208 protein-coding genes, 1 tRNA gene, 1 other RNA gene, 1 pseudogene and 1 riboswitch (2 of these 212 cut by a window edge) are annotated in these 230,686 nt (G+C 44.5%); of the genes and pseudogenes, 135 read left to right on the top strand and 76 right to left on the bottom strand.

Going from position 1 to position 230,686, the window contains the following annotated elements; all coding sequences use genetic code 11:
* Nucleotides 1-1,175 carry the 3' portion of an FAD-dependent oxidoreductase gene (locus AC58QT_RS18440; RefSeq protein ID WP_497410288.1) on the top strand. 1,078 nt of this gene lie to the left of the window's left edge, so 1,175 of the gene's 2,253 nt are visible here — the last part of the coding sequence; its start codon lies off the left edge, out of view; its stop codon occupies nucleotides 1,173-1,175.
* A 25-nt stretch (nucleotides 1,176-1,200) separates the two neighbouring features.
* Here AC58QT_RS18440 and AC58QT_RS18435 read toward each other — a convergent pair whose 3' ends face one another.
* The 4 genes from AC58QT_RS18435 to AC58QT_RS18420 are packed head-to-tail and all read right to left on the bottom strand — an operon-like array spanning nucleotide 1,201 to nucleotide 5,401.
* Nucleotides 1,201-2,319: a GerAB/ArcD/ProY family transporter gene (locus tag AC58QT_RS18435; protein WP_497410287.1), complete on the bottom strand. Its 1,119-nt coding sequence runs from the start codon at nucleotides 2,317-2,319 to the stop codon at nucleotides 1,201-1,203.
* 40 nt (nucleotides 2,320-2,359) lie between these two features.
* A complete protein-coding gene (locus AC58QT_RS18430) occupies nucleotides 2,360-2,605 on the bottom strand; it encodes a hypothetical protein (RefSeq protein ID WP_497410286.1) in 246 nt (81 codons plus the stop codon).
* 36 nt (nucleotides 2,606-2,641) lie between these two features.
* Nucleotides 2,642-3,805, bottom strand: coding sequence for a Ger(x)C family spore germination protein (locus tag AC58QT_RS18425; protein WP_497410285.1), 1,164 nt, complete (start codon nucleotides 3,803-3,805; stop codon nucleotides 2,642-2,644).
* Between the two features lie 30 nt (nucleotides 3,806-3,835).
* Nucleotides 3,836-5,401 (bottom strand): spore germination protein, encoded by a 1,566-nt coding sequence (locus AC58QT_RS18420; protein WP_497410284.1) that lies wholly within the window; start codon nucleotides 5,399-5,401, stop codon nucleotides 3,836-3,838.
* Nucleotides 5,402-5,602: 201 nt separating this feature from the next.
* Between AC58QT_RS18420 and AC58QT_RS18415 the strand changes: the two genes are divergently transcribed.
* Entirely contained in the window at nucleotides 5,603-6,793 is a 1,191-nt protein-coding gene (locus AC58QT_RS18415) for an oxalate decarboxylase family bicupin (protein WP_497410283.1), read from the top strand.
* 123 nt (nucleotides 6,794-6,916) lie between these two features.
* Here the strand turns inward: AC58QT_RS18415 and AC58QT_RS18410 are convergent, their stop codons facing one another.
* The 10 genes from AC58QT_RS18410 to AC58QT_RS18365 all read right to left on the bottom strand — a co-directional run bounded on the left by AC58QT_RS18410 (nucleotide 6,917) and on the right by AC58QT_RS18365 (nucleotide 17,090).
* Nucleotides 6,917-7,801 carry a carbohydrate ABC transporter permease gene (locus AC58QT_RS18410; protein WP_497410282.1) on the bottom strand — a complete coding sequence of 295 codons (885 nt, stop codon included), beginning with the start codon at nucleotides 7,799-7,801 and terminating at the stop codon, nucleotides 6,917-6,919.
* 20 nt (nucleotides 7,802-7,821) lie between these two features.
* Nucleotides 7,822-8,724, bottom strand: a complete 903-nt coding sequence (locus AC58QT_RS18405; RefSeq protein ID WP_497283266.1) for a carbohydrate ABC transporter permease — start codon at nucleotides 8,722-8,724, stop codon at nucleotides 7,822-7,824.
* 156 nt (nucleotides 8,725-8,880) lie between these two features.
* On the bottom strand, nucleotides 8,881-10,254 hold the full coding sequence (locus AC58QT_RS18400) for an ABC transporter substrate-binding protein (RefSeq protein WP_497410281.1): 1,374 nt from the start codon (nucleotides 10,252-10,254) through the stop codon (nucleotides 8,881-8,883).
* Between the two features lie 90 nt (nucleotides 10,255-10,344).
* The gene (locus AC58QT_RS18395; RefSeq protein ID WP_497410280.1) at nucleotides 10,345-11,946 is read right to left on the bottom strand and encodes a response regulator; all 1,602 of its coding nucleotides are present in this window, start codon (nucleotides 11,944-11,946) and stop codon (nucleotides 10,345-10,347) included.
* Complete coding sequence (locus AC58QT_RS18390) at nucleotides 11,921-13,711, bottom strand: sensor histidine kinase (RefSeq protein WP_497410279.1); 1,791 nt, start codon at nucleotides 13,709-13,711, stop codon at nucleotides 11,921-11,923. The genes AC58QT_RS18395 and AC58QT_RS18390 overlap by 26 nt, the downstream gene beginning before the upstream one ends.
* 204 nt (nucleotides 13,712-13,915) lie before the next feature.
* Nucleotides 13,916-14,329, bottom strand: a complete 414-nt coding sequence (locus AC58QT_RS18385; RefSeq protein ID WP_497410278.1) for a VOC family protein — start codon at nucleotides 14,327-14,329, stop codon at nucleotides 13,916-13,918.
* A gap of 78 nt (nucleotides 14,330-14,407) precedes the next feature.
* Nucleotides 14,408-14,863: a VOC family protein gene (locus tag AC58QT_RS18380; RefSeq protein WP_497410277.1), complete on the bottom strand. Its 456-nt coding sequence runs from the start codon at nucleotides 14,861-14,863 to the stop codon at nucleotides 14,408-14,410.
* Nucleotides 14,864-14,911: 48 nt separating this feature from the next.
* Complete coding sequence (locus tag AC58QT_RS18375; protein ID WP_497410276.1) at nucleotides 14,912-15,358, bottom strand: DoxX family protein; 447 nt, start codon at nucleotides 15,356-15,358, stop codon at nucleotides 14,912-14,914.
* Nucleotides 15,359-15,376: 18 nt separating this feature from the next.
* Nucleotides 15,377-15,964 (bottom strand): TetR/AcrR family transcriptional regulator, encoded by a 588-nt coding sequence (locus AC58QT_RS18370; protein ID WP_497410275.1) that lies wholly within the window; start codon nucleotides 15,962-15,964, stop codon nucleotides 15,377-15,379.
* Nucleotides 15,965-16,082: 118 nt separating this feature from the next.
* The gene (locus AC58QT_RS18365) at nucleotides 16,083-17,090 is read right to left on the bottom strand and encodes an AraC family transcriptional regulator (protein WP_497410274.1); all 1,008 of its coding nucleotides are present in this window, start codon (nucleotides 17,088-17,090) and stop codon (nucleotides 16,083-16,085) included.
* Nucleotides 17,091-17,202: 112 nt separating this feature from the next.
* Between AC58QT_RS18365 and AC58QT_RS18360 the strand changes: the two genes are divergently transcribed.
* Nucleotides 17,203-17,784 (top strand): NAD(P)H-dependent oxidoreductase, encoded by a 582-nt coding sequence (locus AC58QT_RS18360; protein WP_497410273.1) that lies wholly within the window; start codon nucleotides 17,203-17,205, stop codon nucleotides 17,782-17,784.
* Nucleotides 17,785-17,814: 30 nt separating this feature from the next.
* Here AC58QT_RS18360 and AC58QT_RS18355 read toward each other — a convergent pair whose 3' ends face one another.
* Complete coding sequence (locus AC58QT_RS18355; protein WP_497410272.1) at nucleotides 17,815-18,357, bottom strand: PadR family transcriptional regulator; 543 nt, start codon at nucleotides 18,355-18,357, stop codon at nucleotides 17,815-17,817.
* A 115-nt stretch (nucleotides 18,358-18,472) separates the two neighbouring features.
* On the opposite strand from AC58QT_RS18355, the gene AC58QT_RS18350 reads away from it, so the two are divergent.
* Together AC58QT_RS18350 and AC58QT_RS18345 are read left to right on the top strand one after the other, a co-directional pair.
* A complete protein-coding gene (locus AC58QT_RS18350; RefSeq protein WP_497410271.1) occupies nucleotides 18,473-19,603 on the top strand; it encodes a serine hydrolase domain-containing protein in 1,131 nt (376 codons plus the stop codon).
* 49 nt (nucleotides 19,604-19,652) lie between these two features.
* Nucleotides 19,653-20,291, top strand: coding sequence for a DUF5701 family protein (locus tag AC58QT_RS18345; protein WP_497410270.1), 639 nt, complete (start codon nucleotides 19,653-19,655; stop codon nucleotides 20,289-20,291).
* A gap of 33 nt (nucleotides 20,292-20,324) precedes the next feature.
* Here the strand turns inward: AC58QT_RS18345 and AC58QT_RS18340 are convergent, their stop codons facing one another.
* Nucleotides 20,325-21,476: a PQQ-dependent sugar dehydrogenase gene (locus AC58QT_RS18340; RefSeq protein WP_497410269.1), complete on the bottom strand. Its 1,152-nt coding sequence runs from the start codon at nucleotides 21,474-21,476 to the stop codon at nucleotides 20,325-20,327.
* Nucleotides 21,477-21,581: 105 nt separating this feature from the next.
* Between AC58QT_RS18340 and AC58QT_RS18335 the strand changes: the two genes are divergently transcribed.
* Nucleotides 21,582-21,845: a hypothetical protein gene (locus tag AC58QT_RS18335; protein ID WP_310222329.1), complete on the top strand. Its 264-nt coding sequence runs from the start codon at nucleotides 21,582-21,584 to the stop codon at nucleotides 21,843-21,845.
* 243 nt (nucleotides 21,846-22,088) lie between these two features.
* Here AC58QT_RS18335 and AC58QT_RS18330 read toward each other — a convergent pair whose 3' ends face one another.
* Nucleotides 22,089-23,906, bottom strand: coding sequence for an ABC transporter substrate-binding protein (locus AC58QT_RS18330; RefSeq protein WP_497410268.1), 1,818 nt, complete (start codon nucleotides 23,904-23,906; stop codon nucleotides 22,089-22,091).
* A 113-nt stretch (nucleotides 23,907-24,019) separates the two neighbouring features.
* On the opposite strand from AC58QT_RS18330, the gene AC58QT_RS18325 reads away from it, so the two are divergent.
* A complete protein-coding gene (locus AC58QT_RS18325) occupies nucleotides 24,020-24,169 on the top strand; it encodes a hypothetical protein (protein ID WP_310222333.1) in 150 nt (49 codons plus the stop codon).
* On the opposite strand, the gene AC58QT_RS18320 is transcribed toward AC58QT_RS18325, so the two are convergent.
* Together AC58QT_RS18320 and AC58QT_RS18315 are read right to left on the bottom strand one after the other, a co-directional pair.
* Nucleotides 24,147-24,665, bottom strand: coding sequence for a VanZ family protein (locus AC58QT_RS18320; protein ID WP_497410267.1), 519 nt, complete (start codon nucleotides 24,663-24,665; stop codon nucleotides 24,147-24,149). The genes AC58QT_RS18325 and AC58QT_RS18320 overlap by 23 nt on opposite strands.
* Nucleotides 24,666-24,680: 15 nt before the next feature.
* Entirely contained in the window at nucleotides 24,681-24,893 is a 213-nt protein-coding gene (locus tag AC58QT_RS18315; protein ID WP_497410266.1) for a hypothetical protein, read from the bottom strand.
* Nucleotides 24,894-25,177: 284 nt separating this feature from the next.
* Between AC58QT_RS18315 and AC58QT_RS18310 the strand changes: the two genes are divergently transcribed.
* The 3 genes from AC58QT_RS18310 to AC58QT_RS18300 all read left to right on the top strand — a co-directional run bounded on the left by AC58QT_RS18310 (nucleotide 25,178) and on the right by AC58QT_RS18300 (nucleotide 26,235).
* Nucleotides 25,178-25,250 (top strand) — tRNA-Ala (locus AC58QT_RS18310).
* Nucleotides 25,251-25,657: 407 nt separating this feature from the next.
* Nucleotides 25,658-25,921, top strand: coding sequence for a type II toxin-antitoxin system prevent-host-death family antitoxin (locus AC58QT_RS18305; RefSeq protein WP_497410265.1), 264 nt, complete (start codon nucleotides 25,658-25,660; stop codon nucleotides 25,919-25,921).
* Nucleotides 25,918-26,235: a type II toxin-antitoxin system RelE/ParE family toxin gene (locus AC58QT_RS18300; RefSeq protein ID WP_497410264.1), complete on the top strand. Its 318-nt coding sequence runs from the start codon at nucleotides 25,918-25,920 to the stop codon at nucleotides 26,233-26,235. The genes AC58QT_RS18305 and AC58QT_RS18300 overlap by 4 nt, the downstream gene beginning before the upstream one ends.
* 192 nt (nucleotides 26,236-26,427) lie before the next feature.
* On the opposite strand, the gene AC58QT_RS18295 is transcribed toward AC58QT_RS18300, so the two are convergent.
* Nucleotides 26,428-27,771: an FAD-binding oxidoreductase gene (locus tag AC58QT_RS18295; RefSeq protein WP_497410331.1), complete on the bottom strand. Its 1,344-nt coding sequence runs from the start codon at nucleotides 27,769-27,771 to the stop codon at nucleotides 26,428-26,430.
* Between the two features lie 284 nt (nucleotides 27,772-28,055).
* A complete protein-coding gene (locus AC58QT_RS18290) occupies nucleotides 28,056-30,590 on the bottom strand; it encodes a cadherin-like beta sandwich domain-containing protein (protein WP_497410263.1) in 2,535 nt (844 codons plus the stop codon).
* A gap of 436 nt (nucleotides 30,591-31,026) precedes the next feature.
* Between AC58QT_RS18290 and AC58QT_RS18285 the strand changes: the two genes are divergently transcribed.
* From AC58QT_RS18285 to AC58QT_RS18275, 3 genes are all read left to right on the top strand, one after another.
* Nucleotides 31,027-32,142 carry a YncE family protein gene (locus tag AC58QT_RS18285; RefSeq protein WP_497410262.1) on the top strand — a complete coding sequence of 372 codons (1,116 nt, stop codon included), beginning with the start codon at nucleotides 31,027-31,029 and terminating at the stop codon, nucleotides 32,140-32,142.
* A gap of 262 nt (nucleotides 32,143-32,404) precedes the next feature.
* On the top strand, nucleotides 32,405-34,468 hold the full coding sequence (locus AC58QT_RS18280) for a methyl-accepting chemotaxis protein (protein WP_497410261.1): 2,064 nt from the start codon (nucleotides 32,405-32,407) through the stop codon (nucleotides 34,466-34,468).
* 175 nt (nucleotides 34,469-34,643) lie between these two features.
* Nucleotides 34,644-35,309 (top strand): tetratricopeptide repeat protein, encoded by a 666-nt coding sequence (locus AC58QT_RS18275; protein ID WP_497410260.1) that lies wholly within the window; start codon nucleotides 34,644-34,646, stop codon nucleotides 35,307-35,309.
* An 11-nt stretch (nucleotides 35,310-35,320) separates the two neighbouring features.
* On the opposite strand, the gene AC58QT_RS18270 is transcribed toward AC58QT_RS18275, so the two are convergent.
* Nucleotides 35,321-36,382, bottom strand: a complete 1,062-nt coding sequence (locus AC58QT_RS18270; protein ID WP_497410259.1) for an acyltransferase — start codon at nucleotides 36,380-36,382, stop codon at nucleotides 35,321-35,323.
* Between the two features lie 272 nt (nucleotides 36,383-36,654).
* On the opposite strand from AC58QT_RS18270, the gene AC58QT_RS18265 reads away from it, so the two are divergent.
* The 3 genes from AC58QT_RS18265 to AC58QT_RS18255 all read left to right on the top strand — a co-directional run bounded on the left by AC58QT_RS18265 (nucleotide 36,655) and on the right by AC58QT_RS18255 (nucleotide 39,516).
* Complete coding sequence (locus AC58QT_RS18265; RefSeq protein WP_497410258.1) at nucleotides 36,655-37,086, top strand: DUF86 domain-containing protein; 432 nt, start codon at nucleotides 36,655-36,657, stop codon at nucleotides 37,084-37,086.
* A 47-nt stretch (nucleotides 37,087-37,133) separates the two neighbouring features.
* Complete coding sequence (locus tag AC58QT_RS18260) at nucleotides 37,134-37,802, top strand: helix-turn-helix transcriptional regulator (RefSeq protein ID WP_497410257.1); 669 nt, start codon at nucleotides 37,134-37,136, stop codon at nucleotides 37,800-37,802.
* 442 nt (nucleotides 37,803-38,244) lie between these two features.
* Nucleotides 38,245-39,516, top strand: a complete 1,272-nt coding sequence (locus AC58QT_RS18255) for a S1C family serine protease (protein ID WP_497410256.1) — start codon at nucleotides 38,245-38,247, stop codon at nucleotides 39,514-39,516.
* A gap of 55 nt (nucleotides 39,517-39,571) precedes the next feature.
* Here the strand turns inward: AC58QT_RS18255 and AC58QT_RS18250 are convergent, their stop codons facing one another.
* A complete protein-coding gene (locus tag AC58QT_RS18250; protein ID WP_497410255.1) occupies nucleotides 39,572-40,207 on the bottom strand; it encodes a bifunctional 4-hydroxy-2-oxoglutarate aldolase/2-dehydro-3-deoxy-phosphogluconate aldolase in 636 nt (211 codons plus the stop codon).
* A 180-nt stretch (nucleotides 40,208-40,387) separates the two neighbouring features.
* Here AC58QT_RS18250 and AC58QT_RS18245 point away from each other — a divergent pair, with 180 nt between their 5' ends.
* Nucleotides 40,388-40,834, top strand: a complete 447-nt coding sequence (locus AC58QT_RS18245) for a DUF948 domain-containing protein (protein ID WP_497410254.1) — start codon at nucleotides 40,388-40,390, stop codon at nucleotides 40,832-40,834.
* 14 nt (nucleotides 40,835-40,848) lie between these two features.
* Nucleotides 40,849-41,214 (top strand): YtxH domain-containing protein, encoded by a 366-nt coding sequence (locus AC58QT_RS18240; protein WP_497410253.1) that lies wholly within the window; start codon nucleotides 40,849-40,851, stop codon nucleotides 41,212-41,214.
* 55 nt (nucleotides 41,215-41,269) lie between these two features.
* Here the strand turns inward: AC58QT_RS18240 and AC58QT_RS18235 are convergent, their stop codons facing one another.
* Nucleotides 41,270-42,397, bottom strand: coding sequence for a phosphodiester glycosidase family protein (locus AC58QT_RS18235; protein ID WP_497410252.1), 1,128 nt, complete (start codon nucleotides 42,395-42,397; stop codon nucleotides 41,270-41,272).
* Between the two features lie 117 nt (nucleotides 42,398-42,514).
* Nucleotides 42,515-43,177, bottom strand: a complete 663-nt coding sequence (locus tag AC58QT_RS18230) for a helix-turn-helix domain-containing protein (RefSeq protein WP_497410251.1) — start codon at nucleotides 43,175-43,177, stop codon at nucleotides 42,515-42,517.
* 239 nt (nucleotides 43,178-43,416) lie between these two features.
* Between AC58QT_RS18230 and AC58QT_RS18225 the strand changes: the two genes are divergently transcribed.
* The 5 genes from AC58QT_RS18225 (at nucleotide 43,417) to AC58QT_RS18205 (ending at nucleotide 47,140) form a co-directional block, all read left to right on the top strand.
* Nucleotides 43,417-43,806 (top strand): disulfide oxidoreductase, encoded by a 390-nt coding sequence (locus tag AC58QT_RS18225; protein WP_497410250.1) that lies wholly within the window; start codon nucleotides 43,417-43,419, stop codon nucleotides 43,804-43,806.
* 87 nt (nucleotides 43,807-43,893) lie between these two features.
* Nucleotides 43,894-44,904 (top strand): polysaccharide deacetylase family protein, encoded by a 1,011-nt coding sequence (locus AC58QT_RS18220; RefSeq protein ID WP_497410249.1) that lies wholly within the window; start codon nucleotides 43,894-43,896, stop codon nucleotides 44,902-44,904.
* Nucleotides 44,905-45,017: 113 nt separating this feature from the next.
* On the top strand, nucleotides 45,018-45,827 hold the full coding sequence (gene racE, locus AC58QT_RS18215) for a glutamate racemase (protein WP_497410248.1): 810 nt from the start codon (nucleotides 45,018-45,020) through the stop codon (nucleotides 45,825-45,827).
* A gap of 127 nt (nucleotides 45,828-45,954) precedes the next feature.
* Nucleotides 45,955-46,830 (top strand): M14 family metallopeptidase, encoded by an 876-nt coding sequence (locus AC58QT_RS18210; protein WP_497410247.1) that lies wholly within the window; start codon nucleotides 45,955-45,957, stop codon nucleotides 46,828-46,830.
* Between the two features lie 97 nt (nucleotides 46,831-46,927).
* Nucleotides 46,928-47,140: a hypothetical protein gene (locus AC58QT_RS18205; protein ID WP_310222383.1), complete on the top strand. Its 213-nt coding sequence runs from the start codon at nucleotides 46,928-46,930 to the stop codon at nucleotides 47,138-47,140.
* Nucleotides 47,141-47,587: 447 nt separating this feature from the next.
* Here the strand turns inward: AC58QT_RS18205 and AC58QT_RS18200 are convergent, their stop codons facing one another.
* Both AC58QT_RS18200 and AC58QT_RS18195 read right to left on the bottom strand, forming a co-directional pair.
* Nucleotides 47,588-47,755 (bottom strand): hypothetical protein, encoded by a 168-nt coding sequence (locus AC58QT_RS18200; RefSeq protein WP_310222385.1) that lies wholly within the window; start codon nucleotides 47,753-47,755, stop codon nucleotides 47,588-47,590.
* Nucleotides 47,756-48,027: 272 nt separating this feature from the next.
* Nucleotides 48,028-50,274 carry an FAD-dependent oxidoreductase gene (locus AC58QT_RS18195; protein WP_497410246.1) on the bottom strand — a complete coding sequence of 749 codons (2,247 nt, stop codon included), beginning with the start codon at nucleotides 50,272-50,274 and terminating at the stop codon, nucleotides 48,028-48,030.
* Nucleotides 50,275-50,396: 122 nt separating this feature from the next.
* On the opposite strand from AC58QT_RS18195, the gene AC58QT_RS18190 reads away from it, so the two are divergent.
* Entirely contained in the window at nucleotides 50,397-51,176 is a 780-nt protein-coding gene (locus tag AC58QT_RS18190; RefSeq protein ID WP_497410245.1) for an AraC family transcriptional regulator, read from the top strand.
* A gap of 60 nt (nucleotides 51,177-51,236) precedes the next feature.
* Here the strand turns inward: AC58QT_RS18190 and ytvI are convergent, their stop codons facing one another.
* From ytvI to AC58QT_RS18175, 3 genes are read right to left on the bottom strand one after another with little or no spacing between them, the layout of a single operon-like run.
* The gene (gene ytvI, locus AC58QT_RS18185; RefSeq protein WP_497410244.1) at nucleotides 51,237-52,349 is read right to left on the bottom strand and encodes a sporulation integral membrane protein YtvI; all 1,113 of its coding nucleotides are present in this window, start codon (nucleotides 52,347-52,349) and stop codon (nucleotides 51,237-51,239) included.
* An 18-nt stretch (nucleotides 52,350-52,367) separates the two neighbouring features.
* On the bottom strand, nucleotides 52,368-53,114 hold the full coding sequence (gene map, locus AC58QT_RS18180; RefSeq protein WP_310222393.1) for a type I methionyl aminopeptidase: 747 nt from the start codon (nucleotides 53,112-53,114) through the stop codon (nucleotides 52,368-52,370).
* A gap of 36 nt (nucleotides 53,115-53,150) precedes the next feature.
* On the bottom strand, nucleotides 53,151-53,510 hold the full coding sequence (locus tag AC58QT_RS18175) for a winged helix-turn-helix transcriptional regulator (protein WP_310222395.1): 360 nt from the start codon (nucleotides 53,508-53,510) through the stop codon (nucleotides 53,151-53,153).
* Nucleotides 53,511-53,724: 214 nt separating this feature from the next.
* Between AC58QT_RS18175 and AC58QT_RS18170 the strand changes: the two genes are divergently transcribed.
* Both AC58QT_RS18170 and AC58QT_RS18165 read left to right on the top strand, forming a co-directional pair.
* Nucleotides 53,725-54,027, top strand: a complete 303-nt coding sequence (locus AC58QT_RS18170) for an iron-sulfur cluster assembly accessory protein (RefSeq protein ID WP_310222397.1) — start codon at nucleotides 53,725-53,727, stop codon at nucleotides 54,025-54,027.
* The gene (locus AC58QT_RS18165; RefSeq protein ID WP_310222399.1) at nucleotides 54,027-54,248 is read left to right on the top strand and encodes a DUF1450 domain-containing protein; all 222 of its coding nucleotides are present in this window, start codon (nucleotides 54,027-54,029) and stop codon (nucleotides 54,246-54,248) included. Before AC58QT_RS18170 ends, AC58QT_RS18165 begins: the two co-directional genes overlap by 1 nt.
* Before the next feature lie 61 nt (nucleotides 54,249-54,309).
* Here AC58QT_RS18165 and AC58QT_RS18160 read toward each other — a convergent pair whose 3' ends face one another.
* Nucleotides 54,310-54,804 (bottom strand): glutathione peroxidase, encoded by a 495-nt coding sequence (locus tag AC58QT_RS18160; protein ID WP_310222401.1) that lies wholly within the window; start codon nucleotides 54,802-54,804, stop codon nucleotides 54,310-54,312.
* 70 nt (nucleotides 54,805-54,874) lie between these two features.
* Nucleotides 54,875-55,765 carry a TIGR01777 family oxidoreductase gene (locus AC58QT_RS18155; RefSeq protein ID WP_497410243.1) on the bottom strand — a complete coding sequence of 297 codons (891 nt, stop codon included), beginning with the start codon at nucleotides 55,763-55,765 and terminating at the stop codon, nucleotides 54,875-54,877.
* Between the two features lie 192 nt (nucleotides 55,766-55,957).
* Between AC58QT_RS18155 and AC58QT_RS18150 the strand changes: the two genes are divergently transcribed.
* The 3 genes from AC58QT_RS18150 to AC58QT_RS18140 all read left to right on the top strand — a co-directional run bounded on the left by AC58QT_RS18150 (nucleotide 55,958) and on the right by AC58QT_RS18140 (nucleotide 58,878).
* Nucleotides 55,958-57,181, top strand: coding sequence for an MDR family MFS transporter (locus tag AC58QT_RS18150; RefSeq protein ID WP_497410242.1), 1,224 nt, complete (start codon nucleotides 55,958-55,960; stop codon nucleotides 57,179-57,181).
* 115 nt (nucleotides 57,182-57,296) lie between these two features.
* A riboswitch (cyclic di-GMP riboswitch) is annotated at nucleotides 57,297-57,390 on the top strand.
* A gap of 119 nt (nucleotides 57,391-57,509) precedes the next feature.
* Entirely contained in the window at nucleotides 57,510-57,815 is a 306-nt protein-coding gene (locus AC58QT_RS18145) for a hypothetical protein (RefSeq protein ID WP_310222408.1), read from the top strand.
* A gap of 148 nt (nucleotides 57,816-57,963) precedes the next feature.
* A complete protein-coding gene (locus AC58QT_RS18140) occupies nucleotides 57,964-58,878 on the top strand; it encodes an exopolyphosphatase (RefSeq protein WP_497410241.1) in 915 nt (304 codons plus the stop codon).
* Nucleotides 58,879-59,025: 147 nt separating this feature from the next.
* Here AC58QT_RS18140 and AC58QT_RS18135 read toward each other — a convergent pair whose 3' ends face one another.
* Entirely contained in the window at nucleotides 59,026-60,174 is a 1,149-nt protein-coding gene (locus tag AC58QT_RS18135) for a THUMP domain-containing class I SAM-dependent RNA methyltransferase (protein WP_497410240.1), read from the bottom strand.
* A 136-nt stretch (nucleotides 60,175-60,310) separates the two neighbouring features.
* Between AC58QT_RS18135 and AC58QT_RS18130 the strand changes: the two genes are divergently transcribed.
* Nucleotides 60,311-60,946 carry an O-methyltransferase gene (locus AC58QT_RS18130; protein ID WP_497410239.1) on the top strand — a complete coding sequence of 212 codons (636 nt, stop codon included), beginning with the start codon at nucleotides 60,311-60,313 and terminating at the stop codon, nucleotides 60,944-60,946.
* 59 nt (nucleotides 60,947-61,005) lie between these two features.
* On the opposite strand, the gene AC58QT_RS18125 is transcribed toward AC58QT_RS18130, so the two are convergent.
* Nucleotides 61,006-61,212 (bottom strand): hypothetical protein, encoded by a 207-nt coding sequence (locus AC58QT_RS18125; protein WP_497410238.1) that lies wholly within the window; start codon nucleotides 61,210-61,212, stop codon nucleotides 61,006-61,008.
* Between the two features lie 173 nt (nucleotides 61,213-61,385).
* Nucleotides 61,386-62,267, bottom strand: a complete 882-nt coding sequence (locus AC58QT_RS18120; protein ID WP_497410237.1) for a metallophosphoesterase family protein — start codon at nucleotides 62,265-62,267, stop codon at nucleotides 61,386-61,388.
* 107 nt (nucleotides 62,268-62,374) lie between these two features.
* On the opposite strand from AC58QT_RS18120, the gene AC58QT_RS18115 reads away from it, so the two are divergent.
* Complete coding sequence (locus tag AC58QT_RS18115) at nucleotides 62,375-63,655, top strand: CapA family protein (RefSeq protein WP_497410236.1); 1,281 nt, start codon at nucleotides 62,375-62,377, stop codon at nucleotides 63,653-63,655.
* A 16-nt stretch (nucleotides 63,656-63,671) separates the two neighbouring features.
* Entirely contained in the window at nucleotides 63,672-64,298 is a 627-nt protein-coding gene (locus tag AC58QT_RS18110; protein WP_497410235.1) for a fumarylacetoacetate hydrolase family protein, read from the top strand.
* A 57-nt stretch (nucleotides 64,299-64,355) separates the two neighbouring features.
* Here AC58QT_RS18110 and AC58QT_RS18105 read toward each other — a convergent pair whose 3' ends face one another.
* Nucleotides 64,356-65,543: an HD domain-containing phosphohydrolase gene (locus AC58QT_RS18105; protein WP_497410234.1), complete on the bottom strand. Its 1,188-nt coding sequence runs from the start codon at nucleotides 65,541-65,543 to the stop codon at nucleotides 64,356-64,358.
* Between the two features lie 198 nt (nucleotides 65,544-65,741).
* Between AC58QT_RS18105 and AC58QT_RS18100 the strand changes: the two genes are divergently transcribed.
* Nucleotides 65,742-66,560 (top strand): DUF92 domain-containing protein, encoded by an 819-nt coding sequence (locus tag AC58QT_RS18100; protein WP_497410233.1) that lies wholly within the window; start codon nucleotides 65,742-65,744, stop codon nucleotides 66,558-66,560.
* On the opposite strand, the gene AC58QT_RS18095 is transcribed toward AC58QT_RS18100, so the two are convergent.
* The 5 genes and pseudogenes from AC58QT_RS18095 to AC58QT_RS18075 form a co-directional block, all read right to left on the bottom strand.
* Entirely contained in the window at nucleotides 66,534-66,839 is a 306-nt protein-coding gene (locus AC58QT_RS18095; RefSeq protein ID WP_497410232.1) for a LapA family protein, read from the bottom strand. The genes AC58QT_RS18100 and AC58QT_RS18095 overlap by 27 nt on opposite strands.
* 112 nt (nucleotides 66,840-66,951) lie before the next feature.
* The gene (gene pepF, locus AC58QT_RS18090) at nucleotides 66,952-68,742 is read right to left on the bottom strand and encodes an oligoendopeptidase F (protein ID WP_310222429.1); all 1,791 of its coding nucleotides are present in this window, start codon (nucleotides 68,740-68,742) and stop codon (nucleotides 66,952-66,954) included.
* A 277-nt stretch (nucleotides 68,743-69,019) separates the two neighbouring features.
* Nucleotides 69,020-69,202: a hypothetical protein gene (locus tag AC58QT_RS18085; protein ID WP_497283157.1), complete on the bottom strand. Its 183-nt coding sequence runs from the start codon at nucleotides 69,200-69,202 to the stop codon at nucleotides 69,020-69,022.
* 280 nt (nucleotides 69,203-69,482) lie between these two features.
* A pseudogene (locus AC58QT_RS18080) lies at nucleotides 69,483-70,124 on the bottom strand (TerC family protein); the annotation flags it as partial.
* 264 nt (nucleotides 70,125-70,388) lie between these two features.
* Nucleotides 70,389-70,634 (bottom strand): hypothetical protein, encoded by a 246-nt coding sequence (locus AC58QT_RS18075; RefSeq protein ID WP_310225134.1) that lies wholly within the window; start codon nucleotides 70,632-70,634, stop codon nucleotides 70,389-70,391.
* Nucleotides 70,635-70,823: 189 nt separating this feature from the next.
* Between AC58QT_RS18075 and AC58QT_RS18070 the strand changes: the two genes are divergently transcribed.
* Entirely contained in the window at nucleotides 70,824-71,540 is a 717-nt protein-coding gene (locus tag AC58QT_RS18070; RefSeq protein ID WP_497410231.1) for a class I SAM-dependent methyltransferase, read from the top strand.
* Between the two features lie 127 nt (nucleotides 71,541-71,667).
* Nucleotides 71,668-71,865, top strand: coding sequence for a cold shock domain-containing protein (locus AC58QT_RS18065; RefSeq protein WP_028556542.1), 198 nt, complete (start codon nucleotides 71,668-71,670; stop codon nucleotides 71,863-71,865).
* 105 nt (nucleotides 71,866-71,970) lie between these two features.
* Here AC58QT_RS18065 and AC58QT_RS18060 read toward each other — a convergent pair whose 3' ends face one another.
* Nucleotides 71,971-72,591, bottom strand: coding sequence for a TetR/AcrR family transcriptional regulator (locus tag AC58QT_RS18060; protein ID WP_497410230.1), 621 nt, complete (start codon nucleotides 72,589-72,591; stop codon nucleotides 71,971-71,973).
* Between the two features lie 127 nt (nucleotides 72,592-72,718).
* On the opposite strand from AC58QT_RS18060, the gene AC58QT_RS18055 reads away from it, so the two are divergent.
* Nucleotides 72,719-74,944 (top strand): MMPL family transporter, encoded by a 2,226-nt coding sequence (locus AC58QT_RS18055; RefSeq protein ID WP_497410229.1) that lies wholly within the window; start codon nucleotides 72,719-72,721, stop codon nucleotides 74,942-74,944.
* A 49-nt stretch (nucleotides 74,945-74,993) separates the two neighbouring features.
* Here AC58QT_RS18055 and AC58QT_RS18050 read toward each other — a convergent pair whose 3' ends face one another.
* The 3 genes from AC58QT_RS18050 to AC58QT_RS18040 all read right to left on the bottom strand — a co-directional run bounded on the left by AC58QT_RS18050 (nucleotide 74,994) and on the right by AC58QT_RS18040 (nucleotide 78,329).
* Entirely contained in the window at nucleotides 74,994-75,641 is a 648-nt protein-coding gene (locus AC58QT_RS18050) for a nitroreductase family protein (protein ID WP_497410228.1), read from the bottom strand.
* Nucleotides 75,642-75,796: 155 nt separating this feature from the next.
* Nucleotides 75,797-76,975, bottom strand: a complete 1,179-nt coding sequence (locus AC58QT_RS18045) for an MFS transporter (protein ID WP_497283148.1) — start codon at nucleotides 76,973-76,975, stop codon at nucleotides 75,797-75,799.
* Between the two features lie 19 nt (nucleotides 76,976-76,994).
* Nucleotides 76,995-78,329: a multi antimicrobial extrusion protein MatE gene (locus AC58QT_RS18040; protein ID WP_497410227.1), complete on the bottom strand. Its 1,335-nt coding sequence runs from the start codon at nucleotides 78,327-78,329 to the stop codon at nucleotides 76,995-76,997.
* A 170-nt stretch (nucleotides 78,330-78,499) separates the two neighbouring features.
* On the opposite strand from AC58QT_RS18040, the gene AC58QT_RS18035 reads away from it, so the two are divergent.
* From AC58QT_RS18035 to serS, 5 genes are all read left to right on the top strand, one after another.
* The gene (locus AC58QT_RS18035) at nucleotides 78,500-78,814 is read left to right on the top strand and encodes a hypothetical protein (RefSeq protein ID WP_497410226.1); all 315 of its coding nucleotides are present in this window, start codon (nucleotides 78,500-78,502) and stop codon (nucleotides 78,812-78,814) included.
* Between the two features lie 28 nt (nucleotides 78,815-78,842).
* Nucleotides 78,843-79,475, top strand: a complete 633-nt coding sequence (locus AC58QT_RS18030; protein WP_497283143.1) for a hypothetical protein — start codon at nucleotides 78,843-78,845, stop codon at nucleotides 79,473-79,475.
* Between the two features lie 43 nt (nucleotides 79,476-79,518).
* Nucleotides 79,519-80,544, top strand: coding sequence for a tetraprenyl-beta-curcumene synthase family protein (locus AC58QT_RS18025; RefSeq protein ID WP_497410330.1), 1,026 nt, complete (start codon nucleotides 79,519-79,521; stop codon nucleotides 80,542-80,544).
* Between the two features lie 36 nt (nucleotides 80,545-80,580).
* Nucleotides 80,581-81,549: a 6-phosphofructokinase gene (pfkA, locus tag AC58QT_RS18020; RefSeq protein WP_497283141.1), complete on the top strand. Its 969-nt coding sequence runs from the start codon at nucleotides 80,581-80,583 to the stop codon at nucleotides 81,547-81,549.
* Between the two features lie 304 nt (nucleotides 81,550-81,853).
* Nucleotides 81,854-83,137, top strand: coding sequence for a serine--tRNA ligase (gene serS, locus AC58QT_RS18015; protein ID WP_497410225.1), 1,284 nt, complete (start codon nucleotides 81,854-81,856; stop codon nucleotides 83,135-83,137).
* 54 nt (nucleotides 83,138-83,191) lie between these two features.
* Here serS and AC58QT_RS18010 read toward each other — a convergent pair whose 3' ends face one another.
* From AC58QT_RS18010 to AC58QT_RS17980, 7 genes are all read right to left on the bottom strand, one after another.
* Nucleotides 83,192-84,148: a D-2-hydroxyacid dehydrogenase gene (locus tag AC58QT_RS18010; RefSeq protein ID WP_497410224.1), complete on the bottom strand. Its 957-nt coding sequence runs from the start codon at nucleotides 84,146-84,148 to the stop codon at nucleotides 83,192-83,194.
* Nucleotides 84,149-84,283: 135 nt separating this feature from the next.
* Nucleotides 84,284-85,477 carry a putative glycoside hydrolase gene (locus AC58QT_RS18005; protein WP_497410223.1) on the bottom strand — a complete coding sequence of 398 codons (1,194 nt, stop codon included), beginning with the start codon at nucleotides 85,475-85,477 and terminating at the stop codon, nucleotides 84,284-84,286.
* Nucleotides 85,478-85,661: 184 nt separating this feature from the next.
* Nucleotides 85,662-85,895, bottom strand: a complete 234-nt coding sequence (locus AC58QT_RS18000) for a Sec-independent protein translocase subunit TatA/TatB (RefSeq protein WP_310222459.1) — start codon at nucleotides 85,893-85,895, stop codon at nucleotides 85,662-85,664.
* Nucleotides 85,896-86,019: 124 nt separating this feature from the next.
* Complete coding sequence (locus AC58QT_RS17995) at nucleotides 86,020-86,214, bottom strand: hypothetical protein (RefSeq protein ID WP_056616326.1); 195 nt, start codon at nucleotides 86,212-86,214, stop codon at nucleotides 86,020-86,022.
* A gap of 129 nt (nucleotides 86,215-86,343) precedes the next feature.
* A complete protein-coding gene (locus AC58QT_RS17990; RefSeq protein WP_497410222.1) occupies nucleotides 86,344-87,165 on the bottom strand; it encodes a YitT family protein in 822 nt (273 codons plus the stop codon).
* A gap of 150 nt (nucleotides 87,166-87,315) precedes the next feature.
* A complete protein-coding gene (locus AC58QT_RS17985; protein WP_497410221.1) occupies nucleotides 87,316-88,005 on the bottom strand; it encodes a DUF4247 domain-containing protein in 690 nt (229 codons plus the stop codon).
* Between the two features lie 61 nt (nucleotides 88,006-88,066).
* Complete coding sequence (locus AC58QT_RS17980; RefSeq protein WP_497410220.1) at nucleotides 88,067-88,606, bottom strand: DUF4178 domain-containing protein; 540 nt, start codon at nucleotides 88,604-88,606, stop codon at nucleotides 88,067-88,069.
* A 284-nt stretch (nucleotides 88,607-88,890) separates the two neighbouring features.
* On the opposite strand from AC58QT_RS17980, the gene cshA reads away from it, so the two are divergent.
* On the top strand, nucleotides 88,891-90,507 hold the full coding sequence (cshA, locus tag AC58QT_RS17975) for a degradosome RNA helicase CshA (RefSeq protein WP_497410219.1): 1,617 nt from the start codon (nucleotides 88,891-88,893) through the stop codon (nucleotides 90,505-90,507).
* A gap of 62 nt (nucleotides 90,508-90,569) precedes the next feature.
* Here cshA and AC58QT_RS17970 read toward each other — a convergent pair whose 3' ends face one another.
* Nucleotides 90,570-90,656: a YjcZ family sporulation protein gene (locus AC58QT_RS17970; RefSeq protein ID WP_310225137.1), complete on the bottom strand. Its 87-nt coding sequence runs from the start codon at nucleotides 90,654-90,656 to the stop codon at nucleotides 90,570-90,572.
* Between the two features lie 209 nt (nucleotides 90,657-90,865).
* Here AC58QT_RS17970 and AC58QT_RS17965 point away from each other — a divergent pair, with 209 nt between their 5' ends.
* Nucleotides 90,866-91,702 carry a YesL family protein gene (locus AC58QT_RS17965; protein ID WP_497410218.1) on the top strand — a complete coding sequence of 279 codons (837 nt, stop codon included), beginning with the start codon at nucleotides 90,866-90,868 and terminating at the stop codon, nucleotides 91,700-91,702.
* A 49-nt stretch (nucleotides 91,703-91,751) separates the two neighbouring features.
* Nucleotides 91,752-91,933: non-coding RNA, 6S RNA (gene ssrS, locus AC58QT_RS17960), on the top strand.
* Between the two features lie 120 nt (nucleotides 91,934-92,053).
* Here ssrS and xylB read toward each other — a convergent pair.
* Entirely contained in the window at nucleotides 92,054-93,574 is a 1,521-nt protein-coding gene (xylB, locus tag AC58QT_RS17955) for a xylulokinase (RefSeq protein ID WP_497410329.1), read from the bottom strand.
* 336 nt (nucleotides 93,575-93,910) lie between these two features.
* Here xylB and AC58QT_RS17950 point away from each other — a divergent pair, with 336 nt between their 5' ends.
* Both AC58QT_RS17950 and AC58QT_RS17945 read left to right on the top strand, forming a co-directional pair.
* Entirely contained in the window at nucleotides 93,911-95,257 is a 1,347-nt protein-coding gene (locus AC58QT_RS17950) for an Nramp family divalent metal transporter (RefSeq protein ID WP_497410217.1), read from the top strand.
* A gap of 156 nt (nucleotides 95,258-95,413) precedes the next feature.
* Nucleotides 95,414-95,803 carry a DUF1499 domain-containing protein gene (locus AC58QT_RS17945; protein WP_056616306.1) on the top strand — a complete coding sequence of 130 codons (390 nt, stop codon included), beginning with the start codon at nucleotides 95,414-95,416 and terminating at the stop codon, nucleotides 95,801-95,803.
* Between the two features lie 51 nt (nucleotides 95,804-95,854).
* Here the strand turns inward: AC58QT_RS17945 and tpx are convergent, their stop codons facing one another.
* Nucleotides 95,855-96,373: a thiol peroxidase gene (gene tpx, locus AC58QT_RS17940; protein WP_497283121.1), complete on the bottom strand. Its 519-nt coding sequence runs from the start codon at nucleotides 96,371-96,373 to the stop codon at nucleotides 95,855-95,857.
* Nucleotides 96,374-96,531: 158 nt separating this feature from the next.
* Here tpx and gltC point away from each other — a divergent pair, with 158 nt between their 5' ends.
* Complete coding sequence (gene gltC, locus AC58QT_RS17935; protein ID WP_310222475.1) at nucleotides 96,532-97,416, top strand: glutamate biosynthesis transcriptional regulator GltC; 885 nt, start codon at nucleotides 96,532-96,534, stop codon at nucleotides 97,414-97,416.
* Nucleotides 97,417-97,467: 51 nt separating this feature from the next.
* Here gltC and AC58QT_RS17930 read toward each other — a convergent pair whose 3' ends face one another.
* Together AC58QT_RS17930 and AC58QT_RS17925 are read right to left on the bottom strand one after the other, a co-directional pair.
* Nucleotides 97,468-98,157, bottom strand: a complete 690-nt coding sequence (locus AC58QT_RS17930) for a zinc metallopeptidase (RefSeq protein ID WP_497410216.1) — start codon at nucleotides 98,155-98,157, stop codon at nucleotides 97,468-97,470.
* Nucleotides 98,158-98,178: 21 nt separating this feature from the next.
* Nucleotides 98,179-98,619, bottom strand: coding sequence for a MerR family transcriptional regulator (locus AC58QT_RS17925; protein ID WP_310222478.1), 441 nt, complete (start codon nucleotides 98,617-98,619; stop codon nucleotides 98,179-98,181).
* A gap of 305 nt (nucleotides 98,620-98,924) precedes the next feature.
* Here AC58QT_RS17925 and AC58QT_RS17920 point away from each other — a divergent pair, with 305 nt between their 5' ends.
* The 3 genes from AC58QT_RS17920 to AC58QT_RS17910 are packed head-to-tail and all read left to right on the top strand — an operon-like array spanning nucleotide 98,925 to nucleotide 102,208.
* Nucleotides 98,925-100,310 carry an ammonium transporter gene (locus tag AC58QT_RS17920; RefSeq protein ID WP_497410215.1) on the top strand — a complete coding sequence of 462 codons (1,386 nt, stop codon included), beginning with the start codon at nucleotides 98,925-98,927 and terminating at the stop codon, nucleotides 100,308-100,310.
* Nucleotides 100,311-100,349: 39 nt separating this feature from the next.
* Complete coding sequence (locus tag AC58QT_RS17915) at nucleotides 100,350-101,429, top strand: DUF294 nucleotidyltransferase-like domain-containing protein (protein ID WP_497410214.1); 1,080 nt, start codon at nucleotides 100,350-100,352, stop codon at nucleotides 101,427-101,429.
* A 44-nt stretch (nucleotides 101,430-101,473) separates the two neighbouring features.
* The gene (locus AC58QT_RS17910; RefSeq protein ID WP_310222484.1) at nucleotides 101,474-102,208 is read left to right on the top strand and encodes an exonuclease domain-containing protein; all 735 of its coding nucleotides are present in this window, start codon (nucleotides 101,474-101,476) and stop codon (nucleotides 102,206-102,208) included.
* On the opposite strand, the gene AC58QT_RS17905 is transcribed toward AC58QT_RS17910, so the two are convergent.
* Together AC58QT_RS17905 and AC58QT_RS17900 are read right to left on the bottom strand one after the other, a co-directional pair.
* Complete coding sequence (locus tag AC58QT_RS17905; RefSeq protein ID WP_497410213.1) at nucleotides 102,202-102,630, bottom strand: M67 family metallopeptidase; 429 nt, start codon at nucleotides 102,628-102,630, stop codon at nucleotides 102,202-102,204. The two genes, AC58QT_RS17910 and AC58QT_RS17905, sit on opposite strands and share 7 nt — an antisense overlap.
* Before the next feature lie 43 nt (nucleotides 102,631-102,673).
* Entirely contained in the window at nucleotides 102,674-103,927 is a 1,254-nt protein-coding gene (locus AC58QT_RS17900; protein ID WP_497410328.1) for an MFS transporter, read from the bottom strand.
* A 177-nt stretch (nucleotides 103,928-104,104) separates the two neighbouring features.
* On the opposite strand from AC58QT_RS17900, the gene AC58QT_RS17895 reads away from it, so the two are divergent.
* Nucleotides 104,105-104,641, top strand: a complete 537-nt coding sequence (locus AC58QT_RS17895; RefSeq protein WP_497410212.1) for a TlpA disulfide reductase family protein — start codon at nucleotides 104,105-104,107, stop codon at nucleotides 104,639-104,641.
* 57 nt (nucleotides 104,642-104,698) lie between these two features.
* Here the strand turns inward: AC58QT_RS17895 and cimA are convergent, their stop codons facing one another.
* Complete coding sequence (gene cimA, locus AC58QT_RS17890; protein ID WP_497410211.1) at nucleotides 104,699-106,318, bottom strand: citramalate synthase; 1,620 nt, start codon at nucleotides 106,316-106,318, stop codon at nucleotides 104,699-104,701.
* A gap of 238 nt (nucleotides 106,319-106,556) precedes the next feature.
* On the opposite strand from cimA, the gene AC58QT_RS17885 reads away from it, so the two are divergent.
* The 7 genes from AC58QT_RS17885 to AC58QT_RS17855 all read left to right on the top strand — a co-directional run bounded on the left by AC58QT_RS17885 (nucleotide 106,557) and on the right by AC58QT_RS17855 (nucleotide 115,912).
* Nucleotides 106,557-107,861 (top strand): DNA polymerase IV, encoded by a 1,305-nt coding sequence (locus AC58QT_RS17885; protein ID WP_497410210.1) that lies wholly within the window; start codon nucleotides 106,557-106,559, stop codon nucleotides 107,859-107,861.
* Between the two features lies 1 nt (nucleotide 107,862).
* Complete coding sequence (mobB, locus tag AC58QT_RS17880; protein ID WP_497410209.1) at nucleotides 107,863-108,366, top strand: molybdopterin-guanine dinucleotide biosynthesis protein B; 504 nt, start codon at nucleotides 107,863-107,865, stop codon at nucleotides 108,364-108,366.
* A gap of 67 nt (nucleotides 108,367-108,433) precedes the next feature.
* Entirely contained in the window at nucleotides 108,434-108,667 is a 234-nt protein-coding gene (locus AC58QT_RS17875; RefSeq protein WP_028556576.1) for a ferredoxin, read from the top strand.
* Nucleotides 108,668-108,833: 166 nt separating this feature from the next.
* Nucleotides 108,834-110,681 (top strand): CHASE2 domain-containing protein, encoded by a 1,848-nt coding sequence (locus AC58QT_RS17870; RefSeq protein WP_497410208.1) that lies wholly within the window; start codon nucleotides 108,834-108,836, stop codon nucleotides 110,679-110,681.
* A 26-nt stretch (nucleotides 110,682-110,707) separates the two neighbouring features.
* Nucleotides 110,708-112,591, top strand: a complete 1,884-nt coding sequence (locus AC58QT_RS17865; protein ID WP_497410207.1) for a FecR family protein — start codon at nucleotides 110,708-110,710, stop codon at nucleotides 112,589-112,591.
* A 32-nt stretch (nucleotides 112,592-112,623) separates the two neighbouring features.
* The gene (locus AC58QT_RS17860; protein WP_497410206.1) at nucleotides 112,624-114,246 is read left to right on the top strand and encodes an NHL domain-containing protein; all 1,623 of its coding nucleotides are present in this window, start codon (nucleotides 112,624-112,626) and stop codon (nucleotides 114,244-114,246) included.
* A gap of 133 nt (nucleotides 114,247-114,379) precedes the next feature.
* Nucleotides 114,380-115,912: a L,D-transpeptidase gene (locus AC58QT_RS17855; RefSeq protein ID WP_497410205.1), complete on the top strand. Its 1,533-nt coding sequence runs from the start codon at nucleotides 114,380-114,382 to the stop codon at nucleotides 115,910-115,912.
* Nucleotides 115,913-116,099: 187 nt separating this feature from the next.
* Here the strand turns inward: AC58QT_RS17855 and AC58QT_RS17850 are convergent, their stop codons facing one another.
* A complete protein-coding gene (locus tag AC58QT_RS17850; protein WP_497410204.1) occupies nucleotides 116,100-116,234 on the bottom strand; it encodes a hypothetical protein in 135 nt (44 codons plus the stop codon).
* A 367-nt stretch (nucleotides 116,235-116,601) separates the two neighbouring features.
* On the opposite strand from AC58QT_RS17850, the gene AC58QT_RS17845 reads away from it, so the two are divergent.
* From AC58QT_RS17845 to AC58QT_RS17810, 8 genes are all read left to right on the top strand, one after another.
* Complete coding sequence (locus AC58QT_RS17845; protein WP_497410203.1) at nucleotides 116,602-117,957, top strand: ABC transporter substrate-binding protein; 1,356 nt, start codon at nucleotides 116,602-116,604, stop codon at nucleotides 117,955-117,957.
* Nucleotides 117,958-118,046: 89 nt separating this feature from the next.
* Nucleotides 118,047-118,952, top strand: coding sequence for a carbohydrate ABC transporter permease (locus tag AC58QT_RS17840; protein WP_497410202.1), 906 nt, complete (start codon nucleotides 118,047-118,049; stop codon nucleotides 118,950-118,952).
* 41 nt (nucleotides 118,953-118,993) lie between these two features.
* A complete protein-coding gene (locus tag AC58QT_RS17835) occupies nucleotides 118,994-119,833 on the top strand; it encodes a carbohydrate ABC transporter permease (protein WP_497410201.1) in 840 nt (279 codons plus the stop codon).
* Between the two features lie 146 nt (nucleotides 119,834-119,979).
* Complete coding sequence (locus AC58QT_RS17830) at nucleotides 119,980-121,404, top strand: PTS transporter subunit EIIC (protein ID WP_497410327.1); 1,425 nt, start codon at nucleotides 119,980-119,982, stop codon at nucleotides 121,402-121,404.
* A 32-nt stretch (nucleotides 121,405-121,436) separates the two neighbouring features.
* Nucleotides 121,437-122,270, top strand: coding sequence for a PRD domain-containing protein (locus tag AC58QT_RS17825; protein WP_310222511.1), 834 nt, complete (start codon nucleotides 121,437-121,439; stop codon nucleotides 122,268-122,270).
* Between the two features lie 156 nt (nucleotides 122,271-122,426).
* Nucleotides 122,427-123,524, top strand: coding sequence for a quinone-dependent dihydroorotate dehydrogenase (locus AC58QT_RS17820; protein WP_497410200.1), 1,098 nt, complete (start codon nucleotides 122,427-122,429; stop codon nucleotides 123,522-123,524).
* 26 nt (nucleotides 123,525-123,550) lie between these two features.
* Nucleotides 123,551-124,348 carry a GTP diphosphokinase gene (yjbM, locus tag AC58QT_RS17815; protein WP_310222515.1) on the top strand — a complete coding sequence of 266 codons (798 nt, stop codon included), beginning with the start codon at nucleotides 123,551-123,553 and terminating at the stop codon, nucleotides 124,346-124,348.
* 3 nt (nucleotides 124,349-124,351) lie between these two features.
* On the top strand, nucleotides 124,352-124,771 hold the full coding sequence (locus AC58QT_RS17810) for a DUF309 domain-containing protein (protein WP_497410199.1): 420 nt from the start codon (nucleotides 124,352-124,354) through the stop codon (nucleotides 124,769-124,771).
* 69 nt (nucleotides 124,772-124,840) lie between these two features.
* Here AC58QT_RS17810 and AC58QT_RS17805 read toward each other — a convergent pair whose 3' ends face one another.
* The gene (locus AC58QT_RS17805) at nucleotides 124,841-125,350 is read right to left on the bottom strand and encodes a thioredoxin family protein (RefSeq protein ID WP_497410198.1); all 510 of its coding nucleotides are present in this window, start codon (nucleotides 125,348-125,350) and stop codon (nucleotides 124,841-124,843) included.
* Between the two features lie 184 nt (nucleotides 125,351-125,534).
* On the opposite strand from AC58QT_RS17805, the gene AC58QT_RS17800 reads away from it, so the two are divergent.
* The 7 genes from AC58QT_RS17800 to AC58QT_RS17770 all read left to right on the top strand — a co-directional run bounded on the left by AC58QT_RS17800 (nucleotide 125,535) and on the right by AC58QT_RS17770 (nucleotide 141,104).
* Nucleotides 125,535-127,037: an RsmB/NOP family class I SAM-dependent RNA methyltransferase gene (locus tag AC58QT_RS17800; RefSeq protein ID WP_497410197.1), complete on the top strand. Its 1,503-nt coding sequence runs from the start codon at nucleotides 125,535-125,537 to the stop codon at nucleotides 127,035-127,037.
* A 6-nt stretch (nucleotides 127,038-127,043) separates the two neighbouring features.
* Complete coding sequence (locus AC58QT_RS17795) at nucleotides 127,044-127,796, top strand: pseudouridine synthase (RefSeq protein ID WP_497410196.1); 753 nt, start codon at nucleotides 127,044-127,046, stop codon at nucleotides 127,794-127,796.
* A 200-nt stretch (nucleotides 127,797-127,996) separates the two neighbouring features.
* Nucleotides 127,997-129,181 carry an S-layer homology domain-containing protein gene (locus AC58QT_RS17790; RefSeq protein ID WP_497410195.1) on the top strand — a complete coding sequence of 395 codons (1,185 nt, stop codon included), beginning with the start codon at nucleotides 127,997-127,999 and terminating at the stop codon, nucleotides 129,179-129,181.
* Nucleotides 129,182-129,249: 68 nt separating this feature from the next.
* Nucleotides 129,250-136,542: a PKD domain-containing protein gene (locus AC58QT_RS17785; RefSeq protein ID WP_497410194.1), complete on the top strand. Its 7,293-nt coding sequence runs from the start codon at nucleotides 129,250-129,252 to the stop codon at nucleotides 136,540-136,542.
* A gap of 361 nt (nucleotides 136,543-136,903) precedes the next feature.
* Nucleotides 136,904-137,704, top strand: a complete 801-nt coding sequence (locus AC58QT_RS17780) for a Cof-type HAD-IIB family hydrolase (RefSeq protein WP_497410193.1) — start codon at nucleotides 136,904-136,906, stop codon at nucleotides 137,702-137,704.
* 119 nt (nucleotides 137,705-137,823) lie between these two features.
* On the top strand, nucleotides 137,824-139,671 hold the full coding sequence (locus tag AC58QT_RS17775; protein WP_497410192.1) for a hypothetical protein: 1,848 nt from the start codon (nucleotides 137,824-137,826) through the stop codon (nucleotides 139,669-139,671).
* A gap of 5 nt (nucleotides 139,672-139,676) precedes the next feature.
* Complete coding sequence (locus AC58QT_RS17770) at nucleotides 139,677-141,104, top strand: glycosyltransferase (protein ID WP_497410191.1); 1,428 nt, start codon at nucleotides 139,677-139,679, stop codon at nucleotides 141,102-141,104.
* A gap of 76 nt (nucleotides 141,105-141,180) precedes the next feature.
* On the opposite strand, the gene AC58QT_RS17765 is transcribed toward AC58QT_RS17770, so the two are convergent.
* Nucleotides 141,181-141,273 carry a YjcZ family sporulation protein gene (locus tag AC58QT_RS17765; RefSeq protein ID WP_310222535.1) on the bottom strand — a complete coding sequence of 31 codons (93 nt, stop codon included), beginning with the start codon at nucleotides 141,271-141,273 and terminating at the stop codon, nucleotides 141,181-141,183.
* A 148-nt stretch (nucleotides 141,274-141,421) separates the two neighbouring features.
* On the opposite strand from AC58QT_RS17765, the gene AC58QT_RS17760 reads away from it, so the two are divergent.
* Complete coding sequence (locus AC58QT_RS17760) at nucleotides 141,422-142,507, top strand: hypothetical protein (RefSeq protein ID WP_497410190.1); 1,086 nt, start codon at nucleotides 141,422-141,424, stop codon at nucleotides 142,505-142,507.
* 66 nt (nucleotides 142,508-142,573) lie between these two features.
* On the opposite strand, the gene AC58QT_RS17755 is transcribed toward AC58QT_RS17760, so the two are convergent.
* Nucleotides 142,574-143,203 carry a nitroreductase family protein gene (locus AC58QT_RS17755; protein ID WP_497410189.1) on the bottom strand — a complete coding sequence of 210 codons (630 nt, stop codon included), beginning with the start codon at nucleotides 143,201-143,203 and terminating at the stop codon, nucleotides 142,574-142,576.
* Nucleotides 143,204-143,413: 210 nt separating this feature from the next.
* Between AC58QT_RS17755 and AC58QT_RS17750 the strand changes: the two genes are divergently transcribed.
* The 9 genes from AC58QT_RS17750 (at nucleotide 143,414) to AC58QT_RS17710 (ending at nucleotide 154,054) form a co-directional block, all read left to right on the top strand.
* On the top strand, nucleotides 143,414-143,695 hold the full coding sequence (locus AC58QT_RS17750; protein WP_310222541.1) for a hypothetical protein: 282 nt from the start codon (nucleotides 143,414-143,416) through the stop codon (nucleotides 143,693-143,695).
* Nucleotides 143,696-143,766: 71 nt separating this feature from the next.
* The gene (queD, locus tag AC58QT_RS17745; RefSeq protein WP_497410188.1) at nucleotides 143,767-144,240 is read left to right on the top strand and encodes a 6-carboxytetrahydropterin synthase QueD; all 474 of its coding nucleotides are present in this window, start codon (nucleotides 143,767-143,769) and stop codon (nucleotides 144,238-144,240) included.
* Nucleotides 144,240-144,920 carry a 7-carboxy-7-deazaguanine synthase QueE gene (locus tag AC58QT_RS17740; protein ID WP_497410187.1) on the top strand — a complete coding sequence of 227 codons (681 nt, stop codon included), beginning with the start codon at nucleotides 144,240-144,242 and terminating at the stop codon, nucleotides 144,918-144,920. Before queD ends, AC58QT_RS17740 begins: the two co-directional genes overlap by 1 nt.
* 65 nt (nucleotides 144,921-144,985) lie before the next feature.
* Complete coding sequence (queC, locus tag AC58QT_RS17735) at nucleotides 144,986-145,681, top strand: 7-cyano-7-deazaguanine synthase QueC (RefSeq protein WP_497410186.1); 696 nt, start codon at nucleotides 144,986-144,988, stop codon at nucleotides 145,679-145,681.
* A gap of 29 nt (nucleotides 145,682-145,710) precedes the next feature.
* Nucleotides 145,711-146,388 carry a response regulator transcription factor gene (locus AC58QT_RS17730; RefSeq protein WP_497410185.1) on the top strand — a complete coding sequence of 226 codons (678 nt, stop codon included), beginning with the start codon at nucleotides 145,711-145,713 and terminating at the stop codon, nucleotides 146,386-146,388.
* Nucleotides 146,385-147,776: a sensor histidine kinase gene (locus AC58QT_RS17725; protein ID WP_497410184.1), complete on the top strand. Its 1,392-nt coding sequence runs from the start codon at nucleotides 146,385-146,387 to the stop codon at nucleotides 147,774-147,776. The genes AC58QT_RS17730 and AC58QT_RS17725 overlap by 4 nt, the downstream gene beginning before the upstream one ends.
* Before the next feature lie 108 nt (nucleotides 147,777-147,884).
* Nucleotides 147,885-150,998, top strand: coding sequence for an efflux RND transporter permease subunit (locus tag AC58QT_RS17720; protein ID WP_497410183.1), 3,114 nt, complete (start codon nucleotides 147,885-147,887; stop codon nucleotides 150,996-150,998).
* A 12-nt stretch (nucleotides 150,999-151,010) separates the two neighbouring features.
* The gene (locus AC58QT_RS17715; RefSeq protein WP_497410182.1) at nucleotides 151,011-152,309 is read left to right on the top strand and encodes an efflux RND transporter periplasmic adaptor subunit; all 1,299 of its coding nucleotides are present in this window, start codon (nucleotides 151,011-151,013) and stop codon (nucleotides 152,307-152,309) included.
* A 35-nt stretch (nucleotides 152,310-152,344) separates the two neighbouring features.
* Nucleotides 152,345-154,054, top strand: a complete 1,710-nt coding sequence (locus AC58QT_RS17710) for a hypothetical protein (protein WP_497410181.1) — start codon at nucleotides 152,345-152,347, stop codon at nucleotides 154,052-154,054.
* 67 nt (nucleotides 154,055-154,121) lie between these two features.
* Here AC58QT_RS17710 and AC58QT_RS17705 read toward each other — a convergent pair whose 3' ends face one another.
* Nucleotides 154,122-155,030, bottom strand: coding sequence for a helix-turn-helix domain-containing protein (locus AC58QT_RS17705; protein ID WP_497410180.1), 909 nt, complete (start codon nucleotides 155,028-155,030; stop codon nucleotides 154,122-154,124).
* A gap of 152 nt (nucleotides 155,031-155,182) precedes the next feature.
* On the opposite strand from AC58QT_RS17705, the gene AC58QT_RS17700 reads away from it, so the two are divergent.
* From AC58QT_RS17700 to AC58QT_RS17685, 4 genes are all read left to right on the top strand, one after another.
* Nucleotides 155,183-156,025, top strand: coding sequence for a sugar phosphate isomerase/epimerase family protein (locus AC58QT_RS17700; RefSeq protein ID WP_497410179.1), 843 nt, complete (start codon nucleotides 155,183-155,185; stop codon nucleotides 156,023-156,025).
* A 2-nt stretch (nucleotides 156,026-156,027) separates the two neighbouring features.
* Entirely contained in the window at nucleotides 156,028-157,047 is a 1,020-nt protein-coding gene (locus AC58QT_RS17695; RefSeq protein ID WP_497410178.1) for a Gfo/Idh/MocA family protein, read from the top strand.
* Nucleotides 157,048-157,211: 164 nt separating this feature from the next.
* Entirely contained in the window at nucleotides 157,212-157,475 is a 264-nt protein-coding gene (locus AC58QT_RS17690; RefSeq protein ID WP_497410177.1) for a hypothetical protein, read from the top strand.
* 558 nt (nucleotides 157,476-158,033) lie between these two features.
* Nucleotides 158,034-159,419, top strand: a complete 1,386-nt coding sequence (locus AC58QT_RS17685; RefSeq protein ID WP_497410176.1) for an MATE family efflux transporter — start codon at nucleotides 158,034-158,036, stop codon at nucleotides 159,417-159,419.
* Nucleotides 159,420-159,578: 159 nt separating this feature from the next.
* Here AC58QT_RS17685 and AC58QT_RS17680 read toward each other — a convergent pair whose 3' ends face one another.
* The 3 genes from AC58QT_RS17680 to AC58QT_RS17670 all read right to left on the bottom strand — a co-directional run bounded on the left by AC58QT_RS17680 (nucleotide 159,579) and on the right by AC58QT_RS17670 (nucleotide 162,112).
* Nucleotides 159,579-160,340 (bottom strand): MerR family transcriptional regulator, encoded by a 762-nt coding sequence (locus tag AC58QT_RS17680; protein WP_497410175.1) that lies wholly within the window; start codon nucleotides 160,338-160,340, stop codon nucleotides 159,579-159,581.
* A 49-nt stretch (nucleotides 160,341-160,389) separates the two neighbouring features.
* Nucleotides 160,390-161,736 carry an amino acid permease gene (locus AC58QT_RS17675; RefSeq protein WP_497410174.1) on the bottom strand — a complete coding sequence of 449 codons (1,347 nt, stop codon included), beginning with the start codon at nucleotides 161,734-161,736 and terminating at the stop codon, nucleotides 160,390-160,392.
* Nucleotides 161,737-161,812: 76 nt separating this feature from the next.
* Nucleotides 161,813-162,112, bottom strand: coding sequence for a Rieske (2Fe-2S) protein (locus tag AC58QT_RS17670; RefSeq protein ID WP_497283046.1), 300 nt, complete (start codon nucleotides 162,110-162,112; stop codon nucleotides 161,813-161,815).
* Between the two features lie 100 nt (nucleotides 162,113-162,212).
* On the opposite strand from AC58QT_RS17670, the gene AC58QT_RS17665 reads away from it, so the two are divergent.
* Complete coding sequence (locus AC58QT_RS17665; RefSeq protein ID WP_497410173.1) at nucleotides 162,213-163,298, top strand: threonine aldolase family protein; 1,086 nt, start codon at nucleotides 162,213-162,215, stop codon at nucleotides 163,296-163,298.
* A 305-nt stretch (nucleotides 163,299-163,603) separates the two neighbouring features.
* Here AC58QT_RS17665 and AC58QT_RS17660 read toward each other — a convergent pair whose 3' ends face one another.
* Complete coding sequence (locus AC58QT_RS17660; RefSeq protein ID WP_497410172.1) at nucleotides 163,604-164,587, bottom strand: 2-hydroxyacid dehydrogenase; 984 nt, start codon at nucleotides 164,585-164,587, stop codon at nucleotides 163,604-163,606.
* 657 nt (nucleotides 164,588-165,244) lie between these two features.
* Between AC58QT_RS17660 and AC58QT_RS17655 the strand changes: the two genes are divergently transcribed.
* The 7 genes from AC58QT_RS17655 (at nucleotide 165,245) to AC58QT_RS17625 (ending at nucleotide 174,079) form a co-directional block, all read left to right on the top strand.
* Nucleotides 165,245-166,564: an ABC transporter substrate-binding protein gene (locus AC58QT_RS17655; protein ID WP_497410171.1), complete on the top strand. Its 1,320-nt coding sequence runs from the start codon at nucleotides 165,245-165,247 to the stop codon at nucleotides 166,562-166,564.
* An 86-nt stretch (nucleotides 166,565-166,650) separates the two neighbouring features.
* The gene (locus AC58QT_RS17650; protein ID WP_497410170.1) at nucleotides 166,651-167,571 is read left to right on the top strand and encodes a carbohydrate ABC transporter permease; all 921 of its coding nucleotides are present in this window, start codon (nucleotides 166,651-166,653) and stop codon (nucleotides 167,569-167,571) included.
* 12 nt (nucleotides 167,572-167,583) lie between these two features.
* The gene (locus AC58QT_RS17645) at nucleotides 167,584-168,396 is read left to right on the top strand and encodes a carbohydrate ABC transporter permease (RefSeq protein ID WP_497283035.1); all 813 of its coding nucleotides are present in this window, start codon (nucleotides 167,584-167,586) and stop codon (nucleotides 168,394-168,396) included.
* A 51-nt stretch (nucleotides 168,397-168,447) separates the two neighbouring features.
* Nucleotides 168,448-170,289 (top strand): sensor histidine kinase, encoded by a 1,842-nt coding sequence (locus AC58QT_RS17640; RefSeq protein WP_497410169.1) that lies wholly within the window; start codon nucleotides 168,448-168,450, stop codon nucleotides 170,287-170,289.
* 9 nt (nucleotides 170,290-170,298) lie between these two features.
* Nucleotides 170,299-171,885: a response regulator transcription factor gene (locus AC58QT_RS17635; RefSeq protein WP_497410168.1), complete on the top strand. Its 1,587-nt coding sequence runs from the start codon at nucleotides 170,299-170,301 to the stop codon at nucleotides 171,883-171,885.
* A gap of 77 nt (nucleotides 171,886-171,962) precedes the next feature.
* The gene (locus AC58QT_RS17630; RefSeq protein ID WP_497410167.1) at nucleotides 171,963-173,270 is read left to right on the top strand and encodes an ABC transporter substrate-binding protein; all 1,308 of its coding nucleotides are present in this window, start codon (nucleotides 171,963-171,965) and stop codon (nucleotides 173,268-173,270) included.
* Nucleotides 173,271-173,389: 119 nt separating this feature from the next.
* A complete protein-coding gene (locus tag AC58QT_RS17625) occupies nucleotides 173,390-174,079 on the top strand; it encodes a metal-dependent hydrolase (protein WP_497410166.1) in 690 nt (229 codons plus the stop codon).
* 26 nt (nucleotides 174,080-174,105) lie between these two features.
* On the opposite strand, the gene AC58QT_RS17620 is transcribed toward AC58QT_RS17625, so the two are convergent.
* Complete coding sequence (locus AC58QT_RS17620; RefSeq protein WP_497410165.1) at nucleotides 174,106-174,495, bottom strand: helix-turn-helix domain-containing protein; 390 nt, start codon at nucleotides 174,493-174,495, stop codon at nucleotides 174,106-174,108.
* Nucleotides 174,496-174,755: 260 nt separating this feature from the next.
* Between AC58QT_RS17620 and AC58QT_RS17615 the strand changes: the two genes are divergently transcribed.
* Nucleotides 174,756-174,974, top strand: coding sequence for a helix-turn-helix domain-containing protein (locus AC58QT_RS17615; RefSeq protein WP_216626255.1), 219 nt, complete (start codon nucleotides 174,756-174,758; stop codon nucleotides 174,972-174,974).
* Nucleotides 174,975-175,027: 53 nt separating this feature from the next.
* Here AC58QT_RS17615 and AC58QT_RS17610 read toward each other — a convergent pair whose 3' ends face one another.
* From AC58QT_RS17610 to AC58QT_RS17600, 3 genes are all read right to left on the bottom strand, one after another.
* Nucleotides 175,028-176,419 carry an ABC transporter substrate-binding protein gene (locus AC58QT_RS17610; RefSeq protein ID WP_497410164.1) on the bottom strand — a complete coding sequence of 464 codons (1,392 nt, stop codon included), beginning with the start codon at nucleotides 176,417-176,419 and terminating at the stop codon, nucleotides 175,028-175,030.
* A gap of 88 nt (nucleotides 176,420-176,507) precedes the next feature.
* Complete coding sequence (locus tag AC58QT_RS17605; RefSeq protein WP_497410163.1) at nucleotides 176,508-177,329, bottom strand: carbohydrate ABC transporter permease; 822 nt, start codon at nucleotides 177,327-177,329, stop codon at nucleotides 176,508-176,510.
* A complete protein-coding gene (locus AC58QT_RS17600; protein ID WP_497410326.1) occupies nucleotides 177,326-178,189 on the bottom strand; it encodes a carbohydrate ABC transporter permease in 864 nt (287 codons plus the stop codon). Before AC58QT_RS17600 ends, AC58QT_RS17605 begins: the two co-directional genes overlap by 4 nt.
* A gap of 306 nt (nucleotides 178,190-178,495) precedes the next feature.
* On the opposite strand from AC58QT_RS17600, the gene AC58QT_RS17595 reads away from it, so the two are divergent.
* From AC58QT_RS17595 to AC58QT_RS17430, 34 genes are all read left to right on the top strand, one after another.
* Complete coding sequence (locus AC58QT_RS17595; RefSeq protein ID WP_497410162.1) at nucleotides 178,496-179,224, top strand: glycerophosphodiester phosphodiesterase; 729 nt, start codon at nucleotides 178,496-178,498, stop codon at nucleotides 179,222-179,224.
* A 345-nt stretch (nucleotides 179,225-179,569) separates the two neighbouring features.
* Nucleotides 179,570-182,677: an efflux RND transporter permease subunit gene (locus AC58QT_RS17590; RefSeq protein WP_497410161.1), complete on the top strand. Its 3,108-nt coding sequence runs from the start codon at nucleotides 179,570-179,572 to the stop codon at nucleotides 182,675-182,677.
* A gap of 32 nt (nucleotides 182,678-182,709) precedes the next feature.
* Nucleotides 182,710-183,963: an efflux RND transporter periplasmic adaptor subunit gene (locus tag AC58QT_RS17585; RefSeq protein ID WP_497410160.1), complete on the top strand. Its 1,254-nt coding sequence runs from the start codon at nucleotides 182,710-182,712 to the stop codon at nucleotides 183,961-183,963.
* Between the two features lie 27 nt (nucleotides 183,964-183,990).
* Complete coding sequence (locus AC58QT_RS17580) at nucleotides 183,991-185,742, top strand: hypothetical protein (protein ID WP_497410159.1); 1,752 nt, start codon at nucleotides 183,991-183,993, stop codon at nucleotides 185,740-185,742.
* A gap of 149 nt (nucleotides 185,743-185,891) precedes the next feature.
* Nucleotides 185,892-187,679, top strand: coding sequence for a cache domain-containing sensor histidine kinase (locus AC58QT_RS17575; protein ID WP_497410158.1), 1,788 nt, complete (start codon nucleotides 185,892-185,894; stop codon nucleotides 187,677-187,679).
* Between the two features lie 14 nt (nucleotides 187,680-187,693).
* Complete coding sequence (locus AC58QT_RS17570) at nucleotides 187,694-189,253, top strand: response regulator transcription factor (RefSeq protein ID WP_497410157.1); 1,560 nt, start codon at nucleotides 187,694-187,696, stop codon at nucleotides 189,251-189,253.
* A 167-nt stretch (nucleotides 189,254-189,420) separates the two neighbouring features.
* A complete protein-coding gene (gene iolD, locus AC58QT_RS17565) occupies nucleotides 189,421-191,286 on the top strand; it encodes a 3D-(3,5/4)-trihydroxycyclohexane-1,2-dione acylhydrolase (decyclizing) (protein WP_497410156.1) in 1,866 nt (621 codons plus the stop codon).
* A 21-nt stretch (nucleotides 191,287-191,307) separates the two neighbouring features.
* Nucleotides 191,308-192,216, top strand: coding sequence for a myo-inosose-2 dehydratase (gene iolE, locus AC58QT_RS17560; RefSeq protein ID WP_497410155.1), 909 nt, complete (start codon nucleotides 191,308-191,310; stop codon nucleotides 192,214-192,216).
* A 7-nt stretch (nucleotides 192,217-192,223) separates the two neighbouring features.
* Nucleotides 192,224-193,234 (top strand): 5-dehydro-2-deoxygluconokinase, encoded by a 1,011-nt coding sequence (gene iolC / locus AC58QT_RS17555; RefSeq protein WP_497410154.1) that lies wholly within the window; start codon nucleotides 192,224-192,226, stop codon nucleotides 193,232-193,234.
* Nucleotides 193,235-193,263: 29 nt separating this feature from the next.
* On the top strand, nucleotides 193,264-194,709 hold the full coding sequence (locus AC58QT_RS17550) for a CoA-acylating methylmalonate-semialdehyde dehydrogenase (protein WP_497410153.1): 1,446 nt from the start codon (nucleotides 193,264-193,266) through the stop codon (nucleotides 194,707-194,709).
* A 31-nt stretch (nucleotides 194,710-194,740) separates the two neighbouring features.
* The gene (gene fba / locus AC58QT_RS17545) at nucleotides 194,741-195,613 is read left to right on the top strand and encodes a class II fructose-1,6-bisphosphate aldolase (protein ID WP_497410152.1); all 873 of its coding nucleotides are present in this window, start codon (nucleotides 194,741-194,743) and stop codon (nucleotides 195,611-195,613) included.
* A gap of 1 nt (nucleotide 195,614) precedes the next feature.
* Nucleotides 195,615-196,655, top strand: a complete 1,041-nt coding sequence (gene iolG / locus AC58QT_RS17540; protein WP_497410151.1) for an inositol 2-dehydrogenase — start codon at nucleotides 195,615-195,617, stop codon at nucleotides 196,653-196,655.
* A 19-nt stretch (nucleotides 196,656-196,674) separates the two neighbouring features.
* Nucleotides 196,675-197,493 carry a 5-deoxy-glucuronate isomerase gene (gene iolB, locus AC58QT_RS17535; RefSeq protein WP_497410150.1) on the top strand — a complete coding sequence of 273 codons (819 nt, stop codon included), beginning with the start codon at nucleotides 196,675-196,677 and terminating at the stop codon, nucleotides 197,491-197,493.
* 75 nt (nucleotides 197,494-197,568) lie between these two features.
* Entirely contained in the window at nucleotides 197,569-198,582 is a 1,014-nt protein-coding gene (locus AC58QT_RS17530) for a LacI family DNA-binding transcriptional regulator (RefSeq protein ID WP_497410149.1), read from the top strand.
* A 483-nt stretch (nucleotides 198,583-199,065) separates the two neighbouring features.
* On the top strand, nucleotides 199,066-199,995 hold the full coding sequence (locus AC58QT_RS17525) for an ABC transporter permease (RefSeq protein WP_497410325.1): 930 nt from the start codon (nucleotides 199,066-199,068) through the stop codon (nucleotides 199,993-199,995).
* Nucleotides 199,996-200,012: 17 nt separating this feature from the next.
* A complete protein-coding gene (locus AC58QT_RS17520; RefSeq protein ID WP_497410148.1) occupies nucleotides 200,013-200,885 on the top strand; it encodes a carbohydrate ABC transporter permease in 873 nt (290 codons plus the stop codon).
* A gap of 60 nt (nucleotides 200,886-200,945) precedes the next feature.
* Nucleotides 200,946-202,628 carry a type 2 periplasmic-binding domain-containing protein gene (locus AC58QT_RS17515; protein WP_497410147.1) on the top strand — a complete coding sequence of 561 codons (1,683 nt, stop codon included), beginning with the start codon at nucleotides 200,946-200,948 and terminating at the stop codon, nucleotides 202,626-202,628.
* Nucleotides 202,629-202,787: 159 nt separating this feature from the next.
* Complete coding sequence (locus AC58QT_RS17510) at nucleotides 202,788-203,807, top strand: Gfo/Idh/MocA family protein (RefSeq protein WP_497410146.1); 1,020 nt, start codon at nucleotides 202,788-202,790, stop codon at nucleotides 203,805-203,807.
* A gap of 19 nt (nucleotides 203,808-203,826) precedes the next feature.
* Entirely contained in the window at nucleotides 203,827-204,774 is a 948-nt protein-coding gene (locus tag AC58QT_RS17505) for a sugar phosphate isomerase/epimerase family protein (RefSeq protein WP_497410145.1), read from the top strand.
* Between the two features lie 9 nt (nucleotides 204,775-204,783).
* Entirely contained in the window at nucleotides 204,784-206,526 is a 1,743-nt protein-coding gene (locus AC58QT_RS17500) for a hypothetical protein (RefSeq protein ID WP_497410144.1), read from the top strand.
* Nucleotides 206,527-206,540: 14 nt separating this feature from the next.
* Nucleotides 206,541-208,769: a glycoside hydrolase family 88/105 protein gene (locus AC58QT_RS17495; RefSeq protein ID WP_497410143.1), complete on the top strand. Its 2,229-nt coding sequence runs from the start codon at nucleotides 206,541-206,543 to the stop codon at nucleotides 208,767-208,769.
* A 287-nt stretch (nucleotides 208,770-209,056) separates the two neighbouring features.
* Nucleotides 209,057-209,767 carry a ThuA domain-containing protein gene (locus AC58QT_RS17490; RefSeq protein ID WP_497410142.1) on the top strand — a complete coding sequence of 237 codons (711 nt, stop codon included), beginning with the start codon at nucleotides 209,057-209,059 and terminating at the stop codon, nucleotides 209,765-209,767.
* Nucleotides 209,767-210,921, top strand: a complete 1,155-nt coding sequence (locus AC58QT_RS17485; RefSeq protein ID WP_497410141.1) for a Gfo/Idh/MocA family protein — start codon at nucleotides 209,767-209,769, stop codon at nucleotides 210,919-210,921. The genes AC58QT_RS17490 and AC58QT_RS17485 overlap by 1 nt, the downstream gene beginning before the upstream one ends.
* Before the next feature lie 155 nt (nucleotides 210,922-211,076).
* Nucleotides 211,077-212,144: a zinc-dependent alcohol dehydrogenase gene (locus AC58QT_RS17480; protein ID WP_497410140.1), complete on the top strand. Its 1,068-nt coding sequence runs from the start codon at nucleotides 211,077-211,079 to the stop codon at nucleotides 212,142-212,144.
* Between the two features lie 18 nt (nucleotides 212,145-212,162).
* Nucleotides 212,163-213,020, top strand: a complete 858-nt coding sequence (locus AC58QT_RS17475; protein ID WP_497410139.1) for a helix-turn-helix domain-containing protein — start codon at nucleotides 212,163-212,165, stop codon at nucleotides 213,018-213,020.
* A gap of 25 nt (nucleotides 213,021-213,045) precedes the next feature.
* Nucleotides 213,046-213,849: a TIM barrel protein gene (locus tag AC58QT_RS17470; RefSeq protein WP_497410138.1), complete on the top strand. Its 804-nt coding sequence runs from the start codon at nucleotides 213,046-213,048 to the stop codon at nucleotides 213,847-213,849.
* A gap of 30 nt (nucleotides 213,850-213,879) precedes the next feature.
* Nucleotides 213,880-215,193 (top strand): ABC transporter substrate-binding protein, encoded by a 1,314-nt coding sequence (locus tag AC58QT_RS17465; protein WP_497410137.1) that lies wholly within the window; start codon nucleotides 213,880-213,882, stop codon nucleotides 215,191-215,193.
* 82 nt (nucleotides 215,194-215,275) lie between these two features.
* Nucleotides 215,276-216,157, top strand: a complete 882-nt coding sequence (locus AC58QT_RS17460; RefSeq protein ID WP_497410136.1) for a carbohydrate ABC transporter permease — start codon at nucleotides 215,276-215,278, stop codon at nucleotides 216,155-216,157.
* A 16-nt stretch (nucleotides 216,158-216,173) separates the two neighbouring features.
* Complete coding sequence (locus AC58QT_RS17455) at nucleotides 216,174-217,040, top strand: carbohydrate ABC transporter permease (protein ID WP_497410135.1); 867 nt, start codon at nucleotides 216,174-216,176, stop codon at nucleotides 217,038-217,040.
* Nucleotides 217,041-217,364: 324 nt separating this feature from the next.
* The gene (locus AC58QT_RS17450; RefSeq protein WP_497282951.1) at nucleotides 217,365-218,012 is read left to right on the top strand and encodes a chromate transporter; all 648 of its coding nucleotides are present in this window, start codon (nucleotides 217,365-217,367) and stop codon (nucleotides 218,010-218,012) included.
* 17 nt (nucleotides 218,013-218,029) lie between these two features.
* Complete coding sequence (locus tag AC58QT_RS17445) at nucleotides 218,030-218,566, top strand: chromate transporter (protein ID WP_497410134.1); 537 nt, start codon at nucleotides 218,030-218,032, stop codon at nucleotides 218,564-218,566.
* A 40-nt stretch (nucleotides 218,567-218,606) separates the two neighbouring features.
* Entirely contained in the window at nucleotides 218,607-219,563 is a 957-nt protein-coding gene (locus AC58QT_RS17440; protein WP_497410133.1) for a formylglycine-generating enzyme family protein, read from the top strand.
* Between the two features lie 148 nt (nucleotides 219,564-219,711).
* Entirely contained in the window at nucleotides 219,712-219,987 is a 276-nt protein-coding gene (locus AC58QT_RS17435; RefSeq protein ID WP_497410132.1) for a transporter suffix domain-containing protein, read from the top strand.
* A gap of 104 nt (nucleotides 219,988-220,091) precedes the next feature.
* On the top strand, nucleotides 220,092-220,388 hold the full coding sequence (locus tag AC58QT_RS17430; RefSeq protein ID WP_068669800.1) for a DUF6509 family protein: 297 nt from the start codon (nucleotides 220,092-220,094) through the stop codon (nucleotides 220,386-220,388).
* A gap of 431 nt (nucleotides 220,389-220,819) precedes the next feature.
* Here AC58QT_RS17430 and AC58QT_RS17425 read toward each other — a convergent pair whose 3' ends face one another.
* Together AC58QT_RS17425 and AC58QT_RS17420 are read right to left on the bottom strand one after the other, a co-directional pair.
* Nucleotides 220,820-221,761 (bottom strand): aldo/keto reductase family protein, encoded by a 942-nt coding sequence (locus AC58QT_RS17425; RefSeq protein WP_497410131.1) that lies wholly within the window; start codon nucleotides 221,759-221,761, stop codon nucleotides 220,820-220,822.
* 143 nt (nucleotides 221,762-221,904) lie between these two features.
* Nucleotides 221,905-223,041, bottom strand: a complete 1,137-nt coding sequence (locus tag AC58QT_RS17420; RefSeq protein ID WP_497410130.1) for a GGDEF domain-containing protein — start codon at nucleotides 223,039-223,041, stop codon at nucleotides 221,905-221,907.
* Nucleotides 223,042-223,267: 226 nt separating this feature from the next.
* Between AC58QT_RS17420 and AC58QT_RS17415 the strand changes: the two genes are divergently transcribed.
* The 5 genes from AC58QT_RS17415 to AC58QT_RS17395 are packed head-to-tail and all read left to right on the top strand — an operon-like array spanning nucleotide 223,268 to nucleotide 229,731.
* On the top strand, nucleotides 223,268-224,431 hold the full coding sequence (locus tag AC58QT_RS17415) for a glycosyltransferase family 4 protein (protein WP_497410129.1): 1,164 nt from the start codon (nucleotides 223,268-223,270) through the stop codon (nucleotides 224,429-224,431).
* Between the two features lie 27 nt (nucleotides 224,432-224,458).
* Complete coding sequence (locus AC58QT_RS17410; protein ID WP_497410128.1) at nucleotides 224,459-225,736, top strand: metallophosphoesterase family protein; 1,278 nt, start codon at nucleotides 224,459-224,461, stop codon at nucleotides 225,734-225,736.
* Entirely contained in the window at nucleotides 225,733-228,960 is a 3,228-nt protein-coding gene (locus AC58QT_RS17405; protein ID WP_497410127.1) for an AAA family ATPase, read from the top strand. The genes AC58QT_RS17410 and AC58QT_RS17405 overlap by 4 nt, the downstream gene beginning before the upstream one ends.
* 26 nt (nucleotides 228,961-228,986) lie before the next feature.
* Nucleotides 228,987-229,265 carry a hypothetical protein gene (locus tag AC58QT_RS17400; RefSeq protein WP_497282934.1) on the top strand — a complete coding sequence of 93 codons (279 nt, stop codon included), beginning with the start codon at nucleotides 228,987-228,989 and terminating at the stop codon, nucleotides 229,263-229,265.
* 28 nt (nucleotides 229,266-229,293) lie between these two features.
* Nucleotides 229,294-229,731 (top strand): hypothetical protein, encoded by a 438-nt coding sequence (locus AC58QT_RS17395; RefSeq protein ID WP_497410126.1) that lies wholly within the window; start codon nucleotides 229,294-229,296, stop codon nucleotides 229,729-229,731.
* Here the strand turns inward: AC58QT_RS17395 and AC58QT_RS17390 are convergent.
* Nucleotides 229,663-230,686, bottom strand: partial view of a YkvI family membrane protein gene (locus AC58QT_RS17390; protein WP_310222671.1) — the 3' portion only. It continues 17 nt past the right edge of the window; 1,024 of the gene's 1,041 nt are visible here — the last part of the coding sequence; its start codon lies beyond the right edge, outside the window — the gene reads right to left on this strand; the stop codon is at nucleotides 229,663-229,665. The two genes, AC58QT_RS17395 and AC58QT_RS17390, sit on opposite strands and share 69 nt — an antisense overlap.

Raw genomic sequence — 230,686 nt, 5'->3', positions numbered from 1 at the left:
TGTCCAACATGTTGATGGCTGGGCGAAATATAAGCGCATCTCATGTGGCCTTCGGTACGACACGCGTCATGGCGACCTGCGCTGTAATTGGGGAGGCAGCTGGAACTGGTGCGGCACTGTGCGTTCAGAAGCAAGTAACCCCGCGTGAGTTGGTCCAAAAGCATGGTAAGGAGCTGCAGCAGGTGCTGCTCAGGCAGGATGCTTCCCTGATTGGGATACGCAATGAGGATGAGCAGGATCTTGCACGGCTTGCTCGCGTCGAGGCGTCGACTACACGAACGCAGTTAAGTGTATCTCGTGCTGTGGAGCCTCGGAGACTGGTAGACGATGTAGCGGTGTTATTCCCCGTGGAACCGCAGCTGAAGGGCTTGGAGCTGCTTGTAGATGTGAGCGAAGCAACGATCATTCAAGTGGAGTTGTGGGACACAGGCAGAGCGGAGAACTATGTGCCGAAGCGGATGATCATGCAGACAGAGACTGCCGTACAAGCTGGGGAAGGGCAGTGGATCAGCTTTCCGCTGAGTTGGCAGCCTGAAAAGCCCCAGAACGCTTTCGTCATCGTGAAGGCGAATGAACATGTTGTGGTGTACCATTCCGATCAACAGCACACAGGAGCAATTGCTTTTGTACGCGGCACGAAACCGATTGTTGATCCGAAGTTAGAGAATCATCAACCTGATCAGCCTGTTGTTCTGTGGAGCATGAAGAATGGTGTGGATCGGAAGCCAATCTGCTTCCGTCTCACTTCGGAAACGAGAGCATTCTCAGCGGAAAAGGTGACGAATGGTTATTTGCGTCCATACGGTGCTCCCCATCAATGGATGTCAGAGCCGATGACGCCAGCAAAAGAGGAGTGGCTGGAGTTGAGCTGGGACGAACCTCACATTCTGCGGTATCTACAAGTAACTTTTAATGATAACGTGCATGAGGATTTAATTAATCTTCACGCATTCAGGACGAGTGAGGAAGTCAGACCTGAGTTGGTGAAGGACTACCGCTTGGAAGTTTGGGTCGATAGCCATTGGGAGGTACTGCAGCGTGTAACGAACAATCGGAAACGTACAAGGAGCTTGCAGTTGGAGACAGCCCTTACTACCGATCGGTTGCGGCTTGTCATAGAGGCAACAAATGGCTGCCCGTGTGCTGAAGTAGTTGAAGTACGGGTATATGGGTAGGGAATCATTCGGATAATGAATGTGATTAGTCATTTGAGGTTAGAGCAGATTTGCTCTTCCGCTTTACAAGATGCATAAGAATCACAATAGTCATAGGAAGTAGATACCCGATGGTTCCCCACAAGGGATGTATAAAGGATACTAAGTTGCCCCAGAAAGCTTCGCCTTTCACAGGGGTAATAAAAGATAACAAACAGCAAACCATGGTTAAAGGTAAAATGAGTAAGCGACTATTTTGCAAATTAAACAAGTGGGTAAAGGTCAAATTTAAGGCGAAAATCACGATTGTGGCTTTCATATAGGAAGCCACAATTAGTGAAATACCGATGAGCGACTCAATACGCTGAAATAACTCATAAAATTCAATGGTGCGAGCTAACTGAAACATCGCATATTTACGTTCACCTGCGATAGGTCCGTATGTCATTATTGTGCAAAGTGTGACAGTAATCAAGCTTAAAGCGTTGATGAAAAGAGCTAGAAATAAACCACGTTTCAGTGGTTTATTTTGGTTTGTGGAGACAAAAGGAAGGATCATGCTGAAAAGAAAGATTTCAACATACGGAAACCCATAGGAAAAATAACTTCCTAACAAAATAGGCTTAAAGCCAAAAGGCGTGATAGGTAACAAGTAAGATGGATGATAATTGAAGCTGGCCAAGGCTAATATGAGAATGACATAAACCATGACCATACCTGTAAGTAGAACAAACATGCGCGCCATGACGTCAATTCCCATTCTTACAGTCACATAAATCAGTATAAATATGAGCGAATTAAACACATAAATAGGTGTCTCTCGCATTAATGATGTGGTCATGAATAAGCCAATATCAATAACAATGCCCGTGGCCATATGGAACTGAAAGGAAATGAAGGGGATCGCGAGTAGGACTGTTATCCATGTACCAACCGTTTTCTTACTATATTCGATAAAGGTTAAGTCCGGATATTTTTTGTGCATATACAAAATACAGCCAAGAAAACTAAGGCTTAACAGGTAAGTAAGGAAAAGCGATATCCAGGCTCCATTATTAGCAAAGCTAATTAAGGGTTGAGGAATGTTGATGATCGAAGAGCCTGTTAAATAGATGAAAAACAAGACGGACATTTGGCCTGGACTAATTTCTACTCCATTTCTCATGGTAGTGCCCCCTCCTTTCCTAAGTTCCTTAATCCTATTGTTATTGAGGGGTGACATGTAAGAACTCAACGATCAGACGGGCAGCTGCGCCAAGCAAGAAATCAGCTGCATCATAGAGGGTGGGCCATCGTAATTCAAAAACGAAAATACTGCTAAGATAGATAGAGACCAAAACGAAAAAGGCATACACAAGTTTGGCGCGGTGATTCTCTTTTTTTAAATGGACCATATCGAATAGCAATAAAGGCACACAAGTGAAAAATAGGAATACTAGCTTTAGCATCATAGATAATCTAGTCCTCTCGTTGACAACTACAGTTACTTATTTAGCTAGAGGCTTACCGCCGCTCATTCCTGAGTTAGCAACTGTTACATCAACTTGGATGTTAAATTGAACGTCTGCAAATCGATCTCCCCAATCCTCTTTCCAGGCTAGCCATAGACGAGGGTTTTTGGCATAAATCATGTTGCCAATGCCTAGGGCATCCAGTTTTTTGGATTGCAGATGATGAATCAATGTTAGTATTTCATTCTTGATTTGATTACTTAAACGAGTTTTGTAAGCAAGTTCTTCTTCGGCTGTGTTTATCGTAGAACAACTTAACTCCCCAGCCGCACCGACCAACTTTGCCTTGATATTCACGGTCACTGCATCATTCTTAAGCGAGGTGGTGACCTTCGTACCTCCATGGAAAATCTCGAATGTTTCCTGCAGCGCGTTGTCGCTGTCCCCCCCATGCCCCTCACAAGGCGTTACGATAATACCGCCTTTAAATTGATGCTTAAGCAAAAGGAAAGCCTTTAATTCATTTGGCGGAATGATCTCAACCATTTTATGATTATTGATGACAACGACTCCGGCAATATTGGGAACACTTCCACGGTTTTTATTCAAATATAAGTAAGGAATCTCCGCAATACCGGTTTCACTTTTAATTTGAATCATGACTTGCAGGATATTCTGATGCATGGATTTAGAAGCAAATCGCGAGGAGCCTTCATCCATAGAACGCAATTGTTGTCCCAGCGTATATTCTATAAACGGCTCTAAATTTAAATACTCACCAGCATTCCCTTTCGTAACTAAGAGTAAATTGGTAGGCCTGGGTTCGTGATCTCGTCTGAAAAAATCAAGAATAACGCCGATATCATGTGTCTTCAGTACCTCATCACTAACTAGAATGGCACGCATGTGATCCAATTTGGCTTTTCGTCCTAAATGGATGGTGACATCCCGAATAGCATCAAAAACATTTTCGCCTTCTGTTTTAATCGTGAACGAGGATTTCGTACTCGTTCCCTTTGTCAGTGCACTGCTGCCACTTGGCTTGTAGAAAAGCGTGGTTAATTTGATGTTGCCTTTGTCGGATAGATCCACAGAAACCGCTTGTACAAAGGCATATTCGACCAATTCGGCTTTGTTCCAACAGCCTGTTAAAGCAAATAATAACAGTCCAGATAATGTCGTCACCATTAACCATCTCATGGTGTAATTCCTTCTTTCTCTGTCATGCCGTTACTTTTTGTGACTGTTCGGCCGATGTCGGTTTCGCGGTGAGCGGAGGAGGATTTTTAATGGAGCTCGTATGAATCCATCCTTCAATTGATGTATTTTCAGAGGAGCCCACGGCGTTAGATAGGGCTGTCCTAAAGATCGTAGGCTAACTAGATGTAGAAATATAAACAGAAACCCAATCATGAAACCGAATCCTCCTAAACTTGCAGCAAGGATCATTAGGGGGAAGCGCAAGATACGTAGCGAAATAGCCATATTGTAATTGGGTAACGAAAAGGAAGCGATACCCGTCAGTGCTACGATGATGACCATGATGGGCGAAGCGATTTTGGCTTCAATGGCTGCTTGACCAATGACAAGAGCTCCAACGATACTCACGGCTGAACCCACGGGTTTAGGGAGTCGGATACCGGCTTCCCGCATGATTTCAAAGAAAAATTCCATCAACAAAGCTTCGATGAATGCAGGAAAGGGAATACCTTCACGAGTATCCAGAATGGCTAACAGCAACACAGTGGGAATGAGCTCAGAGTGAAAAGTAGAGATAGCGATATAGAGACTCGGTAATGTAAGAGCCATAATAAATGCAAATAGTCGAAGCAATCGAATGAGTGAGGAATACAAGGATCGAATGTAGTAATCTTCACTTGATTGAAAAAACTCGATAAAGAGACCGGGGCAGATCATAATGGACGGAGAACCACAGGTAAGAACAATGATTTTCCCATCAAGAAGTGCAGCAACAGCCGTATCTGTACGTTCGGTATGCCGATATTGTGGAAACGGGGAATACGTAGAATCCTCAATTAATTCTTCGATATAGGCGACTTCCAAAATTTCTTCTTGAATGGCTTTATCAAATCGCTTTTTAAACTCAGTTAATGTTTGTGGATTCACGGCCCCGGCTAAATAACCGATGGCAATCTCGGTCCGCGTCTCTCCGCTAGCAATGAACTTTTCAATCTTGAAGTTAGCGCTTTTCAGACGGTTCCGCAGCAACCCCAAATTGATTCTCAGACTCTCCACAGTAGCTTCTTGAGGTCCTCTAACGACAGGTTCATTCATCGGTTCACTAATTTGTCTTGATTCTAAAGTAAGCGCATTATAGCTCAGTGCCTTGTTCCAGTGATCCAAAAAAATCACAACTTGACCATGCAGGATATTGTGTTCTACAATTGGCAATTGGTCAATAATCGTCACATTCCGAGAAGAGACACCATGATGCTCAACGAATGAGATTAATTTGTTAAGATCAATGGTCGTTGCTCCCATGCCTGCTTCTTGAAAAACGAGATCATGGAGCACGTCTTTTAGAAAAATCAATTCTTTATCGTTTATAAGTGAGTCGCAATAAACAGCAAGTGCTCTGTATTGCAACCCTTCGCCAAAAAATCTAGGTAGATAGCAAATATCGGAACAATTGGCGAGTTGTTGCTCTATCCATTTTCTATTCTCCTCTAAGGTTAGGGACAGAGGAGATTCCACCGAAGAGGGAGGAACGCAAGTAGTTGGCGCCGGAATAGGTGCTGATCTCCTACTCTTCCTGAACAACTTTTGTATATCCATACCAAATTTCCTTCTATAATTTGTTGGTTGCGCAGGTTTATTATTCCAATTTCCAGGGGAAATATGTGATCTTCATACCGAATAAATGAATTCATTTATGAGGGGAATTATTGATTCTAAAGTAATGAACGCTGAAATTGTCTCATATATCAATTAGGATGAGATACAATGTGTTACACCTTATGGAGAGGAGACGACCGAATGGATACTCCGAATAGGAATCAAGGTGTGTATGGAAATGTTCCACAGCCTATCCGACCAGATGGCGCTGGCGGGATTGATTCTGGGCCACGCAATGTTATGCGGGATATTCAGAATCCTAATATGTTAGTTCCGCCAATAACGGATGCTGGTTTGCTTCCGAACTTGAAGTTTTCTTTTTCCGATACGTCAATGAAATTGAATTTCGGAGGTTGGTCCCGAGAAGTTACTGTTCGTGAACTACCTATTGCGACGACAATGGCTGGTGTCAATATGAGTCTGACACCGGGTGGTGTTCGTGAATTACATTGGCACCAACAAGCAGAATGGTCCTACATGATATTAGGTTCAGCTCGGATCACGTCAATTGACCAAGAAGGCCGAAATTTTATTGCCGATGTGGGTCCAGGGGATCTTTGGTACTTCCCGCCGGGTCTCCCGCACTCGATACAGGGGCTAGAGCATTGTGAATTCTTGCTTGTTTTCGATGATGGTAACTTTTCTGATTTGAACACCATTTCCATCTCCGACTGGTTTTCACGAACACCGAAAGACGTGCTGTCCGCCAATTTTGGCGTTCCAATTAGTGCTTTTAACAACATTCCCAAAGAGCAAGTCTATATCTATCAAGATAAGGTTCCAGGTCCGATCGATAGTCAGAAGGTACAATCCCCTTATGGGACTATTCCTTTAAGTTTTAAACATCAACTGCTGGCACAACCCCCAATTAAAACGCCAGGCGGCAGTGTTAGAATCGTAGATTCTACGAATTTTCCGATATCCAAAAATATTGCAGCGGCGCTTGTTGAGATTGAACCTGGTGGAATGAGAGAGCTTCATTGGCATCCGAATAACGATGAATGGCAGTACTACCTGACTGGACAGGGACGTATGACCGTTTTTGCTGGGAATGGTAATGCGCGTACGTTCGATTATCGCGCTGGTGATGTTGGTTATGTACCCTTTGCTTTGGGCCATTATGTACAAAATACCGGTACGCAATCCCTATGGTTTTTGGAAATGTTCAAGAGTGATCGGTTTGAAGATGTGTCGTTAAATCAATGGATGGCGCTTACGCCACGCGATCTGGTTAGTACGAATTTGAACGTCGGTCCAGAGGTATTAAATGCGCTGCGTAAGGAAAAGTGGCCAGTGGTCAAATATCCGGGATTTTCCTATTACCCGAAATAACAAAGAAGAAGGCTATCCGAGTAGAATTTCTACTTGAGATAGCCTTTTTTATGTTAGTTCACCACAACCTCAACCTCATCCAAGCTTGCCGTTTGCTTATAAGTTCGGAAGCCAATCTTCCCACTAACCTTTGAGTCCCGAGCTTGTAATTCCCTCTACGAACCATTTTTGACAAACAGCTACGACGATGAGCAGAGGAACAAGCCCAGAAACAGAAGCAGCCATGGTGAGCACATAATTCGTACCAAACTCTTCAACATAACTCGTTAAGCCAAGTGGTATGGTGTATAAACTTTTTTCGCGCAGCATAATAAGCGGGTTCTCATATTCATTCCAGTGCCAAGTAAAGGAGAGGATTAAGAGTGTAACTAGTGCAGGTTTGGTTAAGGGTAAACAAATTTGCCAAAATGTCCGCCAGTAACTGGCGCCATCAACGCGCGCAGACTCTAACAGTTCACCTGGGAGGGTGGTGAAAAACTGACGCATTAAGAACGTGCCGAAGACCCAAAATAAACCTGGTAAAATAATGGATGCATGTGTATTAATCAATTGCAACTGATCGAACAAGATGAAGCGAGGGACAAGTAAAACCTGACCCGGAATCATCATCGTAGATAAATAAAGTAGAAACAGGAAGTTGCGGCCTTTGAAGCGTATTTTGGCAAATGCGTAGCCAGCCATGGAACTCGTTAATAAATTACCTACAACCGTAATGCCAGTGATCTTGATCGAATTCCAATAGAATAAATAGAAGGGATCTGCGCCTGCCCAGACTTTCTTATAATTCTCAAAATGCCATGTATTCGGAATCCAATCAATTGGATATTTGAAGACGTCGCCATTTATTTTGAAGGAAGTCGATATCATCCATAGGAAAGGCAGAATCATCACGATGGAGATCGCACCTAGGATCAGAGTAACGAAAATCTTAAGCCAGAAGCTGCCCTTTCTCATGTTCGCAATGGCCACTTGTCGTGTAGATGGCGTAGATACAATAGTTGTTTCCATAGGGGAAATCTCCTTTCCAATTAGAAGTGCTGCTGCCAACGTTTCTGGGTTTGCCATTGAATAATGGTGACGAGGAAGATGATGGCGAATAGCACCCAAGAGACAGTAGCCGCATAGCCCATTTTGTAGAATCGGAATGCGAGTAAGTAGATGTGATAGGATAACACCATCGTTGAATCAATAGGACCGCCCTGTGTCATAATGTTGACGGGTCCAAAGATTTGGAAGGAGCCGATAATGAGTGTAATGGCGACGAGAAAGGTGGTTGGTGTGAGCATCGGAATGGTGATCTGGAAAAACTGACGGACTTTCGAAGCGCCATCAATATCGGAAGCCTCGTATAAATCCTTGGAAATGCCTTGCAATCCCGCTAAGTAAATGACCATAGCATAACCAATCGTTACCCACACCTGCATGATGATAATGGCAAAAAGGGCAGAATTCGGGCTCGACAACCAGCCAGGGGGATGATCAATTCCAATGGATTTCAGCACTTGGTTGATGGGACCATTGGAAGCACGGTACATAATGCTCCAAATGACGGATACCGCAACGAGCGAGCTGACATAGGGCAGGAAGATCAATGTTCGTAATGTTTGCTTGAAGAACACATACTTGTTCAGAACGACAGCAAATAGGAGTCCTATGAGGATGGAAGCGGGAACGCTGACCAGAGTAAAGATCAAGTTGTTTTTCAGCGCTTTCACGAATTTCGGATCACTGCCTAGCGCTTTGAAATTATCTAAGCCAACCCATTCAATTCCTGCGAACCCTTTGAGATATTCCCAATCGACAAAGACGAGATAGAGACTGAATAGAATGGGCAGCAAGACGAAGATGAGATAGCCAGAGAAGTTAGGCAAAATAAAGAGATAGCCTGCAAGGTTTTCCCTGAATTTGGCGTTATGCCAGATTTTCTTCATAGTAGGACACCCTTTCGAAATCATGTGTTAACGTAACTGTACCAAGCACAAGCGTGAAATCACATAGCGTGAACGTGATCTTTTCTGTAGTTTGATTGAAAAAACCTCCGACAAGAAGCAGTCGGAGATTTTGGTGAAACGCATATGAAATGATCTTTATTTTTTGGCACCCTTAATCGTTGTATCTCCACGCGTTTTCATCGTTTCCAAAGCCTTGTCAAGCGGTTGAGCACCAAGCAAATATTTCTCCATCTCATCTTTAAAGATGGCTCTTAGTTCAGTAGGAACAGGAACATTGTAGGACGTTGGGAATGTATAGTTGCCAGCTAGGAGTGCTTTCAAGGATGCTTCATCAATGAGATCCTTCGCATCACCAATGAGGATAGAGGCGATTTTTGCTGGGTCTGCCTTTTTGCTAGTTGGGATACGTCCACCTGGCACCATAGCCATATTACCTTCTTGTAAATACCAGGAGATGAATTTGAAAGCTGTTTCTTTATTTTTACTGTTTTTATTAATCGTCATGTAGTCGCCCATGCCGCCACCTGGATTAATATTGCTGCCTGCCGTAAATTGCGGGTAAGGAGCAAAGGCAACTTTGAAATCATGCGGGAAGCTCTTGATGTCCTTGATATAGCGGATGATATAAATTTGAGAAGCCATCATAGCAGCTTTGCCAGTTAGAAGTTCATTTTGTACGGTGATTTTACCAGCTACAGCTTCGGAATATTTCATCATGACGCCCTTGTCTTCCAAGCTCTTCTGCATTTCCAAGCCTTTCTTCATGGCTGGGCTGTTGAAGTTGGATGTGCCATCTGCAGCGATCACCCAGTCTTGTGGTTTCGCTGTTTGGAGAACGGTATCACCGAACCAGCCAAGAGCTGGATCTAACATCGTCCCCTTCATTTCCCCTTTGTTAAGTTTGGTGGCCATAGCACTGAAATCATCCCATGTCCAGGCAGTTGGGAGTTTCTCGCCGGCAGCATCTAAAGCTTTCATATTGAAAAGTACAGCGCCCAAGTTCTTATTCGCAGGAAGATAATAATATTTACCGTCAGCGAATTTCTTAATGTTCGCCGCTCCGATAATACCCTCAACATCGAAGCCGGCTTTGGCGATTAGATCATCCAAAGGCTCTGCCATGCCAGCAGCTTGGCGTTTGGTCATATAGGCATCACCGTAGTTCATGTAAATATCAGGTGCATCTGTATTGGAGAGTAGGGCGGTTTCGAGTTTCAGGTTACCGGGATCATCATTCACATACCGTGTATATTCGACCTTAATGGTAGGATTCGCTTTATTCCATGCGTCAACCGCATCTTGAGGGCCGCTTTCTGGTGGAACCCCTCCCCAGAATTTAAGGGTAACTGGCTTCTGTGCTTCTGGTGTAGGTGTAGCCGCTGCTGTTGTGGCAGCAGGTGCAACGGATGCAGCTGCGGAAGGTGATGGTTCAGGTGCTTTGGAGCAACCGGTTACGAGAACGCTTACAGCAAGAGCGAGTGAAGCTCCCATGCCAAGTACTTTTTTCAATTTGTTCATCCCCTTTTCTTTTGGTAGTTAAATCGTAATGCAATTTTTCCCAAAAAGACACGGAGTATTCTTTACGAAGTAAGCATTATTCTACGATGTTCGATGCCCGAATAGGAGCTTTCGAAATTCGGTCGGGTACATGCCTTCCATTTGCTTGAAACTGCGGCTGAAATGATTGGGGTCGGCATAACCGATGAGTTCCGAAATTTCGAATATTTTGTAATCAGGATTCTTGAGCAGCTCGCGGGCATTTTTCATCCGAACATTTGTCATATAGTCTGTGATCGTTTTACCCGTTTCTTTCTTGAACAAGATACTCAAATAATTTTCGGTATAGCCGACAGTGCTCGCTAAATCAGCGACTTTGAGCGGTAAATTATACTTCTCCATAATTTGACGGATGACCATTTGAATCTCAGGACGAAGCTTCTCTTTCCCATGCTCACGCTTGTAAGCGAAGAAGATGGGCAGCCATCCGATGAACCAGTTAGACAAATGCTGCAAGGTTTCGGCATTCCGAATCACATGGTACGGATACTGTTGTTCGTGCAGCGTGACGGAGTAGATGTCGCCTCCATCGGTTTTCAAACAGCGCGCGAAAATATGAAGCAGACGAAGCCATTGCTCACGCAGTATGGAGGGGGGGATATTTTTATTGCGACAAAGTTCCTCTGTCCAGGCTGCTATCTTTTCTCTTAAGCTGACTTCGTCACCTTCCTCGATACGTTTCATCCATTCTTCTTCCTGCCATGGCTCAGATAGGACGGGATTCGTTACTTGTAAGTGATCATAGTATACGATGCACGAGCCCCCATAATAGAATCGGTAGCTTAAAGCATAATCTGCTTTGTCATAGGCGTGATGGAGAGCGAATGTGTCCTCGTAGGAAGGGGATACGCCAAAGGCCAATGAAATTTTCAGAAAAGATTGTACCGCGCTCTGCATTTCGACGAGCATATTCGGATTAATTTGACCCGATATCACGCAGAACTTACCCGAGGCAATTTCAACTAATTCCCCGTTCCCATACTTTTTGAGAATTTCATTGAGGACGTTTTTCACGGTATAGGTGAGAAGGCGATCGCTTTGGAACCTGTTTTGCTGAGTTAATTCCTCGTAGGCTTCAATTTGAATGACGGCTGCGGACAAGCGGGGTGCGAATAACTCAAGCTGGAATTCTCGCCACACCTGTTCAATTTCCCCGCGTGACACATGAGAGAGGAGGAGCTCACGCAACCGTTTCTCTTTCACCTCGTTGCTATATTGATTCACCTTCTGTTCAAGCTGGGTTTTCGCATTCTGCCCTTGCTTTTCAATGAGAAGTTGATCTTGAATAGCACGCAGTTTCTCCATCAGCTCGGAGGGGTTGATTTCTAATTTCGTAACATATTCAATCGCACCTAGCCTAAGTGCTTGCTGTACATAGTTGAAGTCGTGATGATTGGATAAAATGAGACATTTTATCGCTGGCCAGCGCTCACGGATCTGTTTCAGTAATTCTAGTCCGTCCATCTCAGGCATACGGATATCCGTGAGGACTACGTCACAGGGCTGCGCTTCTAATAATTTCAGTGCTTCCACGCCATTAGCAGCTTCGCCGATGACGATAAACTCCTCGTTATCTCGCGGGATAATCGTTTTCAAACCAATGCGCACAAGGATTTCATCATCTACGATCAGAATTCTCAGCATCCGTATTCCTCCTTTTCAAAGGCAGCACCAGTTGCAGCCGGACGCCTTCACCCTCCACACTCGAAATTTGCATGCCGTATTGCACGCCAAAATGGAGCTTGATGCGTTCGTTAACATTGCGTATACCAATGCCGCTAAACTTCGCGTGAGGCTGATTCAGGGAAGATTCGACCTGCTCAATCAGCGCCGTACTCATCCCAACACCATTATCTTGCATCACAATATGAAGATTGCCACCAACTTCTTCAGCTTGAAGATCGATGAGAAGCGGGAAGCGATTACCATGAATAATACTGTTTTCAACAGCGGGTTGCAGCGTGAATTTCAAAACTTCACAGTCGAGCAGCGCGTCAGGGATGCGATAGGTAAATAGGATCTGATCATGATAGCGTATTTCTTGGAGGGAGAGGTAGACCTGCAAATAGTCGAGTTCTTCTTGTAACGTGACGAACTCTTGTTCATTCCGCATCGTGAAATTTAGCAGTTTTCCAAGCTTAGTAATCATTTCACTAATATGATCTGCCCCTGAGAGCAGTGCCATCCATTTGATGGAATTGAGTGTATTGAGTAGAAAGTGCGGATTAATTTGTGCTTGCAGCGCTTGAAACTGCGCTTTCTGCTTGCGTCGCTGTTCATCGTATAAATCGGAAATGAGGTCTTGCAGATGCATGACCATGCGATTGAAGTTATTGCCTAACATCGCAATCTCGTCTTCACCTTTTACAGTGACTAGCGTATTAAATTCCCCTTTACCTACCTTTGTCATCGACTTGGCTAGCTGTTTGAAAGGACTTGTTACACGAAGCATAAGTACGATGAAAGCTATAGCAAACAGGAGGAACCAAGCAACAACCCAGGTAATTGATTTGTCTTTGGCCCGGCTGAGCTGTGTAACGAAATCCTTCTGATTCATGAATTGAATAAGTTTCCATCCAAGTTGAGGGACGTAAGCATCATTTATGAAATAGACCTGGTCATTGATCTTCACTTCTTGAATGCCGTTTGCGTTGGTGCGTACGTTCTGAAGAGCCCCATTCGTTAATAAATCTGCTGCTGCATGATCGCCGAGTAAGCGTTTTTGGTTTTGATCGACAAGTACAGCGAAGATACCTGAATCTTGTTGTTTACGAATTTCATCATTCGGATAGAAAAATAAGGGGATCGGCACACTGATAAAAAAAACACCATAATTACTTGTGTATTCGCCATTTATTTGTCTTGTCATTACAATGAGATCTTGATTAATCGAAGAGGGAAGCGAGTAGGGAACCGTCCAATATGGAAACCCATTACGTTCCAAGGTTGGTTTGTACCAACTTTCCTTGTAAAACTCTTGCACACTCGATGGAGTTACTGCCGACCAAGTCGTTTGGGTATAGCCTCTATTGTCGTATATTCCGATTTGCGTTGTGCTGTCGAGCAGGAGATCTTTGACGTTGGATAGTTTTTTGAGCAGGCTTGTGAGCTTAATGAAGGACGTGTAATTCGTAGACCAATCCGCAGGTTCTTTTAGAAATTTTTCCGTCTCCGGATCATTAATAATGAGACTTGAAGCCGTAATCATACGAACGGCCATATCGTTCATGGCAGTGGCTTTCTGGGAAACAGCTGCTTGATTCGATTGGTTGAGCTGAATTTGCACAATATTTTCAGAGGATTTATAGAATCGGTAAAGGATGATAACAACCGGGATAATAATCAGAAAAAATAAGGAGATCAGGATCTTTCCGCGTAATGTCTTTAGTGGACTGCGCAGTATTTTCATCGAATCACCATTATTCTCATTTACTAGGAATAGGAATCTCTTCTATCATACAACGATGCCTCTTATCCTGCTAGAGAGAGTGGAGGGTAGCTTCAATTTTCAAAGAATATGCCGTAAAAAACAAAGAATATGCAGGATATTCGGAAGGTGAATGCCTGGCAGAAAAAAAGGCGGTGAGATTCGCTCTCACCACCTCTACGTTCATTATTGATTCCCTGCGTTCGGATCCATCCAGAACAATTCCCATTGATGTCCGTCTAGATCTTGGAAGCTATGTTGATACATGAAACCGTGATCGTTAGGATCACTGTATAGTGTCCCACCAGCGGCTACAGCCTTCTCGATGAGTTCGCTCACTTCTTCTCGACTAGAGAAGCTCAAAGCAACGAGTACTTCTGTCGTTTTCGTAGCGTCGGATATGGCTTTCTTCGTAAAAGTTTGGAAATATTTCTCGACCAAAAGCATGACATAGATGTGCTCGCTGATCACCATGCAAGTAGCATTTTCATCTGTAAATTGGGGGTTGAAAGTGAACCCAATAGAGGTGAAAAAAGCGACAGACTTGTCCAAATCTTTGACGGGGAGATTCACAAAAATTTTATCCGATTGCACGGCCACGATAGGATCACCTCAATAAGTTATTTGTACTTCTCTATGATAATGGAAAGTAAATCTGCCAGTCAAATGCAAGGAGACTTAACTCTCATAGGCTCGCTTCAGCGCGGCAATATCGATCTTCTGCATGCCGAACATTGCATTCATGACATGTCTGGATTTCACAGGATCCTCAGAGTAGAGCAATTCACCCAATACTGTGGGAATGATTTGCCACGACAAGCCAAATTTATCCTGTATCCAACCGCAGCGTTGAGGTTCTCCGCCTTCAGATAGCTTCTCCCACAGGAAGTCGACCTCAGCTTGCGTATCACAATTGACGAACAAAGACAGAGCAGGTGTGAATTTGAATAATGGCCCGCCATTTAAAACCATAAACCGTTGCCCATTGAGCAGAAATGTACCTGAGATGACCTTTCCTTCGGGGCCAGAGCGTTGGACATTTTCAATCTTGGAATCGCTGAATATGGAGGTGTAGTAGTTCATCGCCTCTTCGGCATTGCCGTCGAACCATAAGAATGGATTGATCTTTTGCATGTCAGCAACTCCTTTTTTACATGATTGTACCACAAATGACGATGAGTTCTATCCAAACAACGGCGATGCCAAAACCGTCGCCCCAATAAAGACAACCTGCAACGCAACCCGAATAGCCAACCGAGGCACCGGTTTACCGCCAATCGTGAGTTTCTCGCGCGCGGCGTAGATGTTCGCTGGAAACATAGCAATCAGTAGGAGCGTTAGGCCAATGGAGGCAGCTAGGGATGTAATAGGTAATAGGATGCCTACTGCACCTGCAAGCTCGAGGTATCCGGTAATCGTAACAATTAGCGCAGGTTTTTGAAAGTAGGGAGGAACCATCCGAACGAGGTCAGGTCTTCTTTTTCCCCAATGCGCCGAGGCTGTTAAAAGTAACATGATGGCTAATGCGACTTGTAAAGCGGAATGCCACTCATTGAAATAAGTCCAACCGAGATAACCAAGTCCCCGGAACAAAATAAAGGATGAAACTAGCGCAATAAATGGCGCCATACGAATCCCTCCCGTTCGTTATTTTTTCAAAATCGCAGACATAAACGTCGAAACTTCACTTGAAAGACTCTCCGAAGGGGTTCCAAAAGAAGATCGCACACGCAGGCCAAGCGATAGGAGTACAAACATCTCAGCGGTTTGGTCCGCATGAACTGTCTCGACAATTACGCCATGCTGTTGACCTAGCAAGATCCACTGCTTCGCAAAGGAAACGGAACGCACATAGAAATGTTGAAGCACCTTGGCGATTGTAGGATCATCTTCTTTACCTAACAAATATTTGATGATTTTGTTCGTTATTTCGTTTGGATTTTCCAGAGCGGCAAAATTGTTGGTAATACTTTGCATAGGGCCTTCAAACGTTTTGGAGGCTTGCTCTGTCTCATGCAGAAACTTCGTATGGATGGCTTCTAGCCGTTCATGCAGCACCCAAGCGTAAATTTCATCTTTACTTTTGACGTAGTGAAAGATAGCTCCTTTAGAAAGGGAGGATAGCTCCATAATATCCTTCATGGTGATGGCATGGCAGCCTTTGACCAGCAGCAATTCTTTAGTTGCCTCGAGTAATTTGCGCGTGGTCAGTTCCCGGCGTTCTTCATTCTTCATCCGACGATTCCTCCGTATAGGAAAATTGTTCCTGTAGTCATTATATAAACAGACCGTCGGTTTGTAAATAGGTAAAACGACGCCTTTAGAATCAGTCTCAATCGAACGTCGTTTTTCTTTATAGATTAGCCCGATATTGCCCTGGCGTTACCCCTGTCCATTTTTTAAATGCGTTTTGGAATGCGCTTGGTTCAGAAAAATGCAGGACATAAGCGATTTCACCAACGGAATATTCCCATTTACGAAGATAGCCCATGGCTAATTCTTTGCGTAGTTGGGTTGAAATTTCATTGTAGGTCGTTCGCTCTTCTTTTAATTTGTGCTGGAGGGTTCGCGAGCTCATCTGAAAATAATCAGCGGTTTGCTGTACGGTGGGGAAGTAAGAAGGCTGGCAGGCGTGCATCCACTGCACAACTTGATCTGTGAAACGGCTTGTTTCGGTTAGTTTCTGCCTCGTTTCTTGCGCTATGTTTTCAAATACCGTTAATAATTTGGCATCGGAATACAGAACAGGATAAGAAAGAACGTCCTTTGGGAATCGCAACTTATTTTCACTAGCTCCAAATTGAGGAATCCTGCCCAATATGGACTCATAAGGTGTTACATCCGAGGGAGCATCGTGGCTAAACGACACGTGTAATAGTGGAATACGTTGATTACTTAGTCTGCTTATTAACCGATATAGGGAGCTTGCCATATCTTCGATACAATGTCGAGACATCGTTCCTTGTTCGGGATGCTGTAAAAACATAGCAATCTCCACATGATCATCATGCATGTTCCAGTCCAAATTAAACCCGCTGCAGAGCAGCACATTATATCTTTGATAAGCCGTTAGCGCCTCAAGGACGGAAGCGGAATGCATCATGACATAGCCAAGAATGCCCATATCGCTAAACTCCATCATTTGCCCTTGATGCAAGCCGAAATGCTCGTCTTGTGTGAATTGTGCCGCGGCGATCGTTATGCGCTCCAACTCTTCGCCTGAAATGCGCGTCTCAACATCTCGCAGAAGACTAGCGTCAAAGGCAGCGAATTGGCAAAATTGCTCCGTGTTATAGCCTTTATGAACGAGCGTTTTCATAATGGGGTACACCATGGAGATGGCAACTCCTTGACTTTTCAAGTTGAAAATCCCTCCTTTGCGCAAATAAGCAATTGGATTGCGTGCTTGATCATTCATTTCTCTCCACAGGTATTCTATGCTGATTATAGTCGCAAACAAGGAGGAAATCATCTTGAAATCCAATATTCTTATTATTAATGGGCACCCTGATCCCGAAAGCTATTGTGCAGCATTAACCGACGCTTATATCGCCGGAGTCTCGAATAGCAACTCGGTTATTCAGCGCATCGATATTCACGCATTGGCTTTTGATCCCAATCTACAGTTTGGCTATCGTCAGCGCACGGAGCTTGAAGATGATTTGTTAAAAGCGCAGGCATTAATTCGCTGGGCAGATCATCTTGTCTTTATCTATCCCACGTGGTGGGGCGCCATGCCTGCCATGATGAAGGGCTTTATTGATCGCAGCTTTTTACCCGGATTCGCCTTCAAATATCGGGAGAAATCCGCGTTCTGGGATAAGCTTCTGACCGGAAAATCTGCCCATCTCATTGTAACGACAGATACCCCTGCTTGGTACAGCCGTTGGGTTAACAAACATGCAGGGTACCGTGTGATGAAACACAATGTATTACAATTTTGTGGAATTACGCCTGTACGAATTACGGAGATTGGGCCCGTGAAGCCATCCTCCCCAGAGAAACGAACCAAATGGTTAGAGAAAGTGAAACAGCTTGGGATGAAATTAGCCTAGTTTTACAAACAAATAAGCGGCGCGTTTGATTTATGGTGTATCTGATGGAAGCTCGCCAAGAAGGGCTTTGAACCATTCTTTTGCAAAAGAGTGCGAACGAATCCCATAATCGAGCGTTTTGATCTGATAAGTAAGGATTTCTGCATAAGGGGCTGGAACTTGAATGTTCTGAAGCCCCTTGTCCATGTGCTGGAGTTCTGTCTCTACTTTTTCAATTTGGGTGATGATTTGAATAAGGATGGCTCGTCTATCTGCAAGGGATTCCACGAGTCCCAAGAAGAACACTTTAGCTAGGGCTGTGGATTCTAGCCTGCTTGTGGGTATTTCTGAGCCCATCCACGAATAGAAAGCCTCTTTGCCTTTATCGGATATGACATAAACTTTTTTATTCCGTCCCCGATCTACGTGCTCCTCAAAGTTAATATCACCTTGTTGCACTAATTTCTTTAATGCTGTTTGCAAACTGCCGTAGCTGGCGCTATAGAATAAGGCAACGCCTTGTTGAAATGCTTTATTAAGCTCATAAACCGTTTGATTCTTCAAAATTAATAAACCGAGAATGACAAATTCCATGTGGCGACTCCCCCTAGGTGTGTTGACGTAAGACTTGTCCATATATTACGCTAAGATATATTGCTAATAGTAGCATTGGGCGTCCGGGAACACAATGAGTCAGGGGAGGATTCATATGGCGATGTTTGTTCGAAAAGCATGGAGCAAGGAACGAGCTTCTCAGCATCTCGATGCGTACTTTTCACGATTACTTAAGAACAGCCGTCATCAAACCAGCTTACAAGTATGGATGGAAAGCAGCGGGTTTACCTATCGCTATGCTGCAGGGAGAATATCCGCCAATAAGGATGCAGCAGTCTCCCTTAATCAACCTTTTCATACAGCCAGTATTGGGAAGGTGTTTACAGCTGTCATCATCATGAAGCTCGTTGAGCGTGGTCATCTTTCACTAGGAGATCCCATTTGTAAGTACGTAACACCAACGGAGTTAACCCATCTCTTCGTGTATCGAGGAGTTGACTATGCGAGTCAAGTGACTATCCATCAGCTCTTAGGGCACACCTCGGGTGTGGCTGATTACTTTGAAGATCCTGTCCTGCACAAGCCTTCGTTCATCCAACGCATCATTGCCAATCCCGATGAAGTGTGGACACCGGATGCCTTACTAGATTTTACGAGGAACAATCAATTCAATCATGGTCCCCCTGAATCGTGCTTCCATTACTCCGATACGGGATATATTCTGCTTGGACGGATGATCGAGCGTATCACAGGCAGATCCTTTAGTGAGAACTTGCACCTCGACATATTCAGTCCCCTGCAAATGAATGATTCGTACTTGATGTTCTTTCCCCAGCCCCAACAGGAGAGAGCAGAACCCATTCAAGATATCTGGTTAAACACAGTTGAAATCAGCCGTTTTCCAAGCTTAAGCTGCGATTGGGCGGGTGGGGGCATCGTGACGACTCCCCAGGATCTCCTCATTTTTCAAAAAGCACTCCATCATGGAACATGCATCAGTCAAACATCGCTACAAGCCATGACGACCTTTAAGCATAAATTTCGAAGTGGCATTCATTATGGGTTAGGTATGATGGAACTTCATTTCGAGGAATTTTTCTTTTTGCTCAGAGGACTTCCAAGACTCCAAGGGCACAGTGGGATACTCGGAACCCATATGTTTAGCCATCCAGAATCGGAAACGCATATCGTCATGAATTTTGGTTCAACGAAGTCGATTGTTCGAAGTTACAAGGCGTTGATTGAAGTCATGATGACGTTAAAAAGAATGCAAATATGGGCTTAGTACTATTCGGAACAGCTTAGATTTTTGTTGAGGAGGCACATGCTGACACATGTTTAATGCTGAATTTAATGCAGAATTTGATCGACAAATCAGTAATTTGATCCATAGAGAATATCCCCAGGTAGTTGGTGTAACTGAAGAGGAATTCATGAAGGAATTGGCGCCGCTTAGGAATAAAGTCCTCGAATTAAATCCTGTCTCCATCGAAGTGCAAGGAGCGATCATTTCATTTGTCATTGTGATAAAAAGCTGTTGGGTACATGCTGAGCAAGCGATGCAGCTTGTGGAGCGCGAAGGGAAGAATGGGTTCAGTGTTATGGATGTGCATGATCTCAGTAGATTTGAGCCTGTTGAGGGGATACAGCTTCCAGAAGGTAGAGCCTATTTGATAACAGATATCGATACAGGAAAAAGCACGCTCAATGTGACACCGAATGCAGCATTTACCCTCATTGCGCAGGAAAACCGTCTCCCACTTACGCTAGAGGAGGGAATTAGCTTAATTACCCATTATCCAGATAGATTGCAGAAAAATAACGGCTTCTCTTTACTCGGCTCTCGTTGCGGTGATCGAAGAGTCACGGCTTTATGGATTAGCGAGAAGAGGCCGAAGCTTGGGTGGTGTTGGGCAGGTAACCCGCATACCTGGCTGGGTTCTGCTTCTTGCGGATCAAGAATAGGAGGGTAGCCGTAATACGGCCTCCCTCCATGATATCATCCGCTATACGATTTTCATGATTTTGCCATCCTGTGTGCATAAGTACAATTCACCAGCTGCATCCGTACCGAAGGAAGCGATATGCAGACCTGATGCTAGCAGGGTTTTATTTGTAACCTTGCCATCACTGGCTAGCGACATTGCCCATATATTTCCTGTGCCATAATCGGCATAGACATACCAGCCTTTAAGTTCTGGCACCTTTATGCCCCTGTATACATATCCTCCGGTGACGGAGACACCTTGATCACGGCCATAGGTAAACAGTGGTTGCTCTAAACCAGTTTTATTGCAGCCAGTTTTCGGTTCGTAGCACTCGAATCCTTCCTGAATGCGCCAACCGTAATTTTTACCTTTTTCCACGATATTAATTTCTTCAAATCTATTCTGACCAACATCTGCTGCCCAGAGCTTCCCTGTAACGGAATCGAAACTGAATCGCCAAGGATTCCGTAGTCCATACGCATAGATTTCTTTAGCTCCTTTGTTAATAAAAGGGTTGTCAGCAGGAATCGCATAGAGGAGCCCATTTGCTTGTTTATCTACGTCGATACGAAGTATTTTGCCAAGTAAAGATTGCAGGTTCTGGCTGTTATTTTGAGGATCCCCGCTGCTGCCGCCATCACCAGTTGCGATGTATAAATAGCCATCAGGACCGAATGCCAATTGTCCACCATTGTGATTAGGGTACGGCTGTTTGAAGGTAAGCAACACTTTCTCACTTTTTGGATCTAGAAGAGCAGGGTTAGCAGGATCAGCGTCATAACGTGCGATAATCGTATGCGTTTCGGTCGTGTAATTCACGTAAGCCTGAGTCGGATGTTTGGGATGGAAGGCTAATCCAAGTAATCCTTGTTCATTTCCACTATCGTTGACGCGAGCAGTAATATCTAGGACGAGAGATGGCTTTTCCTTCGGCTTATTGATATTCACACTCAAGATGCGACCAGGCTGCTCGACGATATACAACAGCTCCGGTTTGCCAACGCGATGCTCAATTCCGACGGGATGATCGAAAATCGTCGGTTCGAACATATTCGTTAACGAAATGCCGTTCGATGTCGTGGACGAAGGTTCCGTATTCTTTGACCCGAAGCAAGCGGTAAGTAGTAACAACAGGAATAGGCTCATTGAAGCAAGGACATAACGTTTCATCTAGAATAACCTCCTAATAAGATCAACTTATCGATATTCTGGCAGCTATCATTCGAGATTTTTCGTCAGCAGTGCTATACTAGAAAGAAAAAGGGGAGCTTTGTCATGAAAGATTCGCAGAAAGAAGTATGGCTAAAAAGAAAAAAATTAGGTCGCTCTCGATATTTAATCATGTTTGGGATCGTGCCTTGGGGAATCGGAGCAGCGTTACTCACGACAATCATTGAATTTATCAGCTTTCAATCCATTAATTCCGTTTGGATTCCTATTCGACTCCTCGTATTCGCTTTCATCGGCTTTTTCGTTGCTAATGGGCGTTGGATGACGATGGAAAACCGCTTTGAGCCACCTGCACCGAGACGACCATAGGGTCGTTTTTTTTTACCCCATTACGCATCTCGATAGGCCGATAGGAGTAGAGAACTGCAAAAATACATCTTTTTTAAGGAGAATCGACCGTTTATCGAAGAATTGCTGCGAAAATACATCCTTTTTTACCGATGTTCCATAAAAAGGAGCAATTTGGTGGAAAAAGATGCATATTCGCATCTTTCCTAATAGATCGCAACTTCTTTAGTGGAAAAAGATGTATATTCGCATTTTTTTATATTTTCAGACACTAGGCGTAAACCAGATCTCCCGGAAATCAATCCAGCCTAAATCATTAATCGTTACCCCTTTGATGGAGTCATGATAGGTTGTTTGTTGAGACCGATGAAGGACGAATAAGAACGATTTCTCCGCTTGAAGCTCGGCTATTAATTCATGTAAACATACAATACGCTCATCCAGACTAGGATTACTCAAAATCTCTTCCATTTGCACATCTACCCACGCCAATCGTTCTGTGTTCAAATGTGCCCGGACATAGCTGTTGCTTTGTTTCAATGTTTGAATAATATGAAGATCATAATTGCTTTCCATGCAGATGTGATAAAAAATAAGATCGGCTTCGTCAATGGTAGCCATTTGCGTCATATCCGATTCACTCCGGATCGTGATCTCAATGGGAATACCAATCTGTGCGCACTGCTGGCAAATCCACATTGCATCATCATTATTATTCCGATAGACATACATATGTAAGGTCTCACCGTTGTAACCCATTTCATCCAGTAAACGCTTCGCTTCAATCTTATCCGTTCTTGACTTCACTAACGGCTCCATCGTAGGGATAAAACTGTGAGCAGGTGCCTCTCTAAAGCCCCCTAACTCTTCAATCATACGCTCACGATCTATGACCAGATCAACCGCTTTACGAAAGTTGGGATGGGACTGCGGGCCACGCTTAGTACGGTTAAATGTTAATAAACTGCAGCCCATGATTGTTTGTTCAATTTGATGCCATTCTGAGTCTTTATCAATGACACCTACAGGTTTACTGGAATTTGACTGCCCACGGTACACTTGGATCTTATCCCAGCTTGGTGTTGCTTCTTGGAGATCCGAGGGCAACAGCCAAAATTCGATGAGATCCATGTGAGGCCTAACACCGAAATAGCTATCAAACGCACGCAATTTGCAAATGTAATCGTCGTTTCTCTCTAGCCGGAACGGTCCTGTTCCAATGGGCATGCGTCCGAATATGGATTCATTATCCTGGCAGATTTCTTCTGGAACAATAGCCATTGAGGTATGCGCCAGCTGTTGAAGAAACAGCACATTCGGTTGACTCAATTCAATGGCGACTGCACTTCGATTCAGGACTGTAATGGCCTCAATGCTCTCGGTAATCCAACCTTGCGTCGCCGACTCGCCTAACTTCTTTAATCGCGATAGCGTGTAGCTCACATCATGAGCTGTCATCTCTCTGCCGTGATGGAACAGCACACCTTTGCGTAAATAAAACGTATAATACAAGCCATCCTCGCTGATTTCCCAGTAATGAGCCAAGTGCGGCTCGATCACCTTTGTCTGCGGGTTATAGCGTATAAGGGTATCGAAAATTTGACTTACCAGATGAAAATCAAATGCAAAGAAAGAGTGCGCAGGGTCCAGTGTTACCAGCCATTTGTAAACAGGCACACGCAAGGTATCTTTAAATCGCTCCTCATGCTCAATGGCGCGATAGCCAAAAAAGCTGAACAACCACTCGATAAAGGAGTCCTGAAGTGCTTCTCCCTTGCCGAGTTGATGAATCAGCTCAATCGTACCTAAATAATCGCCTCGATTCGCAAGCGCCATCGCTTGTTTCGAGATCATGTCCTCGGAAGAAACCAAAAAGGTAAGCTCAGAAATATTCCCTCTACCACGACCTGGTTTCCATGAAATCCAATTCTGGTCGGTCATCTTTTTTAAAAGAATCTTCACATTCCGTGTTGAGCAATACAATCGCTCGGCTAATTCCTCTAATGTAATAGGCTGTGGCTCATGCTCAATCCCATGCTCAAAACCCGCGCGTAGCTCCAAAAAATGAGTAAGCAGCTGCATCTTCAACATCCTTTCTAAAAAGGGGAAATCATTGAAGTGAATTATACTCTTTTTGTTCCCCTTATTCCAGCGTAAACTAAGCGTATCAGGAAAAGAAAGGAAGTGATTCACATATGCAACCAACAGACCTCTATGTATCAGAGAAATTGATGGAGTGGCAGCAACACGACTTGGAAAGCCAATCCCGCGAACATTGGAAATGGAAAGCGGTTCGAAAAAGAAAAGTTTCCGTGCTACTGGCTAGCTTGTTCTTCTGGATTTAATTCGATTTCGTATGGCGACAATCACGACAATCAGAATGAGCCCACACACTATACCGACTCCATCGACGACGACGTCGATACCGTGCCCCGTTCGGTCTTTCACGAACGATTGATGCCATTCATCCGTCATTGCATACAGCAATGAAATGAGGAAGGAGCTGAACAAAGCTATGTTCATTCTGACAGGCTTCGCTAGTAAAGCTATCGACCAGAGCAGGGCAAGCAAAGCGTATTCGCTAACGTGCCCTGCTTTTCTTATGAGAAATTCAATTAAATCAATGGGATCTTGCGATGAAATCACCTGCTTATCATACGTGAATTTCACTTTGGGCAGATGCTCTTTCAACTTTTCGCTGGAAAATTTCGATTCCAAATAGGGCTTCATGCTTTGCTCTGAATACGGCTCGGCTGATTTCATATAAATGAAAGCCATCCAGAGGATAGCGGCTACTAGGAACACGTAGAATACCGTTTTTGATCCAGTTAACTTCGGCATAACGGCCCCTTCCTCTTACGAATTCATTTTTTTACGAATGCTGAACAAAGCGAAAAATTCAAGAACCATGACATTCACCGCGGAGACGCCATAAAAAGCCATACCGAACATCATTTGAAACTTGTCCGTTGTCACGGATTTCCACCAAAAAACGGCAAGCACAGTCAGCGCAATATTCAGAGCCGTCGTGATCCAAAACGAGAATCCGAGTCGGTTGGTTTTTCTCATCAAAAGAACTCCGATACCGAAAGGCAAAACAAAAGCGATACCTAAAAAAATCCAATACAACACCGCGTTTGACACTTCTTCGTCACTCCCAAACGATCTACTAGTTTATACTACTAGGTTAGCATGAAAATGAGCATGAAAACAATGTTCGCTCCCTTTTGCTACAGAATGGACATAGAGCATGATAGATGCATAACTACAAGATAAATCCTATTTTTCAGCTATTGCCTGTCACCGCATATTCATGTATAATACAAAAAGTCGACGTTTGTAAGCGACATCACGGGGCCTTAGCTCAGCTGGGAGAGCGCATCGCTGGCAGCGATGAGGTCAGGGGTTCGATCCCCCTAGGCTCCATACGATAAAAAACACGATCCTTCGGGATCGTGTTTTTTTGTATGAGCCCTTAGGGAGAGAACCCCTCAGGGTTCGCCCGCGCGGACGGAGCTGAAGGCGAAGGAGCACGGCGTCTGAATCCACCGCTAAAAGTCCTCGTAGAGTATGCTTCGTCAGCCAGTTAAATCAGGATTCGGACATCCCCCTAGGCTCCATACGATAAAAAACACGATCCTTCGGGATCGTGTTTTTTTGTATGAGCCCTTAGGGAGAGAACCCCTCAGGGTTCGCCCGCGCGGACGGAGCGGAGTGGCTTCGAAATTCGAATATTTTTATTATTAGAATTACACAAAATAAGGTTCAATGACCTTGAGTGTATATCGTTATTTTGATAAAATAACGATATATTGACCGGGAGGAGAATTAACATGCCCACTATTCGACCAAGCTCAGATCTAAGAAATCATTATAACGAGATATCAGAGTATTGCCATAAATATGATGAACCTGTATACATTACGAAGAATGGCCAAGGTGATTTGGCTGTAATGAGTATTGAAACGTACGAAAAAATAGTTGGAAAGTTCGAACTGTATAAGTTGCTGGATGAAGGCATGGATGCATTGAAGAAGCAGAAGGTTCGACCTTTTCGTGAGGCGCTAGCAGACATCGAACAAGGGATTCAAGAGTGAGTCTAAAATATCAATTAGTGATCACTGAACTGGCAGAAGCGGATTTGCGAGACATCGCTAACTATATCGCAAACGAATTATTGAATCCGACAACTGCAAGAAAATTAATTGGCAGAATCGCTGAGGCAACTTTTCAATTAGAACAAATGCCTTTTAGAAACGGATTAGTTCGTGATAAACGATTGGCAGCGAGTGGTATTCGACATTTACATGTGGACTCTTATATCGTTTTCTATATTGTCTCGGAACAAGAAGAAACCGTTACAATTATTCGGATTCTTTACGGAAAGAGGCACTGGAGCAGCTTACTCTAAGGCGAAGGAGCACGGCGTCTGAATCTACCGCTAAGAGTCCCCTTCGAGTAAGCATCGTCAACCATTTAAATCAGGATTCAGACATCCCTCTAGGCTCCATACGATAAAAACCACGATCCTTCGGGAGCGTGGTTTTTTGTATGAGCCCTTAGGGAGAGAACCCCTATAGTTTTACCTTAACATTTAATGCAATCACTTCGCTGGTGGAATACTTTGTGGATTGTTAAACACGTTATTAGGGTCATACTTAGCTTTTACTCTCCGCAGCCTTTCATAATTCTTACCATAGTATACTGGTCCAGAATGTTTTATACCTTGATCCGGAACGTTTATATAGGACCCTACGATATAAGGCTGTAACTTCTTCCTGGTATTCCGAGCTAGCGCAATATTTTTAGCTGCATGAGGTGGTTTAACCCACGAGGTGTTCCACTCTACATAGAATTTTGGATCACGCCAGTAGAACGCGGTAGCTTTAGGAGCGATGCGGCGTACAGCTCCACCCCAATTGAGGAAGAAGAATCCTGCCGGAGTACCCGCCTCTGCTTTTTCAAGGAATTCACGCATAGTCTTATAGGCTTTATCTGGGAATGGACATCTGCCGAAACCACTTGAGAATTGATTACTGAACTTCTGTGTAAGTATCGGATCGGGAGCTAACATAAACTTCGTGGCTTCCAAGTACGGCAAGAACTTGATGGTTTTTTTAGTCGGAGTTCCGACACTTAAAATAGGCTTTAGAAAGCGCACGGCTTCTTCTTTTGAACCGAGGTACAGCCCTAACATACTCACATTGCCGCCATTTTTAGGACCAACATTTAGCTCGCTGCCTAGTTTAGTGCTAGTTGAAGGAGCCCAAATCTGCCATTTCTTTACGACTGCCTCAAACTGTTTCCATGGCCACGTGATTTGGAAGACGGTTGCCTTGGCAGGAGCGCGAAGTACTTTAAATTTGTACTTCGTATATACGCCAAAGTTACCACCGCCACCACCGCGGGAAGCCCACAAGAGATCAGAGTTACGTTTGTTATTTGCAACGATTACTCTTCCCTTCGCATCAACCATTTCAATTTCGAGAAGGTTATCGCTTATGAGCCCGATCGTCCGTAGGAGTGGCCCGATTCCTCCACCGAGTGTGATTCCACCGATGCCAACAGTAGGGCTGTCACCAAAAGGTGCGATAAAACCTTTTCGGGCAAGCTTATCTACTATTCTTCCCACTCGATTACCTGATTCCACAACAACTGTTCCAAGTTTTCTGTTGAGTTGAATTTTCTTCATCTCACTTACATCAATAACAATGCCTCCATTGACTTGTGACAGGTTCGTTTCCAATGCATGTCTTCCACTTCTTGGGCGAATGGGGACATTATTTTTACGTGCCCATCTAATAGCGTTTGCTACATCAACAGTTCTTTGAGCAAAAACAAATACTTTCGGAAATCTATCCGTATGAGGATCCCAATTCTTTCGTGCCGCATTATACCCCGTATCTCCTTTGAAGATCACACGCCCCGTAAGTCCCGTTTTCGATATCACAACGCCATCTCCCTGTGAGTTATTGACTATTCTTGCGTACAAATACCGTGCATCATACAACGTATGAAGGATACTGGTCTTGGGTATAGGCTTAAGTTTATAGGGGGGATTTATTCTAAGAAAGATATACGATTGTACAATGAAGGCGAACTCTCGTTCCCTTACCTGTGTGTTGCTCAGTTTGTATCAAAAACAGAAACAAAACCCTTTCGACTTCCTATAAGGAAGTGAAAGGGCTGAATAGTTAGTCCTCGACGTCTACTCGAATCCTGTGTGTTAACTTATGGTTTTACTTGAATCAGATTAGCTTTTACAAGCATCCGTTGAACGATAACAGCTGTTTCTGCTCTAGTTATTTCGCTCGTTGGTTGTAGTCCGATATTGGAACCTTCAACCAACTGATATTTAACTGTTGCAGCCGTTGCTTGTTTAGCCCATTCACTAACTTCCATACTGTCGGAGAAGCCGGATAATAAACCTTCCGTTTCCGTTTGGCTGATTCTTGTTTCTAGGCCTGCAATTTTCATAGCTCTAGCGATCATTACCAACGCTTCTTCATGTGTGATTGTTTGTAGGGGACGGAACGTTCCATCCTCATATCCTTCAATCATTTTAAATTCTTGTGCTTTCGCTACAGCACCTAAGTACCAGTCACTGGATTTTACATCCGCAAAAGCTGCGGTTTTACCATTCTCGGCCAGCCCAAGCGCCCTTACTAGAATAGTGGCAAATTCTGCACGGTTGATTGCGGAATCCGGTTTAAAATGGCTGCCGTCAACACCATTTATGACCATTCTGGATGCCATATCGTTTACCGCATTTTTAGACCAATGTCCTTCCAGATCTGCAAATGTCGCGCTGTTCCAAATTAACGAGTATAAGCTGTTCGTCAAACTGTTCACAACCGCATAGTTTTTTCCGTCACGGGTAATGACATAGGTAGGTACGTGGCGGATGGCCCCATCTTCTTCCAAAACAACAGCCGTTGTAACTTTGCTCGGTTCTACATCTGATGGAAGAGGAATTTCACGTGTGACATAGGAACTAAACTGGTCTACAGCAACTGACTTTCCGTTGTATGTAGCCGTTACTGTAAACTCGACTGGCGAAACAACAACGGAAAAATGACCTTTTTCCGCCGAATTTTCCATCAATTGAGTCTTGGAACTGTCACTCTTGGCAATGTCTACATGGATCACAATGTCCGACAATTTGACTTGCTCTCCGAGCTGTGTAGATAAACTGTCGATTAGCAGTTGGGCTGCGGGCAGTTTGTAAGTACCGGTTCCTGTTTGGATTTCTAAAACGGATTGCTTGTTCTCCAATGTTTTAATGGTATCTCCAGTCAACAACACGCTGAATTTGTCCGCATCTTGCGTCACAGGAATGACAATAGTAGATTGCTGGTTCACCTGGTCCAATTGTTTTGCTAATTTGGCCGCATCCACGGACGTTGTAACTATGCTTTTACCATTCTCATTTGTAACCTTGACGGTCGCTATTTGACCTTGTACTTTACCGTCTACAATAATGTCTAAACCATTTGGCGTCTGCTGTGGTGCTGAATCCGATGAAGACGAACTTGAACTGTTCGCTCTTTGAACAACAATGGTATACACGTTCTTCGTTGTGTTGTCCTCTGCCGTTACCTCAATTTCGACGGTATTCTGTCCGACATTTAACGCTAGATCGTTGGTTAGGGGACCATAATCTCCTCCGTTGACACGTACCTGGAACGTTGAATCATTATTGTAAACAGCTGCACTTACCGTCAAACTGTACACGCTGTTAGCTACGGTAGCATTGTAATTCGTCGTACTAGAGGAAAATGCTGGGGATAACGTGCCTGAGCTTAATAAAAGGTTATCCAAATTTGCATTGTCGCTAGGCACGCGAGTGACGGAAATGGTGTACGTTTTCTTCGTGATACCGTCCAGTGCCGTTACCTGCACATTAATCGTATTTGCCCCCATATTCAAGTGGAGATTGCCGCTGGTGCTGCCTGTTATGTCCTGATAAACGGCGCCGTTCACACTCACTTTCATCGTGGAAGCATTCTGATAGGTTGCTGCGGTTACGGACACATTGGAGGTGCTAACCACACTTGAGGTGTAGCTGGTTGTGTCTGAATCGAAAGGCTCAGTCATCGTACCTTGGTTAAGTGACAAGCTGTTGAGATCCGCGCTAGGCGTAATTCTTTGAATCTCTCCAGGACCGTTAAATGCAAAAGTTAAAGAGCCTGAAGCTTCTTTATAATAAGATGTCAGAACTAAACTGTAGAAGGTATTTGCTTGCAGATATATGCCCGTCAATTTCGAGCGCTTGTTGCTACCGCTTATATCGTCATGTCCTGCAGTAAGATTTCTAAGAGCGTCTAATGGATTTAAGCTTGGATAAAAACTTCCCGTATATAAGAACAAAAAGGTATCATCTGTCGCATAGGTGTTGATCCCATTATAACTTGGCGGTTTTCCCATCAATGATGCGGCAGTCAGTTCAATATCGTAATTTCCGCTAACGGTAGGAGTGAATGGTAGAAAGTAATAATTGCGCGTGTCTGCACTTGCTGTGCCTGCAGAAAAATTGGATGTATAAACATCCGTATATGGCGCTGGCATCGTTGCTTTGATGTAAGTATTAGCCGTATTCAGTGTACCGTTAAAAGTTGTCGTGATCCCGGCAACTCCCGCCAATACTGCAGGTGTACCCGCGATTGTAGACAAAATCATAGCAACTATCAGCGAAAATGAGATAGCCACCTTCTTTTTCCTTACTATGTAAACGAACATTTCGGTCAAGCTTGTTTTCTTTTTCAAACAACATCTGCCTCCTTGCATTTTGTATGATTCCTTCTCAGATTTCACTGAAACTTTGGAGAGTAACTTCTACCTAGCATTCTTTTATTTCCACAGCGCTTATTTACATCAACCGCATTCCTCCGATGTCTAGTCTTATGTTGTCGCACATAACAAGTAGTTTATCACATAATAATCGACATTTCTCGACAAAATATTTAATACTTCAATATAAAATACTAGATTTTACTTTTATTAGTAAGAATTGTAGGTAAAAAGTCACAAAATTATCATTTGAATGTACGACTGATGATTTCGAGTAGGATATTGATAGAGTAAAAAGTACTGGTATCCTGAGATCGCCTTTTGGACTGCAGTACTAATCGGCGTTAAGATGCTAATCGTGTGTCTCTCGAAGGTAGGCTTGCTTTATGCCTAATTTTAATGTCATGCAAATATGTACAAACTCCCAAGCGAAGTTTCCCATATTCTACTAGGAAGAATAGCAAAGGAGGGGTTTCTGATTAGTCAAATTAAAGTCATTGCGACAATACCTGTAGGGAGAAGGCCATCAGATATCGCGTTAAACGAACGAACGAATTTGTTGTATGTCCCGAGTAATGGGAGTGATACGGTATCCGTAATTAGCGCCCGATCGAATCGAGTGATCGCGACGATCGCAGGAATTGAAGGGGCTATCTCTGTGGCTATCAATCCGCGAACGAATCAGATTTATGTGGCTGGTTTGTCAGGAAAATTGTTCATCATCAACGGCAACAAAAATAAGCTAACGCATACGTTCGATGTAGGAGGAGGCTTCGCTTCTCTTGCAGTGAATGTCAAGACGAATAAAGTGTACGCGGTGAATCTAGATCGAAATTCGATCACGGTATTGAATGGGAACAAGAAGAAAATCGTTGCGACTATAAGCGTAGGCATGCAGAGACCAAGCGTCGCATCCCCTCATACAATTGTAGCCAATCCATTCACGAATCGTATTTATGTGCTGAATCCGGGTGGAGACACGGCAACAGTCATCAAGGGCAGCACGGATCGCGTAATGGGCACGATTAAAGTGGGACAGGGGCCGTTTTCACTAATCATTAATTTGCGTACCAATCGATTGTATATCGCACTTGAAGAGAACCGCAGCGTTGCTGTTGTTAATGGGCAAACCAACAAAAGAATAGCAACCATTCCGAATGTTGGTGATATCGATTTGTTGGCTGTCAATCCTATAACAAATCGTGTATATGCGCCAGACGATACGACGAACAGCGTTAAGGTAACGGTTATCTCGGGAAAAACCAATACCATTATCGCCACAATCCAAAATGGCGAATCGCCGCGAATTCCTGTTGTTAACCCCAAGTTGAATCGCATTTACATCGCAACTTCGGGTGAAGATACGCCGACGAGCTTAGCAAGTGTCATTAACGGGAAGAATAACAAAATTATCAAATCAAACCTGCGAATCGGGCGAGGAGCATCGGCAGGTTGTTTCAACGAAAGGAACAATCGCGTTTATTTTACGAACGAAGAAGGAGATACCGTTACCGTGCTTTCAGGATAATGGTATGGGCGGACTATGACTGGCAACGTGCATGTTAATCCTTTCCATAAAATGCTTGTACTACATCCATATTTTAGTATAATGAAAACACATACATTAGCAGTCACAGGATGCATAAATCGTCATAAGCGCTAACGCAAAAGCATGGAACAACGTTTTCCGTAACAAGGAAATACCATGGACGACCAACCTCTTAGCTGCTAAGAGGTTTTTTGTTATGTCTAAGAGATTGTACATTTATGAACAGGAAGGAATTTGCTAGATGAATACCGTAAAAACGAAGATCATGATTGCCATTATTTTGTGTTCCGTAGCCGCTGTTCTTGTGGTTGGATTAATCGGGATCAATACGGCCAATCAAATGTTAAAGCAATCGTCTGACGAAACCGCGAAGTTGAACGTTGATACAAAGGCGAAGAGCTTGAATCTTACCATCGAGGCGATCGAACAGTCGGTCAATGGACTAGCGATATCTGCGATTTCCATGTTGGACGATGTAAAGAAGTTTAAGACAGATGCGAAGTACGTGAATGACTATCAAGAAAAAATCAGGCCTTTAGCCGAGCAGTTCTCGCAAAATACGAAAGGTGCTATGGCCTTTTATATGAGGTTCAATCCTGCTTTTACAGCCCCTACATCTGGATTATTCCATGCGGATTCAGACGGAGACGGGAAGATTGAGAAGTTGACGCCTACGGATTTTAGTCAGTTTGATCCGACAGATCTTGCGCATGTGGGATGGTATTATATCCCCGTTAACGCTGGCAAACCGGTCTGGCTAGATCCTTATATGAACGAAAATATTAATGTCAAAATGATTTCTTATGTCGTACCCATTTTCAAAAATGGAGAGTCCATAGGGATTGTAGGCATGGATATTAACTTCGCCATGTTTACCGATATCGTCAATAGCATCAAACCGTATGAAAATAGCTATGGCGCGTTACTGAACGCGAATCTCGATTTCCTTATTCATCCGCAAATGAAGCAAACCGATAATCTGGCGAATGTTCATGGCAGTCTGGCTGAAGAAATCAAGAAGCAAGAGCTTGGCGCAATGACGGTGAACGAAGATAACGAAGAGAAGATTATTTCGTTTGCGAAGCTGTCCAACGGACAAATACTGCTGATCGATTCTTCAAAGAGTGACATTTATAGCGATGTGAACACTTTGACAAAACGCATTATTATCGTATTAATCTGTGTGGCGATTGTCGCCGCGTTAGTTGCATTTTTCATGGGAAGTCGTATTTCAAAGCCGCTGAAGACGCTTATTCTCGATATGAGACGGGTGAAAGATGGCGACTTTATGGTTCGCACATCGATTCGTAACAGGGACGAGATTGGTGAGATTGGTTCGAATTTTAACAGTATGGTGGAAGAATTGGAGAACCTCACAAGAAACATGCGAGCGGTATCCACTCAAATTCATACGTCATCACGTGCTCTGGCATCTGTCGCTGAAGAGGTAACGGCTTCATCTGAAGAAGTATCAGCCTCCCTACACGAAATTGCGGAAGGCAACAGGATGCAATCCCAGTCGATCGAGAAAAGTTCAGAAATCTCTGCGAATTTATCTGACAAATTCAAGCAGCTGTATGACAACACAAACGTTATTCTTCAAGTTGTGGACGGCATGCAAGCTAACAATGAGAATGGCATGTCCTTAATGAAAGATTTGAACGACATTACGCAAGATAATGGACAAGCGATTAACAATATTGAACGTGAAATCTTTAATTTGAATGACAAAACACAGAACATCTCCACAATCGTAGAACAGTTAAGCCACATTGCCAGTCAGACCAATCTATTGGCATTGAACGCCTCCATCGAGTCGTCAAGAGCGGGTGAAGCTGGAAGAGGTTTTGCCGTTGTAGCGAGTGAAATTAGGAAGCTGGCCGAACAGTCGAGGCAATCAACGGAAAATATCAATGAAATCATCTTAAACGTACAAACCGATGCCAGCCATACGGTGGAAGCGATGAAGCAAGTGAAGAAGCGGGAGATGGAACAATCCGAAGCTGTTCATGAGTTAAGTCAAGCATTCGGACTACTATCCGGTACGATTCATCAAATTACAGAAATCCTCAAAACGAACGGGGCATTCATTATGGAAGTGTCTAGGGATTCAAGTCAACTAGCCAGTGAAGTGCACGAGATGTCTTCGGTCTCCGAAGAGAGTGCCGCGTCTTCCGAGCAAGTATCGGAAACGATGACAGAGCAGGTGAAAGGATTCGGGAAAGTCGTCGAAGAAGCCGATATGTTAAATCAATTGTGTGAGACGCTGGACGCACTAGTTAAGCGGTTTAACGTGAAGCAGTAGTATACGTACAAAGAAAGATGAGAGTGGCGGTTGAAGGAGTTTTCCTAAACGGTCACTCTTTCGTTTTGTGTATTTGGCAGCACTTCCCTTGAAAATAAGCAGTGAATAAGGTCTTGCAGATGAACAGTCGCCGCATAATATGGTAGTATAAGGAAGTTGGAAGGGGGAATACACATTGCTTATCAAAATATTAGTCTTTGGTTTACTATGGCGAATCGTAGGTAATCCATTTCTTGCGTTGCTTATTTTACTCGTGATTCTGTATGTATTGGATCGTAGATATGTAGGTATCCTGCCGAATATTTGGCGGCCATTTCAGTTAAGACGCAAAGCTTCACGCCTGCGATCCGATCTCTATGCGAACCCGCATAATACTTCAGCGAAGCTGGACTTGGCGCGCATTCTGATTGAACGCAAAAAATATCAAGACGCGCTGCCCTACCTAGAGCAAACACTACCTATTATGCAGGAATCTGCTGATGTTCATTACGAAATTGGACTTTGCATGCTAAAATTAGGCCGTATTGCCGAGGGTGAAACTTTCATGCTGAAAGCGATCGAGCTCAATCCACGCGTCAAATATGGCGAAGCCTACCTGCGCCTCGGAGAGGCACTGGCACCCCTTGAGCCGAAGCGGGCGGCGCAGTTTATTGAACACTTCCGCGACCTGCACTCTTCGTCGGTCGAGGCTTACTACCGACTCGGCCAGCTGTATCAGCAGCTAGGCCGCCAGGAAGACGCCAAGCGCGCGTATCGCGAAGCGCTGGACATTTACCGCGGCTTGCCACGCTACAGCCGCAGACAGCAGCGGCGCTGGGCATGGCTAGCGCGCTTCAAATAAAAAGGTTCCGCTCATCTGCGAGCGGAACCTTTTGTCATCATGCTCGCGTACGCGCGCGCGAGCAGCCAAGCGCCCAGCAGCCCGATAAAGACGGCTGCTATGGTGTGCAGATCATAGAGCCAGATGCGCCCTGGCGCTGGCTCTGGGGCAACGCGATCCCACAGGGTGAGCATCGCGGGATGCACGAGATAGATGCCGAAGGATGCGGCACCTAAGGCAGATACCATGGCGCTGAAGCGTGAGCCGCGCGCAAGCTGTTTGCGCGCCAACGGCACGCAAACAAGGGGGATGCTCATACAATAGGCGAGAAGCGCCAGCTCGAACCAGGTGTTGGCGAAGACAGCAAACTCGTATTGCTGCAACAGGAGCATGCCTACAAAAGCACCGCCAGCAAGCAATACGGCGCTCCAGATCCATCTTTTGTAACGAGTCGCCCATGTGATGATTGTTGGATAGTAGATACCCGCGAAAGCACCGAAACAGAAGGTAGCCGTATAGCTAAGGAACAAGGAGGTATATTCAGGCAACGGAAATACCCAATGATGAAAGGTATAGGAAGCCGCTTGAATGCCGATACCTAAAGGAATTAGAGCACGACGCATCCAGGTGTATCGCTTCACTGCTGTAACAAGCAAAGGGAATAATACATAGAACTGAACGATAATAACCATATAGTAGAGATGATAGCTGGCATTTCCGGATAAGAGCAGCTTAAATAAATGAAACGCATCTAACTGTATCGTGCCATGAAACATGAACTGGTTATACAGATAGTAGAAGATGGACCAAAGGAGATAGGGGATGACGATCTTTTGGAGTCTTTTTGTCCAAAAAATACGTGCCATGCCAGATCCCCAGCGATCATAATACGAATAAAACAAGACAAGACCACTGATCCAGATGAATAAGGGAACGGTAAAAAGACTGGCTTTGTTTAGGATGAAAAAAATAGCTTGTGAACCCGTCCCTATCGGTAGTTGTGTGGCACCGGAGGTACCATGTATAAGGACGACGGCAATGATCGCGATCGCGCGGACAATGTCGATTTCGGAAAGCTTCGGTTTAGATATCATGCTGCAATTTCTCCTCTTTCTCTCTCATTTCACTGTAACATGAACCTAAGAGTAGGACAATGGTGCTAGGAAGGAGCGGCCGATTAGCTTGACGCTCACATCTACCCGAGATAAACTGTTGATAGCGTGTATTAAGAGATCAATCAAGAGGGTGAATGAACGTGAGTTACGAATATTTGATGCAAGCGGTATTGCTCATATTTTTAGTTATTATCACTTTTTTTGCTATGTTGGCATGGACGAAATGGCGAAAAAGAGGACGGAGATAGATCATGTATTTTATTAACCATGAACAAATCGATGAGCGCATTCAATTTCTGAGCACTTTGGCTGAAGCCAGTCAGCAATTAGAAGCGCAATGGACACAAGGCAAGAGGGATCTTACTTGGCAGCTTGCTCAGGAACGAGTACTTCATTTGGCGATTGAAACGGTGACGGATGTTGGGAGCTTGCTCATTGATGCGTTTATTCTAAGAGATGCCAGCAGTTATGAGGATATTGTTGAGATTGTGCATGGCGAAGGGGCTTATTCAGAGTCTCTGACGGAGACATTGTTGCAACTCGTTAAGCTGCGGAAACCGCTTGTGCAGGATTTTGTAGAATGGAATCGTCAAACGTTGCATCCCTTAATCCCGAAACTCCCAGCGGCTTTTGAGGAATTCGCGGCATCTGTTCGAGCATTTATTAAGAGTGAATTGGCATAACATACATAGTTGTTTCATAATTTACTTATTGCCTGCGATGCTGTAAAATGAGACCTAAACGAGTTCCGAGGGCAGGTGAGAGCGTGAATCAAACACTAGAAACATCTACGCGTAAAGTGATTCTTTCTATGCTCAAAACGCAAGGAGCGTTAAGTGTTCAGGATCTTGCAAAGCAGCTCGGGATCACAGAGATGGCAGTAAGACGACATATCCATTCCATGGAGAAGGACGACTTGCTTGAGGCAAAGCTCGTAAGGCAAGCGATGGGCCGTCCAAGCAATGTGTATACCTTAGCGCCTCAGGCCGATGAATTATTTCCCAAGAAATATTCACAGTTAACGTTGGATTTATTAGATGAGTTATTAGAAGACGAGGGTCATGATAAAATTGAGCGGCTATTTGAAGGCAGACAAGGAAAGCTCGAAGCACGCTATCAATCAAGAATGCAAGCCAAAAGCTTAGAAGAGCGTGTGGCAGAATTAGCGCACATTCAGAATGAGAATGGCTATATGGTGGATTGGTCTGCACAAGGCGAGGACGCTTATATTTTTAATGAACACAACTGTCCTATTGCAATGGTTGCCAACACATTTCAGCAGGCATGCCAGTGTGAACTGTCCCTGTTCCGTAATTTGTTGGATGCCGATGTTGAACGTACGGAGTGTCTTGCCAAAGGTGCTAACAAATGTGTGTATATCATACGTCAAAATAAATAGCATTGAAGAAGGAAGTTAAGCAGATTGAGCTGCTTAACTTCTTTTTTTTTACGCCAGAATTCCCATTTAGCTTCTCGCTATGAGCAGAGAACTGCAATAATACATCTTTTTTAAGGAGAATAGACCGTTTATCGAAGAATTGCTGCGAAAATACATCCTTTTTTCTCGATATGCCATTAAAAAGGAAATTCCGGTGCAACAAGATGCACATTTGCATCTTTCCTAATGGAACGCGACTTCTCCAGTGGGAAAGGATGCATATTCGCATCTTTTTTAGATTCTGACTATCTGAGGCCTAGGAGCAGCCGTGTTTCCTTCAGCAGACTTTCAGCTAGCCTTCATACAGCTATCAGCCCAATTTAAGTCTTACTTCAGGTTGGCGTTCTATACTTGGTTTATCAACAAGAAGACAATTTGAGGGAAAACGAAAGGCGGTAATCATATGAATGAAAATATGAACATGAATGATGAAATGAACAATAACGTGCACGTAACAGATATCAAAGTTGTAAACAAATCAAATAGTTCCAGGATGAAGCCAATTTTTGCAGCTTTTATGGCAGGAGCAGTTGTCGTTGGTGGACTGATGTTCACTTCAGATAAGTTAAACCTTTTTGGTTATGATGCGCAATCTGTGCAATCAAGTGTCTCAGCAACTTCCACCGCTAACAGTGCGGGAGCTGGTGTCCAAACGGCATCACTGAACAGTAACGGCACGAACAGTATTCCCGCCATTACGAAGGCGGCGAGTCCAGCTATTGTCAAAATTGAAACGAAGGTTAAACAACCTACCCCGTCAGGCAATCGAAGGAATTCGCAGCAGCAAGGCACACAAAGTGGCGATACCGTTCAAAATGGGATCGGATCTGGCTTCATTTTTGATGAGAGTGGATATATTTTAACGAATGAGCATGTGATTGATGGAGCTGACGAGATTAATGTGTATGTTCAGGGCTATGATCAGCCATTTACGGCGAAGCTGCTTGGCAGCAGCTATGATTTAGATTTGGCTGTGCTCAAAATTCAAGGAGATCAAGCATTTCCTGCCTTGAAGCTTGGCAACTCGGATACAGCAGAAGTAGGCGAGTGGGTCGTAGCCATTGGTAACCCCTATGATTTCGATTACTCTGTAACGACAGGTGTATTAAGTGCGAAGGAACGTGAAATCAGCATTGATGATGAGCAGGGGACACGGAACTACAAGCACTTGCTTCAAACGGATACCGCAATTAATCCAGGTAACTCAGGCGGTCCGCTGTTAAATTTGAACGGTGAAGTAATTGGTATCAATACAGCTGTCAATGCGGAAGCGCAAGGAATGGGCTTTGCGATTCCTGCAAGCACAATTAATGCTGTCGTAGATAAGCTCAAAAATAACGAAGAGATTCCTAAAGATCCAGCACCTTATATTGGTGTATCTCTACAAAATATCTCGCAAGACATGCTCGAAGATTTGAAAATTACGAGCACTAACGGGGCAGTAGTCGCTGAAGTTCAGCAAGGATCCCCAGCCTTCGCTGCCGGCATTCGTCAGTATGATGTCATACTTGATGTGAATGGGAAGGCCATCGCCAACACGGAGGAACTTACGAAAGCTGTCCAAGCCGCGGCAGTAGGAGATGCTTTGAAAGTGAAAATCTCACGTGACGGTCAAACGAAGGAAGTAACGGTTAACGTCGGGGATAAAAATACAGTGCCTGATTATCAAGGCTAAACCTGTAATAAGAGAAAAACGGAGTTCGCGATTGTTCGCGAGCTCCGTTTACTTTTTATGCGCGGGACGCGGCCAGCAATTGAGCAGCCTTGTCCGTAATCCAGCCGAAGTTACCAGCTTCAATTTCCTTCAAGTTGATGAGTGAGCCGCCAATGCCTAGACCATAGCAGCCAATACTCAGAAATTGTTTAATATTTGCTTCTGTTACGCCACCAACTGCCATCATCGGAATTTTGTCCAATGGTCCCATCAATTCCTTGATATAGGGCAATCCTAAGCTTGCGCTTGGGAATATTTTAACGGCTGTAGCCCCGGCTTTCCATGCCTTAACAACCTCAGTTGGCGTCATAGCACCTGGGAAGATCGGAACTCCCTGCTGCTGTGACCAGCGGATGACGTCCTCATCAAGGTTCGGTGTGACGAGGAATGACGCTCCTGCGAGTACAGCTTGTTTGGCGTCTTCCAGATCCAGCACGGTGCCAGCACCGATGAACATCTGGTCTCCCCATTGCTCCTGCAGCTGAGTAATCATGGACAGCGCGCCAGGTGTGTTTAACGTGACTTCCATAACGGTGACGCCACCATTGAGCAGTGCTTCAGCAACAGCAAGGATGTGCCCTTCTTGCACGCCGCGGACGATGGCAATAATACGTGTACGCTCAATTTCTTGTAGCCCTTGTTCTCGGTTCATATCGGATTCCCCCAACTCGAATAACCATGCATTTGTCATTTATTATGACAGGTTCCAGAAATTTTTCCAATTAGTTTGTGTCAAAACAAGCCCTGCCTACCTATACTGTAGTAATTCATAGGCATTCGTCTAGAAGCCTCATCAATCCTCACAGCTTTCAGCTCACAGGAGGTGACCTACATGACATGGACTGAGATCAGTATCGTCAGCTTGGCTGTTGCTTGTATCGTGCTCATTGTGTTTACCGTTCGTATGTTCATCACGGCTACACGAACGCTTCGCTTGTTAGGGGATGCTGTTGTTGAAGTGAAACAACAAGTTGTCCATACAACAGAACATGCGGAGAATCTAATGAAGCAAATAGGGCAGCTTACGGAAGAGGTACATTTGCAAATCCTTGCGCTAGAGCCAAGTATTCAAGCGGTAGAAAAGACAGGGGTGGCAGTAGGGGAAGTAGCATCCACACTGCGCAAGGCCTCACGTATGATGAATGATTCCTTACTTGGTGCGGAAAAGGTCGTACATACGCATCAGAAGCGTATCCACGACGTCATGGAATGGGCAACGACAGGGTTTGAACTATGGCAGCGATGGCAGGCGCATCGGAATGCGAAATCAGATCATTAAGGAGTGGATAACACATGTCCAATGGAAAAAAAGGGAAAGATCTACTTATCGGTGCTGTCGTCGGCGGTTTAGTTGGGGCGGCAGCAGCGCTGCTATTCGCACCGAAATCCGGTCGTGAGTTGCGCAGTGACATCGCAGAAGGCGCGACTGTAGTTAGCGACAAAACGGTTCAATTGGCAAGTACAGTAAGTCAAAAAACACAAGCAGCAGCCAAAACAGTAAGCACTACGACGACAGATCTCGTTGGCAAAGCCAAAGATACGGCTGCAAGTGTAGTTGAGACAGTTCGTTCCTGGAAGGATTCATCCACAGGCGATGAGCTCCTCGATGATATCGAAGCATCGGAAGCTGCAGAAGATCTAGTCATCGTTGGCCGCTAAGCGTGCAAACAAAAAAGCAGAGTACTCATTAGAATGAGCGCTCTGCTTTATTATTTTACCACTTGGAAGGGTCGATTTTAGTAATATCCAGACCTTCCCACACATTCTTAATATCGGCAGTCTCAGGATGTTCGAAGAGCAGCCATGCCGTAGGGAGATAACGTTCTCCGTATTCACTGGAAGGTTTATTGATAATAGCATTATTATGGACAAGCACGGTTGAAGCGCCCCCATCCAGGTTCGCCGCGGTGATTGCGCCATGGGCTAAGAATATTTCCTGTACATCATAGAGTGTTGCACCGATACTGTGTGTTTGTCTGCCATCGATAATCGCGAAAAGTATCGAGCCATCCTTCGTTTGCGCCATGCAAGTGCGAGGTGCGATGCCCCAGCCGTCTGCTTGACCTTTGATTTGGCCAACACCGTTCACAATGAATCGAGGGCTGAAGGATACAGCTTCCTGGACGCCCATTTCGAGCAGTTCAGATACTTTGTATTTGCCAGAAATCATTCGGCCTTGCTTGTCGATCCCAACAATCTGTACGGAACCGTTCATCCCTTTGTCATTGTAAAAAATTTTGCCCCCGGAGATTACAACGCCTTCTGGTTGAAAGCCATTTCCTTCCCAGTTCGGGTCAATAAATCCGCCGCCATTAACGCCCAGAATCGCTCCCGTACGTTTGACCATGGAGGATACCTTTTCCCCCTTACCTGCTTTCGCTGGCACGGCTATACGAAGCTTGGTGGGGTCTGAGATGGTAACAAGCTTACCTTTGAAATTGGGACCGGAAATGTTCTCAATCGTTACAAGCTCTTTCTTAACAGGAACTTCTGCAACAGCAGGCACATGTGATGGCTGGGGAGCAATCTCAACAAGTCCCAAATCCTTCTCTGTACCCATCTCGTCAAAACTTTTTGAATACGCAGCTACACGTTTTTGTAACTCGGCACTGCCTATTAAATATTTGGCCCAATCCCGATGTTGTGTCGTGATGATGGTGTCGGCCATCATGAAGCGCAGACTTGAACCCGAGGAGGTCAAGAAGAACCAGCCTAAACCTAAAGTTGATAGAATTGTAATACTAATAATCACATACAACATAAAGCGTATCCCTGCTGAACGTTGGCTCTTTACGCGGGCTTGCATGGTGGCCTGTCTGGTGGTTGTTTGTTGAACAGCCATGGTAAGGCATCTATCCTCTCTAACACGAATTAAGCCATACTGTCATCTGTATAAGACGAAAAGAAAGGAGAATAAGTTTCAGATTTCCTGAAAATTTTCTCCTTTTTTTGTAAATGTTTAATTTTGTCGTTGGAGCGGTTGGAGAAGAGACTCTTTTAGCAGGCCCTTTTCATAGTTAAATTCAATCTCGTTACCAGCGTGACGGGCAACACTGCGAAGAATAAGCTCGTGATACTTCTTTTGACGTAAAGCCGCAATTGTTACACATAGACTAACGCCAAGCGGGTCGAAATAAAGTTTACCCTCTTGGGCATCATACTTCTTAACGTGAGTCAAATTAACGAAAAGATCGGTGTCCATTTTCTTGAACCCATGATCCTCTAATTGATCTAGAAATAGACTGAAATCGAGTAGAGACTGCATATGGATTCTGCGACTGCCAATTCGCGTATGATAAGTCATTTCAGTTGGACCAATCTCTATGAAAAGAATGTCTAGCAATGGTAGAGTCAATGGCGTCGCTTGCGCATCTTGATCTTCTTTTTCAAGATATCCTGCTTTCTCCATAAGATCGGTATATGAGAACTTATATGCGTCAGATAGTTTCTTTAGAGTGACAGGGGACGGTTTGATCTTCTCATTCGTTGAACGGTTTCTTTCTAATTCTAAATCGCGAATATAGGCATGGGACAGGCCACTTTTGTTGGCGGCTTCACGCAAGGACATTTTCCCGCGCAGGCTTTCCAAAAATTTACCGAATCCTTCAAATTGTTTCATCATAGGAATCCCTCCATATGTTAATTGTAAATGAATTGGCGCTAAATAGAAACATTTATAGTACTTAATGGTGCTAATTACCACAGCTAGCAACGTATATCTTATACGATTCGTAAGCAATATGCGAATTTAGTAGGTCGAGAGAATCAAGCCCGTGACTTCTTTCTGCTATTTTTTTATAATAGGAGAAGTAGAAAGGGGACGATTTCGTCATGTCAAAAAAATGGATAAGAGACAACGGAATGCATATATCATGGCTAGTTGCCTTAGTAGCGACGCTAGGAAGCTTGTACTTCTCTGAAATTATGCATTTTGCTCCATGCAAACTATGTTGGTATCAGCGAATTCTTATGTATCCATTGGTTATTATTTTGGGTATCGCAGCAGTCCGCAGAGATTACAAATTAACCATCTATGTGCTGCCATTAACGATTTGGGGAGCCTGTATCTCCATCTATCACGTTTTATTACAAATGGGTGTTTTCAAGGAAACGGGGACAGGCTGCGGTCCAATTGCATGTGATACCGATTACTTAAACTGGCTCGGTTTTATTACGATTCCGATGCTTGCAGGAACAGCCTTCATCCTAATTACTGTTCTACAATATTTGGTCTATCGAGCTACAAAATAACCCCCGAAATTGAAGTTAGGCAGGTAATTTGTCAATCACTGTCGAATAGGAATGGTAGAAGAATCCATTCCTAGCGAGGTGTAACTCATGACAAACCATACCCATAAAGCTGCACTGCTGATCTTACTGAGCGTTACGTTGGTCGGTTGTGCAGATATAAGCCTAACGGCTCCTGTAGGCAATGAATCGGCTTCCACATCCAATCCTGCGACCTCCTCTCCAATATCACCAACTCCTATTCCTACAAAAGCTGCTGCGCCATCACCGACTGCGACGCCTAAGGCAACACCACATACAACGACAGTGCCAAGTGCGACGCCGAGTGCGTCACCCGCTATACAGACGCCAACTGCCACCCCAAAAGTTGCAGTTTCGACAGAACCTTCTAAAACAAAACCTTTGCCAACGGATCGAACGCCTTATTCTTGGTATTATATGAAGAAAAAAACGGGTCAGGTTCCTGATTTCCCACATGAAACCAAATCGTTTAGCAGTGACCAGAAGGCAGTGTGGGTGGGGACAGGGAAAAAGGTCTATCTGACCATTGACGCAGGCGGTCCATTAATTGAAGTCGATCTCATGCTGAAGTCGCTCAAAGAGAACAATGTCAAAGCTAATTTCTTTATTACAGGAAACAACATTAAGAAGAATCCAGACTATTTGAAAAGAATTGTCGCAGACGGTCATTATGTTGCTAATCACACGATGACACATACGGATTTTAATGAATTGACGGATGATCAGATTCGTAAGGAAATTAAGGATTTTGAAGTCGTCTATAAGCAAATAACCGGCAAAGAGGTCGGTAACTACTTCCGTTTCCCTTACGGTCACTACAATCCGCATAATTTAAGCTTGGTTTCGGATATGGGCTATACCTCTGTTTTCTGGTCTACGGCAATGAGAGACTGGGAGCCTAGAGCGAATGGCGCGGAGGATCCGTACAACGATATTATGAATAACCTGCATGATGGGAATGTGATTTTGATGCATCAGGGGTCCATTGAGAACATGCAGGCGCTTGATCGTATTTGTAAAGAAATTAAAAAGCGGGGCTACGAATTCGGCCTGGTGACGGAGCTTCAGCCTAAAAAGTAAAGAAGATTTGGTCGAAATCTGTGTAGTACTCTTGGTACCTTTAAGCTTGGCCGCACATATCCTAACCATGTGGTTCCTATAAATTTACTAACCGGCAAAGGAAGCGGATATGTGTGCAGCAAGCGATAGCCGTACTGGACTCCGGAGTCGGAGGATTAACTGTTGTAAAAGAAGTTATGAGACAGCTGCCGCATGAAAAAGTCATTTATTTTGGAGATACGGGCAGGAGCCCTTACGGTCCCCGACCTGCGATTGAAGTTCGACATTTTACTCGTCAAATCGTAGACTACTTACTTCAATTTGATCCCAAAATGATTGTGATTGCCTGTAATACGGCGACCGCGGTCGCGATAGAAGACATACGTGCGCGTGTCTCGATTCCTGTCGTAGGAGTGATTTCCCCAGGAGCAAGAGCAGCGATCAAAATGACACGAAGCGGAATGATTGGTGTTATTGGCACAGATGGGACGATACGTAGTCAAGCATATGAGACGGCGTTGAGGCAGATTTCGCCAGATATTCAAGTCTATAGTGAGGCGTGTCCGTTACTAGCTCCATTTGTTGAAAGAGGTCTTTTTAGTACGGAAAGTGCGCATACAATCGTGGAGCAATCCCTGAACCCTTTGAAAGGAAAGCCGATCGATTGCTTAATTCTTGGCTGTACCCATTACCCCTTTCTTATGGATTCCATCTCTCGTGTTATGGGTCCTGAAGTGAATTTAATTTCTTCTGCGGAAGAGACGGCCAGAGATATAAGTACGATTCTTTCTCAGAGAGGTATGCAATCCAAATCCTATGAAATGCCAATTCATCAGTTTTTCTGCAGTGGCGCGCCACCCGTTTTTCGGCAGATTGCAGAGAGCTGGCTCAAGGAATATATTCCGTTCATGCCTGTCGTGTGGCAGGTGCCCACTATTATTTGAGCAATGCTAATAGACCCCTTGGGGTCTATTTTTATTTCGCTCCCCATAACTGAGATACCGCATGATTCCTGCAACTGAGGCATAAGCATAGCCATACGAAAGTAGTAGAAGGCTGTGAGGTGGTCGTGTGTTAGGTTACGGGTATGAGACATTGAATGAGGAACTGAATCGTTTAGGCAAAATATATCCTTTTGTACAGATGGCGTGTATAGGCCAAAGTGTGATGGGCAGGGATATTCCTACGCTTCGTATCGGACACGGTTCGAAGGAAATTCATTTCAATGCCGCTATGCACGCGAATGAATGGATAACGGCGCCTTTGCTGATGCAATTTGTTGAAGACCTTGCCTGCGCCTACGCAAGAGGGACGGCATGGCAGGGCCGCAATGTGAGACGTATTTTGTCGGAGTATTCTTTGTGGGTCGTACCGATGGTCAATCCAGATGGTGTTGATCTTGTCTTATATGGATTGCCTGAGGAGCATCCGCATCGAGAAGCGTTGCTGGCATGGAACCAAGGGTCCTTGTCGTTCTTGAATTGGAAGTCGAATATACGTGGTGTAGATCTCAACGATCAATTCCCTGCTCACTGGGAAGAAGAAAAGCTGAGAAGAGAACACGAAGGGCCAGGGGAACGTGACTATGGGGGAGAAGCGCCATTATCTGAACCTGAAGCGGCTGCATTAGCACATTTTACGGAGTGCCATGACTTTGAGCTTGTGATTGCTTTACATACACAGGGGAGAGAGATTTATTGGAATTACCGTGACTACGAGCCTGCCGAGTCGGAAGCTCTTGCGGAGCGTTTGGCTCTGGCTAGCCAGTATGAGGCTGTTAAGCTGACAGGCAGCGATGCAGGGTATAAGGATTGGTTCATCCAACAATATCGGCGCCCCGGTTTCACAGTCGAGGTTGGGTTCGGCGTTAATCCATTGCCAGTGGAAACGTTCGCGTTACTATATGAGGAAGTGGTTCCTATACTTTTGACAGCGTTGGAGTTATGAGGACTGAGACAAGTTAGGTCAACTTGTGCGCTTATGTCACGAACCGTTCAGCCCAGACTTCATATACTGAAGGAGGAAGCTGTAGGGAGGCGTGAACATGGCACCACCTAAAGGTAAAGGTAAGGTTGTTAAGAAGAAAAAAGACCCATCATCTCGTGCTCAGTACACGATGAGGATGGTTGAATCGGCTACGTGTTCGGTGTGCAAAACACCTTGCGCAAGAGGCATGCGTTACTTGGAAATGATGTCGCAGCCTGGCGCTGTCGGCCGAGGTGTGCCGTGTATTTTAACGCGTAGGAAAATCAATTAGGCTGGATCCGCCCTTTTGGAGGGGCGGATTTTTTCGTATGATAGCTAGCAAAGTGGCAAAAGAGCACCGTAACTCGAAAAAATCGAGTTGCGAGTCGAGAAATAGTCAAAAGGAGTCCCGTAACTCGAAAAAGTCGAGTTACGGGCCGAGAAATAGGCCAAAGGAGTCCCGTAACTCGAAAAAATCGAGTTACGGGCCGAGAAATAGTCAAAAGGAGTCCCGTAACTCGAAAAAGTCGAGTTACGGGCCGAGAAAGAGTCAAAAGGAGTCCCGTAACTCGAAAAAGTCGAGTTACGGGCCGAGAAATAGTCAAAAGAAGAGCCGTAACTCGAAAAAATCGAGTTACACATCATGAAAGAGGCATGGCGCCCCGGCACAATAAGCGCGTCATCCAGTCCAAAATAAAAAGCCCCGCGAGCTGTCTCGCGAGGCCACTATGTGTATGGATTAATGGTTAGGTGTGAGTAATTTATCTGCGATAGATTGTTTGAGCTTCTTGATTGCATCTGTTTCTACTTTTTGGTTTAGGGCAAATTTGGTACCAGTAAGTGCAAGCGCTTCCTTAACTGTCATTTCAACGCGAATAATTTCTTCACCATGCGGAATTTGTAACATTTTTCATCACTCCTATGTCAGCTTTTAAAAGCGGAAACCTTGATTCTACGCACTTTTAATATAACACATCATGTTAGGTTAATCAAGGGCAATCCGTGCCTATTTTTAATTATTTAGGAGGTGCTTGTCCGAGTAAATTCATTTGCACGATAGCCTCAATTTGCCCAAACACAGCAACATTTTAACCTGCCTAATGCAACACAAAAAAGACCGATATGTACCACTACACATAGTGGTCATACCGGTCCTTTCCTAACACGCGAGCTGCTATTCTAACGGTAGCAACGCAATTCCACGATTTCTGCACGCTCACAACCATTCGTTGATGCGACGACAACACGTAGACGATTTGTTGAGACTGCTTCTTTTAACTGATGAACATGGTGACGAGTGTGATTGTTCGTTTGTTCAACAACAGTCGTCCATGCTTCCCCATCCCAAGCTTGGATCGTATAATCTTTAACTAATTCAGGAAGAATTTCGAATTCGGTACGATGATGATGCAAATTAATTAAATCCTCATTCACGTCATCATTGAACGTCACATGCACTTCCCCAATGCTATGCGTCTCCGTCCAGCTAGCTTCGAGCCATTCCTCGGCACCGCTGATTCCAGCGGAAGACCACAGATGCGGACTGCCGTAAGGCCGTTTGTGGCCGTCAGCTGCTTTGGCAGCGGCATAAGCGGAAGTTGGTGCGAGCAGTCGGAAACAGAAAGGTTTCCGGTTGAAGTTTTTCGGACTCCAATCGATGACAGGTTGATTAGGTTTCATATCCCCGAAGTCAGCCGTACTTGTCGTAACGGCATTGTTTTTGAAGGATAGAACGCCAGATTGCGGTCGATCGGATAGATGTACGGCAAGAGCAGGGTTGCTCTTGAGTACGATGAACGCGTTCTGAGCGTGTGCAGGCTCCCAGTTTAATGCAGCTGTAACCCACTGCTTAGTTCCCTCAGCTACTGACACCACAACGGACGCTATGAGCGTATGAGGGACATAATTTTGCGGCTTGCCTGTGTCCCACAGTTCGACAGTAAGCTCTGTTGCAGCAGTGGCATCAACTAATAGCTCGATGCCATTGATAAACGGATCTACAGGCACTAGAAGCGCCGCAGGCGTCTCCAATGGATAAACACCAGCCGATTGCTCCAAAGCCAGCTCTGTCAGCGTGCTGGAGGCCGTGAGCGTCGCGCTGCGAACAAGATCAGCCTCGTCGTTATTCACTACGCCAAGAATCGACGCATCTTGCCGCAACAGCGTCTGCTGCAGCTCGTTCAAGTGCTCGCCGTGCAACTCACGCGGCGAGATGCCTTTCTCCGCGCATAGGGCTGCACCCGTACCCGCTGCTTCGCCAATGACAGCACATGTCGCCATGACACGTGTAGTTCCGAAAGCGACGTGGGACGCGCTGATATTGCGTCCAGCCATGAGCATATTCGACACATTGCTCGAATAAAGGGAACGGAACGGGATATGATAGGAACCATCCATATGCATATGTTTCGAGCCGCTTTCCGTCGAATACATGCCTTGCGGCGGATGCAAATCAATCGACCAGCCGCCGAAGGCAACGCGGTCCTCGAATTGCTCTTGCGCAATCACATCATTTTGATTGAGAACATAATCACCGACGAACCGGCGGTATTCCCTTTTACCTGGAATCGATCCAATCCATTCTAGCGTTAAATTCTCGCTGTCAAATTTCCCTGAGTTTTTGATGTAATTCCAAATCCCATAGATAACCGAGGAGAGCTCATCGCGAATACGCTCATTATCATGAACCGTATCATGTTCGCCGCCCCATTCAATCCACCAGTAAGCGCACCCATTATCGCCGCTGCGAATGACTCGCTTCATGGGAATCGACGTTTGTGTAATATCTTTTGCGAAGCTTGGTGCTATATATTTGACTGGACGGCCAGCATCTTTGGTGTAAAAGAGAAGCGTGCTTCCAAGTGTGATATCATCCGGTACAAGCGGTGCCCATTCCTCGTTAAATTCATGTTGAGCTTCGCGCCCGATACGGAATTTAGCGCCAGCTAGGAAACCAACGAGGCCGTCTCCTGTACAATCGAGAAACACACGACTCTCGAAACGAATTCTGCGTTCAGAACCCATCATCCAACCTGTGACAGCTTGAATAGTACGAGAATTATCGTCACCTGAGGCATCGACCTCGTGCACATCTGTATTTAAGAATAAAGTAATATTTGGCTCCGCTTTCACCTTTTCAAGGACAATTAAATCCCAGATGTAAGGGTTACCATCGATATTGCGATATTGGTTCTCTACAAAAAGTTCACCCATGATGCCAGTTTCGCGAGCGTTGCGGTGGACACCATGTGAAGTGGCACCACACACCCATACACGTACTTCGCTGCTGGCATTACCGCCAAGCACCGGACGATTTTGAACTAGAGAAACAGTTTGACCTAATCGTGCTGCAGCCACTGCTGCACAAACGCCTGCCAAGCCACCGCCTACGACTGTGATATCAGATGTAACGATTTCATGCTTCATTATGAGCACCTCACTAGTATTTAGAATATCCATGCTTTCATTGTAAAATAGGTGATATCCTTTTAACATACAGTGAGTTACAATTGGCATATACTTTATTTCACTTGATTGGAGAGTGTGATATGGCCTATCGGGATCCAGCCTTGAAACTCTTATCTCATGTGTACTGGCATCAGAAAAAAGAGTTTATGTTTGAGCGTGATGACTACCCTTGCTGGACGTTGTTTGCGGTGGAGGAGGGGAGTTTTTTCTATGAAATTCGTGCGGAGCAGGGGGAGGCTAGACTAGGAGATCTTGTGCTTTGTCCACCTCGTACCGTGTTCCGGAGAAAAACATTGGAGCCGCTGACTTTTCACTTTTTACAATTTATAGGTGAGCCTCATATGGAACAGGAAGCAACCTGGCAGGGTAAGCTGTCCGTACAAGATCTACCGCGCCTGACATCCAGTTATCGTTACTTGCGAACGTTACAAGGCTGGGATGAAGAGAGTACAGCGCACAAGCTTTACCTTGTGAATGATCTCATGCGCATGGTGCATATGGACCAACTTGTCGAGGAGAGTCCTCCAGTCACCGTTATGGATGAACAGATGGACGAAGCGCGGAGCTTTCTGACGGATCATGCGTTTGGAAATCTGTCCATGTTGGAGTTAGCCACTTCATTGGGGCTGACGCCTGTTCAATTTACCCGTAGATTTCGAAAAGCATTTGGCCAAACACCGACCGAATTTATTAACGATTTGCGACTTACGCGTGCGAAACATCTTTTAGAGAATACGACATTCACCATGGACATGATTGCTACCCAATGTGGATATGAAAATGGCTTCTACTTAAGCCGTGTGTTTACACAAAAAATCGGCAAAGCACCATCCCTATATCGCAGCATGCATCGGGTATAGCATAAAAAGAGGCCGTCTCAAGTCAATTCGACTTGAAACAGCCTCTTTTCATAATGAACGTTAACTACCGGTATACGGCAGTTTTCCTTCTGTGTATTCGTTCTCTGGCTTGCGAATCCAGCGCTGTAAATATCCTTGCGTATGTAAGGCCTTAATCAGAATGATGAGTACGGGCGAGAGAATAACGCCTGCCACACCGAAGAGGGATAGCGATACAATCATGAAGGCTAAGGTTGTAAATGCGGATACGCCTAAGGATTCCCCTGTGATTTTGGGCTCCATAATCTGTCTCACGAGAATAACGACAAGAAGCAAGGCACTAAGCCAAATGGCTAATGTGGTATTCCCTACGATGAACAGATAGATGATCCAAGGTATGAACAAGGTTGATACGCCGAGTAAGGGCAAGACATCGAATACCGCGGAAAGCAGCGCGATAGAGAAGGCGTTATTCACATTGAGCACAAGCAAAGCAATGAAAACAACGATAAACGTCAATGTGATAAGCTTGGCTTGTGCTTTTACATAAGAAACAATTCCTTTAACTACGTTCTCTTTTAGAAAAAAGAAGGCGGATTTAAACGTATTTGGTGTTTGTTCATTGGCAATCCGTTTCCAAGATTCAATTTCGATGCTTAAGAAGTATGCGAGAATGATGCCGACGATGAAATTGAACATGAACGTGGAGAAGGAAGTCAGGGAAGCAACCAGTCCAGATAAAAAGGCAACAAGGAAAGTGGAAGCTTTTCCTGCAAATTGCCCTGCATAATCTTTAGCTTTGCCCGTCACATCATCAGGCATGGCTTGGAAGCGATCGTTTAATTCGGCAATCCGATGGATGATCTGGTCATTAAAAATCGCTGCATAGTCATCAATTTTATCAACAAGACTCATGATCTGACTGGTGAAAATGACGATAGCTCCTGCTAATGCCCCCAGAATGATAAGGACGAACACCAACGTTGAAATCGCGGAAGCTAAAGATTTGCTCATCCCTTTACGATTCAAGAAACGAGCAAGCGGCTCGATCATCATGAAAATGATTAAAGCCAGAAAAATTGGCGTGGCGATGGCGTACAAATAACTGAATAGCAGCATGAATAAGTAGACGGTTAATGCGATGAGCCCAATGTCAAATACCGTTCGCCAATATTTCTTGTAAAAAGACAGCATCCCTGTTCCTCCAGATCATTATTGTTCAGTTAGAATAATCGGTCCATTGCTTGTAATCGCAATCGTATGCTCGTACTGTGCAGATAAGCTGCCGTCGTACGTTCTAGCTGTCCAACCATCTTGGTCTACTTTGGAATGAAATTTACCGACATTTAGCATCGGTTCGATGGTGAAAACCATGCCTTCTTTAATGCGCGGCCCTTTGCCAGCAGGTCCATAGTGAGGCACTTGAGGTTCTTCATGCATCTCGGAACCAATACCGTGACCGATGAAATCCCTAACAACAGAGAAACCTTGTGACTCCGCATAGACTTGAATAGCGTGGGAGACATCCCCGATGCGGTTGCCGACCACAGCTTTTTCAATCCCTTTGTAGAGAGATTCCTTCGTAACTTGCAGCAGTTTTTCAGCAACAGGCGAAATGTTGCCAACCGCGTAGGACCAAGCGGAATCTGCTAACCAACCATCGATGCGCACTACCATATCTATGGTGACGATGTCGCCATCATTTAATGGTTCTTTCTTCGGAAAGCCATGACAAATCACATCATTTACGGATGCACAGGTTGCATACGGATAGCCATGATAGCCTTTTTGCTCAGGAGTTGCACCATGTTTCGCTAGAAAGCCTTCAACGAATTGATCGATTTCCCAAGAAGTAATTCCTGGTCGAATCATTTTCGCGATTTCTTTATGGCAATCGGCCAGGATGCGGCCTGCTTTTCCCATGGCTTCAATTTGTTCTTTTGATTTAATTGTAATCATCAAGTACCTCTCCTCTTCGTAGTCCCTAATTGTTCATTATGTCCATTTTGCTGACCAAAGCTTCATCTCTTTAATAATTTGATGCAGATCCTGCCCTTTTGGTGTCAACGTGTACTCGACAGTAACAGGAACCGTAGGGAACGCCATACGCTCCAGAACCCCATGTTCTTCAAGGTGGCGCAAAATATCCGTGAGGGATTTGGGACTGATGCCCGTAATTTGACGCTGCAGCTCTCCGAAACGCTTCGTGCCGCAAAACAATTCTCGAAGCACAAGAAATGCCCATTTCCCGCCAATAACTTCTAGTGTTCGTTCAACGGAACATTCGATTTCTTTCGGGATTTTAGGAATATAATTGCTAGTTGAGGCGACTTTTTCATTCTCTAGCGTTGACATGAGATCGCTTCCTTTCATGAAAGTCGTGTAGGTTACTTACGTCAAGGTTAGTAAGTTAACATTTTGTAATAAGGGATGAATACTCATACTACTATGTATTTTAAAGTTCCTTATGTAATTTGGCAATAGAAGGGCAGAATAGGACAAGGTTGATTTCATGCTCTAGATTCTTTACAATAGAGTTAAAATTTATTGTTTCAGGAGATGTGTACATATGAAAGTCAAAATTTCTCGTAATGCAGCAAAGGTACTTCAATTGGAGCTTAATAAAGAAGAAAACAAAGGTTTGTTGGTTCGCGTACAAGTGACGCATAAGCATGGTGATCATGCTCACTATGGTTTGGGTCTTGATGATAAAACAGCAAATGATGTTGTAGTAAACACGGATAAAGGCATTGATGTTTTGCTTGATCAAACAGAACCGCTTCTAGACGGTATTCGTATTGACTACTTCTACACACCAGAAGAAGGCTTCATGATCACGAACCCAAGCAAGGGGAACCACGGAGACCACTAATGCCGAATGATATTCGCATTTGTGATAAATGCAAACACATGAAGGTGAAATCAGCACTTGCCAAAATAAGTGCGATTGCACCGGATACAGAAGTCAAGGTTGCGTGCAAGTCGTATTGCGGTCCATGTTCGCGGTTCGCATTTATATTTATTAATGGCCGCTACATTACAGGCGCAACGGAAGACGAAGCGATCGAGAAAGCAAAGAAATACGTTAAATAGTAGTAAAAAAGCATCCGTCCAATTGGACAGGATGCTTTTTTACTATTTTTTGAAAGTAGGCTTAAGCATGAACGGGGGACTTCTCAAGGAGCTTCTGAATTTGCTTTTCAATTTTGCGCGGCGTCGTGGTTGGGGAAAAGCGTTTGATCACATTTCCGTCCTGATCTACGAGGAATTTGGTGAAATTCCATTTGATCCCCGAGCCGAATAGCCCCGATGCTTTACTTTTCAGATAACGGTATAACGGATGAGTTCCCGCACCATTGACCTCGATTTTGGAGAAAAGGGGGAAATTAACACCGAAATTAATCTGACAGGCCTGCTCAACCTGCGCATCATCGCCTGGCTCTTGATCCTTGAATTGGTTACAAGGGAAGCCTAGAACGCTAAATCCTTGGTCTTTGTACGTATCATGGAGCTCTTGAAGCCCTTTGAATTGAGGAGCAAATCCGCATTTCGTTGCTGTATTGACAATGAGCAGGACTTGATTCTTATACGTGGAGAGGGATTTCTCTTCACCGCGGATCGTCTTCACTTGAAATTGATGTACGCTCATTAGGTCACAACCTTCCGTCACTATTATTTCACGCAAATTAATTGTACACAAATTTAATTTGAATGAAAAGCTATTTTTTTACCAGATCTCTTAGCGCACCAGCTACCTCTGGAAAACGCCATTCGAATCCATTCTCCTGCAAAACCCGCGGAATCACCTTCTGACCTTCCAATAGCAGCACAGACAGTTCACCGAAAATCAACCTCATCAAGAAAGCCGGAACTGGAAACAGATTCGGTCTTCGCATAGCTTTCGCCATCTCGCGTCCGAAATCTTTATTGGTAACAGGCTGCGCAGTTGTAGCATTTACTGGACCTTCTATAGATGTGTTCCGAATACAGAAATCGATCAGTCGAACCATATCTTCAATGTGAATCCACGATACCCATTGCCTGCCACTTCCGACAGTACCCCCGACGCCCATCTTGTAGGGCAGAGCCATTTTGGGGAAAGCCCCTTCCTTATTATCCAAAACAAGGCCAACCCGAACCTTCACGAGGCGTGTTCCTTGAATAAGATCAGCGGCAGCCTCCCATTGCTTGACGACATCAGATAAGAAATCTGTACGTCGATGAGGACTTCGCTCGTCAAAGGTAGCTGTCTCCGAAATGCCGTAATAAGACATCCCGGATGCATTCACTACGACCTTAGGCTTTGGGTTCATATTGGCGACTAGCTTAGCTACATGTGCTGCAGCTTCCAAACGAGACTGAACAATACGAGTCTTAGCCGCAGCTGTCCAACGTTGACTGATGGATTCTCCAGCCAAATTGACAATGGCATCGAGTCCTTGAAGCAGACTCGTATTTTTGTCTAACTCCTGCCAGGTTATCGTTCTGACACCAGGAATCTGTTTCGATGATGAGCGTGATATATTAATAAGTTCGTGACCTTGTTCTAACCAGTAAGTTATTAAGCGTTTTCCAATAAAACCGCTGCCACCTGTAATCGCTATTTTCATCGCTAACACCTCCATATCGCCATTATAAAACGTACACCCAATAAATACCATCTGTCAGCATATGCTTTGAAAAAGTGGAAATTCCCAGTGCGAAATTACGACACAATCTGCGCTTTTCGTGTATAATTGAAATTCGGCGTCAATTAATTAACCCTTGGGTAATTCGTATGTCAGCGAGAGGAGTCATCGTCTATGAATCGTATACGTTATTTTCTGCAATCCTATCATCCTATCGTACATACGTTACTCTTAGGTACGGTCATGGCCCGGGCTGCGTCCTCCATGAGTTTACCTTTCCTAGCCATTTATTTGGCCAAGCATTCAGATATGAGCCCAGGGCTCATTGGAATTGTCATTGGTATGGGCGCTTTAGCTGGTACATTCGGCGGGTTTGTCGGTGGCACCTTGTCTGACCGTTTTGGACGACGGGTGATCATGCTCGCGGCACTCTTTGGTTGGGGAGTCGTATTCCTGGGGTTCGGCGTTGTGAAATTACCAGTCCTATTTATGCTGCTTAATATGTTAAATGGTCTTTGCCGCTCGTTCTATGAGCCTGTGTCGCAAGCCTTAATGGCAGATCTTACAGAGCTATCTAAGAGGCGGCAGGTGTTTTCACTTCGGTACATGGCCATTAACATCGGTGTGGCCGTAGGTCCATTGCTGGGAGCCTTCTTTGCAACAATGAATGGTGCTTTGCCTTTCTTGCTAACGGGTATTATCTATTTAATTTATGGCATCACATTGTACGCTCTACTTATCAAGTTCGGCATTAAGAAAATTGAAGGCGAGAAGAAAGCGATTGTGACTTTCAGTTCTGCATGGGGAGTCATTCGTAAGGATGTGACCTTCCGTCTGTACATTGTCGGGGGCATTATTGGGGCAATTGGCTACTCTCAAGTGATGGTCACGTTGTCGCAGTACCTGCAGAGGGACTTTGCTGATGGTGTCAAAATGTTTGCCATTCTCATGAGCGCCAATGCCATTGTCGTTATTGTTATGCAGATACCGCTTGGGAAATGGGCGGAGAAGTATTCGCCATTAACAGCGATTGTCGTAGGGAATCTAATGTTCGCTTTAGGGGATATCGGTTTTGCTTTCTCACACACACTCATTTGGCTCATTATTTCAATGGCTATATTCACATTTGGTGAAATTCTCAATTATCCAGCAGCGAACATGTTAATCGATAAGCTTGCGCCGGAAAATATGCGAGGAACTTACTACGGTGCTCAAACGTTAACGAACCTCGGTCATTTTATGGGGCCATGGATTGGCGGCTTTTTATTGGTGTCCTATGGAGGTCAATCGCTCTTTCTTGCAATCGCAATTTTGTCTTTGGTGGGGTCGATTTTCTATTGGAAAGGCACAAAACGTCAAAATCCGGTAAAAATATCGTCGAAAATGCAAACATTTTGATGGATTTCGTAAAAATAGTTCCTCCGAACTATTCGAATTGGAATCGTCATCCCTTATCCTTGAGAGTATAGGATGTCTAGTGTTATCGCTTCATCTAATCAGTTTCAGTACGTCATCTCGATAAAGGCAAAGCTGGCGAAAGCCAGCGACGCAAAGCTACAGGGGCTTTACTTCTCCTGAAAAGGACAAGCAGCCAGCCAGCCGCCGAACGATTGGGAATTCACATTAGAACCCCTCTAGTCGGTTCACTACGGTGGGGTTTTTTCTCTGTCATAGCGAAGCAAATGAAAACCAATGGAACAAGTTGAACAAAGGAGGCCCTCGCGGCATGAAATCGGAAGAGCAATTGCAGGAGGAACAAAAAGTAACATCATTATGCGGTAACCATGTTGCACGTTTGGTGCCATCCACGGATGGACCTAAGCTCATGATTAACCGAGAAGAATACGCATTGAACGAAGCCTGTTGGGATGTCGAAATGTTTCATGGAAGAAACAATAGCATTCTCATTTTCTACTGGAAAGGCGAAGTTAAGCTGTCCGTGAAAATACCCCCAATGGCTCAAATCGAAGGTTTTTTAACTAGACTATTTCAATGCATGTCCTCCAAATTGAGAGCGGTTCAACCTATCTAGGTGAATCGTTCTTTTTTTATTGAAAAAAGAAAGCAGCTCAATGAAGCGGCGAGTGATTTTCTCATTGTCACATATCGACACTAGCTGATATAATATGATCATCATAATTCGTAGTTCTTAAGAACTATCTCAAAAGGGGATGCATGGCATGAGATTGATCACACGTTCCGATTTCGATGGTTTAGTATGCGCGATGCTCTTCAAACAATTAAACATGGTGGATGAAATGAAGTTCGTCCATCCCAAAGATATGCAGGACGGTCTTATTGAAGTGAATGAGCACGATATTTTGGCCAATGTGCCGTATGTCCCAGGCTGCGGATTATGGTTTGATCATCATACAAGTGAGCTGACACGCTTGGGTGAATCGGTAACGTTTAAAGGGGAAACTCGGATTGCGCCAAGCGCTGCGCGGGTGGTCTATGATTATTATGGTGGTAAAGAAACCTTCGGAGATATCGACGATATTATGCAAGGTGTGGACAAAGCAGACTCTGCACAGTTCAGTAAAGAGGATATTTTGAACCCGAGCGGTTGGGATTTACTTTCTTTTATCATGGATGCTCGTACAGGGCTTGGCCGTTATCGGGATTATCGAATCAGTAATTATCAGTTGATGGAGGACTTAGTTGCGCATTGTGCAACGAAAACCATTAGCGAGATTATGGAGCTGCCAGATGTTCAGGAACGTGTAGCACGTTACCATGAGTTGGATGCTTTGTATAGGGACATGCTGCAGACTTACACACGGGTAGAAGGTAACGTGATCATTACGGACCTTCGTGATGTTGAGACAATCTATCCAGGCAATCGTTTTATGGTTTATGCGCTCTATCCCGAGCAAAACACATCCATTTGGATTGTAGATGGCCGAAACAAACAAAACTGCGTATTCGCTTGTGGTCACAGTATTGTGAATCGCACAGCCCAAACGAATATTGGTGAGTTGATGCTTCACAATGGCGGCGGCGGACATCACGCTGCAGGAACTTGCCAAGTGGCCTATGCGGAAGCAAATGAGGTCTTACATAAAATTGTTGAAACCATGCAAGCAGCAGGGTAGAATAAGTGAACAAGCCGCAGGATGGGTGCAGCCCAGCATGCGGCTTTTCTTCTTTATAGGGAGCATTCAGCGCTGCTCTCAACGCAAAAAAGAGACAGCTAAGACTTATATGCTAAGTCTTAGCTGCCTCTTTTTCATTATGGCGTGCTATCTATCCGATCTACGTGGAGGAAAGGGGCCAAGATATTGGAACAAATTACATTCGATCCGTCCGTTGAACAGCTTGCGCTTCTTATCGGCGCGGCGGTTCATATAATGCTCAAGTTGTGTACTTGGGCTTAGGATAAACAAGCTCCACGACGGCATCGGTCGCGTTAATGCACCGAGCTCACGCAGCGCCAGCTCGACATCCGGTGCTTCACCAAGCCGCTCGCCGTACGGCGGATTGGTGATCAAGCAGCCATAATCGCCACGCGGGCGCGCTTTGGCGATAGGCTCAACCTTCAGCTGGAACTGCTTCGTCAGTCCAGCTGCCTTGGCGGCCGCCTCTGCCACTTCGATGGCAGCAGGATCCATATCGCTGCCGACGATGTGCAGCGGCACGTTGTCTTTCACCGCGTCGAAGGCTTCGTCGCGGGCTTTGTCCCACAGCTTGCGGGGAATGTTCCCCCAAGCTTCACTAGGGAAGCTGCGCCGCAGGCCTGGCGCAATGTTCCAGCCGATCATCGCGGCCTCGATCGGAATCGTACCCGACCCGCAGAACGGGTCGTAGAGCGGCCGCTCTACGCTCCAGCGGCTCAGCAAGATCATAGCTGCCGCCATGGTTTCCTTGAGCGGCGCTTCGGTTACGAGCTTGCGATAGCCGCGCTTGTGCAAGCTAGGTCCGGTCGTGTCAATCGTGAGTGTCGCGATATCGTTCAAAAGCGCGACTTCGATCACGTAGCGTGCCCCGTTCTCAGGGAACCACTCCGTGCCGTATTTAAGCTTCATTTTCTCGACGACAGCTTTCTTGGCGATTCCTTGGCAAGCAGGAACGCTGGACAGCTGTGACTTATGGGAACGACCCTCAACAGGGAACTCGGCATCGTTCGGAATCCAATCTGGCCAAGCAAGAGCTTTGGTGCCTTCGAATAGCTCATCGAAGGTAGTTGCTTTGAATTGTCCCATAAGTACAAGGACGCGATCTGCGGTACGCAGCCAAAGGTTGGTGCGGCAGATGGCTAATTCGTCACCAAAGAAACGGACGCGTCCATTCTCGACGGTCAATTCCTCATAGCCGAGATCTCGGATTTCGCGGGCGACGATGGCCTCAAGTCCCATCGGGCAAGTGGCGATTAGTTCAATTTTTTGTGGCATAGGTATAGTCCTTCCATCCGGGTTGTACAACGCTCAGAAAACTCATACAATTAACAAGTATAGGACAAATAGGTTACACTTACAAACGGGTATTGGAAAGATGAGTCGAATGATGCGAATTTAGGAGGACAAATACATGGAAAACATCACAGCTGAAAGCTATATGGAAGGTTTATACGAGGAAGATGCCGTTCTAACCAAGGTGAAAGAAGTCATTGTTGCTCACAATATGCCTGAGATCTCAATCGCGCCAGGATATGGCAGATTATTAACGATGATGGTAACGATGATCGGTGCGAAGCGAGTGTTAGAAATAGGGGCATTAGGCGGATACAGCGGAATCTGTTTGGCACGTGGGTTAAAAAAGGGCGGTAAGCTCATTTCACTCGAGCTCAAACAGGATTTCGCCGATGTGGCGAAGCGCAACGTGACAGACGCAGGACTCGGTGAATTCGTAGAGTACCGAATTGGCGAAGCCCTCACTCACTTGAACGAACTGCTGGAGCAGGGGGAACGTTTTGATTTCTTCTTTATTGATGCAGATAAAGTGAATTATCCGAACTATTTGGAGCTCGCGATCAAGTTGGCGAATCCTGGTGCCATTATTGCAGGAGATAACACACTTATGCGCGGTAAAGTTGTTGATGAGAAGCAAACGAAAGCATCAGTTCAAGCAATGCGAACGTTTAATCAACGGATTGCAACAGATGAAAGGCTCGAAAGCACAATTCTTCCAGCGTATGACGGTTTAGCCTTAGCACGGGTGAAATAGCTTAGATGACAAAAAAAAGCGATAGGCTGCCACGGCAGTCTGTCGCTTTTTTTGGGTTGTTAGGAGGCCTTTTCCTTCGTATGTAAATCGGAATCGATTCTTGGGTTGTTTGGAATGTGTGTTAATGGTGCCTTCGGCTGATTAGTAGGGCCGAGTTGGGTCGTTTGTTGTTTCTTAAAGCTCATTGTACTAAGGCTGTTCCAGTAAATGAACAAACACTCCGCACAAACGATAACAAGGATGATTCTACGCCAGTTAAGTTGCATTCATTACCATGCCTCACTTTCCATCATACCCCTATATTAGCATGTGGTGGAATTAATTTCCATAAGTTTTCATCCAAAGGTAAAATCTCTCTGGATTCGCATATCATGTCGAATAAATGGAAAAGCTCCATCTAATTTTGGTGGTGGGGAGATAAGTGAGGACGCAAGGATGCTTAACCATTTAAATGAACCAACCCCGTCGTAATCTCCAACTCATATCGTTGGCTGTCCGGCATCTGAACCTCATAAGCCATCTGTACAGCTCGTTTGATATCATAAGGAACACGTACGAACTGGAGCGCAAAACCTGCGTGAACCGTGGGGTCATTATCCCCCTCAATTATGCAGTAGCACGCTTGAGGTATGCCGTCATAGGGAACGCCTACACTACCTACGTTGAACAGCAGCAACCCACTAGGTTCCCCAGCATTAGCACTTGCAGATACCACAGAATCGCCTTCACCCAGCAGACAAATCCGCTCCTCCACACTTACGCCATCACTCTCCCTCTTCTCCGAGGGATTGCTCAACGTCAACATATAGGGGATATGGATATCCCCATAACCGACAATATCCGGCGTTATGCCTCCATCGAGAGAGCCGGTCATCGCTGTATTTTCAAACATCGCCAATCGCTCGTTCTTAGTAGCTTCGCGCTTCAAACGATGAAAGACGCTTTGCGCGGATGCGTGGAACAATCGTATGTGCTTCCCGCTAAGGTTCACATGAATCGCATAGGGCAGCCCCTTCAAATAGGCGAGTCGCTCATCGCCTAGTGACAGCTGTTGCCACAAGCCAGCCGGCAGTTCCTGCGGAAGTGTAATGCCTAGATCCCAGTTGCCTTGCACGACGGCTTCACAAGTTTGCTGAATGAGATCCACGACTTCGGCAGAGCTGGGACCTTTGCCCACGAGGTCGCCTAAGCAAAAAATACGTGTGATGCCTCTGCGCGCAATATCATTAAGTACGGCTTCAAGAGCAGGCAGGTTGCCATGAATATCTGAAATAACAGCGATTCTCTCCATGTCATTCGTTCCCTTTCTTCCTAAAACCATGAATAGTCATGCTTCTGTTATAACACACGGCAGACGATCTGAAAATGTGAGCCGCCCTATTACCCAACGATGTCGACATCTGTTATAATTTGTAGGGGGAAAGGGGAATGTTTTCATTGGAATCCAGACAAGAACGTCACGGTAAATCGAAAAAAGATTCAAACCCAAGCAAAAAGCCTTCGCTTAAAGTTTTGGGTGGCTTCACAGTTGCAGCGATTGCTTGTTTCGCGGTTGGAATCGGGGCTTCCTATTGGACCTCCACTTATCATAATGGGGAAGAAGACGGAACGGTTTCAACACCGATGGCGGTTATTTCTCCCAAACCATCGTCCTCCACGTCGAGTGGCAGTTCGACGGCTACAGCTAGTCCCAAAGCTTCTGCTGTCGTTACCCCATCTTCAACACCTACTAGTACGAACGCACCCGCTGTACAACCAGTAGGAACAGGCTCACAAGTGAAGTTAACGTTTGTGGGTGATGTGATCATGGCCTCCAAAGTGGAAGATATTTTGAAGCAAAAAGGTTTTGACTATCCGTATACGAATGTGAAAGACTACTTGACCAAAGCTGATTTTACGATTGCAAATTTGGAATCACCGATAACGACTAGAGGCAGTGTTCAAAGCAAGGAATACGTGTATCGCTCTTCACCCGAGGCGTTGCCTCCGCTTAAACAAGCAGGTGTGGATATTGTTAATTTAGCGAATAACCATGTGATGGATTATGGCACAGAAGGTTTGCTAGATACGTTGAAGGCTCTGGATCAACAGGGCATCAAACGCGTAGGTGCGGGTAAGGATAACACAGAAGCTTATCAACCCGTGATTGTGGAAAAGGATGGCATGAAGATTGCTGTTTTTGGTTTCAGCCGCGTCGTGCCTGAAGCTTCATGGAAAGCTGCTCCTGGACATCCGGGTGTTGCCGAAACGTATAGCTATAAGGTGCCAGTTGAAGCGATCGAAAAAGCGAAAGCATCCGCTGATCTGGTCGTTGTTGTGGCACACTGGGGTGTTGAACGCGATGACAATCCGGACAAAAACCAAAAAGAACTCGCGCATCGTTACATTGATGCAGGGGCAGATCTTATCATTGGCGGACATCCGCACGTCCTGCAAGGATTTGAGCAATATAAGGGCAAATGGATTGCGTATAGCTTAGGGAACTTCATTTTTACGACAAATGACACGCCGAAAACATGGGAAACGGTCATCTTGGAAGCTGCCTGCTCGAAGGATAAGTCTTGCAATATTCATCTGGTACCTATTTTGACCAAATCAGCATTGCCAACTCCGATGAATACGGAAGATGGGGAAAAGCTATTTCAACGACTAAGCAAGATTTCTATAGGGGCTGGGGTAGATGCCCAAGGAAATGTGATTAAGAAATAAGAGGAGTTCAACTACCATGACAATAACGGTCCGAAACATATATTGCGTTGGACGTAACTACCGCGCACATGCGGCAGAACTTGGAAATGATGTTCCTGATCAACCGATGATTTTCACGAAGCCCACACATGCCTTAGTACATATGGATGGCAGCGAGCTGACACTTCCTAATACTCAAGGTGAGATTCATTATGAGGCTGAACTGGTTGTACATATTGCCAAACCTTACACGGAAGGGATAAAAGTTGATGAGATCGTAGATCAATATGCGCTTGGCATTGATTTTACACTTCGTGATGTCCAGAATGTGATTAAGAAAAAGGGCCAACCATGGCTGCCTGCCAAAGGGTTTCTAAAGTCGGCGCCCGTTACCGATTTCCGTCCATTCCCAGGGGCTTCTGAGTTGACGAAGTCGAACTTCCAGCTCCTTCAGAATGAGCAGGTAGTTCAGGATGGCAACATCTCGCATATGATTTTCGATCTTCAAACGATTATCGATTATGTTGCGAAGCACTATGGATTGGGTCCAGGGGACATCATTTTCACAGGGACTCCTGAAGGCGTAGGTCCTGTCAAGGATGGCGACCGTTTAGAGCTTCTCTGGGGAGAAGAACAATTCGGAGCTTCTAGTATTCGTATGTAATCTAAAAGGGCAGTCTCAAGGTCATATCGACCCGTGAGACTGCCCTTTTTCTATGTATTAGGATTCTATCGAATTGGCTAAGGCTGTATCCGAGTATTGCTCTCTTACGCGGAGTATGGCCGGTAACTGCTTGAAAAAGGCATCAACCACATCGGGATCAAAATGCTCGCCACGTTCTTCTTGGAACAGCTGAAGGATGCGATCGAGCTCCCAGGCTTTTTTGTACACACGATCACTGCCGAGTGCATCGAAAACATCGGCTATGGCCGTTATACGTCCATTAATATGAATGTCAGTCCCTTGTATGCCACGTGGGTATCCGCGACCATTCCATTTCTCATGATGCTCATAAGCAACGATAGCTGCCGTTTTGAGAATATGACGGGTTGAATTTCGAAGTAGGTTGTAACCAATGAGCGTATGGTTCTGCATAAGCTTGAACTCTTCTTCAGTCAACTTACCAGGCTTATTCAAAATGGCATCGGGAATCGCTACTTTGCCAATATCGTGCATGGGGGATGCAATTTTGAGTAGTTCCGCTTCTTCCTGACTCATGCCTAGCTCTAAGGCTAGCAAATAAGAATACTCGGCAACACGCTTTACGTGATTGCCTGTCTCTTTGGAACGACTTTCACCAATTTCCCCCATTCGGAAAATAATTTCTTTCTGCGTCTCTTCAATTTCCATCGTAAGCAGCGCAGATTCCAAGGATTTGCCTGCATAGGAAGAGGCCAACGTTAAATACTCCATATCCTTGTCGGAGAATTGTTCACTGACAGTCAGTTTATTAATCGCTTGATAAGCACCCATAATCTCACCGTTGCTATTTCGGAAGGGGATCACCATGAGGGCCTTCGTTCGATAACCTGTTTGCTGATCAGTATAGATGGCACCATTTTGCAAATAAGATTTATATTCCTCATTGGTATAAGCATCATGGATGAAGACTGCTTGATCATTCGTTACGGCATAACCGACTAGACCAGCAGTGCTTGGGATTCGAATTTCATCAAGACCATGAGCAACTTTGGACCAAAGCTCATTATTCTGTGTATCTAACAGCCAGACGGTACAACGATCGGAGACAATCATCTCACGACCCATATCCGCCATTAGCATGAGTACATGATCAAGTATACGTTCATTCGCAATTTTGGCAGCATAGTCGAAAATGACACGCAGCATTTCCTCGGGCGCCAGGTCTCTTTTAAATCGGGAATTGGTAGTGGATTGATCTTGCTCCATGTCAGCCTCCTTACGCTTTTCCCTCTCATAGTATCATAGATTTGGCTGTTATTGGTTAAGAATCTGCAGAAAATCATGAAAATTGTCGAATTTATCATACGAATTACCACAGTAAAGAGAGTTGGGTGAACTATGATACAATATGGATTATCAGGTACAGCTAATAAGAATTTGAATGTGAAGGAGAGAATTCTACACATGCCAGTCATCTATGGAATCGCAGGTAGTCTGATCATAGCTGGGGCAGCCTATTGGAAACGTTCCTTATCTCTATCCGGATTAATTGCAGCAGTGCTGCTAGGAACGACGATGTATGCGTTGGGGAGTCTTGCGTGGTTTGGTACACTTATCGCATTTTTTATCTCATCTAGCTTGTTATCGAAGCTTAAGCATCAGCGTAAGGCAGCAGCTGAAAGCGGCTATGCCAAAGGTGGTAGACGTGATGCAGGGCAAGTTGCTGCGAATGGTGGCTTAGGGTTGTTGCTATGTATTGGAAATGCCATCTGGCCGAGTCCACTCTGGTGGCTGTTATTTATTGGCGTTATGGCAACCGTTACCGCGGATACATGGGCGACGGAAATCGGAGGGATGAGCAAGTCGATTCCACGCTCTATTGTAACGGGAAAACGGGTGACAGCAGGGACCTCAGGAGGCATTACTGGCCTTGGACTACTTGCGTCGATTCTTGGCGGGGCTTTTATCGGCCTCATCGGAGGGCTTCTAAACCAACTCGGGGAGCCGCAAGCGGTGAGTAGTTCGATGGTGCTCCTAATCTTGCTGGGATCACTTGCAGGATTAGGAGGTTCTCTCGTTGATTCTTGGCTTGGGGCTACGCTGCAGGTGATGTTTCATTGTGAGGTCTGTGGTAAAACGATTGAGAAGCAGGAGCATTGTAATCAGAAAGCAAGACAAATACGTGGTCTCCAAGGAATGAGCAATGATGCAGTTAATGCAAGCTCATCTTTCATTGGAGGAGGAATATGCCTCGTTTTATACATGGTGTTCACTTTGCTCTAGCTTAGCATCAGTTGGTGCTTCAGGTGTCGGATTTAGCGCTTCGTGAAGTTGTTTCTCTACTTGTTTCACTTTACGCTGGAGCTTATATTGACGAACCATGCCGAAGAGACCAACAATCAAACCACCTAATAAGGTTGAAGTTAAAATGACAAGAATCAGAGGCGTGGACGTCGTTGTGAATAGGAAGTTCACTTGTACGGGATCCACATTGACAACAGCAAAAACCGCAGTAAGTAGAGCAAATAATAAAGCACTGATGAGAATCCATTGTATTTTCAAGTATCCATCATCCTCTCGATTTTAAGAAAAAGGTTGAAAGCAGAGGCTTTCAACCTTTTTGGTCTTGCAATCCGACTCTCAACGAGGAGAGTGGCTTGTATCGTGCATGCAGTTACTTCGTAAGCTCTTCCATCTGATCTAACAGGGAGCTGAATACGCTCATCGCTTGTTTGATCGGCTCAGGCGTAGACATATCCACACCGGCCTTCTTAAGGATGTTCAACGAGTAGTCGCTGCCGCCGCTTTTGAGGAAGCCGAGGTAGCGGTCAACCGCTGGCTGGCCTTCATCCAAAATCTGCTTCGCAAAGGAAGTAGCAGCAGAGAAGCCTGTCGCATATTTATAAACATAGAAACTGTTATAGAAGTGAGGAATCCGAGCCCATTCCATCTCGATATCTTGATCCACAACCATGTCATTGCCATGGTAGAGCTTATTCAATCCATAGTAGATTTCACTGAACTCTTGTGGTGTTAAAGACTCGCCTTCTTCGGCCTTCTCATGCGTGATCATTTCGAATTCAGCGAACATCGTTTGACGGAATACCGTTGTACGGAATTGGTCCGCATAGTACGTAAGCAAATACATTTTTTCCTTAGGATCTGTTACACGCTTCAACAGGTAATCCATGAGTAGAGCTTCATTCAGCGTGGAAGCAACTTCTGCTAAGAAAATGGTGTATTGCGCATACCGATACTCTTGATTCTCATCGGACAAATAGGAATGAATCGCATGACCCATCTCATGTGTCAACGTAAACATGCTATTCAAATTGTCTTTATGGTTCAACAATACGTAAGGATGTGTGCCGTAAGCGCCCCAGCTGTAAGCGCCGTTGCGTTTATTTTTGTTCTCATACACATCGATCCAGTGGTTGTCGAAGCCGTCTTGTAGAATTTTCAAGTAATTTTCACCTAGCGGAGCCAAGCTTTTCTTGATTTCTTCTTTAGCTTGCTGATAAGTAATGTCCATCTTGAATTCTTCAACGAGCGGTGCAAACAGGTCATACATATGTAACTCATCGACCTTGAGCAGCTTTTTACGGAGTTTGAGATACCGCTGCAACTGAGGCAAGGACTCATGAATGGTGGAAATTAAGTTCGTGTACACTTCTTTTTTGATATTATCGCCAAATAGTGTGGATTCAAGAACAGAAGGGTAATGACGCGCTTTGGCATAGAAAATGTTCTTGTTAATGTTCGCGCTTAGCGTCGCACCAATGGTATTCCGATTATTGCGATAGGTGTCATAGACCGCTTTGAACGCATTTTTTCGAACTTCAGGATCACGGCTTTCTAGGAATTGAATATAGCTGCCATGCGTAAGCTCGACTTCTTCACCTTTTTCATTCTTCACTTTCGGGAACTTCAAATCAGCATTGTTCAGCATGCCGAAGATCGTACTAGGTGCGCCAGCCATATTACCTGCTTGAGCAAGAAGTGCTTCTTGTTCTTTGCTCAACGTATGAGGCTTCTGACGAATCATTTCTTCAAGCGTATCTTTATAAAAAGATAAGGAAGGATCATTCACAAGCTGCTGAAGCTTTTCGTCCGAAAGGCTGAGAATTTCAGGAGAAATAAAGGAAGAAGCTTCACCAAATTCAACACTAAGTTTTTTAGCTTTTTCGGATAAGGCCTGATAAACAGGTTCAGCTGTATCTTCATGATGCTTCATGTTGGAATAAACATATAATCTTTCCATCTTAACTGAGAGCTCATCTTCTAACTGGAAGATTTGCTTCACAGCTGCGGCGTCGTTGATTTTCCCTTGGAAGGCGCTGATTTTGCTAAGCGAGCCCTTCACTTCTTGAAATTCTTGATCCCAAGCCTTCTGATCGGCAAATAAATCCTCCAACTGCCAACGGTGCTCGGCTGGTACTTGCTTGCGATCCAATAATTGAGTCATCGGAGCCCTCCTGTCCTTGTTTTGAGATTGGGGTAAGCTGGTATCCTTTGCGTGTAAATCAGCTAATGGGACTGAGCTAAGCAGAATTCCCATGACAGCCGTTACATAAAGAAGGCGCATTGCGGTCATCGCTCCCGGCATATTCCCATGAGGGATGCACGAACTGAAATCCCATTTCATGGTTTTCACCTAGTATGACCGTTTGCTTAATCAATTATTATTATACAAAACAAACGACGCTGCCGTCCATGATGGACGAGCAAGTATGGAAGTATTTTCAAGTTCCAGCTCGGAAGAAGCTAAGTACGATCAGAACGAAGGATATGGAAACCATAACAATCGCTAGTAAAGCAAGGTAACGTTTCATCTGTGCCGGAAGGCTGTCTTTTTTCATAATTAAAATGATCGCCAGGCAAAAGGATACAATTACAAATGTGAGAATAGATCCAGAATCAGTCATCGAAAATCATCCTTTTTGCTGTAGAGTATGATACTTGTTTCGTATCATACTAATTTTCGCTATGCAGGGTCAAACTCCTTTTTCATCCGGCATGCTGCATCGTATCACGGTTCGACTCTTCATCGTCTTCCTCTTTAACAAGAATGAACTTGCCACGAGAATCCATTTTGACAGTGTAGCGGTCCTCAGGGGAGATTTGCGCTTCTTCGCTAAGTTCTTTTGGAAGAGTGAGTTGTCCGCTATCCCCGACACTTACTTGGTAGCCAATCATTTTCGCCCATTTGCCTGCGCCCAGCACGAGGATGACGAGTAAACCAATGAATAACCATTTTCCTAACGGGTTGGATTCGAAGAAAGGGGCTAGGAATTTTTCGCCTGTAATCATCTTTCCTGCGGTAAGTGCAAGTACGCCAGCTCCGATATAAATGATCGACGGGTACTTTTCAATCCATTTAATGAATAAAGTGCTTCCCCAGACCACGATAGGCACACTGACAAGTAGACCAATAATGACGAGCAAGAAGTTACCATGTGCAGCACCAGCGACTGCGATGACATTATCTAATCCCATGACCGCATCAGCGATAATGATCGTTCGAATAGCAGCCCACATGGTGTCTTTCACTTTCATATCTTCATGACTTTTCTTTTCGCTAAGTAGCTTATACGAAATCCAGAGAAGCAAGATACCGCCGACTAACAGCAACCCAGGGATTTTGAGCAACGTAACGACAACAAGCGTGGCCAAAGCTCGAATCACAATCGCGCCAACCGTGCCCCAGAGAATGACTTTCTTTTGTGTTTCCTTTTTCAAATTACGTGCAGCCATCCCAATCACAATCGCGTTATCACCTGCCAAAACCAAGTCAATCAAGATAATACTGAGCAGTGAGACGAAAAAGCCCGTTGACAACCAATCCATACGCGAACACACTCCTTCAAGGTTATTTTGAAGCAAAAAGAGCCTAGCACCGCTTGACCGGTGAAGGCTCTAATTCATCAAAAAAGACCTTCACCAATGAACATGGCAAAGGTCTTGCTAACAACGTTGTCGTTGCCAATAAAGCCGGGATCTGATGAGGATCCGAATTGACGACTTTACTGTATCAGCTACTCCCCTTTGGAGTGTTACTATGAGATTATACGTTAATATATGCGATGCGTTTCAAAATAGAATCATTTTTTTTTATACGTTTTTAAAAGCGTCCATAATGGCTTGCCATTCTTCTTCGGTACCGTCGAATTTATCTTTGGCAAAGCGTTCGCTAGCCCAGTGCAGCATAGCAGGTCGTCCAATAAAAGTGTGGCACTCTTCGCCCCATTGGTCGGAAATCTCGGTTAAGACGATTTTGGTGCCTTGCACCTCGACATTGAGCATGTTCCATTTATCTTTTTTATAAATCGTATGTCTTTTGAAGGGTTGATGCGACATGGCTATTTTCCTCGTTTCTGTAATAAGCTTATAGATGAAAACAATCGTATCATAAAATGCGACTATTTCCAAACAAGAGGCTCGTTTTTTTCGTTATTTTGTTATTGCGCACGGGCATCTCCCATGTTAGAATTCTCCTAATCCTTTCCATAGGGAAGGGGTTATGAGCCGAGCCAAGGAGAGATGAGCATGGAACAGAAGCAAGTTTATGAGCAAATTGGGGTTGCTATGACCTCGAGATCGTACGTGGAATATGAGAAAATGTTTATGTTGCAGACAACGGAACTGATTGGCAAAAGAGTGTTGGATGTCTCTGGAGGCGCCTCTTCGTTTACAGCAGAAGCAAGGCAGCTTGGGATCGAGGCAGAAGCAGTTGATCCATTATACGAGAAGTCGCCAGACGCAATTGCTGAGCATGGCAGGCAAGAAATTGAGCGTAGTACAGCCAAGTTGTCTAAACTAACGGATGTGTACGACTGGACGTTTTACGGGTCTGTCGAGCAGCATCGGGCAGGACGTATTCAAGCGCTTCAGCGTTTTGTAGAGGATTTCTCCAGCGCAGAAGGATCAGCCAGATATCATAAAGCTGCTTTACCATCATTACCATTCGAAGCGGAGAGCTTTGATCTCGTTATGTGCAGTCACTTTCTTTTTCTATATGAAGAGCAGTTTGATTATTCGTTTCATACTGGGGCTGTTCGTGAGCTGCTTCGTGTTTGCAAGCCAGGTGGCGAGGTTAGGATATACCCGTTGATGAATTTCCGAACAGAGGAATATTCTCGCCTTCACGATTTAATCCTCGAGTTCGAGTTAGCTGGATTTACCGTTCAAAAGAGAGAAGCTAGTCTACCTTTTTTACCAAATTCTCAGCAATATTTAAGCATAAAAAAAGAGCCCTCTGCATAGTGGAAAACCTTGGTACATCAACAAATTTCAGCTTATCCACCTCGGAATTTCCGTTGATTTTTCACCACTCAAATGGTATAATTTCCTTATTCGTCATAGATGGCGATATTTTTAGGAGGTTGTTCATTTGAAGGGTACAGTGAAATGGTTCAACGCAGAAAAAGGGTACGGTTTTATTTCTGTTGATGGAGGCGACGATGTATTCGTTCACTTCTCCGCAATTCAGGGCGAAGGATTCAAAACATTAGAAGAAGGCCAATCCGTTGAGTTTGATATTACTCAAGGTAACCGTGGTCCTCAAGCAGCTAACGTCACCAAATTATAAGATTCTGGGACTCCCTACTTATAAATAGTGTCATAGCACAAGCAATAAAGACAGTTCTCGAGAACACTCGAGGCTGTCTTTTTTGTTTGCTTCGTTTTCAATTGGTCACTGGGGCGGGTATAAGCCATGCCAGAGTATGTCGATAATTTGAGTGGCGGCTTTACCTTCATCTGGGAACATATGATCCCCGTTCCCATCACGCGCATGACCCATCATGAGGAGCGAAGTGTAGGCGCGTGCGATCACGCGGGGATCTACGGGACCAATTTCGCCAGAGTCAATCGAGTTCTGGAATTCGGTTTCGAGCGCATCCAATATACCTTGCTCGGACTTGCGCATAGCTTTCATTTGCTCCTCGGAAAGTGTGGCTTCCATCTTGCGCATGAACGAATGCAAGTCGAAATCGACCGCTTTTAGATGCCCCTCTGTAATGCTGAGAAGTCTTTCACGAAGCGGAGTAGGTTCGCTTAAACGTTTAAGCGTGACACGTCTGACATTGTCCATGAGCTGAATCATAGAGGCTGTAAGCAAGTCGGATTTGGAGGGGAAATAGTAATAAACCGATGCTTTCGTGACCTGGCACTCTTTGGCAATATCATCCATAGACACAGATTCGAAGCCGCGAGATAAGAATAAAGGGATAGCGGTCATTAAGATTTTCTGATTAAGAGGCAATTCTCCCTGTGAGACACGGGGTCTGCCAAGAGGTTTTGACTTTTTTTCCATAAGTTTGTGTCACTCCTGAGACGATTCTAAATAACGCTTGATTAATTAACTATCTAGTATATATAATTAATCCTGTACTAATATTTATTATAACACTATTTTCTATGTATAGGAGAGAAGCAACGTTATGCACGAAAATCCTTTCTTCAGTAAAATTGGTGGAATGGTTGCAGGTCGCCGAAGCAAATGGGTGACACTTGCCGTTTGGATTTTACTTACAGGCCTATTATCTGTCTTACTGCCTAATGTCAATTCACAAGAAAATAATGCTGCTAGGCAATTGCCAACAGATTCTTGGTCGCTTGAAGCAGCAGCCCTTATGAAAGAGCAGTTTCCAAGTAATGAAGGCGTTCCTGCTCTCGTTGTTTGGTATCGTGATTCGGGATTAACGGATCAAGATTTGGCTGCTGTTCAAAAGGTTACGAAACAGCTCACGGATTCACCGTTAGCTGCTCAGAAGGGATTGCCTCCCTTGCATCAGATGCCTGCTCCTGCACTAAAAAGCATGGTATCCAAGGATGGCAAAATACTCGTGCTGCCGATTTCGTTTAATGAGGGAACGGAAACAGAAGTCCTCCAGGAAGGCATGAAGAAGCTGGAAGAGATAACGGTAAGTCAATTAGGCAGTGACCCTTTTGAAGCTAACATAGACGAAGAAGGTCTGCATGCCCGAATTACAGGTCCTGTCGGCATTCAAACGGATGCGACGGCGCTATTCAAAGGAGCAGACTTTACGCTGCTGTTAGCAACGGTGCTGCTTGTACTCGTTCTGCTTATTCTCTTGTATCGCTCACCAATTCTAGCTATTATTCCACTGATTGGCGTAGGATTTGCCTACGGTGTCATTTCTCCTATTCTTGGATTCATGGCACAAGAAGGATGGATCACCATCGACGCGCAGTCGATCTCCATTATGACAGTGCTGTTGTTTGGTGCAGGAACGGATTATTGCCTCTTTTTCGTTGCTCGGTACCGACAAGCGCTTTTGGAGGAGAAAGACAAGTATAGCGCACTTCGTGTTTCGTTTGGGGGCTCAACAGGTGCGATCGGGATGAGTGGACTTACAGTTATTGTGTCCTTGTTGGGCTTGTTATTCGCTCATTATGGCTCCAATCATCGGTTCGCAATTCCGTTCAGTGTCGCGATCTTCATCATGGCACTGGCTAGTCTGACTTTAGTTCCAGCATTACTTGCTATTATTGGTCGTGTGTCCTTCTTCCCGTTCATTCCGCTGACGGCCGAGATGCGTGCAGAGAAAGAAGCGCGCAAAGGGAAGCGCATGAAAGAACAAAAGCCTGTCGGTGCATTAAACGCTGCACTAGGGCGTGTTGTAACTGAAAAGCCGAAAAGCGTGCTGGCTATCTCCTTAATCATTCTTATCGCGCTTGCTGCTTTTGCCCCGCAGATTAAGTTCACATACAACATTCTGGAATCGTTCCCTTCCACAATGGCGTCTCGAGAAGGCTTTTCACTATTAGCTGATCATGTTTCACCAGGCTCATTGGCTCCAGTAAAAGTGGTGGTGAATACAGAAGGCAAGAACGCGGATGTTCAAGGAGCACTTGCCAAGCTCTCGTATGTTGAATCCGTGAGTAAACCAGAGGATAGTAAGAAGGACGCTAATTATAAAGCGTATGAGTTGATTTTTAAGCAGGATCCCTATGATTTAGAAGTTATTAATCGGATTCCTGAGATTCGGAACATGGCGGAGCAAAAGCTTGTAGAAGCTGGTGTAGCTTCACCGCAAGTCTGGGTAGGTGGTGAAACCGCTACACAATATGACACGAAGACTGTTGTGGAACGCGATACCAAGATTGTTATCCCGGTCGTTATTACCGTAATTGCGATACTGTTACTTGTGTATTTACGTTCGATTGTCGCAACCGTCTACTTGATTGCAACCGTCCTGCTTTCTTATTACTCAGCGTTAGGCGCAGGCTGGCTTATTTTGCACTATTTCATGGATACGGCTGCGATTCAAGGCTTAATTCCGCTATATGCCTTCGTGTTCCTTGTTGCGCTAGGAGAGGACTATAACATCTTCATGATTTCGAGTATTTGGCAGGAGCGCAACCGTTTAAAACTAAAGGATGCGATTCGATTAGGGGTAAGCTCAACAAGTAGTGTGATCACATCAGCAGGTTTGATTCTAGCAGGGACATTTGCTGTACTAGCTTCATTGCCAATTCAAGTACTTGTGCAGTTTGGTGTGATCTGTGCTGTCGGGGTCATTTTGGATACGTTCATCGTAAGACCATTCCTTGTTCCTTCGATTACAATGCTGTTAGGAGATGCTGTTTTCTGGCCTAGCAAAGTGAAGAGAAAGGCACAAGCACCAGCTTCGGATAACTAAATGGTTGTAAAAAAGGAGCTGTCCGCATTCTGCGGTCAGCTCCTACTTGTTAGTCGATAATTTGAAGAATATCGTCTACTTCTTTACGGGCCATTTTACCTGGTTTGTCCTTCGGATAACCAAGGGAAATAACCATGTTAATCTGATATTCGGCTGGAATGTCCAGATATGCGCGGATTTGATCTTGTGCAAGCAACACTGGCCCCGTCATTGGACACGTTGCTAAACCTCTCGCATGAGCGGCAAGCATCAAGTTCTGGGAGGCAAGGCAAGAGCTCTTAATGCCTTCTTCCGCCCATACATGATCATCGACTAATTGAATCGGATCGAAGATGCGATCACGGAACTTGGATTCATACGGTGTAGCCAAGCAAATGATAAGAACAGGTGCATCGGAGAAAGCCGTCGCGTAAGGTCCGAAAGATCTTACGAGCATGCGTGCTTCGCGAGACAGCCCTTTCTCCTCAGCAGCCGCGGCGCGCAAGTGGAGTTGATCCCAAGTTAATTGCTCGATATGTTTGATCTTTTCTGTATTTCGAATGGCGATAAATTTCCAAGTTTGTGAATTCGTATCACTAGGAGCGTACCGTGCGCAGTCGATGATTTCACGAATATCTTCAAGTGCGACTTCTTGCTCTGTAAAGTTACGAATGCTGCGTCTTTCTAACACGATGGTTTTGAAATCTTCATACTTCATAATAAATGTGTACCTACCTTTGCTGCTCATATTATCGATGTGATGTTATTACTTGGTACTAAGACTATATCCGTATTATAGGGGAGATGGGCTTGGAGTACAACTGCTGCGAGCGTTAAATTGTCAAAGCAACCAGCCAATGACACACTCTTGTATCATCGACTAGGAAGTGCATCTTCATTCTTCTGAAAAAGGTGAGTGCATAGAAAACCAATCGCGGATGCCGTTGATAGACAAGCGGCTAGGATATAAACGGTACTGCCACTTGTTGCATTGTAGATCCAACCACCTGCAGTACCACTTATTAAACCAGCGATACTTGACCAGGCAACCGCGAAAATGGCCTGCCCAGAGGAACGATATTCATCTGGAATAATTTGGCTCAAATAACGATTCGCTGTAAATAAGAAGACACCGAAAGTTAAGCTGTGGAGAAGCTGGATGCCAATGACCCAAGTTGGATCTTGGATAATGCTCATCATGATGAAGCGGAAGGCATAGATCACGCCTGCAAAAGCAAGTAAGGGCAATTCCTTAAAGCGGTGACCGTGCTTGCTCAAATAGAAGAACACGGGAATTTCACTTAGCGCCGATGTCATCCAGGCATACCCGATCAGCGAGTCAGAAGCGCCTAGTTGACGCATATAGAGGGCTAAGAAGCCATCGTTAAAGCGATGTGAGACCGACATGATGATAACGAGTACAAGAAACCAGATGAACTTCTTGGATCGGATGATGTTCACCATGCCGCCGAAGGCCATCTTTTTGCCGCCTTGGCGTGTATCTTTTAGCAAAAGAAGAATGAGTAATGTCATGCTGATCGTTATAAAAAGTAGGACAGGTGTTAGTCCAGTTCCATATGCTTTCAATAATAGACCGAAGCCTCCCGCAGAAAGCGCGAACCCAATGGAGCCATACGCACGGAAAGAGGCATAGCTTTTCCCGCTAGAGCGAATGTGCAGCATGACTTGACTATCATTCAAGGAGTTAACCGGTTGCTGGAAGAAGAAAAATGCGGCTAAACAAACATAAAGCAGGGAGAACCACCCTGCCGTAAACACGAAGATGGCTGTTAGCAGTTGACCGAGAATCAGAATGATCATGATTTTTTTTACGGTTTGAAAGCGATCACTTAAGAAGCCCCAGAGCAAGTTGGTTGCAATACCGATCAGCGGACCAATGGCATAAAGTAAGCCGATTTGGATTTTCGAATACCCTTTATAATCGAAATACAAGGGGAAAAAGGTAACAACAATCCCCATCGTCATAAAAAAAGCGAGTGTAAACATTTTAAGCAATCGGTCATTTCGATCAATCGCATTAGAATTGGACAAGGTAATCATCACCATTTCATTACTTATTTTCGAGAGACAATCCAGGTTGTTGTACATCGGCTGTTCGTTTGAGCACATAAATGACCACAAGCAGTTCAGCCAGCATACCGAACGATTGCGCAAGAGCACCAATCATACCATTCCATCCCGGAACAGTTGCAATGGCAACGAATAAAGTGAGTACCGTTATAGTAGCATTCGCAGATTGCGAGAAAACCATGATTTTTGTTTGGCCGCGCAGCATAATAATGCCATTCATATAATCAAGCCATGGGAATACAATCGTCATGATCATGAAAATACGCATGGCACTCAAGCTAGCCTGTTTCAGCTCAGCATTCACACCCATGACATGGGTCATAAACCACGGGCCAATCGGTGTATAGGACAGGATGGCAATAAGTGTACCTGGAATGAAGCTCAGCATAAGAATGAATTTTTTCACTCGTACAGCATCTTTACGATAAAAATTCAAGACAATTTGATGTATGTAAGAGAAGAAACTCATTACTAATTGTGTTAAAGATCCAGCAATTGCAAAGGCTGAGATGGCAAGATGAATCTGTGTTGTTTTGCCTAGCATCGCATTAATGGAAGGCCCAATAATCACGGCAATAACAGATGAATATAAGAGCGGTTTATAAAAGGCAAAGATTTGCTGCTTCGTTTCAATCGGATGCTCAGGTGCTTTTTCAGGAATGACGCGCTTCAGCAAGCTTGTACCTTCCCAAATGGCAATCGTAGCCTCAATAATCATCCCGACTAGGAAAATAATGGCGCCGACTTTACCGCTGGACACGTTATCCGTTGTAATGAAATACAATGATAAGAAGTACATGGCTATGATCCGAACACCCATCCCGATCGTAAGCCATTTTGTCCGCATATTGAATATGATTATTCCGTGAAATAAACAACGGAGGCCAGAGAAAATGCTAACGTACATGAGAATGCGGTATACACTTAAGGTTGCGGCTAGTATTTCGCGTTCTACACCAAAAAAATAAAGAAACACCCATTCGCCAACCGGTGTGTAGCAGAGTATGAGACCCAACAGAATAATACAAGCAAACACATAAGAGCTGACAACAGCCATCGCACGGAACGAAACCCGATCCCTCACGAGTGCAGAGCATGCTTGTCGTAGCAATACAACGGGTCTTTCCGTCAATCCTAGTAAACTCAAGGGGATAGCATAGGTGGCAATGACGAGCTCAGGATTATCAGCCCTAGCCAGCGTGCTATTAATAATAACATGAGAGAGGGTTACGAGCGTTGCAGAAAGTCCGAGGGGGAGGAAAAAGGAGATGAGCTGTTTCCAAGTGATGGCATCCTTTACTGTCTTAGCATTCATCCAAATCGCACTCCTTCGCGTTTTGCAAAACATTTCTTAAGTATATCAGAAAATGAAATGGGGATGACATACAATTTTAACTGGAAACCCAAGGTTTGAAGTGATACATTTAAAGGTAGAATGTTTCTTGAATAAGACAGACAGTTTTGCCTGCAAGGAGGGTTATAGGAATGAATAGCTATTTTCAGTATGATGAGAGGCTAGGTATTGCGATTCCCGTTTTGGAATTGGAATGGGAAATGTATGAAGCTGCCGTTCGCATAGATCTCCTACTTCAGTGGGAACAAATTCGAGGTGTCATCCCCGATCGAATTATCAAATTAGAAGCACAAATCATAGAAAAGCAAAATAAACTCGATAAAGAAGACGACTTTGTAACCTCCTGCCGTTTGAATTCCGATATTGCTGACTTAGCTTCAATCATAAATGATCTTCATCTCTGGTTCCGTACAAATCAGGATTTAGAATCCAAAACCCACCATTAATGGTTGTCAACGAAGGGAGAATGACTGCATGCATAGCAATAAGGATGGGAATAACTGGCTTGGAACGATAGCGAAACCACTTCTAGAGCATCTCCCAGCGCTTTATCCAATTGAAGAGTGGGATGCAGCAATGGATGCACGGATTGAAGCGCTCTCGACTTCGTTGATTACAGAAGGCAGCCCTGAGCAGCAACCCTATGGTTTAGCTATCAAAGCAGGACTCTTTCTTCTAAATGAAAGTTTAGATAAATCACATGATATCTCGCAGGAGATTACGAATGCTACGGGAAGCTACTGGCATGCGCTCATGCATCGCATGGAAGGCGACTATAGTAATGCGAAATACTGGTTTAATGATGTTGGTCATCATCCTATTTTTTCTCAATTAATCCAATTTGTCAGAGATAATTTATCGACTAAGGACTTCATGGAATTGGACAATGAAGCTCTTCGCCATAAGCTTGAAGTGCTCGTAACATCGCCAGTTTGGAATCCATATGTATTTATTGATGTGATTGAAATTCAGGTTTCACTTGTGCAGAATCCGACCGTAGATAGTTGGCTGCGCCAGATACAACGATCTGAAATGCTATTATTACTTCAATACTGCTATGAACAAAGTTGTGGAGGAAGTTTACTTGAAGCCATTGGCCAGAAGTAGGATAAAGAGCCATGTGAAAGTCCCGCAAGGCCCGATCCGATTAATGATCAGTGTATATCGCTATATTTTGCCAGCTGTTAATGAGCAATTGAGCGTCTGGAGAACCAAAGCAGCGAATATTCCTGATGAAGAGCTGCGTACTCAGGCACTCGCTAGTATTGCGACGAAGCAATTCCATTGCCAAGGAGGAGCTGTGTATGCAGCTGCTCATTTATCGATGCGTCATGTACTTATCCCGCTAATTGTCGCATTCCAGTCGATTAGCGATTATTTAGATAATTTATGTGATCGCAGCACATCGTTAGATCCGTTGGATTTTCGGCAATTGCATCAATCGATGCTGGATGCAGTCGATCCTGCGAAGCCTCTGAATGATTACTATGCGTTCAGAGCTGAGAAGGAGGATGGCGGGTATTTATCTGATCTTGTTCGACAATGTCAGACGTCGATCAGTCAGATGCCCTCGTATTTAAAAGTAGCGGATCAAGTCAAAGAATTCGTTGGCTTATACTGTGATTTGCAGGTGTACAAGCATATCCGCAAAGATTTGCGTGAGCCTCAGCTGCATCAATGGTGGGATAACCATCACCATAAGTATCGCCAGATCGATTGGAATGAATTTGCAGCGGCAACTGGCTCAACACTAAGCATGTTCATGTTATTCTTGGCTGCATGTGATCCCGTTCTGACGGACAAGCAGGTGGAAGCCATTCGTGAGGCCTATTTCCCTTATGTGTGTGGACTTCATATTCTGCTTGATTATTTGATAGATCAGGAAGAAGATAGTGAAGGCGGAGACCTGAATTTTTGTACCTACTATGATTCTATGGATACAACCGTAGAGCGAATCGCTTTCATTGTCCAAGAAGCAAGATCTAAAATTTTGTTCTTGGAACATCCGAGATTTCATCGTATGATAATCGAAGGTTTGCTTGCTCTCTATTTATCTGACCCTAAGGTCAACAGTCAACACCAAGTGAAGAAAATTTCGAAGCGTCTGATGAAAAATAGTCCTCTTACAAGGCTCTTTTTCTGGATAAATAGCATGTACATCCGTACGACATCATGAATGTCATTCACAAGAATTATGAAGGAGGAAATTAAAATGTCAGCAGTAAAATCAATTGCGGTTTTAACCAGTGGAGGAGATTCTCAGGGGATGAATGCAGCTGTTCGAGCAGTTGTTCGAAGTGCATTGTACCATGGGCTCGAAGTGTTTGCAGTTCAACGTGGGTATCAAGGTTTGATTAACGATGATATTCGTAAAATGGATTTGCGCAGCGTAGGTGACATCATTCAACGTGGGGGAACGATCCTTCAAACGGCTCGCTGCAAAGAGTTTATGACGCCTGAAGGTCAACAAATCGGCGCTGATAACTTGCGTAAACGCGGGATTGATGGCTTGGTAGTTATTGGTGGAGATGGTTCTTACCAAGGTGCGAACAAGCTTAGTAAACTAGGTATCAAAACGATGGGACTTCCAGGGACGATCGATAATGACATCCCGTTCACGGACTTTACAATCGGTTTTGATACAGCGGTTAGCATTGTTGTGGACGCAATTAATAAATTGCGTGATACGATGACATCTCACGAACGTTCTTCCGTGGTTGAGGTTATGGGACGTCATTGTGGTGAAATCGCCCTATATGCAGGTCTTGCAAGCGGCGCTGAAACTATTATTGTACCTGAAGTGGATGTTGATATTACGGAAGTCGCTAACCGCATGAAGGATAACTTCGACCATGGTAAGCGTCATAGTATTATCCTTGTAGCTGAAGGAGCAGGAACTGGCGAAGGTATTGCTAAGAAGATCACAGAAACTAACGGGATTGAGCCTCGTGTTACCGTGCTTGGTCATATTCAACGCGGCGGAGCACCAACGCATAATGACCGTATTCTGGCAAGTCGCCTTGGCGATTTCGCTGTGCGTAAACTTATGGAGGGTGATTCTTCCAAAGCTTGCGGTATCATCAAAGGTGAACTTGTAGCAACAGATATCGATCTTGTTGTGAACACGAAGCGCTCCTTTAACATGGAACTTTATGAATTAGCTAGTCGTTTATCGCAATAAGCCTATTTTCATTCATGCGTATTGATCTTCATTCGTATTTCGACTATAATAACGTTCAATATATACATCAACATCATGTCTATGAAGAGCATCCAACTCGGAGACACTTATGACGATCGGAAGGATGTTTCCTTTCTTACTAAATAAGTCGGCACCGCCCGTTATCGCGGAACCAAGCGGATGAATGACAGCTTATGTCTTCATCAAGTTGGGTGGCACCGCGAGCAGAACGCTCCTCGTCCCAATCGGACAGAGGGCGTTCTTTGTCTTTTTCACACAAACGAAGAGGAAGCGGTGACGGGAAATGCTGGATATCAAATGGATTCGAAACAATCAAGCGCTAGTGCAAACAGCGGCAGCTCGCAAAGGAGTAACATGCCATGTTGAGGAACTGCTAGTAGTCGATGAGAAGAAAAGAGAACTATCGGGGCAAGTGGATCAGCTTCGAGCAGAGCGCAATCGTGCGTCGGAGCAGATCGCGACTTATATGTCGCAAAAGAAATCGCAAGAAGCAGAGCTCATGAAGGAGCAGGTTCGTGGCTGGAATGCGAGCTTGGCGGTTCTTGAAGCAGAATTGAACACACATGAAGCAAGGTTCAAAGATCTCATGCTCAACATACCAAATCTAGCCTCGCCAGATACGCCGATAGGTGCAAGTGATCATGATAACGTAGAATTGAAGGTCGTTGGGGAGAAGCCAACTTTTGAATTTGAGATGAAAGATCATCTGCAGCTTGGTGAAACACTGGACATGATTGATGTCGCTCGTGGCGTCAAGGTTGCTGGCAGCCGAAATTACTATCTCAAAGGGATGGGGCTCTATTTGCATAGGGCTGTTCAGCAGCTCGCCATAGACCTGTTAACAGATCGCGGGTTTACTGTGATGGATGTACCGCTCATGGTGCGGGAGGAAACCTTGCTGAACGCTGCCTTCTTCCCAGCAGGCAAAGATCAGACTTATGAGCTACAGGATGACCATGCCTGGTTAGTTGGCACTTCGGAAGGACCCTTGATTTCGTATTATGCTGGTGAGATTGTTGATTTGTCGGAGGGGCCGATTCAGTTAGCGGCTGTATCGAATTGTTTTCGGAAAGAAGCGGGCTCGGCAGGAAGAGATGTAAGAGGGCTATATCGTGTTCATCAATTTGCGAAAGTGGAACAAGTGATCCTCTGCGAGAATCGTGAAGAGGAAGCGGAACGCATGATGGGGCAGATTACACAAAATGCCGAAGATTTACTTGCTCTTCTAGAACTGCCTTATCGTGTCGTTGCCGTATGTTCGGGGGACATGGGGGCCAAAAATTATAAGCAATTCGACATTGAAACTTGGATGCCAAGCCGCGGAGCTTATGGTGAAACCCATTCGTCGTCGAGCCTTCTTGACTTCCAAGCCAGAAGAAGCAATTTACGGTACCGGGATAAAGAGGGTGTATTACGATATTGCTATACGCTTAATAATACAGCCGTTGCATCGCCGCGCATTCTAATTCCTTTGCTAGAAAATCATCAGCAAGCGGACGGCTCGATTTATCTGCCTCCTGCGCTTCGACCCTATATGCGCGGGCTGGAAGCCATTCCTGCCCCATAAGAAAAACACCTTATCCTCCGTATCAAAAAGGATAAGGTGTTTTTATTCATTCGGTTAATAACCTTCCGCTAAATCCACGATATTGATCATATCTCCACCATTGAGCATGACGCGCAAATTGTGATAGAAGATGGAGGACACGCGATCGGTGTAATGTTCAGATGATCCTGCAATATGAGGGGTGAGGATGACATTTTTCATGTTCCAGAGTGGAGAAGTTGCAGGCAAGGGCTCTTGAGCAAATACATCTAACGCTGCACCAGCAAGTTTACCTTCTACCAAAGCTTGGATCAAGGCTTCTTCATCAAGGACATCTCCGCGAGCTAGATTAATGAAAAAGGCGTTCGGCTTCATAAGCGATAGGTGCTCTTTTTGTAAGAAGCCCCGTGTTTTATCCGTGCTTGGAAGGAGCACGACGATGAAATCACTTTGTGAAAGCAGCAAGTGAAGACCATCTTCTCCGTGCACGGTTCTATCGAAAGCAGCTAGTGGTGTTCCAGAACGATTCAGGCCGATGACCGTCATATCAAACGCTTTGGCTTTACGAGCAACCGCTTCTCCGATGGCTCCTGCGCCAATAATTCCGATCGTTTTACCGTGCAATTCTCCAAAACGAACTTGGTTGTCCCATACTTGCTGCTGCTGATTATCATGTAGGACATTTGCTTTCCGAACCCATTGCAGCATGAGACTCAGCGCGAATTCACTCATTTGTATGGTGTGAACACCTCTGGCATTCGTGACAATGATTTGACGTTGTTCCAGCTCTGCTAGTGGCAGTTTATCGACGCCAGCGGATAAGGTTTGCACCCATTTCAACTTCTTGGCGCGACCGACGATATCAGGGTGCAAGCGACCTGCTGAGATAATGACATCAGCATCAGGAATCACATTGCCAGCCTCCTTCGAAGAAGAAAACCAATGAAACTCGGAGCGTTCCTTCAAATCTTGTGGCATTTGCTCTTGCATCGAGGTTAAATTCATACCTGTTATGGCTACTATTTTCAGCATGTCATCACATCCTTTTGGAGTTTTGAAATGAATACCTACTATGATAAATGAAATGGAATGCGAAAGTAAACTCCGACGAAACGTCAAAATACCCTGAGCGCTTTGCAGCGCGCAGGGTATTCGCAGTTGTGGTGATTAATAACTTACGTTAGCTGTATAGTTATTGTTGGCATTCCAGAGCAGATACTCGTTAATACCGTTGTCCTTCAAAGCGCGAATTTGTTCGTCTAGCTCATGTTTACCGTATTTGATATAGCCTGGCACCCAAGAGGCCGTGAAGTCTTGTATCCATGGTCGAATAACCGGCTTCCAACCCTTCTTATCAATCGCTTCTAGCTTCTTAATTGTATCTTTAGAAGCCCCATTAATGGTGGCATAAGGAGCAGCGTCCGGAACTTTGGAGCCGAACCAACCTGTACTGTAATGACTTGGATAGATCATCGGAGCAATAACGTCCACGTTCTGCGAGATTTTCTCGAAATCCTGACCAATCCCTTCAGCTGCAGGGACCGAAGCCGCATAGCCGAAGATATCGACAGAAACACGAACACCTAAAGGTGATAATTGTTCGCGTGCGTATTTTACGAAAGAAGAGACAGCATCGATGCGTGAACGCTCATCTTTCGTATATTTCAAGATATCTGCCCTTTTCTCGAAGCCTTCAGGGAAACGCACATAATCAAACTGGATTTCTTTAAAGCCAGCTTTGACGGCTTCTTTCGCAACCTCAATGTTGTAGTCCCATACTTCCTTGTTATACGGATTGACGAAGCTATCAGGAGGGTTCTTACCGTTACCCCACAGAGTACCATCTGGATTAATGAAGGATAATTCCGGTTTCTTCTTGGCAAGAATAGTGTCTTTAAACACAACAATACGTGCAATTGGATAAATGTTATGTTCTTGTAATGTTGTCATTAAGCCTGGCATATTGCCAATAATTTTCTGAGTCGTTCCCATCGCATCGAGCGTTGGATTTCCTGTTTCCCACGTGATATAGCCCCAATCATCTTTCACATCGATAACCATGGCATTCAAATCGGTATCATCAAGCAGCTTTACGAGCGTATTGAGTCGCGAGCCGCCTGCGCTATGAGCAGTGGAGTAGATGCCTTTCACAACTGGAGCATCCTTCTGCGGATCTAGTTTGTTGACAGGTGCAAGTGGATCCGTTACATCAGTTGGTGTAGTTGGTGTTGCTGGTTGTACGATAGCTACTGCGTTCTTCGCATCGAGCGATGCCTGCACAAGCTGTTCAAAGCTAGCATCAGGGTTTGCGGCCGTAACATTACCCAATATAAGGGCAAGTGAGGCAAGTAATATTTCCATGATGTATAAGTCCACTCCAATCCTTGTTTCTAGCTTTCATTATAAGGCAAGCGGGAAACTACGCACAGAGGAAATTTGTAGGCTTTTGTAGAAGCTTGTATGAGTAATTTGGCATAGGAGAGACTCGGTCTTTTGTAGGGGAAAAAGAAAAGCACCCAGAAGCTAGGCCTCCAGATGCTTGAACTTACTTATTGACTTGTCCTGATTCACTTTTGGATACTTCAGGGTTAATTTCTTTCCGCGCAATCGTAGGTTGATCATCCGTGGATGAGTTATTGCCATTACCGTTCGTTGCATCTTTAAATTCGCGGAACATTTTGCCAAATCCACGACCAAGTTCAGGCAGTTTATTAGGCCCAAACAAAAGAAGGGCAACAATCGCAATTAGAATGATGTGCCAAGGAGATAAAGCTCCCATTCCAGACACCTCCAGTAAAATTTAAGTTAGCACTATTATATCATGGACTTATCATAACCTATATAGCCTATTTATTACAATTTTAATAATATTGATACCGTGTTGCATGCAAAAAAAGACACCCTCAGTGGTACAGGGTGTCCTTATGATGTTCCGAAATGCTGAATTGAATAATTTCCATGACATCTTCCGCTGCGAGTGCCTCTATACCGAACCGGAGTACGATCTCGGATTCCAACTCATTGCTGGTTAAAGAGGGATACAACTCGGGCGTTAATTTCATTACAATCCTGGATAATTTGACTGTCTCCACAAGCATCACCCTTCCAATCAGAAGATTAGAATAAGAACTACGCCTGAACCTACCATCGATGAAACCAGAACTATATGAAATTACATTCATTATAACACAATTCAAACTGGAATAAAGGGGCAGTTGGCTGATTTATCACTTGGGCTTTCGAAATTCCCCTACTACACCAACGGTTTCCACAATATTCACGAACGCTTTCGGATCAATCTCTTTAATAATTCGTTTTAGCTCTACGAGCTCATACCGCGTCGTTACAGTCATTAGCATATCATGTTGTTGTTTTGTATAAGCGCCTTCCGTTTTAATTAAAGTAACGCCTCTTGGTATCATGAGCAGTTTATTAATTATGGCATCCTTGTGCTTGGTAACAATGAACGCGGTTACTTTAATATGGCGGATATGTATCATATCGACCGTTTTTCCACTTATGAAAATGGCTAACATTGAAAATAAGGCGAGGTCCCAATTGTCTTTGAAATAGCCAAGTGCGACGATGACGATTCCATTCATTGAGGAAAGGATGGTTCCGAGTGGGAAGTCGTATTTGCGGGTCAATATCAAGCCGACGATATCAAATCCCCCGCTGGAACCGCCGATACGAAGTGTAATTCCACTTCCGATACCAATGAGTACACCACCAAAAACAGCACCTAACATCGAGTCCTTCGCTACGAAGTTCATTGGAATAATTTGCATCATCCAAGTCGTTAGAACGACGGAGGCAACGCTGATCATGATAAACCGCTTGCCAATGGAAATAAGACCCCAAATCATTAATGGCATGTTAAATAATAAATAAAGAAACCCAATATTGTAATCCGTAAAATAACCAATAATCATGGCAATTCCCGACACACCACCACTAAGCAGCTGATGGGGAATAAGGAACATATTGAAGCCAACTGCGACAAGCAGTGCGCCAACTAGAATGATAAGAACATCTAGCGCCTTTTTCAAAACATATCACCTCTAAAATAGTATGCAGCATATTGCAAGTATAATTCATTCTTATAAAACTGCAATCATTATTTAACCATTGGATAATTAAAGGTGAGCATATAAAAAAGCTGTGTCCGTATGAGGGACAACAGCTTTTTATGGAATGATCTATCGGCGTTTAAAGGATCCGGTTTTTTTGGTGGTACTTGGCTTGCTTGTTGAAGGCTTGGTTACTTTATTCGTTGTTGATCCATCATTCTTACGCGTCGTAGAGGAACTTCCTGAACTTGGATTGGCTGCACCGCTTGTGAAACCTCCCGTTCGATCTGAGGTCGTGGGCTTCGTCTCCTTGGAGGTGCCTGTCGATGGTGTAGTTGTTCCCGTTCCGGCCTTATATGTTGGCGTTTTGGTATAGCCGCGGTAGTCGTATGATGAACCTTTATTGGAATTCCAACCGCCACCAAATAGGGATTGTAATAGCGTGGCTGTTAAATAGCCTTGTAGGAATGAGGAATCATAATGACTCTTGGCATATTCAATACTGTCGAGTTGAACCAATGAATTTTTGCTATCGCTTGGATCCTTCTGGATATTGATAACCTTGTCCTTATAAACAAGGAACATCTGATCCTCGGATTCCTTACTCTTCTCTTTAGGTGTCTCTTTGGCAGCAAGCTCGTTCGCCACTGTTGGCACATTCTTGCCCTCAACAGCGTATACCTTGGACATATTGCTTCCCTTGCCGTCCACGCTTACTAACGGATATTCATCCTTGATGTAACGTCCGGCGTCAGCACCACATGCAGTAAGAAGAGCGATAATGAGTACGAAGGAAAGCCATGAAGTCCATCTCTTCATTGTCAGGTAGTCCTCCTTTCCGATACTTCTGAAACCTGCTTCAATGATAACATATCTTTATTTATGGCGTCGATTTCAAAAATTTAATTTGATTGCCTGGTGTACGCTCTCCTTCTAAAGCAACGAATTTACCATCCTGCCACTGAAGGAAAAAGAATCGTTGGTCAGGTCCGAAATATCGCCAGAAGAGAATATCATCTCCGCTGCGGAAATCTGTGTTGCCTTCGGTTCGGGAAACGTCGTTGCGATGATGCTCCAAATCGAAAGTGACATCTCCATCCAACTCTAATCGCGTTGGGACATCATTCGGATCATCTAAAGCTCCTTCAATAAAGCTGCAAAGGAAGCAGTCATAGGTTCTGCCTTTTTCCACAATCAAACACTGAATATTTTTACCGCTTTGTAGATAATAAGCGTAGCGATGTGGCGCAAAGCCGCGGTCAAAATAAGTGACTTTACCGGAGATGACATATTCCTCTAAGTCTACATTGACAATATCGCCAACACGCGCGACTTCTAGCGGATTGCCAAGGGATGCCGGTGTAGTTGGTTGTTCCTTATTACTGCGAAGAATGTTGCTGACACGTTTAAATATGGACATAGAAACTCTCCTCTGTACGATTCCGTTTTATTGTTCTCCCTATAATACGAGTTGCTTATTCATTCGGTTTCGTTCGATTGGGTAAAAGTAGCCACTGGCAATGTATGTATCACCTGTGCTATAATATTTTAGATGTTCTTAAGGGCGGCCAGTTGGATCATGGAAGATGACGAATCGAAAGTGTATTCCACCAAGAAACTATAGAGACGGATAGGAAGTCGTACTTAAGGGTAAAAAAGATACAAGGCATTAGCCTGCCCTGTACAAAAGGAGATTGAATTTATTTGAAAACATTTCAGGAGTTTGGTTTAGACGCATCGGTACTACGTGCGATTACAGAAATGGGCTTTGAAGAGTCCACACCAATCCAAGAGAAAACAATACCATTGGCCATGGAAGGCCGTGATTTGATCGGGCAAGCACAAACGGGAACTGGTAAAACCGCTGCGTTCGGTATTCCACTAGTGAACAAAATCAATATAAAAGAAGAGCGCATTTCGGCTTTGATCATGTGTCCAACACGGGAACTTGCCATTCAGGTTGCGGAAGAGATTGAAAAACTCGGTCGTTTCAAAGGCATTCGTTCCCTGCCAATTTACGGTGGACAGGATATTGTGAAACAAATCCGTGCGTTGAAAAAGAAACCACAAATTATTATCGGAACGCCTGGACGTCTTCTTGACCATATTAACCGCAAAACAATTAAACTAGATGATGTTCAAACGGTTATTTTGGATGAAGCGGATGAAATGCTTGACATGGGCTTCATGGATGATATCCAATCTATTCTTAAACTAGTTCCATCAGAACGTCACACGATGTTGTTCTCTGCAACAATGCCAACGAACATTCAAAAATTGGCTCAACAATTCCTTACAAACCCAGAACACGTTTCGGTTATCCCGAAACAAGTTAGTGCTCCTTTGATCGAGCAAGCATACATCGAATTACATGAGAAACAAAAGTTTGAAGCGCTTAGCCGTTTGATTGACATGGAAGCACCAGACCTAGCGATTATCTTTGGACGCACAAAGCGTCGCGTAGATGAACTAGCAGAAGCTCTTCAAAAAAGAGGGTATGCAGCTGAGGGACTTCACGGTGACTTGTCCCAAAATCAACGTGATAACGTAATGAGAAAATTCCGTGATGGCAGTATTGATGTTCTAGTAGCGACTGACGTTGCTGCTCGTGGACTAGATGTATCTGGTGTAACTCACGTTATCAACTTTGACCTTCCACAAGATCCAGAAAGCTACGTTCACCGTATCGGCCGTACAGGTCGTGCAGGTAAAGAAGGTACAGCTTGGACTTTCGTAACACCACGTGAGATCGATCACCTTCACTTCATTGAGAAGGTTACACGCCACAAAATTAACAAAAAACCTTTGCCAAGCGTTGCAGAAGCGGTAGAAGGCAAGCAAAAAATGACAGCTGAGCGTATCTTAGATATGCTTCAAAAAGAAGAGCATGGCGAATTCAAAGGTCTTGCAATTCAAATGCTTGAGCAATACGATTCCGTTAACTTGCTTGCAGCAGCGATGAAACTTCTTACAGGTGATAAGAAAGATCTAAATATCGAACTTACACCAGAAGATCCAATTCGCGCAAGAAAGAAAAAATTCGACGTTCGCAGCTCAGGTAGACGTGTTGGCGGCGGATACGGTTCAGGATCAGGTTCAGGCGATCGTCGTCAAGGCGGCAGCTACGGTGGATCAGGTTCAGGCGGTTCCTCCAGCGGCGGTTCGCGTTACCCGCGTAAGGACAGCAGAGACTACGGTTCAAACAGAGAAGGCGGAAGCAGCTCCTCTTCGAGAAACCGTGACTACGGAAGCAACAACTCCGGAAACCGTGATCGCTCCAGAGCGCCACGTAAAAGTGAAGATACACTAGTTAATAAATAAGATTACACGAAAAAAGGCGAAGATCCTGAGGATCTTCGCCTTTTTTTTAACTTGTATATGGATTAAAGTACAAATGAGCTAGTGATGATAACTAACAAGATAAAAAGAACCAAAATTGCACCTGCAGAATTTCCACCTGGATAAGACATTGTATCAACCTCCTGAATAATGATTTGGGGGTGGTGCGACTAGACATTACTATATTATGTAAAAGTACCTATAACGACTAGACGGCTACCTATATGATGAAAAATAGGCTATAATTAAGTACATATACAAATAAGACAAGCTTGTTGTCTTGCCCAGTAATAATCAACGTAGAAAGTTTCCAGAAGGAAACGCTAAGGAGGAAGCAGTTTTGGAGTTTAAGGGAGTTATGGGAGGACTGTACAGAATATCGGAGTGGATTATGCGGTTATCCGTCATTAATTTACTTTGGATGCTTTGCTCAATTCCGGTATTCTTTTTCCTCTTTATGGGGTTAGTGAGTCAAACGCCGGATGCATTGAAAGCTACGTTGCCGATTCTTGCAATTTTGGCACCGTTTACTTTATTTCCCGCGACAACCGCAATGTTTGCTGTAGCGCGAAAATGGGTGACCGGAGAAGAAGATGTTCCTTTATTGAAAACCTTTTTTCGTGGTTACAAAGACAACTATCTGCAAAGTATGCTTGGGGGTATTTTCTTTGTATTAATTTTTGTCATTATTGCGGTGAACTATTTCTTCTATCTAAAGCAAGGGAGTTCGTTAAGGGTATTAGCTGTTCTCTTTATTGCCTTCACCGTCATCATGATCATTGCTTTGTTTAATTTCTTCTCCATTATCGTTCATTTGCATATGAAAATTTTTCAAATTGTCAAAAACTCAATTTTACTTACAATTGGTAATCCGATCAATTCCATAGTGCTGCTTATCTGTAATGGTGTTATTGTTTATATCTGCTTAACGAAGTTCAATTTCTTCTTAGTAGTGTTCTTCATGGGATCCATTGTTGCAACATTCTCGTTCTGGCAGTTTAATAGAAGCTTTACAAAGCTTCAAACGAAACAACAGGAGTTGGAAGAGAAAGAACAGCAGAAACTTGCTGAAGCAGAAGCTGCTGAAGCGGAAAAAGCTGAGGCAAATGAGCTTGAAGGAAACCAATCTCCAATTAGTCTGCATAAAAAAGATGAGAATGACAAGACTAGAGACTAATCCTACCAGTTGATTATCAGCGAGGTTGGATCTATAATAAGAAAACAGAAGAAATCTGCGATGCTCGTAACGGTTTTAAGTTGTTTTAAACCAATGACTGTTTCTAGGGAGACCTATATTGAAGTGTGGCTGACATGCCCTCGAAAGGGGACCTCAAATACACCTCTGCGGACACCCACCTGCGAGAGCGGGTTTGAAGCACGGAAACCGGACGGCATAGGCGGGTTTCTTCGAATAAAAAAGAGGTTGAACAGGTACAACACCTGCTCAACCTTTTTTTTTATTTACGTTGAAATTCGTATCTCCGACCAAGGTCGCTCAACTTGGAACGGCCTGGCCGAAGGTTATGCTTTAATTGTGTTCAGCGAGATCGGTTAGTTGGTGGAAAGTGCTTTGAAGTGCCGGATATAGACTGCGATAAACCTGGTAGTAAGCCTCATATTTCTGTTGGTTTACCACGTTAGGTTCGACGCGATCTGTGACTTGGATCCAATCCTCGCAAAGCTTAGGGATGTCCACTTGTAGGACACCAGATGCAGCCATGATAGCAGCGCCGTAAGCAGGTCCGTCCGTTGAGTTAACAGTAACAACCGCGATTCCGAAAATGTCGGCAATCATCTGACGCCAGAATGGACTTCTAGCGCCACCGCCGTTTACTCGTAGCTCAGTCACCTCGATACCGGACTCACGAATTAATTCCATAGAATCACGAAGTCCGAAGGTAATGCCTTCTAGTACAGCTCGGGTCATATGAGATTTCGTATGTCTTAAGTTAAGACCAATAAAAGCGCCGCGTGCCTTGGGATCTGGGTGTGGCGTACGCTCACCGGATAAGTATGGAAGGAACAATAACCCTTCGCTGCCAAGTGGGGCTGTAGCGGCATCGGCTGTCAAAATCTCATACACGTCTTTGCCTTCTTGTTGTGCACGTTGGAGCTCCTCGCTAGCGAAGTGATTACGCCACCACTGAAAAGAGCCGCCTGCGGCCAGCATGACGCCCATACGGTGCCATTTGCCTGGCACGCCGTGACAGAAGGAATGAAGGCGGTATGCTTCATCTGCCTGATAGGTGTCGTCATGGACGAAGACGACACCTGAGGTGCCGAGGGCCACCGAGGCGATGCCTTGGCGGACGACGCCAACACCCACGGCGCCACAGGCTTGGTCGCCGCCGCCGACAACAATCGGCGTGCCTGGGGCTAAGCCGGTCAGCGCCGCTGCCTCCGGCAGCAGGTGCCCGGCAATGTCGCCGGACTCATAGAGCGGCGGCAGCCACTCGAGCGGGATCTCCAACCGTTCCGCGACGGTTTGGGACCAGCTGCGGTTGGCTACATCAAGCAGCAGCGTGCCGCTTGCGTCGGCCATGTCCATGCCGAACGCACCCGTCAGGCGCAGCCTGACATAATCCTTCGGCAGCAGCAGATGCCGAACGCGGGCGTAGTGCTCCGGCTCATGCTGCCGGAGCCAGAGGAGCTTAGGCGCGGTGAAGCCGGTCAGCGCCTGATTGCCTGTGAGGCGGCCGAGCTCGGCTTCGCCGACGGTCGCCTTGATGTAGGCGCACTGCTCCGCGGTGCGCTGATCGCACCAGAGCAGCGCAGGCCGGATAACCTGCTGCGCCTCGTCAAGGAAGACCGACCCGTGCATCTGGCCCGAGAAGCCAACACCTGCGACACTAGTGGCTTCGACGCCAGTGGTAGCTAGAAGTCCTTGTATACCTGTAATAGTGGCTTGCCACCAGTCTTCAGGTTGCTGCTCAGCCCAACCTGGATGTGGTTGGTACAGCGGATATTCAACGGAATGCGAGCCGATGACGGTACCGGCTTCATCCACTAGAATGCACTTAATAGCAGAAGTACCTAGATCTAAACCCATAAAATAAGTCATGAGGATCACCCTTTGTCAATGATTATGGTTATTATTTCGTTATTCTTTGTTTGTTTATTGAATATACAAAGATAACTAAACATTGTATTCGCGCCTAGGCTTCAATATCCTTCTTTTATTAATTATTTTTCTTATTAATATCAAATAATAAGTAATGGCGACTTACCTGAACAATATAACTTGTCTCAAAACTTTCCCTAGGGAAAAATAATTTCAGTGGAACATAAATGTTTACCTGTAGCATAGTATGGGGTTATGTAGTATACTACATATAAAAGTTTCCCTAGAACAACATTATTGGTCTTGTGAAAGAAGGGTTGAGTTATGGGTATTGCAAAAAAAGAACCACTTCGGGAGACGCTCGGATGGCGTAAAGAAGCCTCCAGTCCAAGTCTGCCCGAAGTTCATAATAGTATGAAAGTACCTAAGAAAGCAGGTTTTTTTAGAAAATTATTAGCTTTCGTGGGGCCAGGATATCTGGTAGCTGTTGGTTATATGGATCCAGGAAACTGGGCGACAGATTTAGCTGGGGGTTCACAATTTGGATATACGCTGCTTTCCGTTATTTTAATTTCTAATCTTATGGCGATTCTCTTGCAAGCTTTATCTGGTCGTCTCGGCATTGTGACAGGTAGGGATTTGGCGCAAGCATGTCGTGATCATTATAGTAAGCCCGTTTCTTATGTGCTATGGTTTCTGTGCGAGCTTGCAATTGCGGCTTGTGATTTAGCCGAAGTTATCGGTGCCGCGATCGCTTTGCAATTGCTATTTGGCTTACCGCTCATCTATGGTGTGATTCTGACGGCATTAGATGTGATCCTGGTGCTTATGCTCCAGAAAAAAGGCTTTCGCTATATTGAAGCGATGGTTATCAGTTTAATGGCGCTTATTGTGGTTTGTTTTATAATGGAGTTAATTTTCTCACAACCTGAATTTGCTGCTGTAGCTGCTGGTTTCATCCCTACAACTGAAATTGTTACGAATCCGGCAATGTTATATATCGCCTTAGGTATATTGGGTGCAACTGTCATGCCGCATAATTTATATTTGCACTCATCCATTGTTCAGACTCGTCAAATTGAACCGACAATCGAAGGAAAACGCGAAGCGATCAAATTCTCAACGATTGATACAACGGTTGCCTTGATGCTAGCCTTATTCGTTAACGCGGCGATTCTCATTCTTTCGGCGGCAGCTTTTCATTCAGCGGGGAAAGAGGTAGCAGAAATTCAAGATGCCTATCATCTTTTGGGGCCAATGCTAGGTACGGGAGCGGCAAGTATATTATTTGCAGTCGCACTCCTGGCTTCGGGTCAAAACTCAACACTGACAGGAACGCTTGCCGGACAGATTGTCATGGAAGGGTTCCTCAACATTCGACTCACACCTTGGCTTCGTCGATTGATTACGAGATTGATTGCCATCATTCCTGCAGTTATCGTTATTGGCATCTATGGGGAAAGTGGAGCAACTGATCTTCTCATACTCAGTCAAGTGATTTTGTCTTTACAGCTATCTTTTGCCGTGATCCCGCTAGTCACTTTTACATCTGATCGTAAAAAAATGGGCGTGCTCGTGATCCCTAAATGGATGGCTATTTTGAGTTGGTTTGTTGCTATTTTGATCGCAGGTTTGAATGCTTATCTACTGTATACTACTTTTTTTGGATAAAAAGGAATAGATAGGAATAGAATGAGCTGAATCGGGGGAGAGATCCCTCGATTTTTCATTTACCTCTTTTTCTAAAGCCTAATCAATGGTATTATAGAGAATAGTGTTGAAATGGCAAGTGGTCTACATGCACTTCATTGAAGGGGGAAAGGGCTTTTGCTAAAGAGAACTTTAATCGGATTAGTACGTAGTCATGAAACGACAGGGGAAAAAGCTAGAGATCCTTTACTTAAAACTAGATATTTTAAGCTGCCGAAGGAGCAAGTTTGGGAAGAAGTAACGGCTGTATTGAAGAAAACACCAGGTTACAAGCTTTTACATGAGGTTCCCAATGTAGGCGAAATTCTTGCTGAGCGCAAGACGGTGACAGGGAGAACGCAAGACGTGACTTTAACTTTGTTTGCGATTAATCCAGTGAAAACAGCTGTTGATATCTATTCGGCTTCACGTGGTTCGATGGGGGATCTTGGATCCAATTATCGTACAATCTTAGATATTTATAAACAATTAGACCGTAAGCTTGCTTCATATAAAATTGATGGATAACAAAAACAGCAGGGAAGCTTGGCCTCCTTGCTGTTTTATTTATGTTACGGATTAAACTAATTTTTTAACAGCTTCAACAGCTGCTTCATAGTTCGGGTGAGCTGTCATTTCGCCAAGGTATTCAACGTATTGAACAGTGTCATTAGCGTCGATTACGAAAATAGCACGCATATCCAATTGGATTTCTTTGATAAGTACGCCATAAGCTTCGCCAAAGGATTTTGTCTTGTAATCGGACAATGTGATCACTTTGTCAATGCCTGCAGCGCCACACCAGCGAGCTTGTGCGAAAGGAAGATCAACGCTGATTGTAAGAACAGCAACATTCTCACCTAGGCTTGCTGCTTCTTCGTTGAAACGACGTGTTTGTGCATCACAAACGCCTGTATCCAAAGAAGGAACTACGGAGATCAATTTCACTTTACCTGCATAGTCAGCAAGTGTAACTTGTGTCATCAAATCTTTGTTAACTGTGAAGTTAGGCGCTTTGTCACCTACTTTAATTTCGGGACCTACCAAAGTGATAGGATTGCTTTTCAGGGTAGCAACACCAGTACGTTCTTGTGCCATTGAATGTTTTCCTCCTTTATTATCCATGTTAAATAACAACTCACTTATTATAAGCTTTTTGCTGATAAGTTGTCCAATCGTTACTATAGAGCTATAATCGGAGTCAATATAGGCGTATCGTTTCTTCATCAAGTAGTGAATTCGGGGGAATTACTCACGTGGAATTAAGACAATTGCAATATTTTGTGAAAGTAGCTAGGAAACAGCATGTGACCCAAGCGGCGGAGGAGCTGCATGTAGCGCAATCTGCCGTTAGCAGACAAATTCATTTGCTGGAAGAAGAGCTGGGTGTCGAGTTATTTGTTCAAAAGGGGCGCAATTTACATTTGACCTCTGTCGGGCATTTGTTTCTAAGCCGGGTAGAGGGAATTCTTACTGACTTAGAGCGTGCTGTAGGTGAAATTCATGAGTTTCTCGATCCGGAAGCAGGTGAGATTCGCATTGGATTTCCACACAGCCTAGTCATTAATTTGCTGCCTGCTGTCGTCGCGGCTTTTAAGAAAAATCATCCGAATGTGAAGTTTCGATTGCGCCAAGGTACATACACATCTTTGATTCGTGATGTATCGAAAGGTGAGATCGATCTCGCCTTTATTTCACCATTCCCAGAATCGCATGAGCATGTGACGGGTGAGATTTTATTAACGGAAGAACTGTACGCGATTATCCCTTCCAATCATATTCTTGCTGACTACACGTCGATTCGACTTGAGCAATTGAAGAATGAGCCATTTGTTATGTTCAGTGAAGAATATACGCTGCGAACGATTGTGATGGAAGCTTGTCAGAAGGCGGGCTTCGTTCCTAAGATTGAGTTTGAGGGTGAAGAGACGGATACAATTCGTGGTCTTGTTGCTGCGGGTATGGGTGTCAGCTTGCTTCCGGCCATGGCTTTGTTGGAAAGTGGCCAAACACAGCCAGTTAAGATTCGTGTGACCGATCCGCATGTTACAAGAACAGTTGGATTGATTTGTCGTAAGGATGTGAAGCTGCCATTGGTGGCTGAAGTGTTTCGCCGTTTTCTATATGAATATTTTAAATAAAAGAAGCTCTCCCGTCAGGTGCCTTAGCACCCGATCGGGAGAGCTTTTATTTTAGTCGTCGTTATTGCGACCATTGAAAATCATGAGGTATTTCAGGAGCTCAAGCACAGAGATTAAGGCTGCGGCTACGTAGGTTAAGGCTGCTGCATTCAACACCTTGGCTACGCCGCGCTCTTCTTCATTGGAAATGAAGCCTTGTGCCACCATTTCATCGCGTGCTCTGGAGCTGGCGTTAAATTCGACAGGTAACGTGACCAGTTGAAAAGCTACCGCTGCCGCGAAGAAGATGATACCCACACCCAAGAGCCATGGGATCTGCTGAAAGAAGAAGCCCGCTAGGATTAAGATGGGAGCCACACCGGATGCGAAATTAACAACAGGAAACATCTTGTGTCTCGCGACGAGCATAGGGTAATGAACTTGATGTTGAATCGCATGACCCACTTCGTGACAAGCGACTGACACGGCTGAGATGGAGCTCTGGAAGTAGACAGGTTCCGATAACCGTACGGTGCGAGCCATCGGATCGTAATGGTCTGTCAGTGTTCCTGGGACTGCTTCAACAGGTACATCATATAGACCGTTAGCGTCTAGCATTCGTCTTGCGGCCTCTGCACCAGTCATGCCCGAGTAGACGGGAACATTCGACCATTTGTTGAAGGTTCCTCGTACTCGGAATGAAGCCCACATGGAAAGGGCGAAGGCAATAATAATTAGAAAATCCATTGGATGAAAAAACATAGGGCACTCCTCCGTAATTCATTATGAGAACGGATTTTTACCTAGAAGGACAATAAGTGCTTCAATGCAAGCGGCGGTAGGTTGTGTAAGGATGTGATACAGCTTTTTCAGTTGTTTGGGCTTCAATTGTTGAACAAGTGGGCTCAGTTCTTTGGCTTCCTTCATTAATTGTTCAAGATGCAATTGAAGTGATGTAAGCTTATCTGTCACCGTATCATCGGAGGTCACTTTACTCCATTGTTGTAATTGAGCTTTGATTTCCTCTAAGGTATATTTCTCGTTCTTCATCGATTCAATACGTTTAAGTCGATGCAAGGTTTCACCACTGTAAAGACGATAGTTCGTATCGGATCTTTTCTCCGGTTCGATTAAGCTCAGCTTGGTGTAGTAATCAATGGTTCGAGGGCTTACATCAGCAAGCTTTGCGAGTTCTCCAATTTTATAAAGCTTCTCATTCCCCATGCTAAATTCACCTCTACTCCAATGGTTTTAAATTTCTTTCTTCTATATAAACATGATAACTGATAATAAACCGTACAGTCAAACGTGATGCTTCGTAAACCTGACATTGGATAATGGTGTAAAAAGGGTGTTTTTAGATTGGATATGTGCGAAAACACGAATTATGCCTGTTTCATGTCAGGTTATTTTTCGCTTTTTTCAATTTTTTAACGAAAATCCTATTGTCAAACCCAAATAACATGTATATAATGACATTAAGAGTTTCATTACATGTTACTTAATCTAACATTAAAGGAAGTGGTCGTATGGTTAAGAAATTGTTGTTAGCTTTTGGTCTTATGTCATTATTGTTCCCTACACTCGCATTTGCAGCGGATGAGGCAACCGCACCACAATTACAGAGTGCAATCGATGCAGTGTGGGTAATGTTAGCAGCAATCTTAGTCATTTTCATGCAAGCTGGTTTTGCACTTTTAGAAGCGGGGTCAACTAGAATGAAAAATGCCGGTCACGTAGCCGGTAAAACGATTTTAACTTTCGGATTATGTGCCATTGCTTTCTGGGCTGTAGGATTTGGTTTTGCCTTCGGCGATGGAAATGCCTTCTTCGGAGAAACAGGATTCTTCGTTACTGGGTTAGAAGATCAAGCTGCAGCAGCATTCGGATCTCTCTCCTTCTCCGATGTGCCTATCGGTATTAAATTCTTATTTCAACTAGCATTCGCTGGAGTATCCCTAGCTATTGCTTTTGGAGGATTCGCAGAAAGAGCAAAGCTTCCGGTTTATTTCATCTTCGGAATTTTGTACACAGTCATTATCTATCCAATTGTAGCGCACTGGGTATGGGGCGGCGGTTGGTTGAGCAAATTGGGTATGCAAGATTTCGCGGGTTCAACGGTTGTTCATTTGCAAGGTGCAACAGCGGCATTAGTAGCAACAATCTTGCTTAAACCACGTATTGGCAAATATAATAAAGATAAAACGCCAAACTTGATTCCAGGTCACAACCAAGTATTATCTGTTCTAGGTGTTATCATTCTTTGGATCGGTTGGTTCGGTTTCAACCCAGGTAGTACGCTTAGTGCAATGGGTGATGGGTTCTTTGGTTATATCGCATTGACAACGAATATGGCTGCTGCGGCAGGTGCTGTAGCTGCATTGATTATTTCTTGGATGTACTTCGGTAAAGCAGATATTCCTAGCATGTTGAATGGTGTTCTGGCAGCGCTTGTTGCTATTACTGCTGCATGTGCGTTCGTAGATACTTGGGCTGCTATTGTTATCGGTGCTGTAGCTGGTATCATCACGTTCTTCACAGCACAATGGTTTGAAAAAGCGGGAATTGACGATCCGATCTATGCTTTCTCTGTACATGGTATCGCTGGTATCTGGGGTACGCTTTCCACTGGTTTGTTCGCAACGCCGGAGCTATCCGCGAAGGTTGGTATCGGTGGTGCAGGTTTATTCTACGGCGGCGGCTTCCACCAACTAGGTGTTCAAGCGCTTGGTCTTGCTGGAGCTCTAGCATTCGTACTTGTTCTTTCCTTCATTATTCTTGGTATTCTTAAAGCAACAATCGGTCTTCGTGTTACAGAAGAAGAAGAAATCATTGGTCTGGATCTGTCTGAGCATGGTTCATACGGTTATCCTGAGCAAATGAAAAAAGCAGCTCAAAACGGAGTTTCCGTTTAATAACACTTATACTTTCTACTAGAGCAAAGGGGATGCAACATGAATCATCTCTCAATGGAACGGATCCTGGAACGCATTCATCAGTCGGAGCAATTCGAAGAGATGCGAATTACCAGAGATCAGGTGCATGAGATGTTTCGGGAGCATCTCCTTTTTTCCTATACACCCGAGACAGGTCAGCAAATTAATCAATTTCATGATACGTTGATTCAACGAACTGCGCAGATTGCTGAATATTTGTTGGAGGATGAAGGTTACGGAAAGCCGCCCGTTTCCTATGCTTTTATTCTATTGGGTAGTGGTGGAAGAAGGGAGCAAACGCTCTGGAGCGATCAGGACAACGGACTTATTTATGGTGATAGTGAAACACATTCGCAAGAAGAATTGGCTGTTTACTTTGAGAAACTAACAACCTATATTCTTCACGGATTGAATGTACTAGGATACCCGCCTTGTGAAGGAAATGTAATTTCGAGTAATCCGCAGTGGCGCAAGTCGCTGCAAGGATATACAGAAATGATGCTAGGCTGGTGTATGGAACCCGATTGGGAAAATGTGCGGTATTTGCTTATTTTGGCTGATGTGCGTTGTATCTATGGTTCTGAGGCATTAGTGGTGGAGCTGAAACAGACATTTCTTGCCTATGTTCAGGAACATCCTAGTCTCTTGAAATATTTATTGTCGAACACGCTGCATCACAAAATTTCGTTAGGTGTATTAGGGCATTTGATTACCGAGCGATATGGTGAAGATGCGGGTGGATTTGATATTAAATACGGCGCTTATATTCCGATCGTCAATGGGATTCGGCTGCTTGCTATCCAAGCGGGAATTCTGGCAACTTCAACGATGGAACGAATCAAGCAACTCAAGGTGAATGGGATATCCGAACAGCTGGCATATCAGTGGGAAATGGCATTTTCTATCGCCTTACAGTTAAGGGACAGTACGCCTTTCCTGTTAGAAGAGGAGAGGTATACGACAAGGGGGAAACTTTCATCTCATCAGTTGAATAAAGAGGTTCGCATACAATTGAAACGGTGTCTTCGTACAGGGATTGCCTTGCAGAAGTATGTTAGTAAATCGATAGAGTCACATAGAGAGAGAGAAAAAGGTTAGTTATATCGGATTCGGAAATCGCGTTCTAAGGAGAGGTGAATCGCGTGAAGGATATGCGTCCAGCAGGTCGTATGTGGCATTTATATAAAATGGGTGGTTTAACACCAGCCCTAACCTCGATGTTTGATGTACAAAGTGCGCAACAAATGGCCTTCATTCGGTCCATGCTGAAAGAGCAACGAAAGGATTCATTGTTTGAAATTCCTCTACATTCGATGGAAATTGTGGTGTTTGATCTGGAAACGACAGGCTTCTCTCCTTATAACGGTGATGAAATTATTTCATTCGGGGCCGTCTCTGTTATTGGCAGTGAAGTGCAGACGCAAGAGACCTTTTATAAAATGGTGAACCCTAAACGGAAGATTCCGGATGAGATTGTGAAATTAACGGGCATTACGAACGAAATGGCAAGTGAAGCACCTGATTTAATCGGTGTGTTGAGTGATTTCTTAGAATTTGTTCAACAGAAAATCCTTGTAGCGCATGCCATTGGACATGATAAAAACTTTTTGAACTCAGCCTTATGGCGTACATCGAAAGTAAGCTTATCCCATCGTGTTTTAGACATTATGATGATTGCCAAGTGGTTGATGCCTAAAAGGAAGAACTTGAGCTTAGACTCGCTGCTGCATGCGTATGATGTCCCTGTGACTGTAAGGCATCATGCACTTGAGGATGCTATGATGACCGCGCAGCTATGGTCCCGATTAATGGGGGAAGTCAGAGCGAGAGATGTAGATACATTAGGCGATTTATATGCTTTATTAAGCCATCATTGACCGATGACAAACGAAAGTTTGTGATATGCGGTAGTGGTGGTTTTTTTTAGAGAATAGACCTGAAGGTTGGGATTTGCTTCGTCTTGTAAGGATAGGATCCAATAGCTTGGAACGGTATGCCAAAGTGTGGAGAGATCTTCAGCAGAAGGCACTGGCGCGGCGGTGGGGTGTGAATGGAAGATGCCAACCATAGAAAGGTTTTTATCTGATAGAAAAGGAAGCATTTCGATTGGTTGTATGAGGAATTGCCTTGTTGGATGCTCGGCATGATTGTGAAGGGGTATAAACGTATGTACGTGAATTTCGCTTGAAGACTGGAAAGAGGAATCCCCGAGCAGGATACCGCATGCTTCATTAGGGAGTGAACGCATACTATAGGAGACTAATTCGTCATAGATTTTTTTAGTCAAATGTACGCTCACTTGCGCTCGCCCCCCTCATCATGCGTGACATGAGGTTAGTATATCACGTTTGTTCTTTCAATTCTGCCTTCGGTTTAATGAAGAAGAATACGAGTGCTAGCATAAGTAATGACAACGAGGCGACTGTAAGGAATAGCGTTTTGTGAGAAATGCTCATGAGCCAACCGAAAAGTGGAGGCCCGAAGGCAACGCCAATAAAGCGTAAACTATTGTAGAAGGAAGTAATCATACCGCGCTGCTCACGCTCAACCGATCCGGTTATGAGTGTGTTTAAGCATGGCAGAAGAAGTCCTGTGCCTATCCCACTGAGCGATAATAAGCCAATGAATACATACAAGTTCCCATTCAAGAATGTGGCCAATGTAAGTGAAATAACCATGGTTATAAGCCCGATATTCATGAGCCATCGCATGAGTTTGCCGTTTTGTTTGATTTTAGCCCCCGTGGTATAGGAAGTAATGACGAGACAGAGCAGCGGGATTGCGAGAATAAGTCCTTTGCGTACACCCTCAATGCTGTAAGGCTTCTCTTCAAGGATTTGGGAGAGGTAAAAAAGGACGCCGAATAAAATAAATAAAGTAATCGAGCCAGCAACAAAAGCCGGAAGAAGCCAATGGCCTTTACTCTTCAAGATGGTTGTGATCTGTTTCAGATATTGACGAAGCGGTTCGGCTTCTTTCTCTTTGGGAGGTTCTTTGATCATGAATATAACAGCAAGTAAGGCGAGTAAACAAAACAGTGGAAATGCAAAAAAAGGTGCAAACCAGATGATTAACGCTAACAGAGAGCCAAGGATGGGGCTCACTACTTTGCCGATGCCATTGGAAGCTTCAATAAGACCAAGAGCTTTACTAGCTTTGGGGCCTTTATAGATATCACCGACTAAAGCCATTGCTATTGGGGCTGTCCCTGCCGCTCCAAGCCCTTGTATAGCTCGGGAGGCTATCAGGATTGGATAGGAGTGCCATACCGCGCCTAGCCCGGCGAGAATTCCGGCGCCCCCGTACACGATAAGTGAAGGGATGATAACGGATTTGCGAGTAAAACGATCGGATAAATAACCGGATACCGGAATGATGATGCCTGCTGTCAGTGAAAATAAGGTGATGATAAGCGAGCTTTGGAAGCGAGAGATGTTCATTTTCTCTTGCAAGTCAGGCAGGATAGGAACTAACATGGAATTGCCAAGGACAAGTACTAAAGGGATAGAGGCAAGTGCAAAATACTGCCAAACGCTTCCCTTTGCACCCGCATCTTTTTTATTGGAGGCCCCATTGTTGTGTTCATGAATTCTCATTTTACTTTGTGCATGCTTACCTTTTTGAGGAAGTGCTGCTTGTTTCATGTTAACCTATCCTTTCCTTGCAAAGAGTAGGTTTACTTTTCCCTAATGGCATGAAAGCATACTTCTGTCTGGTGATGTTGGAATTTTCGCTAATTTGGAGATAATATAGAGGGAGTGGAGGTTGATACTGTGAAGAAGAATCTCATCGTGATTGCTTTCGTCTTGTTACTGGCGGGCATTGCGATTTATCAAAATGTTCGAAATGAAAATAAAGAAACATTGATGCCAAGTGAGCAAGCGGCAAAAGTGAATTTCTTAGCTCCTTCTTTTACCTTGCAAGGGTTGGATGGGAAGGATTATTCTGTCGGCGGACCGCGTGAGAAGCCGATGTTTGTAAATTTTTGGGCTTCTTGGTGTGGTCCGTGTGAGGAAGAAGCGCCTGATCTAGTGAATTTGTACAAGAAATACGAGGGGCAATTTGATCTTTATGCAGTGAATGTGACACCTGGGGATAAAATGGAGAATATCAAAAAATTCGTTGACACGTATCAATATCCATTCCCTGTGCTGTTAGATAAACAAGGGACGAATGCGGATACCTATCAGGTTATCGCCATTCCAACCAGTTTTCTGATTGATAAAAATGGTGTGATCCGCGAAATTATCCATGTGCTTTCCCCGAAAGAACTTGATAAGAAGATGGCTAATCTGCTTAAGGAAGAATGAACGAACGCAAAAAGGCTGCAAAGAGGCATGATGCTCTTGCAGCTTTTTCGTATAGGATTAATGATTCACTAAACCTAATCGTTCTTGTTGTTCTTTGTTCGCTGGTTCTACACGTTTGCGGCTGATGAGGGCGTACCGCAAGCTATCGACCAGCGCATACCAGCTAGCTTCAATGATGTTACTGGATACACCTAGTGTGTTCCATGTGGTGTTGAAGTCAGTCGTTTCCATTAAGACGCGAACCTTACCGGCTGTGGCGCCTTTCTCGTCCAATACGCGGACTTTGTAGTCAGAAAGATGAATATTCTTGATATCGGGATAATACTGGATGAGCGCTTTACGCAAGGCGTTATCGAGTGCATTGACAGGTCCATTGCCTTCAGCTGCCGTGTAGATCGATTCGCCATGTACTTTGACCTTGACGATCGCTTCTGAAACGACCGCTTGATTAGCAGTCTTCTCAACAAGCATCTTGAACGATTCAAGGGTGAAAATCTCTTCAAGACCTTCGAACGCTTCGCGCAGCAAAAGCTCGAGCGTTGCATCCGCGCCTTCGAATTGATAGCCTTGGTGTTCCATTTCCTTGATTTTCTCGATGATTTCTTTCGTTTTCTGGTGCTCCCGATTGAAATCCAAGTTCAGTTCTTGTGCCTTAACCAGCACGTTGCTTTGACCAGCAAGCTCAGAAACAAGAACGCGCTGTTTATTTCCTACGAGTTCAGGCTTCGTATGTTCATACGTACTGGCGTCCTTGAGAATAGCCGAGACGTGAATGCCGCCTTTGTGAGCAAATGCTGCATTGCCAACGTAGGGTTGGTTAACAGGCATATGCATGTTGGCGATTTCGCTGATATATCTTGAAACGGATGTTAATGACTTTAATTGATCTGGGGAGATGACCTCATAACCCAGTTTCAATTGTAAGTTAGGGATGATTGAGCTTAGGTTAGCGTTACCGCAACGCTCGCCATAACCATTAATGGTCCCTTGAACTTGTCTTGCGCCAGCTTGTACGGCTGCTAAGGAGTTCGCTACACCTAGTTCACAATCATTATGAGCGTGAATACCAATTGGTGTAGAAACGTGCTGTGTAACGGTGGTTACGATGGCAGTGATTTCGTTTGGCAAAGATCCGCCATTCGTATCACATAACGTAATCCAATCGGCACCAGCATCTTGCGCTTTTTTGATAGTCTGGAGTGCATAATCTGGATTGTTCTTGTAGCCATCGAAGAAATGCTCGGCATCATAAATGACTTCCATTCCGCTGGTTTTCAAATAGAGAACGGAATCATAAATCATGTTCAAATTTTCTTCGAGTGTTGTTTGGATCGCTGTCGTTACATGAAAGTCCCATGACTTTCCGAAAATTGTGGCAACCTGAGCACCTGACTCAACTAGTCTGTTGAGGTTAATATCATCCGCGGCGATTGAATCTTTGCGTCGTGTGCTCCCGAACGCGGTAATTTTGGCATTCGTAAATTTCATCGTACGGGCACGCTCAAAGAATTCAATGTCTTTGCTGTTGCTGCCCGGCCATCCGCCTTCAATATAATGAACCCCAAGCTCATCGAGCTTACGGGCAATTTTGATTTTATCCTCGACGGACAGAGAGATGCCTTCTCCTTGCGTACCGTCTCGTAGGGTGGTGTCGAAGATTTTGACTGATGTTGGCATGGGTTCCTCCTTCAAAAGCTAGCAAAGTGACTTCGTTGTATGAGATGTGTGTAGTTTCGCTTGCTTTAAAGCGCTAATGTATAATTTACGATTATAACATAAATGTACAGCTAAAGACATCATAACGTAAAATTGCGTTGGCTTGAATGATTATTTTTTTGACTTCTCAACTTGGATGTGTTTCACTCGAATGAGAAGGCTCTGAATTCTGTTTCACTATAACTGGGAGGTTGTGAATATGGTGTCGGTAGAGCATCATTATCCCAAGCAAGGCAGAGTCATTTTACATATTGATATGAATGCTTTCTATTGCTCGGTACATGAGGCGGTAGAGCCTGACTTATATAAAGGAAAGCCTCTTGCTGTTGCTGGAAGTGTAGAGCTACGCAGGGGAATAATCGTTACTTCATCATATGCAGCACGGAAGCTAGGGATCAAGACAGGCATGCAAGTTAGGCAAGCGCTGAAAATTTGTCCGGATCTCATCTTGATTAGACCTGATTTTGATCTCTATCGTAATTTCTCTAGACGGTTTATGCAGATAGTCTATGGATATTCACCATTGGTAGAATCTATGTCTATCGATGAATGTTTTGTGGATATCACTGGTTCCAAACAATTTGGAACGCCACTAGAAATCGCGAATAGTATTCAAAAAAGAATTATGAAAGAATTGCAGCTACCATGCTCCATTGGCGTTGCGCCCAATAAGTTGCTGGCGAAGATGGGTTCAGATATGAAAAAGCCGAATGGCATTACTGTATTGCGGCTTCGTGATGTGCCAACTGTGTTTTGGGATAAGCCGTGTAATTATTTGTACGGAATCGGCAAAAAAACAGCGGAGAAGCTTACGCGGCTTGGCATCCATACTTTAGGTCAGTTGGCTGTCGGGGATGATGCCTTACTGAGTAAGCATTTCGGCGTGTTGGGAGCGCATTTGAAGCGCTCTGCGAATGGGATTGATACTTCGCCAGTGAATCCAGAACAGGAGCAGAGTAAGTCGATCGGACATACAACGACATTGCCGCGAGATTACACGGATCGTGTTGAAATTCATCGCGTCTTACTGAATTTAGCAGATCAAGTAGCGAGAAGGCTGCGCAGGCAGGAACTCATGACTTCGACGATTCAAATTACAATCCGTGATCCCGAGATGAGGACGATAACAAGATCGCTTACACTGCCCACCCCTACCGAACATATGGATGATATTTATCGAACCTCCTGTCAGCTATATGATCATCAATGGGAAGATGGCAACCCAGTTCGGCTCTTGGGTATTACCCTGCAGAGTTTGGTTGCCAAAGAAGAATCCTACGTACAATTGGATTTATTCGATTATGAGAAACAGCCGCGCAGGGAGAATTTGAATAAAGTGATGGATGGTCTGCGGGATAAATTCGGCGAAGGAGTCATTCTAACAGCAGGTATGATGAGTGATGATCCCTCTTCCTTGATACGGAACCACAAAGTAAGAGGGACATCCCTGCAAATGGACCATCTGCGTAATAATCCGTTACATAAGAATCAGGAGAGTGAATGACATGGCTTATTGTGTGGGCTTCGCGGGATTTTCCAACAGTGGAAAAACGACGTTGGTCGCAAAGCTTACAATTGAAATGAAGCTTCGCGGCCATCGGATTGCGGTTATGAAACATGATGCGCATGGACATTATAAAGAAGCGAAAGGAACCGACTCGACGATTTATGCGGAGTCAGGCGCAGATGTTGTTGTGACGCTCTCTCCAGATGCCTTGCACGTTTATGAGAAGAAAGAAGCTCCAACCTTAGAAGAACAATTACTAGCTTATGCCCATCTTGATTATATTTTTATTGAAGGTTTTAAGAGGGAAAAGCATCCAAAGATTGCGGTCTATCGTACAATAGAACAAAGAGAAATGATTAGGGAAGTCGTACCATCACCAATAGCGGTTGTAACCGATCTCTCTAATCTAGAAGATGACCTCGCATATCCACGCTTCAATTTGAATGATATCCGTGGAATTGCGGACTTTATTGAGCAAAATTTTGTGGATTGTCAATTTTAAGGTTTGAACTTTGTCCGTATTTATATTATATTTTACAATGAGGATAATTTGAGGAGGAGTAGAAAACATGGCAAAGTATACATTTGTTGATAAAGATACTTGCATCGCTTGCGGCGCTTGCGGAGCTACAGCTCCAGATATCTATGATTACGATGATGAAGGTTTGGCGGAAGTGATTTTTGATGGTGATGGAAACAAAGGGGTTACAGAAATTCCTGAAGATCTTTTTGATGATCTACAAGATGCTCAAGATGGCTGCCCAACAGACTCCATTAAAGTTGCGGATTCACCTTTTAGCTAATCATAATTTAAATCATTTTGTGAAAACTCACGAAATGTCGAAAGAGCTCGTTTCCTGAAAGGGAACGAGCTCTTTTTTTGATGAAATATTGTGAAATTTGTAACAATTTATTGCCAATTCTTACATAGCATCTTACAATGAAACTAGTAAACACAGGGAGGATTATATGGGTAAGAAGAAATGGATTAAGACTTTAGTAGTAGGACTTCTATTAATGGTATTTTCGACATATTTCTACACTGTGAACTCGAGCGGATTGTTTTACTTTGTTGAAGGTCCTCTCCAAGATACTTTGCGTGGCGCGAAATCAATTGAAGAGCGTCAGCCGGACGATCGCATCAAAATTGTGAAGATTGATGATAAATCGCTTGCCGCGATTGGAAAGTTTCCGTGGGATCGAAGTACATATGCACAAGTTATTGAAAAGCTTGAACAATCAGGTGTAGCTGCCATTGGTATCGACGTTGTGCTTGCAGAGCCTTCGAAGAATCCTGGGGATGATAAAGCGTTAGCTGATGTGCTCGCGAAGTACAATAATATTATTTTGCCCGTACAAATAAATTACCCCTCCAAACAACAGTCTGCAGGCGATCTAGTTCCTGAGAGAATTGATTATCCCTCCTCGACACTAACAACCAAGAGAAATCAAATGGCTCATATCAATGTATTCGTTGATAAGGATGGCAAAGCGCGCAAGCTGCCCGTCGGTTTACCTGATGAGAAAGGTGCCTACATACCAGCATTCAGCGTGGCGCTAGCGAATTTAGTTCTGGATGATAGTGAGAAAGTAAAGCGTGATCCTGCAACTGGAGAATGGTTGCGAGGGAATGAAGTCGTACCTACTAACGAAAGAAATCAAGTAACGACTGAGTTTTTCACACTGCCGAGACAGAAGGTAGACGCGACAACCGGTTATGAATTGCTCTCATTCGTAGATGTGCTAAATAGTACAAAGCCATTGCCTCTAAAGGGGAGTATTGTGCTTGTAGGTCCGTTTGTAACGGCCATGCAGGATGAATATCCGACACCAATCTCTTCAGTGAAGATGTTCGGGATTGAAATTCATGCGAATATGATTCAAACCTTGCTAGAGAGTGCTTTCTATCATGATGCTTCGAAATCAGCAGGAATTGCTATCATTCTACTGATTTCATTGCTTGCTATGTTTCTGTTCGAGAAGTTCAATGGAAAGACCGCTTTATTTATTTTTTTAGGCATGTTCGTGATCTATGGCCTAGTATGGCTAGGGTTCTATAGTATTGGTTCTTTGTTCTTACCGCTGGTATATCCGCAATTTGCACTCGTGACGATCTATGTATGGTCTTTGGTTAGCCACTACTTAGAAGAGCGAAAAGAAAGAAACCGGGTTACGGGTATTTTCGGCCGCTTCGTCTCCAAAACCGTTGTGGATGAGCTTCTTCAGTCGGGTGAAGATGTGAAGCTTGGTGGAAGCCGCAAAGATATTTCTTTAATATTTGTTGATATTCGCGGATTCACACCGATGTCGGAACGATTAGAGCCTGAGCAAGTCATTCAGGTATTAAATGAATATTTGGACGTATGTACGAAGGCGATTTTCAAGTTTAACGGCACGTTGGATAAGTTTATCGGTGATGGTGTAATGGCGATGTTCGGCGCCCCTATTGAGTATGAGAACCATCCTGAAATGGCCGTGCGTGCAGCGATCGAGATGAAGTCGCAAGCGGATATTCTTGAGCAGAAGTTGATTAAGAATTATGGCATTGGCGTTAAATTTGGATTGGGGATTAATAGTGGTCCTGCGGTTGTTGGGAACATTGGTTCTGAGGATCTGCGACTGGATTACACAGCGATCGGAGATACCGTTAACTTGTCAGCACGGCTTGAATCCAATGCCAAACCAGGGCAGATTTTAATTAGTGAGCAGACGTATGAACGTGTCAAGGACCTGTTTGTGATCGAATCCATCGGTGAGATGAAAGTAAAAGGAAAAGAAAAACCGGTTGCTGTCTATGAAGTAATCGGACATAAATAAGTTGCTGGGAGGCATGCAGAGTGGGAATGACAAAGAAATCATATCTTTCAATCTTATTAAGCTTTAGTTTGATATTCAGTTTAGTGTCTGTGCTAATGGTTAAGCCAGTGGATGCCAAAACTGTTCGTGTTGCCATTATTTCAGCATTATCAGGCGAAGTGACGATTAAAAAGGGCGGCGGCTCCAAGACATATGATGCCTATGAGAATATGAGTTTAAACCAAGGGGATACCGTTTATACCGGTGATAGCTCCTCTGTCACGCTGAATTTAGCAAGTGGCGACGCAGATGTTACGTTAGGTGACAATGCGGAATTAAATGTGTCAGATCTCAATTCTTCGAATGGCAATAAGAAATCCAAGCTTAAAGTTTGGGCAGGCTCGATGTGGGTCAAAGTGAAATCATTAGCGGGTGCAGATGATGAATTTGAGGTTGAAACGCCAACGGCTGTCATGGGTGTTCGCGGAACGCAATTCTTCGTTTCGGTTGATCCTGTCTCTGGTAAAACGAAAATGGCTGTAGGATCAGGAAGAGTATCGGCATCAACTGTAACACCGAGCTCGGATGATACTCAAACAACAACGATTACCTACTTAAATCCGACGCAAGAAATCTCGTTGGATAATCGTGAAGAAACATCGGATCTGGATTTGAAAGTGGAATTCTTTGATTTAGAGGATTTTATTAAACAAGCCTCTCCAGAAATCATCAAAGAATTGTTGTTAAATAAAGCAGATATTGATAAAGAAAATGAAGCGTTTATTGCTAAAAAGAAAGCTGAAATTGAAGCTGGTTTACTTAGTAGTGATCAGACGACTTTAAGTATAAAGGATCTAGCAGATTTAGATAAAGTGAAGAAAAATCTAGAGAACTTGATTGGTAATATTGCTAAAGAAGCATTGGCTGAGAAGAAATTTGATCAAAAGGCTTTAGATAAAATTATTGAAGATTCGAATAAAAAGATCACAAATGAGGACAAGAAGCTAGATTTATCTAAAGTCAAGCCATTGGATAAAACGGCAGGTGTGAATCCTGATTTAGAGAAAAAGAAACAAGAAGAATTGAAAAAGCTAGAAGAAGCGAAGTTGAAAGCGAAGTTGGAAAAAGATAAAAAAGCTGAGGAAGCTAAGCAGAAGCTGGCTGCTGCGTTAAAAAAGCTTGAGGAAGAAAAGAAGAAGATTGAGGCTGAAAAGAAGCTTGCTGAAGAGAAAGCAAAAGCTGATGCCGAAGCGAAGTTGAAGGCTGGTTTAACGGAGCAAGAGAAAAAGGCCTTTGAGGATGCGAAGGCTGCGGAAGCGAATAAAGGAAATACTACGACCCCTCCTCCAGTTAACTCAGGTGGTGGTTCAGGAGACTCTGATTCTGGTGGAGTAACGCCCCCGGTAGAAAAGCCTAAAGTTAGTTTAACTGCAACACCAATTAACCCTGAAGATGTCGTGATGCCAGTATCGGTTGGCACGGAGGGCGGAGCTCAAGTGGGGCCTCCTAACAGTTTTTATTACCTGAATATTGACATCGCAGGCATTACAAATATTTACGCTGTAGAAGTTCATTTGCTATACTCGCGTGCAAATTATATTCCATTTATACCTTTAACAAATAAAGATATTTTTTACAAAACGAATGCTTCAACGAGTGCTGACTATATCAAAGAGTACAAGCCTTTCTCTGCAAATGGAGCAACTAGTGAACTCGTTTATGCGGTAACCAAATTTGGCGGAGGCGCTCCAACTTCTGCTTCCGTGAAGACTCCGCTAGTTAGTATTCCTATGAGTTCCATTTTTGAAGATGAAATCAGTGTAGGTAAAATTGTGATCGTGAAGAAAAATGGTGAGACTTTCGAGAAATTAACGGTAGCTGATCTTCAACAGATTGCGCCGTTACCGATTGAAGGATCTTATCTTCCATAAGCGTAAAGTTCACTAGATAAAAAGGAGAACCTATGAAACCATTACAACACATATTTGTTTCAAGCGTTATTGCTGCTACGCTGCTAGGAGGATCATCTGCAATAGCCGCTGGCTTAGATGCTGATGCGTTGAAGTCTAGCAACGGTCAGTTCCTATCTGATATTTCTACGCTAGCGGGAATTGGCGATTTTGAAGATCGTGATGGGGATGCTTCAAAAGCGGCATTTCGCGCCCCAAGCAGTGTACTTCAACTTGCAGACGGGAGTATTCTCATTGCCGATACAAGAAATCATGTCATTCGTAAAATGAAAGATGGTCTAGTCACGACATTTGCTGGACCTGAGATTGCTGTTGTAAAAAACAGTCAAGGTTTCCCGACAGGAGGACTCCTTGATGGGAAAGCAGCTGAAGCGTTTTTTAATGAACCAGCGGGGCTTGCTTCAGACACCAAAGGGAATGTCTATGTAGCGGATGCTGGTAATCATGCAATTCGGAAGATTGACGTGAATGGGAACGTCACAACCGTTGCTGGTAATGGCGTGCCCGGGAACAAAGACGGTAAAGGTGCAGCGGCAAGTTTTAATCACCCAAGCGATATTGCAGTTAGTCCGGATGGCACTGTGTATGTAGCAGATTCCCTCAATCATACTATTCGCAAAATCACAGTGGATGGAGTGGTTACAACACTTACAGCGCCTGTTACTCGAGCTATTCAAGTGCGTCCAGGTGAGGCTTCATTCGCAGGGGAATATCACGATGGGAGCCTTTCAACGGCTACATTTAATGAACCTTCGGGACTCGCGCTAGACAGCAAGGGGAATCTCTATGTAAGCGACACGGGAAATCAACGTATTCGTTATATTGATTTTGCATCCGGAAGTGTTACGACGATCGCAGGATCAACGGCTACGGGCAGTTCTGCGGCACTTTATGGGAAAAACGAACTGTATGCACAAGGTGACTTTGCAGATGGTGATGCATTGCAAGCAAAGTTCGACTTCCCAAAAGGTCTAGCTGTGACATCTGAAGGTGGCCTTCTCATCGCGGATAGCTTGAATCATTCAATTCGCTATCTGTTGAATGGACAAGTATCGACGATCTCAGGAACGCTTCAAACGGGAGAGACTGACGGGGTGGAACAATCCGCTCAATTCTACAATCCTTCAGATGTGCTTGCTACTATGCAAGGGAATCTGGTTGTTGCTGATGCGTCCAATAACAAGATCCGCAAAATAACTCCTTATCAGTTACCTGGGGAAGTATCCAAAGATGGCCAAGTGAAAGTGGTAAGTGGCAATAAGTTGATTGCATTTGATGCGCAGCCTGAAATTCAAGATGGTCGTACGATGGTACCTGTTCGTGCGATCAGTGAAACGTTTGGCTATCAGGTTACTTACGTAGAGAAGGCTGGCAAGTCTGTTGTGCAGCTCGCTAAAGGCGATCTAACGGTAGAAGTAACGATTGGCGAAACGGGGATCGTACGAAAGCAAGTAGGCGTTTCAGATCTTAAGCTAGAGACGGATGCAGCCCCTTATGTGAAACAAGATCGTACGTATGTGCCGATCCGCTTCTTCGCCGAACAGATCGGTTTGGATGTACAATGGGATGCTTCGCATCAAACAGCTATTTTACGTGTGAAGTCTTACACGAATTAGGCATGAGTTAATGAAAGGCTTGGCAGAGGTAATCCTCTGACCAAGTCTTTTTTTCATTCAGACTTCAACTTTGTGTCCTAATTGCCGATAAAACGGAGAGTGGAGTATGTGGATTGGGGGGATGAAAGAAAGCATGAAGTCGAATAATCGAAACGATCAATTGGATCGATTCTTTCAACATAATCCGATCGAGGATCCTCTCTATCTCAAAAAATATGTCAAAGAGCATCCTGATCATAAAATGGCCTGGTATCTGTTAGGCAGAGAATATACAGCACAAGGTAAAGCGGGGAAAGCGGCGTATTGTTTTGCACAAGCGGGTGAAATATATGAAGCTTTTGAGCAGCAAAAAATCGTATTAGATGGGCCTATACCAACCACCTCGACAGCGGTGATGGCAAGCAAAGTCGATGTGCCAGTAGAACGTAGATCCGCATCTAGAAACGGGCGGATAGGGGTGTTTTTTCTGATCCTATTTCTTCTGTTAGCAATTCCGGCAGGCATGGATCTAGCTCAATCAGAGGGGATTGAAGAAATCGTGGTGGCTGAGCAACCAGAGGGAGCCACAGCAGTTACGGCATTCACTAGTATTCAGAGTGATAATCCTGGAATAAAGCTTTATGTCACTGATGGTAATTGGGGCAAAAAGCTGCAGCAAATTTTAGAACCTCCTACTAAAGCAACAGGAGAGTCTGTGATTATGGACGTTCCTCCTAGTAAAGATGGGCAATGGCGGGAATGGTATCGCGCTGTTCGTCCTCTTCTCAGTGTGGAACATCCAGGTACAGGCGCGAATGAAGCGGTATTAAAGTATTATCAAGCACAAATCTGTGCTTGTCAGGTAGCGGATAGCTCGAAGCTTGTTCCCATAATTTCGGCTTGGATGCATGATCGTGAAGAAGCTATTATTCTCAAAAGTGCGATTCAAGCGTATCAAATCAAAACAGGGGCTTTACCGGATAATCCACAACAATTGACCAAGCCTTATCCGGATAATTTGCTGCCAGGACTTACTCCACAAATGAAGGCGGCTTTTCCCGCAGCGTTGCAGAAAGTGGCTGAACTTGCCGGAGGGAAAGGGGCTCAAGTTCCCAACCTAACAGGTGGGGATACGGGGGGACAACCAACGCAATCAAACGAAGAGAAAGCAGTAGCGGCAGGGACTGCGCAAGCCCTAGCTTCGTCAGAGCCGTTTCAAGAACCGTTAAGGATCATTATTGATACAGATCAGCACCAGTTGGCTGTTGCGAGTGGAGATATTATTCTGAGGCGTTATGAAGTGGGTTTAGGGGGCAATAAGACGCCGCAGGGTGATTTTGTGATCAGTGAAAAAGTGCGTAATCCCAATGGCAGATCGAACGGTGAGTTTGGAAGCCGCGGAATGACGCTGTCCAATACACTTTATGCGATTCATGGGACGAATAAGCCCAAGAGCATCGGCAAAGATGAATCGCACGGCTGTATACGGATGCTTCAGCAAGATGTAGAGGAATTATACAATATGGTTCCTGGACAAACGAAAGTGACGATTGGTAAAGGTGTCTTGCCTTCAGGTGAACCGGGGGATGGGATTGGCGCGGGGGGCGGTAAACCTCAACAAGCGATCAGTTTGCCTTTGGAGACGAAGGATCATAATCCAGGTAAGATTTACAGATGGTTGAATTAGAAAGAGGAAAGGCAAGCATGACGCTTGCCTTTCCTTTTTTTTGCTTTATACTTGAAAGTCATCCGTATGTAAAAACTAAATAAGAGCGTTTTCAGTTTGTTGAAGTCATTGCAAGTTTTTTGCTTGACAAGAAATCAGAAAGCGATTACAATTCGAAATGTGAAGTTTTCAATCACTTTGAAAGAAATCAATTGTTCAAAATAAGCAGTAAAGCCATGATTATGATAACAACTAAGAAAATCGATCCTGTCCAGTAAATGGCTTTCATGTTAACTTCATTTTTCTGTCTGCGTGAAGCGCTTACTGGTTTGCGTTTGGCCATAAGAATCACCTTTTCCATTAGGATTAAACGAGATGATTCTATCATATCATAAGAGTGTGCATCAACGAATAAGAAAAATAGCGAGTTAAAAAAGAGTATTGACGTCCATGTCATTATATTGTAAGATTTAATCACACGAACCGCACATAACAACTGAATATGTCAGTTTTAATAACATGTTACCGTAAGGGCATTAGTTATTAGAAGGAATGCAAGTTTTCTTCTATAACTATGCCCTTTTTATTTTTCCCAAAAAATGAATTTTGAAAGGGGTTGGTAGTGCAAACTTAAGTCTAAGGTTGCTATCGGGTACAACGTTTTACAAATAAATAACTAGATGATGTAAAAAAAGGGAGAAGATGATCACATGAACATGAAGAAATGGTCAACAATTGGTCTAGCAACATCTATGGCACTCGTAGCTGCAGGTTGCGGTAAATCCACACCCGCTGAAACGACAAAACCAGCTGCATCTGTAGCACCTACTACGGCAGCTTCCACAGCTCCAACTGCAGCAGCTTCAACTAAACTTACAGGTGATTTTGAAATCCAATACTTTGTTGGCGGATACGGCGACAAATGGTGGAAAAAAGTCATTGCTGATTTCCAAGCGAAAAACCCTGATTTGAAAATTAAAGAAAGTGCGGGACCGAAAATCAACGAGCAAATGAAACCCCGTTGGATCGCTGGTAACCCACCTGATTTCGTATACATCGATGGACCTGAGTTGTTCGACCGCCAAATGGTGACAGACGGACAACTGGAAGATTTGACAGATTGGATTAAAGACGCGAAAAACGTTGATGGCGAGAAAATCATTGATTTGCTTGCTCAAAAGCCGCAACAATTTGACGGTAAAACGTACAACATTCCTTTCGTAATGAGCTCATGGGGTATTTTCTATGACAAAGCTCTTTTCAAAGACAAAGGTTGGGCTGAGCCGAAAGACTTCGAAGAGTTCTTGGCTGTAAGTGAGAAAATCAAAGGTGCTGGCATTAATCCATTCATCCACACTGGTAAATATCCATACTACATCAACGGCGGCGTATTGCTTCCAGCGATCGTATCTGCGAACAACAATGATTACAAATTGCTGCAAGACATGTCCACAAACAATCTTGAAGCTTGGAAAAACCCTGCCATCATTAAAGGTCTAAACAAGATCGTTCAAATGCGTGATAAAGGCTACATCGACAAAGCATCCGTACAAATCAACCACACGGATTCCCAATCCTTGTTCCTACAGCACAAAGATGCATTCATCCCGAACGGACTATGGTTACCAAACGAAATGGCAAAAGACGTTCCTGGTGGCTTTGACTTCGGATTCATTCCATCCATCACACAAGATAAAGGTGGAAAAGTCGTAGCTAACACGTCCACAGCTACTTTCGGTATCGCAAAAAAAGCGAAAAACAAAGATGCTGCCAAAGCGTTCATGCAGTTCGTATTCTCCAAAACACAAGCTTCCCAATGGGCTGAGCTAAGTGGTGCTCCTTCCAACGTGAAAGGTGATATCTCGTCTTCCAAAGCTCCTAACTTCGTTAAGGATGCTGCGAAATTCTTGTCTTCCCCTGATACAATTGTAGTTCCTACAGTGTCCTTCGCTGCTGACGTTGATAAAGCGATGCAAGATGCTACAGTTGCTTTGACAATTGGCACAATTACGCCTGAACAATGGGTAACTCGTGTTTCTGATGTTGTGGCCAAACAAAAGAAATAGGAACTGAATGAAGCAGTGCGGAGAACTTTCAAAGGCAAAGTTGCCTATGGCGTTCTCCGCCATTTTAATGATAGGACGGTGACGATAGAATGAAGACCAACGCGAAAAAGTTGAAACGGAATTTGTTCATCGCTTCATTCATCATTCCGACTTTTATATTCTTCTGCGTATTTACGATATATCCCGTTATACAAGCGTTACAGAAGTCATTTTATGATTGGTCAGGAATGTCAGAAAATAGCGAGTTTATTGGGTTTGATAATTTCGTTGAGCTTTTCAAAGATCCGATTGTACTTAGAGCAATAGGGAATGACTACTTCCTTGTCGTTGGTAAAGTGATTGGGATTATGATTCTGGCGACTTTCTTCGCCGTAGCGTTAACCAGATTTAACTTGAAGGGTTCTGGGTTCTTCCGAGCCATCTTCTTTATCCCGAATGTCATTTCGGTCGTTGTTATCGGCGTACTTTGGAATTTCATTTACAACCCACAAATCGGTTTCTTGAATGCATTCTTGTCTCTCTTTACTGAGAAAAAAGTAGATATTACTTGGTTAGGTTTTCCTCAACACACGATCTGGATGCTTCTACCCCCTACGATTTGGGCTGGTATCGGCTTCTACATGATCCTGATGATTGCTGCAATCGTGAATATTCCTGCTTCTTATTATGAGGCAGCTAATATAGACGGAGCTGGTCAATGGTCGCAATTCCGCCATATCACCATGCCGCTCATTTGGGAGCAGATTAAGGTTTCCATCGTTAACATCGTTATTACGACACTCAACGGATCGTTCGTCATTGTTCAGTTAATGACCAATGGCGGACAACCCGACAATACGACGCAAGTTATGGGTTCTTATCTGTATCGGATGGCTTTTCAACAGTATCATTTCGGTTATGGAGCAGCCATTGGTGTCATGATTCTGATCGTGTCACTTATCACAACACTGATCTTGCAGCGCATTATGCGCCAAGAAACTATCGAAATGCACTAAAGTCATCATAGACAAAGATACTGAGGGAGGGAAACCATCGTATGGCTATCAAAAATCCATTAGCGAAAATGTTAGTTTGGATCATTCTGATCATATGGAGTGTAGCCGTGCTTTATCCACTTGTGTGGACATTGCTTGATGCGCTCAAAAATAATGAACAATTTTTCTTAAATGCCCCTTGGGCATTGCCTAAATTCCCGTTACTTTGGTCCAATTTCTCTTATGTGTGGAGTAAATATAACTTCAGTACCTACTTCCTGAACTCCATTGTGATAACGGTAGGAAGTACGCTGTTGGGGATGATTCTTGCAGCGATGACGGCTTATATTTTGGCGAGATATGATTTTAAAGGGAATAAAGTTCTCCTAACGATCTATATCTCTTCCATGATGATTCCGTTCGCGCTTGCTTTGATCCCGTTGTTCTTCTTGTTAAATGATTTGCACCTTATCAATACGTGGCTGGGGCTAATCCTCGTCTACGCGGCGCTTAACTTGCCATTCGGGATCTTCCTGCTTGTCGGGTTCTACAAATCATTACCGAAAGAAATTGAAGAAGCTGCGATTATTGATGGCACTTCTCACTATGGCACGTTCTTCCGGGTTATGTTACCATTGTCACAGCCAGGTCTTATCACGGTAATGATCACGAATATGCTGAATAACTGGAACGAATACTTCCTAGGGGTTGTTCTAACAAACGAGCCTACCAAGTATACACTTCCAATTGGTTTGGCTGTGATGCAAGCTGAGATGCAATACCGCGTAGAATGGGGGCCATTATTCGCAGGATTGCTGATCACAACATTGCCAACATTGATCGTATATATGATATATCAACGCCAGATTGCAAGTGGGATTACAGCAGGTGCTGTGAAATAACTGGATATGGCAATGCATAGAAAAAACACCTTAACCTAGAGGAATTTATCCTTTCGGGGGGGTGTTCTTTCTACTATAATGGGGATAGGTAAAAGCATGCAAGGAACGGCCAAACTTGTGGGCTATAGGTGAATCTGATGAGTGTAATGTATGCATTTCAGAAGATGGGGAGATCGTTGATGATCCCTATTGCGGTGCTGCCGGCAGCATCCATTCTTCTTCGTATTGGTAAAATGTCATTTCATGATCCTTTCCTTGTTCATGTCGCTCAAATTTTTGAGCTAGGCGGAAGTGCGATTTTTGATAATCTGCCGCTTATTTTCGCAATAGGGATAGCTATTGGATTAACTTCAGGAGAGGGCATAGCTGCATTAGCGGCTGCCGTTGGATATTTGGTTTTTGATAACGTTCTTAAACATTTCCAAATGGTTTCAGGAAGCTCTGAGCCACTAGATACAGGTGTACTTGGAGGCATGCTGGTAGGGATGCTTTCGGCCACATTCTTCAATCGATTTAGTCATATTCAATTACCTAAATCGCTCGGTTTTTTTGGCGGCAAACGCTTTGTTCCCCTTGTAACCTCCCTGGTGATGGTATTCCTAGGCGTAGCGGTTGGGCTAATCTGGCCTCCGGTACAGCGAGGCATAAGTGAAATTGGATTATGGATTGTAGATAACGGAAACATAGGAGTTTTCATTTATGGCGTCATGAATCGACTCCTCATTCCTACAGGTCTTCATCATGTCATTAATAATATAGCTTGGTTTCAAATCGGTGATTTCGTTACACCAGCAGGCAAGGTGGTACATGGGGATATTTCACGCTTTTTCGCGGGGGATCCCACGGCAGGGATGTTTATGACAGGATTCTACCCGGTTATCATGTTCGGATTGCCAGCAGCAGCGCTTGCTGTCGTGCACAGTACGTCTGCTACTTCGAGGAAGTTTGTAGCACCTGTGATGCTAACAGCGGCTCTGACAAGTTTTCTAACAGGTATTACAGAACCTATTGAGTTTGCGTTTATGTTTGTAGCTCCTGGACTATATGTGATTCATGCCGTTCTTACGGGCTTCTCGATGCTCATTATGAATATACTTCAAGTGAAAATGGGATTTGGCTTCTCGGCAGGCTTTATTGATTTTGTGCTGAACTGGCACTTAGCGACGAATCCCTACTGGATTTTACTACTAGGCGCTGTGTACTTCATTCTTTATTATATAACTTTTAGAGCCTATCTACATTTCTTTCCGATGAAAGTATCGAGTAAGGATGACGTTGAGCAAAATATTAAAATCGAACCTGCTGTTGAGATAACAGCTAAGGAAGACCGGCCATCAAGGATTCTGACCTACATTGGCGGTGCTTCAAATATTATATCCATTGATGCTTGTATTACACGATTACGCCTTCTTGTGAAAGAAGAAGTGCTTGTGAACGATAGTGAGCTTAAGGAATTAGGAGCAATTGGTGTCATTCGGCTAGGAAAAGGCAACGTTCATGTTGTTTTTGGGACAGAGTCGGAACAAATTCGTGAAAGCATTAAGCCTTTGCTGGTAATAAATGAGAAATAATCAGGACAAGCCTAAGAACGCGGAGGTGTCTTATGATTGAACGGACGATCATACATGTTCTATCCCATAACGTCGTGATGGCGCACTTAAGCACTGGGAAAAATTCCATCGCTTTTGGTAAGGGAATAGGCTTCAAGAAAACACCGGGTATGCTGATTGGGGAAGGTGAAATCACTCAGGAATTCCTCTTACATACATCGGAAGTACTGAAGAACTATGAACAAATTTTAAATGCCGTAGATGTCAAGATTATCGGGATCACGGAAGAAGTCATTGCCTACGCACAGAGCATGCTGGAAGGCGATTTCTCAGAAACAATCCATGCATCGCTTGTTGATCATATTAATTTTGCAGTAGAGCGGCAGAAACGCGGAATATTCATTACGAACCCATTTGCCTATGAAATTGGTTACATGTATCCCGAAGAATATAAGGTAGCTAAGAAAGCTGTGGAGTTCTTGAACGAGCATCTGGATGTTAAATTACCCGAAGATGAGGTTGCATTCTTGACAATGCACTTCAACAGTGCGCGTAAGAAAGAGCAAGCATCTGATTCTCTAGCGGTGGTCAGAGTGGTGTCTCAAACGATTGAATCCGCAAAGGAGCTTGGTTTTAATTTTGATGATTCATTCTCAACACTTCGTTTTATCTCCCATCTAAAAGGTGTGATTGAGAGAGTAAAGCAAAAGAAAACACTTCAAAATTCACTCCTTTCCAAAATTAAAGAAGAATACGGCGATACGTATGTCAAAGCGAAGGTTCTATCGTTAATGTTAAGTGACTCCTTGCAATTAGAAGTACCTGACGATGAGACGGGATACTTAACAATGCATTTGGAACGCTTGCTGCAACGTACCGAAGTGTAACAAGCATATATAAGCATGAGAGCATTCCCTTGCAACCTTCGTGGCGCAGGGATTTTTTGTGTGAATACAAGGTTAAAGACCTGGAGTGGATTGCATATTTCTACATTGTCAGCTAAACTGACTGTTAGAGTACTTAGAGAACGGAGTGCATAGGACATGCTGTATAAGAAGTTAGCCAAGCCCGTTTTGTTCCGAATGGATCCGGAAAAAGCGCATCATTTGACAATTGACGGCCTCAGTGTTGTAGGTAATATGCCAGGAGGTAAGCAGCTGCTTAAATCCATGTATGGGGTTCCAGAATCACCGCAATTATCACAGGAATTATGGGGATTACATTTCGGTAATCCAGTGGGCCTTGCTGCAGGTCTGGATAAAAACGCGAAAGCGGTAAAAGGATTTTCACAATTAGGCTTTGGATTTATGGAAGTGGGGACAATTACACCTAAACCACAACCTGGTAATGAGTTGCCGCGATTGTTCCGTCTACCTGAGGACAAAGCGCTTATTAATCGCATGGGCTTTAACAATGTAGGTACTGCTGAGATGGCACATAACCTGGAGAAGACAGGGAAACGCGCAATTCCAGTAGCAGTAAACATAGGAAAAAATAAATCGACGCCAAATGAGCAGGCCGAGGAAGATTATCGCGCTTGTATTGGAGCGTTATATACATATGGTGATTTCTTTGTTGTAAACATAAGCTCACCAAATACACCTGATTTGCGTAATTTACAACATGGCGATGATTTGAAGCGCTTGTTGTCGACCGTTCGTGATGAGATGCAGGTGCAACATAAGAAGCATGGTTGTACGACGAAGCCAGTGCTTGTCAAAATTGCGCCAGATCTAACGGATGAAGAGCTTGTTCTTACGGTACAGATCATTCAAGAAAGCGGAATATCTGGGATTATCGCAACGAATACAACGCTCAGCAGACAAGGTTTACGACATGCCAATCGCGAACAAGCAGGCGGGTTAAGTGGTTTGCCGCTTACACAACGTTCAACAGATGTCATTCGACGTGTATACCAATTAACGAATGGCAAGCTGCCGATTATTGGGGCTGGCGGGATTTTTACCGCGCAAGATGTATATGACAAAATCCGTGCTGGGGCTAGCCTTGTTGAAGTATATACGGCATTAATTTACGAAGGACCTGGTCTGTTAGGCCGCATAAATAATGGGCTTCAAGAATTATTGAAGAAAGATGGCTTCACACATATTTCCCAGGCAATAGGGATAGATTCGCACTAACTTCATTCAGGATGGAGGCTACATGGATGGATGGACGAGACTGGAAGAAATTTCTACTGCCTTATGAGCAAGCGGTAGAAGAGTTGAAAGTAAAGTTCAAAACATTACGTGGCGAACTTAAAAGTCGTGAAGAGTACGCACCCATCGAATTTGTAACGGGTCGTGTTAAGAAAATTTCAAGTGTGTTGGAGAAGGCGAAGCGATTAAGTGTGCCGATGGACCAGCTAGAGTCAGGAATTGAAGATATCGCAGGCATTCGTATTATGTGCCAATTCGTAGAAGATACGGAAAGTCTGGCTGAGCTTATCCGCAGCAGACAAGATATGAGTGTCGTATATGAAAAGGACTATATTACAAATAAAAAGCCAAGTGGGTATCGAAGCTTTCATATAATTATTGAATACCCTGTACAAACCGCACTTGGTATGAAGAAAATCTTAGCGGAAGTGCAAATTCGAACCCTAGCCATGAACTTCTGGGCAACGATTGAGCACTCTTTGAATTATAAATATAAAGAGCAATTGCCAGTTGAGGTGCGGGCTCGTTTAAGTAAAGCCGCAGAAGCTGCTTATCAATTAGATCAGGAAATGTCGAGTATTCGCGGAGAGATTGTGGCCTCCCAACGGATGTTCGAAGATAATTCCAATCTGATCAATCGTGTTCTGAGTAACATACAAGAATTGTATTTCTATCATCGTGTACGAGAAGCAGCTCAGTTCCAGTTGCGATTCAATGAGATTTGGGAAACAGAAGAAGGACTTAGTGATTTATCTGCCGATATCGAGGCTGCTATTTCAAGAGCCAAAAAAGGAGATAATAACTAAGCCATGAGCGAATATGACCGGTTATATGTCGCTTTTCTGTATTATTTTAACGATCAGCGGGATTATTTCGAATGTCATGAAGTGATGGAAGAGCTTTGGCTCGAGGAAGGCCGAAATCTGTTATATCAAGGTCTGCTGCAGATTGCAGTAGGCCTTTATCATCATGGGAATGGCAATCCGAACGGTTCTATTAAACTGTTTAGTGCAGGCTTAGAGAAGCTGACGCCATATCCTGATCATACGTTAGGCATTGATCTTGGTCTTTTAGTAAAAGATAGTGAGATTTATCTGGGGAAGCTTCTGAAATTGAAAGAGGAGCCGTTCCTTCCGTATGACTTGAACATTGTGATTCTTGATGATGAACTCTTGGTGCTTGTGGAAGAATTAAGGTTGAATCCTCCAGCGAGTACAGAGCATGATTGAAAAGAGAAAGGACTTCTCACCATGAGGTGAAGAGGTCCTTTTGTAGGTTGTTACTATTAGTTAATGGCATTAACCTTTATACTTTTGGAAAAAGGATTTGAATACTTCAGGCGTATTACCAACTGTGGAACCAGCTTCAGGAACACCGCCGACAATTCGATCTACTTCAACACCGTTTTTGTAATAGACAAGTGTAGGTGTGGATTCAATCTTGTATTTATTCCATCCATCTTTGAATTCTTCCAAATTGAATTGTTTTACATCAAGACCCAGTTCTTTCTGAATAGGAACTAGAACAGGTGTCGTCACTTTGCAATGAGGGCAAGTTGACGCATAATAGTATTGGAAGAATGTTTCTTTGTTCTTCAATCTTTCATCCAAATCTTTTGGTAAAATCAAGTTCTGATAGTTCGGATCATTCAGCTGCTTCACAGTCTCAGGATTTAACTTGGATGCAGCAACACCGTAAGGATTGCCAGCATTCGCCTTGTCCGAAGATTTGGTAGATTGCTGATTAACGAAATAGAGACCACCGAATAAAACAACTACAATGCCTAAATAAATAAGCAGCTTCTTCATGCATGCACCTCTTTATAATGTCTACTTTCTATTACCTTCTATAAAAAGTATAGCATATCCTGTAGGATTTCGTAAAAAGATTGGCTGTTTCGTGACAACTCAGCTATAATACCGTTACAACGTTACATGAAATTAGAAATGTGCCTAATGATAAGGGATTTTATATAGAAAGCGAAGATGTCGAATGGCGAAGCAGTTACCTCCTCTTTTTAGAGAGAAAATGATTGATTTACTGGGTGAAGAGGAATTTGAGCAGTTTCTTGCTTCCTACGACGAACCACGCGTGTTTGGATTAAGAGTAAACTCTGGTAAGATAGCGCGTGCGGAGTTTTTAGAGAGGAGTCCATTTCATCTAACGGCGATACCTTGGGTACCAGAGGGATTTTACTATGAAGAAGGTGAACGTCCAGGCAAGCATCCTTATTACCATGCGGGTCTTTATTACATTCAAGAACCGAGTGCGATGGCGCCAGTGGAGCTACTAGAGGTAAAACCGGGGGAGCGGGTTCTTGATTTATGTGCAGCACCTGGCGGAAAATCGACGCAGATCGCTGCGAAGCTGCAGGGTGAAGGCGTGCTTGTTGTCAACGATATTCATTCGGATCGGGTTAAAGCTTTAGTTAAAAATCTTGAACTTCTCGGTGTGCGAAATGCCGTTGTGTTGAATGAAAAACCAGAACGGATGTTGACTGCTTTTGAAGGGTACTTTGATAAAATTTTGATTGATGCCCCTTGTTCAGGGGAAGGCATGTTTCGCAAAGAAGAAGAAATGATGGGTCAATGGGAGCGCCATTCTGTTCAGGAATTTGCTGCCATGCAGCGAGAATTGTTGGAGCAAGCCGCGGTGATGTTGGCACCTGGAGGAAGAATCGTGTATTCGACCTGTACGTTCTCACCGGAGGAGAATGAGGCGCAGATTGCCGAGTTTCTAGACAAGCATCCAGCGTTTGATGTCGTTCCGATTGAAGGATTTAGTCCTGGGCGACCGGATTGGTTGAGAGAACCGTGGTGTGAGGCGGACGGATATAGTTCAAAGGCCAAAGCTGCTGTAGCAGGGACGGCAAGGTTGTGGCCTCATAAGTTGAAGGGTGAGGGGCATTTTTTGGCGGTTTTGGGTAGTGGGATTGGGGAGAGTTTGGGTGCGGGGGCTACCGACTTTGTGGCGGCAGCTGGGAAGCGTAGCGGGCGTCCCGCGCTACGCGGGAAGGGCCGTGCTGAGGCACCGCCTAGCACGGGGGTGAGCTTGGAGCCGCTGGAGGCGTTCTCCGGTGAGCTGCTGCGCAGCGAGCCCTTCGCCCTGAGGCGGCTTGTCTGTTACGGCGAGCACGCGTACGCGTCGCCGGTGGGCTTGCCCGAGCTGCACGGACTGAAAGTCGTGCGGCCGGGCTGGTACATCGGCGCGCTGCACCGTGGCCGATTTGAACCGTCCCATGCGCTAGCCATGGGACTTCGTTTGCGCGAAGCCAAGCGAGCGCTGAGCTTGGCTTCGAGCGACGAGCGAGCCCTTCGGTACCTGAAGGGCGAGACGCTCGAAGTCGCGGAGAGCGAGATTCTCCGCGATCCGGAAGAGACCAAGGCAGCCAAAGGCTACTGCCTGGTATGCATTGACGACCATCCCGTCGGCTGGGGCAAGTGGCTCGACGGGATGCTGAAGAACGAATACCCGCCTGGTTGGAGGTGGACCTAAACGGTCATGAAGCAAACACAACGGCTCGATAAAATACTCGCCCATGTAGGCGTAGGCACACGCTCTGAGCTTAAACGCCTTACCAAGGAAGGCGCTATCTACGTGAATGGTGTAAAAGTCAAAGACAGTGGGATGCAAGTGAATCCCGATAAAGACAACATTACCGTTAATGGTGAGGTTGTCACTTATCGCGAGTTTGTTTATCTAATGATGAACAAACCGCAGGGGGTTGTCTCGGCAACCGAAGATAATCGGGATCGCACGGTTGTTGATCTTTTGGACGAGGCTTATGCGCCGTTCGAAGTATTCCCCGTGGGGCGTCTAGACAAGGATACGGAAGGCTTTCTTTTGCTGACAAATGACGGCAAACTCGCCCACAACCTACTCTCACCGCGCAAGCACGTTCCAAAAACGTACTTTGCAAAAGTAGAGTGGGGAGTGAATGAGTCGGACCGTGAAGCATTCGCCCAAGGTGTTACCTTAGATGATGGATATGAGACGCTGCCAGGTCAGCTTAATATTTTAAAATCTGGCAATGAATCTGAGGGAATCCCTTCTGAGATTGAATTAACCATTATGGAAGGCAAATTCCATCAGGTGAAACGAATGTTCCAAGCTGTAGGCAAGCAAGTTGTCTATCTAAAAAGACTTTCAATGGGGCCATTGACGTTAGATGCTGATCTAGCCTTAGGTGAAGTCAGAGAACTGCATGCAGAGGAACTTCTGGCTTTGCAGCATGCACATGAGACACAAAAATAACGATATACAAAAATACTAAAATATGGTATTTTCAGAATAAGAAATTTGATGTGTGCGGAAGAACCGCCTAATTCTCGCTTTCATTAGCGATCGTTGGGTGGTTTTTTGCTGTTCATGGAAGAATTAGGTAGACATTAACAGTTATGTAATGAGATACTACCAATTATTGGAATGGAAATTATTATCAAGGAGTGAATTTTTTGAAAAAGAGTTTAGTGGCGTTATCTTCAGTTTTAGCTTTTTCTTTGTTAGGCGCGTTCCCCATCTTGGCAGATCAAACAAACCAGTTTCCCGATTTGAAGAATCATTGGGCTAAAGAAACGGTTACAACCGCGGTAAATCACAAATATGTTGACGGTTATAGCGACGGTACATTCCGTCCAGAAAATTATGTAACAGGTGCGGAGTTTATCAAGATGGTTGTAACCGCAAGTGGTTTAAAAGTTGAAGGCATGACTGAGGGTAGTCAATGGTTTGTGCCCTATGTGAAGGCTGCTGTTGAAAAAGGGCTGGTTCGTGAAGAGGGGATAACAAATGAGTTCTTGCAAAATCCTCTAACTCGTCTCGAAATGGCTAAAGTATCCGTGCGAGCGACAGATCCTTTGTTGCAACAAAAGCACGTAAGTATCAACGATCAAGGCGCAATGTTCACTGCATCCAGCAAGGGTTTGATTCAAGGTTTGTCTGGCGGTGAACTAGCGCCTGATGGTTCAACGACTCGTGCGCAATCCGTTACAATCATAGAGCGTATTCTTACTTTGAATGCTGGCGGAAAACTTACTGTTGATAGGGCAGCTGTTGGACAAGCTGAGTTGCAACTCAAACGTACTAATATCTTTTCTATGATTCCGGCTTTTGGTGGTAAGATTAATACTGGCAAGGAGTGGACTCCCGACAAGTTAGCCTACGCGTCCGCTGATGGTAAGTACAAAGGAGAAATCGACCAGGTTATAGCTATCGATATGGAAGACCCAAATGATCCTCACCGTCACCTTTTGGGGGACATCGACACACTTCACTGGTTTGATCAAACTGAACGCTCCGGTAAGTTGATGCCACTTCTTAAAGACTACCCAAAAACTTATGTCATTTTAATTCAGTCTCATACAGTGTTCAACAACGATCCTGAGTCGTACCCTGCTCGTTACGGGTTGGGTATGTCATTTAGTGGTTTTGAATCACCAGACCTAAAGGCTCTTCAATCTGGTGAATTAAATACACTTAGCTGGTTATTTAAAGATAAATTCGGAGATACTTCTGCTTTCATTTTACCAAAGGATGTAGTTGCCCCCCAAGGAGTAGACATAGATGTCTACTTCCCATCTAAACCTCCAGTTAGTCCCGCATACAAAGTAATAGTGTCCACTCAACGGGCGGCAGAGTAATTTCTGATGCTTATGGGAGGGGTGACTTTAATTTGCGATTAGGTTTGGTAAGAAAACGCGTGAAGATATTGAGTATCTCACTTCTAACCATAATGGCTTTAGAATCAAGCGTTACACAGTATTTGGGCGAGGAGCTAATAGCATTAGCTGCCCCGCCTAACACAGTAACTTCCGGTATCGCCTTTCCGTATGGAGGGGCAGAGAAGGTCTCTTCGAAATACTACGCACCTAGCAGTTACTTGTCGGGTGGGCTAGTTAGCATCACAAACGTTCCAACTGGTAATGTCATCAAGAAGATCATCCACAATGGAGAAGATATAACCCCGCCTGCAGCTATAGGTGTGAAGGATTACTTCGGCACTGTTAATGATACTCATAGTGGAACACAGCTAACTGTTACCTCGATAGGCAACAAGTCTGCTCAAGGTTATTACGCTTGGTACAGGTACATTCCAGGAGGTTCGCAAGGCTCTAACTGGTACGCGGATGTTTTCGACCAAAACGGTGATGCTAAAAAGATAAGTTGTGGTCCCGACAATTTCGGACCAGCTACCTATCATAAAGACGCACGAGCAGTCACACCTAAGGATACTATAAACGGATATCAAATGACCCGATATCCGGGATGTCATTCAGCAGATTTCAGTGTAGAAATAGGGTCACTTAGTATGGGAGCTGTTCGAGATGCTGATAGGGCTTACAAAACCGCAGGTGGTGTGGAGGTACTGGATTCTGTTGTTACAGGTGTAACAGCAACTAGAGCTGAAGTAAATACTTCTCTTACTGGTGATATAAATGGTCCTAATGGCAAAACTGGCAGACCAAGGTCATCTGCCATTAGCAATGTAAGTATTGCTGCAAATGCCAATAATGCAGGCGAATACCGCGTTAACTTCCATCAAGATTTCACAGCCTTCATCGACGGCTTCGACTCAATGTACGAAATCCCACCAACAAACATCGCAAGAGTTGCAACATACTACTCAGCTTTCCTCGTCGACCTCCAAGGCTCCACCTACGAATACGACAGCGAAGTTACCGTCGAATACGAACCACCACCAAACGCACCCAATCTTAGCAGCGTTGCAATCACATCACCTTCATGTATTGAGGCAGGGAAGCCAACCGCATTCACCTTCAGTTTCTCAAACACGGGAGGCTCAGCAATAACCACAGCGTTTACTGCCAAGGTTATGGTTGACGGTTCTTTACTTCAAACGTATAACTACACAGGCTTAGGCGCAACAACTTCCAAGACCGAAACATTCACTAAGACCTTTGTGGGAACTTCCATGTATAGTGTTGGGGTTTTCATTGACACCGTTCCGGGTGAAAGCAATACGGGAGATAACAGTAAACTCATAACCGTAACGCCACTAGCCAACTGTGCTGCTGCACCTACACCCGAGGCCATTACTGGAACTTTTACACTGGATAAAACGACAATGCCGTATGGTGACGATAACTGGGCTACGCCTGTTAACGTAGCTGTCACTGGAACTGATGGCAGTGGTAATGCTTGTAAGATCTCCCGTTTCGGATTCATATTCGAGCAAGATGGTCTCATTGCTGATGGTGTCGTAAACACATCTAGCCCCTCACCTGGTAGCTTTGCTGGACCACCATATCCGAGAGGAATGGGTGAAGGAACTGTAAATGTTACCATGAAGATATTCTCTAGTTGTGGAGGTTCTAAGATAGTCGGCCCTCAGCCCTTTACTATTACTCTCGCGGCAGGTAACAATAACCCTCCATTTTTCCAACCGGGTTTCTTCGCTAATCACAACACCAACAACTTCCCCGCAATTGATGAAGTCGTAGTCGGTAGCATGATTGATCTTGGTATCATTAAAGACAAAACGCGCACACCTAACGAACCATATGATCCAGAAGGTGATGGCTTCTATTTCAACTGGGATTTCAAAGGGAGTTCCGATCCTTGGATTAGGAACCTTGCTGATACCTCAGTAGGTTATGGGTTCAGCGAGCTAGCTTACGATGGGGATACCTACCGTAACATCAGAGCGGACGTATTAGGCATGCACACTGTTTCAGTTACTGCCTCGGACACCCGTGGTGCTAAATCCGGAAGACGATCAGCAACGATAAACATTGTGAAGCCAAACCCAATTCCTATGTGCTCTGCACCCTCGGAAGTCAAAGCAAATCATCCCTTAGCTCCTAATGCTATCAACGCTGATAAAAGTCGTAGCCCAATGGGCAGAACAATCGACCACTCAAAGGATGTTTGGACCAATAAATGGTCTTCTTACGAAAATAATAGTTTGGCGGATATTACGGTGTCGGTTACATTAGAAAAAGTGTATGATTCTGCTGGACTGGCATCTGAAGATAACAGTACTTGTAACATCATTGTACACCCCGATTATCCCCCCATTGCAAAAATAAACGCACCTGCTTTAGGTATTCGTGGCGAAGGTTACGATATTTTAAATGAATCCTACAGTACGGATGGTGACACGATCACACAAGTTCTTTGGCAAATGAAGTATGACAAAGACAATGATGGTGATTTGAACGAAGAGGCTTGGGAATCTATCTCAGGCGACCTCAATAAGTTTACATTTAACCCAACAAAAATCGGTAAGTATCAATTCAAATTACGTGCTGTCGAGGAATTTGGCGCATATGCCGAAGCCGAGTCCACTATTATGGATGTTACCAACCAAGCACCTGAAGTGTCATTCGATCTCACGGGTAACGGACCCAATCCAGATCCTAACCCACCAACCATCTACAAGTCTGGGGACATCATGGCTAATTGGCCACTGGTTGCCACCAACACCAATAACGCGTTAAGTAAGCTTCCAACATACAATTGGCAAGATGATAACGGAACTTTAGCAACTGGTGCGGGTAAGGGAAAAGAGTCACAAATAGCTGGCGTAAATATCGTAAGCACTCCTGCAGGCATCGGAACTGTAACAGCTTACACCACACAGTTCAATGATAACGGATTAGGCAGGAATGGTTTGTCGATCTACAAAGCCATGACGGCACCTACCCCAGGATATTCTCAACCTTTATTTTATCCAAAAGCTGATGGGACACCTGGAAATTGGGTTAGTGGTGCAACTCCTATCTCGTCTGATAAAACTCACCTGTACTTCACGGGTTCAGTCTCATACGACAACCCTACCCAAATATTTTATGCCTTGAATAAAAATAAGATCGGCAGATATTCACAGGATTATGTCATGGACGGTACTCCTTGTTCAGGTTGTTATGCAACTTTCAAGCTCCAGCATTCATGGTTGGATGGCAGTCCTTACGACTACATGCTAAGTAGAGATAGTCTCCCGATGAGTCAACTAACTGCACAGCGGGACGTTCCTGTTTACACCAATTCGACCAACACGGGGACTACCATAAAGATGTCAGATACAATTGGCGGCGCGCAACCGTACCTCGCCGAAAAGACAGTCTACTTGGTATTCACTAAATCAACGCCCGTGAAGTACACGCGGGACACTACCGGAGACGAAGGTGACCAATACTACACGCAAATGTCTCAGGGGTCGGGAGCCTGTACCTACAAAGCTCTAACGGGTGCATTAATCACGTGCTTTGATATTCCTGGTTCCACTGGACAATACAACAGTGCTGTCGTGAGAGCAACACTAACTAAGGGCGATCATTTGCTTCTTATAATGGATAGTGGTGGTTACTACAGTGCGAATGGTTATTTTGGCGACAGCTTCTACGAGATCGATCTTTACGGTAACATCGTAAAAGCTGGTGCAACGCCGAATAACAATCCGACCACGTATGTGCAGTATGAGAAGAAGTGGGTTCAATGGCCTCAAACCGAAACGCCTAAACCTTTTGTCCCCGCTCAGTATGACACTGCTAGTTGTAGCTTCGGTCAAATGAATCAACCGTACCGGGACAACTACGGCAACACTTATTTTTACGAGACCAAGGGTTGTAAGGATAGTACGGGCAATACGATGAATCCCACCGATCGTAACCTAAGGTTTTTTCCTGAGTTAGCTCTTGGTGTCTATGTCGCAAAGTACGACAAGGATTTTAAGCTTGTCTGGCGCACAAGAACTGGCGGTAACAGTCTATCCTTTAATGCCGCTTGGACTTACGACTGGCAAGAAAACATCAACACCATGATCATCAATTCGGCAAATAACACCATCTTAACCAAAACCTTGTACACTGTTGCTGGGTCATGGGGCGACAGCCGTAGCACTGTCAATAACGTTATAGATATGACAACAGGCGGTGTGTGGGCTTGGGGTGGTGTACCTTTTAATGGTATGTCTAAAAACATGCACGTTGACGCTTGGGGTAACTATCAATATGGTTGGTGTGCTGCAACTATTTACAATCAATGTAGTGACATACAAACCGGTGGTAACAACTTTAAATTGGCGGCGCAGTTAGGTTTTGTGTCCAGCGCAACAGAGACCATCGGTACACGAGGTATGACTGAGTACGTAGGTGATGGATTGCTCTTGTCCTCGTACATGTATCACACTTGGGTGACAGGCTACAACAGTCCTCCTTACGGGGACACAGTGTACTGGATCGACAAAGGTCCCGTGGAAGATGCACCAGCGGTTAACATTCAACGTTATCAGTATGGGCAGTTCATCTCTCCTCATGTTCTAAATGACGCTGAGCTCTCCTACAACTTTAAAACCGAACAAAATAAGATTGACACTAATTTGTTTGGTTATTCTTTTCGTATACAAGACGGTACGAATCGCTATGCTTTGGAGTTTGATGGCGTAACTATGTATCTATCCAAATATGTTAATGGTGTGCGTACAGTAATTTCTTCATCACCATACAATATTCAAGATAGTAAAAATTACAATGTCAAAATCAGAACTGCCGGTAACCTGATAAACGTATGGGTCAACAAGGTAAATTATTTCAGCGACATCGTGGATGATAGTTTCCCTGTTAGTGGTAAGTTTGGTGCATTTTCTGACAAATCATTTGTTCAGTACAGCATAATGACTACTAAGCCTTACGCCGAAGCTGATCTCTGGTCTGCGGACTACGCTATTCTGGACGAGAAGACCAATCTCGCAGAACTCAAGTACGATAACATTAAATTTGATGATCCCGAGCTGGATCCTATCGCAGGATCATTCGCATGGACTTACACACATACACCAATGTTCTTAAACAACGGTGGCTTATCACCATTAAGTGGACAAAGTTTTACGACAGGTCAGCCAACTTTCGATCGCGTCGGTAAGTGGGATATTTCTTTGAAAGCTAAGGATGATCCATTTCCAGCTTTGATTTACAAATTTCCTAACATGGTGTTTGATTCATACCGAAAAAACTCTAATACGTTTAGAAAAACGATAACCGTTCATCGTCGACCAATTGCAGCCTTTACAGCTGTCATGCAGCCTAGCGGGGGAATTACGTATACCACAGACAACTATGATCCTGATAGGTTTGATTATGCAACATCAACTCCAGATGCGGGATACGAGGTAATTCGAGGGATTTTCGAAGAGCGTTGGTTTCACATTACACCTGATGGAAATGTTGTGAATACCAAGTTAGATCGTGCAACCGACTCAGGGACGTACACTATTGTTTTACAGGTAAAAGACGAATACGGTGCTTGGTCTTGGCCAGTCTCAGAGACTATAGATGTTGGTGCGCGTCCGAACAATCCACCTACTGTGTCTTTGATTTACCCTGGTGGTTCTTTGGATAAACCCGACTACTTTTGTGTTGGTTGTAATGCAACACTAAATTGGAGTCAAACCGATGTTGATCCTGATACGACATTCACAGCTTATGATGTTTACATTGGACGTATCTACAAGGATCCGTGGGGAAACACCTCAGAACAAGATGCCAGCCCGGGTATAAGGTCTTTTACTTCGAAAGCTTCCGTATACAGTTATTTGGAAAATATCATAACGGGAAATCTTAATTACACATATCGAGTTAGGGTGCGAGTCAAAGACGAAGTTGCTTGGTCGCAATGGAGCAGTGACGGCTTTTTGGGCAGTGTAATACCGCCTACTGTGCAGTTAACCTATCCAATTGGAACTTTTACTAACCCTTCCAGTATGATGTCTAGAAAGCCGACCATAACTTGGAACCAGTCCGACCCGCAGTTCAATCAGATAGCCCTCCAGATTATTTATATCAGTGATGAGGCTGGTAATGTTATCGATAGTGGATACATCAATGTTCCTGTTGCAGATCGAACCAAACCTACAGGATCTTGGAACATGACAATTGACGCTCCTTTAGGGGCTAAGTTACAGGTCAAGGTTCAAGTGATGTCCTCCAGTGGAATTTATTCCGCTTGGTCAGACATCGGTTGGATGACTTCCAATAGTCCCCCGACGGCAGTTATGTCCAATCCGTCTGGCACACAAACAACACCGACGATTGTTAGCACAACTCGACCAACTCTGGAATGGAATCAGACCGACCCTGACATTGGCACGTTATTTTCACATTTTCAAATAGAGGTCACGAATGAAGCTAATGATGTTATGGTGGTGGATAGCGGCATACGTGAACAAAACTCAACTTTAAATACAGGGAGTTGGGAAGTAGCAACTGATTTGCCTGCGGGACAAAAGCTACGAGTGCGAGTGCGCGTGTTTGATGGTTTTGTGTGGTCTAGCTATTCACCGCAGACTTGGCTTTATATTAATAGAGCGCCGATTGCTGATTTTGAATGGGCGCCAAAGCCTGTCTGGGAAGGGGATATGATGAGCAGCATAAATAGTTCTTTTGACCCTGACGGTGATGCACTCACCTACTTATGGACCGTTCAGGAGCCAACTGGTGTTGTCAAAACATATACATCCATCAACTTCTTGCAGAAGGTTACTGAACCTGGTAATTACGAAGTGACCTTGACTGTTACAGATGGTTTATTGTCTTCAACTGCGATTAAAACAATTATAGTCTTACTTCTTACAATTCAATCGGAAGTCACTTATACGGCGCAATGGTTGATTTTGCATAATGAAATGGGGCACCAAACAGAAGTAATTCCGAAATCCTTTTATTCCGGGGAGATATTTGTAGTAAGCAGCCACAGTGCACCCGCCCCAGTTGAGGAAGTGATTGCATGGATTGATACGATAGGATTAGACGGTCAAGCTTTGTATGTACTGGAAAAGTTAGTACCCGAATCAGGTGATAGCACCATGTTTAGGGGAGAGCTTTTTGATAGCCGATTCCTATCTTTCTCGGAGGGATTGCCACGAGGGCTGCAAACGATTCATTTTCAGATTACATACAAAAATGGGGTTATCAAAAAGGAAGATATTCCAGTCGAAATCATTGGGAATGTGCAGCAATCTGTTGGTGTGCATCGGGTTCAATAAAGTGGGAGGCAGTTATCGAAAGATAACTGTCTTTTTAATTAAGTGCCTCGCTGATATGAGCAGAAAACTGCAAAAATACATCTTTTTTAAGGAGAATGGACCGTTTATCGAAGTATTGCTGCAAAAATACATCCTTTTTTACCGATATCCTATAATAAGGGTGAAAAGTGTGAAAAAAGATGCATAATCGCATCTTTCCTTATAGACGGTGTTTCTCCAGAGGAAAAAGATGCAAATTCGCATCTTTACTTATCCTCGAAGGACTTCAATAGAAGTTTTTTTTAAAACTGTAAATTCGGTGAACTGTAATTGCGCTTATGGTACAATAATTTGATAAAAAGCGAGCGAGGGAGAGAATACCTTGAACTATCGATTAATCGCACTAGATGTTGATGGAACCCTTTTGAATGATGATCACGAATTAACAGACCAAACCATTGAAACTATTCAAGAAGTTCATGATCAAGGCTGCCACATTGTACTATGCACAGGGAGAGCGCCTGCTAGTACGTTGCCTATTCTTGAGCAATTAGGCCTAGAAGGAACGATGATCACACATAATGGGGCAGTAACCGTTCATGCAGATGAGCGAGGGCAGTCGTTAGTAAACGAGTTTTCTTTTGAAATCAGCGAAATTGAATCAATGTTAGCTTATGCGCGGCGAGAAGGGATTCATTTTGATGTATGTACGGCTTTTAATATGTATATCGAGCGTGTCGGTGAGTACGAGAAGCAAATGTATAAAAAATTTCTAATTAGTTCTAAACTTGTGACTTCGGTCTCAGAGCTTGGCGTTCCGATTGTAAAATTCACTCTTTTTGCTCAATCTGAGGTTTTGGATCGTGTCCAGCGGGATTGGGAGGAGCAGAAGTTGTATGGACATTTGCGGATGATTCGCAGTGGCGAATTGTTCATTGATGTCATGAGTCCAGAGGCGAACAAGGGGAATGCATTGAAGGCTTTGGCTGCTTCATTAGAAGTTGATCCACAGGCAATTATGGCTATTGGAAATTACTATAATGACCTCGAAATGATGGCTTTTGCAGGACTTGGTGTCGCAGTCGAGAACTCCCCCAATGGTGTGAAAGAGGCTGCAGACGCAGTTACAGCTTCTAATAATGATGAAGGCGTACATCAAGCAATTCGAAAGTACTGTTTGTAATATCAAATTCGGATAAAATACCTCGGTTTTTGAGGTTTTTTGTCGTTTTAGGGGTTTTTAGTACTTATTTCCTATGATAGAATAAATGAAAGACTAATAGACGATGGATGTGATATGTAGTGGGGAAAGATGTGAAGTCATATTCTAAGAAAGAAAAAGCAGCTGCGCTTATGCTTAGCACGGCTTTAATTACTGCACCATTTGTATTTGATACGGCAAAGGTTAATGCCAATGTTATACCCGACCAACCGGCACCGACAGCACCAGAACCAACGTTTTATGACCCTTATGATCAACTGGGAGATACATTCGTTCCATTATCAGGAGTTACGGATGTACTTGATTTGAGAGCGATTTATGGAAATAGTTCTTTCTCCTCATCCTCAAATTTGCGTATTGAGAGCAGCAATGAGAATATTGCCTATGCTGAGGGAGAGTATTGGTCCAATGGGCTTCTCAAAATTCATCCTGTTGGTGTGGGTCATGCTACATTTACAGTGTATTTTGGTTATGGAGAAACAGCCCCCAGGGATACATTTCAGGTAACCGTAGACAATACGATTACTTCCGAACGAAAATATGATATTACGGATACTGTAAACAAAATGATAACAAACCCGTCAGAATATGCTTCTGCAGAGGCTGTTAAAATCCTACTAGGTAAGATTGGTCGAGCATTGCCACCGGGGACAAAATTAGTCAATCATGTACCAACGTTAAAATCAAATAATCCTTTCTTTAATAGAGCACTACCTGCTGAAACAACTTCTCCTTTAGGTACACATGAATTATCCTCATTTTTCCAAGATAGCGACGGGGACGAGGTTGAAGTAAGTTTTATTAGCAATTCAAAGAATCCTGTTGCAAAGGTGATTTATGACAGTACTGACGGTTGGGTAATTGCCGCACTACAACCAGGAACGGGTTCATTGACTCCTGTTGCGCGTGATGGTCACGGTGGTGTACTAGTGTCAGCGCCATTTACAGTTACAGTTGTTAGTCCGCCAACTTCACCAGGAAATCAAATGCCAATATTTAATTCAGAGTATCATCCAAGTATGCTAGCTGAGTTTTTATCTGAAACAGACCATGTTCTAAACTTATCACCTCATTCGCAGTTGGATTTAGATGAACTTTTTTACGATCCTGAAAATGAAGTTCTGACATATGGATTAGATATTAATTATAAAGTTTATTTTAGTGGTGATATGACTGAACCTAGAACCAGCCATTTTTCGTTGCCGGGTAGTCATATTGTAACACTAGAAAGTATTGAAGAATTGATTTCAGATGAGAACTTAGCAGGTTCTGTTAGTATTTCAAAAATAAAAGCTACAGATAAAGGCGGTCTCTTCAAAGAGCAGTCTGTCAATATTCAATTTAATAATGAGAATAGTCTAGGAGTTCCTAATGAATTTGATATGTACCAATCGAATACTGAAGGGAATAGTGTGTTTACAATCGATACTTCTCAATATTGGCTATATGAGAATAGTCTAGTTGGAATTCAACCGCTACAAGAAGAACAAGCTGTAACGATGAGCGAAGTTGAAGGGTTGATTACCTTCAGATCCGTAAATGATTTTGCAGATACGAAAGCGAAATTTCGTTTGTTTTCCGCGGAAAATACGAATACATGGTTTCAAAATGATATTGTAGTATATCTCACACCAAGTCCAAACACGATTAATCTTACTTCCTTATATCCATACGAGGAGCTGAATTGGGCGGACATTAAAGAGCATTTCTTTAATTATTTCTCATTTACTTCGCAAAGTGGGGTTACCGTTTCCGACATCACTTACGGACTTGAATATGAAAATGATAAGTTGAAGGGATTAACTGTATCTTTGAATTCAAATCTTCAACCAGGTAAGGGTATTCAATTTACTTTTGATCCGTTTGTTGGTTCCGAAAGAATGGGTTCTCGCAAATTTACGATTCCAGTTGTTAGACGAGTAGATTGACTCAGATGTTCGAATATAAACACATTATTAACTTAATCCAATCCCATAAGCTTCTAGACGCCGAAAACGAACTCTTCCAAGCTATTCGAAAGAAACCTCTCGAAGCGCAGTTATGGGTCATGCTAGGCGAAACATTGCTCCTGCAGCAACAAGCAGGCGCAGCGAAGAGAGTCTTCGACCGGGCTTGGCTGCTGGACCCGCAGGCAAAGTGGGTTAATCACATCTACAAGGCGATGGAGAAAATACCAGTTGGCGAGCCGCGCCAAGATATAGAAGATCTTTTGTATGTTCCAAAGGTGACAGTGACCGCGGCGATCTTATCGCGCAATGAGGCAGCAGATATTGCCAAATGTATCGTTGCCCTGCAAGGCGCAGTTGATGAAATCCTGCTTGTGGATTCATCAACGGATGATACACGACGGATCGCCATGCAATATCCGAAGGTAAAGGTTGTCCCCATAGTATGGGAAGACAACTTTGGTGCAGCACGCAACATCGGGCTACAACATGTACATACGGATTGGGTGATCTGGATCGACGCTGACGAGGTGTTGATTCCGGAGGACGTCCAAGCTATTCGCGAGGTTGCCAGTGTTTTCAACCATTTAGACATCATTCCAGCCCTACATATCTGGCATCTAAATCGAATAAACGGTACGATTCAACACGATTTCTCTCAGGTGCGAATGTTCCCGGCACAACGGGGACTTCGCTACTACGGACGCATTCATGAACAAATCGGTACGGAGCAAGGCATATATCAGCCTGATACGTATCGAAGAGCAGTCAAAATCCGCCTGGATCATATCGGCTATGATCCAGCAGTCCTTCAAAGCAAAGGCAAGCTAGAACGCAATCTTCGTCTGCTTAAACTCATGATCGAAGAAGAACCTGAGAATCCTGGTCATTGGTTGTATTACGGGCGGGAGTCATTAGGTCTCGGCCAAGAGGAGCAAGCACTAACAGCGCTACTTGAGGCCGAGCGCCTCGGCCTACAAACAAAACTCTTTGGCCGTATGTCTGAGATTTACCGACTCCTCATCCAAATCATGATGCAGCGCAAAAACTATTCCGAGGCAGAAGCCTACTGCCACAAGGCGCTTGCGCAGTCACCTGATTTCCCAGACGCGCATTATTTACTAGCGCAGGTGCGCATGAGGCAAGCTGATGAGCTTCTTAAATCAGCGGAAGTGAGTATTAAGCAGTCACTCCAAACTCTCCCGAATTACCGCGGCAGCGTTAGTGCTGATTATCTCATTGGCGAGTGGAAGGCTCCTGCTGCTCTTGGAGAGCTGGCAATGCTATCTGGTAAGCTGTCTAGGGCGGAAGAGATTTTCAACAAGCTGCAGGATAAACCAGGCGCTAAAGAAATGATCGGTGCTAAGCTCCAAGCGATTGAAACAGAGCGACAAAAGCTTAATCAACCGAAATAATAATGCCCCAACAAATAGAAAGACGATCACCATGCCTCAATAGGCTGGTAATCGTCTTTTTGTTGTTACATTAAGATTAGATAACGAATGCACTAGTGATGATCACAAGCAGGATAAAAAGAACTAAAATCGCAGCTGCTGAGTTACCTCCTACTACTGACATGGACATTCCCTCCTTTCGTGATGATTGTTATAAGATAAGATATGTAAGTGGGGGCAGAAGTGTATAGACGAATATCCTGATTACTCATATTTTGGTCGATAATGGGCATGATACAGAAGAATGACACAAGATCTGTAGAGGAGGCGAGTAAGTCGTGGCCGATATTATGCTAAGACCCGACCTGAAAACAGCAGGCGGCGAAGTCTGCGATATTATGTACAATGGGGAGTTTGTCGGTACGTTAACGCTAGTCTACAGGGAATCGGATCGTCTCAAAGGCGCGATTCATCTGGAGCAGCAATCCATTACGATTGTGAATAAGCAGGCTGTATATGATTTTGCACAATCCTATATTCAGGATGTGATTGATGCACTTGGAATCGCCGAGTGTGAGGTAACCGTCAGCTATAGTGATTATGATTTCGTGATTGTGACGGACCATGCGGTTCAACCATCACCATTTCAGGAGGATTTTATAAACAGTGTAGATCTCCTACATGATGATGAACTGGATTACTCCTGGTTAAGGGAAGATCTCAGCTTGAACGATGAGGAGTCTGAATTGTCCCCCGAGCAGCTGGATATGCTAGAGGAACGCAAGAAAGAACAGGGCTATGAACTTGTTATCGTGAACGAAAACAGGAGCAGTGTAGAGTATCATGTGTATGATAAGGACGCAGAGCTGATTGCTGAAGCGGTCCTACACATATATGGGTCAGAGGTAATCGGAGATATTTCATGGAAGTTTGATCCATTTGATGAAGAGATGGACATTGTCACGGAGTTGATGGTGGATGATTTCAATGAAGAGCAAACGGATTCGTTCGTGTTCCATATGATTTATCATGGAGAAACGGTGGATACGGTGGAATTAACACATATTGATATGCTGGATTTGGTCGATGATATCCAATCAGAAGATGATATGTGGATTCCAATGCGTGATGACTATTCCATTGTTCTGGTTAGAGACGATTTGGATACGTTATCGTATGAAATCTATCAAACATCGCATGGTGATTTACCGATTGGAACTGCAACCGTGGATATTAGCTCGCGGCAACTTACCGGATTTATTGATTTCCGTGAGCCCGGAGATTCCGATGATCGAGAATTAATAGCGACTTTGCTGTTAGACGAGCTTGATAAAGAGAAAGAATACGAAACCTTCAATTTATCAATGCTGTATCGGAATAAATTGATCGATGAAATATTGTTTGAAACCGAACAATATCACTAGTACACAAAAAAGGCATGATCTCTCATCCTAACATGAGAGTCATGCCTTTTCATTGATTTTATAAGATTAGAACGTGTTAGAAACTGTGATTTGATCAAGGGAGAAACGGCCTGCAGAACGTGCTGGAGTAGCAGCTAGACCAACAGAGATCAACATAACAGGTACATAACGTGCTGGAACATTGAAGGCTTCAACGAATTTAGCAGCATCATAACCACCCATTGGGCAAGTGTCATAGCCAAGCGCTTTAGCAGCAAGCATCAAGTTCATAGCAGCCAAGGAGCCGTTACGAATAGCTTCATCACGAGCAACTTGTGGGTATTGGTAGGCACCTTCAATTTGTGCAACGAGTGTATCCATCACAGCTTGTGGAAGGAAGCCTCCAGCTACAGCAGGACCGAAAACAGCTTGCGCGTTTTTGTTCGCTTCAAGATCACCAAGAACAGCGATAACAACGGAGCTTTCCACGATTTGCTTTTGACCATAAGCGATTGGAAGTAATTTCTCTTTTTGAGCTTGGTCGTCGATGACAAGAAGTTTCCAATGTTGAAGATTCCAAGCAGAAGGTGCTAGGGATGCGGAAGTTAGAATTTGCTCAAGATCAGCTTGTGGCATTGTGTGCCCAGCTTGGTATTGTTTAACGGAATGACGATCTTCAATAACTTTTAAAACTTCATTTTGTACTTGTGTGCTCATTAAGGATCCCTCCAAGGATATGAATGATTTCTATATATAGTTGATCAGCTGCCAAAATCGTATGCGTTAGTGTTTGGAAGTCAAACTGCTAACTGTATACAACACGGTAACAATTTACTGTAATCTTAAATGTTATAGTTCGTATTGTCAAGAGAGTCTTTCCCGTTGTCGTAAAATGTTGGATAATGGAAAAAGAAAGGGGCAGTCCTCTTGAAATTAACGCAAAAAGAGTTGAATCACCTTGTTTTTTTGAGCGAAGTCGTGTTGACAGGGAAAAAGAAGAGTCTAATGGACGAAACTCTGCAATGCTTACTCTATATTGTAAAATCACTCGAAGAAGTCGAGCTTCCTGATTCTGTAGTTGGACAAATTGAGCGGTTAACTGCTTTAATTGAAGCAGACTTGCGTGATGAGAATGAACGGATGCAAGAAATCCGCGGACACCTAGACTGGATGCAAAAGAAAGAGCGAAATTCTTCCATGCCATCCTAGTAAGGTGACAAACTGTCTATTTATGATATAATGTAGAGTACTGTTTTTTTTGAATAGATGAGGTGATAATAATGAGCTATGAAATCCCAAGAAATGTGCAAGAGTTGGGGCGTGACATCCAAGAGAACCAATTGAAATATCACCATAAATCCGTTTTGATTTCCAAAGAGTTTACGTTTGATAGTGCGCATCATCTGCATTGTTATGAGGGAAAATGTAAAAGTCTACATGGCCATACTTATAAGCTGCAAGTGATTATGCGGGGAAAAGTAGATAGCCGAGGAATCGCAATTGATTTTGGAGATATTAAACGTATAGCGAAAGAACGTGTGATTGATCGCTTGGATCACCGGTATTTGAACGATGTGCTGCCGCCGATGAATACCACGGCTGAGAATATGGTGGTTTGGATCTATGAAGAAATTCACCAGGCACTGCTGGATGAGAAGCTGTATCCAGCTATTTCATTGGACGAGATTCGCCTCTGGGAAACGCCGACTAGCTATGCAGCCATCACTCGCTCGATGATGGAGGAGGATCTGTAATGCGTGATATCCGCATTCCCATGGTCGAGATCTTCGAGACGGTTGAAGGGGAGGGAACCCGTGCAGGGTTCCCGACGATCTTCGTCCGTCTTTTTGGTTGCAACCTGCGCTGCACATGGTGTGATACCACGTACAGCTACCCTCCGGCGGAAGCGGAGAACGTTATGACCATTGCTGAGATTATCAGCAAAGTTCAGACGTTCCGCTCCCGGCATATTTGCCTAACAGGCGGCGAGCCGCTTCTGTACGGCAACAAATCGCTTGCACTGATCGAAGCGCTCGCCGAACTCGAGCAGGTCGATGACCTGCACATCGAAACGAACGGCGCGATTGACTTAGCGCCATTCGTAGCCCAAGTCACATCACCAAAGGTTCGTTACGTGATGGACTTCAAGCTGCCTGATTCAGGTGAAATGGATCAGATGATCTACAGCAACTTCGAGCTGCTGCGCGAGCAGGATGAATTGAAGTTCGTGATCGGCAGCGATCTCGATTTCCAGACGGCAGTCGATGTACTACAGAAGTATCCGACCAAGGCGCTGCCTATGTTCAGTCCCGTGTGGGAAACGATGCCGCCGCGTAAGCTGGTTGACTTGATGCTAGCTGAAGGACTATCGAAGGTGAAGTTGAATATGCAGCTTCACAAAATTATTTGGGACCCAGCGATGCGAGGCGTCTAGCCTTGAAGGCATTGTACGCCATGTGTACAATGCCATTTTCTAATTTTATAAATGAGGTGCGAAGTATGAGTGAAAATAACAAAAGAGCCGTTATTATTCTTAGCGGCGGTTTAGATAGTACGACATGTATGGGATTAGCGAAGGAGGCAGGCTATGACTTGTTTCCGATTTCTTTTGACTATGGACAGCGTCATAAGATTGAAATTGAGAATGCCAAGCTAGTTGCTGAGCATTACGGTGTTGCAGCGCGTCATAAAATCATCAAGCTGGATTTCCTGCGTGATTTCGGCGGCAGTGCATTGACAGACGATGCGATTGAAGTTCCCAATGTGACGAGTGCTCCTGAGACTGAAGAAATTCCAGTGACTTACGTACCGGGACGGAATCTCTTATTTCTCTCTATTGCCACGTCGTATGCAGAAGTGACAGGCTCTCAGGCCATTTATATTGGTGTTAATGCTTTAGATTACAGCGGATACCCGGATTGTCGTCCTGAATTTATCCATAAGGTAGAAGAGGTAATCGCATTGGCTACCAAGGTTGGAGTGGAAGGAAAGGGCATTACAATTGAAACGCCTTTGATTTCTTGGACGAAAGCGAAGATCGTGGAAGAAGGATTGAAAATCGGCGTACCTTATGAACTGACAACGTCTTGCTACAATGGAAAAGCAGAAGCTTGCGGCGAATGCGACAGCTGCCGATTGCGGTTGAAAGGTTTTGAAGAAGCGGGCTCTAAGGATCCTATCGTTTATCTGACCTAACTGTAGGGTGTAAGAAAGGCGGAACAAGCATGACTCGTATTATGGTTGTTGATGATGACGCAGATATTCGAGAGCTCATTCGCGTTTATTTGGCAGGGGAAGGCCTAACGGTTGTGCAAGCTAGCAATGGCCAAGAGGCGCTAAGCCTCATGGATACGTTGCCTGCTGACTTAGTCGTATTGGATGTTATGATGCCTCTGATGGACGGCTGGGAGCTGTGCCGCGAACTGAGGTCTCATTACCCAGAGCTGCCCTTACTGATGGTGACGGCGAAGAGTGAGTCTGTTCATAAGGTGAAGGGCTTCCAGCTCGGCACCGACGATTACTTAGTAAAGCCTTTTGATCCCGTAGAGTTAGTGATGAGAGTCAAAGCACTGTTGAAGCGATATCGCATTCATTCTTCTCAAGTCATTCTCATTGGCGGGATGACCATTGATCGTACAACCTATGAGGTTCGCTACCAGGATCAGCGCATTACACTGCCATTGAAGGAATTTGAGCTTCTCTATAAGTTTGCAAGTCATACAGGGCAAATTTTCACGCGTACGCAGCTGATTGAGCAAATTTGGGGGATGGATTACGAAGGCGACGATCGCACGGTTGATGTCCACATCAAACGTTTGCGTGAACGCTTTGAGCCCTACTCGGATGGTTTTCAAATTACAACGATACGCGGCTTAGGGTACAGGCTTGAGGTGAAGGCATGATCAAATCGTTATATTTGCGCGTGGTTGTAACCTTTTTAGCAATTGTAGTCCTCAGTGTTCTAGTCGCTTTTCCGTTGGCCATGTATTTTTTTACGAATATGATTTCGACGCAATTTCAATCCGAGATGTTAGCCGTTGGACGACAAATTGTCACGTTAAGCAATGAAGTGCAGCCGAAGAACCTGTATTCTTTTGTAACGGGGAGCAATCGATTAAACGAAAATTATTTGTTCACGCTATTTGACGCCAAGGGTGACTCGTTTGGGGATATTCCTACTGTCAATGGGAAGCCGCGCATTCAATCTTCTGAGGTTGCTGACGTTTTAAAAGGACATATATATAAAAGCTTGGATTTCTCTGCACCATTACGCGGGATTAACGGCATTAAAGTTGGCGTGCCGCTGATCGTAGGCGATCAGAGTTACGCGTTATTCATACATACGAACATCACAGATGCTGCACGCAGACAACTCCAGACCTTGATCGTATCTGTTCTTACCATTGTTTTGGCTGTTGGGAGCCTTCTCATACTCATTGCTTCGCGTTATTTAGTTAATCCCTTGAAAAAACTGACTATAGCCACAGAGAAGCTGGCTCGAGGCAATTTTAATGTCAATGTCAACGTAAATAACAAAGACGAATTGGGTATGCTCGCGGAAAGCTTCAATCATATGGCTGGAGAGCTCAAGCAGCTGGAGCAGATGCGGCAAGATTTCGTTTCGAATGTATCCCATGAGATTCAATCGCCGTTAACATCGATTCGCGGCTTTTCTAAAGCATTACGGGAGTCTGATATCGCTGATCATGATCGGATCAAATACTTGGAGATCATTGAACGTGAGAGTGAACGACTGTCTCGACTAAGTGAAAATTTACTGAAGCTCGCCTCCTTAGAGTCGGAGCATCATCCCTTCCATCCCTCCATTTATGATCTGGATGAGCAGCTTCGGAGGATTGTTGTTTTCTATGAACCGCAATGGTCTGCAAAAGAACTAGATATGGATCTAGCCTTACCGCGTGTGAAAATATTTGCGGATGCGGATCAATTAAGCCAAGTATGGATGAATGTGATAGGCAATGCGATCAAATTCACGCCTACAGGTGGACATATTTATATCAAGCTGGTTCCCTTGCGAGACAGGGTTCAGATCTGGATTCAGGATAACGGAATGGGCATTCCGGAAGAGGAACAGGGGCGGATTTTCGACCGGTTCTATAAGGTGGATCAGGCAAGGCAGCGTGATAGTGGCAGCGGTCTGGGGCTTGCCATTGTTCGTAAAATCATTGATATGCATGATGGAACGATTGAGGTTCAAAGCGAGGAAGGCAAAAGCACATTATTTCTTATTGTTTTACCGACGACTCATTCACCAACTAAAAAGAGTTAACTGTGAAAACTTGGTAATGTTCACCAAGTTTTTTTACTTTGTTCATATTGAGTTCATATTGAACCTGTATCTTTAATTTCACAATCATTAGTTGAGGGGAGTACAGGAATGAATCGACTCACACATTTTTCGATGAAAAACGTTTCCGCGTTATTCATCATCATGATCATGCTTTTTGTAGGCGGCTTGTATTCAGCAACACAGCTGAAGGAAGAGAACATGCCTAACGTTTCCTTCCCTGTTGTGGCCGTTACAACGACCTACACGGGCGCTCCAAAGGACGTAATGGATGAAATTACCGTCCCCATTGAGAAGAAGCTGGCGAATCTAGAAGATTTAGATTCCATGCAATCGACTTCAAGTGATAATTTCTCGATGGTTATTGTATTCTTCAAACAAAATGTCGATATCGACAAAAAGAAGCAAGCTGTACAGGACGCTTTGTCAACAGTCTCCTTGCCAGCTACCGCTGGTGCGCCAAAGGCATCTACCTTCGGTGCAGCATCCTTCCCTTCGAATTATTTAGTCGCCTATGCGAACGAGGGTGTCAGCCAAACGGAGCTTGATAAAACGTTCAAAGATACGATTAAACCAGGTCTTGAAGGTATTAAAGGGATCGACCATATGGACATTATCGGTGCCAGAGACACCTCGCTCGATATTGAGCTGGATGCATCAGCACTAGACGTATATGGTTTATCACCAGGTATGGTGAGCAATGCCATTAATACCGCCGCGACGAAAACTCCGATCGGTGCTGTTGAAATCGATGGAAATAGCAAAATGACCCGTGTTACGGGCAATTTGTCCAGTTTGTTTGACCTCCAAAAGGTGGAGATTACAACTCCAACGGGTACTATTGTTACCTTGGATCAAGTCTCCAAAGTTAAATCCATTACGGAATCAGATTTCAATGGACGTCTCGATGGCAAACCAGCGATTGGTATGATTTTATATAAAGCTGGCAGTGCCAACGCGGTTGAATTCTCCGATGAAATTGAGAAGAACATTACGGAATGGAAAACAACGATACCGAACATTGCGTTTAAAAGTACCTTCGACAGTGCTGATCAAATCAAAGAGTCGATCTCTGGACTTGTCCGTGAAGGAATTGTAGGAGCAGTCCTTGCTTCCTTAATGATTCTAGTATTCTTACGGAATGTACGTATGACACTCATCGTACTTGTCTCGATTCCGCTGTCCATTTTGATCACATTATTATTAATGTCGACGTTAGATCTTACACTCAATACGATGACGCTTGGCGGTATATTTATCGCGGTCGGACGGGTTGTCGATGACTCGATTGTCGTTATTGAGAACATTTATGCTTCCTTGGAAAAAGCGCAGGAACGCAAAGAGTCCGTTATTGCTTTAGCAACCAAACAAGTATCGATGGCGATTACGTCATCTACCTTGGCTACTGTAGGGGTATTCGCTCCACTTGCTTTGGTAACAGGGGTTGTAGGTGGATTCTTCCGACCTTTCGCTCTAACAATCGCTTGTGCACTTCTTTCATCCTTAATTGTAGCTTTAACCGTTATTCCGATGCTTTCGAAATTACTTGTGTTGCGCAGTAAACCGGGCAAGGTTCAGCATGATGAATCTGCGCCAACGAAGTTAACGATGTTTTATGAAAAAGTGCTCACGTGGAGCTTGAAAAATAAAATTAAAACGTTATTAGTTGCCTTAGTCATGCTTATTGGGACGATGGCTGGAACGATACCGTTCTTATCGGTAGCATTTTTACCTGCTTCAGCGGCATCACATATCATGTACTTCCAATTAAAAATGCCTTATTCCACATCATTTGATGCAACAGATAGCAAAACAAAAGAAATTGAAACTACCTTGTTAGACCTGAAGGATTCCAAAGGCGAGCCCGTATTTAAATTTGTAGAAGCTCTAGTAGGATACGCAGGCAGTGATGATGACCGTGTCCCTTACGCGTCTCAGATTTTCCTTGAAGTTAATGAAAATGTGGATCCCGTAAAAGTACAGGAACAAATGAAAGCTTATATTTTGTCAGAGTTACCGGCTGGTTCTGAAGTTGAACCTAAGTCCATGGAAGGTGATTTCGGGGTATCAAGTACAGACTTCGCTTACACACTCCAAGGGGATGATCAGCTTCAACTAGAAAAAGCGGCTAGCATGGTGAAGGAGAAATTGAACACTTTCCCTGAGCTTGCTGAAGTTGAAGATAATTTGAGTGATGCCAAAACAGAAATTGAAATTGCCGTTGATCAGAAAAAAGCTAGAGCCTATGGCTTAAGCGCAGCATCCGTTCGAGATGCGGCACGCACATGGATTTCAAAGCAGAATCTGGGCGATATGAAGTTCGATAATATTGTTTATACAACAACAGTTTCATTGGAAAAAACGGACAGAGATTCCCTGGAGAAACTGGGCAATATTCCGTTAACGGCTCAGAATGGCTCAACCATTCTTTTGAAAGAAGTCGCGAAAATCAATGAAACGAAAGGCGCTGCCTCCTTGGCTAGGGAAAATCAGTCGCAGCTCGTGAAAGTTTCAGCCAAAATTAATTCAGACAATAAAACAGCAGTAAGTGCGAAGTTAGGTACAGCTCTGAAGGAGCTTGAGCTGCCAGAGGGTGTTATACCGCACGTTACAGGTGTATCTGAAGATGTTAACGAAAGCTTTACTCAGTTGTTCGTAGCGATGGCTGCAGCTATTTTCGTAGTTTACTTAATCATGGTGTTAGCGTTCGGGAATGCAAGTGCACCATTTGCGATTCTGTTCTCACTTCCTCTAGCTGTTATTGGCGGACTCTTAGGTCTCGTCATTGCACGAGAGCCATTGACGGTAACGTCGATGATCGGGTTCCTCATGTTGATCGGTATCGTCGTTACGAATGCGATCGTATTGATCGACCGTGCACAACAGCTGCGCGAAGAAGGTTATACCGTACGTCATGCCTTGATTGAAGCAGGGAAAGTCAGACTTCGACCTATTATTATGACCGCCGGTGCAACTATTATGGCGTTAGTGCCGTTGGCACTTGGAATTTCAGCAGAAGGCGGATTGATCGGTAAAGGTCTAGGGGTTGTTGTTATCGGTGGATTGATTACTTCGACACTCCTGACGCTAGTCGTTGTACCTATTATTTACGAGTTGATTGAAAGTATGAAAAACCGCATCAGCAACATGTTTAATCGGAAAAAAGGTAAAGAAAAAATGACAACGAGTTCGTTAGAGGTATAAGGAGGCACATCGATGATTAACGAAGGTTCACGAAAAGGGCATAGCAAATATCGCTGGATGGGGGTCATCACGCTGTTAACCGCAGCGACAGTGTTGGCGACAGCCTGCTCTGTACCAGGAGGTAAGGATGCGGCAACCGTACAATTAACGCCTAAACCAGTCAAAACAGAAGCGATCAAGCTTCAAAAGATCAGTAATCCGATTGAACAGGTGGCAGATGTTGTTGCCGGAACGACGCTCGATGTGATGGCGAAAGCGAATGGTGAAGTTACCGAGGTTTTGAAGAAACGCGGTGAATATGTGACGAAAGGCGATGTCCTGTTCGTTATTGATAATAAAGATGCGTTATCTAATAAGCGCAAAAGTGAGCTTCAAGTGAAGAGTGCACAGGATTCGTTACAGCAAGCAAGAGACAACAAAGTGAACACTCGCAAGGATCTTGCTGATAATGTTGAGCGTACCGAAACTGCGCTGAAGAATGCGCAGCAGGATTACAACAAAATTAGAAATGATTTTGATGCAGGTAGTGCTGTGCAACGCCAAGTAGATCAAGTCAAACAAGCGCTGGACAATGCTCAAATGAGCTTAGATGCTGCACAAAGCAAGCTATCTGCTTTCGATCATACCGATTCTATCTCTTCGATCCAGACGCAAGCAGAATCCGCGACTCTGAACTTGGAGGATGCGACTCGCTCTTTAGAAAATTATGAAGTGAAGGCGCCAGGCGACGGTATTCTGACGGATTTCAATATCGTTGTTGGTCAAACGGCATCCGCACAAGCAGGAAAGGTTGGTCAAATTCAGCAGGTCGATCCAATCAAAATAAAAACAGAGCTAGCTGAAACGAACTACCAGCTTGTGAAAAACAAGAAGGAGCTCGTGTACTACAACCCGAATACGCCTGATAAGAAAGGCACTGCTAAGATTAGCTACTTAGCACCAATCATGAGCGCTGCCTCCAAAACATATACACTGGAATTGGAAGTACCGAATCCTGATCGTACGATTCAACCAGGCGTTCGTTATCAAGTCCAATTGACCACTGAGACGGAAGAGAAAGTGGCTGTCGTGCCTACACTTAGCATCATTCGTGAAGAATCCGATACCTTCGTATTCGTTCAGCAGGGTGACCAATTTATGAAACGGAAAGTGAAGCTTGGACGTATCAATGGTGAATTCCAAGAAGTACTGGAAGGCGTGAAAGAAGGCGACCAACTGGTTATCAGTGGACAGAACACGTTGAAAGACGGTCAAAAGGTGAACGCTCCGGCCGCATCAACTCAACCAACAACAACACCAGCAGCAAAGTAACATCACTGAAATTCATAATGAAGGAGATTGTATAGATGAAAAAGAGACCATGGAAGACCAGCATAACCGCTATTATGCTCGGAGCAATGATCGTTCAAGGAGGTACCGCCGCATGGGCAGCGGAGCCTCCTGCCGCAGTAGTAGCCGCACCTTCTGTGAATTATGGTTTGACGAATGATATTCGTGCCGCTGTCAAAAGCGTAGCAGAAACACCGACAGCGACCGGTTCACAGGTTGCGGTGACTGTCCGCTTGTACAACGGTGGTACAACCTTGAATCGTGTACCGGAGCATGAGCTTCGCGTGCAAACGGCGAGCGGGATTTCCTACACGCTGAAACCGAGCGCAAGCAATAAAGCTTCCTTGCAACCAAAAGAAATTGCAGAACTTGTTTATTTTGCATCTATTGATTCCAAGGAAATTGGCAAGATTGAAGGGATTTCCTTCGTGAATGTTGATTTATATGCCTATCCAAAGGTAGAGACTACGCTTCTTTCAATGCCAACCAACCAAGTATGGTATGGCGGTATTGGCAGCGCGGCGCTTGAAAGCATCACGAACACACAATGGGGCGGAGCTTTCATTATTCCTGGTGTGAATTCAGGGCTTACGTATGCGCCTGTTGAAGCATCGATTCAGAACACGCAAACAGGCCGCGTAGCGGTGGTTACAGTGCTTGTGAACAATTCTGGAGCGGGTCGTGAAACCGTTCCTGCTTTCAGAATCGATGCGCAGTCTGAAACGAAGAATTACGAGGGCAAACGTACGGAAACAGCTCCAGTTGATGTGAGCCCAGGTGAGAATACGTTAATCCATTATGCGATCCCTGTTGAGAATGGTGTGACACTTACGAATTTGGTCGTGCTTTCGACAGATACATTTGTCCCGAAAGAGGGAGGACAACCTACGGAGCTAGCAACAGCTAAAGTGGGTATCAATTGGCCAGTGGATGGAAGTCCGGCGGCAGCAACGTATTCGATCGGTCAACCCATTCCTTTCAATGCTGCTGCGAAATCAATTAGTAAGTTTATGCAAGCGTCTTTGATGGAGCTTCATCTACATGAGAATCCAGGTGAGGGGTATAAGACAGCCGTAGCGAAGTTCAAATTAACGAACACGAGCACATCGCCAGTCGTTACGCCACCGTTCCTATCGGAATTAACGAATAAGCAAGGTGTTACGTATCAAGGTACACGTCAAACAAACGTGACAAACTTAATGAATCCTGGCTTAAGTTATGTTGTCAGCTATTCTTATATAATTCCTCAGTCTGAGGATGGTGAAAGTTTCACTTTGAAAATATTAGATGGTCAGACTGCAGCACCGTATACACAAACGATTGCCGCTTTGACAACGGAACCTCAAAAGGAAACTACGGATGCTCCTATTTCCATGTATCCGTTTGACTTGAAAATTAACGATATCTCAACGAGTATGCAAACGACGGCACAATTGACTTACACGTATAAACTGAGAATGGATTTGAGCATTACACAGCAGGAAGATGTCGTTGTTGACAACAACTTCTCCAAACTAAGATTTGAAATTGTCGATCCAGCAGGACGAGTCGTTGGTGCCAAGGATGCTTCCTTCGCAGGGCCTAACAAATTAGTGAGTGGCGTACAAACCATGGATGTATCGAATTTCTCATCTGAGCAATTCAGCTATCCATTCACCATCAATGTGTACGAAACCATTGAAACGCAGAACGGTACAGCGAAACGCTTGCTCAAAACAATCAAATAATTGTTTCATGACGAAGGGCAGTCTCTCTAGTAGAATTCATCTACGGAGGGACTGCCCTTTATTCTTTCTATTGATGAACCCTAGCCTTTACTGATTTCGCATAATCGGTAGGTGACATACCGAGAGTCTTTTTAAAGTCTCGCGAAAAATAATGAATGCTCGTATAGCCAAGCAAGCTTGCAATTTCGGTGATATTGTAAGTACCTTCGCGCATATAGGTTTTGGCTTGTTCGATCTTGAGCGATTTGAACGCTTCCATGACGCCCATCCCCTTCTGGGATTGGAAAAGCTCCTTCATGCGGCTTTTACCAAGATGGAAGGCTTGGCACAGGTCATCTAACGTAAAGGAATCGGCAAGATGATCCCTGAAATAATCGAGTATTTGCCCGACGAGCCTTTGCTCATCTTTTTCCTTGTGCAGCGAGGATTGCTTTAATTTCTGAGCTTCTTTCAGGCTTGCCCCTGCGTCATGCTTACGAATGAGGGTGATGAGCAGCACTTCGAGATAAGCTTTGATCAGCTGTTCACTTGCGAAGGGCGCGCCAGTATTTCTCTCAAGCAGATGAACAGATGGAGAGTCGAATGGAGGAAGAAAGGCATGAAATCCTTCTTGTGTGATGATCGAAAGCATATTGCGCTCACGATCTCCTAGGGATACGACTTTATTTGCCAGCTTATACATGGCCTCTGAAGGGCAAGCAAAAGCGATAACAATGAGATTAGGCGGCTTATGTTCATGCCTGACATGAACAGTATGAAACTCCTCTGGCTTATGGAAAATCATGTTGCCCTGCACGAGGGTATGGATGACATCATCCGCACGCACCTCGACTTCACCTTTGTCCACGTAGAGAATTTCCCAGAAGTCATGTTGCTCACCATCGAATACAAACCCTTTGGCATATTCAAAATAGTGGAAGGAAATAAGTGCTTCAATCGAAAGTGATTCCTGTAAGTAGATCCGTGGGAAATCCATGCTGTCCGTCCTCTCTAGGCGATTTTCTTCCCGATTACAGCCTATTTTACCACATTCATTTTAGCTAAAGTGCAAATATTTCGGCTTAAATGATAAATCAAATGTGACAGCCCTCTTTTATAATAAAGAAAAGAAGCGGAGGGGATTTCATAATGAAAAAAGGGATTAATATTTGGTCATTTCCAGGCTCCATGAGCGTAAAAGATTGCATTACGACTGCGAAAAAAGCCGGTTTTGACGGCATTGAGTTAGCTTTGAACGAAACAGGTGAACTTAGCTTGGAAAGCACAGAAAGTGAAGTTCGTGCGTACCGCCAGCATGCCAACGAAACAGGTATTGAGATAAGCAGCTTAGCTACAGGCCTATTCTGGTCGTATTCGTTGACAAGCAGTGCGCCTCAAACGCGTCAAAAAGCGAAAGACATCGTGAAGAAGCAACTTGAACATGCCGCGGTACTTGGTGTAGACACGATCCTCGTTGTCCCAGGTGCGGTAGGCGTTGATTTTATCCCTGATTCTGAAGTGGTCCCTTATGATCAAGCTTATGACTACTCCCTGGAAGCGTTTCAAGAGCTTTCGCAGGTTGCTGAGTCCTTGAAGATTTCGATTGGGATTGAGAATGTATGGAACAAATTTTTACTATCTCCGCTGGAAATGCGTGATTTCATTGATAAAGTAAATTCTCCTTATGTAGGCGCTTATTTTGATGTGGGGAATGTCATCTTCTCCGGTTACCCGGAGCATTGGATTTCAATTTTGAGCCATCGTATTAAAAAAGTGCATTTCAAAGATTATCGCCGCGCAGCTGGCGGTTTGCATGGTTTTGTAGATTTACTTGCTGGTGATGTGAATTATCCAGAAGTTATGAAAACCCTTCAAACCATTGGATATGAAGATTATGTTATTGCTGAGATGATTCCAGGCTATACGCACTTCGGCGAGCAAATTGTCTACAACACATCCGGTGCCATGGATGCTATTCTGGGGAGGAAGTAATCATGTTAAGAATTGGACTAGTTGGATTAGGGTTCATGGGAAGAACACATTTGGAGAATTACGTACGACTCGAAGCAGAAGGTCTTGCGATTAAAGTTGTAGCATTATGCGATATCGATCCCGTGAAGCTTGAAGGCAACGCAGTTGCAGGAAATATTGCGACAGGTGATTCCGCGATCGATTTCAATCTCTATGCGAAATACACAAGTGTGTCCGAGATGATCGAGAAGGAACAATTGGATTTCGTAGATTTGGCGCTTCCGACGTATTTGCACCGAGATATTACAATTGAATGTCTGAATAAAGGTCTTCATGTGCTGTGCGAGAAGCCGATGGCATCCAATCCGCAAGAGTGTGCAGAGATGATCGCAGCCGCTGAAGCGAATGGTAAGCAATTGATGATTGGACAATGTTTACGCTTCTGGCCAGCTTATGTGTATTTGAAAGAAGCTGTTGAGAACGGGACATACGGTAAAGTGACGAGCGGATATTTCTACCGTGGCGGCGCAACACCGACTTGGGGACCGTGGCTAATCGATAAAGAGAAGAGCGGCGGAGCTTTGCTCGATATGCATGTTCATGATATCGATATGGTCAACTGGTTGTTTGGCAAACCGGAATCCGTTTCCTGTTTGGCACGTAATGTGGTTCCTGGCAGCGGCTACGATGTCGTGTCTACGAATTATTTGTACGGGGATGGTAAAGTTATCAATGCGCAAGCTGATTGGACGTTAGAAGGCGAGTACGGTTTCGAAATGGTGTACCGCGTCAACTTCGAGAAAGCTAATCTTATTTTCAATGCGAGCGGCTTGAAAGTGAATTTGAATGATGGACCTGGATTCACACCGGAGCTCTCCCCCGAGATGGGGTACTATTTGGAGCTGAAATATTTCGCGGAGACGCTTCTTGCTGGAGAGTCGGTCACAACGGCAACGCCTGGAAGTACACGTGAAACGATCGAAATTGCTGTCGCTGAGATGGCATCGGCAGATAAGCAAGGGGCTTGGGTCGAAGTTAAGTAAATGGTAGGGTAGTAAGAACTTTGAAAATATAACGATTGAGATTTATTTTGCAATGAAGTCATAATTTTGATATCGTTAAAATATCATTTTTCACGCGTGAAGCACACGCCGTTAGCTCTTTTTTTGGAGCTAGCGGCGTTTTTATTTTTTAAGGAGGCGATTACATGTTTGAGAAGGAATATTCAATCTTTTGGAAGGAACAAGTGCAACGTGCAAGTGGGCAACGGCTTGAGATGTTGGGTAGGGACTTGACCGGAACAAAGAAACTATTGGAGGGTGTGCTGTTACCCGTATTGGGGACTCTCGATGGTTTGGTGCTTGAATTTGAAATGTTGAGTTTGACAGGGGCGAAAATATTTGGTGACGTATTTCACCCCTTGCTGCGGATCGTGTTCGAGGATGAGAGCTTCGTCACTCACGCCGAGTAAATCACGAGAGACCGATTTTCTTTTGAGAGGGCGCGAGCACGTTCAGTTGCGACACTTGGGTACACTTACTTTCCATATAGTCGAGATGAGCTAGAGAAAAAACCGAGTTTCTGCCAAAGAAACTTATACGAATTGATAGGCCGTATCGGAAATATAGAAGGTGCAAGATTGAACCAGCTTCCTGTATATGAGCGGGAAGTTTTGAGATTCGCTTTGCTCACTAATAAACCTTTTCTATTGACGGATGTTTGTAGGTGGCTTCAACTAAAGAGAGAAGCTTGCCGCAAAGTTATGCGAGAGTTGGAATCCAAACAACTGGTCTATGCAATTGGCGGAGGTTCTATGAGATGTCATAAATTTATGATTACTGAAAAGGCTGTTGCTTTGCTGCATCGTAAGTAATCGTTTAGAGGGAAGTTAGTCGGATAAATCGACTAACTCTCGCAAGAAAGCGCCCCGCGTGAAAGAGTTAGTCAGAGTGTAAATAATTATCATTTGACTGCAATCGCTTTCGTATTCTATGCTAATTGCATTTGCGATTACTTGAGGTGAATACGAATGAAAGACATAGATTCAACGGCATCATGGCAAAAACTTCGTCTATTCGCAGTCACTTGGCCGATTTTTATTGATTCTGTATTACGAATGATGTTAGGTACTGCGGATGTCTTCATGTTAAGCCGAATATCGGATGAAGTAACGGGAGCCGTAGGTTTGGCGAATGAAATCATCGTTTTCTGTATTTTGATGTTCGGTTTTGTGGGCATTGGGACGAGTGTAGCTGTTGCACAGCATCTGGGCGCAGGGAAAGTGAAGGAAGCTAGCCGGATTTCCGCTTTGGCCATTACCATTAATTTGATTTTTGGTATTATCGTGAGCATTGCGTTAGTGGTGTTTGGCGAACCTTTGATGCATGTGATGAATTTGGAGCCTACACAAATCGCGATTGCGAAAAAGTATTTGACTATCATCTCGGCTTTTATTTGGATTGAAGCCTTGTCATATGCGATTTCTTCTGTTCTTCGCTCTAATGGTCAGACGAGAGATGTTATGTTCGTGACGTTAGGCGTTAATGTGATTCACATTGTGGGTAACAGTCTCTTGATATTCGGTAATCTGGGCTTCCCTGAATGGGGAGTAACGGGTGCTGCAGTATCTACGGTAGTAAGTCGACTTCTGGGACTCATTGTACTTGTGGTGATCTTGTACCGTCGCTTGCAGGTGCCGATTCTACTAAAGCATTACGTGACTTTCAAGTCTAAAATTGTCAAACAAATACTTAGTATTGGTTTACCTTCGGCAGGGGAACATATTTCTTGGCAGTCCCAGTATTTGATGATTTTCAGCTTTATTAATATTATTGGGGCAACGGCGTTAAGTGCGCATGTGTACGTCATGAATGTGACCAATTATTTCATGGCCCTGGGCATGGCGATTGGCATGGGAACGGAGATTATTATAGGGCACATGGTAGGTGCAGGTGCATTTCAAGCTGCGTATCATAAATTGCTCCGAAGTCTGAAGTTTACCTTTGTCCTAACATTCGTTATTGTGGGCATTACGTCGATTTTCCGTAAAGAACTGCTCGGACTATTTACCGATAATCCCGATATTATTGCTATGGGTTCAACGATTCTACTTCTTTCAATTATTTTGGAACCTGGTAGAACTTTTAACTTGGTTGTTATTAATTCCTTGCGCGCGGCTGGTGATGCTAGATTCCCTGTGATGATGGGTGTTGTCTCCATGTGGGGGATTGCCGTTCCTTTAGCCTACTACCTCGGGATTCATCAAGAAATGGGTCTTCTCGGCGTATGGATTGCCTTTACAGTTGATGAGTGGGTGAGAGGCTTGCTGATGTATCTACGTTGGCGTAGCCGCGTATGGCAAACGAAATCACTTGTTAGACCAAGCGGCGAAGTATTAGCGGTTAAATCGATTTGATATACAAAAGAAGCCTTAAACTCTTATGGAGAGAGTCTAGGGCTTCTTTTTGCATTATGAGAATGGTGACACAAAGGTTGTGGCTGGCGGCTGGTAATTATACTATATTCAGTTTCTTGTAAAAGAATTGGATGTTTGCACGAAATCATAGAAAACGTGCTAGTGTCCCCCTGTATAGATGTGGATCGCATCTCGAAGAAACTCAGCAGTGCCCGGTTGCTTCACATCATAGTAAGCCTTGAAGCGCTCATCATCCACGTACATTTGGGCAAGTCCTGCATGTGCTTCTTTACTATATTCACTCCAATAGAACATAAGCCATTGTTTGTGCAGATCGGCTGCTTTTTGTGCTAGCGCGCTAGCTGGATCACCTAGCTTGAAGGCTTCAGCTAATGTTTCGGCTACTTCTTCTGCCAGACGAGTAACCTCGTCATGCTGTTCTTGCGTCATATTCTTTAATTTTTGATTGCTTCTATTCACTTGCTCATCGCCATATTTCTCGCGAATTTCTTTTCCGTATTGTTTCTCATTATTATCAATTAGCTTTTGTTTGAAGCCTTCGAATTTCTGATCATTTGACATGGTTATTCTCCCTTCTTTCGAAGCAATAGTGTGTTCCACATTCGCAATAAGAATGTCTAATTGCTTTCGTTTGTCGAGAAGCTGCTCCCGATGGTCTTTCAGTGCACGGGTTCCGTCAAAGCTAGGCGATGTTATGATTTCTTTGATCTGCTCAAGAGGAACGCCTAACTCTCGATAAAATAAAATCTGCTGCAGTCGATCTACTTCTGCTTGCCCATAAATGCGATATCCCGATGAGTTGATTCTTGCCGGCATAAGAAGTTCAATCTCATCATAATAGCGCAGTGTACGGGTGCTGATGCCAGCCAACTTTCCCAAGTGCTGCACCGTATATTCCATCTGCTCACCTCCTGACACCTTAACTGTAAAGCTTTACGTAGCGTTAATGTCAATACCTTTTTTTCGCGAGTTTCGGCCATGTAAAATGTACAGCATACGTGATGGCAGCGATTATGAAGATGAAAATCAAGCTAACGAAGAAGCCTGGACGTGTTGTCGGGTGAAAAGCGGCTCCCGTAATGGCACTTAGAATGAGCAGTATGCCTGCCCAACGTTTAATTACATTTGAAGTCGTACGTGTTAGCAAACGTCCAGAGGAAAGTAAGATCATCAACCAGATGAAGAGTAAGGTAAGACCAGCTGCGGTGGACATCACCGTGTACAACTCCTCTGGTAGAAGCAGCGAAAGAACAACTGCAGCAGCCATACCACCTGAAGTAAAGCCAAGAGCAGGATAAGGAATTTGCCTTTTTCCCGTGGTACGGGTGAATAGGAATGGGGCGTCATGATCTTTGGCAAGGGCAACGAGGATGGATGTAACGGCGAACAAGGAAGCCACCATCGTTGAGAAGGCAGCGATAATGAGAATAGCATTGAACACATGCGGTACATAGGGCAGCGGGTAGCTTTCCAAGCTAACCTGAAAGGGACTTTTTTTGTCATGGAGAGCGTGTAAGGGCAGCAGGGTTAAAACGAAGAAGAGGGAGACGATATAGAGGATAGCTAAAAGAAGGATCATAATGGAGCCCGCTTTATGAGCTTCACTCGATTTGCCCAGACGCAGCGCGAAAAGCCCCATCATTTCCGTGCCACCGAATGCGTAGAAGGCATAGATGAAGCAGGACCAAGTACCTTTGAGCCCTGATGGTACAAAGGTGTCCCTGTTTATCGGAAAGGAGAGGGGATGAAGTCCGCCTGAAATCCATCCCAGAACCGCAGCTCCTGCAAGGAGCAGAAACATGAGAAGCGCAGATACTTTAATGAGTGCAAAGATGTGCTCGGATCGTTCAAAAGCTTCGGCCCCAAGCAGGATGACACCTACACCAAGACTCGCATAGATCAATGCAAACAGCCACATCGGAATAGTAGGAAACCAGAATCGTGTAAACAGGGATAGCGCGGCTAATTGACTTCCCATAATCATTAACTGTGAGCCCCAGTAAATCCAGCCGCAGCTAAACCCGGCCCAACGGCCGAATGCTAACTTGGCATATGTCCGAAAGGAGCCTTGTTGTGGATTGTTGCCTGTCATTTGAATCAAAGCATCGAGCACGAAATAAGTACCTGCCGCAGCCAAAATGAACATAAAAAGCATTGAAGCGCCGCCCATGGTTAGGCCGATTCCAGCTCCGAGAAAATAGCCAGTTCCTAGCGTACAGGCGACGCCGAGCAGCGAAAGCTGCCACCAGGTCATCGTGCTGCGATTTTTTGATGGATTTGTTGCATTTGTGGACATGCCGCCTCCTAAGCTGTTCAAGAGAAATGGATAATAACAGCCCATAGTATAGCTTGCCCATTGGTAAACTATACAGCTAGGATATGTCCATCAGAGCGAATAAATTGCCTTCTTTTTCGATGACCTCATAGGGTTGAAGTCTTGCATTAGGGACATTATGGCATCGGCCTGTATGCACTTCAAAGGTCCAGCCATGTAAAGGACATTCGAGCTCGCCAAACTCAAGCTCTACGGCATAGCCGGCGTGGGGGCAACGACTGGATAGCAGTGTGTAAACACCATCCGCTTCTGTAAGGAAGAATCGCTTCCCATTGACTTTCACTTCGGACGGGATTGCAGTAAACTGATCTTTAGAACCAATTAGGATTTCATTCATGGGAATGCTCCTTCACAAAGGGATTTCATCACAACTTTATTATAATTCAAATGACATCAAGATCTCTATGCCTAGGGCAAAAACAAAGGAGTACGATCAATTGAGCACAGTAACCCCCTTAGTTGCAGCGTTTCGCCAAGCCTCCTATCCAGTGGGTGGGCACGGCCGCAAGAACATTCAAGTTTTGAAAGAGGCTTTAAATGAGTTCGATGACAAGCTCGAAAGTGACATTTATGGAACTGGCGAAAGTATAGAGAGCTTTCAAGCGGAAATGGCCGCATATCTGGGCAAAGAGAAAGCTGTCTTCTTTCCTAGCGGAACCATGGCACAGCAAATTGCCTTGCGCATTTGGTGTGACGAGAAGGGGAAACGCAAGGTCGCGTATCATCCGTTAAGTCATTTGGAAATCCATGAAGAAGATGGCTTAAAGGAGCTGCATCAGATTGAATCGCTGTTACTTGGCGAGAAAGATCGACTGATTCGCTTGGAAGAGATTTTGGCGCTGAACAGTGAGATCGCGTGTCTCTTAATTGAGCTGCCACAGCGAGAAATAGGTGGTGTGCTGCCACTTTATGAAGAACTTGAGGCCATTTCGGCGCATTGCCGAGCTAACAGAATTAAGCTGCACCTGGATGGTGCTAGATTATACGAGGTGCTTCCGTATTATCAGAAGTCAGCGGCAGAACTGTGTGCGCTTTTTGATAGTGTGTACATCTCGTTCTACAAAGGAATTGGCGGTGTTGCAGGTGCGATTCTGGCAGGTGATGAGGTATTTACGGCGAGATCGAAGGTATGGAAAAGGCGTCATGGCGGCGATTTGATTAGTCTCTATCCGTATTATCTCAGTGCGAGTTACTATTTCAAGCAACGTGAGCCCAAAATGGGTCAATACTACAAGGAAGCGGTAGAGCTTGCTTCGCTGTACAATAGCTGTGAGCACGTGGCTACCTTGCCACTGGTGCCGGTTACGAATATGTTCCACGTTCACATCTCGGTGCCGAAAGAGAAGCTAGAGCCCATCCTGGTCGCGTTATACGCGGAGACAGATGTGGGGTTGATCCATTATCTGCGAGAGTCGAGCGAAGGGGGCTGTTCGTTCGAGGTGAGTATTGGCGATGCTTTTGCACAGATTCCGAAGGAGCTGCTAAAGCGGACGTTTGAGCAATTGGCGAATATGCTGCAGTGAGTGCCTATAGCGTAAAAAGATCCTCGTGCCTTTATGGCGATGAGGATCTTTTGCATTAAGCATCTCGCTATAAGCAGAGAGCTGTGAAAATACATCCTTTTTTAGGAGAATAGACCGTTTATCGAAGAAATGCTGCTAGGAGAAAATACAACCTTTTTTACTGATACTCCATAAAAAGGCTAAATGTGGTGGAAAAAGATGCAGAATTGCATCTTTCCTTATAAACCGTGACCTCTCTAGTGGAAAAAGATGCATATTCGCAGCTTTCTGACATTCTGACTTTCCGAGGGACAGGACGCTAAGCCTTAATTGGGAACCAAATCCTTAAGCTCCTGTACAACATAAGCCTTACCACCATTCAGTGCTTCGATGAGATTCTTAGCCGCAAGCTCAGCCATATCATTACGAGTTCTTGCTGTCGCCGAGCCAATATGAGGTAAAGTAACCACATTCGGCATACTGAGCAATGGATTATCCACAGGAGTTGGCTCGATATCGAAGACATCCAGACCTGCTCCGCGTATTTTTCCTTGTTGAAGTGCCTTAATCAGCGCCTGTTCGTCTACAGTTGCTCCGCGGGAGGCATTAATGAAGATCGCTGATGACTTCATCCGATTAAATTGCTCCTCGCCAATCAGATGTTTCGTCTCTGGCGTAAGTGGCGTCATCACAACGATGTAGTCGGATTCACTAAGTAACTCATCCAATTCGCAGAAGCGGGCATTGAAGCGCTCGTCTACTTCTTTTTTTGGACTGCGGCTGTGATACAGCAGGTTCATATCGAAGCCAAACACAGCACGCTGGGCAATAGCTTCGCCAATCCGTCCCATCCCGATGATTCCGAGTGTCGAATGATGAACATCCACACCGAATAATTCGGTACTGCTTGTTCCCTTTTGCCAATTTCCCTGTTTCACATAAGCATCCAATTCTGCAATTCTTCTCCCTGCACTGAGCATCAAGGCGAGTACGAGATCGGCCACGGTGCCGTCCAGCACGTAGGGTGTGTGTGTACCAATTACGCCATGGGATCTCATCGCAGCTATATCAAAATGATTGTACCCGACGGAAGAGGTGCTCGCCACACGAAGCTTTGGTGCACAACTTAACAGTTCCTCGTCAATTGTTCCTCCCAGGATTCCCTCCACATCTGAGACCCTATCTAAGATGACATTACGAGGCATACTGCCTTCCTGATTCCAGAACGTACAATCTCCGTGGAGATTTAAATAATCTTGAACAGCTTCCGGCAATTGTTGGGTAACGAGTATTTTGGGCTTGGTCGACATGGGTATTCCTCCTTGAGTTTCTTATCTGAGAAAAAGTGCAGGGATAACGTGGCGGCTATTACGAATGGCGGCTGGTAATCCCCGCTAGGCACATTCTGACAAGACAAGCTAGTCTTTATGTAGTCTGTTACATTATAGCTAAACTTTTCAAAATATTATATTTAAATCTACTAGACCACTAGAGATTCATAATACATTGCTCCATAAACGGACATTGCCGTTGAGTTAGATAGGATTAGTTAGAGTTAATGTTGGGGATGAGTTAAGCTGATGTGTGGTGTAGAGAGTTGCAAAGTGGGGAGTAGGTAGAGAGTGTGTAGAGTAGAGTTGATAGGGGGAGGGAGTAGGGGATGTGGAGAGTAGTGAGGATCAGTAATAGCTAAATGTAGTGCAAGTGGCGAAATGGTGAAAAGTAGAATTTGTTAAAGTTAGTTAACCCAACCTTACGTAAGATTCACCCCTCCAATCGTAACATCGTCACCTTGTAGTCTAACGGAGCCTGATGATTTCTTACGTTTGTTCCCCAAAGTTGACGGTTTTATCGGTTTAGACGCGGAGCGATTCCTTGTAAAGTTAGAACCAAGGAAAGCCCTTACATCCGAATGAAAGGGCTTTCGCAACGAACATAAACCGAATGAGAGAGGGTTGTTTATCCCAATGAAAAAGAAACTAACGAGTTTATTTACCGCAAGTATTGCACTTGCTATGGTAGCGACTGGCTGCTCGAGCACAAAAGAAAGCGATACCAAAATAGCTGCTGCGACAACTGCTTCAGCAACGACGAAAGCCGCAGAGACAACCAAATCAGCGAGTCCCGTAGAGATTACGTTCTGGAATATGTTCGGTGGTGGCGAAGGTGATTTCGTAGATCAAATTGTCAAAGGATATAACGATTCCCAAAAGGAAGTCATCGTGAAACAGCTGCGCTTAGAATCCAATGAGTACTATGCGAAGCTTAGTACGGCACTTTCCTCATCCAAAGGTCCAGATGTTGCAGTAGCCCACGTGGATCGAATATCTCCCTTCGTCAAGGCGAAGCAGATTCTACCTCTGGATGGGCTAGCCAGCAAGGTTGGTTTTGATCTGAAACAAGTCTCAGATTCCAATATCAAAAGCGTCTCCTACGACGGAAAGCCTTACGCTGTTCCTTTAGATACACACTTCCATATGTTCTATTACAACAAGGACCTGCTTAAGAAAGCCGAGCTGCTGAACGACGATGGCACACCGAAGCTGGGTGATTTAACGCCAGATGGCTTTAAGAAAACACTAGCACAAATTCAAGCGAAAGTACCTGGTGTGCAGGCGTTAGCCGTGAATACACCCTATTTCCAAGAACCATTCCTGAATTTGTACTATGAAGCAGGCGGCGATATTTTGAATGGTGATATGACGAAATCTGCGATCAACAACGAGAAAGCCTTGAATGTCCTTAAGTTTTACATGGATTTGTACAAAAACAAATACAGTGATCTCAATGATAAAACGCCTTGGGATTCGTTCCACAGCGGGAAAGCTGCCCTATGGTTCGGTGGTGTGTGGGAAGCGGGACTCCTGCTTAACGATAAAGCATTGAACATTGGTGCGATGCCGCTGCCTGCGATCTTTGGTAGCCAAACGCACTGGGGAAGCTCCCACTTGCTCGTCGTGCCGTCCTATGTAACAGCAGAGAAACAAGAAGCATCAGCGAAATTCATGAAGTATTTCTCTGAAGTTGGTGGCAAAACATGGGGGCAAGCCGGACACGTCCCATCCAACAGCGCAGTAACGACAAGCGATGAGTACAAAAAGCTGCCATACCGTAATTTCTTCATCGAAGCTCAGAAAACGGTGAAATTTGCACCGAAAACAGATAAATACACCACGATTATCACGACAGTTTCAGAGTCCTTACAGAACATCCTATTCGGTAAGCAAACACCAGAAGAAGGCTTGAAAACGATGGATAAGCAAATCAATGATATTTTAACGAATTAATCGTCCGTTTGAATCGGGTGAAGCTCTCGAGAAAGCTATCAGGGCTCCACCCGACCTTATATAGAAAGTAACAAGGAGAAGAGACAATGGAGACTAAAATGAGTGAGCTTAATCAGACAGGGGTGCTCCGCAAACGTAAGTCGTTTGGTATCGTTTTGGAGATGAAGGCAATGTTGTATCTGGTCCCGTTTCTGATCCCTTTTGCCATCTTCTATCTGTGGCCAGTAGGGCGAGGAGCTTGGATGAGCTTGCACGTTTGGGGCATTCAGGGGATGCAGCGGTATGTTGGCTTTGCGAATTATAAAAAGATTTTCACGGATAGCAACTTTTATCTGTATGTGTGGCACTCGATTTACTTTGTTATCATCTGTACACCGACAATTATCGTGCTTGGTCTTATTTTAGCGCTAATCATTAATCAGAAACTCCGCTTCCGAACACTCATCCGTTCCATGTTTTTCCTTCCCTATGTACTTTCGGTCTCAGTCATCAGTTTCATCTGGCTCCGACTTTTCGATTCGAAGTATGGCCCAATTAACGCTTTCTTGAAACTCATTGGTTTACCTGGTGACATAAACTGGCTGACGGACAAACACTTCGCTTGGTGGGCCATTACGCTAACAACCGATTGGTGGTCAGTAGGTTTCGTTATGGTACTGTTCCTAGCTGGCTTGCAAGAAATTCCTACGGAACATTATGAAGCTGCGAAAATAGATGGCGCTGGCGCTTGGAAGCAATTCATTCATATTACGCTTCCCGGACTGTCGAGAGTCATGCAAATACAAGTTTTCTACCAAATTATCTCGTGCTTAAAATTGTTTGGGCAAGTACAAATCATGACAGGCGGAGGTCCAGGGGACTCCACAAATACAATGATTCGCTACATTTATGTCACGGGGTTCAAAAAGGATATGTTCGGGCTTGCTTCGGCTCAGTCTATCGTATTCTGCGCCATCATGCTGCTTATTGCAGTGGCACAGTTCAAATTAACAGACAGAAAAGATTGACGGAGGTAGAACATGAAAGGTATCGCAATTAACATCATCGCGGTGATGCTGGCCCTCTTATTTATGTTTCCACTGATATGGATGCTGATTGTCTCGCTGAAACCAGATGGCGTCAATGTGTCCGCGCTAAGTGACTGGGTAAATTTCTCGGATTTACATGTGTATCACTACAAGAAGGTGATCAAAGATTCTCAAATCCTGAGATGGACGTGGAATAGTGCAGTGATCGGTGTACTGACAACTGTTATTTCACTCATCCTCAGTTCTTTGGCGGCCTTTTCCTTTTCAAAGCTGCCTTTCAAGTCCAGAGGCGTGTTCTATATGATCATCGTATCTGGCTTGTTAATTCCCACGGAAGCGATTCTCATTCCACTTTACGAAACGACACTTCATCTGAAGCTAATCGATAACATATGGGCCATCATTCTACCAGGACTCACGAATCCAATCGGGATCCTGCTTCTGAAACAGTTCATGGACGGCGTTCCGAAGGATTATATTGAAGCAGCACAAATCGACGGTTGTAGAAATTTTGGATTATGGTATCGGATATGTCTCCCGCTTACGAGATCCGCCATGTTTTCTGTCGGGATTTTCTACTTCATTTTGTCGTGGAACAATTTCTTGTGGCCGTATCTTTCCATTACCTCGCAAGAGAACATGATCTTATCAGCAGGACTACCGACATTTTTGTCGAATAATACGATGTCCTTAAATCTGATTATGGCTGCAAGTGCAATCGCTGCTATACCGACCATTCTGGTGTTTGCAGTCCTGCAGCGTCAAATCGTGCAAGGGGTGGCCATGTCCGGGATTAAAGGTTAATAGGCTACTATCTACCAGTCAGATTCTCTTCACAGAAAGGGTTGTTCAACGATGACCCAGGCATCAGAGGTTGCAACGCGACAGCGCCACAAACGAATTCCTTCTTGGATGTATTCATGGACGAACAGCATTCGCTATAAGTGGATGCTGTTGCTGTTCCTTTTTTCGCTCACGCCCCTGCTTGCCTTGGGGTTTATTTCGTATTCGATATCGAAGTCTACGATTAACAATAAAGTAACGGAATACTCAGAACAGCTCTTGAAGCAGACGGCAGAGAATATCGACACGAGACTTGGCATTTACAAAGATATGATGATGCAGGTCGTGAACAACAACGAAATTGTTACGATGCTGCGGACGTTGGATCGCACAGATCCAGCGCAGTATGATCTAGATAGTCTATCTCTGACCACGAAACTATCGACCATTATTGCGATTAATCAGGATATACAGTCGATTTCGTTTCTTTCACCTCAGCATTTTATCAAAGGTATTTATAGATGGAACGATCGCTCTATCGAGAAGGTATCTCCCTTCCTGCAGACCTTGGAGGATGGGAGCAACTTTCGGTGGTTTTCCACGCGGTTGGGAACTTATGTCGATAGCCTAAATACGCAAAACGTTCACGTCTTCTCACTGGCCAAGCAAATTTACAAAATGTCGGACGATAGTCCCGTTGGGATCATTGCCGTACTGGACATCCGCGAGGATGTGCTGAAAGAAATCGGTGCTCGGACGACCAAGAGTAATATGGACATTGAAAGCTTAGTTATTGATGGTTCTGGACATATCATCTCTTATCCAGACAGTCGTGTATTGGGGAAAAGTGTGAAAGAAGTACTGGGCGAAGATGGCTACACAGCCATGTTTCGTGGGGCAGCAGACGAATCCGTGTTTCCACTGAAATATCAAGGCCAAAGATTGATTGTGAATTACAAAAAGCTGCACACGAACGACTGGATCGTCGTTAATGTTATTTCAGAGGCTTCGCTGTACAAGGATTCGAATCGGTTGCTGCAGATTATTTTGGTGATCGCTTTCATTTGTATTTTATTCTCTATCTTGACGGCAATCTTGCTGGCAAATTCGATCTCCAAGCCGATTCTGAAAATGATTCGACTGATGCGGCAAGTCATGTCAGGTGACCTGACGGTACGATTCAAAGCCAAGCGTCGCAATGATGAATTTGATATTTTGGGCGAAAATTTTAACTACATGGTTACACGGATTGATGGTCTATTAGAAACCGTGTATGAGGAACAGAATCATAAGCGCGTAGCAGAATTGAAAGCGTTACAAGCGCAGATCAATCCGCATTTCCTGTATAATACTTTAGATATTATTAAATGGACGGCACTCCTGCAGAAAGCGAATCATGCGGCTGAAATGGTCAGTCTCCTCTCCCGCTTGTTGCGGATTAGCTTAGGAAAAGGCGAAGAGACCGTTACCATTGAAGAAGAAATCGAGCATGTGCAGTGTTATCTAGGTATTCAAAAATTCCGATTTAACTTCAATATCGAGACGTTTGTTCATCTGGATGAGGAGGTTCGTACGTATCGTACACCGAAGCTGATTTTACAACCTATTGTAGAGAATGCCATTCTTCATGCTTTTACAGATCGAGAAATAGGTGAAATTCATATTCGGTGCAGCATCCATCCGGAAGGTGGGATACGCTTCGAGGTCGTGGATAATGGGCGAGGCATGGACGCAAGTCTTGTTCAAAGCCTGAATCGGCATGAGACTCCCTCCGTTGATAAAGTTAGCGGGATTGGCTTAGCCAATGTAGATGAACGAATTAAACTCATTTGTGGGAAGTCCTATGGCCTAGACATTCAAAGTGAACCTGGAGCAGGTACACACATTCGTATCAGACTTCCAGAAATGAAGTAGGTGAAGAGCATGTTTCGAGTTGTGATAGTGGAAGATGAATATATCGTGAGGTTCGGTATTCGCTCCATGATTGATTGGGATAAGCTGGGTTTGTCGGTGAGCGGTGAAGCAGCAAATGGGCAGGAGGCGTTGGCTTTAATCAGCGCAACCCCACCTGACATTCTCCTCACAGACATTAAAATGCCCGTTATGGATGGCATCACGTTAATTACAGAAGTACGTAAAAGTTACCCTCATATGAAAATAGTCATTCTTAGCAATTTGGAAGATTTCCAATATGCGAAGGAGGCGATTCGCAATGGGGTTTCCGAATATATGATCAAATCAGATATGATGCCTCGTGATCTGGAGGAAACATTGCTGCGGGTGAAGGAATCAATCCTAGCGGCGCCACCAACAAGTGAGCAGAAGCACTCGGTGAGTGAGGTAGCGCCTCTCGTTAAAGAAAAACGGATGCTAGAGCTCCTTGAAGAAATGGAGCCTGATCGCTGTAACCAAATCGTAGAAAGCTTGAAGCTGCCCGATGATAAGCTACCTTTGTATGTGCTTCATATCGTAAAGAATGAATGGACGCAGAGTGTTGAGGAGGCGCAAGCTTTGATACGCAAGGCGTTTGCAGCAGTGATGCCCGCCTCCACAGAGAATGCCTATGAAGCTTTTCCCGATCGGCAAGGGGAAATGAATGTACTTCTTTTTACAGGGGAAATGACGGCTGCGGGCTTGGCAGAGATGAAGACATTAGTGCTAGCTATCCTTCACTATCTCAAGAACCATTGCGCAATTTCTTGTACGATAGGTGTTAGTATGAGCACGATGCGTTGGGCTGATCTTCACGAAGCTTACGAGCAGGCGAAAGCCGCAGCGAAATATAAAATGTTTATAGGATCTGAACGAGTCATTCTGTATGGCGTTGATTATGTGCCTTTGCAAAGTCAGCTGGCGGACAATATTAAAGTGAGCACAACGCATATTCATTCCATGGTATATGCTTTTCAAACGAGGGAGCTGCAGGCCTATTTGGAGGATATTTTCGAACAGCTGACAGCTCGCAAAGATTACGATCTCGTGGAAATTATTTCGCTGGAGTTGTTAATCCTACTCACGACGCTTTGGTCAGAGGTGGCAAGCGATCAGATGAGCATCCTTCAATTAAAGAAACAGTACTATGAACAATTGTCCAAATTAGAGACGATTCAAATGAGTAAAGCTTGGTTCCTGCAAGCATTTGAGGAACTCGTCCGGCATATGATCGGTGTGTATAATAGTGATCGAAACGGCATTATTAAAGCAGCGCAATATATCGGGCAGTACTATCAACAAGAGATTTCGCTGCAATCGATCAGCAATTTGGTGCATTTAAGTAAGAACTATTTTGCCAACTTGTTCAAAAAAGAAATGGGTGAAAGTTTCCTCGAATATTTGACACGAATTCGCATAGAGAAAGCGATGAACTTATTAACAAGTGAACTTAAGACAGCGGATATCGGTCATTTGGTAGGCATTCCAGACCCGAAATATTTCTCGAAAGTGTTTAAAAAGATAACGGGGCTATCCCCATCGGAATACCGTATTCGCGCAAGGGAAGACAGAATTTAGAAGTCTTCTTATATAGAAATGCAAACGCTTTCCGTTGAGCTGTTCGTTTTCAGGCATTGGGAAAGGGGGGGATCTGGTTGTTAAAGAGAGATAGGATCAAACGTAACGTTGGCATCGGATGTCTGTTGTCGCTCGCCTTCATGCTGACAGGATGCACGTTATTGTCCGATGCGCCTAAGCAAGCAGCTGAGAATAAGAGAATCGTGACGGGGGCAGAAGCACCGGTGGAAATTTCATTTTGGAATCCATTCGGCGGTGGTGAAGGGGAGTTCGTGGAACGCATTGTTCAAAACTTCAATACATCGCAGAAAGCCGTGTACGTGAAGCAGCTTCGCTTAGAATCAAACGAATATTACGTGAAATTGAGCACAGCTCTTTCTTCAGGGAAAGGTCCGGATGTAGCGGTTGCTCACGTAGACCGGATGTCACCGTTCGTTAAAGCGAAGCAAATTATGCCATTGAACGATTTGGCTGCGGAGATCGGATTTGATTTCAAAGACTTGGAAGAGAGCAATGTCCAAAGCGTTAGCTTCAAGAGCCAGCCCTACGCGCTGCCACTGGATACCCATTTTCACATGTTATATTACAATAGGGCTATTCTGAAAAAAGCGGGCTTACTGAATGAAGATGAAACGCCTAAGCTGGCCATTTCTACCCCAGAGGCATTTATTCAGATGCTCCAACAGATTCAAGCTAAAGTACCGAATGTGGAGCCATTTGCTGTGAACACGCCATATTTCCAAGAACCATTTCTCAATATGTATTATCAAGCGGGTGGTGAATTATTGGATGATAGCAAGCTGAAGATTAGCATCCATAATGATAAATCCATTCGTGTATTGAAGTTTTATCAACAACTCTACGCAAATAAACTCTCAGATGTAAACGATAAGACTCCATGGGACACCTTTCATAATGGTAAAGCTGCTTTTTGGATGGGCGGTGTTTGGGAGGCGGGCTATCATTTAAGTGAATCTTCCCTTCCCGCGGGGATCATGCCGCTTCCAGCCCTATTTGGCAGTTCAATGCAGTGGGGAAGTTCGCATACACTCGTCATTCCTACCTACGTAACAAAGGAGAAACAACGTGCTGCTATGACATTCATGTCCTATTTCTCAAAGGTAGGTTCCATGCTATGGGGCCAAGCTGGACATGTGCCTGCCAATCGTGCTGTTCTTCAAAGCCAAGAATACCGGCAATTGCCATATCGTCAGCTTTTCATCGAGGCGCAGCATCAAGTCAAATTTGCCCCGCAAACGGATCAATATGCGACGTTGTTTACCACATTGTCGGAAGAGCTTCAAAGTATCATATTGGGAAGGCTTGATCCAGAGGAAGGGCTTATACAACTTGAGAGAAAAATGAACAATGTCTTAGCCAATTAGGCTATAGTGATGCCCCCTTACGAAACTTTCGGAAGGGGATTTGCATTCTTTAGGAGCATTTTAATTCGCAGAGACAAGTATGCTAAAATGATCTTATAAACGCTAAGGAGCTGAAATAAGTGAACATTATATTCCATGGTCAAAGCTGCGTGGAGATCCAATTGAAGGAACACAACCTCATTATTGACCCTTTCCTCACAGGTAACCCGCAAGCCGTTGCCAAAGCGGAGGACATTAAGGTCGATTACATCCTTGTTACGCATGGACATGGAGATCACGTCGGGGACACCGTTGCCATTGCGGAGCGAAATAATGCAACAGTTATTGCTCCTAATGATTTAGCTAGATATCTAGGCTTTCAAGGGGTTAAAACGCATGGAATGGGCATCGGCGGGGCATTTGAATTCCCTTTTGGCAAAGTGAAACTGACGTTGGCTTTACACGATTCTTCCTATAATCCGCCAGGTACGGAAGAAAGCATCTATGCAGGGATGGCGAGTGGCTTCTTGCTCATGGTAGAGGGAAAAACGATCTATCACGCTGGAGACACGGGGCTGTTTAAAGATATGAAGCTGATTGGCAAAATGAATTCTATCGATCTGGCTTTTCTGCCTATCGGTGATAACTACACCATGGGACCGGAAGATGCGGTCATCGCGGCGGAATATTTGAAGGCAGAAGCCGTTGTTCCAATGCATTACAATACGTTCCCGGTCATTGAACAAGATCCTCACAAGTTTGTGAAAAGCCTAGAAAAAGAAGGCATTAAAGGCAAAGTGATGACGCCAGGTGAAGCAATTACACTATAAGCGGGAATGCCGCTTAATCAGGAGGATTAGCTTTCGCTTTCCCTATTCGATTGACGATCCTTCCAGAATAGAACGGTAAGCATACGCTCCACCCATTCCTTATCTTCAGGTGTTAAAATAAAACCATCGAACATGAGTTCATTTTCACGGAGAAAACGCCGCAGATTAACAGGATTGCTTTCAAACTGTTGATTTACTTGTGAAGACTCAAGGTAACCCGCAATATCCATCAGTTCTGAGTATGAGGTGTTGAGTCCCTCAGATAGTTTCATTAAGACGTCTGGTGATGGAATGCCGCGGTTTCCATTTTCGAGCTGGGAGATATAAGCCGCGGACACACCAGAACGATCAGCTAGTTCGCGAATTGTGAAGCCTTTCATTTTGCGCATATCTCGTAATTTATCGTAAAAGTACATTGCTGCTCATCCTTTACTCAATAAAGTAAACATTAGTAAACGATATAATACTATCAGTTTACTATAGTAATTACAATGATGAGTTTTTGACATGCAGACGAACAAGCCAGCCACCTTGCGACTAACCATCGTAGGGTGGTTTTCCTTTTGTTCGTTAACCCGTTGATTACATGTGTAAACTTTTGTTGTTGCATTAGTTAATAAATGCGGTATACTTGAATTAGGACGAAGTGAGGATGGGGGACTGACATTCAACGCCGATGCATATTCAAATTAAAGCCAAAACAGATGCATTCATCAAGGCAAGGGTTATGAAAGGCTACTCACAACGAGAGCTGGCGCGGCACTCAGGTCTGAGCCATGCATACATAAGTTTACTTGAACGGTCGATTAAATCAGTGGGTCCATCAACGGCAAAGCGATTAAGTGAAGTGTTGGAGATGGAGTTAGAGGAGCTTTTTCAGATCAACATCGCATGAAAATTAGAAAACCGATGCCCCCAAAGATTCGGGGACATCGGTTTTGTTTTTCATTATTTCACTGTCTTATTATAAGCTCCAATTTTCTCAGTAATACTCTTAGCAGCGTTATCCAGTGCTTCTTTTGGCGCCTTTTTGCCAGTCAGAGCCTCTTCAATAGCCGTTTCGACGATTTGACGAGCTTCTGGGAATACACCCATAACTGCACCTTGCGTAGCTGTGTTCGCTTTCGTTTTGTGCAATTGATCAATAGCCGTTTGGAATTGTGGGAATTTCGTGATGTTATCTTTGATAATCTGCTCATCATAAGCTTTTTTAGTAATTGGGAAGTAACCCGTGTTTACGTTCCACCAAGCTTGTGTTTGCGGATTCGTTAGGAATTTAATGAATTCCCATGCGCCTTGTTGCTCGGCTTCCGACTTGTTGTTCAAGATGTAGAGACTCGCACCACCTACAACGACGCCGCCTTCTTTGGCATCAGCTGGCTTAGGAAGCGGGCCTGTACCTACTTGGAATTTGCCTTCAGCTCCGCTGACAATACCGCGAAGAGATGCCGTGGAATCCAATGTCATGGCGATTTGGCCAGCTAAAAAAGCTTTTTTCGTGTCATCTGTTTTACGGCCAAGGTTGGCGGATGTTTTGTTGTCGACCATCTCTTTCCACCATGTGAGCGTTTTGACACCAGCTTCATTGTTAACCAAGGCTTCTGTTGCAGCAGCAGTACGACCGTTCCCGTTATTCAGGAATTCAACGCCTTGGTTCGCGAAGAATTGTTCCATGAACCAACCGTAGATGGCAAAGGAAGAACCTGATTTCCCGTCTTTACTTAATGCTTTAGATGCGTTCGCAATTTCTTCGTATGTCGTTGGTGGTTTTTCTGGATCAAGACCGGCAGCTTTGAACATATCTTTGTTGTAATACAAGATTGGATTAGACGTATTGAATGGCATGGAATTCAGTTTACCATCGACTTTGTAATAATTAAGAATGTTCTCTTCGAGCTGTGAAAGATCGAATTTATCCGCATCCACAAATTTTTGAACCGGTGTAATGGCTTTGGAATCGATCATGAAGCGGGAGCCAATTTCATAAACCTGAATGAGGGAAGGACCGCTTTTGGTATCCATCGAAGCTTTCATTTTGTTAATACTCTCATCATAAGTACCTTGGAAGACAGCCTCAACTTGGACATTCTTCTGAGAGCTATTGAAATCTGCCACTAATTTATCGACGGCTTTGCCAAGCTCTCCACTCATGGAATGCCACCAGATTACTTTAACGGGTTCAGTCGGCTTCTTAACATCCGCAGCTGCTGTACTTGTAGCAGGTTTGCTTTCTGTCGTACTGCCTGAAGTAGTCGTTTCTGCTTTGCCGCATGCGCTAGTTAACAGTACCATAATTGCCGTCATAGCAAGGATGGAACTTCTTGTTTTCAATGATTTCATATTCTATTTCTCTCCCTTTTGTTTTATCTAAAATATATGGAAATCTGCTTCAGCATAGAGACTGAACAGAGTGGCCATCAAAGATGGATTAACCTTTTACAGCACCAGCTGTAAGACCGCGAACAAGTTGCTTTAACCCCAAGACAAGCAATAATAGGGACGGCAGTAAAACGATGGTTGCACCAGCCAGAACCAAATTCCATACCGTCAATTCTTCGAATTGCAGCATCGCGATGCCAATTTGCACAGTACGCATGGCTTCACTGTTCGTAATGAGCAGAGGCCAGAGATACATGTTCCAGGCATTTAAAAAGGCATAAACAGCTAGTGTTGCCAAGGCTGGACGACCAAGCGGAAGCACAATCCGGAAGAACATGCGGAAGTGACCGCATCCATCGATGCGTGCTGCTTCGAACAGCTCTTTGGGCAGCTGTAAGAAGAATTGACGCAGAAGAAAGGTTCCGAAGGCAGTCGCTAAGAACGGAACGGTCAGTCCCTGCATGCTATCGAGCCAATCCCATTTTTTGATGGTCAAATAATTGGGAATTATGGTGACTTCCCACGGAATCATCATGGTGGCCATGAAAAGCGCAAAGATGAAGGCCTTGCCCTTAAAACGAATATTGGTGAAGGCATAGGCAGCCATGCTCGATGTAATGAGCTGTCCCAGCGTAATAACAATAGAGACAATAAGGCTATTGGTTACAAATTTGGCGATAGGCACAAGCTTGAAGACGGCCATTATGCTGCCTAAATAGAAGCTGCTAGGCAAGAATTTAGGCGGATAGGCGGAAGCTTCTTCGGGCGTCATCAAGGCGGATGAAAATGTATAGAAAATGGGATAAAGAACAAGTGCTGCACAGATGATTAATAAGGTGTAGACGAAGGTATTTTGCAAACGAGTCATCATTGATAGTGCACCTTCTTTTCAAATACTTTAAACTGAATGACCGTAAAAATAAGGATAATGGTGAAGAGCACAAGCGCTTGCGCGCTGCCTGTTCCGAATCGGAAGTTAATAAAGGCATCCTGATATAAGGTGTATACAAGTACATCTGTGGAGTTGACGGGACCACCTTTGGTCAGGATATGAATTTGTCCGAAAGACTGAAAAGCACCGATGATGGATACGATTGTGACGAAGAAGACCGTTGGTGAAAGTAATGGTAAGACGATTTGGATAAAGGTGCGAATGGGACCGGATCCATCGATTTTGGCACTATCATAGATCTCATCTGGAACGCCTTGCAGGCCGCTGAGCAGGACGATGTAAGTGAAGCCGAGATTCATCCAAACCGTCATCATGGATACGGAAAGCAGTGCCCATCTAGGGTCTGTCAGCCAAGCTACCGGTGCTAATCCGACTTGCTCGAGCAGGTAGTTCAACATACCGACACTCGGGTGAAAGAGCATCATCCAGATTACGGCGGAAGTCCCTACCGACAGCACGACAGGTAGGGAGAAAATAAATTGAAAGATTCGCATCCCTTTGAGCTGATTATGCGTCAAAGCTGCAAGGATTAATGCGATAACGATCACGGTAGGAACAGTTAGCAGTGTAAAGAGGCCTGTAACTCCCAAACTTTGATAGAATCGTTCTGAGGTGAAAATAGCCGTGAAATTATCGAATCCAACAAAGGAAGCTACCCTGCCTCGCGGATCGGTTTCGTGTAGACTGAGATAGAAGGTTTGTATCAAGGGATAGAATAAAAAGACTGCAAACAGCAGGAGTGACGGAGATAAGAAGACATAACCAAGGATTGTCTCCATCCAGCTTTGACTGAATACTGCCTTTCGTGGATACGCTGTATGTGTCTTTGTGTTTATTTTACTTGTGTGAGGTAAATCTCTTTCCATAGCATTCATTGCAAGCTCCTCCATGACCCTTTATTCGACAAGCACTTATGTGTATTAGATTAACCGTCGTTTATTTGACCAATGTCAAATTCATGTGAATGTTTTGTATAAATCTTGAAACCTTTACAAAATCAATAGACTTGTAGACTGGGCAAAATCAGGTGAATTCAACTATAATTTGAGCGTATTCAATAGCTTATCTTTATAGGAGAGTGAATTATGAATAACCAAAAACCGATCGTGATAGGACATCGCGGAGCAGCTGGAGAAGCCCCCGAGAACACAATAGCCTCGTTCGCATTAGCTTTCGAACAAGGGGCTGAAGGGATAGAACTCGATGTTCAGATAACGAAAGACGGAGAGGTTGTCGTGTGTCATGATCTAACGTTGGATCGTACGACCAATGGCTCTGGACTTATTTGTGAAAAGAGCTGGGAAGAATTGAAAACGTTGGATGCTGGATTCTGGTTCTCGGAAGCATTCACCGGAGAGAGAATTCCTCATCTACGTCAAGTATACGAGCTTGTACCACGGGGACATCTCATCAATGTGGAGATAAAGCACGCTTACGAGGGAAAGATGGAGAAGGCGCTGTTGGCATTATTAGATGAATTGGATAGATGGGAAGATACCGTCATTTCTTCTTTCGACCACAAATTGATGCACAGGATCAAACAAGTTCAGCCAAAAGCCAAAGTGGGGCTGCTCTATGCAGCTAATTTACTAGATCATGCGGCCTATGCGGGGCAATTTGGCGTAGACGTCAATTCCTTACATCCATATCAACACAGCATCAACGAGGCGGATGTTGCCGCGGCTGCAGCTGCGGGGCTGGCGGTTTATCCGTATACAGTGAATGAGATTGCTGATTTTAAGAGATTGATTGCTGCTGGTGTCACTGGCATTATTACGGATTATCCTGCGCGATTGCGGGAGCTGCTTGGCTAGCTTGATCAGAGGTTGAGATAAAAGAACCAGTAAACTTTGCGTTTACTGGTTTTTCGTGTCTAAAGAATTTCATACCGATGCCCTCGTATGTGGAGGAGCATCGGTTTTTTTTTTGTTGGAATCACATGAAGTCACAAGCGTTTAACTGTTCGTATTACCAAAATATGACTAAAATATGACTTTGCTCACCTGTTTTTATTAAGATGAAAAGCTATAATAAATCGTGTTCGAGAAAACATAGAATTGTCAATTTTAGTATACTTATTGTCAATTAATGCCAAGTATGATGAAAGAGTGAGTAGTAAGAATGTAAGTATTAAAGCTGGTGACAGGGGAGAAGTGAGAATGTCCAAGTTAACTGAGTTTTCAATGAAAAATGTGGCAGCGATTTTCATCGTCATGCTGCTGTTGGTCGTAGGAGGAACCTATTCTACAACCACACTAAAGGTAGAAAGCATGCCTGACATTACATTTCCGGTTGTTATTATTAGTACTACCTATGTAGCACCTCCGAAGGATGTTCTTGATGAAATTACGAAGCCATTAGAGAAGGCTGTTGCAGGGTTGGATGGACTCAAAACCCTAAGCTCTGGATCACAGGACAATTACTCACAGATTATCCTAGAGTTAGACCAAGATAAGAAGCCGGAAGATGTAAAAAAAGATGTGGAGAGCTTGATTTCGAATGTTAAGCTGCCGCAAGGATCGGAGAAGCCCAAAGTGTTAACAGCGGGTTTTGCTTCAGAACCAGTCTATTATTTGGCGGTATACGGTGAGACAGGAATGAACCAAACTGAGCTGGATAAAGCCTACAAAGATACGATTCTTCCTGGCTTTAATGGGCTCAAAGGAATCGACCATGTAGACTCTGTAGGCAATCAGGATGCTGTTCTTACCATTAAGCTTGATGCGCCTGCGATAAACAATTATGGGTTAACACCATCTGATGTTTCAAGCTTGATTAAAGCCTCATTGGTATCTAGCCCGGCAGGTACGGTAGATTTCAATGGAAACACGCAAATGGTTCGAGTCAAAGGCGAAATGGATACGATCTATAACTTGGATAATTTGAAAATCACAACGAAAACAGGCGATACACTGCTTCTCAAACAAATTGCCAAAGTTGAAGCAATCAGTGAGTCCAAGTTCATTGCAAGACTAGATGATCTGCCAGCGATCGGCGTATTGCTTTACAAAACGAAAGCCGCGAACGCTGTTGAATTTGCAGATAGTGCTGATAAGTTGATGACAGACTGGGGCCAAACGCTGCCAGGCGTGAAATTCCACAAAATCTACAACTCGGCCAACGATATTAAAGATTCCATCCACGGAATGGTGCAAGAAGGTGGTTTAGGTGCCATACTTGCTTCCTTAATGATTTTGCTTTTCCTACGTAATGCTCGTATGACAATCATTGTACTCGTGTCAATTCCTCTCTCAATCCTTGTAACATTACTATTTATGGGACCTCTAGGTATTTCTCTAAACATCATGACATTAGGTGGAATGGCCATTGCAGTCGGGCGAGTTGTGGATGACAGTATCGTCGTTATTGAAAATATCTATAGTCAGCTGCAAAAAGCGCAAGATCGTAATGAATCCGTTATAAAATTAGCAACGAAACAGGTTTCAAGTGCAATTACCTCTTCAACCATTACAACAGTTGGTGTATTTGGTCCTATTGGGTTCGTAAGTGGGGTTGTTGGTGAAGTATTCCGTCCTTTTGCCATAACGCTTGTCGTAGCTTTAATGTCATCATTACTCGTTGCCTTAACCGTAATTCCGATGCTGGCGAAGATTATGGTGCTTAAAAGCAAGAAACTTACAAGTCACGACGAGAATCACGTTGGGCCTATGGGAGTGAAATATAAGAGGGCACTTATCTGGTCGTTAAATAACCGTATCAAGACATTATTGCTAGCTGGCGTTACCCTTGTTATCTCGATCATCATTACAGTGCCTAATTTAGCGGTAGCTTTTATGCCGGATAGTGAAGCAGTCAAACAAGGTGTTATTGAGATTAAAATGCCGCGTGAAACATCCATTGAGATGATGAATGAGATGTCCAAAGAACTTGAAAAAGATTTAAAATTACACACAGACACAGCAGGCAAATCTGCATTTAAGTACATCGAATCGCTTGTTGGATATAACCAAAGCAGTGATCGCTATGCGTATCGAGCCATGATGTTCTTCGAGCTAACAGCTGAAACCAATGCGACTGAGGGTGTCAAAACGTATAAGGAAGACATGTTAAAACTGATGCCAGATGGATCAGATGTGAATATTACACTGTTTACAGGAGGACCTCCTACTGCAACAGGAGCTGACTTCTCCTATTCCCTTAAAGGGGATGACCAGCTTTATCTCAAGCAAGCCTCACAGTTGGTCAAAGATAAAATGAAAGAATTCCCTGAGCTGAATGACATTAAAGACAGTTTGAGTGATTCCAAAACGGAAGTCGAGATTGTCGTCAATCAAAACAAAGCACGATTGTACGGACTTTCAAGTGCTCAAATATTGCAAGCAGTCAACGCCTGGATCGCAGAAGAGAAGTTAGGTGATTTGAAATTTAATAACATCACTTACGCCACAAAGGTGATGTTGAATCCGATGTACAAAAACTCCGTGGATAAATTGGGTACTTTCTTAATCAAGACGCCTACTGGCCAAACCATACAGTTAAATGAAGTAGCTCGTGTTGAACAGATTGAGGCACCGAACAGCATTAGTCGTGAAGATCAAGAACAAATCGTGAGTGTAAGTGCCAAAATTAATGCGACGGATAAAGGCGGCGTCAGCAAGAAAATGACGGAAGAACTGGCTAAGTTAGAACTGCCTTCTGGCGTCACTCGTGAAGTAAAGGGTGTATCCGACGATATCCAAAAAAGTTTCATGCAAATGTTTATGGCCATTATTGCATCCATCTTCATTGTTTACATGGTTATGGTTATTGCCTTTGGTAATGCTAGGGCGCCGCTTGCCATTCTGTTTTCTCTGCCGCTAGCTGCTATTGGAGGCCTCTTAGGACTACTAATAACGGGCGAATCGATTAATGTAACTTCACTCATCGGCTTTCTCATGCTGATCGGTATCGTTGTCACCAATGCGATTGTACTTGTAGACCGCGTACAGCAACTAAAAGAGCAAGATTACTCGATTCGTGATGCGCTAATTGAAGCTGGAATTACGAGATTGAGACCGATTATCATGACGGCAGGCGCAACGATACTTGCGCTGATGCCTCTAGGACTTGGATTATCCAAAGGAACGATCATTTCTAAAGGTTTGGCCGTTGTGGTTATTGGTGGTCTTACGACTTCTACGCTACTAACGCTGGTAATCGTACCTATTATGTATGAGTTCTTATTTAAGAAAAGAGAAGGCGGCTTCTTCAATCGAAAACGAAAGTTGATTTCCAATCCATCGGAACAAGCAGCATCTGCACATTAATCATCTATATCGGGGAAAAGGGGAATATGACTATGAAACGTGAGTTGTTTATGATTAAACAGAGCACCAAGATATTCGGTGTCCTCGCGCTTAGCGCGGCGATAGCCGTAGGATGTTCCGCATCACCAGCTGTAAGTCCTGCAGCAACAACAGCCACCCAGCAAGGTGAGAAAGTAGTGAAAACAGCCAAAGTCGCGAAGCAAAAGATTGGTGAACCGATTGAACAAGTGGGTGATGTCGTATCATCCGTTCAATTAGATATTATCGCCAAGTCTGGTGGCGAAATCATAGAAATCTTGAAAAAACGTGGAGATATCGTGGAGAAGGGGGACGTGCTCTTTCGATTGGATCCAACGGATGTGCTAATACAAAAGGATTTGAATGCAGTAAGTATCAAAGGAGCACAGGCCGGACTTACGGAGGCAAAACAGAAAACTTCGAACGGGATTGAAGATGCCAAAGATGGTGTTTCTAAATTGGAAACCGCCGTTGGTGATCTAGAGAAAGCCTACAACACGGCTCGCAATGAATATGATCTAGGAACTGCTACAAAATCTCAACTAGAGAAGGCGGAAACGGCGCTTACTAATACTAAGAAAGATTTAGCAAGCGCACGTAGATCTCTGAAGACACTGCAAGAGACGAATTCGCTTGCCCAAGTGGAGTCCAGTTTGGAATCGGCCCAAGTAAATGCCAAGAATATCGAGAGGTCGCTCAGCAATCTTGAAGTAAAAGCACCTGCTTCAGGTAGGCTGACGGATCTCAATGTTACGGTCGGTCAGACCCTAGCGCCAGGTGGTCGCGTTGGGGAAGTGCAACAGACGAACCCAATTAAAATTAAATCTCAACTTAGCGAAGAATCAGCTAATCTTGTAAGAGGTAAGAGTGAATTGACTTTCTATATACCTGGCGTAACGACGAAAGCAGGAGCCAAGGTGACCTATTTATCGGATGTGATTAATGGACAATCCAAAGCTTATGATCTGGAATTGGAAGTTCCGAACCCGGATGGCAAGCTGAAACCAGGATCTAAGGCACAAGTGGAACTAACCAAAGATGATGAACAAAACGTGCCTGTCATTCCAAGCCTTAGTATTGTTCGTGAAGGCGGAAATAACTATGTTTATGTTGTAGATGGCGATAAGGTACAGAAACGTAAACTTGAACTTGGTCGGTTGAATGAGACGAATCAGGAAGTCATTTCAGGGGTTAAAGAAGGAGAGATTCTGGTCATTTCCGGACAACATCAACTGAAAGATCAAGATACGGTCAAAGTGAGTAACTAACCTAATATTTTAGAGGAGGAGAAATAAGTGACTATGAAGATGAAAAGATCTTTGGCTACTCTCGTTCTATCAGCTGTACTTTTATCTGCTGCATCTATACCTGCTTGGGCTGCGGATGGTCAGAACTTGGCAGCACTAGCTGCAGCAAGTACGAATGTTAGCTATGCGCTTTCTAATAAAATTGAGATTGAAATAAAAAGTATGCTCAATGAGCACGAATCGGATCGGACGAAGTTAGGTACCGTCATTCGAATGAGAAATACAAGTGATAAAATCACGCGTGTACCTGACTTTGAACTACGGGTGATGATGGCAGATGGCATCGAATATACTCTGCAGCCTAGTGTCAAAAATCCGAAATCCATCCAACCCAAGAGTCAGTTGGAGCTCAGTTACCTGTCGATCGTTGATCGCAGTGACGATGTTGAGGTAACGAGCCTTAACTTCATAGATGTGAATATGGAAGTGTATCCGAAAGAAGAAACAACGCTGCTTACGGTCCCTGTTGATGCTGGTATGGTGTGGAACGGCAGTGACAGTACAATAACGAATTCTACCGCGATTCTGAAATGGGGAGAAGCATTTACTTTACCTTCATTGCGCTCGCCACTTAACTTCATTCCTGTCGACATTCATAAAGAAATTACAGCCAAAGGTGTTTCCACGGTTGTTCAAATTGCGGTCGTAAATGCAACGAAAGAGCGTCAGACTGTGCCAAACTTTGGAATCGATGGGAAGACAGAGCGTAACGTTTACTCCGGTAATCGTGCTGAAACCTCGGTCGTCCTTGATCCAGGTGAGAAGAAATATATCCATATCGTCATTCCAACAGATCTGGATACGGCATTCACCAGCTTGAATGTAGTAACACCGGAGAGTTTTGCCGTTGCGACGGGGGATAGTAAGCTCGTTGAAGACACCTATCGGGTAGGTCGTGTCAATATACTTCTCCCAACAGGAGCCGCGACACAGGGCGTCATCCCTGCCCCGGAATATACGTTAGGTACGCCAGTTAGGTTAGATTCAACGAATAAATTCGTTCCGTCTAATGTCGATGTGTCTTTGGTTGAATTACACGTAACAAGTAACGAAGATGATGGATTCAACACCGCAGTAGCCAAGTTCAAATTGACGAACAACAGTGATCGTCCAATTCCAATTCCTGCGATCCAAACGGAACTTGTGAGTATTGACGGTTATGCTTATGGGGGAAGAAGACAAGAAGCTACCGCACTAAGTGTTGTCCCTAATGCCTCCTATGTGGTTAGCTATTCCTATGCACTACCTGCCTCAGAGACGGGGGAAGGTTTGAAAATGAACCTCTACAGCCAACAATCGAATGGAGAAGTATCGTTCAAATCACTTCTTGCCACAGCAAAGGTACCTGTACAGGAGAATGATGAGATAAGTAAAATAATGAATGTGTATCCCTATGAAATCACGATCAAAGATTGGACGATTTCAGCTATGTATCAAGCCAATATGAGTTATGATTATAAGCTGAAGCTTGATTTGAGCATCAAGCCAGATAAAATGGTCACGGTGGATAAGTTTAATAGTAAGCTCTCATTCGAATTATTTGATAATGTTGGAAATCCAGTTGGGAAAGCCGTTGAAGCTTTATCAGGAGAAGGCCGTTTGTACAATGGTACCAACACAATCGATTTAAATGCGAGATCCAATCAACTTGATTTCCCGATTCAGGTCAAAGTTTTTGAGGTTTTCGCGAACGAATATGGTGAATCCGTTAAGCGGTTGTTGACTACTTTTAAACAATAGATGAGATGAAAAGGACCGATGCTCCCTTAATTTAGGGACATCGGTTTTGCTTTGTTTTAGGTTATGAAACTAAAAAGTTAGCGAGAAAACAATAAATGTTGTTATAATATCGTCAAAGGTTAGGTCACTTCTAACAAAGGGGTCATGAGATGCTATCCTGGATTCGAAATGTAATCATGATTAATCGCAGCTTCAGGGTGAAACTAATTCTCAGTTTATCGATCATTATTTTATTGGCTTTTTGCTTAACCGGTTATTTGACTTATCGTTATAACTTGAACCTGTTTGAAGAAGAAATCAGCAAGCAGTTTTCGAGCACGAACGAAGAAGCGCTGGCGAAGTTGGATCTTAAGGTGCAAGAGGTAGTTCGAATTTCTCAAACCGTGGTATTTAATCCATCCATTGAGAAGCTGATTTCACGCATTAATTTGAATGAAAGCTCTGATGCCTTTGATCGGTATTATGATAAAAAGCAAATTGAAGATCAGGTCTATCAGCTCAAATCGGATGCGCCTTATATCACTGGCATGTACCTTTATGATTTGAATGGGAATCCATCGTATTTCAGCTATACGACATCTACGATTAATGCGCCAAATGAAAACGTTTTCAAAGAAATCCGTTCCAAAATTAGCGATACTTCTGGTGATCTCGTATGGATGAGCATGCCACTCGCCTCCTCGATAGAGCCGAGCGGTTATCGAAACACGATTATTGTCGCTAGGTTTATGAAAAATAGTTTTTTGACAACGTATGGTGTACTTGTTATGGCTTTTGATGAATCCTTTTTCTCAGGATCGCTCAAGGAACTGACGAAGGCAGGCCAAGGCCAGGTCTACTTGTTTAATAAGAATAGTGAGCTTTTATTTACGAATTCACCAGTCCCTCATGATCAGCTAGAGCAGCTTCAAACGATGAATCGAACGCAATTAATGGAGCATCATTTGTATGTACAAGGACAATCCGAGGTGACGAATTTTAAACTCGTCAGTGGAACATCGTTAACGGAGATACAATCCCGAAGCCGTGATTTATTTAAGATGATTGTGTACTCGGGTTTGGTGAGTATTCTACTTGCGAGTGTGCTAATTATTTTGTCCACGGGGAATTTGCTCCGTCCTCTTAAGGAGCTGTTGCTAGGTCTGCGCAAAGTAAGATCCGGCGATTTCGAAACACGAATTGACATACGAACTCACGATGAATTAGCGTATATCGGCGAAAGCTTTAATGCCATGGCTGAGCAAGTTGGAAGACTCATTAAGGAAGTGTACATGACGCAATTAAGTGAGAAAGAGGCTGAGCTTAAGGCGCTGCAAGCGCAGTTAAATCCTCATTTTCTGCATAATATGTTCAATGAAATTTACTGGAAACTCTATTTACAAGATGAAACCGAGACCGCTGCCTTGATTGCTGCCATATCGGAGATGCTCAAATATTCGTTGATGCCTGTGCGAACACTGACTACCGTTAAGGAAGAGTTTCAACAGATCCGCAACTATTTGAAGATACAGAAGGAACTGTTTGAGACTGATTTGGAGGCTATTATTCAAGTGGATGAGGACGTCATGGACGTTCAGGTGATGCGCTCGCTCCTGCAACCTCTGGTAGAAAATGTGTTCATGCATGCATTCCGCAATATGGTATCACATAAAGTTCTGATTATTAGAGCAAGCGGCCGAGATGGATATCTAGAAATAGATGTGACGGATAATGGGTGTGGCATGGATGAGAAAGCGATCTCACAAATCTTAGGTGTACAGGGCACATCACTGCCTCAACGTACAGATGGACGAGAAAGTCTTGGCGTGCGAAGTGTTGTGCGAAGAATTGAGCTGGTGCATGGCGCCCCGTATCGAATGGAAATCTCAAGTGTAGTGGGAAGTGGAACTAACATGCGTCTTATTCTGCCTCATCTTACAAATAACGAAATAACGTGAAAGGAGATGATGAGATGCGAAACGGAAGAGTGTTGATTGTCGAAGATCAGATGAATTTCAGAAAAGGACTCGTTAAAATGATGCAAAGTGGAGATCTGGGCTGGCAAGTGGTCGGTGAAGCCGGTAATGGGCAAGATGCTTTGACAATGCTAGAAGAGCACGAACCAGATCTTGTTCTCACGGATATTCGCATGCCCATCATGGATGGGATTGAATTCGTTGGACATCTGCGTAAGAATTACCCGGATATGATCGTCATCATCCTGACAGGATACAAGAACTTCGAGTATGCCCAAGCCGCTGTGCGGTTAGGTGCTTTGGATATCTTGATTAAGCCATGCACGGAACAAGATGTACGCCAAATCATGAACAAAGCTTCTGAGCGGTTTTATGAGAAGTACGCGCTTCAGCAGAAACAGCACATGCAAATGCAAGTGCAGCAAGATCAAGAACTTCGTGCTGTATTGCTTGACCTTCCTTATGAAATGAGTACGTTAGCAAGCGTGGATCGTGTTCTAGCGGGCAAAGAATTGTGGTTGTTGCATCTGAATAATGACGATTTGACGAATAAGGCAGCCAATGGTAAACGGGATATGAGCTTATTACAATTTGCCTTTTCAAATATCGTTGAAGAGTTAATGAAGGAAGCAGGGCTGAAAACGCGGCTCTTATTAGTGGAACAAGATACTTTCTTATTAGTGACGGAATATCAGCAACTAGAAGAAAGTCTGCAAAGCAGCATTTCTAAAGCATCCTTTGAATATTTAGTCATTCATACAAGTCTAATTTCTATGGGAATTGCACCAGCAGCAAGTGAACTGGCAGAACGATATCTATTGACGAAAGAGGCCGTTTCGGATCCCATTCAAGTCCCTGCCCTAACCACTAGTGAAGTAGGAACCGGTATTCTTCTTTCACAGCATCAAGCAAGGGTTAGAGAGATGGAAGTCCAACTGATGTCAGCCATACTAGTGGGTCAAGAGGATAGTCTGCATGTATTATTAAATCGGGTTCTAGCAGAGTTGGGTCACACATCGCCAGAGGAGATGAGAATTGGCGCATTATCGCTTTCTATAGCCATGCATGGAACGATACAAAAGCAATTTGATCCTGCTGCTAGGCAGGCATTAGCAAGGATGCCAAGCGAGATGCCGCAGAATCATTGGACCTCGAAAGAGGTGCTGGATTGGGCAGCCGAGCAAGTGAAGTACTTCCTACTCCAATTCAACCAATGGCAAGTATCCAAAAGTGATAATGTGGTCGAGCGAGCCATAAAATATATTGAAGAGCACTACAATGAGGAGTGCCGTTTGACAGATGTTGCGACGCATATCCATTTGAATCCAAGCTACTTTAGTGTCGTTTTCAAAAAGGCGACGGGGGAAAGCTTTACGCGCTTTGTTACCCGTGTGCGTATGGATAAAGCAGCTTTACTCCTCCGGAATACGGATATGAAAATATTCGAAATCGCTTGTGCCATCGGCTTTGATGAACCGAATTATTTCACGAATGTATTCAAACAGCAGTTTCATATGTCACCAAAGGAATACAGGAGTGGGAAGTTAACGACATAAAGCTCGTGATGCTGGGGATGTAAGGGAGCGAATAATGAGTAGAAAAAACTATTGCGAGTAAAATGAAAATGCAGTATGATCGGATTAAGCGCTTAACCTCTGATGTGGGGTGAGCGTTTTAGATTAAAAGATTAAGCGCTTAACCTCTAATGAGAAGGGAGTTTAACATGCGTACAATTCGACTTACGATGGCACAGGCACTTCTTCGCTTTCTAGACCAACAATACATTTCTGTCGATGGACATGAGACTAAATTTGTTCGAGGCGTCATGGGAATATTCGGACATGGTAATGTAACGGGGATTGGAGAAGCATTGGAGTACAGCGCAGGTGACCTAACTTACATACAAGGCAAGAACGAGCAAGGGATGGTCCATGCTGCAACCGCTTACGCGAAGCAGAAGAATCGGCAGCAAATCTATGCCTGCACAACCTCAATCGGGCCAGGTGCACTGAATATGGTTACCGCTGCGGCAACTGCGACCGTCAATCGCATTCCGGTTCTGCTGCTCCCGGGCGATAATTTTGCTTCGAGACAACCGGATCCCGTCTTGCAACAGCTTGAGATTACTGGCGATTACACGGTATCTGCCACAGATCCTTTCAAGTCCGTGAGCAAATACTGGGATCGGATCGTTCGTCCTGAGCAGTTGATAAGTGCGGCCACTCAAGCGATGCGGGTATTAACGGATCCTGCGGAAACAGGAGCAGTGACTTTAGCACTTCCCCAAGATGTACAGGCGGAGGCCTATGATTATCCAGAAACTTTTTTCGAAAAGAAAATTCATTATATCGATCGACGACCTGCGTCGCAGGAAGCTGTTGGGCGAGCGGCAGCAGTGATCTTAGGTAAGAAGCGTCCGTTACTAATCGCTGGCGGCGGCGTGCTCTATGCAGAAGCGACGAAAGAGCTAGCGGCATTTGCCGAAGCGTTCGGCATTCCAGTAGCGGAAACGCAAGCTGGGAAAAGCGCGATGCCATGGAACCATGCGCTGCATGTCGGCGCCATCGGCGTAACTGGCGCACTTGCTGCTAATAAGCTAGCGAAGCAGGCGGATCTAATTATTGGCGTAGGAACGCGGTATTCCGATTTTACCACAGCTTCCAAATCAGCCTTTGCCAATGACGATGTGCAATTTATCAATATCAATATTAGCGGCTTCGATTCATGGAAGTTAGGCGGCATTTCAATAACGGCTGATGCGAAGGAAGCCCTAAACTTGCTGCAAGAAGCACTGGTATCCCGTGAATATACGAGCAGCTACGAAACAGGTTACATAGCTGCTTTGAAAGACGAGTGGGATCGTGAAGTGGACCGTTTATATCAAGCAGAGGTTGAAGAAGGCTTTGCTCAGACGCAAGCACTTGGTGTTATCAACGCAACGATTGATCCTTCCTCTGTTGTCGTGTGTGCGGCGGGAAGTCTCCCTGGTGATCTACACCGTCTATGGCGATCAACAGAACCCAAAACATACCACATGGAGTACGGCTTCTCTTGTATGGGATATGAAGTGAGCGGTGCCTTTGGAGCCGCATTAGCGGAACCGGGACGAGAGGTTTATGCGATCGTCGGGGATGGCAGCTACTTAATGCTTCATTCCGAATTAGTGACAAGCTTGCAAGAAGGTCAGAAATTCACCATCCTGCTATTTGATAATCATGGCTTCCAATGCATTCATAATCTGCAGCGCAGTCAAGGCAGCGAAGGCTTCGGGAATGAATTCCGTTATCGGGAAGCAGGAACGCGTAAGCTGACAGGGGGCTATATGCCGATTGATTTCGCGGCACATGCGCGAAGCTTAGGAGCGGTTTCGTACAAAGCGACCAATTCCGAAGAACTTAAGGCAGCTTTACTTCAAGCGCAAAAGGAAACCGTCACAACCTTAATCGAAATTCCAGTTGTACCTGGAACGAACACAGGCGGCTATGAGTCATGGTGGAACGTTGGCGTACCTGAGGTTTCGGAGAGTGCCAAAGTGCTTGCAGCCCATGAAGAGATGAAGAAAAACATACAAGCGGCGAAACCCATTTAACGAAGAAGAGGTGACCTACCGATGGCAGAACTTCCTTTTAAACTAGGCATACATCCCATTAACTGGGTGGGCGAAGACGTGAAGGAGCATGGCGCTGATACCACATTTGAACAAATCGTTGATGATATTCAGAAGCTTGGATTGACCGGGACAGAGATGGGACGCAAGTACCCGACCGATATCAACGTGTTAAAGAACGAATTATCGAAGCGAGGTATTGAACTTGTATCCCAGTGGAAATCAGTCTTGTTCTCGGATCCCGCTTATCGAGAAGATGAGCTGGAAGCTTACCGCAAGCATGTGCAATTTCTGAAAGAAATGGGCAGCACCGTAATCTCAACAGCAGAAGTCGGGGGTTCACTCCATTTTGATCCGCGTCGTACGCCGAATGAGAAAGAAGTTCTTCGCCTCGATGAAGCAGGCTGGCAGAGCTTAGCGGAAGGGCTAAATCGTGCCGGCGCTATTGCAGCTGAACATGGTCTGAAGCTAACCTATCACCACCATGGTGGAACCGTTGTTGAATCACCGGAAGAAATTGATCGACTGATGGAGCTGACCGATCCTTCCTTGGTCTACCTGTTGTTTGATACGGGTCACACCTACTACGGTGGTGGAGATCCATTGACGGTATTGCGCAAACATTACAACCGAATCGCCTATATTCACCTGAAGGATATACGTCAAGAGGTACTGGATGAAGCGCGCGCAGAGCAGGTCGATTTCGTAACCTGTATTCGCAAAGGCGTGTTTACTGTTCCGGGGGATGGCTGCCTTGATTTTGCACCCATTTTCAAAGAGTTATTGGATCGTGAATACACAGGATGGGCGATGCTCGAAGGCGAGCAAGACCCTGCTACACATAATGCGTACGAATATGCGTCAAACGCGCTGAACTATATCCATTCTTTATTAATCAAAGAAAGCAGGTAATGAGGCCATGACCTATGTGACGTTTCCAGAAGCGAAAGAGCTTGATTTTGTTGCTATCGGCAGATTATGTATCGATTTAAATGCGAACGAGATTCACCGTCCAATGGAAGAGACGATGACATTCACAAAATATGTAGGCGGATCACCGGCTAATATTACGATTGGGATGTCCCGTTTAGGAATGAAAACTGCTTTTATTGGCAAAATCGCCAATGATCAAATGGGCCGTTTCATCGCTTCTTACTTAGAGCGCAATACGATCGACACAAGCAATGTCGTAACAGATCGCACAGGTGCTGTAACAGGGTTAGCTTTTACAGAAATCAAGAGCCCAACAGATTGCAGCATTCTGATGTATCGCGATAATGTCGCTGATTTGAAATTGACGCCGAATGAGGTTCAGGAATCGCTGATCGCAGGTGCCAAAGTATTGCTCATTTCCGGTACAGCGCTAGCGCAAAGTCCTTCCCGAGAAGCTGTGTTTCAAGCTTTGGATTATGCGAAAAAGCATGGGGCTGTGATCGTGTTCGATCTCGATTACCGTCCATATACGTGGACATCACCGGAAGAGACCGCTGTGTACTATAACTTGGCTGCGGAGAAATGCGATATCATCCTCGGTACACGTGAAGAGTTCGATATGATGGAGAAATTTGAGCATAATCCAGAAAAAGATGATCACATCACGGCTGCCAAATGGTTCGACTATTCAGCTAAGATTGTGATTATCAAGCATGGCAAAGACGGTTCAATCGCCTACACACGGGATGGTGTCGGTCATCGCGCCAAAAGCTTCCCTGCTAAGGTCGTTAAGACATTTGGTGCTGGTGATTCTTATGCAGCAGGGTTTATTTATGGTGTTATGCAGGGTTGGACACTAGAGAAGAGTATGGAATACGGAAGCGCTGCGGCTTGTATCGTTATTTCCAGCCATAGCTGCTCAGATGCAATGCCAACCGCTGCGCAAGTGGATGACTATATCGAACGTTGCAATCGCGGAGAAATCACAGCATCGTAATATCAACTAAACGTAAGGGAGCAATTGCTATGACACATACATTGAAAAACTGGATTGGCGGCGAATGGGTCGCATCATCCGCTACACAAACGGAGCCTGTTTATAATCCGGCAACGGAAGAGATTCTTGCTTATATTCCAATCTCTACAAAAGAGGAAGTCGATCAGGCGGTACGTAATTCCCAAGAGGCATTTCAGTCTTGGAGCCGTACACCTGTACCCAAGAGAGCAAGAGTCTTGTTCAAATACCAGCAGCTTCTCGTTGATCATTGGGAAGAGCTGGCTCGCATCGTGACGAAAGAAAATGGCAAAAGCTACTCGGAAGCGTATGGTGAAGTACTTCGCGGTATCGAGTGTGTGGAGTTCGCCGCTGGTGCGCCTACGCTGATGATGGGCAAACAGCTTCCGGATATTGCTTCCAATCTGGAGTCCGGTATGTACCGGTACCCGATTGGCGTTATTGGCGGCATCACACCATTTAATTTCCCGATGATGGTTCCTTGTTGGATGTTCCCACTTGCAATTGCCTGCGGCAATACATTCGTATTGAAGCCATCAGAGCGTACGCCGCATTTGGCTAATCGACTTGCCGAATTGTTCCACGAAGCTGGATTACCAGCTGGTGTGCTGAACATCGTTCATGGTGCGCATGATGTCGTGAATGGTCTTCTTGAGCACAAAGATATTAAAGCCATTTCGTTCGTTGGCTCTCAGCCAGTAGCTGAATATGTGTACAAAACAGCTGCAGCGAATGGAAAACGCGTGCAAGCACTAGCTGGTGCGAAAAATCACTCGATCGTCATGCCAGATGCTAACTTATCCATCGCTGTGAAGGAAATCACGAATGCTGCTTTCGGCTCAGCAGGTGAGCGCTGTATGGCATGCTCCGTCGTGGTTGCGGTAGGCGATGTAGCGGATACGCTAGTTAGCAAGCTGCTTGAAGCGGCAGATGCGATTACGATTGGCAACGGCAATGGTGAAGGTGTGTTCTTAGGTCCTGTTATTCGTGGCGGACATAAAGAACGTACATTGAAATATATTGAAATCGGTGAAAATGAAGGCGCGATTATGGTTCGTGATGGTCGGAAGGACGCTGCTACTGGTGAAACTGGCTACTTCGTTGGGCCAACGATTTTCGATGGAGTTCAATGTGAGATGAAAATTTGGGAGGATGAAATTTTCGCTCCTGTACTTTCCATCGTGCGCGTTGCCACGTTGGAAGAAGCGATTGAGATTTCCAACCGTTCCGAATTTGCGAATGGGGCATGCCTCTTTACCCAAGATGGCAGCAATGTACGCCAATTCCGTGAAACGATTGATGCTGGCATGCTGGGGATTAATCTTGGCGTACCTGCACCGATGGCGTTCTTCCCTTTCTCAGGCTGGAAAAAGTCATTCTACGGCGATTTGCACGCCAATGGTACGGATGGCGTGGAATTCTATACGCGCAAAAAAATGGTAACGGCTCGCTGGTAACAGCGAGTTTCCGCCAGAAAGGGAGTACATCATGACACTCGTCTCGATGAAAGACATGTTGCAGGCGGCTTTGGAAGGGAAATATGCCGTTGGGCAATTTAATTTAAATAATCTGGAATTCACTCAGGCGATCTTGCAAGCGGCTCAACTGGAACAAGCGCCTGTGATTCTTGGTGTAAGTGAGGCTTATATTCCTTATATGGGTGGGCTTCCTTGCATCGTAGGCATGGTGAAGGCGTTGATTGAGCACTATGGCATTACAGTGCCTGTTGCTCTTCATTTGGACCATGGCACCTCCTATGACTTGTGCATCAAAGCGATGCACGCTGGCTTCACGTCTGTGATGATCGATGCTTCCCATCATTCCCTTGAACATAATATCGAAGTGACGCGTCATGTGACGCTAGCTGCGCATGTGCTAGGGGTAACGGTGGAGTCGGAGCTAGGGCGAATTACGGGACGCGAAGATGATCTGGTCGTGGATGAAGCCGAAGGTATGTATGCGGTGGCTGAGGATTGCGTAAAGCTGGTGAAGGAAACAGGCATCGATTGCCTAGCGCCAGCACTTGGTTCCGTTCACGGTCCTTATCGTGGACAGCCTAAGTTAGGTTTTGACCGGATGGCTGAAATTAGAGATCTGACGGGGCTGCCGCTCGTGCTTCATGGAGGAAGCGGGCTTCCCGATGATGAGATTCGCCAAGCTATTGCTTGCGGAACCGCCAAAATCAATGTTAATACAGATAATCAGATCGCGTGTACAGCTACAATTCGTACATTTTTGAATGATCATCCAGACGCTTATGATCCTAGAAATTATTTGATTCCAGCAAGAGAAGCGATTATTGCATCGGTGAGGTCCAAGATTCAACTATTCGGCAGTTCAGGTAAAGCGGGAGGCATATAGGATGAAAAAGATCAGAATCGGTATTATCGGCGCAGGCCGTATTGGAAAAATTCACGCGGACAATTTAATACGGAATCCGCAAGTTGAGATTATTGCAGTGAGTGATTTGTTTGCAGGTCCTGAGTTGGATGCTTGGGCAGCAGATCGCAATATCACTCTAGTGACAAAGGATAGCAATGAACTTATTTCTCATCCAGATATCGATGCCATTTTCATATGTTCGTCTACCGATACACATGTTCCGTTGATTGCGCAAGCAGCACGTGCGGGTAAACATATTTTCTGTGAAAAACCGATCTCGATGGAGCTTACCAAAACAGAATCAGCTATTGATGAAGTGAAGAAAGCCGGCGTGAAACTGCAAATTGGTTTTAATCGTCGATTTGATCATAATTTCAAGCGTGTGCAAGAAGTGGTGCAAGGCGGGGGGATTGGCGATCCTCATATCATTAAAATAACGTCCCGCGATCCGAATCCGCCTCATATCGATTATGTTAAAGTTTCTGGCGGCATTTTCATGGATATGATGATTCATGACTTTGATATGGCTCGATTCGTATCGGGCAGCGAGGTTGAGGAAGTATTTGCGGTAGGGAATGTATTAATTAATCCGGATTTCGCCCAGCACGGTGATGTGGATACGGCAGTTGTGACGCTGCGATTCGCAAATGGCGCACTTGGCGTGATTGATAACAGCCGACAAGCTGTATATGGCTATGATCAACGGGTTGAAGTATTTGGCTCCAAGGGCAGTGTCGTCGTTGCGAATGATCATCCGAATACGGCTGTGATCTCAACGGCAGATGCGATTGTAAGTGATAAACCGTTGCATTTCTTCCTAGAGCGTTATCAAGCGGCTTACATGGAAGAAACGCAAATGTTTATTGATGCGATTTTGAATGATAAGTGTGTCCCTGTCAGTGGTGATGACGGGGTTCAAGCAGAACGAATTGCGTTAGCTGCGAAGCTCTCTTCTCGTTTGGGCAGACCCGTGAAAGTGAGCGAAGCCTTGGAATTGCTCCAACAAACCGCAGTATCCTAAGAAGGGGAGGGACGTTACTATGTCCAAACTAATCGTAACGCCAGCCTCTTCTCCAAATGAGGAAGGCCGTATTTTACAAGTCACACCGGAATCGGCGGGCTGGCAGTATGTTGGATTCGAGGTTGTCCAGCTGGAAGCAGGAGAAACCTTGCGACGTGAAACTGGCGATCAAGAAGTATGCCTTGTGTTATTGAGTGGCAAAGCGGATGTGAGTACGAAGGAAGAGCAATGGCAAGGGATTGGTCAGCGCATGAGTGTGTTTGAGCAAATTCCGCCATACTCCGTCTATGTGACTAGTCATGATAGCTATGAAGTGACGGCATTAACTTCCTTGCAGATCGCTGTTTGCTCAGCTCCAGGTGCGGGGAATCATCGTTCACGGTTGATTGCGCCTGCGCAAGTAGGTGTTGAAACGCGTGGTTATGGCAATATTGAGCGGTTCATTCATAATATCTTACCAGAGAGTGAGCCAGCGGATAGCTTGCTTGTTGTCGAAGTATTTACACCGAATGGACATTGGTCCAGTTATCCGCCGCACAAGCATGATCGTGATGCGCTTCCAGACGAATCCTTTTTGGAAGAAACGTATTATTTCCGTGTTCAGCCCGAGCAAGGCTTTGCGGTACAAAGGGTATACACGGACGATCGTTCACTGGATGAGACGTTAATCGTTAAGAATGGAGAAGTAGTCCTCGTTCCGCGTGGTTATCATCCGGTATCTGCACCGCCGGGCTATGATGTGTATTATTTGAATGTCATGGCAGGACCTACGCGAACGTGGAAATTCCATAATGACCCCACCCATGCTTGGATCATGACGAAGCCTAGCGAGTCGTAAGGCGGTTGCAAGTTCTCAGAAGCCCCGTCATAATGGGGGAATAACTGTATTCTTCAAGAAAAATGGGGTAGTAGAATGAAGGCAACCATTTACGATGTGGCGAGAGAGGCCGGTGTGTCTATTGCAGCGGTTTCCCAGGTCATGAACGGTAAAGGGAAAATAAGTGAAGAGCGGCGCGCTGAAATTCTCAAAGTGATGGAAAAGCTCAACTATCAACCGAGTGTCATCGCATCAGCTCTTACGGGTAAAAAAACATATACCTTAGGGCTGCTTGTCCCCGATATATCCAATCCTTTCTTTGCAGAAATCGCAAGGGCTGTAGAGGACCAAGGACATAATTTGGGATACAGTCTTGTCATATGCAGTACGGATAATAAAGACGAACGCGTTGAACGCTACTTGTCCTTACTTCAACAGAAAAGCGTGGATGGAATGATTATCGGTACCGGGATGGATAACAAGGAGATGCTAACACCGCTCATGGAGCGCTCGATTCCCGTTGTCATGATCGCCCGGGAGATGCCCGATTTGGCCGTACATACGGTTGTTGTTGACGATTTTGTTGGAGGCAAGCTAGCTGCGGAGCATTTATTGGAGCTAGGTCATTCCAACATGGCAATCCTTGCGGAACACACCAAAGTGACAAGTAGTCGCGAGCGGGTAAGAGGCTTCATGAGCGCCTTGACGGAAGCAGACATTCAACTGCCTGAAGAGCGAGTGCGCAATTGTCGTTATACCGTAGAAGACGGGAAACGTGAGGCGATTGAACTTCTGGAGAAGCCTGCTGCCGAAAGACCAACCGCACTTTTCTGCTGTAACGATATGCTCGCGATAGGAGCCTTGCAAGCGGCTAAGCAATTAAAGCTGCGTGTTCCTGAGGATATTTCGGTGATCGGTTTCGATAATACCATTCTAGCCTCAGTGACGGATCCTCCTTTAACCACAATTGCCCAGCCGATTGAGCCGATGGGCAAGCAAGTGGTCGATCTGCTCATCCTAGAGCTGAAGAAGAAATCGCAAACCAAGCAACGCGTCGTTATGCGGCCGGAGCTTATCATCCGACAATCCACGACGGTTCCTGCCAAGTAATCGTAGAAGGAAGCGAAGACTGCTTTCCCTTTGGGGGAGGCAGTTTTTTTTATCTAGCAACGCGCGCCCAGGATTCGCGCTCGTTGGCTAGTTTTGATATAACTGCAAAAATACATCCTTTTTATAGAAAATCGACCGTTTATCGAAGAATTGCTGCAAAAATACATCCTTTTTTACGTATATGCCATAAAAAGGGTAAATTCGGTGAAAAAAGATGCATATTCGCATCTTTCCTAATAGAACGTGACTTCTCTTGTGAAAAAAGATGCAAATTCGCTTCTTTTTAAGATTCTGACTTTCGGAGGACGGAGCAGCCGTGTTCTTCATCTAAAATCCTTTAGAAATGACCCAATGAATTTATAGTTTCTTCTATAATTTTTTAAGGGTTTTTCCTATAAAAACTTATATCATAGGGGTATAAGATTAATGTGAAGGAGTGAAGCAAACATGAATGGGAATATGATGAAAACTCCTGACATCCAGATGACTCAAAGTGAACGAAATGCTTTACGACTAAAACGACGAAGAAGGTTAAAGCAGAATATTCCTTTGTTTATCATGCTGGTTCCTGTTATTGCTTACTACATTCTGTTTAAATACTGGCCTATGGGCGGACTTGTTATCGCTTTCAAAAACTACAACTTTGCCGATGGCATCTTGTCGAGTCCTTGGGTGGGACTGAAAAACTTCAAGATATTATTCTCAAGTTCCAATACGCTGCAAATTTTGTGGAACACCTTTTGGTTAAGTTTTCTGAGTTTAGTATTCGGATTCCCAATGCCAATATTCCTAGCTATTTTACTGAATGAGGTTAGGAAATCTTGGTTCAAACGATGGGTGCAAACGATTGTCTATCTACCACATTTCTTCTCTTGGGTCATTGTTTCTGGAATTGTGTTGTCCCTATTCGCTACGGATTATGGGTCCATCAACAAGGTACTTGCCTTGTTTGGAATTGAGCCCATTAACTTCCTGTACGAATCCCAATCTTGGTTAGCTATATTTGTTGGATCAGGAATTTGGAAGGAAATGGGATTTAGTACAATTATTTATCTAGCTGCTCTAACGACCATTGATCCCTCGCTTTACGAATCAGCTGCCATGGATGGCGCTGCAAAATGGCGTCAAATGTGGCATGTAACCATCCCAGGCATTCGTCACACGATTATCTTATTACTCATCTTAGCTATGGGTAAGATTATGGAAGTAGGCTTTGATCAAGTCTATAACTTACAGAACGCTGGGGTTTCAGATGTGTCAGAGGTTATCAGTACTTATATTTATAAAATTGGTTTAGGCAATGCACAGTTTAGCTTAACGACAGCTATGGGATTCTTTGAATCCATGATTAGTTGTAGTCTTGTACTTATCGCTAATCGGATCGCTAGGAAATATGATCAGGCTCTTTTCTAGACAGAAGGAGGATTTGTGTGAAAGCGACAAACGGAGAAAAAATCTTTTATGCCATCAATTATATCGTACTCGCCTTCATCGCCCTAACTTGTATTCTGCCATTTATTCATATCATCGCTTTGTCACTAAGTGAACGATCGGCTGTTGAATCAGGTCATGTCTTCTTCTGGCCTGTGGGTTTAGAGTTCACAGCCTATAAAATTTTCTTCCTCGCGAGCCCTGCTTGGAGCGCTTTTAAAAATAGTGTGATTATTACGGTGATTGGTGTGGGGTTAAGTTTACTAGGTACCATTTTAGCTGCTTATCCATTATCTAGATCCTATCTGTTTGCCAAGCGCTATCTGGTTCTAGGTATGGTGTTCACCATGCTGTTCTCAGGAGGGTTAATACCCACCTATCTGGTCATTAAGAACATGCACCTGATTGATTCCTACTGGGCATTATGGCTTTCCGGCTTTATCAGTACGTACAACATGCTGCTCATGAAAAGTTATTTCGAGAATATTCCATCTGAAGTGCAGGAAGCTGCACGGATGGATGGCTGCAATGATACAGCACTACTTATTCGGGTCATCTTGCCGCTTTCACTTCCCATGCTGGCTACGCTTGCGTTATTCTATGGCATTGGGTTTTGGAATTCGTTTATGAATGTGCTCATGTATATCAATAAAAGTGAGATGCAGAACTTAACTGTCGTTGTTCAAGGCATGCTGCAAAAGAATGACTTGCTGAACTCGCCTACCCTTAATATTCAGGAACAACAAACCGTTGCTACAGAGATGGTGAAAGCTGTTGGTGTCGTCGTCATGGTTGTACCGATGCTGGTTGTATATCCGTTCCTGCAAAAGTATTTTGTCAAGGGAGTTATGCTAGGATCGGTTAAGGGATAACAAAACAGGTGTTCCCGTTTTTCGAAACGTTATTATAAAATTTGTAGGGGGAAAATGCACATGGAAAACAAGAAACGATGGCTTGGAATCTCAGTTGGGGTAGTCGCATTAGGGGCAACATTAGTAGGTTGCAGCAGTGACAAAAAAGAAGAAACAACAGCAACCAAAGCACCAGCCACTTCAAGCGCACCTGCCGCAGCAACACCTGCTAAACGTGGGGACGTTTCGGTTACCATTTATGATCGTGGAGGCGTGCCAGCTTCTGAAGGTACCTACGAAGAGAATCGGTGGACGAAGTTCATTAACGCAAACGGACCAGCTAATGCGAAACAAGTCCCAATTCTTCGTAGCGATTCTACGAAGAAATTGAATGTACTGTTTGCTTCCGGGTCTGCTCCCGATATCATCAACGAGTATAATACACCGTTCAGAGGCAGTTTATATGATCAAAAACAACTGATGCCGATCGATAACATTTTGCAATACATGCCTGAATATTCGAAATTGCTCACCCAGTATCCACAGTTGAAAAAAGCAGGGACAAAACCAGATGGCAAGTTGTACGAGATTGGTAAAGTAAAAGAAGCGACTGCTGCTCACGTACTTTACATTCGTACAGACTGGTTGAAAAAGCTGAATCTGAATATGCCGACAACAACGGAAGAATTATTTGCAGTGGCGAAGGCATTTGTTGAGCAAGACCCAGATGGTAATGGCAAGAAAGATACGTACGGTATGAACATGAGTACGTATTCCGAGCAAGCCATCAATGAAATTTTTGGGGAGAATTCATCCTCCACGCTATTGGCCTGGGATCTTAAGGACGGCAAAATTGTTCGTGCGTGGGATAAAGAACAAGCTTCCCTCACGTTCAAGAAAAGTCTCTATGATGCTAGCATCGTAGACAAAGACTATATCAATGATAAAGATGGCAATAAAGCTAAGCAAGACTTCCTGAACGGAAAAATGGGGATATTCGTGAAATTCTCTCAAGATCTTGAGTTAGCAACGTTCAAAAAGAACAACCCAACTGGGGAAGTTGCGCCATTAGGCTATCCGAAATCACCAATGGGCACATTCACAGGTGCATTCGATAACCCAGTTCAAATGACAACCGTTATTAATGCCAAGGCGAAGGATCCAGAAGCTGTAGGCCGCTACCTTGACTTCATGATGAAGCCGGATACGGCTCGTAAAATGATCTTCGGCGACGAAGGAACACACTGGAAGAAAGCGGCAAACGGCTGTCCGCAAGTGATTGATCCAGATAAGTCCAAAAATGAAGTTGCTTACGCGTTAGATTACGCGATGTTCTTCTCGTCTGGTGTTGATAAATGTAACTATAACTTGGCAGGTCTAACTAATCCTGATTTGTTGCCTGAACAGAAAGCACAATTGCAATTGTTCCAAGCTGCTCAGAAGATTTACTTCGATCCAGCTAGGGAATATCCAGGGATTGCACTCGGAGATCATATGCCAGTGTTCCCAGCTGACCTAAATGTCATTAATACAACGATTCTTAAAGAGAAAAATGATTTCTTCGTTAAGGCTATCCTTAGCGGTGCAAAATACACGGCAGAACAAGCGATTGCTGATTCCAAAGCGGCATGGGATAAAGCGGGTGGTAAACAGCTTGAAGATTTCATGAACAAATGGTATGCAGAGAACAAAAATACAGCTTTCCTAGCGAAAGATGCGAAAGAAATCGTAAAACAACAAATGGAATTTGTCGCTGCAAAGTAAATCGTACCTTAGAGAAGCTGGATATCGTCAAGGGCTGCCTGCGCAATCAGGCAGCTTCACGATGTCCAGCATCTTCTTTATCACCGGATGTGGCGAAGTTGCAACAGGGAAAGCTGTCTATTTTGACGAAATTATTGGCTAACAGGAGGCAGTGGAACCATGATTAAAATAGCGATGTTGAGCTTTTGGCACGTTCATGCAAATGATTATGCACGATTAGCGATTGATCACCCCGATACCGAAATTGTTGCCGTGTGGGATGAGATACAGGAACGAGGCCGGGGCAAAGCGAAGGGGCTTGGCGTTCCTTTTTACGTCAACTTGGAAGAACTTTTGAGCAATCCAGCTATTGACGCTGTTATCGTGGGAACACCTACGAACAGGCATCACGATGTCATTATTGCTGCAGCTAAAGCGGGTAAGCATATTTTCACTGAAAAAGTCTTAGCTACCACGACGAAGGAGAGCAAGGAAATTCTTGCTGTTGTTGAGGAAGCAGGAATCAAGCTAACTGTATCATTACCACGGTTATATATGGGCTTTGTGCAAGCGGCGTTAACACGTATTCGTGAAGGTTATCTCGGTACATTGACAACCGTTCGTGTTCGACTTGCACATAACGGTGCGCTGCGAACGGAGAAGAATCCAGACGGTGCGCTCCCTGCTCATTTTTTTAACTTCGAGCAGACCGGCGGTGGAGCCTTGATGGACCTTGGCTGCCATCCGATGTACTTAACTCGCCTATTTCTTGGCTTACCGGAGAGCGTTAGTGCTAGCTTTGGTTATATCACGGGGCGTGAAGTTGAAGATAGTGCAGTAGCAACATTACGTTATCCTACGGGTGCACTAGGGATTGTTGAGGCTGGATTTGTGAACAGCTACTCGCAATTCGACATCGAAGTTCAGGGAACAGAAGGCAGTCTCATGTATGCCCGAACCGATGATAAATTACGTATCCGCAGCTCCAAAATGTCAGGTGACACAGCAACAGGCTGGCAAGAAGTGACGGATTTGCCTAAGCTGCCGTCTGCTTTTGAACAATGGGTATCCCATATCCAACATGGAACGATTGCATCAGAGAATCTCGAGCTGGCCTTTGATTTGACTCGTTTAATGGAAGCATCAACTTTGTCTGCGCGTTATAGTGCTGTCATTAAGTTGAATGATCTTTCGGAATGAAAACTTTGGAGGAAGAGACATGATCGATAAAGGGGAATATTCTTTTTCAACTTGTTGGAATATCAAGAAACATACCGTAGGGCGGGGCATGATTGAGGAAATTAAAGAGCTTGGTTTTCGAAATGTTGAGCTCAATTATAATGTAACCAAAGAAATGATGGCGACAATTGAACCCATGATTGAAAAAGGTGAGATTGGCATCTCCAGTGTTCACAACGTGTTCCCATTCATCAACGATAAGGACTATGATACGGATTCCGTTATGCTGGGCTTTGATGATGAAGCGAAGCGTAAACGTTCTGTAGAGCTGCTCATCAGGTCTATGGAATATGCCCATCGATATGGGGCCAAAGCTGTGGTTGTGCATCCAGGTGAAGTACCTTTTGACTATAACATTGACGTGGATTTAAAAAAGCTTTATCGAGATCATGGAAAGGATTCACCAGCGTATCAGAACCTGTGGAGCGTCATGATTGAAAGACGGGATCGCTTGAGTCCGCTGTATACGCGAAGAATTCAAGAGAGTTTGGAGATAGTAAGCGAGCATGCTGCTCACAAAGGTTGGAATGTCGCAATTGGCATCGAAACTCGCTCAAGATCCTATCAGATGCCATCCTTAATGGAAGCGAAAACGATCTGCGACAATTTGGCAGGCAGTCCCGTGCACTTATGGTACGATATCGGTCATGCCATGATGATGGATAGAATGGGTTTGTACGATAACCTCAAAGAGCTGCAAGAAGTGAAGAAGTATATTTATGGTGTACACATACATGAGACGCTGGAACTTGCGGATCACTGGTGTCCTTATGTTCATAGCAAGGACTTGCACTATTTTGACCATTTCCTAGAAGCCATTGATTATGCCAAAGTGAAAGTATATGAACTCAAAGCGCTGTGCGAGCCTCATGAGATTCATGAAAGTCACAACCTCATTACCAGTAAGATTGCAGCTAGGAAAGGGTAGGTGATCGATATGGACGCCATTTATAATCGCTTAGTAAGCCTCAATGATGAATTGACGGAAGCTACGCTTCTTAACCAGATTCTTGATCCCCTGTCCAAATACTACGGAGGTATTCAGGATGAAACGGGCATTGCCCGAGCTAACCACATGAGTACACCGCGAATCATTGCGGGATGGGTGTCAGCTTTAGTGAATCCAGATTCTCGTTATTATCACGATACTTTTTTATTGAATGCATTGGATAAAGCAGCCTCCTTTATGCTGAATAGACAGCATGCAGACGGAACCATTTCACTCGGTTCAACGAATTATCATTCTCCGCCGGACACAGCATTCGTTGTAGGTGGCGTCACGCAGATGTATCAGTTGCTTAATAAGCACGATTGGGCAGAAGTGACTCCTGTTGCTGATAAGCTGAAGCTTTTTCTAGAGCGTACGATTCCAGCCATGCTGACTGGCGGTTGTCATACACCGAATCATCGGTGGGTTATTACCGCAGCGCTTTCGTTGTTGCATGAGATTTTTCCTCAGCCTGCGCTTTTGGCCCGAGCGGAAGATTGGTTGGCTGAAGGCTTGGATATCACCGAAGATGGAGAATGGACAGAACGGAGCAATGGGATCTACAACGCTGTCAGCGATATCGCACTGTATCACACGGGACGTTTGATGAACCGCCCAGAACTCATTGAATGTGTACGTCGCAATCTACGCATGATGATGTACTTAATCCACCCGACTGGAGAAGTTGTCACCGATTATTCCGGACGACAAGATTTTGGTCAGACAGCTACGATGGCGAACTATTTTCCCATTTACCGCTTAATGGCGGCGTATGATAAAGATTCGCTCTTTGCTGCAATGGCTGATTATGCGGGATCTTTCATCACAGGTTTCCACGAAGGCGTGAACAACCATCCGCTGATGAATATGCTCGTGTACCCGGAGGCTGATATTGCTCAGTTGGAGCGAGCATCGCTGCTGGATCGTTATGTGAAAGTGATAAATGCACAGCATCCGATGAAGGAACATCTGCAGCAAGTAAAAGAAGTTGGCCACCATAGCCAGATTCAGCATAGCAGCATGCATTTTACTTTTGGAGCTCCACTGGTTCGCATTCGTGAGCTGAATCAAAGTGTAACCATCATGTCACAGACACCGTCTTTCTTCTCTCTTCGCCAGGGGAAAGCAAGACTTTTGGGGATTAAACTAGCTACTTCCTTCTCTCCAGGCATTGTGAAGTTCACCGATCTGACTGTAGATGAAGGCGTATATAAGCTTGAAACGGTACTGGAAAAAGGCTACAACGGCCCTATTCCGCGTCATTTGCTGCGGGCAGGAACGGAAAGTTCGACACTCAGTCCGTGGTATTTACTTCCACATCAGCATCGACCAATGACCCATCTGCAAAAGCTGGCGCTGCAAGCAGAAATCATGAATTCAGGGGATTCCGAATGGACGATCCGTGTGGCGTCAGACGAGCGTGAAGATGTGTTCACGCAAGTGACTTTTATTTTTGGCAATGAAGGTACGGTAAGCGGTGAGGATTTGCACGCAGGTGAAGAAGGGAAGTACTTTCTCCAAAGTGGTGCAATGCGCTATGAGGTAGACGGAGATGTCATTGAAATTTCATCAGGTACTTATGAGCATAGGCTGCCTATCCTTCGTGAAGATTCGCATCCCGCTGGATGTCAATATGTTCATGTCAACTTGGTTACGCCTTATGATCGGACATTCAAGATCCGTCTACGGTAGAAAGGAAGTTCGTTATGACGATCTATTTTCATGATCAAGAGAGTATTCAAACCCGTTTGGGAAATGACGATACACGAAAGTTGAAAGTCCTTGCTGATCGGTACATTGGTGCAAATCCACCTGTTCCTTTTGCGTTTCGAGCGTTTAGCCGTGCAGGTATTATGCAAAATGACAAAGGGATGTTTGATCTCGATTTGGCTCGCAGATTTCCTGAAGCGAGGCCTGGCCAATTTTCTTATGCCTATGCGTTAGTTTGGAGTGATGGCGAACGCAATTTGGACGTTTTGCTTCAATGTTTGGGACCGATTCAGTTTTACTTCAATGATGAATTGACATATCGTTCCAATGTCATTGACGAGATTAAGCTCGATGCCACTGTGAAGTTAAATGTAGACTTCGTGAAAGGGTGGAATCGTCTCTTTATCAAAGCGAAGCATACAGTTGCTGGATTCGGCTGTCGTTTCGGTTCCGATGAAGCCAAGGTACGCATTCTGAATGTGCTAGCACCATTTACGGAACGTCAGGGACATGCTGGTTGGGTATTTTCGGAGCCTGTCGATCACGATATTTTCGAGGGGCGTTCGTTACCTGATGCCCTGTCTTCGGAGACAAATAACGGCTTGTGTTGGCTGCCAACCTTAGCGTGGAACAAGATTGAGGCCACGAAACCGGACTGCGAGCGAATATTTGGCATCCAGCCAGGTAAGCAAGCTTATGCTTGGACAAAGCTGTACAATGTTCGCGGTAGTGAAGAATCTTGCAGAATACAAGGGCATGCGGCAAGTCCATTAACTGTGTGGGTGAACGGCAAGCAAGTCCTAGAGCTTGCTGAAGCTAACAGCTTTCAAGTAGAGGTGCCGCTTCCTTATGGGTATCATGATTTAGTCATATGTAGTGTTAGTAACGAGAACGCGTGGGGCTATACCTTGCAGACGAGTGTCGCATGCAGCTCGCCAACACAGGTGCATGGCGCTAGAGGTCCTTGGTTGTATATGGGTCCACTCGATGCGGAAGTCTCCATTCCCTACGAGGAACTAGTTCGAACAGATCGACTTTACAAAGTGGATATCCATGCTGGGGAGATGACTTATTGGCGTCTGGACCAACCTGATACTTGGATTCGTCCTTATTATGAGAATGCGATGCTGAGCAACAAGTGGACAGTTGGCAATGTAACGAATTATGCGCGTTGGGATTATCCGCTTGGGGTTACGATTTATGGATTACTCCAAACGGGGCGTTTACTAGATCGGTCTGACATTACCCGCTATGCGCTGGAGCACGTGCAAAGCTGTACCGATCTGTTTGCGTATTCACTTTGGGATCGTGAGCAATATGGCTTTCCAGCTATCAATCAACAATTGGTTATGATGAAAATGCTGGATAACTGCGGCTCCTTCGGTTCTGCGATGTTAGAGGCTTATCAGGAGCAGCAAGATCAAGGCTTCATGAACATTGCAGATCGAATCGCTGATTTCATCCTTCACCGCTTAGAACGCAAGGAAGACGGCGCCTTTTATCGGATTTGTGCGGATGAATATTCGGAAAATACGATGTGGGCCGATGATCTCTATATGAGCACGCCGTTCTTGTGCCGTTATGCGCGGATCACGGGCAAAGAAGAAGCGCTTGATGAAGCGGCGAAGCAATTCCTGCTGTTCCGCAAGTATTTGTATATGCCGGAAGAGCGAATTATGTCGCACGTTTTTGATTTTAAATATGGCATGCCGACCGGAATTCCTTGGGGACGTGGCAATGGTTGGACACTGTTTTCGTTAACAGAAGTGTTGGAAGCCTTGCCTGCTGCGCATAAAGATCGTTCAGCGCTCATTGGTTTCTTCAATGACCTGTGCGGAGGATATGCAGATCTGCAAGCCGAGAGCGGTCTTTGGCATCAAGTATTGAACGATTCCGATGCGTACGAAGAAGCTTCGTGTACGGCCATGTTTGCTTATGCGTTTGCGCGAGGTGTCCGTTTTGGCTGGCTTCAGGAACCGCAGCGCTACATCGAGGCGGCTTTGAAGGCGTGGAGCGGGCTGACAAGAAAGGCAATTGATGCTCAAGGAAATGTGCATGGCGTATGCAGCGGTTCGCGTTATGCCTTCACAGCAGATTATTATAAGAAGGATCTGCTCACCGTCAAAAATGATAATCACGGGGTTGGCATCATGATGCTAGCAGGTTCCGAGGTTGTGAAATTGAAACGCTGGCTGACCGCTGTGTCTGTTGGAGCGGCCAAATGATCCGTATGGTATGTATGTATGTATGTATGTATGTATAAACGATTAGCGTGAATAGTCAACAGTGAAGCCAAGAGATGGGCAACCATCCCTTGGCTTTTTACTGTCTCCAACAAATCTTCTACAGTCTAATTGTAGATTTTATTCAACCTGTAGAACTGGTAAATACCTATTTATTTGAGCCATATAAAAGGCGTAATTGCTTCGTTTACAATGTTTGTAAGGGCTTTATTATTTTATGTGAAAAAGAAACATGTCAAAAATAAAGCAACTCAAAAGGAGGAGTTCTAGTGAATATCACCGTTTGGAATGAGTTTCGACATGAAAGATTGAACGATGCTGTAGCTGCAATTTACCCTGAAGGGATTCATCATGCGATTGCGAAGGGTTTGCAACAAGAAGGGGTGAATGTACAGACTGCCATACTAGATGAAGTTGAGCATGGGCTTACGGATAGGGTTCTTCGTGAGACAGATGTGTTAATTTGGTGGGGACACAAAGCCCATGAGGAAGTACAGGACGATGTTGTTCAAAAGGTATATCAACGCGTACAAGAAGGTATGGGAATGATCGTCCTTCACTCGGGCCACTTTTCGAAAATTTTTAAAAAATTAATGGGAACCTCATGTGATTTGAAATGGCGTCAGGTTGGAGAAAAGGAACGATTGTGGGTAGTGGATCCCAGTCATCCGATCGTCGCAGGCATTGGTGAATATATTGAGCTCGAGAAAGAGGAAATGTATGGGGAATTTTTTGATATCCCAGAACCAGAGAGTCTACTCTTCCTAAGTTGGTTCGCTGGTGGGGAAGTGTTTAGAAGTGGATGTACGTATTCACGCGGTAAAGGAAAAATATTTTATTTCCGACCAGGGCACGAAACGTACCCAACCTACCATAATCCGCAAATTATGAAGGTCATCCGGAATGCCGCTCATTGGGCAGCTCCAATCGAAGGTCCTCAATTGCAATTTGGTAAAACGGAACCACTGGAGAAGCTGTAATGAAGGTTATTCATATCGGAATCATAGGGACAGGTTTCTCAGCGCAAGCACATATAGAGGCGATCCGGCGTATTCCTTATTTACATGTGATTGCCGTTGCAGGTAGTTGTTTAGAGAAAGCACAACAAATCGCCTCCGAATATGGGATTTCCAAAGCATACGGCAATGAAAGTGAACTCATTCAAGATAGCGAAGTTATGGCTATTCATAATTGCACACCGAACTATATGCATTATGCGATTAATCGCGAGGTCTTATTGGCAGGCAAGCATATATTATCTGAAAAACCTTTAGGGATGAGCAGTGAACAGACGAAAGAGCTAGCTCAGTTGGCAGAAGCTCAAAAGAGCGTAAATGGCGTAGCCTTTAATTATCGCCATTATCCATTGATTGCCGAAATCAAACATCAACTTCTTATGTCGGCGCATGGCAAAGTAAACCTTGTGTACGGGGGTTTCTTACAGGATTGGCTATTAAACCAGACAGATTACAATTGGCGTTTAGAACCAAAATATAATGGTGCTTCACGTGCTATAGCGGATATTGGTTCTCACTGGTGTGATACCGTCCAATATGTGTTGGGAAAGAAAATCGTCAAAGTGTTTGCTGATTTGAAGGTTGTTCATCCAATAAGGCTAAAATCAATTGAAAAAGCGTATACAGGTGCGATAGCATCGGAACCTGTGTACGAGGAAATTCCCATGGAAACAGAAGATTACGGAAGTGTACTAGTCCACTTTGAAGATGGCATTCAAGGCGTATTTACGATTTCACAAGTAAGCGCTGGTCGCAAGAATAAGCTCTTTTTTGAAATTGCAGCGGACAAAGGATCACTAGCTTGGAATCAAGAAAAGCCAAATTCTCTATGGATAGGTCATCGTGACCGAGCGAATCAAGAGTTATTGTCGGACCCGCGATTGCTTTCCGATTCTGCTGCAGCATTGTCGCATTACCCTGGCGGGCATCTCGAAGGCTGGCCGGATGCATTGAAAAATATGCTAATAGATTTCTACACTTCGGTTCGAAACAAGGAAGCGAATGAATTAACCGAAGTAAGATCGTTTGCGGACTTTAAGGATGGACATCAGGTGATGAAAGTTGTGGATGCTATTCTGGAAAGTCACCAAACACAGCGATGGGTAAATATTAATTAAACCTGTATTAGTGATAAATATCAATTTATTAGTGCCATGAATAAAATGAGATTTCCCTTTATAATTAACATGTAAGCGGTTAACTAAGAAACTTTTTTATGATAACTGATTTTAATACATCAAGCATTCCTATAGAATAAATCGGAGGATTCAACATGCCACAACAACTTGTCGCAACGGCACCACGCAAAGCAGAATTAGTAAGTTATGAGGAAGCTCCCCTGATAGCAGGAGAAGTAAGAGTGAAAGTGGAGTACGCGTCTCCAAAGCATGGGTCAGAAATAGCTGATTTTCGCGGAGAACGGAACCAGAAGGAAGCTATCTATGATCAAGAATGGCATGCATTTATGCCGCCAAATCCAAACGAAGCTGTAGGAAGTCCATTTGGAAATTGGAATATTGGTAATCAATGGGTGGCTCGTATTACGGAAATCGGACCTGATGTGCAAGGATATGAGATTGGTGAAAGACTTTGCGGCTATGGTGGCATTCGCGAGTCTCATGTGGTGAATATAAAGAATCCAAAACGTTTAATGAAAATGCCAGAAGATATGTTGTGGAAAAATGCTGTATGCTTCGATCCTGCTCAATTTGCCTTAGGTGGAATTCGGGATGGGCAAGTTAAGATGGGAGATCGCGTAGCGATTTCAGGGCTTGGCGCTATTGGAGCAATCGCGGCTCAAATGGCTAAGTTAGCAGGTGCCAGCTACGTGGCTGTCATCGACCCCATTCAGAAGAGAAGAGAAGCTGCACTCCGTGCAGGAGCAGATGAAGCATTCGATCCGATGTCACAGGATGTGGGGCTTGAACTAAAAAAAGCAACTGACAAGCTTGGTGTTGATGTCATCATCGAGACAAGTGCGAATGAACATGCTTTACAAGCTTGTTTGCGAGGGTTAGCTTATGGAGGGACAATCGCTTTTGTTGGCTGGGCAAGACCATTTAAAGGTGGATTACATCTAGGGATGGAAGCGCACTTTAACAATGCGAAGATCGTATTTTCTCGTGCTTGCAGCGAGCCGAATCCGGACTATCCACGCTGGAGCTGGAAAAGAATTCAAGAGGTATGTTGGCGTTTGTTAGCAACCAATCAAGTGAACTGCGAAGAGATTGTTGACCCCGTAATTCCTTTTGAGGAAGCTGCTGATGGATATGAGCATTATGTAGACCGTAAACCGGAAGAAAGCATTAAATTAGGTGTCGCATTTACGTTGACTGAATGAACCATAAGGGGGGATAGCGTGTCGGATGGTGCTATGGATTTAGATCTTATATTAAAGAATGCGGTGCTCAATATTATTGAGTTTGATATTCATAATCGGCGTGAAATGAAAACCTACAACCGCGTCCGGCCTTGTTATGTCATGTCTTACCATAAGAAGGGTTATGCCAAACTTCGAATTGGAGAGGAAATATTTTCGATAGAACCGGGAACGGTCATTCTAATTCCGCCTAATGTCGCGCATGATCATTACAAAGAGAACTCGGAGGAGTCGATCTTTTTATGGTCGCACTTTACCTTTGAAATTGGTGGAGTCATCGATGTACTCAAGCTGTTTCAAATCCCTTATACCTTTAAATTAAAGGATAAAGAAGAATTTGAGAGGGTTTTTCTACAATACAATGAGCTCAAACAACAAACGGGATTTTTACCAAGAACGATTTTGCGTAAGGCTAAAGCCCTTGAGTTAATTTACTTAGTACTTGAAAGCGCTATTCATATAGATCAGCATACAGGAACTAACATTCAATCGCGAAGTTTCATGGAAATATTAGCGAAAATCATCCAACATCCTGAACAGGATTTCTCATTATCTCAATTTGCCAAAGAATTGAATATGCACCCAACGTACGTTAGTAATCGATTCAAGGAATTGTACGGTAGGTCGCCGATACAGGTGCAGCGGGAAATGAAAATTGATAAAGCCAAGACGTTGCTAAAAACAAGTCAGCTTTCAATTACCGAAATTGCGTTATCACTAGGGTTTAATGGCATTCCTAACTTCACAAGATTGTTTAAAACCTATGTAGGTACATCGCCATCCCATTATCGTGAACTCAATAAAAAGAAAATTGACGGGTATTTTACGAAAAATTAATGATCACTTTATAGGAGCGTACACGATGAAATTTGCCATTCAAGATAAGTTAACGGGTCTTTCTGATTACAAAGAAGTGTTCCAAATGGCCAAAGAGGTCGGTTATGACGGCGTAGAATTAAACCTTTTTCAACAGCCATTACAGGAACGATTAGCTTCTGAACTGCAAGCCGCAATCGATGGAACGGGCATACCTCTTACGGCCATCTGCGGTGGTTATCGACATTGGATTGGTCATTTCGACGAATCCAAAAGACTAGAAGCCGTTGCGGATGTCCAACATTCTTTGAAGCTTGCAGCCCAATTAGGTGCACAAGGGATTATTGCGCCAGCAGCGTACGGGATGTTCTCCAAATCTTTACCACATCAAGTGTTGCCACGGGATGTACAAGGAGATCACAACGCATTAGTAGATTCGCTTAAGCGAATAGCTGAGCATGCTGACAAGCTGCAAGTAACCTTATTTATTGAACCTTTGAACCGTTATGAAGATCATATGCTGCATACAGTTTCACAAGCTGCTTCTTTGATTAGAGAGATAGAGAGCCGACATCTGAAGGTTTTGGGTGACTTCTTCCACATGAATATCGAAGAGGGGGATATTTCACGTACCATCGAGAGTGAATTTAGCAGCTTGGGCTACTTTCATCTAGCGGATAGCAATCGACAGCTTCCTGGGAAAGCGCATACTGATTTTCGGACGCCGTTTCAAACCTTACAAAGGCTTAATTATCAAGGTTATTTATCGATGGAATGCAGAATTGGTGATGAAAAGAAGGAGCTGTTGCAAGAAACATTGCACTTTTTACGTAGCTGTTTACAAGGTTAATCCAAAATCAGAATGACAGGGGAGATAGGAATGAAAAAATTAATTCGCTCAGTAGTTCCGGTTATGCTAATTAGTGGTTTGGTCTTAACAGCTTGTTCAACGAAAGCTCCTGGTAAAGCAGCCAGTACAACTACTGAGAATGTGAAAAAAGGTGAAGTGGTAACGGTTAACTTTTGGGATAATTATACGGATCAAACCCAGTCGAAAGCGATGGACACGATTATTGCAAATTTCGAGAAACAAAATGCCAATATTAAGATCAAAAGATCTTCCATGAAAGCAGACGATCAACGTAAATTAATTAAGCCGGCGCTATTAAGTAAAGATGGACCCGATTTGTTTGCCTATGATGCAGGGCCTGGTTATCTAGGTGTTCTCGCCAACGCTAATTTACTTATGGATTTGACAGCTAAATCAGAAAGTCTGGGATGGAATAAACGTTTCCCTGCCTGGATTCAAGAACGTAACACGTTCAATAAAAAGGTATACGGCGTTGGTACGCAAGTGGAAATGCTTGGCGTCTACTATAACAAGAAAATTTTTAAGGATTTGGGCGTAAGTGTTCCAAAAACATATGATGAATTCTTGGCCATTTGCAAGGCGGCTAAAGATAAAGGTATGGTTGGCATTTCTTTGGATGATAAAGACCAATGGCCAGCGTTTCACTTGGAAAGCATATTCTATACAGCTGTTGCAGGTAAAACAGAAATGGACGCGGTTCTGAATGGTCAAAAGAGCTTTGATCAACCGATTTTTGCGGAATCATTAGATACATTTAAAAAATTGATTACTGACGGGTATACGACAAAAAGCCCTCTCGCGATTTCCTACGATGATGGCAATAAAGAATTTTTCACAGGTAAAGCAGCTATGCGTATGACAGGTACATGGATGGTCAGCGGCATGGTTGAAAACTTGAAAGATGATGTTGGTTTCTTCGTACTCCCATCCGTTAAACCTAATTTGCCACTTATGGCACCTGGTGGAATTGGCGGCACATTTGCCATCTCTTCCAGTACGCCTCGTGCGGATGAAACTGTCAAATTCCTAGATTATATGTACTCCAATGAAACGGCAAAAATTTGGTACGAGGCAAGTATTATTCCTCCAATGACAATTGATGTAAATACAATTAATGCGAATTCCCTTTTTAAAGAAGTGGTTAACTTGTCTGCAGCACCAGCAGGTCTTTCCTACAGTCTAGATGTCTTAATGCCGCAGAAGGTGAATGACGTGACGATGAATGACTTGCAGGAATTGATTGCAGGGAAGAAAACTGGCGCAGAGGTTGTTAAGAATAAGCAAAAAGTGTATGCGGAAGAAAAGGCGAAGGGCAACAACTAAGATGAACTGGAAGGCATAAAGATAGGGCTGTCAGCCCTATCCTTATGCGGATCCAATAAGCAAAGGCATAGGAGGTGAACATATGAGTATCCTCATCAAAATTAAACCATTTAAAGCACTGTTTTTTATTCTGCCCGCTTTGATTTTTTATATTATTTTTCTAGTTATCCCCATTCTGCAAACTGCTCAATATAGTATGTTTGATTGGGATGGGGCCAGCCCTACCATGAATTTTATTGGATTCGACAATTATGTACGTTTGCTGCATGATCCTATTTTTTGGAAAGCGCTGGGGAACAATTTGTTCTGGATTGCTTGTTCAGTGACAGTTCCTATTTGTATTGGATTACTTCTTGCCTTATTGGTTCTCTCTAAGGGAATTCGAGGGGCTATGATTTTCAGAGTTACGTATTTTATGCCAACGATCATTTCGTTAGTTGCGGTTGGTATCGTATGGAACTGGATTTATCATCCAAGCTTTGGAATTATCAATACGACTTTAGAGAAAATAGGTTTAAGTGGATTGGCGCTAGATTGGTTGGGGAATGAACATACCGTTATGCCGGCATTAGCTACAGCTGGAAGCTGGACGTATTATGGATTTTGTATGGTCATCTTTATGGCTGCTATGCAGGGAATTGATAAAAGCTACTATGAAGTTGCCAAGATAGAAGGAGCATCCATTTTGCAAACGTTTGCCCGTGTGACGATTCCTTTATTGAAAAGTACCATTACCTTATTAGTTTTGAATTCTTTAATTGGCTCCTTCAAAGTGTTTGATATTATTTATATGATGACAAAAGGGGGTCCATATCATTCCTCCGAGGTCATCTCTACGTATATGTTTGATAGCGCTTTTCGCTCCAATGAAGTAGGCTATGGAGCAGCCATCTCGATAACTTTAGCTCTCATTATTGCCACTTGCTCAATCGGATATATGCGCTTTGCTGAAAGAAATGATTAACAGGGAGGCGTTATTGATGAAAGATACAATCGGAATTCAACTGACGGCTCCACAAAGCACGTCAACGTATATCAAACAAGCTAGTGTTTATCTGATTTTACTTGCATTCACGTTCATTTCGATAATGCCAATCGTATGGATTCTTCTAGCAGCACTTAAACCTGTAAGTGAATTAAATGCAAATCTATTTGCATTTCCAAAGTACTTGACCTTCAGTAACTTTTCCGAAGCATGGACAGTTGGGAAAATGGGTAAGTATCTGATGAATAGCGTATTTGTAGCCATTCCTCGCGTATTTTTTATCATTCTATTAGCATCGTTAGCAGGTTTTGGTTTTGGTAAGCTGAAATTCCCAGGTAGAGATGTGCTGTTCTTCATCTTTTTATTTGGCATGATGGTACCGATTCAAGCAATGGTTATTCCACTGTATTACACTATGCAAAGTTTAAATTTAATAAATACCTATTGGGCGTTAATTTTGCCGAGTCTTGGGTTGGCGATGCCGTTTGCTATTTTTATGATGCGCACATTTTTTAAAGATTTACCAGATGAATTGATGGATGCATCGAAAATTGACGGTTGTAATGATTTCAAAGCTTTTGTGCATATTATGCTGCCGTTGACGATCCCAGCAATTACTTCTTTATTAGTATTTGAATTTATGTGGTCGTGGAATGACTTTTTACTTCCACTGCTATTCGTATATGATGATGCTTATCGTACGTTGCCGCTGGGGATGATGTATTTCTTCGGTGAATACACCTCTAACCAGTCTCTGATTGCAGCTGGCGTATCCATTGCAATTGTACCTATTATCATGATTTATATTATTTTTCAAAGGAAATTTATTGAAGGAATTACATCAGGTTCAATGAAGGGCTAAGTACGGCTTGTAGCGAAAATTGAGAAAGCACACAACAAATACATGATAAAAAGCCAAGGGATGGTGTCCATCTCTTGGCTTTTTATTATGGTTGGAAAATAAACTATGATTTCGTTAATGTCTTTCTTAAAGTCATAGTTTTACGTTACTTAATATCATATTGATTTAAACTAAGTGAATCTATCGGATTAAAGGTATTAATTTTAGGTGACTAATCGAGTTTTGTTTTCCTGAATGGATTGAATGTGAAAATGTTTATTCCAATTTGAAGTTAAGTGGAGTATAATTGAGAGACCATACAAATGGGCTACAGGGGGAATCCATATGCAGAAACATCAATTACATCTTTGTTTGGAGATATTCTGGACATTTCTCAAAATCGGACCTTCTACATTTGGCGGGGGATATGCCATGATTCCCGTCATTGAGAGGGAAGTGGTAGGCAAGCGAGCCTGGATCAAAGAAGACGAGATCTCCAATATCGTCGCCATTGCAGGTTCAGCTCCTGGGGGGATTGGCGTTAATGCATCGGCATTTATCGGCTATCGCCTAGCAGGGATTCCAGGTGCAGCAGCAGCCGTCATCGGCATTGCTTTACCCACGTTCTTGATTGCGTTGATACTAAGTATTTTCTTAATGTTCATGCAATCCGAACCGAAAGTCATAGCGGCTTTCAAAGGCATCCATGGTGCCATTATTGGTCTCATCGTGTTGGCGGCATACAATATGGCTCGTTCGGCTATTTTTGATAAAACGACCTTAATAACCGCAGTTGGAACGGTAGCAATTCTATTGCTGCTTCCAATCAATCCGCTTTTTATGATTCTCGTAGGTTTATTTATCGGATATGTATTTGTCAAAGTGAAAGAAACTTTCGGAATCCAAATTAGTTTGGAAAAAGGCAAAGAGCCACAACAAACGTCCTATAATGGCTACACCTACTACGATTACTATATTGCGGATGGTATCTAAGAAGGGTGGGTATGTAGATGTTGTGGGATCTTTTTGTGACTTTTTTGAAAATAGGGTTCATGTCTTTCGGCGGCGGCTATGCCATGATTCCCATCATTCAACATGAAGTTGAACAGCATGGATGGATGACAAGTGAGCATTTTGCTCAAAGTGTTGCCGTGGCTGGGATGTCTCCTGGGCCAATTGCAACGAATACTGCTACCCTGATTGGTTATAGGGCAGATGGCATTCTGGGAGCTATTTTTTCCACGATAGGGATGGTCTTACCGTCGTTCGTCATTATTCTTATCATTTCTTCTTTCTTTTATAAAATAGTTCAAAGCAAAGCGGTACACACGACTTTCTATGGCCTGAGACCGATTGTTACGGGACTAATCGTCTACGCGGCAATTCACTTTGGCTTCCCGGATGGGATGGCATCTATTTTTTCGTGGCAAGTGTTATTCACCATTCTGATTGCCGCTGGTGTGTTTCTTGTTGTTTATAAATACAAATGGCATCCGCTCGCTACAATTGTATTGTCGGCGCTAGTCGGAATTGCTATATTTAGTTAATAGCAAGCTACATGACAACACATGGGAGAGGACGTCAGATATGGAAACCAATAAACCAAGCTGCTGTTCAGCCAGCCGTCCGGCATCTGAACAGCCGGCTGCTCAATCCGATGTAATAATTTCAGTTGAGACGCGAGCTAGAGAGGGCATGGTGCTCATCCCTGGTGGGAAATTTCTCATGGGAACGGACGACCGTGAAGGATTCCCTGCGGATGGCGAGGGGCCAGTGCGTGAGATTACTCTAAAACCTTTTTACATAGATCCCTGTGCGGTAACGAATGCGGAGTTCAAACGTTTTGTGGATGAAACTAAGTACAAAACGGAAGCGGAGGCTTTCGGCTGGTCCTTCGTTTTTCACTTGTTCGTGTCTGAAGCAACGGCTGCACGCGTACAGAATACAGTACAGCAAACCCCTTGGTGGTGGGTCGTTGAGGGAGCAGATTGGCTGCACCCAGAAGGTCCAGATTCGCATGTCGAGGAGCGGTGGGACCATCCCGTCATTCATGTATCATGGACAGATGCGATGGCCTATTGCCAGTGGGCAGGCAAACGTCTACCTACGGAAGCTGAATGGGAATTCGCCGCTCGCGGCGGACTAAACCAGAAGCGCTATCCATGGGGGGACGAGCTTAAGCCTGGCGGACGACATTTGTGTAACATTTGGCAAGGGAAATTCCCTGACAAAAACAACCAAAGCGATGGCTATGCAGGCACCGCGCCAGTCAAAGCTTTTGAGCCGAACGCATTTGGCTTGTACAACGTGGCGGGGAACGTGTGGGAGTGGTGCTCGGATTGGTTTAGCCCGAACTACCATGTGAAGGGCAAAAAGGACAACCCCATTGGCCCTCCAGCGGGTGATACACGCGTGCTGAGAGGCGGCTCGTACTTGTGCCACCGTTCGTATTGCAATCGTTATCGCGTCGCAGCACGCAGTAAGAATACGCCAGACAGCTCAACAGGCAACATCGGTTTCCGATGTGCTGCGGATGTTGAATAATTATGGAGCCGCCATTTCCTTTATGGATTGGTGGCTTTTTGTGTGTTGAAAGATGGAGTTGAAACGATTTATTGCAACGCTAATCATTTATATGCGTAAGTACTAATAATCAAATCAGGTGTTATTTGAACTAGAAGGGGGAATTTACGTGGCCAAAAAGCTGGGTATCAGCTTATTAATTTTATCGACACTTGCCTTTCTAAGTGCGTTTACAATTCCATTTTTCGTCCATACCGGAGGTGGCATGGCAAAGTGGATAGCGGGATTGCTAATATTCAGCGAGGTGACTTTCTGGACGGGTGGTATCTTATTAGGCAAGGAAGTTGCCAAGAAATATAGAAGCTACTTGAACCCGAAGAACTGGAAACGAAAGCATGTCCCAGACAATCCGGTTCAGGGATCCATCAAACAAGACGATGTCTAGAAAAGTGATGGACGCAATGGAGCCACCAGCATCAGGAATAAGCTTTTTTCTTTTGCTCCCATTTCGGGTATACTAACAGGTGCAGAAGAGAAAGGGGCGGTACAATGTTTACCATTACAACGTATACAGTGGAATTAGTTCGAGATCCTTTTGGGATTTTGACAGGGCAGCGCTACGAATTTATCATCGATATTGAAGTTGAGGAAGATGATGAGCTATATTCCGAGAGTGGCCTCTATATTAGAGCCATTTATAATGTGACCGAAGAAACGTCAGCACTTATGAAATATGAACTATACGAGAAAACGACGGAGCTATATCTGGATTTTGATTTAGAGGATGATGAAGTTGCCGTTGTGGAAGCGTTCTGTAAGGAACACTACTTGGAAGGTAATGAGTAAGGATGAGGGGAGAGGGGCGATGTTGCTCCTCTTTTTTTGACATATATAGAATTTATATGTTTTGGGTTTAGGGGTAAGCAGTGCTTACCCCTATTTGGGTTCCCATTCAGCGTCTAGCTATGAGCAGAGAACTGCAAAAATACATCTTTTATAAGGAGAATAGAGCGTTTATCGAGGAATTGCTGCGAAAATACATCCTTTTTTTTACCGATATTCTATAAAAAAGGGTAAATATGGTGGAAAAAGATGCGTAATTGCATCTTTGCTAATAGACTACGACTATTCTAGTGGAAAAAGATGTATATTCGCATCCTTTTTTAGATTCTGACTTTCCGAGGACTGAGCAGCTTGCTAGCGCACTAACATGCGCGAAAAACCTGCCAGCAGGCAGGTTTCACAATTCTTCCTATGAAATTGTTGCAGTCCCTGAGTTACCCTTGCAGAATAGTCTCAATGCTGCTAAGCACATCATCCGTCAATTGAATGCCGCTTGCATTGCAATTCTCCACGACTTGCTCAGGACGGCTCGCACCGACAAGGGCGCTGGATACGTTGTTTTGGCGTAGGATCCAAGCAATGGCCAGTTGGGACACCTTGATGCCTAATTCATCCGCAATACTAGATAATTGAGCTACTTTATGTAAAGAAGTCTCATTAAGCTGCTTCTCATCCCAGTTTTTACTGCTTGCACGGCTATCAGCAGCGATTGGCTGACCCGCACGGTATTTGCCTGTGAGCAGGCCTTGGGCCAACGGAGAGAAAACAACTTGACCGAAGCCTTTTGTTTCGCCGAGCGGGATGATATCTTTTTCGATGTAACGATTGAACATATTGTACACGGGCTGATTCACGATCAGCTTGTCGAGCAAAAGCTTGTCAGCAAGCGCATAAGCTTCCACAATTTGAGCTGGCGTCCATTCACTGACTCCAATGTAAAGCACCTTACCTTGTGTGACCAGATCATCAAGCGCGCGCAGCGTTTCCTCTAATGGTGTTTCTGTATCAAAACGGTGACAGTAATAAATGTCGATATAATCCGCATTGAGGCGGCGCAGGCTAGCTTCAGCCTGTTCTCTAATATGCTTGCGGGAGAGTCCACGATCGTTCGGGCCTTCACCCATTTTGCCAAAAACTTTCGTAGCTAGAACATAAGATTCCCGAGGATAAGCGGAAAGGACCTTACCCATTACCTGCTCAGCTTCTCCGCGTTCATACACATTGGCTGTATCGAAAAAGTTAACTCCTAGATCGTAAGCTTGCTCAATGGAACGCACAGCAGGGTCTTCCCCCACGTAACCGCCATAGGTGAGCCAACTGCCTAGACTAATTTCACTAACTTTGAGACCGCTATTCCCTAGTTTACGATATTGCATGTAACATTGCCTCCTGCTCTAACCTTGAATTTGTACGGAATGGTCTGTACCCCTCTATTATAAGGCATAGTGCGAGAAGACATAAGAACTGAAAAGTAGGTGAGTTACTTACCTCCAGGTGCGGTACTCCAGCTTTTACTAAATTAAGCGAACTTTACAACCTTGTTTTTGCCAGTCGTCTTGGCACGATACATCGCTTCATCCGCTTGTTTGATGAGTTCTTCGGCGCTTAATCCATTCTTATATTTGCTGTATCCGATACTCGCCGTTACAATCGTTTCCTTCTCAATTCGGCTGCGAATCCGTTCTGCAAAAGCGTCCATTTTGATGCTGGGGTCAGAAACCATGATCACCATCTCTTCACCGCCATAACGGCCGGCAATCCCGCATTCTTCTGCTTCATCTTTCATAATTTGAGCTACTTGCTTGAGTACATTGTCACCCATCTGGTGGCCTTGTGTATCATTTAATTTCTTGAAATTATCGATATCACTGAACAAAATATAAACAGGTAAATGTCGCTGCACATATTGCGTGACGCGATTATAGAAAAACTTGCGATTATAAAGCCTTGTCAGGCCGTCTGTAATCGATGAATTGTAGATGGCTTGCATGAGCTCAACGACACGATCGAAGAGTATCATAAACAAGAGAAAATAATACAGGATGGGCAGGAGATTGACAGCAATTGTTAGCAAGGGCTGCGCGTTCTCATAGACATAGGTATTGACAAGCTGAACGGTCTGAAAGAAAAAGTAAAGCGTTAACGCAACTTGATATTTCATTTGTTGACCGATGTAGGGTGGAATCATATAAAAACACAGAAAAATGAGAACGAATATGTACAGCTCAAGGCCAATATTTTGCAGGAGACGAACTTGATGCTCGGTCCCGCTATACAGATTCGGAACAATAAAATGGAGTGTCGATACGACGAAACCCATAATGATGAGCCCATAGAAAAATATGTATTGCTTGCGATTCGTACGATTATATAATTGATAAATTCCCATATTTATAAGTACAAATGAAATTATTTTGAGCATGGTCACCGCATAATCAGCGATGCTCGTATCGTTACCGCTAACTTGTAGATATAGTTGCAGCAAATAATGGATACCGACAATAACAAGTGATATTGTCATGGACATATATCCTTTTTTTCGTCGGTCTAGAAACAAACGCAGGGAGATGACAAACATGAGCGCGACCATAACTACGATTATGGCATGGGATAAAAACGAAGCTAATTCACCGGTAAGTAAATCCATTGTGTCCATGATTTCCTCCAAGAAGACCTATTTTTCGTCAACATAGGAAAGGATACATATTCGGCAACCGAAGACCACTTTCCTATTTCTCATAGAAGCAGATTCTATTATAAAGGAAAAAGAGGAGCAGGGATAGAACATTTGTGCTGTTGAGGTCGTGTTCTCTTTTCTATTCGCCCGTCACAAGTTACAATAGGTAAGGTAAGCTCAAGGAATTGGGAGAGGGGCTCATGCAATGAACATATTGCAAGCATTGTTTTTCCCCCCGGAACAACCGGGCGGGGTATCATCCATGGTTCCCTATATTTTGGAACGATTTAATAAAAAAGGTTGGGAAATGGAATTATTCTCATTACCTAAGCGGATTCGCGGCAAGGGGAATGAGGATGTATCGTTCGCTACGTTCGATTGGCGGAAGTATGCCGGAAACCCAATTATCGATAAATACATTCAAACCTATAAAGATTATGTATGGTGGACGAAACTAAGGATTTCTAAGAAATTTGATATTATACATGCCCATCATCCGATTGCTGCGCTCGTTATGAAGCAAATTTATCCGGATACACCTGTTATTTTGACTATACACTCCAGCTTTGAGCGCGAGCTGATTCTGAACGGACGTATTGTTGAAAATGGCGTAGAGCATCAATTTCTAACCCAGATTTATGGGGAGTTAGAAGCGAAAGTAGATCAAATCATTACGGTTTCTAATTCCTTTAAGCAGTATATGGCTGAATATGTGCAGGATAGTGAACGCATTGGCGTCATTCCAAATGGCTTTGATGAGAAGCGTTTCCGTCCGATCTCACATGAAAATCAAGTCACGCAATTCATTACCGTCTGCCGGCTGGTTCCCGCAAAAGGTTTAGATACACTGCTAATTGCCTGTGGTGAGCTGAAGAAGCGCGGTCATCCCTTTGTGTTGCATATTATTGGCGATGGTCCTAGCCGGGAAGAGCTAGAGAAATTAGCGATCGAGCACAATATTTATGAAGATACGATTTTTTACGGCTATATGCTTCATCCGGAAGAATTCATGCCGTTCTTCGATGTCTTTGTTCTGCCTTCTCGGGCGGAGGCCTTTGGATCTGTGTTCGCAGAAGCAGCGCTATGCTGGTTAGCTTTAATTGGTACCAATGTTGGCGGGATTGCGGAGCAAATTGAGCATGGTCACAATGGGTTGTTAGTACCTGTCGGTGATGCCATGGCACTGAGCCATGCACTGGAGAAAGTCGTTATCGATCCTACTTTCCGCTACAATTTGGCGCGAGCAGCTTGGGAAAAAGCGAAGAAAACCTACTCGTTGAACCGTGTGCTTCGTCAATTGAAAAGTGTGTATGAACGCTATCAGGTGACCGTGCAGACGGATCAACCAGAGGCAGGTCAACCCGAATAAAGTTCACAAAGGAAGGCGTTAGAAGCCATGAAAAGACTGCGGTTTATACATGCTGCCGATTTGCACTTAGATAGCCCTTTTAAAGGCATGTCGGCGCTTCCTGAGCGGGTTCGAGAGCGAGTTCGAGAATCGACGTTCGAAGCGTTGAAGGAGCTTGTGGCGCTAGCGAGGCAAGAACAAGTAGATTTTGTACTGGTGAGCGGGGATGTCTACGATGTCGCGGATCGTTCACTGCGGGCGCAAATTCGCTTCCAGAAAGCAGTGGAACAACTAGCTGATGAAGGCATTCCTACTTATATCATACATGGTAATCATGATCCCGAGGATGGACGTGCCGCAAAGTTGGTTTGGCCGGCAGACGTTCATTTTTTTGCGTGTGAGCGAGTGGAGACGTTCCAGGTTGTGAAGCCGGATCGCGGATTAATCGCTGAGATTCACGGGATTTCTTATGGGAACTCAGCGGTAACCGAGAATCTTGCTTTGAAATTTAAAAGAGGACAAGCCCGAGTATGCCAAATCGGACTTCTGCATACGAATGTCGATGGAGATCCGCACCATGATAACTATGCGCCTTGCAGCAAACAGGACTTAGTCGAGGCGGGCATGGATTATTGGGCTCTCGGACACGTACATACAAGACAGGTTGTGAACCAACATCCAACCATCGTATATCCGGGTAACATCCAAGGACGGAGTATTCGGGAAACGGGGCCTCGCGGCTGTTATCTCGTAAACATAGATGACAATGGACGTACAGAGCTTACTTTTCACGCGTTAGATACGGTTCGTTGGTCTCAAGAGAAACTATCGGTAGCGTCCATTCCATCGGAGCAGGTCTTGAAGGACCGATTAGGAGAGCTGTTGGATCGGCTCCGTTATGAGGCCGGTGGGCGAGATGGGATTGTAAGAATCGTATTGGAAGGCCGCAGTGAGCTTCATGAACGGTTGCGAAAAGGACGAGCTCTGCAAGAGTTGGTAGATGAATTGCGAGAAGAAGAAGTGGAGCGGGGCAGCTTCGTGTGGATTGAATCGATCGAGGATCGAACAGCGAGTGAGCTTGATCTGGCAGCAGTGCTGGAAGAGAAGAGCTTCTTAGGTGATCTGCTAAGGTATGCGGCGGCGATGCAAAATGATGATGCTTTACTAGAGAGCTTCGCTGGCGAGGCGCTAGCAGCCTTGCAGGGGTTGCCACACTCCATAGGGAATCCGGCAACGGCAACCCCCGAACAGCTGCAGGAATGGCTTCGTTCCGCTGAAGTACTTGTCGCGGATCTGCTATCCACGGATGGAGGGGGAACTGGATGAGAATCATAGCCATCCAAGTCGATGGATTTGGCAGCTTACGTGATCGTCAGCTGCATACGGACGGGAATTTGGCCGTTTTCTACGGCGCGAACGAAGCGGGCAAAAGCACGCTCATGGGCTTCGTTCGCGCGGTGCTGTTCGGCTTTCCAACGCGAACAAATCGTTCGGAGCGCTACGAGCCGCTGGGCGGAGGCGCCCATGGCGGCGCGCTAACCCTGCTCGATGAGCAGGGGCAGCGCATCCGCGTCGAGCGCTACGACGCGCCCGCCACAGGCGGCAAACGAGCCTCTGCGGGGCTCGTCAAGGTCACGCTCGCCGATGGTACCACCGGCGGCGAAGAGGAGCTGAACACGCTGCTAGGCGGCCTGTCGGCCGACCTCTATCGCAGCTTGTTCGCTTTTGGTTTAACTGAACTGCAGGAGCTTCGCACCCTGCAGACCGATGAGCTCAGCGGCTATCTGTATAGCGCTGGGCTTGGTGTAAGCGGTTCAGCCATCATGGAGGCTGAACGCAAGCTGACGGCGCAGGCCGACGGCCTGTACAGACCCCGCGGACGCAATCAGGAGATGAACCGTCTCCTGAAGGAGCTCGAGGGTCTGGAGCAGTCGCTGCGCCGCAGCCGTGATAGCGCAGCCGACTACGATCGGCTGCAAGAAGAGCGCCGCGCCGCGGAGGCGCGCGCTGCTGCCCTGGAGGTGCAGCAGGAGGCGCTGCGCGCGGAGCTGCACAAGCTCGGCCTAGCCGGCAAGGCGCGCAGCGGTTGGCTCCGCTTGCGGCAGATCGGCCGCGAGCTGGAGGGCCTGCCGGCGCGGCCGGGCTTCCCCGAGCAGGCCACAGCAAGGCTGGAGGCGCTCGAGGCCGAGCAGGAGCGCCTCCAAACCGAGCGCGACAAGCTGCAACTGCGTGTGCAGAGCTTGCGCAGCAGGCTTGCTGCGCTCCCGATGGAGCCAGAGGTGCTCGCCCATCAAATTGAGCTGAACCACTTGCTAGAGCAAGCGGCTAGCTATGAGGAGCATAAGCGTCAGATCGAGCAGCTTCAGGTTGAGCTTGCACATGGGCGAGCGCAAGTGGATCGATTACTAGCCAATTTGGATGTGCAATGGGATGAAACCGATATTACTTCGTTCGCCGTAACCATCTCACTTCGCGAACGAGTGCGTACATATAAAGAACAATTCCGACTAACAACGGAGAATGAGCTGCGTATGCAGACGGAGCTGGATAGCTTACGCGTGCAGATCGCGCGTGAGGAAGAGCGTGCTGCTCATTTGGAGGCTGCTAGCAAAGGGATGCATGTAGGAAAGGTAGATTTTGACGCGGACCCTACTTCTTTCTTGCAAAAATTAGCATCGGATTATGCACGTTGGCAGCTGCTATCGACTCAAGTTGCGCATCAGCGGGAACGACAAGCCGAACAGGAGGTCTACCTGCAAGGCCTTGAAGAGGCTGCGAAGGCTGGTCGAGACGCTGCACGTGCAGGACGTAGACGCGTGATGATAGTGACAAGTATTCTAGCGTTTGTTACTCCGCTAATTTTGGGCTGGCAGGGCAATTGGCTTGCAGCTGCCTGTTTATTTCTTATTTTGGCTGGCGTATTGGGCTATATCTGGTTAAAGGGTCGTCAAAAAGAAGAGAGCAGAGCCTCTCGAACCATGCCCGCCACTAAAGTTCAAGATGATCGTCTGGAGCAGGAACTTGAGCAGCTGGAACAACATATTCGTAATCAAATTCGTCAATATGAGCAGGGATTACTGAGCCATCATCCGTCCAGTTTTCAAGAGGCAGCTGCGACGCTGCCCAAGGATATACCAAGCGTGTCAAAGTCAATGTCATTATCACTACAAGCCCTTCAACCGCATTTGGATGCTTGGTTCCGCGATGCAGAGAAGAATAAGCAATTGCATAGCGAAAAGCTTCGAAAGCTGGAGAAATTTCGAGATGCACAGGAAAATCTACAAACGTTGGAGCAGCAATACGAGCAGCGCGTCAGCGATACAAAGGAAGTCAAAGCGGAGACCAATAATTTGTATGCCGCTTGGCAGGAATGGCTGCAAAACCTCGGTGTAGGTGACCATTTGTCGACGGATGCTTTGTTGGAAACGATTCAGGTTATCGAACAAGCGCAAGAGAGATTGCGCCAGCTAAACAAAATAGCTTCCAAGCTAGACATCTTAATCGGAAACGTCCATACATTTGAAGAAAAGGCATGTAAACTGCTGGAGTTGCCCTCTTCCACGCATGATTGTCTGTTTGCGTTGAAGCGTTGGAAAGAAGAGGAGCAAAAGCAGGTCGTGCTTATCACAGAACACAACCAGCAGGAGCAATTATGTGCAGAGGCTGAGGAAGCGCTATCTCTCATTAAGCAGCATACGGAGCGGTCACAAACGAGACTACACCAGCTCTTGCAGGAGGCCTCTGCTACTGATGGAGAGCAGCTTCGTATTTTGGAACGGGAGCAGATGGAACGGCGAAAGCTGGATGACGAACGCTTGCTCTTAGAAGCTTCGCTTGAATCGCTGTTAAGCCGAGCTTCCATGCAAAGCTATGTGGAGCTGATGGATGCACATGGCGAAGAAGATTTAGCTAGATTAGCTGCATCGTTGCAAGAGAAGCTTGTTGAAGCGATCGCGCAGACGAATGAGCTTAGAGAGGCCATTGGCAAGCTAACGGGTCAGATCGAGAAGCTGGAGCAGGGGGCTGATGCAGCGAATTTGCGTTTGCAAGCAGAAGCGATTCGTACAACGATTTCTCAACAAGTGAATCAGTATGCGGTGGCATCTTTTGCTGCACTCTTAGTTCGAAAGGCTCGCGATATGTATGAAAAGGATCGTCAGCCAGGTGTGCTTCTGCGCGCTTCTGCGTATTTCACCCAGATGACCAATGGGGCCTTCTTGGCGGTGAAAGCGCCATTTGGCGAGCAGCGTCTACTTGCCGTAAGAGCAAATGGGCAAACGGTGGATACGAATCAACTAAGCCGAGGAACGGCTGAGCAATTGTATCTATCCATGCGCTTCGCACTCGTAGAAGAGTATGGAGGAAAAGCCATTTTACCGCTGGTATTGGACGATATTCTTGTGAATTTCGATGAGGAACGGATGGAAAGCTGTTTGCGCGTTCTGGCTGATTTGAGTCAGCGTCATCAAGTGCTGCTATTTACCTGCCACGGCCATGTGCGTGATGCAGCTGCTCGTGTGATACCTGATCACCTATATGTTCACTTATAGAAGGCTTGGGATTGGAGGTATGGAACGTGGATTCAGGAAACGAGAAGAAGAAAGATCATCGTGAAATTTCCTATCAAGTTGGGTGGAAGAAAGGGAAAATTCAGTGGAATGAAGGAGCGACAGATGCACTTCGAGTTCACAAGGTAGATCAAGAAGAGGGGGAGACGGAAAAAAAGCGTCTCCAGCTGATTTGGTTTCCTGCCATGAAGCTCCCGCCTGTGATGATCCTTCCCTTGCTTTATGCACTTCCCGTTATTAGCTTTGTCTGCACGTTATTGCTCATCTATGGCTTGCGTCAGCACTAATCGAGGAAGATGAAAGGAGAGCCCGCGAATGAATTTATTTTTGGCTATTCTAGGTGCGGTGGTTGGACTCTTTGTGACAGGTGCCGGCATTTATACCGCTTGGACCGTACACCAGCTCTGGCGTCAGCAAGCTGCCTCGCCGAGAGCAGTCAGCCAAGTCGAGATTGCTGTTACATATTTTTCAAGATGGACGATTATTGATTATTCCGTAGTTGGGTTATTTATCATTGGTCTGTTATTGATGCTTGCTGTACTTGTGGCCGTTGGGCGAGATCAGACGGAAATTGCGAATTTCCACTGGGCTTATCTACTTACAGGCATTATTACTTCTGCGATGGGAATGCTGCTGCTATTTATTCGTCTGATCGTCGTGCTCGGCTTCCCTCAAGGGAATGCTCTACAACGTACTGCGGCGGTTACGCCAGATCATCAACACGAGCCAAACGACACTAACCACGCCAAATAGCGGGTATAAGGCAGTTAATAACGTTTTAAACCCAATGTGACTAATGGCATAGCTAAGCAGTAAGATGGCGATGAGCAGTACTTTGCGAGGAACCTTGATACGTTGTTGGAGCTGCATCGATAACCCGTACGCATCCCCAATAAAGGTTGTAAATATTTCGCCGTAAATGACGAGCAAATAAGCGACTTGCGGGAAATAACCAAGTTTCGTCATGATATTTCCCATCGGAATTTCAAATTGTGCGATGCCCGGCATTTGTGCAGACAGGGCATAATGTGCTGCTAGCAGTAGGAGCCCAATACCCGCTCCGCCAAGCAACCCGCCCCAATAGAGCACGGAACGATCGCGAATCGCGCCGCCCATCGGAACGAGCACTGCCTGTGCCATGGCCAAATTAAAGGCCGTGTATAGGAAGGGGGCAAACCAGACGCGGAAGAGGGAATCATCACTGGTTATTCGCAGCCAATTGCCTGACGCTGGTGAATGCCATGTATAGACAACAATGACAAAGCTGAATAGCAGCATGATAGGGACAACGATGGAGTTGACGGTCATAATCGCTTTAATCCCTCGTGTAAGAACAACATAAGAAAGAACGAGTGTGATTACCAGGCCAGTCGTGTAGGAGAGATGCAGTTGTTCTTCAAATACCGTGCCAGCACCCGCTAACATGACGGTGGTAATGCCAAAAAGAACAATCATCATAAACAGACTGATCCATTTCCCGATTTTATCTCCAAAAAGCACTTTATTTAAATCCTCATAGGATTCTGCTTTTAAGTCATGGGCCATAAGCATAAGTTGTATGCCAATCCATATGAATAATACCGTAGACAGGGCAATCGTTAATGTTGCCAGCGAGCCGTAGCGAGTGAAAAATTGAAGGATTTCTTGTCCGGAAGCAAAACCAGCCCCAACGACGGTTCCGATGTAGGTGAAGGCAACACGGACAATC

The organism is Paenibacillus sp. J31R109 (assembly GCF_059692055.1).
The sequence above is the reverse complement of the archived record's forward strand: the minus strand, read 5'-3'. Positions and strand labels throughout refer to the sequence as shown.

What these genes read in the sequence shown, in the direction of transcription:
- AC58QT_RS18085 (WP_497283157.1), bottom strand. Translation starts at nt 69,202, where the DNA reads ATGACTGATTCTGGATCTATTCTCACATTTGTAATTGTATCCTTTTGC.
- AC58QT_RS17405 (WP_497410127.1), top strand. Translation starts at nt 225,733, where the DNA reads ATGAGAATCATAGCCATCCAAGTCGATGGATTTGGCAGCTTACGTGAT.
- AC58QT_RS18320 (WP_497410267.1), bottom strand. Translation starts at nt 24,665, where the DNA reads ATGCCGAAGTTAACTGGATCAAAAACGGTATTCTACGTGTTCCTAGTA.
- AC58QT_RS17720 (WP_497410183.1), top strand. Translation starts at nt 147,885, where the DNA reads ATGAATCGACTCACACATTTTTCGATGAAAAACGTTTCCGCGTTATTC.
- AC58QT_RS17425 (WP_497410131.1), bottom strand. Translation starts at nt 221,761, where the DNA reads ATGCAATATCGTAAACTAGGGAATAGCGGTCTCAAAGTTAGTGAAATT.
- AC58QT_RS18435 (WP_497410287.1), bottom strand. Translation starts at nt 2,319, where the DNA reads ATGAGAAATGGAGTAGAAATTAGTCCAGGCCAAATGTCCGTCTTGTTT.
- AC58QT_RS17755 (WP_497410189.1), bottom strand. Translation starts at nt 143,203, where the DNA reads ATGAGCACACAAGTACAAAATGAAGTTTTAAAAGTTATTGAAGATCGT.
- AC58QT_RS18245 (WP_497410254.1), top strand. Translation starts at nt 40,388, where the DNA reads ATGACATGGACTGAGATCAGTATCGTCAGCTTGGCTGTTGCTTGTATC.
- AC58QT_RS18405 (WP_497283266.1), bottom strand. Translation starts at nt 8,724, where the DNA reads ATGAAGAAAATCTGGCATAACGCCAAATTCAGGGAAAACCTTGCAGGC.
- AC58QT_RS18325 (WP_310222333.1), top strand. Translation starts at nt 24,020, where the DNA reads ATGCAACCAACAGACCTCTATGTATCAGAGAAATTGATGGAGTGGCAG.
- AC58QT_RS18150 (WP_497410242.1), top strand. Translation starts at nt 55,958, where the DNA reads ATGAATCGTATACGTTATTTTCTGCAATCCTATCATCCTATCGTACAT.
- AC58QT_RS18005 (WP_497410223.1), bottom strand. Translation starts at nt 85,477, where the DNA reads ATGGAAATATTACTTGCCTCACTTGCCCTTATATTGGGTAATGTTACG.
- AC58QT_RS17600 (WP_497410326.1), bottom strand. Translation starts at nt 178,189, where the DNA reads ATGGAGACAATCCTTGGTTATGTCTTCTTATCTCCGTCACTCCTGCTG.
- AC58QT_RS17645 (WP_497283035.1), top strand. Translation starts at nt 167,584, where the DNA reads ATGAAAGGTATCGCAATTAACATCATCGCGGTGATGCTGGCCCTCTTA.
- AC58QT_RS17510 (WP_497410146.1), top strand. Translation starts at nt 202,788, where the DNA reads ATGATTAAAATAGCGATGTTGAGCTTTTGGCACGTTCATGCAAATGAT.
- AC58QT_RS17650 (WP_497410170.1), top strand. Translation starts at nt 166,651, where the DNA reads ATGGAGACTAAAATGAGTGAGCTTAATCAGACAGGGGTGCTCCGCAAA.
- AC58QT_RS17840 (WP_497410202.1), top strand. Translation starts at nt 118,047, where the DNA reads ATGAAGACCAACGCGAAAAAGTTGAAACGGAATTTGTTCATCGCTTCA.
- AC58QT_RS17850 (WP_497410204.1), bottom strand. Translation starts at nt 116,234, where the DNA reads ATGGCCAAACGCAAACCAGTAAGCGCTTCACGCAGACAGAAAAATGAA.
- queD (WP_497410188.1), top strand. Translation starts at nt 143,767, where the DNA reads ATGAGCTATGAAATCCCAAGAAATGTGCAAGAGTTGGGGCGTGACATC.
- AC58QT_RS18370 (WP_497410275.1), bottom strand. Translation starts at nt 15,964, where the DNA reads ATGAAGAATGAAGAACGCCGGGAACTGACCACGCGCAAATTACTCGAG.
- AC58QT_RS17715 (WP_497410182.1), top strand. Translation starts at nt 151,011, where the DNA reads ATGATTAACGAAGGTTCACGAAAAGGGCATAGCAAATATCGCTGGATG.
- AC58QT_RS18040 (WP_497410227.1), bottom strand. Translation starts at nt 78,329, where the DNA reads ATGAATGCTAAGACAGTAAAGGATGCCATCACTTGGAAACAGCTCATC.
- AC58QT_RS17820 (WP_497410200.1), top strand. Translation starts at nt 122,427, where the DNA reads ATGCTGTATAAGAAGTTAGCCAAGCCCGTTTTGTTCCGAATGGATCCG.
- AC58QT_RS17700 (WP_497410179.1), top strand. Translation starts at nt 155,183, where the DNA reads ATGAAAAAAGGGATTAATATTTGGTCATTTCCAGGCTCCATGAGCGTA.
- AC58QT_RS18120 (WP_497410237.1), bottom strand. Translation starts at nt 62,267, where the DNA reads ATGGTTTTAGGAAGAAAGGGAACGAATGACATGGAGAGAATCGCTGTT.
- AC58QT_RS18430 (WP_497410286.1), bottom strand. Translation starts at nt 2,605, where the DNA reads ATGATGCTAAAGCTAGTATTCCTATTTTTCACTTGTGTGCCTTTATTG.
- AC58QT_RS17870 (WP_497410208.1), top strand. Translation starts at nt 108,834, where the DNA reads ATGGGTAAGAAGAAATGGATTAAGACTTTAGTAGTAGGACTTCTATTA.
- pfkA (WP_497283141.1), top strand. Translation starts at nt 80,581, where the DNA reads ATGTCAGCAGTAAAATCAATTGCGGTTTTAACCAGTGGAGGAGATTCT.
- AC58QT_RS17440 (WP_497410133.1), top strand. Translation starts at nt 218,607, where the DNA reads ATGGAAACCAATAAACCAAGCTGCTGTTCAGCCAGCCGTCCGGCATCT.
- AC58QT_RS17465 (WP_497410137.1), top strand. Translation starts at nt 213,880, where the DNA reads ATGAAAAAATTAATTCGCTCAGTAGTTCCGGTTATGCTAATTAGTGGT.
- AC58QT_RS18205 (WP_310222383.1), top strand. Translation starts at nt 46,928, where the DNA reads ATGGCACCACCTAAAGGTAAAGGTAAGGTTGTTAAGAAGAAAAAAGAC.
- AC58QT_RS17795 (WP_497410196.1), top strand. Translation starts at nt 127,044, where the DNA reads ATGAAGCAAACACAACGGCTCGATAAAATACTCGCCCATGTAGGCGTA.
- AC58QT_RS18380 (WP_497410277.1), bottom strand. Translation starts at nt 14,863, where the DNA reads ATGCAAAAGATCAATCCATTCTTATGGTTCGACGGCAATGCCGAAGAG.
- queC (WP_497410186.1), top strand. Translation starts at nt 144,986, where the DNA reads ATGAGTGAAAATAACAAAAGAGCCGTTATTATTCTTAGCGGCGGTTTA.
- AC58QT_RS17605 (WP_497410163.1), bottom strand. Translation starts at nt 177,329, where the DNA reads ATGATGACTCGTTTGCAAAATACCTTCGTCTACACCTTATTAATCATC.
- AC58QT_RS18110 (WP_497410235.1), top strand. Translation starts at nt 63,672, where the DNA reads ATGACAATAACGGTCCGAAACATATATTGCGTTGGACGTAACTACCGC.
- AC58QT_RS18265 (WP_497410258.1), top strand. Translation starts at nt 36,655, where the DNA reads ATGTATTTTATTAACCATGAACAAATCGATGAGCGCATTCAATTTCTG.
- AC58QT_RS17855 (WP_497410205.1), top strand. Translation starts at nt 114,380, where the DNA reads ATGAAGTCGAATAATCGAAACGATCAATTGGATCGATTCTTTCAACAT.
- AC58QT_RS17950 (WP_497410217.1), top strand. Translation starts at nt 93,911, where the DNA reads ATGGGTATTGCAAAAAAAGAACCACTTCGGGAGACGCTCGGATGGCGT.
- AC58QT_RS17525 (WP_497410325.1), top strand. Translation starts at nt 199,066, where the DNA reads ATGACTCAAAGTGAACGAAATGCTTTACGACTAAAACGACGAAGAAGG.
- AC58QT_RS17875 (WP_028556576.1), top strand. Translation starts at nt 108,434, where the DNA reads ATGGCAAAGTATACATTTGTTGATAAAGATACTTGCATCGCTTGCGGC.
- AC58QT_RS18160 (WP_310222401.1), bottom strand. Translation starts at nt 54,804, where the DNA reads ATGAGCGTACATCAATTTCAAGTGAAGACGATCCGCGGTGAAGAGAAA.
- iolD (WP_497410156.1), top strand. Translation starts at nt 189,421, where the DNA reads ATGCGTACAATTCGACTTACGATGGCACAGGCACTTCTTCGCTTTCTA.
- AC58QT_RS18425 (WP_497410285.1), bottom strand. Translation starts at nt 3,805, where the DNA reads ATGAGATGGTTAATGGTGACGACATTATCTGGACTGTTATTATTTGCT.
- AC58QT_RS18075 (WP_310225134.1), bottom strand. Translation starts at nt 70,634, where the DNA reads ATGTCGCATCAACCCTTCAAAAGACATACGATTTATAAAAAAGATAAA.
- AC58QT_RS17985 (WP_497410221.1), bottom strand. Translation starts at nt 88,005, where the DNA reads ATGAAGAGATGGACTTCATGGCTTTCCTTCGTACTCATTATCGCTCTT.
- AC58QT_RS17900 (WP_497410328.1), bottom strand. Translation starts at nt 103,927, where the DNA reads ATGAGAATTCATGAACACAACAATGGGGCCTCCAATAAAAAAGATGCG.
- AC58QT_RS17695 (WP_497410178.1), top strand. Translation starts at nt 156,028, where the DNA reads ATGTTAAGAATTGGACTAGTTGGATTAGGGTTCATGGGAAGAACACAT.
- AC58QT_RS17455 (WP_497410135.1), top strand. Translation starts at nt 216,174, where the DNA reads ATGAAAGATACAATCGGAATTCAACTGACGGCTCCACAAAGCACGTCA.
- AC58QT_RS18225 (WP_497410250.1), top strand. Translation starts at nt 43,417, where the DNA reads ATGCATATATCATGGCTAGTTGCCTTAGTAGCGACGCTAGGAAGCTTG.
- tpx (WP_497283121.1), bottom strand. Translation starts at nt 96,373, where the DNA reads ATGGCACAAGAACGTACTGGTGTTGCTACCCTGAAAAGCAATCCTATC.
- AC58QT_RS18115 (WP_497410236.1), top strand. Translation starts at nt 62,375, where the DNA reads ATGTTTTCATTGGAATCCAGACAAGAACGTCACGGTAAATCGAAAAAA.
- AC58QT_RS17485 (WP_497410141.1), top strand. Translation starts at nt 209,767, where the DNA reads ATGAAGGTTATTCATATCGGAATCATAGGGACAGGTTTCTCAGCGCAA.
- AC58QT_RS18125 (WP_497410238.1), bottom strand. Translation starts at nt 61,212, where the DNA reads ATGCAACTTAACTGGCGTAGAATCATCCTTGTTATCGTTTGTGCGGAG.
- AC58QT_RS17470 (WP_497410138.1), top strand. Translation starts at nt 213,046, where the DNA reads ATGAAATTTGCCATTCAAGATAAGTTAACGGGTCTTTCTGATTACAAA.
- AC58QT_RS17770 (WP_497410191.1), top strand. Translation starts at nt 139,677, where the DNA reads ATGTTCGAATATAAACACATTATTAACTTAATCCAATCCCATAAGCTT.
- AC58QT_RS17585 (WP_497410160.1), top strand. Translation starts at nt 182,710, where the DNA reads ATGAAACGTGAGTTGTTTATGATTAAACAGAGCACCAAGATATTCGGT.
- AC58QT_RS18100 (WP_497410233.1), top strand. Translation starts at nt 65,742, where the DNA reads ATGCCAGTCATCTATGGAATCGCAGGTAGTCTGATCATAGCTGGGGCA.
- AC58QT_RS17765 (WP_310222535.1), bottom strand. Translation starts at nt 141,273, where the DNA reads ATGTCCATGTCAGTAGTAGGAGGTAACTCAGCAGCTGCGATTTTAGTT.
- AC58QT_RS18170 (WP_310222397.1), top strand. Translation starts at nt 53,725, where the DNA reads ATGAAAGTCAAAATTTCTCGTAATGCAGCAAAGGTACTTCAATTGGAG.
- AC58QT_RS17530 (WP_497410149.1), top strand. Translation starts at nt 197,569, where the DNA reads ATGAAGGCAACCATTTACGATGTGGCGAGAGAGGCCGGTGTGTCTATT.
- AC58QT_RS18135 (WP_497410240.1), bottom strand. Translation starts at nt 60,174, where the DNA reads ATGCCACAAAAAATTGAACTAATCGCCACTTGCCCGATGGGACTTGAG.
- AC58QT_RS17705 (WP_497410180.1), bottom strand. Translation starts at nt 155,030, where the DNA reads ATGGATTTCCCACGGATCTACTTACAGGAATCACTTTCGATTGAAGCA.
- AC58QT_RS18415 (WP_497410283.1), top strand. Translation starts at nt 5,603, where the DNA reads ATGGATACTCCGAATAGGAATCAAGGTGTGTATGGAAATGTTCCACAG.
- iolC (WP_497410154.1), top strand. Translation starts at nt 192,224, where the DNA reads ATGACCTATGTGACGTTTCCAGAAGCGAAAGAGCTTGATTTTGTTGCT.
- AC58QT_RS17860 (WP_497410206.1), top strand. Translation starts at nt 112,624, where the DNA reads ATGAAACCATTACAACACATATTTGTTTCAAGCGTTATTGCTGCTACG.
- AC58QT_RS17925 (WP_310222478.1), bottom strand. Translation starts at nt 98,619, where the DNA reads ATGGGGAATGAGAAGCTTTATAAAATTGGAGAACTCGCAAAGCTTGCT.
- AC58QT_RS18050 (WP_497410228.1), bottom strand. Translation starts at nt 75,641, where the DNA reads ATGAAGTATGAAGATTTCAAAACCATCGTGTTAGAAAGACGCAGCATT.
- AC58QT_RS18195 (WP_497410246.1), bottom strand. Translation starts at nt 50,274, where the DNA reads ATGAAGCATGAAATCGTTACATCTGATATCACAGTCGTAGGCGGTGGC.
- cimA (WP_497410211.1), bottom strand. Translation starts at nt 106,318, where the DNA reads ATGCCAACATCAGTCAAAATCTTCGACACCACCCTACGAGACGGTACG.
- AC58QT_RS18025 (WP_497410330.1), top strand. Translation starts at nt 79,519, where the DNA reads ATGATCAGTGTATATCGCTATATTTTGCCAGCTGTTAATGAGCAATTG.
- serS (WP_497410225.1), top strand. Translation starts at nt 81,854, where the DNA reads ATGCTGGATATCAAATGGATTCGAAACAATCAAGCGCTAGTGCAAACA.
- AC58QT_RS18000 (WP_310222459.1), bottom strand. Translation starts at nt 85,895, where the DNA reads ATGGGAGCTTTATCTCCTTGGCACATCATTCTAATTGCGATTGTTGCC.
- AC58QT_RS18230 (WP_497410251.1), bottom strand. Translation starts at nt 43,177, where the DNA reads ATGATGAAACAATTTGAAGGATTCGGTAAATTTTTGGAAAGCCTGCGC.
- AC58QT_RS17920 (WP_497410215.1), top strand. Translation starts at nt 98,925, where the DNA reads ATGGTTAAGAAATTGTTGTTAGCTTTTGGTCTTATGTCATTATTGTTC.
- AC58QT_RS17690 (WP_497410177.1), top strand. Translation starts at nt 157,212, where the DNA reads ATGTTTGAGAAGGAATATTCAATCTTTTGGAAGGAACAAGTGCAACGT.
- AC58QT_RS18340 (WP_497410269.1), bottom strand. Translation starts at nt 21,476, where the DNA reads ATGAAACGTTATGTCCTTGCTTCAATGAGCCTATTCCTGTTGTTACTA.
- AC58QT_RS18240 (WP_497410253.1), top strand. Translation starts at nt 40,849, where the DNA reads ATGTCCAATGGAAAAAAAGGGAAAGATCTACTTATCGGTGCTGTCGTC.
- AC58QT_RS17615 (WP_216626255.1), top strand. Translation starts at nt 174,756, where the DNA reads ATGCATATTCAAATTAAAGCCAAAACAGATGCATTCATCAAGGCAAGG.
- AC58QT_RS17480 (WP_497410140.1), top strand. Translation starts at nt 211,077, where the DNA reads ATGCCACAACAACTTGTCGCAACGGCACCACGCAAAGCAGAATTAGTA.
- AC58QT_RS18175 (WP_310222395.1), bottom strand. Translation starts at nt 53,510, where the DNA reads ATGTCAACGCTAGAGAATGAAAAAGTCGCCTCAACTAGCAATTATATT.
- AC58QT_RS18155 (WP_497410243.1), bottom strand. Translation starts at nt 55,765, where the DNA reads ATGAAAATAGCGATTACAGGTGGCAGCGGTTTTATTGGAAAACGCTTA.
- AC58QT_RS17845 (WP_497410203.1), top strand. Translation starts at nt 116,602, where the DNA reads ATGAACATGAAGAAATGGTCAACAATTGGTCTAGCAACATCTATGGCA.
- AC58QT_RS17915 (WP_497410214.1), top strand. Translation starts at nt 100,350, where the DNA reads ATGAATCATCTCTCAATGGAACGGATCCTGGAACGCATTCATCAGTCG.
- AC58QT_RS17675 (WP_497410174.1), bottom strand. Translation starts at nt 161,736, where the DNA reads ATGTCCACAAATGCAACAAATCCATCAAAAAATCGCAGCACGATGACC.
- AC58QT_RS17725 (WP_497410184.1), top strand. Translation starts at nt 146,385, where the DNA reads ATGATCAAATCGTTATATTTGCGCGTGGTTGTAACCTTTTTAGCAATT.
- AC58QT_RS18355 (WP_497410272.1), bottom strand. Translation starts at nt 18,357, where the DNA reads ATGGAATTTGTCATTCTCGGTTTATTAATTTTGAAGAATCAAACGGTT.
- AC58QT_RS17970 (WP_310225137.1), bottom strand. Translation starts at nt 90,656, where the DNA reads ATGTCTTATCCAGGTGGAAATTCTGCAGGTGCAATTTTGGTTCTTTTT.
- AC58QT_RS18270 (WP_497410259.1), bottom strand. Translation starts at nt 36,382, where the DNA reads ATGATATCTAAACCGAAGCTTTCCGAAATCGACATTGTCCGCGCGATC.
- AC58QT_RS18305 (WP_497410265.1), top strand. Translation starts at nt 25,658, where the DNA reads ATGCCCACTATTCGACCAAGCTCAGATCTAAGAAATCATTATAACGAG.
- AC58QT_RS17710 (WP_497410181.1), top strand. Translation starts at nt 152,345, where the DNA reads ATGAAAAAGAGACCATGGAAGACCAGCATAACCGCTATTATGCTCGGA.
- AC58QT_RS18190 (WP_497410245.1), top strand. Translation starts at nt 50,397, where the DNA reads ATGGCCTATCGGGATCCAGCCTTGAAACTCTTATCTCATGTGTACTGG.
- AC58QT_RS17420 (WP_497410130.1), bottom strand. Translation starts at nt 223,041, where the DNA reads ATGGACACAATGGATTTACTTACCGGTGAATTAGCTTCGTTTTTATCC.
- AC58QT_RS17865 (WP_497410207.1), top strand. Translation starts at nt 110,708, where the DNA reads ATGACAAAGAAATCATATCTTTCAATCTTATTAAGCTTTAGTTTGATA.
- pepF (WP_310222429.1), bottom strand. Translation starts at nt 68,742, where the DNA reads ATGACTCAATTATTGGATCGCAAGCAAGTACCAGCCGAGCACCGTTGG.
- AC58QT_RS18220 (WP_497410249.1), top strand. Translation starts at nt 43,894, where the DNA reads ATGACAAACCATACCCATAAAGCTGCACTGCTGATCTTACTGAGCGTT.
- AC58QT_RS17445 (WP_497410134.1), top strand. Translation starts at nt 218,030, where the DNA reads ATGTTGTGGGATCTTTTTGTGACTTTTTTGAAAATAGGGTTCATGTCT.
- AC58QT_RS18070 (WP_497410231.1), top strand. Translation starts at nt 70,824, where the DNA reads ATGGAACAGAAGCAAGTTTATGAGCAAATTGGGGTTGCTATGACCTCG.
- AC58QT_RS18420 (WP_497410284.1), bottom strand. Translation starts at nt 5,401, where the DNA reads ATGGATATACAAAAGTTGTTCAGGAAGAGTAGGAGATCAGCACCTATT.
- AC58QT_RS17685 (WP_497410176.1), top strand. Translation starts at nt 158,034, where the DNA reads ATGAAAGACATAGATTCAACGGCATCATGGCAAAAACTTCGTCTATTC.
- AC58QT_RS17995 (WP_056616326.1), bottom strand. Translation starts at nt 86,214, where the DNA reads ATGCTTGTGGAGACAGTCAAATTATCCAGGATTGTAATGAAATTAACG.
- AC58QT_RS17740 (WP_497410187.1), top strand. Translation starts at nt 144,240, where the DNA reads ATGCGTGATATCCGCATTCCCATGGTCGAGATCTTCGAGACGGTTGAA.
- AC58QT_RS17655 (WP_497410171.1), top strand. Translation starts at nt 165,245, where the DNA reads ATGAAAAAGAAACTAACGAGTTTATTTACCGCAAGTATTGCACTTGCT.
- ytvI (WP_497410244.1), bottom strand. Translation starts at nt 52,349, where the DNA reads ATGCTGTCTTTTTACAAGAAATATTGGCGAACGGTATTTGACATTGGG.
- AC58QT_RS18105 (WP_497410234.1), bottom strand. Translation starts at nt 65,543, where the DNA reads ATGGAGCAAGATCAATCCACTACCAATTCCCGATTTAAAAGAGACCTG.
- AC58QT_RS17590 (WP_497410161.1), top strand. Translation starts at nt 179,570, where the DNA reads ATGTCCAAGTTAACTGAGTTTTCAATGAAAAATGTGGCAGCGATTTTC.
- iolB (WP_497410150.1), top strand. Translation starts at nt 196,675, where the DNA reads ATGTCCAAACTAATCGTAACGCCAGCCTCTTCTCCAAATGAGGAAGGC.
- AC58QT_RS17670 (WP_497283046.1), bottom strand. Translation starts at nt 162,112, where the DNA reads ATGAATGAAATCCTAATTGGTTCTAAAGATCAGTTTACTGCAATCCCG.
- AC58QT_RS17570 (WP_497410157.1), top strand. Translation starts at nt 187,694, where the DNA reads ATGCGAAACGGAAGAGTGTTGATTGTCGAAGATCAGATGAATTTCAGA.
- AC58QT_RS17800 (WP_497410197.1), top strand. Translation starts at nt 125,535, where the DNA reads ATGGCGAAGCAGTTACCTCCTCTTTTTAGAGAGAAAATGATTGATTTA.
- AC58QT_RS17980 (WP_497410220.1), bottom strand. Translation starts at nt 88,606, where the DNA reads ATGTCCATATTTAAACGTGTCAGCAACATTCTTCGCAGTAATAAGGAA.
- AC58QT_RS17825 (WP_310222511.1), top strand. Translation starts at nt 121,437, where the DNA reads ATGATTGAACGGACGATCATACATGTTCTATCCCATAACGTCGTGATG.
- xylB (WP_497410329.1), bottom strand. Translation starts at nt 93,574, where the DNA reads ATGGGTTTAGATCTAGGTACTTCTGCTATTAAGTGCATTCTAGTGGAT.
- AC58QT_RS17505 (WP_497410145.1), top strand. Translation starts at nt 203,827, where the DNA reads ATGATCGATAAAGGGGAATATTCTTTTTCAACTTGTTGGAATATCAAG.
- AC58QT_RS17930 (WP_497410216.1), bottom strand. Translation starts at nt 98,157, where the DNA reads ATGTTTTTTCATCCAATGGATTTTCTAATTATTATTGCCTTCGCCCTT.
- AC58QT_RS18390 (WP_497410279.1), bottom strand. Translation starts at nt 13,711, where the DNA reads ATGAAAATACTGCGCAGTCCACTAAAGACATTACGCGGAAAGATCCTG.
- mobB (WP_497410209.1), top strand. Translation starts at nt 107,863, where the DNA reads ATGGCTTATTGTGTGGGCTTCGCGGGATTTTCCAACAGTGGAAAAACG.
- AC58QT_RS17660 (WP_497410172.1), bottom strand. Translation starts at nt 164,587, where the DNA reads ATGTCGACCAAGCCCAAAATACTCGTTACCCAACAATTGCCGGAAGCT.
- AC58QT_RS18260 (WP_497410257.1), top strand. Translation starts at nt 37,134, where the DNA reads ATGAGACCTAAACGAGTTCCGAGGGCAGGTGAGAGCGTGAATCAAACA.
- AC58QT_RS18410 (WP_497410282.1), bottom strand. Translation starts at nt 7,801, where the DNA reads ATGGAAACAACTATTGTATCTACGCCATCTACACGACAAGTGGCCATT.
- AC58QT_RS18255 (WP_497410256.1), top strand. Translation starts at nt 38,245, where the DNA reads ATGAATGAAAATATGAACATGAATGATGAAATGAACAATAACGTGCAC.
- AC58QT_RS17680 (WP_497410175.1), bottom strand. Translation starts at nt 160,340, where the DNA reads ATGGAATATACGGTGCAGCACTTGGGAAAGTTGGCTGGCATCAGCACC.
- AC58QT_RS18145 (WP_310222408.1), top strand. Translation starts at nt 57,510, where the DNA reads ATGAAATCGGAAGAGCAATTGCAGGAGGAACAAAAAGTAACATCATTA.
- AC58QT_RS17515 (WP_497410147.1), top strand. Translation starts at nt 200,946, where the DNA reads ATGGAAAACAAGAAACGATGGCTTGGAATCTCAGTTGGGGTAGTCGCA.
- AC58QT_RS18035 (WP_497410226.1), top strand. Translation starts at nt 78,500, where the DNA reads ATGAATAGCTATTTTCAGTATGATGAGAGGCTAGGTATTGCGATTCCC.
- AC58QT_RS18250 (WP_497410255.1), bottom strand. Translation starts at nt 40,207, where the DNA reads ATGAACCGAGAACAAGGGCTACAAGAAATTGAGCGTACACGTATTATT.
- AC58QT_RS17640 (WP_497410169.1), top strand. Translation starts at nt 168,448, where the DNA reads ATGACCCAGGCATCAGAGGTTGCAACGCGACAGCGCCACAAACGAATT.
- AC58QT_RS18375 (WP_497410276.1), bottom strand. Translation starts at nt 15,358, where the DNA reads ATGGCGCCATTTATTGCGCTAGTTTCATCCTTTATTTTGTTCCGGGGA.
- AC58QT_RS18030 (WP_497283143.1), top strand. Translation starts at nt 78,843, where the DNA reads ATGCATAGCAATAAGGATGGGAATAACTGGCTTGGAACGATAGCGAAA.
- AC58QT_RS17730 (WP_497410185.1), top strand. Translation starts at nt 145,711, where the DNA reads ATGACTCGTATTATGGTTGTTGATGATGACGCAGATATTCGAGAGCTC.
- AC58QT_RS17415 (WP_497410129.1), top strand. Translation starts at nt 223,268, where the DNA reads ATGAACATATTGCAAGCATTGTTTTTCCCCCCGGAACAACCGGGCGGG.
- AC58QT_RS18280 (WP_497410261.1), top strand. Translation starts at nt 32,405, where the DNA reads ATGAATACCGTAAAAACGAAGATCATGATTGCCATTATTTTGTGTTCC.
- map (WP_310222393.1), bottom strand. Translation starts at nt 53,114, where the DNA reads ATGATTACAATTAAATCAAAAGAACAAATTGAAGCCATGGGAAAAGCA.
- AC58QT_RS18010 (WP_497410224.1), bottom strand. Translation starts at nt 84,148, where the DNA reads ATGCTGAAAATAGTAGCCATAACAGGTATGAATTTAACCTCGATGCAA.
- AC58QT_RS18315 (WP_497410266.1), bottom strand. Translation starts at nt 24,893, where the DNA reads ATGAGAAAAACCAACCGACTCGGATTCTCGTTTTGGATCACGACGGCT.
- AC58QT_RS17575 (WP_497410158.1), top strand. Translation starts at nt 185,892, where the DNA reads ATGCTATCCTGGATTCGAAATGTAATCATGATTAATCGCAGCTTCAGG.
- AC58QT_RS18235 (WP_497410252.1), bottom strand. Translation starts at nt 42,397, where the DNA reads ATGGCTGTTCAACAAACAACCACCAGACAGGCCACCATGCAAGCCCGC.
- AC58QT_RS17495 (WP_497410143.1), top strand. Translation starts at nt 206,541, where the DNA reads ATGACGATCTATTTTCATGATCAAGAGAGTATTCAAACCCGTTTGGGA.
- AC58QT_RS18140 (WP_497410241.1), top strand. Translation starts at nt 57,964, where the DNA reads ATGAGATTGATCACACGTTCCGATTTCGATGGTTTAGTATGCGCGATG.
- AC58QT_RS17460 (WP_497410136.1), top strand. Translation starts at nt 215,276, where the DNA reads ATGAGTATCCTCATCAAAATTAAACCATTTAAAGCACTGTTTTTTATT.
- AC58QT_RS17430 (WP_068669800.1), top strand. Translation starts at nt 220,092, where the DNA reads ATGTTTACCATTACAACGTATACAGTGGAATTAGTTCGAGATCCTTTT.
- AC58QT_RS17550 (WP_497410153.1), top strand. Translation starts at nt 193,264, where the DNA reads ATGACACATACATTGAAAAACTGGATTGGCGGCGAATGGGTCGCATCA.
- AC58QT_RS18165 (WP_310222399.1), top strand. Translation starts at nt 54,027, where the DNA reads ATGCCGAATGATATTCGCATTTGTGATAAATGCAAACACATGAAGGTG.
- AC58QT_RS17595 (WP_497410162.1), top strand. Translation starts at nt 178,496, where the DNA reads ATGAATAACCAAAAACCGATCGTGATAGGACATCGCGGAGCAGCTGGA.
- AC58QT_RS17835 (WP_497410201.1), top strand. Translation starts at nt 118,994, where the DNA reads ATGGCTATCAAAAATCCATTAGCGAAAATGTTAGTTTGGATCATTCTG.
- AC58QT_RS17610 (WP_497410164.1), bottom strand. Translation starts at nt 176,419, where the DNA reads ATGAAATCATTGAAAACAAGAAGTTCCATCCTTGCTATGACGGCAATT.
- AC58QT_RS17830 (WP_497410327.1), top strand. Translation starts at nt 119,980, where the DNA reads ATGTATGCATTTCAGAAGATGGGGAGATCGTTGATGATCCCTATTGCG.
- AC58QT_RS18345 (WP_497410270.1), top strand. Translation starts at nt 19,653, where the DNA reads ATGTTTAATGCTGAATTTAATGCAGAATTTGATCGACAAATCAGTAAT.
- AC58QT_RS17620 (WP_497410165.1), bottom strand. Translation starts at nt 174,495, where the DNA reads ATGTACTTTTACGATAAATTACGAGATATGCGCAAAATGAAAGGCTTC.
- AC58QT_RS18335 (WP_310222329.1), top strand. Translation starts at nt 21,582, where the DNA reads ATGAAAGATTCGCAGAAAGAAGTATGGCTAAAAAGAAAAAAATTAGGT.
- AC58QT_RS18055 (WP_497410229.1), top strand. Translation starts at nt 72,719, where the DNA reads ATGCACGAAAATCCTTTCTTCAGTAAAATTGGTGGAATGGTTGCAGGT.
- yjbM (WP_310222515.1), top strand. Translation starts at nt 123,551, where the DNA reads ATGGATGGACGAGACTGGAAGAAATTTCTACTGCCTTATGAGCAAGCG.
- AC58QT_RS17635 (WP_497410168.1), top strand. Translation starts at nt 170,299, where the DNA reads ATGTTTCGAGTTGTGATAGTGGAAGATGAATATATCGTGAGGTTCGGT.
- AC58QT_RS18330 (WP_497410268.1), bottom strand. Translation starts at nt 23,906, where the DNA reads ATGCAGCTGCTTACTCATTTTTTGGAGCTACGCGCGGGTTTTGAGCAT.
- AC58QT_RS17885 (WP_497410210.1), top strand. Translation starts at nt 106,557, where the DNA reads ATGGTGTCGGTAGAGCATCATTATCCCAAGCAAGGCAGAGTCATTTTA.
- fba (WP_497410152.1), top strand. Translation starts at nt 194,741, where the DNA reads ATGACACTCGTCTCGATGAAAGACATGTTGCAGGCGGCTTTGGAAGGG.
- iolE (WP_497410155.1), top strand. Translation starts at nt 191,308, where the DNA reads ATGGCAGAACTTCCTTTTAAACTAGGCATACATCCCATTAACTGGGTG.
- AC58QT_RS18130 (WP_497410239.1), top strand. Translation starts at nt 60,311, where the DNA reads ATGGAAAACATCACAGCTGAAAGCTATATGGAAGGTTTATACGAGGAA.
- AC58QT_RS18060 (WP_497410230.1), bottom strand. Translation starts at nt 72,591, where the DNA reads ATGGAAAAAAAGTCAAAACCTCTTGGCAGACCCCGTGTCTCACAGGGA.
- AC58QT_RS17410 (WP_497410128.1), top strand. Translation starts at nt 224,459, where the DNA reads ATGAAAAGACTGCGGTTTATACATGCTGCCGATTTGCACTTAGATAGC.
- AC58QT_RS18285 (WP_497410262.1), top strand. Translation starts at nt 31,027, where the DNA reads ATGTACAAACTCCCAAGCGAAGTTTCCCATATTCTACTAGGAAGAATA.
- AC58QT_RS17395 (WP_497410126.1), top strand. Translation starts at nt 229,294, where the DNA reads ATGAATTTATTTTTGGCTATTCTAGGTGCGGTGGTTGGACTCTTTGTG.
- AC58QT_RS17500 (WP_497410144.1), top strand. Translation starts at nt 204,784, where the DNA reads ATGGACGCCATTTATAATCGCTTAGTAAGCCTCAATGATGAATTGACG.
- AC58QT_RS17810 (WP_497410199.1), top strand. Translation starts at nt 124,352, where the DNA reads ATGAGCGAATATGACCGGTTATATGTCGCTTTTCTGTATTATTTTAAC.
- AC58QT_RS17805 (WP_497410198.1), bottom strand. Translation starts at nt 125,350, where the DNA reads ATGAAGAAGCTGCTTATTTATTTAGGCATTGTAGTTGTTTTATTCGGT.
- AC58QT_RS18200 (WP_310222385.1), bottom strand. Translation starts at nt 47,755, where the DNA reads ATGTTACAAATTCCGCATGGTGAAGAAATTATTCGCGTTGAAATGACA.
- AC58QT_RS18395 (WP_497410280.1), bottom strand. Translation starts at nt 11,946, where the DNA reads ATGCTGAGAATTCTGATCGTAGATGATGAAATCCTTGTGCGCATTGGT.
- AC58QT_RS18350 (WP_497410271.1), top strand. Translation starts at nt 18,473, where the DNA reads ATGGCGATGTTTGTTCGAAAAGCATGGAGCAAGGAACGAGCTTCTCAG.
- iolG (WP_497410151.1), top strand. Translation starts at nt 195,615, where the DNA reads ATGAAAAAGATCAGAATCGGTATTATCGGCGCAGGCCGTATTGGAAAA.
- AC58QT_RS17450 (WP_497282951.1), top strand. Translation starts at nt 217,365, where the DNA reads ATGCAGAAACATCAATTACATCTTTGTTTGGAGATATTCTGGACATTT.